Source organism: Gordonia sp. G4, from assembly GCF_057770005.1.
The window spans coordinates 576,715-807,400 of sequence record NZ_CM173442.1 but is presented as its reverse complement, the minus strand read 5'-3'; the positions used below and the strand labels follow the sequence as shown (position 1 = coordinate 807,400).

Here is a 230,686-nt window from a genome sequence, read left to right as displayed (position 1 = left end):
CCGCACGCGTCGTCGTCGTCGAGCCGGTTGCCTTCAAGCGGGACCAGTCGTTGACCCTCGGTGCGACTCACGCTGTCGCCACGGCCGACGAAGGCATTGAGCTGGCCCAGTCATTCACCAACGGACAGGGCGCCGACGTCGCCATCGTGACGGTCGGTGTGATCACCGGTGAGCATGTGGCACAAGCATTTTCGGGTATCCGCAAGCAGGGCACCGTGGTGGTGACCGCGCTCGGTGACGCGACGACGGTCGGACTGCCGATCTCGATTCTCGAACTGACTCTGTACGAGAAGAAGATCAAGGGCTCGCTGTTCGGTTCGTCGAACCCGCGGGCAGACATCCCCAAACTGCTCGATCTGTACAACGCTGGCTATCTCAAGCTCGACGAGATGATCACCACCGAGTACTCGCTCGACGACATCAACCAGGGTTACGAGGACATGCACGCGGGTACCAACATTCGCGGCGTGATCCGCTTCTGACCAGCGCTCAGACGAAAGTGGTCAGCAAAGAGCGTGGCCGAGGAACAGCGTGTGTGTTCGCCCGTGCGTGGTGAGAAGGCCTGATCATGACTCTGACACTCGGAGCCCGTCTCGGGGCAGATTGTCTCACGAACGAGATGCTGCAGTTCCTGATCCGGTGGTCACCGTTCGGCGACAGGGGGCGACGAGATCCTCCCGCCCTTCTGTCCAGAGCCACGCGCCTTCTAACTTCGGATGGCCCAGTTGCTCGACCCCGATCACGATCTCGCCGTGCCCCGACCGGGGACTTCCGCCCGTGCTGTTGCACAGGCGGGCAGTGTCCCGGACGCACCGCCCATTGACGAAGTGAGTAGGTTCACGTGTCTCTATCAGAGTCGTTCGGCGCCGCCAAACCATCGGAACTAGTCCGATTCGCCCTGGCCTGGGCGCCTTTCGAGGAGCCCGTCGAGGAGATCTATTTGACCTTCGGCATCAGCTCGTCCGTCTTCTACGAGCGGGTCATCAAGGCCCTCATCGCAGGCGAGGTGCAACTAGATGTCGGTTCAACCGCGGCCCTCGTTCAGCATTGCCGGGAACGACTGCACCCGAGCATGTTCCATGACCGTCGGTCTCGGTCGGTAGCGTAGGACACCCTCAACAGAGTGGTGCCCCGGGCGTCGCGGCCGGGGCACCACATCTTGTCCGGTCAGGCGACCGTCACGCCACGAGAACCGGCTGCACAATGACACACCCCTTATGAATGCCCGTGTGGCCACCTTCGGCAAGGAATCACCCCGATGAGGTCCGGTTGTACCCCGTTCTGGTGATGACGGATGAGCATCGACGTCCGCACAATGAAGCATCCGGCGCGGCAGTAGCTGCGCACCAACCATTCTCGTGAGGCCGGTGCACTCCGATACCTCACCCGAGCACAGGAGGCAGCCAATGGCACAGGTCGTCTACCACCTGCCTGACGGCACCGTCAGCGCCGTGAACGTTCCAGCTGGGCAGAGCGTGATGGACGGGTCGGTACGCAACAACCTTCCCGGCATCGTCGCCGAGTGCGGCGGGAGCTGCTCGTGTGCCACTTGTCACGTGCTGCTGCCCGAATCCAGTGCGGAGTTGTTTCCGGAGCCCACCGACGAGGAGGCCGAACTCGTCGAGTTCCTCGACGGTGCGCAACCCAACTCGCGCTTGTCGTGTCAGTTGATCATTGACGACCAGGACGAGGTGCACGTCGAGGTCGTGGACTCGAGTGTGTGACCGTCGTTGCGCATAGCCGCCGGAACCTAGTTCTTAGGTCAGACGAGTTTCTTGTAAGCACTTGTAAATGCATCGCGTCATATCTGTGACCGATGTCGTGAGTGAGATGTGGAGTATCTGATGGTCTCGTTTGCATTCGAGCCCGAGCACGTTGAGTTCGCGGAAAGTCTGAAGGCTTTCGCCGCGCGGGAGCTTCTGCCCAACTACCGCGATCGCGCGGCTTCGACCGACTTTCCGTTCGAGGCGTTCAAGCAACTGGGTGATCTCGGCGTCCTGGGAATTGGGTTGCCAGAGGAATTCGGAGGCACAGGCGATGATGATCCCGTGCTGCTCGGCCTTGCGACCGAGGTGCTCGCCGCCGGGGACGTCAACGTGGCCTCCGCCCCGGTTCAGATCGGCCTCGTGGGCTCGCAGTTTCTGCACTGCGATCGTGCTGTACAGGAGCGTTACCTACCCTCTCTCATTAGGGGTGAAGAGACGGTCGCGATCGCATTGACTGAACCTGGTTCAGGCTCGGATGCGAGCGCACTACGTACAACCGCGACGAAGGTCGACGGGGGCTGGGTACTCAACGGTGAGAAGACCGCGATCACCTGGGCTATGAATGCCAGCGCCTCGCTCGTCTACGCGAGGACTCCCGGGACGAGCAGGTCGACCGGTATCAGCTGCTTCGTCGTACCGATGGACTCCACCGGTGTGACGGCGCATCACATGCTCGGGATGGGCTGCCTCCCCCTCGGGTGGGGTTCGATTCATCTCGACGACGTGTTTGTGCCCGATGACCATCTTGTCGGGGAGGAGGGGAGGGGCTTCCACTCGGTGATGAGCCACTTCGACTTCAGCCGTGCAGCGTTGGGCTTGCTGTGCTTGGGAGCGGCACAGCGAAGCCTTGACGAAGCGGTTCAGTATGCGAAGGACAGAGAGACCTTCGGCAAACCGCTTACCGAGTATCAGGGAATCTCATTTCTCATCGCCGAACACACAACGCTTCTCGAAGCAGCCCGGTGGATCTGCTACAGGGCACTGTGGCTGCGTGCGACCGGGCAGCCCCACACCGCACTCGCGTCCATGGGCAAGTGGTGGCCGCCCTTGGTGGCGAAGGACGCGATCGAGGCAGCGATGCGCATTCACGGAAATCTGGGTTACGCCGCCGAATTTCCCCTTCAGCAGCGATATCGAGATGTTACTGCGTACCTGATCGCGGACGGCACTTCCGAGATTCAGAAGCGAATCATCGCCGGCGACGTCTTCCGCCGTGGCACGGTGAACCTGTGAGCGGGGACGTTCTCGTCAAGCCGACCGCGGACAGTGCTGCTCTGATCGTTGGCGGGACGGCGGGAATCGGTTTCAGTAGTGCATGCGCGATGGCAGATGCGGGAGTTCGCAGGATCGCACTCGTTGGGCGGACCGAAGAGCGCGGGAGGCAGGCTCAGCAGGTGCTGAGCGAACGCGGCATCGAAGCTCTGTACATCGCCGGCGACGCTCGAACGGCTGCCGGTGCGGCGAGCATCGCTGCTCAGGCGGTTGACCGCCTGGGTGGTATCGACATCCTGATGACAACCACAGCTGCTGACACGCGGCCCGAACTCTTCAAAGACATTGCACCACAAGATATCAGCTCTATTCTCAACGATTTGGCGCTGCCGTCGATGTTCATGGCAGCCGCTGTTCTGCCGGCTATGCGCGAACAGAAAACGGGCGTCATCATCAACGTGGCGTCGGACGCGGCCAAGACTGCGACACCGGGCGAATCGGTCATCGGTGCTGCCAAGGCGGCAATCGTGATGTTCACGCGGACGTTGGCCATCGAGGAGAAGCGCCACGGGATTCGTGCCAATGCGCTGACCCCGTCGCTGGTGACCGGCACGGCATCGACAGCTCGTATTACAGAGGGTGGATTCAGCGGAAAGCTCTTCGCTCGCGCGGCCGCGCAGGCCCACCTCGGCGTCGCAACCGCGGATGACATTGGAGCGCTGGCTGCGTTTCTCTGTACGCCTTCCGCTTCGAAGCTCACCGGTCAGGCGATCAGCGTCAACGGTGGAATCTCAGCCGCATGAGATAAGGGAGGTCTATCTACCTCACGGCGGCGGGAGGTGGCGTCGCTCGAGCACGTCACCTCCCCGCTGGGGGACTGGCATTTCAACCGTGTCCCATCGGCAGTTCGCGACACCATCCCCTCGATGGCAGTCAGGTCCAAGTACATTTTGATCTAGGAGTTCTTATGCCTACACGGAGCGTGTCGGAGCCCCGTCCAGACGACCGATATTCCGCCGAGCAGCTAGCCGGGTTCGTAGAACGCGGGGAGTGGCGCAACGAGAGCCTTTTCGAGCGGGTATCTCACTGGGCGGGGACGCAACCCGACATCGTCGCCTTCTCCGACGGGGACGCGAGTGTCACATGGGCAAAGTTGCAAAAGGACGGGCTTCGGCTCGCAGCGGCTCTGCGAGGCAGGGGCATACGGGCCGGGGATCGAGTCCAGGTCCAGCTTCCCAACTGGGTCGAGTTCGCTGTCGTATATGTGGCGCTTGCCCGGATCGGCGCAGTCCTGGTTCCCACAATGCCGATCTATCGCCACGACGAGGTGGAGTTCATTGTCAACCACTCCGGGGCCCGGATTGCCATAGTGGCCCATCAGTTCCGCGGATTCGACTTCGTGCAGATGCACGCAGAGATCAAGCAGCGGTGCCCCGATCTCGAGGCTGTGATCGTTGTCCGAGCAGACGAGGGATTCGAAGGTGAGACCTTGGAGCGCCTCATCGGAGACGGTCCGGCGCCTGAGAACGACGACCTGGGGCCTGTCCCCAACGCAGATGACACTCACGCGATCATCTACACGTCCGGCACCGAGTCGCGTCCCAAGGGATGTCAGCACACCTTCAACACGATCTCTTTCAGTCTCTACAACTTGTGCCGAGACATCATGGGCATGAAACCGGGGGAGGTCATGTTCCAGCCCTCGCCGGTGACCCACGCGACAGGGTTGATGACGGGGGTCACGGGCCCGATCGTGCTGGGTGCTTCGGCTCACCTGATGCCGGTTTGGGAGCCCATGGATGGATTGCGTCGCATCGCTGAGTACCGCTGCACATTGAGTATGACCGCCACGCCCTTCGTTCGTATGGCACTGGATGCGCTCGCCGCAACGGACTCAGACGTCTCGAGTCTGCGCACGTGGGTATGTGCCGGGGCGCCGATACCGGAAGTGCTGCTGCGCGAGTGGCGTGCGAAGCTTCCGTCCACGTCTCTTCTGCCGCTGTACGGATGTAGCGAAGGCTTCATCATCACGGCCTGTTCACCGTCCGATCCACCGGAGAAGGTAGTCGGTTCCGACGGGAAGGCGTCTCCCGGGGTGTGGCTGGAACTGAGGGATGCGGACGGAAGTCCGGTGGGGGTCGGCGAAGAGGGCGAAATCTGTCACGGCGGACCGGGATTGATGCTCGGGTACTGGCATAACCCGGAGCTGACGGATCGCGACATCGACGGCCGAGGGATGAAACGTTCAGGCGATCTGGGTCGCATCGACAATGACGGATACCTACGCGTAACTGGGCGTATAAAAGGGTCAAGCCCCTGGTAGTGGTGTAACTGGTTTTTGATCCTTCGTTGGTGATCAGGCGGGTAGTTGCATCAGTTCATCGGTGCTCACCTCCGTGGTCGAGCTGGTGCCGGTGTCGGTGGTCAGTGTGAGGCGGCAGCGGCTCAGGACTTCGAGTCCGAGGTAGCGGCGTCCTTCGGCCCATTCGTCGGTCTGCTCGGCCAGGACCGCCCCGATGAGGCGGACGATGGCGTCCCGGTTGGGGAAGATGCCCACGACGTCGGTGCGGCGGCGGATCTCCCTGTTGAGCCGTTCGGTGGGGTTGTTGGACCAGATCTGGCGCCATACGTCGTCGGGGAACACGGTGAAGGCCAGCAGGTCTTCGCGGGCATCGCCAAGGTGGTCAGCAACGTCGGGCAGCCTGCCTTCGGTGTACTCCAACAGCCGATCGAACTGCTCGTTCACCGCGGTGGCCGTGGGTTGGTCATACACGCTGTGCAGCATCGCTTTCACGGCCGGCCACATGGACTTGGGGCACACGCCCATGAGGTTCGCCGCGTAGTGGGTGCGGCACCGCTGCCACGCTGCACCGGGCAGGTTCGCCGCGATCGCGTCCACGAGCCCGGCGTGGGCATCGGAGGTCACCAGCCGCACCCCGCCCAGTCCGCGGGCCACCAGGTCGGCGAAGAAAGTGTTCCACGAGGCCTTGGTCTCACTGGTGGCGACCTGCATCCCGAGGACCTCGCGGTGCCCGTCGCCATTGACCCCGGTGGCCAGCAGGACGGACGCCTTGACGACCTGGTTGTTCTCGCGGACCTTGATCGTCAACGCATCGGCGGTGACGAACGTGAACGGGCCGGCATCGTCCAGGCGGCGGTGCCGGAACGCGGCCACCTGCTCGTCCAGGTCGGCGGCCATGCGTGAAACCTGCGACTTTGACAGTGAGTCGATGCCCAGGGTCTTGACCAGCTTGTCCATCCGGCGGGTGGATACCCCGGCCAGGTAGCAGTCCGCCACGACGGTGATCAGCGCGGACTCGGCCCGCTTGCGGCGCTCGAGCAGCCATTCGGGGAAGTAGCTGCCCGAGCGCAGCTTCGGCACCGCGACGTCGACGGTGCCGACGCGGGTGTCCAGGGGCCGGTGCCGGTAGCCGTTGCGCCGGTTGGTGCGCTCGGCGGTGCGGGCGTTCCACTCGGCGCCGCACACGCTGTCGGCGTCGGCGGACAGCAGGGCGTTGATCATGGTCTGCAGCAGCTCGCGCATCAGATCCGGTGATGCGTCGGATAGGGCTTGGCCAAGTAGGCCTGCAGGGTCGACAATATGGGGTGCGGTCATCGTGATGACTCCTCGAGGATTCTTTAGACGGTTGACTCGAAGGATCACACGGTGGCCGCTCTACATCCGTGTACAACACGTAGCTGCAGGCGATCTCGGCCACCGAGTTACACCACCCTATGGGGCACTACTGTATAAAAGATCTGATTATCCGAGGCGGCACCAACATCTCGGCTCGTGAGATTGAAGACCATCTCGTCGCGCACCCGAACGTCGCCAGTGCCGCGCTCGTGGGGTTCCCCGATGAGCGACTGGGCGAGCGCGCGTGTGCATTCGTGGTACCAGCGCCGGGCACGTCGATCGACCTGGAAGAGGTCACACGGTTCTTACGTGAAGATCGCAAGATCGCGACACAGAAGCTGCCTGAACGAATCGTGCTTCTCGACGCGCTACCCATGACCGCGACAGGAAAGATCCAGAAGTTCGTGCTTCGCGAAAAACTCGAAGACTGATCGAGTCGGGCTGACAGACCATGCCTGATTTCCGCTAGTCGGCGAGAGTGAGAGGATAGAAGGTGCGAGCAGTAGTTCTCGACAACTTCGGCGGACCGGAGGTGCTCTCTGTCCGCGACGTGCCGCCACCCGCCCCCAGGCCGGGCTGGGTGGATGTACAGCTACGCGCAAGCGCGCTCAATTGGCATGACGTGCTGGTTCGGCAAGGCAAGTATCATTCGAAGCTTCCTCACATACCCGGCGCCGACGGGGCTGGGATCCGCACTGACACCGGAGAAGAGGTGCTCGTCCTCCCATCTCTGTTCTGGGGAGACAGGCGCGAGGCTCCGGGACCCGAGTGGGAGATTCTTGGTGACATGACGCCGGGGACTTACGCCGAGCTGGTTAGTGTTCCTGAAGAGTCGCTGGCGCCTAAGCCGCCAGGCCACTCGTGGGAACAAGCTGCTTCGCTTCCGCTGGTCGGAGTCACCTGTTACCGAGCGCTTCTCACGCGGGCGCGTCTCGCTTCGGGCGAGTCGCTCCTCGTAGTCGGCGCCGGAGGCGGTGTGGCGACCATGGCTGTCCAACTCGCAGCTGCGATGGACGTACACGTTGTCGTTGCCGGCTCATCCGCGGCCAAGATCGACAGGGCGAAAGAGGCCGGCGCTGAGTCCGGAGTTCTCCATATCGCAGACGATTGGCCCCAGCGGGCGCGAGCGCTTTCGCCTAACGGCGCCGGGTTCGACGTCATTCTCGATCCGGTGGGGTTGTGGGAAAGGTCGCTGGAAGCTCTGAGGCCAGGAGGGCGGCTCGTAGTCCTCGGTGCAAACGTCGCCGAGACAGCGCAACTGAACGTGCGTCCGTTCTATTTCGGACAGTTCAGCCTGCTGGGCACCACGATGGGCGGTCCGGAGGATTTCCGGGGTCTGCTCGACATGGTTGCCGATCGTCACGTGGCACCGCCGCCGGTGGCGTGTACGTTTCCGCTCGCCGACGCCGCCGAAGCCCACCGTCAGCTCGAGGCCGGGAGGTCCTTCGGCAAGTTCGTGCTCGTCAGATAGGCCGATTTCGGGCTAGCAGTGAGAGACATCGTGTACGAGCGTGCCGAGCCTGGCAGGGTTGTGGACTCTGCACCAGCTTCTCTCCGAATCTGTTCTTTGGGTCGATGAGGAGTTTCATCTGGCTTTTGCCGCCAACATCGTGGGATAGCTTGGTGTACACAGGGCCTCGGGGGGAGCGTTTTCCGGTGGAGGTTCCTAGATAGGCGCGGTTGGCTTGGATGCGTGCGAATGCCCAGCCGAGGGTGTCTTGAGCCGATCCGCCATTCCCGGTCTGCGCCCAGGGCGGGCTCTTCTACGTGGAGGGCATCAACGCCACGGGTGTCGAGTTGATCGCGTCTGAGGCGGGAGTATCGAAAAGGACGCTGTACAAGTACTTTCCGAGCAAAGCTACCTCGGTGGAGCGGTACCTGGCATACCTGCGTGAAATGGTTGTCGACCGTCAGAAGAGCTGGCCGACGGGCCGCGCGAACGACTGATGCGACTGGTCACGATTCCGGAACCGGGCGACGGCCGGCTGCGCGGATGCCCGTTCGACAACACGGCCGTGAAAGCAGCCTCGGCGATGCCCGAGGTCACCGAGTTCGTCCACACGCAGAAACGGGCCTTCGCCGCCGCGATCGTCGTCTTCCGCCGCTCTGGAGCATGATCGTCGACCACACTGCACGGATTGGAACTACTCATGAACAGCCCACGGCCGATCGCTCCGGACGGGCTCTGGCTCGACGACATCGCCGAAGGCGCCACCTTCGTCACCGACACCCATACCGTCGACACCGCGGAGATTCTCGAGTTCGCACGGCGTTATGACCCACCGATCTTCGACGCCGATCCCGACGGCGCTTCGGGAACGTTCTTCGATGGGCTCGCGGCCAGCGGTTGGCATGTCGCTGCGATCACCATGTCGTCGATCGTGACCAGTGGCCTTCCGGTGGCGACCCCGCCCGCCTGGGTCCGAATACCGCCATTTCGACCACCCTCCGACGCGCCGTACTCGCGCGTAGCGATTTGACTCGTAAGAATCACACCGTCGAACCACCTCGCGCGTCCCGGATCGCCACTGAGCTGGGTCGCCGCGCTGTACCGTACCTGCGGACCTTCAACCGCACGACGACGACGTGAATGGAGCCGGTGTTGTTTTCTCGTATCGCCATCGTGAACCGAGGTGAGGCCGCGATGCGGCTCATCCACGCCGTTCGGGGCCTGTCGGAGGAGACCCGGCAGCCCATCGAGGTCATCGCACTGCACACCGACGTGGATCGCAACGCCACGTTCGTGCGCGAGGCGGACGTCGCCTACGACCTGGGACCCGCGGCGTCGCGCCCGTACCTGAACATGAAGGTGCTGGAGCACGCGCTGCTGGAAACCGGTGCCGACGCGGCGTGGGTCGGCTGGGGATTCGTGGCCGAGGACCCGCTGTTCGCCGAACTGTGCGACCGGATCGGCGTCACCTTCGTCGGGCCGTCGGCCGAGGCGATGCGCAAACTCGGCGACAAGATCGGCGCCAAGCTGATCGCCGAGGAGGTCGGCGTGCCGGTGGCGGCGTGGAGCCGTGGCGGGGTGGACACCCTGGACGAGGCAGTGGCCGCGGCCGGCCAGATCGGCTACCCGTTGATGCTGAAGGCGACCGCCGGCGGCGGTGGCCGCGGCATCCGCAAGGTCACCAACGACGCCGACCTGCGGGACGCCTACACCCGCACCCGCGAGGAGGCCGAGCGCGCCTTCGGCAGTGGTGTGGTGTTCCTGGAACGGCTCGTGACCGGCGCACGGCACGTCGAGGTCCAGGTGATCGCCGACGGTCAGGGCACCGCCTGGGCACTGGGCGTGCGCGACTGCTCGGTCCAGCGACGCAACCAGAAGATCATCGAGGAATCGGCGTCGCCGGTCCTGCCCGCCGACCGGGTCGCCGAGCTCAAGGCCTCGGCGGAGCGGCTCGCCATCGCCGTCGGTTACCGCGGCGCGGCCACCGTCGAGTTCCTCTACCACCCGGGCGAGAACCTGCTGGCGTTCCTCGAGGTCAACACCCGTCTGCAGGTGGAGCACCCGATCACCGAGGCGACCACCGGCTTCGACCTGGTGCGCGCGCAGCTGCACGTGGCGTCCGGTGGACGCCTCGAAGGCGAGCCGCCGAGCGAGCGCGGCCACGCCATCGAGGCCCGCCTCAACGCCGAGGATCCAGACCGTGACTTCGCCCCCGCCCCGGGCCGCATCGACCTGCTCGAGCTGCCCGCCGGACCGGGCATCCGCGTCGACACCGGCGTCAGCGAGGGTGACACCATCCCCGCCGACTTCGACTCGATGATCGCCAAGATCATCGCCTACGGCCGCGACCGCGACGAGGCGCTCGGCCGGCTGCGTCGGGCCATCCGCGAGACCCGCGTGATCATCGCCGGCGGCGCGACCAACAAGAGTTTCGTGCTCGAACTGCTCGACCAGCCCGAGGTGATCGACGGCAGCGCGGACACCGGCTGGATCGACCGCGTGCGCGCCGACGGTGGCCTCGTCGCCAACCGGCACTCCGCGATCGCGCTGATCGCCGCGGCGATCGACGCCTACGAGGAGGAAGAACTCGTCGAGCGGCAGCGCCTGATGTCGACCGCCTCGGGTGGTCGTCCGCAGGTTCAGCACGAGAGCGGTCGACCCCTGGACCTGAAGCTCCGCGGCGTCGCCTACCGCGTCCGGGTCGCCGCCATCGGGGCACACCGATTCCGTGTCACCGTCGAGGCGCCGGGGGAGACCCGCACCGTCGATGTCGACCTCGAGCGCTTCGACGACCACGCCGCGCAGCTCATCGTGAACCGGGTCCGCTACCGCCTGGTCACCGACACCCACGGGCCCGTCCACCTCGTCGACGTCGACGGCGTCACCCATCGCGTCAGCCGTGACGAGGGCGGCGTGGTGCGGTCGCCCGCGCCCGCACTGGTCGTCGCCACGCCACTGCAGGCCGGTGACGAGGTCGAGGCCGGCGCCCCGATCCTGGTCCTGGAGAGCATGAAGATGGAAACGGTGCTGCGCGCACCGGTGCGCTCGCGGGTCAAGGAATGTGCGGTGTCGGTCGGCACCCAGGTCGAGACCGGGGCCACCCTGATGCGGCTCGAGCCGCTCGCCGACGACGAGGACGAGGTCGTCGAAGAGGTGGGTACCAGCATCGACCTCGAGTTGCCGGAGGATCCCCAGCTCGATCCCACCGAACGCACCACGCGCAGCCAGGAGGACCTCCGTAGTCAGCTCCTCGGCTTCGACGTCGACCCCAACGACCGGACACGCCTGCTCGACGAATATCTCTCCGTGCGACGGGCGGCGATCGACAGCGGCCGCCGTCCGCTGGCCGACGAGCTCGAACTGGTCACCGTGTTCGCCGACCTCGCCGAACTGAGCCAGAACCGGCCATCGAGTCAGGAGGTCGGCGTCGAGCACGTACACAGCGCACGCGAGAACTTCCACACCTACCTGCAGAGCCTCGACGTGGAGCGGGACGGACTCCCGGCGGCGTTCCACGACCAGCTGGGCCGCGCGCTCGGTCACTACGGCGTCACCGATCTCGACCGCACCCCCGAACTCGAAGCCGGGGTGTTCCGCATCTTCCTCGCGCTGCAGAACCCCAACGACTCGGCCTCGATGATCAGCGCGCTGCTGCTCGAGTGGCTCGACGAGCCGACGCCCCGCGACGAACTGCGCGAGGCGGTGGGCACCGCCCTCGACCGCCTCGTCGCCGCCACCCAGGTTCGCTTCCCGGCGGTCGCCGACCTCGCGCGTGGTGTCATCTACGCCTGGTACGGCCAGCCGCTCCTGCTGCGCGACCGCGCACGCGTCTACAGCAACGTGCGCAAGCAGCTGAAGTATCTCGACGAGAACCCCGATGCCGCCGACCGCACGAGCCGTATCGACGACATGGTGCGCAGCACCGAGCCGCTCGTCCGGCTGCTCGGCCAGCGCATCGAACGGCACGCCGACAACACGGTCATGCTCGAGGTGCTGACCCGGCGTTACTACGGCAACCGGGGTCTCGCCGACATCCGGATCCGCCAGGCCGGTGGCGCGACCTTCGTCGTCGCCGAGCGCGACGCCGGGAACGTCGCGTCGGCCGCGGTGGGCTTCGACGCCCTGCCCGCGACCATCGGTGGACTCGGCGAACTCGCCCGCGACACCGCCGCCGTCGATGCCGACATCTATCTCGCGTGGGAGCAGCAACCCGACGACTTCGATGTCCTCGCCGGGACGCTGCACGACATCGTCGCCACCAGTTCGCTTCCGCCGCAGGTGCATCGGGTCACCATCACGGTCGCCGGCAGCGCCGACGCGCGAATGCATCACCACGTCACGTTCCGGCCGTCGGCGACCGGTATGGCCGAGGAGCGCCTGATCCGTGGTCTGCACCCCTACATCGCGCAGCGCATGCAGATGGAACGCCTGCGCAAGTTCGACCTCACCAGGTTGCCGTCGTCGGACGACGAGGAGGTCTACCTCTTCCGTTGTGTCGCAAGGGAAAACCCGTCGGACCGCCGGCTCGTCGCCTTCGCCCAGGTCCGCGACCTGACCGCGTTGCGCGAGCAGGACGGCCGGCTGCTGACGCTGCCGACCGCCGAAGCCGCGCTCGCGTCGTGCGTCGACTCGATCCGGCGTGCGCAGCGCGGTTCGACCAACCTGTCGAGCGCCAACCGGATCATCATGTACGTGTGGCCGCCGATCGACGTCGACGCCGACATCCTCGACCTGATCGCCGACCACATCCGCGGCACGACACAGGGAGTCGGTCTCGAAGAGGTCCAGCTCATCGCGCGTCGCCGTGACCGCGACACCGGCGAGCTGAGCAAGGTCTCGGTCCACTTCTCCGTCAACCCCACCGGTGGATTCGACGTCCGGGTCCTCGACCCGACCGACGAGCCGATCGAACCGGTCGACGAGTACCGCCAGAAGGTGCTGCGCGCAGCGAAGCGCAACACCGTCTACCCGTACGAACTGGCAGCGATCCTGGGCGATTTCACCGAGTACGACCTCGACGCCGAGCAGCGTCTCGTGCAGGTCGACCGTCCCAAGGGCCGCAACTCGGCCGCGATCGTCGCCGGTGTGGTCACCACGCCCACCGAGAAGTACCCGCGGGGCGTGACCCGCGTGGTCCTGCTCGGCGACCCGACGAAATCGCTGGGCGCGCTTGCGGAACCGGAGTGCAGTCGGCTGGTCGCCGCCCTCGACCTCGCCGAGCAGATGCAGGTCCCGCTCGAGTGGTACGCACTGTCCTCGGGCGCGCGGATCTCCATGGATTCCGGTACGGAGAACATGGACTGGATCGCCCGCGCGCTGAAGCGGATCGTCGAGTTCACCCAGGCGGGTGGCGAGATCAACATCGTCGTGGCCGGCATCAACGTCGGCGGGCAGCCGTACTGGAACGCCGAGGCGACGATGCTCATGCACACCAAGGGTGTTCTGGTGATGACCCCGGAATCGGCGATGGTGCTCACCGGCAAGCAGTCGCTCGACTTCTCCGGCGGTGTGTCGGCCGAGGACAACTTCGGCATCGGCGGCTACGACCGCGTGATGGGGCCCAACGGTCAGGCGCAGTACTGGGCGCCGAACCTCGGCGCCGCCCGCGATCTCCTGATGGCCCACTACGATCACACGTACGTGGCGCCGGGCGAGCAGACGCCGCGTCGGGCGATCACGAGCGACCCCGTCGACCGCGACATCTCCGACTACCCACACGTCTTGGCGGGCAGTGATTTCACCACGGTCGGGCAGATCTTCTCGACGGCCTACAACCCGGACCGCAAGAAGCCGTTCGACATCCGCACGGTCATCCGGGCCGTCGCCGACCAGGATCATCCGGTCCTGGAGCGCTGGGCGGGTATGGCCGACGCGGAGACCGCGGTCGTCTGCGACCTGCACATGGGCGGAATCCCGGTGTGCCTGTTGGGCATTGAGTCACGCGAGGTGCAGCGCCGCGGTTACACGCCGACCGACGGCCCCGACACCTACACGGCCGGCACGCTGTTCCCGCAGTCGTCGAAGAAGGCGGCGCGCGCGATCAACGTGGCGAGCGGCAACCGACCGCTCGTGGTGCTCGCGAACCTCTCCGGGTTCGACGGGTCGCCGGAGTCGCTGCGCAAGCTCCAGCTGGAGTACGGCGCGGAGATCGGTCGCGCCATCGTCAACTTCGAGGGCCCCATCGTGTTCTGCGTGATCTCGCGGTATCACGGCGGAGCGTTCGTGGTGTTCTCGAAGGCGTTGAACCCCAACATGACCGTGCTCGCGATCGACGGTTCGTTCGCGTCGGTGCTCGGTGGTGCCCCCGCGGCCGCGGTGGTCTTCGCCGGCGACGTGGCCAAGCGGGTCGGCGCCGACGCGCGGGTGCGTGAACTGGAGGCCGAGACCGCGCAGGCCACCGGCCCCGAGCGCTCGCGGCTCAACGCCGAACTGGCCGACCTGCGCCAGTCAGTGCGCGCGGAGAAGATCAGCGAGATCGCCGCGGAGTTCGACTCGGTGCACAGCATCCGCCGCGCCGTCGAGGTCGGTTCGGTCGATGCGGTCATCCAGGCCGAGGAACTCCGGCCCCAGATCATCGGCGCCATCGAGAAGTCGCCGGCGTGGGGCAAGCAGGATTCCGAGGTGGTCAGCTCCTAGCGTCCGGCTTCCTGGGGTGCGCGGACCCGCGCGCCCCAGGACGCACCGGCATCACCCGCGCTCGGCGATCTCCTTGATCGCGGCGAGGGTGACCGGGATGCCCGACAGCGCGGCGTCGCGGCGCTGCTCGAGTTGGGTGTCCGCATCGTCGCCGTACCGCTGCGCGAACAGCTCGAAGCCGCCGGGTTGCACGGCCCACGACTCGGTCAGCGTCGTCCCGTCGCCGTCGGGTGTGATCGTGTACGACCAGCGCACCGCGTTCTCGTTCACCATCCACGCGAACTCGCGGGGTACCTCCGCGACGACGACCAGCGATCGCGTCTCCCACACGCGGTCGGGGGTCTCGTTGCGGCCGTGGAAGTAGGCGCCGACCTCGGGCCCGGTCGCCGGTTCCGCCCACCAGCACGCCTTGCAGATCGGGCTCCACTCGCCGGTGCGACCGATGTCGGTCACCAGATCCCACACCTGCTGCGGCGTGGCGGCGATGCGAACGGACTCGGAGTGGGTGAATCGAGCGGTGCGGTCGTCGTGGCTGGTCGTCATGGGCCCTTCCTGAGATTCGCGTGTGCATCGATCCTATGCAGGGGTCACGGGACCAAATCCGAGCGTCGTGGTGTTGTGCACGGTGACGCCTCCGATGCACCGTCGATCGACGGAGCCGGAGCGCGTCGGCAGGAGGAGAACGTGAGCAACACCTACCGCAAGACCCCCGAGGCGTTGAGCCGCCTCACCGACGTCCAGTACCGCGTCACCCAGCGTGACGGCACCGAGCGCGCCTTCGACAACGAGTACTGGGACAACCACGAGCCCGGCATCTACGTCGACGTCGTGTCGGGACAGCCCCTGTTCTCGTCGACCGACAAGTTCGACAGCGGGACCGGATGGCCGAGCTTCACCCGGCCCATCGATCCGGACGCCGTGGCGACGAAGGTCGATCGGAGCCTGTTCATGCGGCGTGTCGAAGTGCGGTCCGCGGGAGCCGACAGCCACCTGGGACACCTCTTCGACGACGGGCCCCGCGACGCGGGAGGCCAGCGATACTGCATGAACTCGGCCTCGCTGCGGTTCATCCCGGCCGCCGAGCTCGAGGCCGAGGGGTACGGCGAGTACGCCGTCCTGTTCACCGGCACGAACAGCGCCGATTCCCGCACCACCGACACACACGAGGAGAACGCATGACGACCGACACCGGCCAGATCACCGTCCGTCCCGGCACCGAGACCGCGGTCCTCGCGGGCGGATGCTTCTGGGGCATGGAAGACCTGATCCGCAAGCAGCCCGGAGTTCTGGGCACCCGGGTCGGTTACACGGGCGGGCAGAACGACCACGCCACCTACCGCAACCACCCCGGGCATGCCGAAGCCGTGGAGATCGTGTTCGACCCGACGCAGACGACGTATCGCGACATCCTCGCGTTCTTCTTCCAGATCCACGACCCTTCGACGCGCAACCGGCAGGGGAACGATGTCGGCACGAGCTACCGCTCGGCGATCTTCCCGGTGACACCGGAGCAGGAGCAGGTCGCCCGGGACACCATCGCCGACGTCGACGCGTCGGGACTGTGGCCCGGCAAGGCGGTCACGACGATCGAGGAGCTGGGCCCGTTCTGGGAGGCCGAGCCCGAGCACCAGGACTACCTGCTCAACTTCCCGAACGGCTACACCTGCCACTTCCCGCGTCCGGGATGGGTGTTGCCGAAGCGGGATGCGGCGTCGACGCGGTGACGCGCAAGACCGGCTGAGAGCACCGGCGCCCGTCGGCGGTCGTCCGACAACGATCGTCGACGGGTTCGTCGGCGTATGCTGATGCGATGTAGCACTCTGCTACACATGCGCGGGAGGTCTGCGATGAGCACCGGTACGGACAAGGTGACCCGGCTGTCTGCCGCATTGGTGACCGATGCCGCCCGGGAGGGCGCGCGCGAGCAGCGGTCGGCGCGGCAGCAACTCGAACACTGGGCCCGTCTCGGCCGCAGCGTCTCGCAGCGCACCACCGCGTCGCGTCGGCGGGTCGAGGCCGCGCTGGCGGGCGACTTGCCGGGAGAGGTGTTGACCGCCGAGGAAGCCGTCGTCTACGACGCCGAGATCGACGCGCACCTCGAAGCGCGACTCGCCACCGACGACCACGTGGTTCGTCGTGCATCGGAGGGGTTCTCCTCGGTCGTCGTCGATGACGACGGACGGCTAGTCGAACACCGTCCCGACGGGACGACGGTCATCCTCGGCCGGTGACACCGCGGCTCGACCTGGTCGTCGGGTGTGATGGCGCGGGGAAGTCGACGCTGGTCGAGCATCATCTGCAGCCCTTGCTGCACACGCCCTTCGTGAACGCCGACCTGATCGCCCGGCAGAGGTGGCCCGACGCCGCGGAAGCGCATTCCTACGACGCCGCCCGGTTGGCGGCGGCCACCCGGGACAACCTCATCGAGACCGGCACCTCGTTCATCGCCGAGACGGTCTTTTCGCATCCATCCAAACTGGAACTCATCGAACGTGCGCACGCCGCCGGCTACCGAGTGGTGCTCCACGTCGTGATGATCCCCGAGGATCTCGCGGTCCATCGCGTCCGGTTGCGCGTCGACAGCGGTGGGCACGCGGTCCCGGAGGTCAAGATCCGCGAGCGGTTCCGGCGCCTGTGGCCGCTCGTCCGCACGGCCATCCTCCGTAGCGAGCAGGCAACCGTGTACGCCAACGAGCGACCGACCACGCGCATCGTCGCGCGGTACGTCGACGGTATGGTCGCGGGCATGCCCGACTGGCCGGACTGGACGCCGGATGCGCTGACGCGTTCGGAGCCACGATGACTTCCCACGATCGAGCGACCGGGCTTCTCGTCGTCGGCGCCGTCAACGTCGATCTCGTCGTGGAGACCGACCGATTGCCGGGTCCCGGTGAGACGGTCGTCGGTCCGACGGTGACTCGGCACGGCGGCGGGAAGGGCGCGAACGCCGCCGTCGCCGCGGCGCGTGCGGGTGCCGAGGTGCGTTACTGCGGCGCAGTGGGTTCCGACGACATGGGTGCGGGCGCACTCGACGAACTACGGGACGAGGGCGTCGACGTCACCGACGTGGCCGTGCTCGAGGATGTGTCCACCGGTATGGCGCTCATCGTCGTCGACCCTCGCGGCGAGAACCAGATCGCGGTGGGCGCCGGTGCGAATGGCCTGCTGACCGCGGACGTCGTCCGTACTGCGGTTCGGCGGGCGGCCGGCTGGGCCGGGTGTGTGCTCGTCAGCACCGAGATCCCGGTCGACGCCGTCGACGCGGCGGTCACGACGGCGGCCGAGCGGGGTCTCCGATGCGTGGTCAATCCTGCCCCCGTGCCGGCGTCGATGGTCGACCTCATGGGGTCGGCGCCGGTGTTCACGCCCAACTCGTCGGAACTTCGTGACCTGCACGCGTTGATCGACGACGGTCGGGACGCCCCGGAGGTGCCGGCGGCCGAGCGGGCAGTGGCGGTGGCCTCACGTACGGGTGCACCCGTACTCGTGACCCTCGGTGCCGAGGGTGTGCTGATCGCGAATCCGTCCGGCGACGTGCTCACCCTCCCCGCCGGGCACGTCGACGAGGTCGTCGACACGACCGGAGCGGGTGACACCTTCAACGGCGTGTTCGCGGCGTCGCTCGCCGCCGGTTCGACGGTCCTCGAGGCGGCGAAGCGGGGTGTCGCGGCGGCGTCGCTGTCGGTCGGCGCCGTCGGCGCCCGGACCGGGATGCCGGGCGACGCGGAGATCCGCCGCGCGGTGTGAGGCACACCCGTCGACCGGGTGGTCAGCGCGTGGCGGGTCTCGGTCGCTTCATGAATCGGTGATGGTCGTCGCTGGGCAGGAAGTAGTCGCCCTGCCCGCCGGCTCGCAGGAGGGGTCGTGCCCCGGCCGTGTCGAAGGTCTGGTCCTCGCGCAGCAGGCCGGTCGCGATGTGGATCTTGACGACCTCGCCCAGGACCATCCAGGTGTCGACGAGTTCGTCTGCGGCCGTGCGCAACTGGAACGACTGGGTGACGCGGCACTCGAAACCGACCGGGCTCTCGGCAACCCGCGGCGCGGCCACGAGGTCGGAGGCCAGCGGGGTGAGTCCCGCGGCCTCGAACTCGTCCTCACCGGCAGGGATCGCCGCCGAGGTGGCGTTCATCTGTTCGCCGAGATCGTCGGTGGCGAGGTTCCACACGAACTCTCCGGACTCCCTCGCGTTGGCGACGGTGTCCTTGTAACCGACGCTGGCGAAGCCGACGATCGGCGGGGTGTAGTTGAACAGGTTGAAGAAACTGTAGGGCGCGAGGTTGCGAACCCCGTCGGCGGTCACGGTGGAGATCCAGCCGATGGGTCGCGGCGCGACGATCGCGTTGACCGGGTCGTGCGACAGCCGATGGCCCTGCGACGGTTCGTAGGAGTGGTAGATCGTCACCGTCGCAACGGTACGTCAGCGGCCCGACGTGCCGCCGCCTGCGTAAGGTGAGGTGCGATCGACCACTGCGCACTTCGACGATCGGGAAAGCTGTGACTCTCTCCTCCGGCCCTGACCTGCGGACTTTCGCCAACATCCGGGATCTGGGCGGCATGCGGGTCGCCGGCGGCGGCATCACGGCCGCCAACGTGCTGATCCGCAGCGACGCCCCCTATCCCGACGACGAGGACCCGGTGGGCATGCCGTGGCCGCCGGCGACCGTCGTCGACCTGCGCGACCCCACGGAGCTGGGCCGGATGGCCGTCACGTGGCCGGCGAATGTGCGCGTGGTGCATCGTCCGGTGTCGTCGGGCGCCCGCGTCGACCGGCTCGCCGACACCGCTCTCGTCGACATCTACACCGCCATGATGCGGACGGGTGGCCACCGGCTGACCGCCGCGCTGAACGAGTTCGACCTCGACGGGGCGACTCTGGTGCATTGCGCGGCCGGCAAGGATCGCACCGGCGTGATCATCGCGATCGCGCTGCTCCTGGCGGGTGTCGACGAAGAAGCCGTGATCACCGACTACCACCTGACCGAGGCCGGCATCGCGGGCGTGTTCGCGCGCCTGCGGTCCCGCAAGCGGATTCCTGCGGGCACCACCCTGGAGGCCCCCATCCTGCGCACGCCGCGGGAGGCCATCGAACTGGTCGTCGCCGACGTGACCTGCGCCCGCGGTGGCGCCTGGGGATGGTTCGAGGCGCAGGGCGGCGACGTCGAACACTTCCGGCGGTGGGTCGAGAAGTTCGTACGCGCCGAGGCGGGGGAGGCCGCGCGTGGCTGACGAGAACATCTCGGAGACGGCGCAGTTCGCCCCGGACGTCGTGGCGGCCGTGCTGGCACACATGAGCGACGACCACGCCGACGACTCACTGCTGATCTGCCGCACCCTCGGCGGCCGCCCGGACGCGACCGCCGCCGTGATGACCGGGTTCGACCACGAGGCAGCGACTTTCGACGTCTCCGTCCCCGACGGGGTGGTCGGCGTGCGACTCGCCTGGGATCGACCGGTCCGCGATCGCGCCGATGTTCGCGTCGCGGTGGTCGCGATGTTCCGTGCGGCGCAGGAGCGTTCGGGCGCCCCGTCCTAGGCCGGCGTCGGACGCGTCACGTACTCCCGCGAGCGATCAATTCCACCGGCAACCGGCGGGACTCGACGTCGCGTCCGATGGTGAGGTCGAGGAGACTGCGCACCGCGGTCTCGCCGATCTCCCGTGCCGGAGACCGGACCGTCGTCAGTGGGACGGGAAGCTGGGCGGCCACCGGGATGTCGTTGTAACCGATCAGGGCGAGGTCATCGGGGATGCGCAGGCCGAGGTCGCGTGCCACGCCGAGGACTCCCACCGCGATCGTGTCCGACACCGCGAAGATCGCCCGTGGGCGGTCCGGACGGTCGAGCAGTGCCGCGCCGGCCGCGGTGCCGCCGTCGACCTCGAAGTTCGACGCGACGATGCGGTCGTCGGGGAGCGTGATCCCGGCGTCCTGGAGCTCGGCGGTGAATCCGCGGAGGCGGTCGGTCGCCGTGGTGGCGTGACCGGGACCGGCGATGACGGCGAGGTCGGTGTGTCCCCGATCCAGGAGATGGCGGGCGGCGATGCGCCCGCCGCGCTCGTCGTCGCCGCCGACGAAGGGGAGTCCGGCATCGGCGTGCCGGGTGAGCGTGAGCAACGGCAGGTCGGCGATCCGCAGGGACTCGACGAAGTCGCGACCCGGCCGGTGCAGTCCGCTCAACAGCAGGCCGTCGACCTGCCGGCCTACGAGGAGTTCGATGGCGCGCCGCTGGGCGGCCTCGTCGTCGGGCGGGCTCGACAACAGCACCGAGTACCCCGCGCGAGTGGCGGCCTGCTCGATTCCTTGGTACGTCGTGGCGACCACGCCATCGGTCAGCCGCGTCATCACGACCCCGATCGTGGTCGTCTTTCGGGTTCGCAGACTGGCCGCCCACACATTCCGCTGATAACCGAGCTGGTCGGCGACCTCCCGTACCCTCAGCGCCGACGCCGACCAGCCGTCGGCCGGCTCGGGCTGACGGAGCACCCGCGACGCCGTGGACACGTGCACGCCGGCACGCCGCGCGATCTCTTTCAGCGTGGGCGCGCGCTGACCACCGACCACGCTGTTCCTCCCTCTGTCCGGTGCCCTCTGTCCGGTGCCGCGGCCCGGGTTCGTGCATTGACCGACGACGGCAGAACACCTACCTTAGGCGATGCAAACGTTCGTGCAAACGTTCTCGCGGCGGCGTGGGTCCGCCCGGTCGCCCGACTCTCGACGGAGGTCTTCGATGTCCCGCCCCAGTACGGTGCCCCAGCTCTTCGCCCTGGACTCGTTGCTCGACGCCGACGAGATCGCCATCCGCGAGAACGTGCGGGACTTCGCTGCGTCGAAGTTGCGCCCGCACATCGCCGACTGGTTCTCCGAAGCCCAGCTGCCCGTCCGCGAGATCGCCCGCGAACTCGGTGAGCTCGGCGCGCTGGGCATGCACCTGGACGGTTACGGCTGCCCCGGGATGAGCGCGATGTCGTACGGGCTGGCCTGCCTGGAACTCGAGGCCGTCGACTCCGGAATCCGGAGTCTGGTGTCGGTGCAGGGGTCGCTCGCGATGTTCTCCATCCACCACTGGGGGTCGGAGGAGCAGAAGAACGAGTGGCTGCCGCGGATGGCGGCGGGCGAGGCGATCGGCTGTTTCGGCCTGACCGAGCCCGACTTCGGCTCGAACCCGTCAGGCATGCGCACCCACGCGAAGCGCGACGGCGAGGACTGGGTGCTCAACGGGACGAAGATGTGGATCACCAACGGTTCGATCGCCGACGTCGCCGTGGTGTGGGCGCAGACCGATCTCGCCGACAGTCCCGGCGGCATCCGCGGATTCGTGGTCCCCACCGACACGCCGGGCTTCTCGGCGCCGGAGATCACCAAGAAGATGTCGTTGCGCGCCTCGGTCACCTCGGAGCTCGTCTTCGACGATGTCCGGCTCCCCGCGTCGGCGATGCTGCCCGGCGCGGAAGGCCTGCGCGGTCCGCTGACCGCGCTCGGCGAGGCGCGATTCGGCATCATCTTCGGGGCGATCGGCGCCGCTCGCGACTGCCTCGAGGTCGCCATCGACTACGCGCAGTCGCGCGAGGTGTTCGACAAGCCGCTGGCCGGATACCAGATCACCCAGACCAAGATCGCCGACATGGCGCTCGAGGTGGGCAAGGGCCACCTGCTGGCTTATCACCTCGGTCGGTTGAAGGACCGCGGCGAACTCACCCCCGAGCAGGTCAGCGTCGGCAAACTGAACAACACCAGGGAGGCGATCGCGATCGCTCGCGAATGCCGAACGATCCTGGGAGCGAACGGCATCACCCTCGAGTACCCGGTGATCCGGCACGCCAACAACCTGGAGTCGGTGCTCACCTACGAGGGGACGTCCGAGGTCCACCAGCTCACCATCGGCCGCGCACTCACCGGAGCGTCGGCGTTCCGCTGAGGGAGACCTGATCGCTCGCACGGGATCGGACGGCTGCCGCCGGGCGCCCACGGGGAATCGAACACTGGGCTACGTTTGGTTCAGCACGTCGAGAAACGCGCGTCCGCGACCGTTGCGTTTCGGGTCGGGCGTCGGAAGGAGCTCGACCATGACCGATCGGTCTGACGAGGACGTCCACCGCAAGATCGCGGAGCTGGCGCGTGAGCTGCACGGAGACGACTCCGACGAGCAGGTCGCCAAGACGATCGTCGAGAACGCACTGGTCGACATTCCCGGCGTCGAGTACGCGGGACTCACGGTCGCCACCCGGCGGAGATCGATCGAATCGTTCGGATCGACGCACGACGTGGCCGATGTGCACGACCGGATTCAGGCGGAACTCGGTGAAGGGCCCTGTATTTCGGCAGCGATCGGTGACCGGATCGTTCGCGTCGACGACCTCGAGAAGGAGACGCGCTGGCCCGGGTACCTGCGCCGGGCGCTGGCCGAGACCCCAATCCGCTCGGTGCTGTCGTTCCAGCTCTTCGCCGACACGACCGCGATCGGTGCGCTGAACCTCTTTGCCGGCCGACCGCGGGCCTTCGATCTCCATGCCGAGGACATCGGCGTGGTCTTCGCGACGCACGCCGCCCTCGCCTGGAACAAGGTGAAGAAGGACAACCAGTTCCACAGCGCCCTGGCCAACCGGGATGTCATCGGCCAGGCCAAGGGCATGCTGATGGAACGGTTCGACATCGACGCGGTCGCCGCGTTCGACCTGTTGAAGCAGCTGTCGCAGGAATCGAACACGAAGCTGGTCGAGGTGGCCCGCCTGGTCACCACCAACCGGTGACCCTTCGAGGCTCCTCGCACCTCCGGGGGTCGGTTACTCGGGGACGGTGAATTCCATCGTGCTCGGACCGACCCGATCCTGCGTCAAGGCGCGCCCGGCGTCCTCGATCGTCTCGAAAACCTTGACATAGGGCGCCATTCCGCAGAGTTCCAGCGGACGGGTGACGGTGCGACCACCGACGACCACGACCGGGATGAAACGGCGGCCGGCGTCGTCGATGAACGAACGCAGGAGCACCAGCCCGACGGTTCCGAAGAAGTTCAATCCGGAGAAATCGAGGACGATGCCGTCGACGGTTCCGCTGCTGACACGGTCGAGTGCGGCGGCGAAATCGGCCGCCGAGTCGCGATCGACGCTGCCCGAGAATCCCTGCACGCAATAGGAATTCGGTGAGACAAACTGGCGCGAATGTGCCTTCGCCTCGGGTTCTTGAGTGGGATCGAATGCTGACCGAAAAGTGGTCGAGGAAGTGAGACTCATGGTGTTCTCGTTTCAGTAAGATGCGTCGTGTGGCCGACCGTCACCTCTTGGGTCGAAAGCGTTGCTACTCCGGCGAATCGAAGCGGAGCAACCCAAGTTCACGAATGTCTGTGTGCAGAATTGACCGTGATGGTGGGAAGCGATGAGGCCCTGGGCGCCTGTCACTTGGAACGCAGCTTCTACCTGAACCGCATTTCCCACCCTACGTTGCCGACGCAGTAGGTACAAGGTTGTGCCGAGTTCGGCGGCTTTTGTGCGGTGCCTTCCTGCCACACGGCTGCTCTGACCAGTCCCGGCCCGGCGCAGCTGGACGCAGTCGGGAGACCGTGGTTGGCTGGACTCGGATATGCGTCGAAACCGGTGCGCACATCATTCCTGTTTCGGATGCGACACGAGGTCTGCGCATCGAATCTCGAGCTGTATGCGAAGTCTGGTGGTGAGAATGGCGTCGGGTGACCGGGGCGATCACGACGACTACAGCGATGTCCTGCCGTCTCTCCGCGCGATGCGCGACGAGGTGGACGACGATCGCCGTACCCGGCTACGGGAAGACGTCATCGCGAGGTGTCTGCCACTGGCAGACCATGTCGCCAGGCGCTTTTCCGAACGCGGCGAGCCCATCGACGATCTGCGTCAGGTGGCGCGGATCGGGCTCATGCACGCTGTCGACCGTTTCGACGTCGAGCGCGGCAACAACTTCCTCGCCTTCGCGGTGCCGACCGTCATGGGGGAGGTGAAGCGCTACTTCCGCGACAGCACCTGGTCCATCCGGGTGCCTCGCCGGGCGCAAGAGGCCTCCCTCAACATCGCCAAGGCGAGTGAGGAGTTGCTGCAGTCGCTCGGACGGTCGCCGCGCCCGAGTGAGATCGCCCAACACCTCGACCTGCCCGTCAGCGAGGTGATCGAGGGGATGGTCGCGCGGTCGGCCTACACCGCGAGTTCGATCGACGCCGAAGCCGGCTCCTCGACCGACGGATGGACTCTGGCCGACACACTCGGCGACGAGGACTCGCGCCTGGAGCTGGTCGAGGAATTCGTGACGCTGCAGCCGGCACTGGAACGGCTCACCGAACGAGAACGCACGATTCTCACGCTTCGATTCTTCAAATCGATGTCGCAGAGTGAGATCGCACGCGAGGTGGGCATCTCGCAGATGCATGTGTCGCGATTGCTGACACGAATCATCGAGACCTTGCGCGCAGAGGTCGTCGTCGAGGGTCCGGACGGCGACGACGTGCAGGCCGATGCCGGGCGTGCCGCCACCAAGGGCCGCGGCACGCCTCCGGGCGTCACGGCTTGAGGATCACCTTGACCATGCCGTCCTTCTTCTGCTGGAAGGTCTCGTAGGCCTGCGGGGCCTCCTCCAGCGGAAGTTCGTGGGTGGCGAAGGTGTCCACGCCCAGCGGATCGTCGTCGGTGAGCAGCGGCATGATGTCGTCGACCCACCTCTTGACGTTCGCCTGACCCATGTGGAGCCGGATCTGCTTGTCGAACATGGTCAGCATGGGGAGCGGGTCGGCCGCGCCGCCGTAGACCCCGGAGAGCGAGATCGTCCCGCCGCGCTTGACGATGTCGATCGCGGAGTACAGCGCACCCAGCCGGTCGGTGCCCATCTCGGACATCGCCTTGCGGGCCACCGCATCCGGTAGCAGTCCGACCACGCTCTGCAGCGCCTTGTTGATCGGTGATCCATGGGCCTCCATGCCGACGGCGTCGATGACGGAATCGGTGCCCAGGCCGCCCGTCAGGTCGCGGATGGGATCGCCCACGTTGTCGACCGCGTCGAAGTTCACCGTCTCGACGCCACGGGCCTCGGCCCGTGCCAGCCGTTCGGGCACGCGATCGACGCCGATCACCCGCGCGCCCTGGTGGGCGGCGATACGGGCGGCCATGTCGCCGATGGGGCCGAGACCCAGCACGGTGACGGTTCCGCCCCGCGGGATCTCGGCGTAGGCCACGGCCTGCCAAGCCGTCGGCAGCACGTCCGACAGGTACACATAGCGCGAGTCGGGCTTCTCCAGCGGCACCTTGATGTGTGTGAACTGGGCCTGGGGCACGCGGAGATACTCGGCTTGCCCGCCGGGCACCGACCCGTAGAGCTGCGAGTACCCGAACAGTGCCGCGCCCGTCCCCTGGTCGGTGACGCGGGTCGTCTCGCATTGCGTCATGAGACCGTCATGACAGAAAAGACATGTGCCGCAGGCGATCTGGAATGGAATGACCACCCGGTCGCCGACGCGGAGATCGCCGGTGTCCTTGCCGACCTCTTCGACGATCCCCATCGGCTCGTGTCCGAGGATGTCACCGGCCTGCATGAACGGGCCGAGCACTTCGTACAGGTGCAGGTCGGATCCGCAGATGTTGGTCGAGGTGATCTTGATGATGGCGTCGGTGGGCTCGATGATCTTCGGGTCGGGCACGGTGTCGACCGACACCTGTCGTTTGCCCTGCCAGGTCACTGCACGCATGCTCAGGCCTTTCCGTCGTTTCCTCGACGACTCTCGTCCTGCATCTCTTCCAGGCGGTCGTCGCGTCCTCGCTCCCGCTTGCCGGCGTGTTCCACCGGGAAGTCGTGGAAGCGCTCCTCGTACCGTTCGGCTTCCTCGGCGGTCGTCTCCGGCTGGATCGGGTCCTGATGGGCCCGATCGCCGTCCCTGGCCGCGCGACGTCGAAGCAGGACGCGGCTGCTGATGAGCAGGCCGATCGCCAACAGCCCGACCAGGACGGCGCCGATCGCCAGCCACACGGTCGCATCGCGGTCGCCTGCTCCGGCGGCGATCGCGAGGCCTGCGAGCACCAGCATGAGTCCGACGCAGACGAAGCCGAGGAGGCCGATGGCCTTCAGTCCTCGTGACTTTCGTGCCGGGCGGCGGGCGATGGCCTCTCGTGAGGCGATTTCTCGTTCGGGTGTCAGATCTGGCATGGTGCACTCCCTGCGCTGTCTGGTGGTGGTTCGGTGGTCGGCGTGCTGGGCAACCGACCTCGGTGCGCTCGGTGTACCGCCACAGGCCGGAGATGAAACGTCGACGTACCGACACCTTCGTCGGAAATGGGACGTACCGAGACGTGCATCTCATCGAATCCGACCGCCGGCCGGAGCTCTGCTACCGTGTCGAGACGTGTTGGGGGCACTGACGGGCGCGGCCACTCACTCGAGCCGCGGTTTGGAACACGGAATCACGGGGCACTCATGACCAGACCAGCCGAGATCGGCACCACCAATCAACGGGCGAAGAAGACTCATTTGATGACCGATTCCGATGCGACCTCCCAGCTATCGATCGCCGGCGGTACGCCGACGGTGCTGCGGGTGCCGGCCGCCACCGATCGTCTCGCACTCGTGCGCGCCCTGGTCGAGACCGCGCTCTACGTCGATGACTGGGCGCTCGACGACGTCATCGACGCGAAGGTGGCCGTGGATGAGATCTGCTCGCAGATCATCTCCGCCGCCGCCGAGGGATCGTCGATCGAGCTCACCCTGTACCTGTCGTCGCAGGGCGTGATCGGTGAGATCCGTGGCGAGCTCCTCGGGGACGTGACCCTCAAGCAGTCGACGTTCGGATGGCGGATCGTGCAGACCGTCACCGACACCCACACGATCACCTACGACGAACCGGGCCCGGACGCCGCGTCCCGAGGCGTCGTCATCGCGTTCTCGAAATTTCGCCGCTGACCGGTCGCCAGTCATCGCCGGCGGCGTCGTAGGCGGCCAGGCCGCGCTCGGCGAAGGCCTGCAACCATCCCTCCATGGGCCACGTGCCCCAGCGCCGGTGGAAGACCCGGGCGTTGCGGAGGATGTCCTCGAGGTGCTCGACGGGCGGCTTCGAGACCGGGTGGTGCTGGTGATAAGCGTGCGCTCCGCCGACCCAGGCGATCCGGAATCCGTTGTCGCGCGCGCACATCGCGAAGTCCGTGTCTTCACCTCCGTAACCGCGGTAACCGGGGTGGAAGCCGCCGAGGGCGAGCCAGTCGCAGGTCCGCACGGCGAACGACAACGACCAGAAGAGCATCAGCTCCGACGACAGCTGGGTCTGCCCGCATCTCGGTGACGGGCGTGCCGGGTGTGGATCGGTGAACCGGGGGAGTTCGCGGGCGTCGAAGGTCGGCTGGTCACACGGCAGATAGGTGACCGGACCGCAGTAGAGGAGAGTCAGGTCCGGCGTGGCCGCGCAGGACCGCAGGTAGCGTTCGAGCATGTCCGGGCCGGGTATGCAGTCGACGTCGAGGAACACCAGGATCGTCGCTCCCGCCGCGATCGCGGCCGCCGCCCCCGTGTTGCGCGCCTCGGCGAGTTGCAGTGTGCTCGGGTCGTCGTTGCGGAAGTGGATGACGCGCACCGGATGTCCCTCGACGACCGTGGCGATCACCGGATCGTCCATCGCCACGATGATGTGAATGCGGGGCCGGTGGGTCGAATGGGCGAATGCATCGAGCTGGCGTCGCAGGTGGAGGTGTCGCCCCGACACGATCGTGATGACCGCGACCACCGCGGGGGAGCCGGTCATCGGTGCGCGACCGCTTCGATGGCCCGCGCGGCCCGCTCGGCGGCACCCTCGGTCTGCCAGCGCGACCACGCCGGCGCCGAGTCCCCGACGGTGTCGAGGATCGACCGCCAGCTCTCGGCGTCCGGCCACGACGACGTGACGAGTGCGAGTTCGGAGCGTGCGAGCGTGTTGCCGGTTGCCCGCTGTTCGGCGAACGGTCGGTCCTCGGGGATCACGACGGCCGGTCGGCCCGCCGCGGCGGCATCGGCGACGCTCCCCTGACCTGCGCCGATGACGGTGACCCGGGCGCTGCACAGGAACGGCCACGGGTCGTCGACCCAGGTTCCGAAGGCCGGACCGAGCCCGACGACGGTGCGGCCCGGAAGCTCGTCGGCGAGGGTGGTCGCCGGGTGCGGTCCACCGCGTTCCCCGCCCGCACCGGTCAGGACGAGGACGTCGGTGGCGAACGTGGGGTGCGAGACGGGGAGTCGCCCGTCGAAACGGGAGATGCCGCCGGTGAAGACCGTCTTCGGCAGATGCTCTCGAAGCCAGTCCGGCTGGTAGAGCTCTGCGGGCCAGGGCGCGATGATCGCATCGGCCGCCCGGTAGGCGAGCTGATGCGGTAGGTCGTCGCGAATGCCGGGCTGCGCCGTCACGATCACCGGTACCCCGAGCAGCCGGAGGAACAGGGTCACCTCCACCGACACGTCGACGACGACGGCCGCCGGGGTGCGTTCCGCGACGAACTCGGCCAGTTGCGCCATACGCGTCCGCAGACCGCCGTCGTGTCGTGGCGCCCAGTGCAACAGACCGCCCGCGTCGACGTCGCGCGGCTCCGGCTCGGCGTCGTCGCGCTCGAGGGTGATCACCTCGCTGAACGCCGGATCGGACAGCGGGGCGCTGGTCAGCGCGACGACATCGGTGCCGATGCGGCCGGCGATGGCGGTGGCACGCGAACAGTGGCCGCGTCCCTGATGATGCACGTAGTAGCCGATCACACCGGTACCTCCCGAGCGAGCGGCTCGGTGCCGGTCAGCGGACGTCCGGCGACCAGATCGGCGTAGATGTCGGTGTACCGGTTGATCATCGCGGTGTCGGAGCAATGATCCTCGGCACGGCGTCGCACGAGATGCCGGTCGATGGTGAGCGCCTCCTGCGCGGCGAGAGCCATCGCGTCGACGTCGCCCGGCGGCACCAGCACGCCCGCGTCGTCGCCGACGATCTCCGGGATGCCGCCGCGGGCGAAGCACGCCACCGGGGTTCCGCAGGCGAGCGATTCCGCGACCACGAGGCCGTACGGCTCGTCCCAGACCGGGGTGACCAGCGTCGCGCCGCACGAACCGACAAGGCGGGCCAGGTCGTGCTGGTGGAGGTGACCCTCGTAGTGGACGAGGTCGCCGAGCGATGGCGCGATGTGCTGCTCAAAATAACGCGCATCGCTGATCGGACCGGCCAGCCGGAGCCGGCGACCGGCACGGTGCGCGGCCTCGATGGCGAGGTGCGCGCCCTTCTCCGGGACGAAGCGACCGAACCAGACCAGATCGTCCCCACCTGGACCGGCAGGCCAGCGATCCAGCTGAACACCGTTGTGCACCACCGGTATCTCGCCGAGCACATGCGACCACGACCGCGCTGTGTGCCTGCTGACCGCTACGCAGCGGGTGTCGGGCGCGAGGGCCAGTGCCGACTCGAGCCACGGCGTGGGCGGGGTGTGCAGCGTCGTGACCATCGGCGTCCGTACCGCCGGACCCATGGCAACCGGGAGATAGTGCAGGCTGTGGTTGTGGATCACGTCGTATTCACCCGGGTTGCGGGTGAACGAGAGCATCAGCGACAGATACGAGTGATGATCCTGCAGCGCTTCGAGCTGGGGCATCGACACATCCGAGCATGCGGCCGCGGAAGGTTCGAACAGTTCCGCGCGCAGGCGATCCGAGTCGACCGGGAGGTCGCTGCCCGCGCCCGCGAACAGCGTGACCTCGTGGCCGGCGAGTGTCAGGGCGCGCGTGAGATGCCAGACATGGGCCTCGAGTCCGCCGGCGAAGGGCTGTGCGATCGGATAGCGGCTCGACGCGACGATGGCGATCTTCAGGGTGTCACGCATCCATGATCCGGGTGTAGAGGGCGGCGTGGTCGTCGGCGAGAGACCGGCGCTGTGCGCGTCGTTCCGGCCACAGGGCTGCCGACGGCCGGGTCGTATAGGCCTGTGCCAGAGCAGAAACCAGCGAGTCCGGATCGAAACGGTCCTCGGTGAACTCGTACGACAGGCAGTCCTGTTGCTGGTGGTAGTAGCCGCAACTCGGCGCGATGACGGTGGTGCCGAGATCGTGGCACGCCTCGAGCCAGCCCGAGTGGGTGCCGAACCGGTACGGAAGTACCGATACCGACAGGCCCCGCAGGTAGTCCCACAGCTCGTCGTCGGTGAAGTAGTCGTGGACGCGCACGCGCGCATACGGATGCCGGGACAGCGCCAGCGCGGTCGTGCCGAAGTCGGGGTTGTAGGCGTGTGTGCCCGGGACGAACACTTCCTCGTGCAGGTTGATCGCGACGGTCATGTCCGGGTAGTCGGCGGCCGCTTCGAGCAGGGTCATGATCACCGGCAACGGGTCCATGTTGGCGCGGATGCTCTTGGCGTGGACGCCCACGACGAACTCGTCGGTGTGCGGTCCGCGCGCGGCGAACCGTCCCGGCGGGACGACATGGGGATGGGGAAGAACGGTCGCCTCGCGCTGCCAGCGGCGTGCGATCTCATCGGCCGCACCGGGGGTCAGCGTGATGACCTCGTCGGCTGCGGGCACCAGGATGTCCAGGACCGCTTCGTGATCTCCCGGCTCGGGGTGGTGCGGATTGCGCAGATCGTGCAGCGTGTACACGAGCGGTTTGCCGTGTGCGCGTAGTTCGTCGACCACCGCCGACATCACCGCCGGCTCGATGGCGTCGAACCCGAAATGGATGTGGAAGACGTCGAACTCGTTGTGATGCTCCGCGATCCAGGCGGGATCGAGCATCAGCGGAGGCCACCAGCCGCCCGGAACCGTCGCGCCGTCGGCGGGCTCCGGGTCGGGTAGGCGCATCACCGAGACCGGCCCGGTGTCGAGGTTGCTGACCGTTCCGTTGAGCGGGGACAGGTGGCGGACGTACACATGGGACTGCGGCACCGACGCGACGCGCACACGCGCGACGCCGGCGCCCGTCCGCGCGCGCAGACCGGTCGGCATCGCCGACCGATCTCGTGTCGTACTCGCCCCCACCGTCTCGAGGGTTGCTGTTCCGCTGGGCTGTCCACTGCTCACTGCCACATCCGTTCACTCGGGTCCGAACGGCTGTCTACTCAACCGGGCCTACGCGATCGCGGCTTCGCGAGCCGCGGGGACGACCGCCGATCTCCGGCGAGTTGTCATGCGGCTCTGATACCCCGGGTCACCGGCGGCGAAACCGCCCCCGGGCGATGAACGGCGTGGTGATCAGTGTGAGTTCGAGTGCGGAGAGCTCTGCTTGTCCGTCCGGTGGGCGTTGAGCAGCAGGTGGTCGAAGGACTGCCGGACCGGGTCCGGCAACACCACGTACTTGTGGACGCCGGTGACGATCGACCGAGCGAGCTCGTTCACCTTGACGTTCGCCGTCTGGGACCGCCACCGCATGACCTCGAATGCACGATCGGCGCTCACGCCGTAGGCCAGCGAGATCATGCCCTTGGCCTGTTCGATGACTCCCTGATGCTCCCGGAACCGCGCGACGTGCTCGTCGACGCGGTCCTTGACGGCCTTCTCCTCGATCGCCGTCAGGTCGAGGTAGAAGCCCTCCGCGCCGATGACCGTGCCGGACTCGTCGGTGACTTGCTGCGAGACGACAGCGACGTGACGGACCTGACCCTCGGTGTCGACGATGCGATGCCGGCTCGAGAACGGAATCCGCCGGTCGAGCATGGTCGCGAGCAGTTCCTCGAACGACTGCCTGTCGTCCGGGTGCTTGTGCCCGGCGATCAGCTCCGTCGTCGGAGTCACCTCACCGGGCCTATAGCCGTGCATCTCGGCGACCTCGTCGGACCACTCCCACTCCTGGGTGTCGAACAAGAACCGAAAGCTGCCGACGTGACTGATGCGGGACTCGCCGGCGGTGTGATCGTTGGCGTCTGTCACCCTCACCCCTACAAACCACAAATCAACAAGGAAGCCAGCGGTCTCGGGCGAAAAATGAGCTTACCTGGCCGTCGCGCCGGGCGGGAATCGACCTGGTCGTGTCACCGATGCCGGACTCGCGGAGATCGTTTCGGGCCGGTGTCACCCGGGTATCTGCGAGCAGCTCGGGCCGGCGGCATCGAGGCGCCGACCGCAACGGGCACCGATCCCGGTTACGACGAGGAGGACGAGAATGGGCACCGAGAACGCGGGTGACAGCGCGACGGCGGCAACCGAGGGCATCAACCCCGATCTGACGTCGACGGCCGGTTTCGAGGACCTCGACGAGGACCGACTCGGTCAGGACCCGCTCGAGGAAGGCATGGATCCGCCGGAGGACTGGTCGGCCAGTGACCGGGCCGGCACGACGGCGCGGGAACAGCGCGAGGGGGAGTCCCTCGACGAGAAGCTCGACCAGGAGATTCCGGACGAGCACCCCTGACGCTCACCGACCCGGGGCGCGTGGCAATGTTTCCGCGCGCGTCCGCGCGGGCAAACGTCGGACATGAGTGACGAGAACCCCGAGCACGTGGCGAAGACGATCCCGTACCCCGGTGAGACCGATGAGATGGGTGACCGACCGCGGGACGAGATGCGCGAGTACCGCGGTCGCGATCTGCTGGCGGGCAAGACCGCGCTCATCACGGGTGGTGACTCGGGTATCGGTCGGGCGGTCGCGGTCGCCTTCGCGAAGGAGGGCGCCGACGTCGCCATCGCCTATCTGGAAGAGGACAACGACGCCCGGCACACCGTCGAACTCATCGAGGCGCAGGGACGGCAGGCCCGTGCCTACCGCGGCGACCTCGCCGATCCGGCGCACTGTGCCGATGTCGTGAAGCGGACCGTCGACGAGCTCGGGGCGTTGGACATCCTGGTGAACAACGTCGCCTATCAGGAGATCGTCGACGACTTCATGGAGTTGACGCCCGAGCAGTGGCGGCGGACGTTCGACGTCAACATCGACAGCTTCTTCCACACCACCCGCGCGGCGGTCCCGCATCTGACCGGTGGCGGCGCCATCATCAACACGTCGTCGATCAACGGCTTGCGCGGCAACGACAGCCTCATCGACTATTCGGCGACCAAGGGGGCCGTTCTCGCGCTGACCTATTCGCTGGCGCAGGCACTGATGAAGCGGAAGATCCGGGTGAACTGCGTGGCCCCGGGACCGGTGTGGACACCGCTCATCCCGGCCACGATGCCCGCCGACGCGGTCAAGGACTTCGGCGCGCAGGCGCCGATGGGACGCGCCGCCCAGCCCGACGAGATCGCACCGTCGTATGTGTTCTTCGCGGCCGAACAGCTGTCGTCGTACTACACCGGCGAGGTGTTGGCGCCGATCGGCGGTGAGACGCTACCGGGGTGATCCCCGAGGTCAGGGCACCGGAAGCGGTGCCAGGCTGTTCCCGCGTGGCAGCGAACCGCAGTTGCTGTGCGTCGGCGCGCCCGCGAACCTCTCCGTGAGGTACTGCAGGGCGAGGGGCTCGAACGGCAGGAACGCCTCCTGATGCGTCAGGCCGTTGAGCTGCCGATAGGTGATGTCGACTCCGCGCGAGCAGTATTCGTCCGCCAGGCCGATGACATCGCCGGTGATCATGAGGGTGTCGCCGATCGCGTTGTAATGACCGACCGCGAGGAGCATCTTCGTCGACGGAGTGCCCGAACGGCCCATGATGTTGTCGTTGATCGCCCGCACCACCTGCGGCACGTCGAGCAAACCGGTGTACGGCGGCCTGACCATGTCCGCGCTCGTGAGGCCCGCATACTTCGACGCGAACTCGGAGATGCACTCGTCGCTGACGTCCTGGGCGACCTGCCGGCCCCGCGCCGACAGGAAGGTCGAGGTGTCGAGACGGTACGTGCGCTGATAGGCGACCACCAGCGCAGGGATGACGCCCGCCCACTTCGCGCTGCCGTTGATGTAGGGCAGGTTGTGCGCGAGGTCGACGGGGAGACCGCCCGCGGCCGCACCCACGATGTTGAGTTCGGGGGCGTACCGCGGCGCGACCTCGGCTCCGAACTGCGTGGGGATCGACCCGCCGGAGTAACCGACCAGGCCGACCGGGGTCGATCGCGGCAGCCGCAGGAACGATTGGGCGGCGCGGACGCCGTCGAGAGCGGCGTATCCCGACTGCCGGCCGATGGTCCACTGCAGCTTCTCGCCCTCGTAGTCGGGGACCACGACGGTGTAACCGGCAGCGAGATAGCCTGCGATGACGCCCTGTTCGGCGGTCGCGGTGCCGTTGGTGTACCCGCCGCTGAGGGTGTACGACGGGTCGCACTGGGACCCGAGCGCGTCGTACGCCATGTGGTAGGAGACCAGGCGGGTGGGACCCGGGGTCAGCGGCCGGAGCACGGTCGCCACCGTCACCACGCTCGCGCCGAACTGGTCGGTGGTGCGGTAGAGCACCTGCGAGCCCGTGATCGGCGTGGCCATCGTGGGTGTCCGGAACTGCATGGGACGGCTGCGGAGCACCGCGCCGGGTGCCACCCCGGCCAGCGACGCGTCGTAGGAGTAGAACGGATCGGCCGACGGCAACGGTGAACCCGGGCCGGGTGCCGCCTGCGCGGGAGGCGCGCTCGCGAGCACTCCGGCGATCACGCCGAGGACAAGACCGATGACACCCACGCGCAGCCAACTCGTGCGCAGCCCGAACGACATGGCTCATCTAAACATCGAACGGGCCGGCATGGGGCGACTTGACCTGTGGGCCACGGACCCCGGGCCCCGTCTGCAGAGCGACGCTCACGCGGCGATCTTGGCCAATGCGGGCTCGAGGGCGTCGACAGCCCACGGAACCGAGTAGACCGTCGGCGTCCCGAATGCCGAGGCGGTGTCGTTGGTCAGGAACACCGTCGCGCCGGATCGGACCGCGGGCAACGAGTCCCATCCCGGGATGGTCCCGAAGACCTCGGGTCCGCCGACCAGCGGCCAGAAGATCAGCAGATCAGAGCCGAGCAGATCCACTCGTTCACTCGATACGACGACGCGCTGACCGTTGTCCGACAGCCCGGTGACGGCGGGGTCCAACCGCAGGCCGACCTCCGCGAGCAGCTTGGCGGAGGGATCGTTGTCGGAGGTGACCACACCGAACTGCCGCTCGGGTGTCAGCTGACCGAAGGTTGCCGTCTTGTCCTGTGCCGCAGGGTATTTCTTCTTGATCGCGTCGATCTTCTCCTCGACCTCCGTCTGCGCCTGCGACGCCTGGTCCTCCTTGTCGAAGATCTTGCCCGCGGTGCTCAACACCTGCTGCCAGGTGTCGTTGACGGTCTCGGTGCTCATCACCGGGATTGTCGGCGCCACCTTCGCGAGGACGTCGTACGCCGCTCGATCGGGCAGGTATCCCGCGAGGATCAGATCCGGCTCGAATTTCGCGACCTCGGCGACGCCCGGCGAGGCGCCGACATCGACCGGGATGACGGTGGACTCGTGCGGCGGGGTCCATGCGAACCGGTTGTCCGGACCCGAGTATCCGGCGGAGACGAACTCGGCGGTGATCGGGACGTCGAGCTTGATCAACGAGTCGGTCCAGGCGGTCGCACCGGTGAGGGTGACCACCCGCTTCGGGACGCCGTCGATCACTGTCGATCCGTACTGGTGGTCGACGGTGGTCGTCGCCGTGGCCTCCGCGGAGTCCGTGCCGGAGTTCCCGTCGTCCCCGGACGAACATCCCAGGGCGAACACGATTACGGCGATGAGCATGAACGGGACGGCGAGATACCGCTTCGGTTGCATGGTCGTTAGGTTAGGGTAACCAACCATTTCTGATCAACCGTGGGCATCTGCCGTGGGTTGGGCAGACGCCGCCGAGATCGCGACTGCGGTACAGGGTTTCCTGAATACAGGAAATTCTGTACTGTCATGTCCCATGGAATCGGCGGCGGTGGCTCAGCGTGACGCATTGACGAGGTTCGGGTACGCGTTGTCGGACTCCACGCGTACCCAGGTGCTGCTCCGGCTGCGCTCGGGTGGGGCCTTCCCGTCCGAACTCGCGGACACCATCGGGGTCTCGCGTCAGGTGTTGTCCAATCACCTGGCCTGCTTGCGCGGATGTGGCCTCGTCGTCGCAGTGCCGGAGGGTCGTCGAACCCGATACGAGCTGGCGGACAGCAAGATCGGGCATGCATTGGATGATCTTCTCGGGTTGGTCCTGGCGGTCGATCCGGCATGCTGTCCCGCATCAGGCGAGGAAGGCTGCTGCTGATGGCCGCCGAACCGGGCTCCCTGTCGGTGCGGCGGCCCGGCCCGGGCGCCGCGCGACGGACGTTGTTGCAGCGCCGTATTCGCTGGTTCGTCGCGGCGACCATCGCCTACAACGTGATCGAGGCCGTGATCGCGATCGGCGAGGGGATGCGTGTCTCCTCGGGTGCCCTGATCGGGTTCGGTCTGGACTCCGTCATCGAGGTGTCCTCCGCGGCTGCGGTTGCGTGGCAGTTCGCCGGTTCCGACCCGGAGCGGCGGGAGAAAATGGCGCTGCGGATCATCGCGATCTCGTTCTTCGCCCTGGCGGCATACGTCGGCGTCGACTCGGTCCGTTCGCTGGTCGGTCTCGGCGACGAGGCGCGGCACTCGTCGATCGGTATCGCGCTGGCCGTGGTGAGTCTGCTCGTCATGCCGCTGCTGTCGTGGGCCGAACGTCGAACCGGCCGCGAGCTCGGCTCGCTGAGCGCTGTCGCCGACTCCAAGCAGACGCTGCTCTGCACCTATCTGTCGGCGGTGCTGCTGGTCGGGTTGGCCCTCAACGGATTGCTCGGCTGGTCGTGGGCAGATCCGGTTGCTGCGCTGGTCATCTCGGTGATAGCGGTCCGGGAGGGGATCAACGCGTGGCGAGGCGACGCGTGCTGCGTCCCCGCGATCGGTGGCGAGGGCCGCGATCCGGCGGTCTGCGACTGCTGTTCCGCTGAGAGTTCCGGTCGGGCCACCGATCCCGGTGCCCGCGCGTCTGGCCGCTGACGCCGCGGTCGCAGGGGGCCAGGACGCCACAGTCGGACGGGGTCAAACATGGGATGTTAGGTTGTTTCGGTGGCCGGACAGATCACCCCACCGCGCAGGACCAGCGAGCTCGTCGTGCAACGGATGCAGGAGCTGATCACCGACGGCACGTGGCCGCTCGGCGAGCGGATTCCTGCCGAGCCCGAACTCGTGGCGCAGTTCGGCGTGGGCCGGAACACGATTCGGGAGGCCGCCCGGGCGCTCGAACACGCCGGCATGCTGGAGCCGCGGCGCGGCGACGGAACCTATGTGCGTGGTCGGAGCCCGCTCGCCGGTGCCATCGCCCGACGCTCTGCGCCGTCGGAGCTCCGGGATCTGCTCGAAGTGCGTCGCGCGCTCGAGAGCGAGGCGGCGGCCGGTGCGGCCGGTCGGGCCGACGCAGCCGACGTGGAACGGCTGCGCATGCTGCTGGCGCGCACCGAGGCTGCGCTGGCCGACGGCGACCTCGATCGATACACCGAGGCGGACATCGCCTTTCACGCCGAGATCGTCGTCGCCTCGCGCAACGCGCTGCTCATCGAGATGTATGACGGAATCGCCGAGGTGATCGCCCGAACGCACCCGTCGGTGGTGCGAGGTCCGCTGGCCGAACAGACGCACCCGCGTGGCCATCGCGACGCCGTCGACGCCATCGAGCGCGGCGACGCCGGTGCGGCGCGCGCGGCCGTGTACGCCTACGTCGACTTCACCGAGGTGCCCGAGTGAGCGGACAGGCCCTGTCCGCCCACGAGAAGACCGGCGTCGGGGTGATCGTCACCGCGGTCGGGGTGATGCTCGTCGCCGCCAATCTGCGTCCGGCCGTCGTGGCCGTCGGGCCCCTCATCGGCACGATCTCCGACGACGCCGGATTCAGCAGTGCGGTCGCCGGTCTGCTCACGGCGCTGCCGGTGCTCTTCTTCGGGATCTCCGCGCCGGTCGCGCCGCGCCTCGCCAACCGCTTCGGCATCGAGCGGGTCATCTTCGGCGCGTTGCTCGTGCTGATCGTCGGCATCCTCGTGCGCCTGATCCCGTCCGCGGCGGCCCTCTTCGCCGGCTCGGCCGTCATCGGAGCAGCCATCGGGACCTGCAACGTCGTGCTGCCGGCGTTGATCAAGCGAGACTTCGCCCATCGCTCCGGGCTGATGACGGGCCTCTACTCGATGACGCTGTCCGGCGGGGCCGCGGTGGCGTCCGGGGTGAGTGTTCCCATCAACGACGCGCTGGGCGGGAACTGGCGCCTCGCTCTCGCGACGTGGGCGCTCCTCGCCCTGGTCGCCGTGGTCGTCTGGATTCCGCAGCTGCCGATGGTTCATCGGGTGACCTCGGCCGGGCAGGCGACGTCGTTGCTGAAGAACCCGATCGCGTGGGCGATCACGGTGTTCATGGGAACGCAGTCGTTGATCTTCTACACGTTCGTGGCCTGGTTGCCGCAGTACCTCGTCGAGACCGGGATGTCGCCGCTGCGGGCGGGCGCCGTGCTGGCGTCGGCGCAGGTGGTCGCCCTGATCATGTCGCTGCTCGCGCCGATCGTCGCCGGTCGCTTCGCCGATCAGCGTGCCGTGACCCTGTCGGTGATCACCGTCTGCGCCGTCGGTTTCGTGGGTCTGCTGAGCACCGACGTGTGGCCGGGGTTCTGGGCGGCCTGCGTGATGGTCGGGCCGGGCTCGTCGATCAGCCTGGCCCTCCTCTTCATGGTGTTGCGCAGCTCGGGGTCCGAGCAGACGGGCCAGGTGTCCGGGATGGCGCAGTCCGTCGGCTATCTGGCGGCGGCGGCCGGTCCGATCGTCATCGGCGCGATCCATGACGTCACCGGCTCGTGGACCCTGGCGATGGCGGTCCTCGGCCTCGTCCTGGTGCCGCAGGCCCTGTCCGTCCTCGGCGCCGCCAAGGACGTCAAGATGACCGGGTGAGCGCCCGGCCGTCGTCGGAGGAGATGGGAAACAGCGCATTCCCGGTACCGGTCAGCACTGACCGCTAATTTGTGGCGCATGCATTGCGTGGTCGTGGGCGGGGGACTCGCCGGTCTTGCGTCGGCGGTGTGGCTCGCCGAAGCAGGTCAACGCGTCACCGTCCTCGAACGACGCGGTTCTCTCGGTGGTCGCACCATCTCGATGCCGCTGCACGTCGTCGACGATGTCCCCGACAACGGCCAGCATGTGTTCGCCAGCGGATACGAGCACCTCATGCGTTACCTGGACAGCGTCGGCACTCGCGAGCATGTCGCCTTTCCGGGACACATGACCGTCCGGATGCCCGGCGGAGCGACCCGCAGGTCGGGCTTTGCGGGCCTGTCCGGGCTCCGGGCGGCGCTCGGCGATCTGCCGGGAGTGACCGGTCTCGACCGGTTGCGGACCGTGCGTGCCCAGATCACGCTGATACGCCAGGCTTTTCGGCAGCCCGACTGGCTCGACGACGTCACCGCCGACGAGTGGTTCCGCCGTATCGGGATGCCGCAGTCGGCACGGGATGCGCTGTGGGACGGCATCGTCATCGGCCTGACCGGTGACAAGCCGGACATCTCCTCGGCCAAGGTCCCGGCGGATCTGCTGGTGACGGGGGCCCGGCGGGCGCGGGAGACGCGGACGCCGATCTCCATCGGTTACCCCACCGTCGACCTCGACACCTTGTTCATCCACGGTGCCGAGAAGCGCTTCGCCGATGCCGGTGTGGAGGTCCGCCACCGCGCGGTGGTGTCGTCGATAGACGTGACCGACGGGACCGTGACCGGTGTGACCCTCGCCGGCGGCGAGAAGGTCGCCGCCGACGCCGTCATCTGCGCGGTGCCGGTGTGGAATGTGAAGGGACTCCTCGATCAGGTCCCGGGACACGACCGGATCTACCGCGCCGTCGAGAACCTGACCCCGGTGCCCATCGTGAGTGTGAACCTCTATCTCGACCGCTCGATCGGGATGGCCGACTGGGGCGAGATCCTGTACGGCGGTGAGGGTGTGCTGGAACAGGTGTGGGACCGCCAGCGCATGCACGGGCGCGAACCGCGCGACAATCACTTCTATTCGACGACGGTGTCGGCGTCGTATGACCTGATCTCGAAGACGAACGCCGAGATCACCGAGATCCAGATGGACATGTTGCGTCGGTACTTTCCGCAGGCGGCCGACGCCGAGGTCGTCCACAGCCACGTGGTCCGGATGCCGAAATCGACTTTCGCACAACGACCCGGAACCGCGGGCCTGCGCCCAGACCAGCGCACCGAGGTCGGCGGACTCGCGCTCGCCGGAGACTGGACCCGTACCGACTGGACCACGACGATGGAGGGTGCGTGCCAGAGTGCCGCCCGGGCCGTCGAGGTGATCCTGGAGTACGCCCGGCGCGGCTGAGTCGACGACGGTGTCCGCCCCGCATACCAGCATGGTTGCGGGGCATCGTTGTTGCTGGCAGGGTGCAGATATACGGACGAACCCGGCATGCGTGAAGACCGATCGCGCCGCCGACGCCGTACGAGATCGCGACGCGTAGTCGTCCGACGATCGCACAACACAATCACCTTGCCTGCCGCCGAGGCACATTCTGCTTCGAGAGCGGCCCGCCGGATGAGGGAAAGGATCGAACAGATCGTGGGAACTCACACAGCAACACGAACTCCAGAGGCCGGGCATTCCGCGAACACGAGTGTCGACGTCTACCGCACCCGGCTCGCCCGGCGGAGTCAGATCGAGCCGCGCCCGCACAACACGGTGTGGGGCAGCATGGGCAATCCCGGGCCCCTGTCGGCGCCCGAGCTCCGACGCTACGCCGACCGTGGATACCACACGGAGGCAAACATTCTCGCCGACGCCGACATCGCTGCCTGTCTCCGCGAGGTGGAGTCGATCACCGAGCGACTGGGCGACGACGAGCGGGTGATCCGCGAATCGTCCAACGGTGACGTCCGATCGCTCTTCGCGGTGCATCGGCTCAGCGACGTCATCGCCGAGATCTGTTCGCGAGAAGCCATTGTCGGGGTTGCCCGGCAGATCCTCGACGACGACGTGACGATCCATCAGAGCCGGATCAACTTGAAGCCGGGTTTCGCCGGCGGACCGTTCTACTGGCACTCGGACTTCGAGACATGGCACGCCGAGGACGGCATGCCCGCGCCGCGCGCACTGAGCGTATCGCTGGCACTGACCCCGAACTACTCGACCAACGGTCCACTGATGATCATTCCCGGTTCCCACCGCCGGTTCGTCAGCTGTGTGGGCTCGACACCCGGTGACTACCATCGTGAATCGCTCACCTCGTACCGGCCGCCCGTCGGGACGCCGGAGGAAGAGGACGTCGCGAGCCTCGCCGACGAGCTCGGCATCGACACGATCACCGGACCGGCCGGGTCCGCGCTCTACTTCGACTCCAATTGCCTGCACGCGTCCGGCGGGAACATCACGCCCTACCCGCGCAGCAACCTGTTCGTGGTCTTCAACGCGAAGTCGAACGCGCTGCAGGAACCGTACGGTGGGACGCCACCACGACCGGACCACTTGGCGCACAGGTGATATGGGCTGCTCTCTGAGGAGCGGGGGGCGGGCGGGTGTTGCTCTGCTCCCTGAGGAGCGAGCTTGCGAGCGTCTCGAAGGGTCAGAACCCGGTCGACGAACCCAGATCGGGGGCCGGCCCGGAGAAGAGGTGCTCACCGTCGAACCTTGCGGGCAGGCCCGCTGCCAGGTAGGTGCCGATCCCAGGCTGGTCCAGCTCGGCGAACAGCGGATTACGGTGCAGAACACCTGATTCGACGACCTCGCCGAAGGTGCGGTACCGCTCCCAGAGGACGGACGAGTTGGCCAGCTCGGCCTCGACCTCGGCGGTGGTGTGCCGCGCGAACCACGCGGCGAACAGCGGTGTGAGCACACCGCGATGGAGGAACCGGTCGTCCTCTCTGCCGAAGTCCGCGTCGAGTGCCCGTTCGACGGCCGCGACCGCGTCACCGGTGCCGGTCATCTCGACGAGGCCGCGGAAGTGACGGGGTGTGAGGGCGACGAGCATGAACCGACCACCGTCGGCGGCCACGAAATCGGTGCCGTACGTGCCGTAGACGTCGTTCCCGGTGGCCGGTCGGCTGCCGCCACCCAGCTGGGGCTCGGTGAGGTATCCGAGCGTCCCGGCGATGGCGAGGGCGGTGTCCTCGAGCGGCAAGGTGATCTGTGCCCCGGCACCGGTCTGGTCCCGGCGCCGGACGGCGGCCGTGATAGCCAATGCGGCATAGAGACCGCACGCGATGTCCCATGCCGGCAATGCGTGGTTGACGACGCCGGCGTAATCGGTGGGTCCGGTGATCGCCGGGAATCCCAGCCCCGCGTTGACCGTGTAGTCGACGCCCGGAGTGCCGTCGGTGCGGCCGAGCAGCTCCAGTGTGATGACGTCGGAGCGTCGGGCGGACAGCGTCTCGTGGCTCATCCACGACCGCCCGCCCGCATTGGTGACGAGGATTCCGCCGCCCGGTCCGCTGTCGGTGACGAGGTCCTGGATGGCATTCTGGCCCTGGGGATCACGGAAGTCGACGGTGACGGACTTCTTGCCGCGATTGAGCCCGGTCCAATAGATCGAGGTGCCCTCGCCGGTGACCGGCCACCGGTGGACGTCGGCGGCGCCGCCGACCGGGTCGACGCGGATCACCTCTGCGCCCAGCTGGGCGAGGGTCAGGCCGCACAGCGGTGAGGCGACGAAGCTCGACACCTCCACGATGCGGAGGCCTTCGAGCGGGCGGGGGATCGGGCTCATGTGAAGACACTCCTCGGGGAGAGACGGCTGTGCGCGACAGGGTGTCAGGCCATCAGGACGCGGTAACGCCAGTCGAGGACGTCGCGGTCCTCGTCACCGTGAGCGACGACCTTGGAGTGCAGGTGCAGGATCCCGCCGCCGGCGGCGAGCGGGGTGGCTTCTGCGACAGTGATCTCGGAGCTGAGGGTGTCGCCCTCGTGGACCGGACCGGTGTGGTCGCACGAGTCCCAGCCCAGAACGGTAGCCAGATTCGGAAGCGCCCGATTGGCCTGGGAGAGAGCGAGTCCGATGGTGTGCCCGCCGTAGACCAGACGACCACCGGCGGCCGCACCGGCCACCCGCTCATCGTGGTGTGTGGCCGCGATGTTCAGTGAGAGCCGGGCGAGTTCGGGTGCGCTGGACACCACGTCGGCACTGGAGGTGAAGACTCGGCCCGCCAGCTCAGGTGAAAAGTGCTGTCCGCGCACGGACGTCCGGTAGGTCTCGAGGTCCCACTCGGGGATGGACGGCGGCGCGGCGGTCCCCGGTCCGATGGTGCTCAGGTCGTCCGCGTGCACGGTCCGCTCGGGGTCGGCATCGGGTGACAACGGCAGCATCGCGCAGCGGTGGAAGTCGAGAACGGTGGCGCCGTGCTGATCGGTCGTCACCATGTGCAACGCGGCCAGACCGGTGGGGGCACGACCGGGTCTGGGCGTGTTCTCGCGCAACCCGACCACCTCGGTGACGGTCGTCAGCGTGTCGCCGATCCGGGGGTGGCTCAGGAACCGCAGGCCGCGGTAGAAGAGGTTTGCCTTGACATGATGTGTGGCCAAGGTGGATTGACCGATCGCGATGTCGGTGACCAGCCCGGGATGTGCGAGAGTGCCGCCGCCGATCACTCGTGTGGACAACTGCGCGTCGAGTGCGAGGCGCAGACGATCGCCGAGGATCATCTGATGTGACGCGGCGAGGCCGTCGGTCAGCGTGAGCGACGGGGCGTCGTCGAAAATCTGCCCGTGTGCGAGGTCGTCGAAGTGCGGGCCGCCCACGGTGATCGGCTCAGACATCGATTCCGCTCTTTGCCAGAACGCGTCGCGCGGAGACGGCCAGCGCCTCGTCGAGCATCCGGCCGTCGAGCTCGGCAGCGCCCGCTCCCGCGGCGGCCGCCTTCTCGAGCGCGTCGAGCACGCGTCGCGCGTCCTCGATGGCCGCGTCGTCGGGTGTGAAGATCTCGATGGCACTGGCGAGCTGGGCCGGGTGGATCACCCAGGTGCCGTCGAAGCCGAGGTCGCGGACCCAGCGTTTGGCACCTCGGAAGTCCTCGTCATCGGCGATGGTCAGGTGCGGTCCGTCGATGACGTCCACGCCGGCCGCGCGCGCGGCGAGCAGCACCGAGTCCTGGACGACGTGCCAGGTGTGCATGGGCAGGCCGGGGCTGCGCCCCAGGGAGGCGGCGAGATCGGCGTAACCGATCAGGACGGCGTCGAGCCGCTTCGTCGCCGCGCAGATCGCACCCGCGTCTCGGATGCCGCGAGGTGACTCGAGGAGCGCTTGCAGTCGGACCGGCGCTCGGCCGAGCTGTTCGTCGGCGGACCGGAGATCCGCGGGCGAGTCGGCCTTCGGCAGCACCACCGAGGTCAGATTCGGCATCTGGGCGCACGCGGCGAGGTCGGCGGCAGCCCACTGTGTGTCGATGGCGTTGATGCGCAACGAGATCGCACGATCGGCGCCGAACTCGGCGACCAGGTCGGCGGCCGCCGCGCGAGCCGAGTTCTTGTTCTCCGGGGTCACCGCGTCTTCGAGGTCGAGGACCACCTCGTCGGCGATCGAGGCCAGCGCCTTGCGGGCCTTGCGGTCGTCGGAGGCCGGTGCCACCAGAACGGCTCGTCGTCTCTGCACTGTTGCTCCAGGGGGTCGGATTCAAATGTGCGGCCAAATCATGCCCTCACGGTTCTATCAGACTTCAGTGGCCGTTGTGAAGCTTGACAGCGATCCGCAGTGGCCACAAAATGGCCGTACAAATTGAGTCCCCACGCAGATCGCAGGTGAACCCCCTCATGAGCACCCTCTCCGCCGAAGAGTCCTTCCTCGTCGAGACCGTCCGGTCGTTCGTCGACCGGGAGGTCAAGCCGTCCGTGCAGGAGGTGGAGCACGCCAACACCTACCCCGAGAAGTGGATCGAGCAGATGAAACAGATCGGGATCTACGGGCTCGCCGTGCCCGAGGAGTTCGGCGGCTCACCGGTGTCGATGCCGTGCTACGCACGCGTCACCCAGGAACTCGCGCGGGGATGGATGAGTCTGGCGGGCGCGATGGGAGGGCACACCGTCGTGGCGAAACTGCTGACGTTGTTCGGTACCGAGGAGCAGAAGCGGACCTATCTGCCCCGGATGGCCACCGGTGAGATGCGGGCGACCATGGCGCTCACGGAGCCGGGCGGCGGCTCGGATCTGCAGGCGATGTCGACGGTCGCCAAAGAAGACGGTGACGAGCTGGTCATCAGCGGCTCCAAGACGTGGATCAGCAACGCCCGACGTTCGGGGCTCATCGCGTTGATGTGCAAGACCGATCCCTCGGCGACCCCGCGACACAAGGGCATCTCGATCGTGCTGGTGGAACACGGTCCGGGACTGACCGTCTCGCGCGACCTGCCCAAGCTGGGCTACAAGGGTGTCGAGAGCTGCGAGCTGTCCTTCGACGGGTATCGCGCACCGAAATCGGCGATCCTCGGTGACGTCCCCGGCAAGGGTTTCGGTCAGATGATGAAAGGCCTGGAGACCGGTCGTATCCAGGTGGCATGTCGCGCACTCGGTGTCGCGACGGCGGCGCTGGAGGACTCACTGGCCTACGCGCAGCAGCGCGAGTCCTTCGGGCAACCGATCTGGAAGCATCAGTCGATCGGCAATTATCTCGCCGACATGGCAACCAAACTCACCGCTGCTCGTCAGCTGACGTGGCATGCGGCCGAGCAGTTCGACAGGGGTGAGCGCTGTGACATGGAAGCGGGCATGGCGAAGCTCTATGCGTCGGAGGTGGCGATGGAGATCGCCCTGAACGCCGTCCGTATCCATGGGGGTTACGGTTACTCGACGGAGTTCGACGTCGAGCGGTACTTCCGCGACGCGCCGCTGATGATTGTCGGTGAAGGCACCAACGAGATCCAGCGCAATGTGATCGCGGCGCAACTGGTCTCGCGCGGGGGGATCTGAGGCGGACGACGCCGTGTGAGTCGATCGGAGCGGAGGCGGTGGGATGAGTGGGTGACGCGGGCCAGTCCGAGCCGGCGTACAAGACGCTGGCAAACGAACTGCGATCGCAGATCGTCGCGGGCAAGTACGCCGGCGGCGTGCGGCTGCCGACCGAATCCGAACTGTCCCAGGAGTACGCGCTCAGCCGGCAGACCGTCCGTCGGGCCTTCCTGGAGCTGGTGACCGAGGGGGCGGTGTACCGCGTACCCGGTCGCGGGACGTTCGCGACCGAGAACGCGGGCCAGTACCTGCGCCAACTGGGTTCGATCGAGGACCTCATGAACCTGTCCACCGACACCGAGATGCAGGTGCTCGAATCGCCCGCGCGCCGTGTCGATCTCGAGGCCGCGGGCCGGTTGCGGCTGGACACCGACGTGGTGTACCGCATCGTTTTCCAGCGCTTTCACGACGGTGTCCCGTTCGTCGTGACGACGGTGTCGTGGCCGGAGCCGGTGGCACGTCTGGTGATCGACGCACCCGAGGTCGAGCAGGGCGCGATCAGCGACCACACGATGATCGGTCTGCTCGAACCGCACCTCGTCGATCCGATCGAGGAATGCGCGCAATCGATCACGGCCACGACCGCCGACGCCACGACCGCGGACCGGCTCGGTTGTCCGGTGGGACACACCGTCTTGCGGGTCGACCGGTTGTACACCGATTCCCGCGGGCGGGCAGTCGAACTCGCGGTCAGCCACTTCCTGCCGGAGCACTACACCTACCGGGTGACGCTGCGGCGCAGTGGGATCTGAGAGCGCCTCTTCGAGGTCCCGTCAGTGCCGAGCCGGAAGCGGCTGCTCCTCGGGCACATTCGACGATCCACGGCGCGCCGGGATGGTGAGTGTGATGGCCATGCCGACGAACGCCGCGGCGGCCGCCACCAGGAAACACCACGTGAACGTCGATTCGTCCGGTACCTCGGTGCCGCCGAGCGAGATGGTGGCACTGGCCAGGATCAGGGCCATGACAGCCGATGCGATCGTGGTACCGAGCGAACGCATGAGGCCGTTGAGTCCCACGGCCGCACCGGCCTCGGTCGCCGGCACCGACCCCATGATCAGGGTCGGCATCGCCGCGTAGCCGACACCCACGCCGATCGCGCACACGATCGAAGCCAGCATCAGTTTCCAGGCGGCGTCCATGAGGAAGAACGCGAGCAGGTAACCGCATCCCAGGATTGCGGCGCCGATGGCGAGCGTGATCTTGGCGCCGATCCGGTTGATGAGGATGCCCGAGACGGGTGCGAAGATCATCATCATCAGACCGCCCGGTGCCATCCACAGGCCCGCGGCCAGGAGGGACTGTCCCAGACCGTATCCGGTGGCCTCCGGTAGGCGGAGGAGCATCGGCAGGACGATGGACTGCGCCATCATTCCGAAGCCGATGGCCGCGGCGGCGATGTTCGTCAGCAGGACCGCGGGGCGTGCGGTGGTCCGCAGATCGACCAGCGGATCCCGTTGGCGGAGTTCGAAGACACCCCACACGAGTAGCACGGCGATGCCGCCCAGTCCGAGTCCGAGGGTGCGTCCCGAGGTCCAGCCCCAGTCGTTGGCCTTCGACACCGCGATGAGGAACGCCGAGAGTCCAGCGGCCAGGCCGATGGCGCCCGGGACGTCGATGCGCCCGCCCACCGCGTCGTTCACGCGAGGTACCAGCACGAGAACCGCCACGCTGATGAGCACGCCCAGACCGGTCGCCACGTAGAACAGGGCGTGCCAGTCCCAGGTCTGCACGATCCAGGCCGCCAGCGGCAGGCCGATCGCGCCGCCGACGCCGAGGGTCGCGCTCATGGCGGCCACGGCCATCGAGGTGATCCGGGGTGGGGTGATCTCGCGGATCAGGCTCATGCCGACGGGGATGAACCCCATCGCCAGGCCCTGTACGCCGCGGCCGATGATCAGCGGAACCAGGGTGTCGCCGAGTGCGCAGATCAACGACCCGAGCGTGAGCAGGACCGCGCTGACGAACAGCACGCGCTGCTTGCCGAACATGTCGCCCAGTCGCCCGGCGATCGGCATGGCGACGGCCGCGGCGAGCAGGGTGGCGGTGATGATCCACGACGCGTTGCCGATCGATGTCCCGAGCAGCCGGGGCAGGTCCGGCTGGATCGGGATGATGAGCGTCTGCATCAGCGACGCGACGAGGCCGCCGAAACAGAGCACCACCACACTGCCGACGGCGCCGGCAGGGGCCTTGTCGACGGCTTCGGCGGCGTCACGGGTGAGCCCCGGCGTGGCACCTCGTACTCGGCTCATGGGAGACCTCCTTCGAGGTATGCAGCATACATATGTAACGTACACATGCAAATCGGACAGTAGATTGTGTCCGTCGAGGGATGGAGGACGAATGTCGGAGGATCATGCGCCGTGGCAGTCGGCGGTGCATCGTGATCTGGCGCAAGAGTTGCTGCGGATGTCACGGCGTCGCAGCCTCGTCCATCCGGCCGCCGGACTGGAACGATCGGCCTTCGCCATCCTGTGGGTGCTCTCCGATGGCAGGCCACGCACTCTGAGAGAGCTCACCGCCGAGCTCGGCCTCGAGCAGTCGACCGTCAACCGCCAGGTCAACGCGGCCATCAAACACGGTTACGTCGAGCGCTTCGAGGTCGAGAACTCACTGTCGAAGCTGATCCGCCCCACCGAGGAGGGTAGCAAGGCCTTCCGGCGGGACGGGCTGCTGCGCGCCCAACGGCTCGAGCAGGTCTTCGCCGACCTCGATCCGGGCACGCCGCAGGCTCTCCTGCACGAACTACGGGCCTTCAACGACGCCTACGAACGCACCCAGCACCGGCACGGCACCACCGACAGCGTCGACCCCTACAAGAAGGGGCTGGGGTGACCGTGGGCGGGACATACGCGGTGACCGGATCGGCGTCGGGCATGGGGGCGGCGGTGGCGCGGTCGCTGCGGGCCGAGGGTCACACGGTCATCGGGGTCGACCGGCAAGACGCGGATGTCGTCGCCGACCTGTCGACGCCGGAGGGTCGCCACACGGCGGCGGCAGAGGTCATGACCAGGGCGGGCGGCACGCTCGACGGTGCGGTCCTGGCCGCTGGGATGGGCCCGGCCAAGGGGCGCGAGCGGACGATCGTCGAAGTCAACGTCCTCGGTGTCACGGAGCTGCTGACTGCGTGGCGCCCGGCACTGGCCGCTGCGGACAACGCGAAAGTCGTTGTCTTCGGCTCGAATTCGACGACGGTCACGCCGCTGGTGCCGGGTGGTGCGGTGCGCAGGCTGGTCAACGGTGACGCCGAGGGGGCCACCCGCGTGATCCGCCGCCGACGGGGTGTCACGGGGCCGGTCGCCTACGCGTCGTCGAAGATCGCGGTGACCCACTGGTGCCGACTGCACGGAACCGCACCCGAGTGGGCGGGAGAGGGAATCCGGATCAACGTCATCGCACCCGGACCGGTGATGACCCCACTGCTGCAAGCCCAGCTCGACGGCCCGCAGGCCGACAGCGTGAGATCCTTCCCGGTCCCGGTGCGCGAGTTCGGGACGCCGGAGCAGCTCGCCGCGTGGGTGATGCTCATGCTGTCGCCCGCGGCCGACTTCATGGCGGGCGCGGTCATCACCGTCGACGGCGGCACCGAGGCCCTCATCCGGACCCGGTCGTGGCCGAGGCCGCTTCCGGTCCAGGGGATCCCGAAGCTGCTGTGGGCGATGTATCGCGCCCCCGCGATGGGCCAGGTCGCGCGGTACCGGGAAGCCGCCGCGGACGACGGGCGTCCGGCGGCGTCCTCGGATGGAGTCGTCTACTGAGGCCGGTGGAAGAGCGCGAGTTGCGCCCCGGCCGCGGTCAGCCCGACTCCGGCCGCCACCGCAGCCGCTTGTCCCGACGTCAGTTTGGTGTCGATGCCGAGTGCACGATCCACACTGAAACGTCCCGGACCGATGGCGGCGAGGGCGATGGCCGCAACCGACAGGTTGGCGACGTATTCCCACCCCTCCGACGTGATGAAGAATCCGTTGGGCTGGTGCACCGAGCGGGCGGCGACCGCCATCGTGCCGACGATGGCGGCCGAGGCGAGGGGAGTGCCCGCACCCGCGACGACGGCGGCACCCGAACCGATCTCGACGACGGCCGAGGCCTGGGCCTGCAGTTTGGGCTGCTTGAACCCGATCGAACCGAACCATCCGGCGGTTCCGGCCAGGCTGCGAGCGTGTTTGACCCCGTGGGCGATCATCGTCCCGCCGATTGCAGCGCGCAGGAGTAGCTGTGCGGCAGTGTGATTCGAGGTCGGTCGCGGGGTTGTGAACAGGCGCGCCACTTCGGGATCCTTCCGGCGATGGGTAAGCCACCGGCGGCAGCTTCGGCGAGAACTACAAGCAATTATCTAACTATATACCTCAGCCGCGCCGGACGGCTCGTCCGGTCTCACAGTCCCGCCCGTTCGAGCGCTTCGTCGAATTCCTCTGAGGCCTGCTTCTCGCTCTTGCCGTCGGCGAGCGCCTCGCGGTAGACGGCGAACAGTTCGGCGCCGTGTTCGGCGTAGGCCCGCGTCCAGCGTTCGGCGTCGACACGCCAGTAGCCGATGACGTCGTAGGACCGGCGGTCCCAGCGAAGGTCCCCGCGTAGGTGCTTGCGCACCGCGCGCGACTCCGCGGCCTCGCCGGCGAACCAGCAGTAGGCGCCTGAGGTCGGCAGGTCGAGGCCGCAGACGGTGTCGGCGAGCCGGCTCGGTGTGCGGGAGTTCCCGCCCACGAGGGTGATCAGCTCGACGTCGCGCTCGGGCAGGTACGACAGTTCGGTCGGAGCGGGCACCTCGACCACGGCGGTGACCCCGTCGGTCGAGGGCAGTTCGTCGAGGATCCGGGCCAGGGCGGGGAGTCCGGCGAGGTCGGCGGCGAGGACCAGGCGCTCGACGCCGGCGGGTGGTGCGTACCAGCTCCGGGCGTGCGTCATCACCACGTCGTGCCCTGCTTCGGCGCGCTGCGCCCACAGCGTCGCGGGTCCGGCGGCGTGGATGACGAAGTCGACGACCATCGTGCCGGCGGAGTGGTCGACCGAACGGATCGAGTAGTTCCGGCCATCGGGGGCCGGCTCGATGTCGTAGTAGGCCCACGTGCCGTCGCGACATTCCATATCCGGTGTGACACGCTCGGGTTCGTGTGGGAAGTAGATGCCCACGGCTTCGTCGGCGCCGCCCGGTAGGCCGAGTCCTGGCAGATCGGTCACGTCGAAGACGATGCGACGCAGATTGGGCGTCAGGTCGGCGACGTCGGCAACGCGTGCTCTGGAATAGCCCATGAGGTAACCCTAACCTGACTGTGGCCGAACCTGACTTGGGGCTGGACCCGGGTTACTAGGATATGCAACCATCTGAGGAGCCTGTCGGTGTGGAGAGGAGTTCGTCCGTGTCGGAACCATCGGTCTTGACGGAGAAGAACGGGTCGGCGCGGTCGCTGGTCCTGAACCGTCCGAAGTCCATCAACGCGATCGATCACGAGATGGTCGGCTCGATGGCCGAGCACCTCGAGGCCTGGGCGGCCGATGACGCGGTCGAGGCCGTCGTGCTCTCGGGAGCCGGCGAGCGTGGGCTCTGCGCCGGTGGTGACATCGTCGCCATCCATCGCGATGCGGCCGCGCTGAGCGGGAATCCGGCGTCGACCGACACCGAGGCCGAGCAGTCGCCGTCGGCGAAGTTCTGGTTCGACGAGTACCGGCTGAATGCGCTGATCTCGGGCTATCCCAAGACGTACGTCGCCATCATGGACGGCATCGTGATGGGCGGCGGTGTCGGGGTGTCCGCGCACGGCGACGTCCGCGTCGTCACCGAGCGCACGAAGCTCGCGATGCCCGAGGTGGGCATCGGGTTCGTGCCCGATGTCGGTGGCACACATCTTCTCTCACGCGTTCCGGACGGACTCGGAACCTATGCCGGTCTCACCGCCGGCCACCTGCGCGGCGCCGATGCCCTCGCGATGGGTCTGGCCGATCATTTCGTGCCGTCGGAGTCGCTGCCGGCGTTCCTCGCCGCGATCGGCGAGTCGGGAGTCGAGGCGGCGCTGTCCGCGCACGCCGTCGACGCGCCGGCCTCCGAACTCGCCGAACACCGTGAGTGGATCGCGGAAGCGTTTGCGGCCGACTCTGTCCCGGAGATCATCGAACGATGCCGCGCGGTGGGTTCGCCGTTCGCCGACAAGACCGCCGAAGCGATCGCCGCGAAGAGCCCGACCGCGCTGGCGGTCACGCTGCGGTCGCTGCGCGAGGCGGCCGGTGACGCGACCCTCGAGGACTCGCTCGTGCGCGAATTCCGCGTCTCGGTGCGCTGCCTGCTGCATCCTGACATGGCCGAGGGGATCCGAGCTCAGGTCATCGACAAGGACCGCAACCCGAAGTGGGCTGCGTTCTCCGAGGACGCCGTGGACGCGTTCTTCGCGCCGCTGCCGGGCGACCTCACGTTCCCGACCGTCTGACCGAGACCTTCCCCGGGTGGGGGTCAGCCCGTAACATCCCGCCCGTCATCGAACCGAAAGAGGACTCACCGTGACCGAACACCAGACCATCGTCGTCGAGACCAGCGGCCGGGTGGGCATCATCACCCTCAACCGCCCGAAAGCGCTGAACGCGCTCAACACCGAGTTGATGAACGAAGTGGTCGGCGCCGTCAAGGAGTTCGACGTCGACCAGGGGATCGGCGCCATCGTGATCACCGGTTCGGAGAAGGCGTTCGCCGCGGGCGCCGACATCAAGGAGATGTCATCGAAGTCCTACGCGGATGTGGTGAACGAGCAGTTCTTCGGCGCCTGGGATGAGCTGTCGCGGGCGCGTACGCCGATCATCGCCGCGGTGACCGGCTACGCCCTCGGCGGCGGCTGCGAACTCGCGATGCTGTGCGACACCATCATCGCCGGCGACAACGCCGTCTTCGGTCAGCCCGAGATCAACCTCGGCGTCATCCCCGGCATCGGTGGTTCGCAGCGCCTCACCCGCGCCGTCGGCAAGGCCAAGGCGATGGACATGGTGCTCACCGGCCGGCAGATGAAGGTCGACGAGGCCGAGCGTCTGGGCCTGGTCTCGCGGGTGGTGCCCAAGGAGGACTGCCGCGCCGCCGCGATCGAGGTCGCCGAGGTCATCGCCTCGAAGTCGCTGATCGCCGCCGCGGCCGCCAAGGACGCGGTCAACCGTGCCTTCGAGTCGAGCCTGGTGGAGGGTGTCCGCGCCGAGCGCGCGCTGTTCTACTCGACGTTCGCGACCGACGACCAGACCGAGGGCATGGCCGCCTTCGTCGAGAAGCGGGACCCGAACTTCACCCACCGCTGATCCGAAACATTCGCAAACCCACCCTTTTTCGGTATTTCCACCCCTATGTGGTGGGTGGAAATACCGAAAAAGGGTGGGTTTGCGGCGTTCAGGAGAGGGTACGCAACACCGCCAGGGCCCGGTCGACGAGTGGGGTTCGGCGCCCGTCCGGGAACGCCACGGCCAGTTCGACCTCCTCGGGGGCGTCGAGCGGCCGGTACACGACGCCGGGTACGCCGAGCGCCGAGGTGGGTTCGGGGACCAGGGCCACCCCCACCCCGGCGGCGACCAGTGTCAGGAGCGTCGACGTCTCCTCGACCTCGTGCCGGATGCTCGGGACGAAACCCGCGCGTCCGGCGGCCGCCGACAGGACGCCGTGCATGAGCGACTTCCCGCCGCCCGCATGCACGACGAAGTCGTCACCGGCCAGCAGTGCGAAGTCCACGGTCGCATCCGGTGCGCCGTGGGCGAGCCGATGATCGTGAGGCAGTGCCACGATGAGGCGGTCGCGGCGGATCGATTCGACCTGGAGGCCGGTCGTGTCCATCGGGACGCGCAACAACGCGAGGTCGATGTCCCCGGACGCGAGCGCGGCGATCTGGGCGGGTGCCAGCATCTCGCCGCGCACGCTGACGTCCACGTCGGGTAGTTCGACACTCAGGGCGCGCACCAGCGCGGGCAGGAGCGAATAGGTGGCCGAACCCACGCACCCGATCGCGAGGTTGCCCTGGCGTCCGTCGGCGATCCGTTGCGCCTGCCGTGTGGCGGCGTCGACCGAGTCCAGGATCGCTTCCACTCGCTGCAGGTAGTCCGCACCCGCGGGGGTCAGTTCGACGCGCCGCGTCGACCGGACCAGCAGCGCGACCCCGAGCTCGTCCTCGAGTTGGCGGATCTGCTGCGACAGCGGTGGTTGGGCCATGTGGAGTCGCTGCGCGGCCCGGCCGAAGTGCAATTCCTCGGCGACGGCGCGAAAGTACCGCAGATGGCGGAGCTCCATGCCGCCAGTGTAGTCGTTTGATATCTATTGCATATCAAACTCTGCGATACGAGTACTTCTCCATATCGACGACAGTTCCTAGGGTGGAGCGCATGGCTCCTCTCACCATGGACGCGGGTTCCGATGTCGTCGTCTGTTCGCCGCTGCGTACCCCGGTCGGGCGCATGGGTGGTGCGCTGGCATCGGTTCCCGTCACCCGGCTGGCGACCGACCTGCTTCGCGTACTCGCGGAACGCACCGGGCTCGGCGAGGGCGATGTCGATGACGTGATCCTCGGGCAGGGTTACGCCAACGGAGAGTCACCGGCGCTCGGCCGGATCGCGGCCCTGGATGCCGGCCTGGGTGTCGGAGTACCCGGAATGCAGGTCGATCGTCGCTGTGGTTCCGGCCTGCAGGCGATCCTGACCGGCGCGGCAGCCGTGGCGACCGGGGGTGCCCGTCTCGTCGTCGCCGGTGGTGCCGAGTCGATGTCGACCGTCGAGCACTACGCGCTCGGCCTCCGGTCGGGGATCAAACAGGGTGGCGTCGAACTCCGCGATCGTCTCGATCGTGGGCGTCTGACGGCCGGCGGCGAGTCGCACCCGGTTCCGGGCGGGATGATCGAGACCGCCGAGAACCTGCGTGCGAGATACGGCATCTCGCGGACCGAGCAGGACGCACTGGCGGCCCGTTCGCACGAACGGGCGATCGCGGCTCACGACAGCGGACATTTCACCGACGAACTGGTGCCGGTCACCATCCCGGGACGGCGGGGCCGGCCGGACACCGTCGTCGATCACGACGAGCACCCGCGGGCCGACGCGACCGCGGAATCACTCGCCGCCCTGCGTCCGATCCGAGTCGGCATCGACCCCGACTCGACGGTCACGGCCGGGAACGCCTCCGGCCAGAACGACGGCGCGGCCATGTGCGTGGTCACCACGCGCGCAGAGGCAGAGCGCCGCGGGCTCGAACCCCTTCTGGCACTGCGCTCCTGGGCGGTCACCGGGTGTGAGCCCGCGACCATGGGCATCGGTCCGGTCGGGGCCACCGCCGCCGCACTCGAACGCGCCGGCCTCACGCTCGACGAGATCGACCTCATCGAACTCAACGAGGCCTTTGCCGCCCAGGTGCTCGCCTGCCTCGCCGAGTGGAAGATCGACCCGACCGACGAACGGCTCAACCCCAACGGATCCGGCATCTCCCTCGGTCATCCCATCGGTGCCACCGGTGCGCGCATCCTCGCCACCGCGGCCTACGAAGCCCGCCGCCGCGACTCCCGGTACGTCCTGGAGACGATGTGCATCGGTGGCGGACAGGGTCTCGCGGCGATCTTCGAGGCGATCCGATGAGCGTGCAGGTCCATGCCGTCGTCACCGGGCGACCCGACGGGCCGGCGGTCGTGCTGTCCAATTCACTGGGGTCGACGCACCGGATGTGGGACGCCCAGATCGCCGCGCTCGAAGAACGGTTCCGGGTCGTACGCTACGACACCCGAGGGCACGGCGATTCGCCTGTGCCACATGGCCCGTACTCGATCGACGAGCTGGCCGACGACGTGATCGCCCTGCTGGACCGCCTCGATATCGAACGCGCACACCTCGTCGGCCTCTCGCTCGGCGGGATGACCATGATGCGCGTCGCCGCGCGTGATCCCGAACGCGTGGACCGCCTGGCCCTGCTGTGCACCGCGGCGTACCTGCCGCCCGCACAGGGCTGGACCGACCGTGCCGCGCTCGTGCGCGCCGACGGCACCTCGGCGGTCGCCGCGGCCGTGGTCCAGCGGTGGTTCACCCCCGGATACCTCGCCGCGAACACCGAAGCGCGACAGGGGTACGAGGCCATGGTCGCCGCCACTCCCGCCGAGGGATACGCGGCCTGTTGCGAGGCGATCGCCCTGATGGATCAGCGGCCCGATCTGTCGTCGATCACCGCGCCCACGCTGGCGATCGCCGGCGCCGACGACCCGGCCACCCCGCCGGATCTGTTGCGCGAGATAGCCGATGCCGTGCCGAAAGGCCGCCTGCTGGTGGTCCCGGATTCGGCCCACCTCGCCACTGCGCAGCAACCCGACATCATCACTCCCGCACTGATCGAACACCTGGAGCAGCAATGAGCACTCTCGACAGCTCCGCCACGACGACGGTCGTCGACCGTCCCGGCGGCCCGACCAAACTCGCGGCGTCGGCGGCACAGGCGGTGGCCGACATCCCCGACGGCGCGAGCATCGCCGTGGGCGGCTTCGGGCTGGCCGGCATCCCCGGCTTCCTCATCGACGCGCTCCTCGAGCAGGGTGCGGCGAACCTGACCATCGTCTCCAACAACTGCGGAACCGACGGCGCTGGCCTGGGATTGCTGCTGGAGGCCCGTCGTATCGACCGGGTCGTCGCGTCCTACATCGGGGAGAACAAGGAGTTCGGGCGCCAATTCCTGTCCGGTGAGGTGACCGTCGAACTGACCCCGCAGGGCACGCTCGCCGAACGCATGCGCGCCGGCGGAAGCGGGATCGGGGCGTTCTTCACCCCCACCGGGGTCGGCACGCTCGTCGCCGAGGGCGGGCTGCCCTGGCGCTACCACTCCGACGGCACCATCGCGGAGTCGTCGCCGCCCAAGGAGGTCCGGACCTTCCACGGTCGGGAGATGGTCCTCGAGGAGTCGATCGTCACCGACTACGCACTCATCCGGGCCGCGGTGGTCGACACCGACGGAAACTGCCGATTCCACGCTGCCGCACGCAATTTCAACCCGCCGGCAGCGATGGCCGGGCGCATCACGATCGTCGAGGCGGAGAAGGTGGTCGAGGTCGGCGAACTCGGACCCGACGAGATCCATCTGCCGGGCATCTTCGTGCAGCGGATCGTCGAACTCGCCCCGGACCAAGTCGCGCGCAAGGGGATCGAGAAGCGCACCGTCCGTGAACGTCCCACCGCATCGCCGTCAGCCTAGGAGTGTCGACATGACCTGGACCCGTACCGAGATGGCCGCCCGCGCCGCCCGCGAACTCACCCCCGGCGACTACGTCAACCTGGGAATCGGGCTGCCCACCATGATTCCCGACCTCATGCCCGACAACTCCGGTGTCCATCTGCACGCCGAGAACGGAATCCTCGGCGTCGGACCGTTTCCCTATGACGACGAGGTCGACCCCGACCTCATCAACGCCGGCAAGCAGACCGTGTCGGTGTTGCCCGGAGCGTCGTACTTCGATTCGGCGACGAGTTTCGCGATGATCCGCGGCGGTCACGTCGACGTCGCGGTCCTCGGTGGCATGCAGGTCGCGATGAACGGCGACCTCGCCAACTGGATGGTGCCGGGTGCACTCGTCAAGGGCATCGGCGGCGCCATGGACCTCGTCAACGGTGCAGGCCGGGTCATCGTGCTGATGGACCATGTCACCAAGAAGGGTGAACCCAAGCTGCTGGAGGGTTGCGCACTCCCGCTGACCGGGCGCGCCGTGGTGAGCCGGGTCATCACCGATCTCGGCGTGTTCGACATCGCCGGAACGGGATTCGACGTCGTGGAGTTCGCCCCAGACGTCGACCTGGGGATGGTCGAGGCCAAGACCGGTGCACCCGTCACCGACCGGACGGCGGGTTACGCAGCGGCCGGGGTGTAAATCGACTGTTGCTGTTGCACAGTCGATTAGATTGGATGCACGGTCGACAGAATCGGACGCACGGTCGACGGGATCGGACGCACGGGCGACGTCACCGGCGGGTGGCCGCCAACTCGGCGCGGGACCGTACGCCGAGTTTCGCGTAGATCCGGGTCAGGTGGTACTGCACCGTCTTCGGTGAGATGTAGAGTTCGGCCGCCACTTCCCGATTTGACAGGCCGCGCGCGACGAGCGCGGTGACCGCCTCCTCCTGGGGAGTGAGTTCGGCGCCATCCCTTGCTGCGGTGTGGTTCTCGCCGCGCGAGGTCGCGAGACCGCCGGCCTTCAGTTCACGTTCACAGCGTTCGACGTAGGTAGTGGCCCCGAGCGACAGGTACAGGTCGCGGGCGGTCCCGATGACGGCGTCGGCGGCGCGGCGTTTGCCCGCACGTCGCAACGTCTGGCCGTAGGCGAAATTCACTCGCGCCTGGTCGTAACGCAGTCCGAGTCCGTCGAGGAGTTCGATGCCCTCCTCGAAGGTGCGTCGTGCCCCGTGGATGTCACCGGTCGCGCCGAGGTGGCGGCCGCGTGCGTACTTCATCCGGGCTGCCGACGAACGGTGGCCCCGCTCGGCCGACCGGATCTCGTAGCGTCGCAGCAGATCGTCGGCGGCCTCGTGCCGTCCCTCGAGGACCAGTGCGTTGGCGAGGACGTCGACCCACGGCCACAAGCCCGGCTCGGACAGCGCCGGCACGGACTCGGCCAGCGCGACGAGCGGCGTCAGTATTCGCCGGACCCGACCGTAGTCGGCCGCGGCCTCCGCCAGCTGGGCGCGGGCCAGCAGGTCGGGTATCCGCATGATCTCGTAGTCGCCGATGGAGGTGCTGCTCTGCGCGACACTCCCGTGCGCGTCCTCCCAGTTGCCGCGCAGCGAATGGATCTGACTCGCAGTCCAGTTGAGCAGGGGCGTCGTCAGCGCGATGCCACTGCTGCGAGCCAGTGCGCGGCCGGCCTCGACGCCCCGCAGCGCATCGTCCCAATCGCCGGTGAGGAACTGCACCCGGGCGAGCCAGGCCAGCGCCCACAACGTGATCCGGGTGGATCCGCCCAGCTGTGCCATCGATACGGCGGTTTCGAGATCGGTACGCGCCGCGTCGATCTCGTCGAGGCCGAGCTCGAGCCAACCGCGACCCATGATCGCGCGCTGGGCTTGCGCGCCGTACCGAACCCGTTCGGAGACGGTCTCGTACTCGGCGCGTGCGGCATCAGGGTGTCCCGACCACGCCAGTCCCAGCCCGCGGATGACGGCGGCCTCCACCCGGGCGGCTGATCCGGCGTCGGCCATCGCGTTCGCGCGATCGGCCCAGTCGACCAGTTCGATGCCCTGGCATCGGACCAGATTGTGCAGGACGAAACGCTGCGCGATCAGGGCGGCGATATCGGGCTCGCGCTCGGCGTTGACGATGGCCCACGCCCGGTCGAGACGCAGCTGTGCCTCCGCCGACCGGCCCCGAAGGATGGCGAGGTACGCCAGGGTCGCATTGCGCAGTGGTGTCTCGCGCAAGCTCTCCACGGTCGGCACGAGCGCGCCGGCGCCGGTGCAGTCGCCCGCGGCGAGAAGCGAATCGACCGCGAGTGTCACCCGTGTGTCACGTTGCAACGGGTCGGGGGTGAGCCGGCCCGACTGACGGTACAGCCCGGCGGCCTCGGCCCACGCGCCGTCGGCGCCGCGGGCACGTGCCAGATCGGCGAGGTCGTCGGCGAGGGCGGCGTCGACCGTCGAGGTGGCCGCGACGCGGTGATGGAGCTGCCGGGCGGGGTCGTCGACCAGGTCCGCGGCCCGGCGGTGGGCGTCGCCCACGGTCTTCATGCCGAGGACCTCGAGGACGGCGGCCCGCACCAGGGGGCCGGCGAGACGCGGTTGCGCCTCCGCGGGTGTCAGCGCCCCGTCGGCAGTCATCAAACCGGTTGCCTGTGCGGCGTCGATCGCAGCAAGGGGGTCGGTGATCCCGGCCAGCGCGATCGCGGTGGCGAGGGGCTCGGCGGGTTCGAGGATGGCGAGCGCCTCGATGAGCGCACGGGGCGGTGTCCCGGTGTCCGGCAACCGCTCCCGGACCATGGTGACCACGTGGGCCGGCGCGGGCAGCCCCACACCGGTGCGCGACCAGGTGCCCGCCGGGACCTCGTCGAGCAGGGCCACGATGTCGCGTGGATTCCCTCCGGTGTGCCGCGACAGTTCCTCGCGCATCGCCGGGTGCAACACGATGCCGCGCTGCGCGGCGATGTCAGCCGTACCAGACGCGTCCAGGCCGTCGAGTCGCAACTCGTCGAGTGCGTTGCCGACGAGCCGTGCTCCCCGCCGAGACATGGTGACGACAACCAGGATTCGGCGATCGCGGTGTTCGCGGGTGAGAGAGACCAACGCCTGCAGGGACTCCTCGTCGGCGAGGTCGGCGTCGTCGACAGCGATGAGAACTGCTGTGTCGCCGGGTATCTCGGCCGATGCCTCCGCGGGAGTGGTGACCGCTGCAAGCAGTGCGTCGAGCAGGTCGTCCGGGGTCGGGACGGTAGCGGTCGCACGTGTGGCGTCGGACCGGTCCTGTATCAGCTGCCGGATGAGCGCGCCGGGGGTGTGCGCCAGCCACGGTGACACCGCGGCCCAGAGCGTGGGACCGGTTGTCGGAGCGGACAGCCGCCGCCGGACCAGGTGCCTCAGCAGCGTCGACCTGCCGATGCCGGGATCTCCCGTGACCGCCAGAAAACCCGACTCCGACACGGCGTCGAGCCGCGAGGACAGCAACTCGATCTCGCGGTCGCGGCCGACACACCCGCCGGTGACCATCATCGGTCCATACTAGGGGGTCGCGGGGCGGTTCAACCCTGGTCGCCGCCGGCGACGGGCAGCACGGTCCCGGTGATGTACGACGCCTCGTCCGAGGCGAGGAAGCAGATGGCAGCCGCCTGCTCGTCGAGGGTGCCGTACCGGTGCATCGTCGATGACGAGAGCGTCTGGTCGATGTGGGCCTGGTACCACTGCGCTTCGATGTCGCTGCGCGGTTCCGGCGTGCCGCGTGAGATGCGGCGCGGAGGTGCGTCGGTTCCGCCCGGCGCCGTAGCGACGACCCGGATTCCCTCGTCGGCGTACTCCAGCGCCAGGGACGCGGTCAGCGCGTTGACCGCACCCTTGGCCGCGGAATAGGGAATCCGGTGGATTCCCCGGGTCGCGGCGGACGAGACGTTGACGATCACACCGCGCCCTGATCGCACCATCGACGGCAGCGCCGCGCGGCAGGTGAAGAGTGTGGTCATCAGCGACCGGTCGATCTCGGCGCGGATCTGTTCGTCGGTGAACTCGGTGAACGGTTTGAAGTTGATCGCCCCGCCCACGTTGTTGATGAGGACGTCGACGCGGCCATAGGAGTCGATCGCACGCCGGACGACGGCCTCGGCGCCGGCGAAGGTCTCGAGGTCGGCGACGGCCGACACCGCACCGCGTCCGGTGCCGGCGAGTTCGCGGGCGACGTCGTCGACGAGTTCGGAACGGTCGGCCAGCACGACCTGCCCGCCTTCGGCGCTGATCCGCCGGGCGGTCTGCTCCCCGATGCCCTGCGCGGCACCGGTGATCACCACGACCTTGCCGGTGAACCGGCCCGGGGTGACGAAACGCGGCCGCCGCGAGCGGATCTCGTCGGACATCGCCCGTCGCATGGTCTGCTTGGAGCGGTCGGCGTGGGCGACGATCAATTCACGGGCGCCGTCGTGGTCGCCGGAGGTGAACGCGGTCACGATGTCGAGGTGATCCTGGGCGCACAGCGGGTGACACCATGTCGCGTTCCGCAACACCTCGCTCATGCGGCCCTTCACGCCGAGAGCCTTGTAGGCCTCGAGCAGGTGATCGTTGCCGGTGAGCAGGAACAGATAGTCGTGGAACGCGGCGTTGGTCTCGGTGTATTCGGCGGAATCGACGAACCGGTCGCCGTCGACGTAGGGCACCGTGGCGTCGGCGAGCAGCCGGTAGCCCGCCAGCTGCTGGGTGGACAACCGGCCGAAAGTCAGTTCCAGCGCGCCCAATTCGAGTGCGGCCCGTGCCTCGAAGAGCGCGTCGGACTCGGTGATCTCCGGATGCTCCTCACCGATCTGGTATCCGTGTGACCCGATGACTGTCGGTGCGGGGGACGCGTCGCGGTCGGGAGTCTGCGGCGGAGTGGGCGCCGGTGCGGGATGGGCGTGGAGCGCGGTGATGTCCGATGCGGCGAACATCTCCTGTCCGGCTATCGAGCGGGCGGCTGCGCCGGACTGTGACACGGTGGCCTGGATCGTCTCGGCATCCACATCGACGGTCGCGGCGCCCGAACCGTGGGGCCAGAGGAGTTGACCGGCTATGCGGGCGCGGGAGTCCTCGGTCGCGGCGGGGCGGGTGCCCGACCATGCGTCGAGTTCCGTGGACGGAAGTGTCTCCTGTCCCGCGATCGCCCGCGCGTCCGGTGCGAGTAGGAGCGCGGCGGTGGGATCCGGCACGCCGGTGTCATCCGCCAGAGCGGTCATCGCCGGGTCGTCGTCGGACACCTCGTCGTGAACGACCTCCGTGTCGGTCACGCTGCCCGCGTCCGGCCCGGCGTCGGCCCCCGGGCGTCCCTGTGCGGCGAGCGCGAACTTCTCGTAGTAGAAACCGGTCGGTTCGATTCCGGCCTCGGTGACGTGCTGCCGGACCGATTCCACCATCGGCGGAGGACCGCAGAGATAGATCGCCACGTCGCCGTCGTTGAGGTGGGCCGGTTCGATCAGGCCCATCACGTAACCCTTGTTGGGTGCCGAACTCGCCGGATCGGAGACACAGTGGTCCCACGTGAACCCGGGTAACCGGCCGGCGAGCCACTCGATCTCGTCGATCGCCACCAGGTCGACGTCGCTGGACACCCCATAGATGAGGTGGACCGAGCGTCGGCTGTTGTCCGAGTCCAACTTTCGCAGCATGGACAGGATCGGGGCCAGCCCGGTGCCACCGGCGAGCAACAGCACCGGCCGGTCCGCCTCGCGGAGGAAGAAGGAACCGTGCGGGCCGGTGAATGCGATCGGTTCACCCCGGGCGGCGCTGTCGGTGAGATAGGTCGACATGGCCCCGCCGGGCGTCAGCTTGATCAAGAAGATCAACCGATCCTCATGCGGTCCGTTGGCGAACGAGTACGACCGGGTGATCGGGCTGCCGTGTCCGTCATCGCTGCCGGGGATCTCGATGTTCACGTATTGACCCGGCAGGAACGCCAGTTGTCCGCGATTCTCGATGCGGATACCCAGCCGGACGGTGGATTCCGACAGCCGGTCGAGCTCGACGACGGTGCCGGTGAATCTGGCCGCCTGCGTCTTGGCGATGTCCGACGTCGCCGGGATCTGCAGAACCAGATCGGATCTCGGCTTCATGCAGCACGGCAGCGCATAACCCTGCTCCGACTCGTCGTCGCTGAGAGCGTCATCGATGTAGGTGCCGCCGTCATAATCCCCGGACTCGCAGAACGACTTACACGTGCCGCACGCGCCGTCGCGGCAGTCGAGCGGGATGTTGATGCGCTGACGATACGACGCGTCGGCGATGGTCTGATCCTCCCGGCACGTGATGAATCGGGTGACCCCGTCCTCGAAGGACAGAGCCACCTGGTGGGTGGTCGCGGTGTCGTCGGTGCCGGCGACACCCGACTCTGTGGTGACAGTCATTGACAGGTCCTCCTGTCAGAAGTGGTAGACGTCGACGACGTGATGGATGTAGTCGTTCTTGAGCACGATCGTCTTGCGCCGGATCAGCGGATGCTCGCCGGAGAAGTCGATCGTGTAGAACGAGGTGCCGTAGTACGGGTCGACGGTGTTGTACCGGAAATACATGGTGTGCCAGTTGAATCGGACGTCGACGAGGTCACCGCGCCGGTCGATGACCTCCACGTTGGTGATGTTGTGACTCGTCCGCGGTTCCGGAAGTGACGTTGCCGACGACCGCTCGGTGCGGATCCGGAACACCCGGTCCTCGAGGCCGCCCTTGTTGCCGTAGTAGATGAGAGAGATCTCGCGGTTCGGGTCCTCGGTGAGGCGGTCCCGGTCGTCCCACGACGGCATCCAGTAGACGACGTCGTCGGCGTAACAGTCGAGCCACTTCTCGAACTCGCGGTCGTCGAGGTGACGCGCCTCCCGATAGAGGAACTGCTCGATCATGTTCTGGGTGATGAGTTTCCCGGTCGAGTCGGTGGCGCCTCGGGGGGACGCCGGTGCAAGGGAATCGGTGTGGACGTTCGTCATGGCCATCCCTTTCAGTGCTCGGTGGCGGTGATGCGTTGTTCGGCGGCAGCTGCGGCGCGCATCGTCTCGAGCCAGTGGCCGTGCTGGACGGGGTAGAGGCCCTCGTCCTCGTTCTTGACGCCGGCCGAGATCACCCCGGTCATACCCAGCGATTCGGCGACGGGGTCGGGCCCGGTGAGCCAGTGCTCGGCGCCTCGGCTCATGTCGTTCCACGGCGCGGCCTGCGCCCGGAATGTGAGCTGGCACGAGCGGAACTCCTCGAGGTCGTCGGGCGTGGCCATGCCGGAGGCGTTGAAGAAGTCTTCGTACTGACGGATGCGGTGCGCCCGTGCGGAGTCGCTCTCCCCCTTGGGGGCTATGCAGTAGATGGTGACCTCGGTCTTGTCCGGGGCGATCGGACGGAAGTGGCGGATCTGCGTCGAGAACTGGTCCATCAGATAGACATTCGGGTACAGGCACAGGTTGCGCGAGCCCTTCACCATGAACTCGCCCTTGGCGTCGCCGTGGATCTCCTTCAGATGCTCGAGCGAATCCCACAGCGGACGGTCCTGCGGATTGGCCGCCCACGTCCACAGGCACAGGTGACCGTTGGGGTAGGACCAGTAGCCGCCGCCGGACTTCCCCCAACCGCCGGCGTCCAGTGCCTTGGTGTCGTTCTTCGACTCGCCGGTGCCGCGACGAGACGTGGTGGCAGCGTAATTCCAGTGGGTGGCCGTGACGTGGTAGCCGTCGGCACCGTTCTCCGCCTGCACTTTCCAGTTCCCGTCGAAGGTGTAGGTGGATGCGCCGCGCAGGACCTCGAGTCCGTCGGGGGACTGGTCGACGAGCATGTCGATGACCACGCGCGTGTCGCCGAGATGGTCGGCGAGCGAACTGACGTCGTCGTTCAGGCTGCCGAACAGGAAGCCGCGGTAGCTGTCGAAGCGCGCGACCTTGGTCATGTTGTGCGAACCGTCGACGTCGAAGGTGTCCGGGTAACCGGCGCCGTCCGGGTCCTTGACCTTGAGCAGCGTGCCGTCGTTGCGGAAGGTCCACCCGTGGAACGGACAGGTGAGGGTCATCCGGTTGTCGGTCTTGCGACGGCAGATCATGGCGCCGCGGTGCGCGCATGCGTTGATCAGGCAGTGCAGTTCACCGCTCTTGTCGCGGGTGATGACCACGGGCTGCCGACCGATGTAGGTGGTGAAGTAGTCGCCGGGCTCGGGGACCTGGCTCTCGTGCGCGAGGTAGATCCAGTTGCCCTCGAAGATGTGCTTCATCTCCAGCTCGAAGATGTCCTCATCGGTGAAGATCCGTCGGTTGGCGCGGTAGACGCCGGCGTCACGGTCGTCGACGACCGCGTCGCCGAGGACCGAGTTCACATGGTTCAGGTGTTCCGATACTGACGCGGTCATGGTCGTTTACCTCCAGAAAGTGGGCTGCTCTTTGCACTGTGGCAGCACGTGGTGGCGATCACACTGGGGTAATTGCCAGTCCTGGCCCAGTAGTCGATTGATCGATGTGATTGATCAATCGACGTAAATTTTGTCTTTGTCATGTATGGATCGACGCTCTACCGTGAGACGTGTCCGCGGTCACAGCCGCGGTGGGTCGATCGGCGAGACGAGGCGGGTCATGGAACTACGGCACTTGCGGTATTTCGCCGCGGTGGCGGACACCTGCCATTTCGGCCAGGCGGCGGAGTCACTTCATGTGGCGCAACCCGCGCTGTCGTACGCCATCCGCCAGCTCGAGGCCGAGCTCGACGTCACACTGTTCACGCGGACCACGCGCCAGGTGTCGCTCACTCCGGCCGGGCAGTACCTCAGGGTCCAGACCGAACGGATCCTCGCCGGCGTGGACGAAGCCGTGGACGGCGTGCGTCGGATCGCCGCCGGCCGCAGCGGTCTTGTCCGGGTCGGTATCACCGGTATCGCCGCCTTCTCCCACCTTCCGCGTATCGCACGGGTCGTCAAGCGCGAGTTGCCCGACGTGGATCTCCGTATCCGGTCCGACATGCTCACGCCGGGGCAGTGCGATGCCCTGCGGGTCGGCAGCCTCGACCTCGGGGTGCTCCGCCCGCCGGCGATCGGTGAGGACATCGAGACGAAGGTGATCGATGTCGAGCCGATGGTGCTCGCGGTGTCGGTCGATCACCGCCTCGCCGTCGAACCCGTGGTCTCGGTCGCCGACCTTCGCAACGAGCCGTTCGTGCTCTACGACAGCCGGGACTCGGCGGTCAACGATGCCGCGGTGCGTGCCTGTCGCGCAGCGGGTTTCGTTCCGCATCGGGCTCACCAGGCGCCGGGTACCGCCGTGCTGCTGGCGCTGGTCGCCGCCGGCCTGGGTGTCTCCCTGCTGCCGGCCTCGGTGCGTTCGCTGCCTCTCGACGGCCTCGTGGTGCGCGACCTCGCCGACGCCGACACCGTCGAGGTCGCACTCGCGTGGAGGTCGGGCGCCGACGACCCGGTCGTCGCCGCGGTCGCCGAGGTCATCGTCGACGCCTTCGCCCCCGATCCCGGCGAGACCCCGCTCGCCGACCATCGTTCCGTGAGCGCCCGTCCGGGTGCGCGATCTGGAGAGACATCGTGAAAATCACTGCTGTGGAGGCGATACCGTTCGCCATCCCCTACGTGAAGCCGCTGCTGTTCGCCTCCGGTGAGGTGCACGCCGCGACCCACGTGCTGGTCCGGGTGCACACCGACGCCGGGGTGGTCGGCGTCGCCGAGGCGCCGCCCCGGCCCTTCACCTACGGGGAGACCCAGGACGGCATCATCGCCGTGATCGAGGGAATCTTCGCGCCTGCCGTCGTCGGCCTCACCCTGCTCGAGCGTGAGGTCGTCGCCGCCCGGATGGCCCGGACGATCGGCAATCCGGCCGCGAAATCGGCTGTGGACATGGCGATCTGGGACGCCCTGGGCAAGGTTCTCGGACTCCCGGTCGGCGACATGCTCGGTGGCTACACCGACCGGATGCGGGTCAGCCACATGCTCGGTTTCGCCGAGCCGGCCGCGATGGTCGCCGAAGCCGAGAAAATGGTCGACACCTACGGGATCCGCACGTTCAAGGTGAAGGTCGGGCGTCACCCCGCCTCCCTCGACACCGCGGTCGTCCGCGCCCTCCGCGAGCGGTTCGGCGGCGACGTCGAACTGTACGTCGACGGCAACCGGGGCTGGTCGGCCGCCGAGTCCGCGCGAGCCATGCGGGAGATGGCCGACCTCGATCTGTTGTTCGCCGAAGAGCTCTGTGACGCAGCAGATGTGCTCGGCCGGCGCTGGCTCGTCGAACAGCTGGCGGTGCCGTTCATCGCCGACGAATCGGTGCCCACCCCCGCCGACGTCACCCGCGAGATCCTCGGCCGGTCGGCGACCGCCATCAGCATCAAGACCGCACGCTCGGGGTTCACCACGTCGCGCCGCATCCACCACCTCGCCGAGGGCCTGGGCGTACCGGTCGTCATGGGCAACCAGATCGACGGCCAGGTCGGGACGGCCTGTGCGCTCGCGTTCGGCAGCGCCTTCGATCTGACCTCGCGTTACGCCGGTGAGCTGTCGAACTTCCTCGACATGAGTGACGACCTGCTGGCCGAACCGCTGCAGATCCGTGACGGCCACCTGCACCGCTCGACCGCGCCGGGCATCGGTTTCGAGATCGATCCGGACAAGCTCGAGCAGTACCGCACCGACAACTGAAAGCACCGCCCCCCCAACACCTTTCGTGGCAGCCCCACGAACCCGGAGCAACAAGGAGAAGGACATGACCACCACCGAGCATCCCCAGGAAGTCGCCACCGCCGCCGCGTCCGGCGCCTCGGCGACCGAGCGGTTCCACGCGGACAAGTCGCCGTTCGAGGCCGTCAAGGACACTCCGCCCGAGCGTGTCTCCACCCTCATCAACGAGGTCCTCGCCGGCGTGCACGAGACCATCCGCAAGCACAAGGTCACCTACGACGAGTACAACGCCCTGAAGGCGTGGCTCATCAACGTCGGCGAGGACGGGGAGTGGCCGCTGTTCCTCGACGTGTGGGTCGAGCACGTCGTCGAGGACGTGGCCACCGAGCACCGCCAGGGCAACAAGGGCAGCATCGAGGGCCCGTACTACGTCCCGGACGCACCGGAACTCGGCGCCAAGGGCACCCTCCCGATGCGCGACGACGAATCCGGCGATCCACTCCTGTGGACCGGTCAGGTCCGGTCGTGTGATGGCACCGCACTGGCCGGCGCCACGGTCGAACTCTGGCACGCCGACGACGACGGCTTCTACTCCCAGTTCGCCCCGGGGATCCCGGAATGGAACCTCCGCGGCACCTTCACCGTCGACGACGACGGCCGGTTCGAGATCACCACCATTCGGCCCGCGCCGTACATGATCCCGACCGACGGCTCGTGCGGGAAGATGATCTCCGCGGCCGGCTGGCATCCGTGGCGTCCCGCGCACCTGCACCTCAAGGTGTCGGCGCCGGGCCACGAGCAGCTCACCGCGCAGCTGTACTTCCCGGGCGACCCGCACAACGACGACGACGTCGCCAGCGCCGTCAAGCCCGAACTCGTGCTCGATCCGCAGGCCGACGGCAAGGGTGGCTACACGGTCTCCTACGACTTCGTGCTCGACCCGGAGAAGTGATGCTGTTCCACGTACGGATGGACGTCTCCATTCCCGACGATCTCGACCCCGACGTGCGGGCCGACACCGTCGCGAGGGAGAAGGCGTACTCCCAGGATCTGCAGCGGGCGGGCAAGTGGCCGCACATCTGGCGGATCGTCGGCGAGTACTCCAACTTCTCGATCTTCGACGTCGAGTCGAACGACGAACTGCACGCGCTGCTGTCGGGCCTGCCGCTGTTCCCGTACATGCAGATCAAGGTCACCCCGCTGGCGACCCATCCGTCGGACATCAACGGCCCCGCTGCTGCCTGAGCGAGTACTCAGGGCGCGTCAGATCGCAGGGTGAGCATCGTGATCTCCGGCGGGGCGAGGACCCGTACCGGGGGACCCCACGCCCCGGCGCCGCGGGTGGTGTACACGGCGGTGTCACCGACCTCGTCCAGGCCGGTGACGGTCGGCTGCTGGGCGCGTACCAGATAGCGGATGGGCCACATCTGCCCGCCATGGGTGTGGCCCGACAGCTGCAGGTCGACACCCAGATCGGAGGCCTCGAAGGCCTGCCGCGGCTGGTGGGCGAGCAACAGGACGAAGTCCTCGGCTGACGAACCCGACAGGGCGGCAGGCAGATCCGGTTCATACGGTTCCGGGGCGGTGTAGTCGTGGACCCCGGCCAGCTGGATCGTCGCGCCGTCGACCTCGAGGGGCACCCGGGCGTTGCGCAGCGTCCGCACGCCGAATTCTTCCCAGACGTCGAGCCACCGACCGCCGTCGTCGGCGTAGTACTCGTGGTTTCCGCTGACACCGAAGACGCCCAGCGGAGCCCGGAGATCGGCGAGCGGTTCGAGGGTGTCGCGGACGTACGGGATGGTCCCGTCGGTGAGGTCGCCGACGAGGACGACGAGGTCGGGCTTTTCCGCATTGACCTGATCGACGACGCGTTGCGTGAACGACGCGTCGCGGGCCGGACCCACGTGCAGATCCGACACCACGGCGATGCGCGTGCCATCGAACTGCGCGGGCAGTCCCGGCAGGGTGGCGTCGACGTCGACGACCTGCGGCCGGGATGCCTCGAACACCCCGTAACCGGTGATGGCGAGAGCGAGGACCACCACCGTCGCGGTGGCACCGCGGAGTCGGCCGAGCCGGCGGGCCGCGAGCGCGGGGGTGTCCTGCACACCCGACCGGCGTCGGCGGATCGACCGGACGACGTGCGCCGCGAACGAGACGAGGCCGATCACCGCGAGGCCCAGGAACAGATAGAGGACCGCCGCCATCCACACGAGGCCGACGAAGGCGAACGGCCGTGACCACGACGGGTCCACCGAGCGTCCGGCGGCGAAGCCGACGAGGACGAGTGCCCACAGCATCACCAGCAGTATGTCGGCGATGATCGACCACGGTCGGGGAAGCGCGGTGGCCCGGACGATGCGCCGGTGCAGCCAGAAGGTGATGAGTCCGAAGACGACGGCGGAGAACAGCGCCACGAACGGGACCCCCTGTTGTTGACGATGCTGTCGATGTCGACAGCGTTGACGTGAGTGCCCGGACTCGGGCGGTTCGTCCCATTCTTCCATCGCGGCCCGTTGGTACCCTCGCCGCCATGAGCGACGTCGTCATCGATCCACTCGACCTGGCCGAGATGCTGCTGGCGACGCCGCCGGTGCTGCTGGACGTGCGCTGGCAGTTGGGCGACTTCGACGGCCGGCGTGCGTATCGCGAGGGTCACATCCCCGGCGCGGTCTACGTCGACCTCGACTCCGAACTGGCGGCCCCGCCGTCGGGCCCGGTCGGCGGACGACACCCGCTGCCCGCCGTCGCCGACCTCCAGGACGCGGCCCGGCGCTGGGGGATCGACGACGGCGTGCCGGTGGTGGTGTACGACGACTCCGGAAATCTCGCGGCCGCCCGCGCCTGGTGGCTGCTGCGCTGGGCCGGGATCGCCGACGTGCGACTCCTCGACGGCGGTCTGGCGGCATGGCGTGCCGAGGGCCTGCGGACGACGACAGGCGACGGCGGTCGGCCGCGACCCGGCAGAGTGACGCTCGCCGCCGGGCACCTGCCGGTCGCGACGATCGACGACGTGGCGGCCGGGCCGGAACACCTGCTCGACGCCCGCGCCGCCGAACGTTATCGGGGCGAGTCCGAACCGGTCGACCCGCGCGCGGGTCACATCCCCGGGGCCATCAGTGTCCCGACGGCGGACAACGTCGACGCGTCCGGGCGCTTCCGTCCGGCCGATGAGCTGCGGCGGCGATTCGCGGGTGTCGGCCTCGACCCGGAGACCGCGTCCGGCGCGGTGGTCTACTGCGGTTCCGGGATCAACGCGGCGCACCAGATCGCGGCGCTCGCCATCACCGGTATCGACGCAGCGCTGTTCCCGGGCTCGTTCTCGCAGTGGGCGTCGGACCCGCAGCGACACGTTGTCGAGGGTGACCGGCCAGGGCACTCCGGAGACCGGTCCGTCGGCCGACTCCCGGACTGACGCTGTCCACCCTCGGGACCACGGAGCGGAATCGCTGTTCCGAACCGGTCTCCGGGGCGTCGTGTGACGAACGACGGAGGAATCGGTCGGGGAGAGCCAGTTTGTGAACGGTGCGGAGCGCGAGCAGGTACTGATGTGCCAGGGAGCCCGTGGTGTAGGGAAGGTCGTAGCGCTCGCACAGTGCCTGCACGCGACGGGAGATCTGACGGTAGCGATTGCTGGGAAGGTCGGGAAACAGGTGGTGCTCGATCTGATAGCACAGGTTGCCGCTCATGAACGCCATGACCGGTCCGGCACGAAAGTTCGCGCTGCCCAGCATTTGTCGTAGATACCAGAGCGGCCGGGTCTCGGATGCGAAGTCGCTCATGGTGAACTTCTCGGCGCCGTCGGGAAAATGTCCGCAGAAGATCACCACGTACGCCCACAGGTTGCGGAGCACGTTCGCGGTGAGGTTCGCGGTCATGGTCGAACGGAACGCGGGTCCGGTCAACGCGGGGAAGACGACGAAGTCCTTGAGGAGTTGCCTGCCGATCTTGCGGGAGAACTCGCGGCGGCTTCGCGCCCGTGGGGCCGGCAGTCTCGCGGGTGCCGCTTCCGCCGCCGCGGCCTCTCTGGCCTTCTCCGCGTCGAGGTCGTGCCTGGCGATGCCCCACTCGAATGTCAGTGCCAGCACGATGTTGGCGAGCGGTTGCAGCGCGTTGATCGGTCGCCACGGGACGTCGCGGGTCATGCGGATGACGCCGAATCCGATGTCGTCGTCCATTCCGACGATGTTGGTGTAGACGTGATGGGAGTAGTTGTGTGCCTGCTTCCACTGGGCGGACGGCCCGACCTGGTCCCATTCCCACTTGGCGCTGTGCAGTTCGGGATCGTTCATCCAATCCCACTGCCCGTGCATGATGTTGTGGCCCAGTTCCATGTTCTCGATGATCTTCGCGCATGCGAGCAGGCCCGTTCCGACGATCCATGCCGGCCGGCGTCTGGAGAAGACCAACACCGCCCGTCCGGCGACCTCCAGCGATCGCTGCAGCGCGACCGCGCGGTGGATGTAGCGCGCATCGCTCGCGCCCCGATCGGCTTCGACGTCGGACCGTATCGAGTCCAGTTCGCAAGCGAGCGAATCGATGTCGGCGTCAGAGAGGTGTGCGTACCCCGCGATGTCGGTGATGGCCATGTCTGCTCCAGTCTGCACCCGGCACACTCATCACCCTGGCTGCTCGCCCCAGGGTGCCTGAGCGGTGTGCAGGTGGCGGGTTCTCCCCATCACCAGTGCGTAGCGGTGGGGTACCCAGCCGACGGGCGGATGAACCCGGATCACGACGGATCGTCGGGAGTTCTCCGTCACAACGCGGTCTCGCCGGTCTCGGGGTACCCGGCGGTCGGGCCGAGATCTGTGACCGCCGGGTACCCGGCCGGTGGTGGCCGGGGAGGTTCAGGCCGCGAACACCGACAGACGTGCGGGTTCCTCGACGACCGAGTAGTGCGTCGCGTCGCCCTGGAGAATCTGGCTGGACTGACCGTGGACGTCCACCGGTACATCGCCGGCCAGCGTGATGCGGTGCAGTTCGCGCTTCTGGTTGCCGAAGTCGGCGATGCCGTAGTGCTGCGTGGCGCGGTTGTCCCAGATCGCCACGTCGCCGAGCTTCCAATTCCACCGGAAGGTGTTCTCCAGCTTCACGATGCGAGCCTGGAGGAGTTGGTAGAGGTCGGCGAACTCCGAACTCTTGAGGCCGCGGAACTCCTTGGCGAAGTGCCCGAGCAGCAGGCTGCGTTCGCCGGTCTCGGGATGGACTCGGACGACGGGGTGCAGCGTCTGGTACTCCGAGCTGGTGAACTCCTTGTAGTGATCGGCCTTGCGGCTGACGTCGATTCCCCCCGAAGGTTCCGACTGGCTGACGTAGTCGTACAGGTTGGTGTGGGTGGCCCACAGTTCCTCCGCCAGTGCGCGCAGCGGTTTCGGCAGCTGTTCGTAGGCCGCCACCGTCGACGCCCAGGTGGTCGCGCCGCCGTAGGCGGGCAGCGTCACGGCGCGGAGAATGGACGCCTTCGGGATGCGATCGACGAACGTCACGTCCGAGTGCCAGCTGTTCGCCGCACCCTCGATGGTCAGCAACTGCTCACCGCGTGAGGTCACCGTGGGATGAGGTGCGGTGGGATCGCCCAGGAGCTCGGCGAAGGCGTACTGGCTGGCGTCGTCGAGCTGATCCTGGCCTTCGAAGACGATCGTCTTGTTGATCGCGAGCGCCAGCCGGATCGCCTCCACCTGTTCCGGGGCGATGTCCCCGCCGAGCCGCACCTGCCCGACGCGGGCCCCGATGTGCTCGCCGAGCTTGTCGACGGTGATCCCCGCGTCGCGGTAGATCCGATGCGCCGCCTGCTCGCGCTCGGTCCGGTCCTCGATCTGCGCCAAGGTCATCTCGTGTCCTCTCTTCTCGATGTCGTTTCGTGGCAATCGGATTCATGAGATCACCACGATGGCGATGCGATCGAGGTAATCGCTCACGGTGATCGGAAGCGTCAGTCCGCCGAGGACTCGGCGGCCTGGTCGATCTCGCGCCGGACATCGGCGGGGACCCGCACCGTTCCGGGGCGGTAGGTCACCGCGCGAAGCGCTGGGCCGAACCGGAACACGCCCCGGCGCCTCCGGAGATCGGGATCCACCGGCCCGCGGGCGTCCACGCCCACCGAGATGCCCGTCCACGGCGCCATGCCGACCAGCTGCACCTGATCGTCGAGCTTCGCGATGACCGACGAATGTTCGCCGGCCGCCGCCTCGATCGTGAATCCCCAGCGCACCGAGGGCGTCGCGACGGCATGGACGACGAGCCGGGTGGTACCCGACGGCATCGGACCCGACACGCGGTGCCGGCGACCGTAGGCGTTGAACACGAAATGCGCCGAGCCCGACTCGACATACAGCAGGTACCCGCCCTGGGGGTCTCCATGCGCGACCACGACGCCCTCGGCGTCGGGAGTCCATCCGTCGAGTTCGGCCTCGATGTCGAAGTCGCGGTAGGCGATCAATCGACTCGAGCGGTACCGCTCCAGGGCCGGCGTGCCGGCGAGGATCCGCACCGGGTCGCTCAGGCGCTCCTCCGCGGGCCGGCGGCGGGACTGTGCCGCGGGCGAGTCGAACAGCGGGAACACCGTGTTGTGCCACGCCGCCTCGTCCCAGGCACGGGCCAGCTCGGTGACCTTGTCGGGATGCGTCGCAGCCAGATCGCGGGTCTCGGCGGGATCGTTCGTGACGTCGTACAGTTCCCAGACCGGATCGTCCACCGCCGCCGGATCCTGATGCAAGGACACCAGTTTCCAGCCGTCGCGATAGAACCCGCGATGTCCGCCGAACTCGGCGTACTGCTCGATGTGGGGAGACTCCGCAGACGGATTCCGGAGGAAATCCACGACACTCACGCCGTCCCGCTCCTGGGCGGGCCGTCCGTGCCGGTGGGTGGGGGTGTCCACCCCGGCGAGTTCGAGGAGCGTCGGGACGACGTCGGTCACGTACGAGAACTGCCGTCGCACGCCATTGTCCCGGGGGTCTCGCGACAGGCCGGCGGGCCACGAGATGACGAACGGCACCCGGACGCCGCCGGCGAAGGTCTGGCCCTTGTAGAAGCGGAACGGTGTGTTCGACGCCTGGCCCCAGCCACGCGGATAGTGCACCCCCAGATCGGGTGACCCGATGAGATCCTCGTCGTGCGGTACGTCGCGCTCCCAGTCCGGCGGCACCGGTCCGTGGACGAATTGACTGAAATACGAACGGGTCCCGGACGGGCCGCCTTCGGCGGTCCCGCCGTTGTCCGAGGTGAAGACGACGATGGTGTTGTCGAGCTCGCCGAGTTCGTCCAGCGTGTCCAGGACCCGGCCGACGCTCTGGTCGACGCTGTCGACCATGGCGGCGTAGACCTCCTGGTAGCGCTGGAAACGCCGCTTCTCCTCGACCGTGAGGTCCGCCCACGGCGGGGCGTCGTATCCCGGTTCGGTGTTGCGCTCGGCCATGCGGGTACCGGCGTCGAACAACCCCTCCGCTTTCTGGCGCTCGAAGCGTTGTTGTCGCACGACATCCCAGCCGTCGGCATACCGGCCGCGGTATCTGGCGAGATCGGACTCCTTCACCTGGTGCGGACCGTGCATCGCGATGTGGGCGAAGTACAGGAAGAACGGCTTGGTGGGGTCCTGTGCGCGCAGACTCTTGATCTGCCCGATGGCGCGATCGGTGAGGTCGTCGGTGACGTAGTAGTCCTCGGGATACGTCTCGACGTCGACGACCGAGTTGTCGGCGATGAGCTGATTGGGGTAGAAGAACGAGTTGAGGCCCTCGAGCGAACCGTAGTAGCTGTCGAAACCGCGCTGCAGCGGCCATGATCCCCGGTCGCGTCCCGGACCCATGTTCGCGTCGCGGACCAGATGCCATTTCCCGACGGCGTAGGTCGCATAACCGGATTCACGGAGGATCTCCGGCAGCGCCAGCACGTCGTCGGCCAATTCGAGACGGAGGCCGGGAAAACCCGGGTCCGAGTTCGCGACGCTCCCGTAGCCCGCGCGATGCGGGTTGAGGCCGGTGAGCAGAGCGGCTCGTGCCGGTGAACACACCGGGGTGGTGTGATAGTTGCTCAACCGGATTCCGTTGCGCGCCAGCCGATCGAGATTGGGTGTGTCGATCTCGGCGCCGAACGGCGCGATGTCCGAGTAACCCATGTCGTCGATGAGGACGACCACGATGTTGGGCGCTCCGGGCGGCGCGGACTTCTCCTCGGGCCACCAGGGTTCCGACTGCGAGGTGGTCCGCCCGACCACACCGCCGAAACCCTGGTAACCGCGGGCATTCTCGGGAATCGTGGGCGGGTTGCGGTCAGCCACGTGGCGGTCCTCCTGTCGTCGCGTCCGGGTCGTCGGGACACCGGGCACGACGCACGGTGCCGTACGGCCCCACGGGTGTCAAGGGTTCCATCCCGGTGAAATCGAAGGACGCATCTCCGAGTGGCCGACGGCCAGAATGGGCGTCGAACATTCGCTCGTGGATGTCGACGCCCCACATCCCGGTCCGCGCTGCGGCGCACTTGCGCAGCCATCACAGAAACGCCGAAACCATATGCTCCGACGTCGAAGCGTCCGTGTGTGCTGCACACTGGTCGTGGTCATCGCGACTCTGTTCGCGGTGGCCGGTTGCCAGTCCGCCGTGTCCCGGCAACAGAACTCCACGGTCCGATCGCTGCAGCCGGGTGAACCCGTACCGCGCGGCGGCGAGCTGCGGGTCGGCGTGCTCAACGACCTGAGTCCGAAAGCCTTTCTGCAGATCGGAACCGGTGCGCTCAACGGTCATGTCGTGGCGAACACCTACGACACACTGATCCGCTACGCACGGGACTCGCTCACCGTCGAGCCCTCGCTGGCGACCGGCTGGCAGCTGTCCCCGGACGGACGGTCGCTGGCCCTGGATCTGCGCCGGGACGTGACGTTCCACGACGGCCGGCCGTTCGTGGCCACGGACGTGGAGCATTCGATCAGGGCATACGTCGGTGGTCCGTGGACCCCGCAGTTCAAACGAACGGCCGCGGCCATCACCGGCTTCGACACCACCGACCCGCACCGCATCGTGCTCGAATTCGCCCATCCGCTGAGCAACATCTTCGACCTGCTCGACTCGGCTCCCGTCATCGACGGGAACACGTTGGCAGACCTCAAGGCGGCAAGCGGTTCAACGGCACCGGCCCGTTCCGGTTCGAGTCATGGCAACCGAATTCCGCGGTCCGCCTGGTGCGTAACGAACGGTATTGGGGCGGCGCGCCTCCTCTGGACGCCGTCCGGTTCGTGGTGGTCAAGGACCAGCAATCGTTGTCCACCCGCCTGCGGACGGGGCAGCTCGACGTGGCGGAGGGACTCAGCCACCACGACCAGCAACTGGTCACCTCGCGGTACGGCTTCGAGGAGATCACCCTGACCGGTGCCGAGTCTCAGCAGTATGTCGGCATCAATGTCACCAATCCGGTGCTGTCCGACGTCCGGGTCCGCCGCGCCATCGCGTACGCGATCGACCGGAAACGGATCATCTCGGATGTCTATCGGGGGAGTGGATACCCGGTGAACCTGCCGTGGCCGGAATGGTCGCCCGCCTTCCGGCCCGACGACAACGCGACCTACACCCGCGATCTCCGTCGGGCACGGGCCCTGCTCGCCGAAGTCGGTCCCATTCCTCCGCTGTCGCTGGACTTCTCGACGCAGGGCGTCGACCGGATCATCGCCGAGATCGTCCAGTCCAACCTCAAGGACATCGGGATCACCGTGGAGCTGGTACCCAACGACCGGACCCAGCAGGCGTCGAAGCTCATCGGCGGCGAGTTCGCCGGATTGTGGTTGCTGCAACACGGTTTCGCTCAGTTCACGCCGTCGACACTCGCGGTGTCGGCGTATCCGTTCAATGCGGCCAAGAACTCGTCGAACTATGTGAACGCGGCGTACGCGGCCGCGGCCGAGGCGGCGTGGACCGTTCCGGACGGCTCATCGCCGGAAGCCCTCGCCGCCTACCGGCAACTCGACGACATCTGGCTGCGTGACCTGTTCCTCGTCGAGGTGGGTGTCGTGCTGATGAAGGTGGCGACCGCGGCCTCCGTGGGCAACATCGACTGGGACCGGCGCAACCAACTCCATCTCGCCAACGCATTTCTCACCTCGGCGGGGAAGCAGTAGACATGTTCGGATACCTGGCCCGTCGGCTGCCGACCGCCATCATCGTGCTCGCGGTCGCGTCGTTGCTCATCTTCTCCATCGTGCGACTCATCCCGGGTGGCCCCGAGGCGGCTCTCGCCGGGCCCGACGCGTCGCCGGAGGCACTCGAGGCCATCCGGCACGACCTCGGTCTGGACCGCGGCTTCATCGCGCAGTACGCCACCTGGATCGGCAGTCTCCTGACCCTCGACTTCGGCCAGAGCTATCAGGTCGGCGGCAGCATCGGCGACCTCATCGCCTACGGCCTGACGAACACACTGATCCTCACCGGTGCCGCGCTCGTCGTCGCGCTGGTGTTGGCCTTCGGGCTGAGCCTGGCGGCGACGCTGTGGGACAACAGGATCGTCAACGCCGTGCTCACGAGCGTGAACGCGGCCGCGATCGCATTGCCGACGTTCGTCGTCGGGACCGTGCTGATCCTGGTGTTCGGGGTCCGCCTCCGATGGCTGCCGGCCGGCGGAACACCACCCGACGGATTCACCGACAGTCTGCAGATCAGCGCGCAGTATCTGCTGCTGCCCGCACTCACGCTCGGCCTCCCGGCGGGCGCCATGCTGGCACGGTTCCTCACCGAGTCGATCCGCACCGAGTTGCGGCAGCCCTACGTGCTGACCGCCCGCGCGCTGGGGGTGTCGCATTCCGACATCGTCGTGAGACACGCTCTGCGCAATGCTCTTCCACCCACTCTCACCGCTCTCGGACTGACGGTCGGTGCGCTGCTCGGCGGCGCTGTGCTGGTCGAGTCGATTTTCGGGTGGCCCGGCCTCGGTCTCCTCACCGAGGAGGGGATCTTCTCGCGCGACTACCCCCTCGTCCAGGTGCTCGTCCTGCTCTCGGTGGCCGTTTTCGTGATCATCCAGTTGCTGGCCGACATCGCGCATGCCTGGCTCGACCCCCGTATCCGTCTGGCAGGTGAATAGACATGTCCCACAGCCTCACCGGTTTCTCCGGTGCGTCGACGACCGGCGCCACACCGGACCCCGACCTCGCGCCCGGGCTGCTGCCCGAGAGTCCGGATGACCGCGAGGCCCACGGTTCCCGATCCCCGTTGTGGCGCAGCCTGTTCCGTGGCACCGGACTGGTCGGCAGTGTGCTTGTCGGTCTCGTCGTGCTGCTGGCGGTGTTCGGCCCCTTCGTCACCTCTTTCGGACCCGATCAGCAGATCGACGGCGCGTATCTGTTGTCGCCGAACGCAGAACACTGGCTGGGTACCGACGAGGTCAACCGCGACCTGCTGACGCGCGTGATCCACGGGATCCGGATCGACCTGCTGATCATCTTCACCGCCGTCCCGGTGGGTGCCGCGATCGGCATCCTCGCCGGGCTGATCACCGTCTCGAGTCCCGTCAGCGATGTCGTCGCCCAGCGGGTGTTCGACGTGATCCTGGCGTTCCCCGCCCTGATCCTCGGCATCACGCTCACCGCGATCCTCGGCCCCGGTGCGTTGACGGTGGGGATCGTCATCGCCGTCGCCGAGATCCCGATCTTCGGTCGGCTCACCCGCACCTCGGTGTTGCGAATCCGGGAGATGCCCTACGTCGAGGCGGCGCGGGTCAGCGGCGCGTCGACTCCCCGGGTGCTTCTGCGACATGTCCTGCCCAACTCGGTCGAGTCGCTCGCGGTCCAGTTCGCGCTGTCGCTGTCGCTGGCGGTGTTCATCGAAGGCGCACTGAGCTACCTCGGGGTCGGCGTGGTCGCGCCGACACCCTCGCTGGGATCGATCCTGGCGACCGGCAACGGATACCTGGAGACCAATCCGTGGTTCTCGCTGGGCCCCCTGCTGGTCGTGTCCGTCCTCGTCCTGGGGTTCTACCTGATCGCCCAATCCATTTCGCACAACCGGAGGGTAGGACGATGACCGTCACCAGCTCGAACACGACGTCCCGGGACGGCGGGTCCCCGGAGACCGGATCCGCGGCCCTCGTCGTCGACGATCTGCACGTCGACTTCTCGTATCCCCGGCCGGCCGTCGCGGGCATCGACCTGAGGGTCGATCGGGGCGAGATCGTGGCGCTGGTGGGAGAGTCCGGGTCCGGCAAGAGCATCACCGCCCGTGCCGCCATCGGGCTGCTCCCCGACACCGCCCGCGCCACGGGATCGGTGCGGGTCGACGGCGTGGAGGTCCTCAACCGGCCCGACCGCGTGCTCGACGGCATCCGCGGCGCCCGGGTGGCGATGGTCTTCCAGGAACCGCAGACGGCGCTCAATCCGTCGCAGACCATCGGATGGCAACTGCGCCAGGCCCTGCGCGCACACGGACGTGTCCCCCGGCAGCGGGCACGCGCCCGCGCCGTGGAACTCCTTGCGCTCGTCGACATCCCCGATCCCCAGACGCGGGTCGACCACTACCCGCACCAGTTGTCCGGCGGACAGAAGCAGCGAGTGGTGATCGCACTCGCGCTCGCGAACGATCCCGTCCTCCTGCTCGCCGACGAACCCACCACCGCCCTCGACGTCTCGGTCCAGCGCGAGATCCTCGACCTGCTCGTCCGGCTACGCGCTCGCACCGGGGCCGGAATCCTGCTGATCACCCACAACCTCGGCGTCGTGGCGGACATCGCGGACCGTGTCGTCGTCGTCCAGCTCGGCGAGGTCGTGGAGACCGGGGATGTGTACGAGATCTTCGCGAATCCGCGGGAGCCGTACACCCGGCAGCTGCTGGCCGCCGTCCCGCGATTACCCGACGCCGAGGTCGACGGCGAGGTCGGCGGCGAGGTCGGCGGCGACGGAAACGGGGCCGACGACGAGTCGGGAACCGGTGAGACGGTCGTCGCGGTCGAGGGGATCACCGTGCGTCACACCGGCCGGTTCGGGGCCCGGCCGCACACCGCACTGGCGGACGTGTCGCTGACCGTGCGGCGTGGCGAAGTGCTCGGCGTGGTCGGTGAATCCGGTTCGGGCAAGACCACACTCGGGCGTGCCATCGGGGGACTGGTACCCGTGCAGGCGGGCCGCATCCTCGTCGAAGGCGACGACATCGCGACGGTGTCGAAGTCCCGGCTGCGGGCGCTCCGGCGCCGGGTCGCCTTCGTCCCGCAGGACCCGACGGCGTCGCTGGATCCCCGGTTCAGCGTCGCCGAATCCATCCGGGAGCCATTGGACATCCAGGGCATCGGATCGCGCGCCGACCGGGCGGCGCGCGTGGCCGAACTCCTCTCGGCGGTCCAGCTGCCCACGTCGTTCGCGCAGCGCCTGCCGCACGAGCTGTCCGGTGGACAGCGGCAACGGGTCGCGCTCGCACGGGCACTGTCGGCGGACCCTCATCTGCTGATCGCGGACGAGCCGACGAGTGCCCTGGACGTCTCCGTGCAGGCTCGGGTACTCGACCTCTTCCTGCATCTGCAAAGCGAATTCGGGTTCGCGGCGATCTTCATCAGCCACGACCTGGCCGTCGTCGAGCAGGTCGCGGATCGTGTCGTCGTCCTGCGCAACGGCGGGGTCGTCGAGAGCGGGACGGCGCGGGATGTGCTCACCAGGCCCGAGGACCGGTACACGAGGGACCTGGTCGATGCCGTGCCGTTCCCCGACCCGATCGTGCAGCGGGCGCGGCGGGAACTGATTCGATGATTTTGTCTCAAGCGTCCACAACGGAACGGGTGGAGATGGTGTGATCGGGTGACCGACGATCCCGGGAGCCGTCATGAGCATCGCCCTGACCGAAGACCACGTCGAACTCGCATCGGTGGTGCACGAATTCACCGTCGACCGCAAGGTGCGGGCGCAGGCGCGAGACCGTCTCGACGCAGCCGAGGAGGCCAGACCCACATTCTGGCCGGAGATCGCCGATCTGGGCTGGCTGGGGCTGCACGTCGCCGAGGAATACGGCGGCTCCGGTTTCGGTGTGGCCGAGTTGGTGGTCGTGACAGAGGAATTCGGCCGCGCGGTGGCGCCGGGCCCGTTCCTGCCGACCGTGATCGCCTCGGCGATCCTGAACCATGCCGATGACGACACGCGAGCCCGCTGGCTGAGGTCACTCGTCGACGGCACGATCACGGCGGGTGTCGCACTCGCGCCGGGACTGATCGAGTCCGGTGGTGTGATCTCCGGTGACGTCGACGCGGTGCTCGGCGCCCCACTGGCGGATCTGCTGGTGCTCATCGCCGACGACGACGTGCTGGTGGTGGAGTCGTCGGACTCCGGTGTCGAGGTGGGCGCGCACGCCGACCTCGACCCGACCCGACTGTCGGCGAGGGCGTCGCTGTCGGACGCCGCCGTCGTCCGTCTGCCGAGACTCGCCGCCACCGCGCTGGCCCTCGCCCGGACGCTGGTCGCGGCCGAAGCCGTGGGAGGGGCGCGTGATGCGCTGGACACCGCGGTGGCCTACGCGAAGGTCCGCGAGCAGTTCGGCCGGACGATCGGCTCGTTCCAGGCGGTCAAACACCACTGCGCGAACATGCTGGTCGGCGCCGAGGCCGCGACCGCGGTGGTGTGGGACGCCGCACGGGCAGCCGACGAGGGAGCCGACGCCTTCGGGCTGGTGGCGGCGTCGGCCGCAGCGCTGGCGATGCCCACGTACACGAGGAACGCGGAGCTGAACATCCAGGTGCACGGCGGCATCGGATTCACCTGGGAGCACGACGCGCACCTGCACCTGCGCCGCGCCACCGTGGTCGAGGCGCTGTTCGGCGGGCAGCGACCCGCCCGGGACGTGTACGAGTACTCCGCCTCCGGGATCGTCCGTGCCAACAGCCTCGACCTTCCGCCGGAAGCCGAGGAACTGCGGACCCGTGTACGCGCTGACATCGCCGAGATCGCGGCGCTCGACGATCCCGCCGCTCAACGGGAGAGGCTGATCGACACCGGGTATGTGATGCCGCACTGGCCCACCCCGTGGGGACGTGCCGCGGACTCCGTCGAACAACTCGTCATCGAGGAGGAGATGGCCGCGGCGGGCGTGCAGCGGCCCGACTACAGCATCACCGGGTGGGTCATCCTCACCCTCATCCAGCAGGGCACGCCGGACCAGATCGACCGGTTCGTGCGGCCGGCGCTGCTCGGGGACGAGGTGTGGTGTCAGTTGTTCTCCGAGCCGGGCGCGGGATCGGACGCGGCGGCGGTCAGCACGCGGGCCACGCGCGTCGACGGGGGCTGGCGCATCAACGGCCAGAAGGTCTGGACCAGCGGCGCACACCTGTGCCGACGGGGTCTGGCGACGGTTCGGACCGACCCGGAGGCCCCCAAACACAAGGGCATCACCGCCGTTGTGATCGACATGTCGGCACCCGGGGTCGAGGTGCGTCCGCTGCGTCAGATCACCGGCGGATCCGAGTTCAACGAAGTGTTCTTCACCGACGTCTTCGTCCCCGACGCCGACGTCGTGGGCACGCCGAACGACGGCTGGGCCGTCGCCCGCGCGACCCTCGGCAACGAGCGGGTCAGCATCGGCGGCGGTGCACCGGGCAGCGACGGGGCGGTGCGGCAGATGGTGGCGCTCGTCGCGGGCTACGGGGACCGGGTCGACGGGGCGGCGACGAAGGTCGGTGAGTTCTTCGCCGTCGAGGATGCGCTGCGACTGTTGAACCTGCGTCGTGCGGCCCGATCGGTCGTCGGCGCGGCCCCCGGACCCGAGGGCAATGTCACGAAACTGCTTCTCGCCGAACACCTCGGTGATCGCGCCCATCTCGCCGCGGAACTGCTCGGACCCGACGTCGCGTTCTCGGCGGGCCCCGGCAAGCTGGCCGGTCTGCTGATACTCGGCGCACGCGGGATGTCGATCGCGGGTGGAACCTCGGAGATCACCCGCAACCAGATCGCCGAACGCATCCTCGGGCTGCCACGGGACCCGCTGATCCGGTGAGGGTCGCGCTGATCCCTGGCGTTCACCGTCGCCCGGGCGGGCGGTCACCGGCCGGGCGCAACGCCCACGACGGCACCCAGTGGGTGACCTTCTCCTGCCGGTCCTTGGAGGTGATCGTGTAGGTGACCTTCCCGTACCAGGCACCCCATTCGTCCCGCCCCCACTCGGTGAGAACCCCGAGGTGCACGGACCGGATCTGTAGCCCGTCGGGGTGATACTCGCCGCTGAAATGCGGTGCGTTGGGATACAGCGCACCCAGATCGATCAGCACCGCCTTGTGGCCGACGCGGACAAAGGCCGGTCGGTGTGGCTGGCCGTTGTCACCGCCGATCCACTTCATGCCCACACGTCCAGTTTCGCACGTGTGTTCGAGCGGTGTCACCCGTGGTCGGCGGGCGTCCGTGTCTGAGTGGCGGGTAGGGCCATCGAGGTCAGGCTGCGGACGCGTCGGAGGGTGTCCTCGTTGCCGGTGATCGACACTGCAGTCGGTGCGGTGTGCTGTCCGGCCAGGAGGGCGAAGACGGCTTCCGAATCACCGCTGATCACTGCGTCGACCTCGGGATCGTCCGTGGCCGGCGATGTGTGCACGCCCGAGTCGCCCGCGACCAGGAGCAGGGAGTCGCCGTCGGTGTCGATCCGGAGTCGCACTGCCGGGAAAGCAGCGTCGTCGGGCAGTTCCCGCGGCTCGGGATACAGGGCCATGATCGCGAAGACGAGCCACCGGCCGCGGGTGTGGTCATCGCCGGAGCCGTCCATCATCAGGGGTGCCCCCCAGCGCGCCATCTCGACCAGTGGGCCGCGTAGTGCGTGGCCCCAGGCGGTCAGCGAGTACACCTTCGCCGAGACCGGTGCGGATTCGGCGCGACTGGTGATCACTCCGTCGTCCTCGAGCGTGCGCAGCCGCTGAGCCAGGAGATTCGACGCGATTCCCGGCAGGGCGCGTTGCAGGTCCGAGTATCTGCTGGGGCTGATGAGGAGCTCGCGGACGATCAGCAGGCTCCATCGGTCGCCGATCACGTCCAGTGCGCGGGACAACGCGCAGAACTGGCGGTAGGACTTCACGCCCACATCCTACACTTGACTTTATCTACTGAGTACTTGAAATAATAAAGCAGTGACTCTCCCATTCCCATCCCGCCGGCAGATGCCGCCGGCCCTGGTGCTGCTGGTGCTGTGTACTGCGACCCTCGCCATCAGTCTGGCCACCACCGCGATCAACGTCGCCCTGCCGTCGCTCGCGGTGGAACTGGGCGCCGACAACCGGCAACTCCAGTGGATCGTCGACGCCTACAACCTGCTCTTCGCGACGTTTGTGCTCGCTTTCGGCAGCCTCAGTGACCGCTTCGGGCGCAAAGGGGCGTTGATCGGCGGGCTGGCCATCTTCGGCGGCGGCGCGGTGGGAGCGTCCTTCGCCGACAGCTCCGGCCAGCTGATCTTCTGGCAGGCGGTGATGGGCCTGGGTGCCGCATTCGTCTACCCCACCACGCTGTCGATCCTGTCGAACGTCTTCACCGAACGAGCCGAGAAGGCCAAGGCGATCGGTATCTGGGGCGCGACAACCGGTTTGGGGGTCGCCTGCGGGCCGATCCTCGGCGGATGGCTGCTCGAGTCGTTCTGGTGGGGGAGTGTGTTCCTCGCGCTCGCCGGGGCCGCGCTGATCTCCATCGTCGCCACGGTCGCGGTGGTCACCACGTCTCGGGATCCGGCCACGCCGCGTATCGACTACGGCGGGCTCGTGCTCTCGGTCCTGGCGGTCGGCACGCTGGTGTTCACCATCATCGAAGCCCCCGAACACGGATGGACCAGCCCGGCGTCACTGGCCGGCTTCGCCGTCACCGCGGCAGCGTTCATCGCTCTCGTGTTCTGGGAGCGCTCCCGGGCCGAGCCGATGATCGACGTCCGGCTGTTCACGAACATGAGGTTCACCGCTGCGAGCGCATCGGTCACCTTCGCCTACTTCGCACTGTTCGGCTTCATCTTCCTCATCACCCAGTACTTCCAGCTGGTGCGGGACTTCCCGCCGCTCGAGACCGGCCTGAAGTTCATCCCGGTCGCCGCGTCGATCGCCGTCGGTTCCGTGCTCGGCACGGCTCTGGCCGTCCGATACGGCAACAAAGTGGTGGTCAGCACCGGGCTGGTCTTGTTCACGGTGGCATTTCTGTGGATCTCGACGCTCAGCGCGTCGACCGGCTACCTCGAGATCGCCCTGCAGATGGTTCCGCTCGGACTCGGTCTGGGCCTCACGTCGGCCCCGGCGACGGAAGCCATCATGGGTGCGGTCCCGCGCGACAAGGCAGGCATCGGTTCGGCGATGAACGACGCGACGCGCGAAGTCGGCGGCACACTCGGCGTCGCCGTCATCGGCAGCGTGTACGCCTCCCTGTACGCATCGTCATTCGCCGAGTCCGACGTGGCCCGCGAGTTGCCGGCTCCGGTCGTCTCCGTCGCCGAGGAATCGGTGGGGTCGGCCACGGTCGCGGCCGACCGGCTCGCCGGCGCCGGTGCACCCGACCTCGGCCGATCCCTCTCCGCGGCCGCCGATTCCGCATTCCTGGATGGACTGACCGCCGGTTCCTATGTGGCCGCGGGCGTCACGTTGCTGGGCGCCGTCGTGGCAGCGCTGTTCCTTCCGTCGAGGCCGAAAGACGAAGTGCGTCAAGACCATCCTGGAGCCGACGCGCTCGCGCACCCAGGACGGCGACGATGACATCGAAGAAGGCAACGTCGTGTTCGGTGAGGACCCCGCTGAGCGAAGAGCCCGGCTGGCACGCTGGTTGTGCAGGAGAGTTCGCCACAGCGTCCACGATTCTAGGAACGGCAATGGGTAAGATCCTTCTGTGAATTGAGCAGCTGCCGAGAATGGCGGCCGGCGGGTTCCTGCCTCGCGGCACGCCCGTGTCGGGGCTGGCGCTGCGTGAACGGAGGGGTTGTGGCACGAGGTATCGAGCACTCGGTCGTCCGAGTCCCCAAGGCGGGCGAGCTGGTGGCTGCGCAGCTGCGGCGCCAGGTCGTCACCGGCGAACTGAAGGCCGGCGACCCGTTGCCCAGCGAGACGACGCTGATGGAACGCTTCGGAGTCTCCCGTCCGACGTTGCGCGAGGCGTTCCGGATCCTGGAGTCCGAATCGATCATCGTCGTGCTCCGTGGTGCGCGTGGGGGTGCCCGCGTGCTCGCCCCGAGCGAGTCCGTGGCGGCTCGGCACATGGGTCTGCTGTTGCAGTACAAGGGAGTTCCGCTTGCCGACGTCTACAGGACGCGGACCGAGATCGAGGTGGCGGCGCTGCGCGCTTGGGGTGGCCGCGTCAATGATCTCGACGTGCTGTCGGGGTTGGTCGTAGAGGCGGCCGACACCATAGACGACGCCCCGCAATTCGCCAAGGTCGACTCCCGCATCCACCAGGCCATCACGGATCTGTCCGGTACGCAGACCCTGTCCGTGCTCGCCGGCATGATCCTGAACGTCATGGACGAGCACAAATCCTTGCACCTGTCGGTGCATGGCGACGATCACGAGCGCGATACGGACGAACTGGCTCTACGCGCATACCGGCGCCTGCTGAAACTGCTGACGGCGGGCGACGTCGATGGTGCGGTCGCGCACTGGCGCCGCTTCCTTCGGAAGATCGAGCCGCTTGTCATCGCCGATCCCGATACCACGCTCGTCGAGGTCCTTTCCTGACATCGGGTGCCTCGCCCACGTCCCGCCCGGCAGCCCCAACTCAGTGTCTGTCGTCTTGAGGTCGTCAGACAACGCCCCTTCGCGGTCCGCTGTCCTGCGGCGTCGGCGGGCGCGTGTGACCATGGGGAGACGCCGGGGAGAACTGTAGGGGGCGACCATGGATCGATTCAGCGGATGCTTACTCGCCGGTGCGGCCGGCGACGCGCTGGGCGGAGCGGTCGAGTTCTCGACGCGGGACTCGATCCTGGACCGGTTCGGGCCCACGGGGATCACCTCGTACGCGGAGGCGTACGGCGGCGTCGGCACCATCACCGACGACACGCAGATGACGCTGTTCACCGCCGAGGGCCTGCTGCGCGCCTGGGCGCACGACTGCGCGGGCGGGATCTCCTGTTACGCGGCAACCACGGCGCGCGCCTACCTCCGCTGGTTCATCACCCAGGGCGGCCATCCGCGGCACGGTGTGCTGGCGACGACCGAACGGTCGAGCTGGCTGGCGGGACACCGGCAGCTGCACAGCCGGCGTGCACCCGGAACCACCTGCCTCGAGGCACTCCGGGTGACCACTCGTCCCGGCGAGCCCGCCGACAACGACAGCAATGGGTGCGGCGGCGTCATGAGAGTGGCGCCCGTGGGGTTGTTCGCGGCCCGAGCCGAGTGGTCGGCCGGGGGTGCCTTCGATCTCGCGGCAGCGCTCGCCTCGCTCACGCACGGACACCCCTCCGGCTCGTTACCCGCCGGTGTTCTCGCGGTCGTGATCCGCGATTTGGTCGCCGGGGCGAGCCTGCCGGAGGCGTTGGCGGAGGCGAAGGGGATTCTCCGGATGCGCACCGGCCACGAGGAGACCCTTGTCGCGCTCGAAACCGCTGAGGCACTGGCCGATTCGGGCCTGTCCCACGAGGCGGCGATCGAGCGGCTGGGTGGGGGCTGGACCGGCGAGGAGGCGCTCGCCATTGCCGTCTATTCCGCGCTGGTGGCCGACGACCTCGAAGAAGCGGTGATCATCGCGGTCAACCACGATGGCGACTCGGACTCCACGGGCGCCATCGCCGGCAATCTACTGGGTGCGCGCGACGGCGTGGCAGCGATCCCGCAGCGCTGGCTCGAACCCCTCGAACTCCGCGACGTCATCGTCGAGATGGCGGGCGATCTCTACGATTTCGTGGACTGGGACACTGCCGAGTCCGATGCGGACGCCGGGTCGGCCCGTTGGGTCGAGAAATACCGGGGATCGCGTCCGGGTACGACCTCGGACCTTCGCCCGGTGGGTTGACCTCCCCGGCGTACTTGCAGCTGTGACTGGTGGGGTTTCTGTTCACCACAGTCCACCACAGTTCACCGCTGGTACGTGTGTGACATAAGCTGCCGCACAATCAGATTCGTAAGAGAACAGGCTGTGGACAAACCTCGTCGTCGAATGTTTTGGGATCTCCTGATCTGAAAGTGGGCGGTTTTCGGTCAGTTTCGATGTGGGAGTTCTGGGCATGCGCCGCCCCTGGTGAGGTTCGCCATCGCGATCAAAGCGTCGGGAGTGTGAAATCCGTACGACCGCTTTGTCAATGACCGCAGATGGCAGTTCGTTGCTTCGACTCGCGCATTGCTCATCTGACACTCGACCGCGTTAAAGATCTGGACCTCACGTTTACGGATACTCGGCGCCAGGGTGCGAATCTCTGGTATGTCACAAGCCTCCGCCTTCTTCAACCACCGCCGCAACGGCGCCCAACATGACAAGTAGGCACCTGAAAGTATGTGCCGTATCTCTTCTTTCATCTGATACGCACGGGCCAGCACACTGTTGGCATCGCTGACCACGATGGACTGCAACCGCTCCTGGTTCTCGGTGAGGCTGTCAGGATTCTTCAACAACGCCCACCTCAACCGGCCACGTTCCACCTTCGACAAGCCGGCTATCCGACTCATCACCCGAGACCGGCACCGGTCCAACGCCTGATTGACCCACTGCAGCACATGAAATGGGTCCATACACCAGTACGCCCCCGGCGCCTGCTCGGCGAGGACCGCACCGATGTACTCGGCGCCATCAGCACTGATATGGGTGATCCTGCGTGCGCGCACATCACCCAGTTCATCAAAGAACCGCTCGATCGTCTCCTTTTTGGCGCCCTCACCCGCCCATACCAACTGACCTGTGTCATGATTGACCACGACAACCAGGTACCGGCGGCCCTTGCGATAGGCGATCTCATCGATACCGATGCGCCGCAACCCGTTCAAGCGTTTAGTGAGTCCGACATGGTCGTCGACCACGCGCTCGACGATACGAGATACCGTCCGCCAGGAGACCCGCAGATAGGCACTGACCGCGGTCATCGGGGCGTGCGCGCACAGCCATGCGACGGTGTCGTCGAACGCCCTGGTCATCTTCGCTTCCGGACGTGCCCACGGAACCAACTCAGTCTTCACATCATGGCGAGGACACTGCACACGCTTGGCGGGCAACTCGAGGAAGCACCGCCAACCGCCCATGTCGAGATGTCGCCACCGTCGCGGCGCCGCAGGTTGATCGTAACCAGGGCAGCGCTTCTTACATTGCGGGCACCGTGATCGTGCGTTCTTGTGCAGTTCCAGCGACACGACCACCATCTGCCCGCGGTCATCCTCATCGAACCTGACACCCACAACACGGGCACGCTCGATTCCGAGCAACTTCTGCAGTACTCTGACAGTGCGCAACGCCCACTCCTTTGGTCTTGTTCTTCGCAAATCAAAACCTAAGCGAGACTGGGCGTTGCGTGCGTTAGGCTCGCGAAAAGGAACCCACTTCGACGTCAGAAGAGCCATGTTTTGGCGAGTACCTTGGTGTCATGACCTCGATCACGGAGCTCCGCGACACCCTCATCGTCTTGCAACCACCACCCGGCGATCCGAGTGGTCGCGCGGTGTTCGACCGACTCGACGAACTGCGTGTGTTGCGCAATGTGCTGGATCACCAAATCGCTGTGCACGTAGCTCTTCTGGATGCTTCGGGTGCGGCGGCGCGGGCGGGATCGACGACACGGTCGTGGCTGATCGAGATGGGAATGCCACCATCAGTTGCCCACCGTGGTGTGCGGATAGCCGGCAGCCTGGCCTTGTTGCCGAAGGTCGCCGACTGTGCCGCCGACGGGTACCTGTCTGCCGAGTGCGTCGACGCGGTCGTTCGAGGGATCGCTCTTATCGACAAACGCGCTGCAGCACCGCTTTCCGACGACGACCGTCGGGTGTTCGAGACCGAACTGCTGACACAGGCGTTCTCCGGTGCCACTCCCGCCGAGATCGACACCGGCGCACGTGGTATCGCGGTGCGTGTCGCCGCCGCGGATCCCGACACGGTTCCGGCGGCTGATGATGCGTCGTTGAACACGGTGCACACCAGGGTGACCGAGGAGGGGCGGGTCGCGATCAGCGCGGATGTGACCGCAGTGATCGGGGAGAAGTTCTTGTCGATGATCGACGAACGATCCGGTCCGCGTCCCGAACCCGACGGCGCCGAGGACCGCCGCTGTGTGGCTCAGCGTCGTGCGGACGGGTTGGAGTTGCTGTTGGATCAGGCGGCGATCGGTGCGGCGATGACCACCGCGGGGGCACCGCGTACGCAGGTTCTGGTCACCGTTCCTGCCGGCGGCGTCGATCCGGCACGGTTGCCGTGGGTCGGGGCGATATCGGCCGCGTCGGCGCAGCGGTTGTCGTGTGATGGCCGGGTCGCCGAGATCATTCTCGACGCCGAGGGCGTGCCGCTGCGGATGGGAACCACGAAACGGCTGTTCCCGCACCATCTGCGGCAGGCAATTATCGTGCGGGACTTGTGCTGCGTGAAATGTGGTGCGCCCGCCGCGCATACGCAGGTCCATCATCTGGTGCACTGGGCTGACGGTGGTCCCACCGATCTGGACAATGGGTGCCTGTTGTGCCAGCGGTGTCATACCCAGGTCCATCACCACGGGTGGCAGGTGGTGATGGGTCCCGACCGGCATCCGTGGCTGATCCCGCCTGCCGACATTGACCCGCGACGTCTACCCCGACCCGCCTACAACCGGCGCACGATGCGACTCGACGACGCCCTCGTGTAACCGCTTCGCCCAAAGACCCTCCGGCGCCGATCCGGCGCCACACGTCCTTTGACAACTCAAGACGCGGACGCGTTTCGAATCCCCGGGACCCATGCCCGGCCTTGACGCGGTCTCCAGCGCAGCTCAAGGGGAGTTGCGGCGTGAAACGGACACTTGCGCCTACGTTGGGACACATGACACCCACGCGTCTCCCCGGTCCGATCACCTGGCTCGCCGTGTTCCTCGCCGTGGCTCAGGTGCTCGCGCCCGTCGTCCCGTTCTCCGGATTCGGCGCCTCGCCCAACGAGTCGACGACCGATCTCCTGATCACCCCGGCGGGTTACACGTTCTCGATCTGGAGCCTCATCTACCTGCTGTCGATCGTGTTCGCCGTCGCGGTGGTCTGGAAGGGGTCCACCGGGACCGATGATCCGCGGCGCCTGCTCATCGACCTCGAAGTCGCGTTCGCAGGCGCGGCGGTGTGGATTCTGGTGTCGGCCGCCGAGTGGACGTGGGTGACCCCGCTCGTGCTGACGGTCATGACGGTGGCCCTGCTCGACGCGGCCCGGATCGCCGCGAGACCGGCCGACGGCTCGGCGCCGCGATGGCTCACGGCAGTGACCCGCATCCTCGTCGGTGTCTATGCGGCGTGGGCGACCGCAGCGGTCTTCCAGAACTGGGCCGCCGCGATCGGAGCCGACCTCGCCGACCCGCGATCCCTGGGCTGGCAGCTGGCCGTTCTGCTCGCGTGCGCCGTGGTCGGGCTGGCCGTCACGGCAGTCGTCGGGTCGGTGCTCGTCGCCTACCCGCTCACCCTGATCTGGGCGTTCGTCGGGATCATCGTGAACGCACAGGGCGAGACGACGGCCGTCGTCGGAGTGGCGGCCGGGACGATCGTGGCGCTGATCGTGACGACGGCAGCGATCACGGTGCTGCGGCGCCGGGCCGGTACGCCGGCGTCGGCTGAGGCACGATAGGCGGGACCGATACTGCGAAAGGCGGACCATGACCACCACCGTTGTCGCCGGGAACCCCAAACCCGGTTCGCGCACCCTCGATGCCGCCCGGCAGCTGGCGAAGGCGCTGACCGGAACCGAACCCGACCACGTCATCGACGTGATCGACTTCGGGGCAGGTCTGCTCGGGTGGGGCGACGCCGCGGTCCGGGGCGCCGTGGAGACCGTCGCCTCCTCGGATCTCGTCGTGGTCGCCAGCCCGACCTTCAAGGCGACCTACACCGGAGTCCTGAAGCTCTTTCTCGACCAGTTCGCCACGGGCGAGGGTCTACGAGATGTGACCGCCGTCCCGCTGATGCTCGGGGCGGGCCCCGCGCATGCCATGGCGCCCGACCTGCTGCTCAAACCGGTCCTGGTGGAACTCGGCGCGGTGTGCCCGGCACCGGGCCTCTACCTGATCGACTCGACCTACAGCACCGATTCGCGGATCGCCGACTACACCGAGCGGTGGTCGTCGACGCTCGTGCGACTCTCACCGTGACGCGCCGCGACGACCGGGTGTATCCCCGAGTGCGCGGCCGAGGCGATCATCCGCTCGGTGAGTTCGGAATCGGCCTGGGCGCGTACGGGATCGGCCACGTCGCGATGCCACACCGGCCGGCCTCCCACGATGACCTCGCGCAGGTTTCGCAGCCCGCATCCGAGAACGTACGTGGCGACGGGGTCCCAGATCGGTCCGAGGTGGGGCGACCGTGGGTCGACGACGAGGAGGTCCGCGAACTTGCCCACCTCCAGCGAACCGACCTTGTCGGCCACCCCGATCGCCGATGCTGACCCGAGCGTGTGCAGCATCAGTACATCGAGCGGGGTCAGAATCGCGGCGTCGCTGTGCTTTCCGCGCTGGAGGAACAATCCGGTCCGCATGTTCTCGAACGGGTCCGACACGTCGGTGCACGACTGATCGTCGACACCCATGCCGACGGTGATCGAATCCCGAAGCAGGCGTGGCACATCGGCGATCCCCGAACCGAGCCGGCCGTTGGACATCGGTTGCCACACCACTGCCGACCCGGTCTCGCGCACCCTCGTGACCATGTTCTCGGTCGGATGGACGAAGTGCCCGAAGGCGAAGCCGGGCCCCAAGACGCCCGCGGCGTCGTACCAGTCGAACTTCGACTGCTGGATCTCGATCTGTTCGGCCGTCTCGACGAAATGTGCCTGATTGGTGATCCCGTACCGGTCCATCAGGGCCCGTTCGCGCTCGGCGGTCGCCTGCGACGACGACCACTGCACCGACCCGTACACCGAGCCGCCCAGATCGAGTGCCGGGTCGACGGTGCTCAGGTGGGTCATGACCGCGTCGAAGCCCGTGAAGGCCGCGTCCTCGCCGAGCTGTTCGTCGTCGAGCCGCACGCTGGTGACGAAGCGGATGCCGGCGGCCGCCAGACCGTCCACCTGCGCGGTGACGAATTCGGGCGGGTGCACGCGCGCCGCCTTGAGGACGGACTCCTCGTAGTCGAACAGCGCGAGGACACGCGACTGGGTGAAGTTGTACACGGACGTGATGCCGGAGGACAGGTGGTCGAGCCCGCCCGCCAGCGTCATCCAGTACAGGTCCTCCGCCTCGGCGCCGAGCAGCATCGTGCTGTTGAGCGTGACCCATTCGTAGAGCGGACTGTTCGGGGCGACGCCTCGCATCCCGCCGGTGTAGATGTGGCTGTGGGCCGAGACGAAACCGGGTGCGAGGAAGGCGCCCTCGAGGTCATGGCGGGGGAGAGGTGCGTCGGCGGGTGGGGAACCCTCGCCGATCCCGGAGATCCGGCCGTCGGTCCCGACCGACAGCCATCCCCAGAACCACGGTTTCTCGCCGCTGACCGGCAGGATCAGCGCGTTGTGGTAAGTGCCGGTCATCCCGGTAGTACCTCCGATGTCCATTGATTGTCGTTGTGGGTGAACCGTACTCGTTGCGACGGACCGTCCGGGTCGCCCCGCCAGAAGGTGATCTCCCGCAGGTCGACGGCGTATCCGGTCCAGGTCGGCGGCGCCGAGAGTCGCGGGTGCGCCGCGTCGAAGTCGGCCCAGCGCCGCCGCCGCTCCTCGGGAGACAGCGCCGCGAGGTCGCCGTCGTTCATCCACGCCAGCAGCTGCAGGTAGCGAGAACGGCGTGAGAACGCCTGGTGCAGTTCGTCCTCCGGGGCGCGTCGGACGTCGCCGTGCGCGACGACCTGACGGCCCACCGCAGGCCAGGCGATCGCGACCGAGGCACGGGGGTTCTCGGTGAGTTCGGCGACCTTCGCCGATCTGGTGTCGGTGTGGAAGTACACCGCCGTGTCGTCGGCTTCGGTGATGAGAACGTGTCGAACCCGGGGATAGCCGTCGCGGCCGCACGTCGCCAGTGCCATCAACGGACGGGGTTCTTCCGGTGCGGGCAGCCAATCTCGCAGTAGTGTCATCGGCTGGACCGTGAGCTGATCGGCGTTCGCGCAATCGGTTCCGAAGCCGGTCCCGCTGGTGATCAACGTCCGACCCGGCCCGGGTCGAACGTGGCGATCTCCGGAAGTGCGGCGACGAGGGCGTCGACCCGCTCGTCGAAGAGCTCCGCGCCGGTCGACGCGTCGGCGCCGGTGGGATCGCCGATGACGCCCGACTCGGCGAAATCGGTGGAGAGCCAGCCGAATCGGACCGTCCCGGCGAACCCGACGTGTGTCGCGTCGGCGACCGCGTCCGCGACCGTCGCGACCGCCTTGTCCATGTACACCAGATCCGGTCGGAGGTGCAGCATCATCGAGGTCTCGGCCCACCCGGCGTGGATGCCGAGTCCGCGCTCGGTGGGACCGGGATGGCCCGGGCCGGAGGAGAAGAACGTCTGCAGGTCGAAACGTCGTCGGAGCTCGCGCGCCGCAACCTCGATCAGGGCGGAGTTGCCGCCGTGCGCGTTCAGGAAGAGCACACGTCGCGCGGGGGTCTGCGCCAGCGAGGCACCGATGTCGACGATCGTCTCGAACAGGGTGGTCGCCCGCAGCCAGATCGTGCCCGGCAGACGAGAGTGCTCGTCGGACTTGGTGTATCCCAGTGCGGGCAACAACCAGACGTCGTACCCCGCAGCGGCACCGCGTTCGACGACCGCCTCGGCGACGGCTTCGGCGACGATGAGGTCGGTGGCGAGCGGGAGGTGCGGTCCGTGCGGTTCGATTGCGCCCGTGGGCAGGACGAGAATGGAATCGCGCGACAGGGCGTCACCGACCTGTTCGGTGGTCAGCTCGGCGTAACGCCGATTCCCGGCCCGGTTCACGCTCGTCGTGTCCACGGCGTTCACATCCACCTTCCCGGGTTGAGCAGCCCCTTCGGATCGGTCCGCTGGGCCAGCGCGCGGACCCGTTCGGCGTCGAGGTCGACGTACCACTGATGCGGGGAGTGGACCCCGACCCCGAGTTCTTCGAGTGCGGCGACCCCGTCGATGACCTGCTGCGGACTGCGGTAGATGCCGTTGAGCATTCCGAACATCATCTCGTGGCCGACCTCGAGATGCAGCATGCCGCCCTCGTAGACCTGCTCGACCTCGTCGAGACGGCTGACGAGTGCGTCGCCGCGTACCTCCATGTGAAACCACTTGTCCGGCTGCGACTTCTGCAGCCACCATGTCGGGTGGTTGTAGGACAGCGTGGACAGTTTGACCGTCTCGGCGATGCCCTCACGGACCGCTTCGACGCGGCCGCCGGCGGCCGCGATGAGATCGGTGGTCTCCACCAGGGCCCGGGCGTCGATGATCCCGCGCACGCTGGCGCGTCCCCGGACGAGGGCGGGGTCGTCGGGCAGGGCCGCGGTGATGATCGGACCGTCCGCGGACAGCAGCCGCGGCTTCGGTTCGATGGCCGCCAGCCGGAAGGCCGCGTCGAATGCCTCCCGGCCGGACTCGAAACTCGCATAGACACAACGCCATTGCTGTAGCGGCTCCACCCGGACCGTGGCCGCGACGATGATGCCGGCGACCCCGTAGGTGTGCACGAAGGGCGTCGCGTCGTCGCCGTCGAGGTGGACCACCTCGGCATCGCCGGTGGCGTGGACGACATCGAGCGCCTCGACGAAACCCTGGTGGTTGCGGCCGTGCACGATCGTGCCGGTACCGGCGGAGCCTCCCGCGAGGAAGCCGCCGAGGGTCGACTGGACCGTGGACGGGTACATCCACAGCTGGCTGTCATGAGCCCAGGCCGTCTGTTCCAGGTTGATCATCCGCGCGCCCGCCTGCGCGGTGACCGAACGTCCGGTGACGTCCCGTATCTCGGTCAGCGACGTCATGTCCAGGACGAGTCCGCCGAAGCGCGGGATGACCTGGCCGTAGTTACCGGTCCCCTTGCCGCGCGTGGTGATCGGCACCCCGCGGGCGACGGCCGCACGCACGATCTCGGGCACCGCGTCCGCTGTACGCGGATAGCACACGAGGTCCGGTTCGCCGAGGTCCTGCGCGGAGAGGATCGGGCTCATCCCGGAACCGTCGCGGGCCGCCCGTGCGAGTGCGCGGGGCAGCGAGCTGATGCCGCGCGGGCCGACGATCGCGAGTAGATCGTCGGCCAGCGCGTCGACGTCGTCGGGTCCGAAGTCGGGGCGTCCCTCATCCGTGCCGACGGCCACCACGGGCGCGGTCACTGGGGCAGGCCTACCGAGGTGTCGATGAAGCGGTTGGTCGCGATCGCCTCGGGGGTCAGGCGGTCGGCGGCCGGGGTGCCCTGTTCGGTGAAGATCGGTCCGGTCACCTCCATCACGCGGGCGACGCGGGCGGTGTCGAAGTTGCCGATGGTCGCGTCGGGGCCGTTGCTCACCAGGTTGAGCTCGGCCATCGTCTTACGGGCGTAGTCGGCGTTGCGCTGGGAGTACACCCAGCCCGTGTCGTACTGTTCGACGGCGTCGAGGATGACCTCGTCCGCCGCCTGGGGCGAAGCCAGGTAGTCGACGGACCCGCGCTGCAACACGGGGACGAGCTGTTCGAGGCAGGCGGCGTTCTCCTCCAGTGCTGCCGAGCGCACCGCGACGGACGACTTGTAGGTGGGGAAGCCGACGTCGTGGATCAGCTGGTACTTCACCGGCTTCTGCCACCCCTCGACCTCCTCCTGATAGACCTGGGGCTCAGAGCTGGCGAATCCCTGCTGGGCGGTCTTGCCGCCGTCGGAGACGAAGTTGGCCGGCGATCCGTCGTAACTGCCGTCGACCTGACCGGGGGAGAGGACACCCGACCCGGTCAGGTAGTCCATGTACGTCGACCCCTCGAAGTAGAGCACGCGCGCGTTCGCGGGCTTGAGGTCGGCGATCTTCTGTACCTGCGGGTAGGTGGCGGGATCCCACATGATCATCTGCGGGCTGATGTCGAGCGGCGCCATGACCGCGGTCGTCGGATTGTCCTTCGAGTTCTGGATCGCCTGGTCGGTGTCCACGTACCCGAGGAGGATCTCCGGATCGGAGTACATCTGCGAGGTCACCGACTGGAAACCGATGGCGGGTCCGCCGGAACGGATCTCGATGTCGACGCCGGTGTACTCGCCGCGGTCGAACAGCGGACCGACGACGCGCTTGTTGCCGGCGTTGATCGTCGGGTCCGGGCCGAGGAGGTGGTAGAGGTGCCCGTGTTCGGCCTCCGGATTCCAGTCGGTCTGGACCACGATCTTGTCCGGGCAGTTGGCGCTCAAGTCGACCGGGCCGATAGCCCCGGTGTACCCGGAGGACTCGGTGCTCTCACCGGAACCGCATGCGGCGGTGAACGCGAGGGCGGCGGCCACGGCCGCGACACCGGTGGTCTTGGACAGGCGGCGCCAGACATGTGTGTTCATGGGTTCCTCTTTCGTGCAGGGAGATTCGGGCAGGACTGAAGGGACGAGAAGATCGGGAAAGGCGGGTAAGACGACCGGGTCGATCGGTGGGGGTCGGGTCAGCGCTGATACCAGCGTCCGACGATGCGGTTGCCGAGCCACCCGAACAACCAGAAGACGGCCACGCCGAGAAGTGAGGCGAGCACGATCGAGGCGAACAGTTCCTCGGCCTGCAGTCGCGAACGATAGTTGTCGATCAGGATGCCGATGCCGGGATTGCCCTGCTTGAAGAAAAAGTCGCCGACGATCGCACCGACCACCGACAAGCCCGCCGAGATCCGCAGGCCGGCGAAGATCGCCGGCATGGCGGCGGGGAACTCCAGCTTGCGCAGGACCGTGACGCGGCTCGGATGGTGCAGAGCGAACAGGTCACGCATCTGCCGGTCCACGGACCGCAGGCCGAACAGGGTGTTGGACACGATCGGGAACAACGAGATCAGCACGCAGACGAAGACGCGTGCGCTGAAGCCGAATCCGAACCAGAACCCGACCAGCGGAACGAGTGCGAGAATCGGGACACACTGCAGGACAACGGCGTAAGGGAACAGTGCGTTCTCCATCAGTCGCGACTGCGACATGATCACCGCCCAGGTGATGCCGATCACGGCGGCGATGGCCAAACCCGTCAGCGCCACGGTTGCCGTGCGGCTCAGGGCCTCCCACATCTCCTGCGCGGCGTCGCCGAGCAGGCCGTCGGTGACGACCTGATGCGGTGGCGGCATGAGGAATCGTCGTCCGGGGTCGAGCACCGCGTAGCTCACGAGATACCAGGCGCCGATGACCAGTGCCAGGACGACGAGCGGTGCGGCGATCCCGACCGCCCTCGAGCGAGCGCGGCCCCGACGGCTCGTGCGCGTGGCCACGGCGAGTTCGGTGGTTGACCCGGGGTCGGGCGCACCGGCCTTGCCGGGCTTCGGGGTTCTCACGCTCGGTGTGGTGTCGGTGCCGGTATCGGGGGCGGTCATGAATGTGCCTCTCGGAGTGCGCGTGAGATCCTGCCCGCGATCGCGCCGAACTCCGGCTCGAAACGCAGGTCGGGTGCCCGGGGATAGTCGAACGGGACCTCGATCTCGTCGACGATGGTCCCCGGTCGCCCAGACATCACCAGGACCCGGGTGGACAGGAACGCGGCCTCGGCGACCGAGTGCGTGATGAACAGGCCGGCAAAGCGTTTGACGGCGAACAACTCCGTCAGATCGGTTCCGAGCCGCTCACGGGTGAGTTCGTCGAGGGCGGCGAAGGGCTCGTCGAACAGGAACAGGTCGGGGTCGAGGGTCAGTGACCGGGCCAGCGACACCCGCATCCGCATGCCGCCGGACAGCATGTGCGGCAGGTGCTTGTCGAAACCGGTCAGCCCGACCGTTTCGAGAGCGGCGCGAACTCGCTCGCGCCGTTCGGCTTTCGGCGCGCCGTCCAGTTCGCCGAGCAACGCGACGTTGTCGGCCACCGACCTCCACGGGAGCAGGGTCGCATCCTGGAACACGTACCCGATACGCGCGGCACCGCTCTGCAGGTAGCCGTCGGTGATCGTCTCCAGTCCCGATGACAAGCGCAGCAGGGTCGACTTGCCGCACCCGGATGGCCCGACGACGCTGACGAATTCGCCCTCACGCACGGTGAGGTTCACATCCCGGAGGGCATGGGTGCCGTCCGGGTAGGTGAGCTCCACGTGTTCGAAGCCGACGAGTGGGTGACCGAGTGCCGGCCTGGGGGTCGTTGCTGGTGAACTCATCATCTCTCCAAACCGACGGGGGATCTGCCCGGCGCAGACATCCCGGCTGGGTGTACTCCTGCTGGGGACAGTTCTGCTGGGGACGAAACGGGCGGCACCGGGAAACTGGTCCAGCTGGTGGTCTCGGTGCGCGCGACCGGGGCGCCGTTCACGATGACGACCCGGTCGGCCGGAGCGGTCGCGATGACCTCGGTGAGGTCGTTCCCGCGGATCGCGACGAGGTCGCCGCGCGCGCCGACAACCGGTCCCGCGGGCTCGAGTCCCAGCACGGCACGCGCCTCGGAGGTGACCATTTCCATTGCCGTGTGGGGATTCTGATGCGCCGCGGTGATCAGCAGGGCAGCTGTCTCCAGGTGGTCGGCCCGCCCGACGGGATTGAACGGGTCACGGATGTTGTCCGCGCCCCCGACGACACGGACGCCGTGGTCGCGCAGGACGTCGATCGGGGTGATTCCCCGGCGGCCGGCCGAAGGACCATGGCGGCCTTGGAGATACAGGTTCGTCACCGGCAGTGCGACGACCGAGACGCGGGCGCGCGCGAGAGCCCGGGCGACCCGTTGCAGGTCGTCGGTGGCCAGGGTGTCGAGGCGGCAACAGTGGCCGGCCGTGCGGACACGGTCTTCCGGCCAGTCCGCCACCCGATCCGCGAAGGCCTCGATGGTCAGGTGGTCGCCGTCGAGGAACTCGTCGACGTGCAGGTCGGCGCCGATGCCGCGCGCCTCGGCCAGATCGAGCAGCCTCGTGAGTTCGAGGAGCGGATCGTCGGCGATGTGTGGGGCGCCGCCGACCAGATCGACGCCTGCGTCGAGCGCGGCCTCGATGTGCGCGGTGGGCGCCAGTGGGCTCGCCAGTACCGCGACCTGGATGTCCATCAGCCCGCGCAGGTGATCCCGGATCTCGGTGAGGACACGGACGGCGCGCAGGGGGTCCTCGTGTGGGAGCACGTCGGCGTGGGTGCGCACCGCGGTGATCCCGTTCCGCAGCATGGACGAGGTCGCCTGCAGCGCACGGGTCCGGAAGGAGTGCTCGTCCAGGGCGACACTGCCGGCCCGCCAGGAAGTGATCGCGTCGGCGAGATCGCCGCTCGGGGGCGACAATTCCGACCAGGACAGGGCCTTGTCGAGGTGGGCGTGGGGTTCCGCCGCGGGTGGCAGGAGTAGGTGACCACCCAGATCGAGCCAGCCGGGACCGCGCGGTGTGTCGGGAGAGAACGGCGTGACGGCCCGGACCCGACGGATGCCGTCGGCATCGGCCGACAATTCGACGTCGACCACCGAGCCGTCGGGCAATGACCCGGTGATGCCCGGGACGGGCGCGGTCTGCGGAGCCTGCATACGGAAACTTCCTCGAGGACTTCGGTGGCGTGCAACGGTGCACGTGAGGTCGGTGGTCCCGCTGTGGCTGGGGTCGGCGGGGGTGGGGCGGTTCGTGATACTTGTTGATCACGTCAACACGACCGAATATAGGAACGCGCTGTTGCCGCGACGTTAACCAGCGCTGCGGGCGTGTAACCATCGATCCGACTTTCGCCGGAGGAAGGGTGTGGGCACATGGCGCTCGACGAGCCGGATCTCGCGCAGGCGTCGCTGGGTGCGGAGATTCGCAGACGACGCAAGCAACACGGTCTCACGCTGGCGAATCTGGCTGCGCAGGCCGGTATCTCGCACCCGTTCCTCTCGCAGCTCGAACGCGGTTACGCGCGTCCCAGCATGACGACCCTGGAACGGATCGCGCGGGCCCTGGACACGACCCAGGTGAGTCTCATGCTGGCCGCCGACCCCGCGCATGTGGCGGGAGTCCCGTCGTCGGCGCCCGTGGGTGCGCAGCTGGTGCGTGCGGGAGAAGGTGCGATCCTCCCGCAGGCCGGCGACAACGCCGGATATGCGCGCCTGCTCGTCCGGGGGGACGCCGCGTTCTTCCCCCAGGAGCAGTCGTTGAACAGACGGGACTACGGCGAGTACTTCCAGCACGACCAGGACGAATGGCTGCACGTCGTCGACGGCGAGATCGAGGTCGATCTCGGTGACGGCAGTGTTCTCGAATTGCGAAGAGGCGACAGCCTTTACTACGCTGGCGGAATTCCCCACCGATGGCGGCTCATAGGTCGCGAGGCCGCTCGCCTGGTCGTCGTCCAGGCGTCGGCGCAGGTGTCCTGACCCGGGTCGGTGGGGGTGGTTCCCGTGGCTGGGAATCCCGGCGGAGATCATCGTATCGAGGAGATCTCCGATGTCTTTGTCAGCAACCGACATCCAGGACACCGTGCGTGTACGCGTGGTGTCCCGGCGCCGACTCACCAGTCGGGTGGACGAATTCGTCCTCGCGCCGGTGGGGGGCGCGGCGCTCCCGCCGTGGACCGCCGGATCGCACGTCGATCTGCACACGCCCGCCGGGCCGGTGCGGCAGTACTCCCTGTGCTCGTCGCCCGACGACACGAGCACCTACCGAATCGCTGTCGAACGTCGCCTCGACAGCCGCGGCGGGTCGATCTCCGCGCACGACGACATCGAGGTGGGCGCCGAGGTGACGATCGGTCTGCCGCGCAACCACTTCGCGCTGACGCGCGCACTCGGCTACGTGTTCGTGGCCGGTGGTATCGGCATCACTCCGGTCCTCGCCCTCATGGAGCAGGCGCATCGATCCGGCCGGCCGTCGCGGCTCGTCTACGTCGGGCGGTCGCGGGCGGAGATGGCATTCGTCGACGAGATCGAGTCCGGGTACCCAGGGCTGGTCACCGTTCACGAGTCCGGTCGCTCGGGCCGCCTGGATCTCGGTGATGTGCTTGGCGGGTTGCCGCGCGGTACCGCCGTGTACACATGTGGTCCGCCGTCGATGCTGGATGCGGTGGCGCGCGTGTGCGAACCGCAACCGGCGGTGGATTCGTTCGCCGAGACGTTCACCGCGACGACAACGGAATCCGCGGCGAACACCGACTTCGAACTCTCGCTGGCCTTCTCCGGCGTGACCGTGACGGTGCCGCACGACCGCACCATCCTCGACGTCCTGGACGGACGCGGGGTCGTGGCACCCTCGTCGTGTCGCGAGGGAATCTGCGGAACGTGTGAGACGGGGGTGGTCAGCGGCGAGGTGGACCACCGGGACTCGATCCTGTCCCCGGAGGAGCGGTCCGAGAACGAATCCATGATGATCTGCGTGTCTCGTTGCACGAGTGGTCGTCTGGTGCTCGAACTGTGACCACCACCGTGCTCACCGGGGCGGCCGCGGTGATGCGCGACGCCTCGATGGTCACCCGCGACCCGGTCGTCGTCGAGGACGGACGGATCGGGGACGCGGCCGGCGAGCAGGCCCGAGCGGATGAGGTCGTCGACGTCTCGGGGTGCGTCGTCACACCCGGTCTCGTGAATGCCCATCACCATCTGTTGCAGACCGCCTTCCGGTCGCGCCCGGAGAGCCGGTCCGTCCCGATGCCGCAGTGGCTCGGCCTGATGGCGCAACGCTATTCGTCGGTCGGTGTCGATCCCGAGCTCACCGCCGCGGCAGCAGCAGTCGGACTCGCCGAATCACTGCTGTGCGGGGTGACCACGGTGGCCGATCACCATCTGACCTGGCCGCGCGATCAGGACCCGGTCGCAGTGGCCGGCGGGACGATCGGCGCCGCGGCGCGAGTCGGCGCGCGGTTGGCGTTCGTCCGGGGCACCGCCCGTGACGACCCGGATCTCGCTGCCGCGTCGGTCGAGGACATCCACGGCACGTACCTGGGCGCGGCGACCAACGGCACCAGCGCCGACGGCATGCTCCAGCTGGCCGTCGGCCCGTCCGGCGTACATGCCGACGGGCCGGAGACCTTCGCGGCACTCGCCGAGGTCGCGTCGAGCCTGGGTCTACGTCGCCGTACGCAGGCCAACGAGCAGGTCGACGTGCAGATCGCCGCGGAACGATACGGGCGCCGTCCCCTCGCACTGCTCGACGAGTGGGGTTGGCTCGACGACGACGTCACCGTGGCACACCTGTGCGACATCACCGACGACGAAGTGTCCCTCCTCGCGAGATCGGGAGTGTCGGCGACCCATGCTCCGGGATGCGACGTACCGATGGGATGGGGTGTCGCGCGCGTTGCCGCACTCATGTCCGCGGGGGTGCGGGTGGGCCTCGGCACCAGCGGCGGCGGTAGCAACGACGCCGGACACCTGATCGCCGATGCCCGTCTGGCCGTGCAGGTCTCGGGCTTGATCGGCGAACCCGTCACGGCCCGTGCGGTTCTCGCGATGGCCTCCGAGGGTTCGGCCATGGGCCTCGGCCGCAGCGAGCTGGGGCACCTGCGACCCGGCGCCGCCGCCGACCTCTGTGTGTGGGACTGCTCGGACGTCTTCGACGCCGGGGTTCCCGACCCACTCGACGGCCTCCTCTGGGCGGCCCCGGGACGGCGACCCCGCGACGTCATGGTCGGCGGGCGGTGGGTGGTGCGCGACGGCCGACTTCTCACCGCGGAATCCCGAACGCTCGCAATCGAACTCGGCGCCCTGCTCAGCCGGCGGCAGTGACCTGCTCACTGATCCGTGAGGTGCGCGAACCTGCTCCTGAGGTGCGAGCGACGTGGCCCCCTGCTCCCTGAGGTGCGAGCGAAGCGAGCCTCGAAGGGCCTTCGCGAGGCGGGTTGCGAGCCCCTTCGTGGCTCGTCGCTTGCGCTCCTCGCACCTCAGGGAGCGGAGGGGCTTTGCTTGCGCTCCTCGACCTCAGGGAGCGGAGGGGCGTCGCTTGCCGTCAGGGAGTGGCCGTCGCGCACGGCGGCGCCGGCGAGTCCTCGGAGAGCGGCTTGTTCAGTGGCATCAGGTACAGGACGTCGAGGATGACCGGAGTGGTCCCGAGGTTGGTCCCCTCGTGGGTGTTTGCCTTGCCTCCGGGCTCCTGGATGATCTCCCCGGTCCGGTAGACGACGGGTTTGCAGTCGGAGCCCGGGTGAGTGAGCGTGCCCTGGCGGACCAGACCGATGAGCGTGCCGTCGTGGTAGTGCCAGCCGGTGGTGCCACCGGGCGCGATGGTGATCTCGCGGACCTCGACGTGCACGCCGTCGGGTACGAAGGGCAGGAGGTCCGCCGGGATGTCCGCCTTGGCCAGGCTGACCGCCGAGATTCCGGAGGAGGGCGTGGCATTCGCCGTCGCCGACGACATCGCGAGGGGTGTCAGGAGAGCGGCCGCGGCGGCGAGCGTCGCGACGGCGGTGCGCAGGAGAGGTGTCATCGTCCGACCGTACGTGGGCAGGGCGGAGGGCATAACCGATTCGTCCGATTCCGCTGTGGGACAGCTCTGGACGATTGACCAGAACTGTCCGGAGTACGCCGGTGATGTGCATACGATGACGGAGTCGGCTGGATGACCCGGCCCGAACCCAGGGAGCCATGGATGTCTCGCTTGTCCAACGCCGTGATCGCGGGTGGTGCCGCCGTTCTGTGCCTCCTGCTCGGCGTTGGGGGGCTGCTCGTGCCGTCGGCCGGCGCCGCGGGCGCGGACACCCTCGCCGGGGTCGGCTACGCCAAGGCGACCGCGGGTGCGCCGTACCGGGAGACCTGGGTGTCGCCGCGGAACCTGGTGGTGTCGGTGTGGTCGCGGTCCATGCAGACCCAGGTCCCGTCGCTGGTGCAGACGCCTGCGAACCGCAACCAGGCCGCGCCGGTGATGTACCTGCTCAGTGGATCGTCGGGCGGCGAGGACGACGACGACTGGACGCACGCCACCGACGCCAACGCGTTCTATGCCAACAAGAACGTGTGGACCGTCACCCCGATCGGCGGTGCTGCGAGCTACTACGCCGACTGGCGCCGCGTCGACCCCGCCGCGAACTTCCGGTTCGGCGTGAAGACGTCCCGGCCCCTGCGGTGGGAGACCTTTCTGACCTCGGAGTTGCCCGCCGCCTTCGAGAACGCGCACGGGGGACGATCCGGGCCGATGCGCTCGCGCGGCGTCGCGGGTATCTCGATGGCGGGTACCGCGGTGCTCCGGATCGCCGAGAACCACCCGGGGTTCTATCGAGCGGTCGGCTCCTACTCGGGATGCGCCGACACCGCATCACCCACCGGACAGCTGCTGCTGCGCAACGTGGCGTTCGTCCCCGGACTCGCCGACGCCAGCAACATGTACGGTCCGCCCGGCGACCCGCAGTGGGCGGCGCAGGACCCGGTGATCAACGCCTACAAGCTCGCTCGTCGCACCCCCGCCCTGTGGATCAGCGCGGCGACGGGCTTGCCCGGCGCACATGACAACCTGTCGGACCGGCGCGTTGCGGGCAACGTGGGGGAACTCGCCGAACAGGTCGCCGCCGGTGGTTTCGCCGAGGCCACTGCGCGTTCGTGCACGGTGACGATGGCGAATCGCCTCGCCGCACTTCGCATCCCGGCCGTCGTCCGGCTCCCGGCGACCGGCACGCATTCCTGGGGGTACTGGGAGGACCAGATGCATGAGTCGTGGCCGATGTTCGCCCGCGCGCTCGGAGCGTGACACGGCCGACCGGACGACGTCCGGGGGGCGATCCGCGATGACCGTGACGCGCCGCGGCCTGTGGCTCTCGCAACTGCTGCACCCTGAGGTCTCGCACGTCGTCGCATTCGGCCTGACCTTGCGCGGCCGGCTCGACGCCGATCGACTGCACCACGCTGCCGGCGCAGTGCTCGACCACGTCGGCTGGTGCGACGTGCGTCTGCACCCGGAACGCTCACCGGGCGAGGGTCATCCGCAGCCGCTGTGTCCCGCCGGTTCCGGGCTGGACCCGGTGGAGAACGTGGACCTGTCCGCGTGTGTCGACCCGGCGGCCGCGAGCGAGTCGCGTGCGCAGCGTTTCCTCGACGACCCCGCAGGTGCCGACCTCGGACTGCCGCTGTTCCGCAGCGAACTGCACGTTCTCGGTCCCGACTCCCACCGCTGGATCGTGCGCGTTCATCACGTGCTCACCGACGGCGCCGGAGCCCTGCGGGTGATGGCGCACATCGCCGGTGTCTACGCGGGAACCGCGCGGCCCGACGAACTGTTGCTCGCCGACGATCTCGAACTCGAAGCCGATGAGAAGGCATACCGCGACTCGCGACGACGAGTGACCGACGAGGAACACTGGGCGCGAGAACTCGACTGCCTCGAACCGTCCCTGCTGGCCGGGCCCGTCGCGCATCTCACGTCGTCGATCGCGCGGGTCACCGAGACCCTGAGCAGTCCGCGTGTCGCATCGGCGGCGGAGTTCGTCGCGGCCTTCGCAGGTCTGTGCGCCCGGCTCCTCGACACCCCGGACGTGGGGCTGAGTCTTCCGGTGGCCGTCCGAACGTCGGCGGCACGATCACGGGCGGTGCAGCCCGTCTCGAACGTCGTGCCGTTGCGCCTCGACGGAATCGGGGACCGTGACGCCGCGCAGGCGGTCGCCGATGTGTCGTCGGCCCTGATCGACGCACTCCGCCGTCAGCGTTACCCCCGCGAGGACATGCTGCGAAACCGGCAGGGGCTTAATGGTTTCGGTGCAGTGGTCAACCTCCTGCCGGGTTTCGAGTCGCCCGCTGACGACGGCCTGCACTGGGGACTCGAGCTGATGCGGACCGGACCGATCTCCGACGTCGCGGTGACCCTGCACCCCGCGGACCAGGAAGGGCGTCAGGCGGTGACCTGGGAAGCCCCGGCGGCAGTCGTCGACGCCGACGCGCTGGCCACCCTTGCCCGGCGCTTCGACCGCCACCTCACCGCGACCCTGCACGAACTGGACGGCGGCGCCCGGGTTCCCGACGACTCGGTGTTCGTCGACGGGGAATGGGAGCGGTTCCGGTACCGGAGCGGACCGCCGGCGCCGCCGTTCGTGCCGACCGTGAGCCACCTCGAGGACTATCGGTCGTCGAATCCAGAGGCAGTCGCGATCATCGACGGTGAGGTGTCGGTGTCCCGGCGCGAGTTCGCCCTCCGGGTGGATCGGGGGACTCGGCTGCTCATGTCGGCCGGGGTCGGTGCGGGCGACCGCGTGGCGGTGTCGATCGATAGGTCGGTGGCCTCGATCGTCGCGTTCTGGTCGGTGCTGTGCGCGGGCGGCGTGTGGGTGCCCGTCGGCGACCCGTTCGCACCGGAGGCGAGGACGCGGGATCTCGTCGAACGCTCCGGCGCCGAAGTCGGGTTGTGCACGCCGGGCACCGCACGCCCGGGCTCGGTCCGGTGGCTCGACCTCGAGCACGACGACCCCGGCTCACCGATGGCAGGCCGGTCGCGCGGCCTGGAATGCGGGCCCGACGACGCCGCCTACCTGCTGTTCACCTCAGGATCCACGGGCACACCGAAAGGCGTGGTGATGCCGCACCGCGGCATTCCCGCCCTGGTCGCGGAGATCCGACAGACCTATGCGCTCGCACCCGGGTCGCGCATCCTGCACGCGTCGTCCCCGACCTTCGACACCGGCGTCGTGGAGATGCTGTGCGGGGTCGTCTGCGGGGCGACCGTCGTCGTCGCGCCGAACTCGGCGTCCGGTGGTGAGGCCCTCGCCCACCTGATCCGACGACACCGCGTCAGTCACCTCATCGTCACGCCGTCGGTCCTGGACACGCTGCCCGTCGACCTCGCCGACGACCTCGTGCAGGTGATCATCGGCGGTGAAGCCCCCTCGCGGCGCCTGGTCGACACGTGGTCGGGTCGTGTTCGACTGAGGAATGCCTACGGACCCACCGAAACCCGATGCAGCATCAACATCTCCGGACCGTTGGCCCCGGGCAGGGCGATCACCGTGGGTCCGCCGATGGTGGGGGTGAGCGAGGCGGTCCTGGACCGGCTGGGGCGGTCGCAGCCTCCGGGCGCGCTGGGCACACTCCACTGCGCGGGACCGCAGCTGGCCGACGGCTATCTCGACGACCCGGTGTCCACCGCGGAAGCTTTTGTCGCGTGCACGTTCTCGACCGGGGAGACGATGTACCGGACGGGAGACCTGGCGCAGTGGTCCGGCGCGGGTGAGATCAGCCTGCTGGGACGGCGTGACAAGCAGGTCACCCTGCGCGGGCTGCGCATCGAACTCGCCGAGATCGACGCCGCGCTCGGGCGGTGCGCCGGCGTACGGAGCTCCGCGACGATTCTGCGGGAATTACCCTCGGGCCGAACCGCATTGGTGTCGTTCGTCGTGCCGCGTGATTCCGGAACGGACCCCGACACACCCGGTCTACGCCGCGCAGTCGCCCGTGTGCTGCCGTCGTACATGGTCCCGGCCCTCGTCGTGTGCATCGACGCGCTGCCCCCCACCGGCAACGGCAAGCTCGACGTGCGAAAGCTGGCGGAGTACCCGCTCCCCCGCAGCCGGTCCGCGCGGGGACCGGTGGGGTCGCACGAGACCCTGCTGGTGCGGGTCGTGGGGGAGACCCTGGGCACAGATGCGGTGGATCTGTTCGCCGGCTTCCTCGAGCAGGGCGGCGACTCCCTGGCGGTCATGCGGGTCGTCGGCTTGCTCACGGCGGCAGGGCATTCCGAGATCGGCCCCGACGACGTGCTCACCGCGCCCGACCTGGAGACGCTGGCGCAGCGGATGGTCGAGCCGGTGGGCCCGGACGTCGACACACGTCGACCGGTCGCGCTCGACGAGGACCGTCCTCTCACGTCCGCGGAACGGACGGTCGAACGCGCGCCGGGACATCCGCACGGGCAGCTGATCCGCCTCGGCTGGGTTCCACCCGAGGCCGGGCGGCCCACTGCCGTCGAACTGCGAGAGTTGCTCCGGACGTTGGCCGATCGGCACCCCGCCCTGCGATCGATCTATCCGGACACCCCCGCCGGGCCGGTGCAGCGGGCGATGGCGGGCGGCGCCGACGCGGCCGTCGATGCCGCCGTGCAGATCGTTCCACTCGCCGAAGCCGGCCCGGACCCAGGGCGGGACGACCTGCGTGCGCTCGCCGAACAGATGTCGGCGTCGCTGGATGTGCGGGTGGCTCCACCGTTCTGCATGCGGATTCTGGCGGATGCCGACGGCGGTGTGACGGCTGCGGTCGCGGTGTTCCATCACATTGCCGTGGACGGGCACTCGCTCGGAGTGCTCGCCACCGAGGCCGACCTCATCGCTCGCGGAGTGAACATGCCCGCTGCGCAGTCGATCTCGTCGCCGACACGGACCGCCGACGACGCGGTCGACGGGCGGTGGTGGAAGGAACTGCTGGGTGCGCCGGCCGACCGGACCTTCACCCTGGACGGTCTGGACCCCGTCTCGTGCGAACAGTCCGCGGCCCTACGCCGTCGGGCTCTCGTCGACGCCGACACCTACGCGCAGTTCCGCACTGGTGCGTCCGAGCGCGGTATGACCCCGTTCGAGGCGTTCGGGTGCGCGGTGTCCGTGGCGCTGGCACGGCTCACCGGGCAACACCGGGTGATGGCCGCCACCGCGGCGTCGAAACGGCCGGCGGGTGCCGACGGCATCGTGGGCGATTTCGTCATATCCGCGATGACGCCGCTCGACGCCCGAGAGGATGTGCGCGACTCGGTGGAACGCACCCGCCGGTGTATCGCCGCGGCGACCGCGCCGATGGAAGACGTGCTGGACGTACTGGGAAAGCCGGTCGTCGACGGGCGGCTCTTCCCGGTTCCGGTCCTGCTCGGCTGGACCCCGACGATCACCCCGCCCCGTTCGGGCGGTGACCTGTACGTGTTCCCGCCGCGGACCTCGCGGTGGATGCTGCAGATCGAGGGCTCGCCGACCGCGCGAGGGGAGCTGCAGGTCATGGTGACCGGCGCGGCCGCCGCACTCGATGGGTCCCGGGTCGAGCAGGTGCTCGCCGAGGTCGTCGCCTGCGTTCGCCGGGCGTGACGCGAGCGAGCCCGCGCGCACGGGTCACTGAACGCAGAACACCCCGCGGACAACTCGCCCGCGGGGTGTTCTGGGTTGCGACGGTGAGAGATCAGGCCAGATCGAACCGATCGTTGTGCGAGACCTTCACCCAGGCCTTGACGAAGTCGTCGACGAACCGCTCCGCCGAGTCGTCCTGGGCGTAGACCTCGGACAGTGCTCGGAGCTGCGAGTGTGATCCGAACACGAGATCGGCCGCGGTCGCGGTCCACTTCTTCTCGCCGGTGGCGCGATCGGTTCCCTCGTAGACGTTTTCGTCGGAGCCGGTCTTCCACTCGATGTTCATGTCGACGATGGTGCGGAAGAAGTCCGTCGACAGAACCCCGGGTCGGTCGGTGAACACACCGTGCTTGGCGCCACCGTAGTTGGTATCGAGCACCCGGAGGCCGCCGATCAGGACGGTCAGCTCCGGCGCGGTGAGATCCAGCATGTACGCGCGGTCGAGCAACAGCGACTCCAGCGGTGTCTTCTCGCCACCCTTGCTGTAGTTGCGGAAGCCGTCGGCCCGGGGCTCGAGGACCTCGAACGAGTCGACGTCGGTGCTCTCCTGCGACGCGTCGGTGCGGCCGGGGGTGAAGGGCACGGTGACCGGGAATCCGGCTGCCTCGGCGGCCTTTTCGACCGCGGCCGCGCCGCCGAGGACGATGATGTCGGCGAGCGACACCTTCTTGCCTCCCGACGCCGAGTCGTTGAAGTCCTTCTGGACCTGCTCGAGGACCGGCAACACCTTGGCCAGTTCGCCGGGTTCGTTGATCTCCCAGTTCTTCTGCGGCTCCAGGCGGATGCGTGCGCCGTTGGCGCCGCCGCGCTTGTCGGTGCTGCGGAAGCTGGCGGCCGACGCCCACGCGGTCTTGAGGAGCTGCGTCGGCGAGAGCACCTCGAGCAGCTTTCCCTTCAGGGAGGCGATGTCGTCGGCGTCGATCAGCGGGTGGTCCACCTCCGGAACCGGGTCCTGCCAGATCTGCGGCTCGGGAACCCACGGGCCGAGGTATCGGCTGACGGGACCCATGTCGCGGTGTAGGAGCTTGTACCAGGCCTTGGCGAACGCCTCGGCGAGTTCCTCGGGATGGTCGAGCCAGCGACGGGTGATGTCGGCGTAGATCGGCGACTCACGCAGTGCGACATCGGTGACCAGCATCGTCGGGGCGCGCCCGGGACCGCCGAACGGATCGGGGATGGTGCCCGCTCCCGCACCGTCCTTGGCGACGTACTGCCACGCACCCGCGGGACTCTTGGTGAGTTCCCATTCGTAACCGTAGAGGTTCTGGAGGAACCCGTTGCCCCACTGGGTGGGGGTGGACGTCCAGACGACCTCGAGGCCGCTGGTGATGGTGTCCTCGGCCTTGCCCTTGCCGAAGGACGACTTCCAGCCCAGGCCCTGCTGCTCGATCGGAGCGCCCTCGGGCTCGGGGCCGACCAGATCGCCGTTGCCCGCGCCGTGGGTCTTGCCGAAGCTGTGACCGCCGATGATGAGCGCCGCGGTCTCCTCGTCGTTCATGGCCATCCGGCTGAAGGTCTCGCGGATGTCCTCGGCGGCGGCCAGCGGATCCGGCTTGCCCTCGGGTCCCTCGGGATTCACGTAGATGAGGCCCATGGTCGTCGCGCCGAGCGGCTTGGCCAGTTCGCGCTCACCGGAGTAGCGCTTGTCGGTGCCCAGCCACGCATCCTCCGGACCCCAGAACACCTCCTCGGGCTCCCAGATGTCCTCACGGCCGAAGCCGAAGCCGAAGGTCTTGAAGCCCATGGACTCCAGGGCGACATTGCCCGCGTACACCAGCAGGTCGGCCCAGGACAGTTTGGTGCCGTACTTCTGCTTGATGGGCCAGAGCAGGCGACGCGCCTTGTCCAGGTTGGCGTTGTCCGGCCAGCTGTTCAGCGGGGCGAATCGCTGTGCACCCTGACCACCGCCGCCGCGGCCGTCGTAGATGCGGTAGGTGCCGGCGGCGTGCCAGCTCATGCGGATGAAGAGGCCGCCGTAGTGACCGTAGTCGGCGGGCCACCAGTCCTGCGACGTGGTCATCAGCGAGATGAGGTCTGCCTTCAGTGCCTCGACATCGAGCTTGGCGAATTCCGTTGCGTAATCGAAGTCTTCGCCGAGCGGGTTGGAGAGCGAGGAATGCGCGTGCAGGATCGAGAGGTCGATCTGCTCGGGCCACCAGTCCTTGTTGGTCAGCGGCGCATGCGCTTTGGGCTCCGGCGACGAGATGACCGGGTTCTCGCTCTCGCTGTTGCTTCGCGTCTTGTCGTCGGGATTGGGTGGACGGCTGTCGGAGGTCACGACATTCCTTTCGAGGGGGAACAACTGACGGGCTGTGATCACACGGGTGTGATCAGGTCGGGGCTGTACTGAGGCACTCGGGGCATCGTCCCCAGAAGATGACCTCGGCCTCGTCGAGGACGAACCCGTGGTCATCGGATGGGGTCAGGCATGGGGCTTCCCCGATTGCGCAATCCACGTCGGCAATTGCGCCACAGGCGCGGCAGACGACGTGATGGTGATTGTCTCCGGTGCGAAACTCGTAGCGCGACAACGAACCCGACGGCTGGATCCGGCGGATGAGACCGCGCTCGGTCAGGGCGTGCAGCACATCGTAGACGGCCTGACGTGAGACCTTGGGGAGGGTTTCGCGTACCGCGTGGTAGATCGTGTCCGTGTCGGCGTGTGGGTGATCGTCGACGGCGTGCATCACCGTCACCCGCGGCTGGGTGACACGAAGATCTGCGGCCCGGAGTTGCTGGGCGTAGTCCGATGTGGATGCCACGCCATTCACCATAGGGGCGTCGACGCGGTCTCGCACGGTTTTTCTGGATCTGATCCAAACTTCTTTTTCAGTCCAGACACGACGACGGCCGCCATCAGGTGGATGGCGGCCGTCGGGTCGGTCGGTCCGGCAGATCAGCTGTCGATGCCGACCAGGTCCTTCGCGAGTTCGGCGAATCGGATCTCGATCGCCGACACCACGCGCTGGCGGTTCTTGTGCGCCTCTTCGTAGGCGAGGGTGACGCGCAGGTCGGCAGGCTTGGTCAGCTCCTTGACCGCGGCCACGGCGTCGGTGACGTTCAGGCCGACATAGCCCTCGATCGGGAGATCTTCGGCCTCAACGGTTCCGGTGATCTCGCGCAACTGGTGGAGCGCGTCGGCGGCACCCTTGGCACCGTTGTCGCGAGCGCTTTCCTCGACGGCTTCGAGTGCCGCGTCACGACCGGCGGCGACTGTCTTGGACACGGCTGCGCCGGCGTTGCCGACCGCGTCACCCGCTCGCGACGCGGTCTCGGTCGCGTCGTCGACCGCACGTCCGAAGCGGCTGCGGATCGAGTCCACGGGATCGGGCAACTGGCGGGCGAACTCGGCGGTGCGGTCGATGGCCCACGATGCTCCGAGTGCCGGTGCGGTGAGGGCGCGTGCCGCCAGCCCGCTGGCCCACTGCGAGGGTCCGCGACGCAGCGCGGCCGGGCCGCCGAGCGCCTCCTCGGCGAGAACCGTGGTGAGCCAGTGAACTGTGGCCGTGTGCGCATCGATGAGCTGATCGGCCAGGTTGACGAGCGCCTGGTCTTTCTGACCGGTGGCCAGCGCCTTGAGGTAGGTGGCGCGTGCGACGAGTCGCTGCTCGAGGGCGAGGTCGTCGAGCAGGGCCTCGTCGAGCGGCTGGGTCTGTTCGGCCAGCGTCTTGGCGACGGCTCCGAAGCGGCCCAGCACGGGACGGACCACGTCGACGAGACCGCCGCGGTCACGCAGCGCCGTCTCGATGGTGAGCGCGCGCTCGCGCGCATGTTCGGCGTTCTCGGCGAGTTCCTTGCGGATCGCGTCGGTGCGGGCCTGGGCCTGCCGGGTCTCGGCGATCTGGATCTCGGTGTGCGTCAGCGCGAGGATCGCGCGAAGTTGCTGGTGGACGGTCGTGGTGGAGACGGTCATCGGTTCTTGCTCCCCTCTGGTGCGGTTCGTGATCGGGCTACAACCCGAGTGTTGCCACGACGAGGGCATATGTAACACCCCACTCGAAATCGGTTGCGGCTCGCGAGTCAAAGGTCAAGTGCCGCAACGCTTGCTATGCAATGTGATGCGGGTCACACTTACTCGCGGGTTGACGAACCGTGTCCGATTACGGGGATTTGCACGTAATCGGCAGGCTGACCGACCGGATGCGCGCCCGGGTCGGCGCCATACGTCGAGGTTTGGTGGTGTCCGCACCACGGGTACCACGGCGCGATGAGCCCGGAGCGGAGTGTTCGCAGCGCGGACCTCGACCTGGGTGGACAGGTCACCGTCGCGCGTATCGCCGACCATCTCGGGGTGCCGGTCGTCGGCGCCGCCGACGCCGGTTCGGCGGTGGTCCGCGACGTCGAGGACGATTCCCGGACGATTCGTCGCGGGGACGCCTACCTGGCGATTCCGGGCAGCCGGTGGCACGGACTCGACTTCGAGCGGGAGGTGGCGGCGGCCGGACCGTACTGGTGATCAGCGATCGCCCGTCGTCCCTCCTGCCCACGCTGGTCGTCGACGATCCGCGACGGGTCATGGGACCGCTGGCGTCGTGGTTCCACGGGGAGCCGTCGCGAGACCTGCGTGTCTTCGGCGTCACCGGCACGAACGGCAAGACCAGTACCACCCACTTCGTCGATGCCGCCCTCGCCGCGGCGGGCGAGGCCGGCGGGCTCATCTCCGGCGCGCGTATCCGGGGACCCGGATGCGACACCGTCCCGGTGCGCACGACGCCGGAGGCGCCGATGCTGCAACGGACACTGGCGACGTTCCGGCGCCACGGCGTCACCTGCTGCGCCATGGAGGTCTCTTCGCACGCGATCGATCAGGGGCGGGTCGACGGCACCGTGTTCCGGGTGATGGCGTTCACCAACCTCTCCGACGACCACCTGGACTACCACGAATCGATGGCGGACTATTTCGCCACCAAGGCGGCGATGTTCACCGCGGAGCGGACGCAGATCGCCGTGATCGACATCGACGACGACTGGGGTGCGCGACTGGCCGGCGACACGACGACCGAGACCTGGACCTGTTCGACCACCCGCAAGGACGCCGATGTCGTCGCCACCGGGATTCGGACCGGTCGCCTCGGGACCGAGTTCACCGTGCACACGCCGCACGGGCGAACCCGGATCGGGCTCCAGGTGCTGGGTCCTCATCAGGTCGGCAATGCCCTGGTCGCGCTCACCTCCGTGGTGGCCGACGGCGTCGACCTCGCCGCGGCGGCCGAGGGGATCTCCTCGGTGACCGGGATCCCGGGCCGATGCGAACCCGTGCACGCCGGGCAGCCCTATCGGGCGATCGTGGATTACATGCACAACACCGCGGGACAGCACGCGATGCTCCCGTACCTGAGGTCGCTGACGCAGGGCGGGCGACTGATCGTGGTCATCGGCGCGACCGGCGGGCGTGACCCGGGAAAACGGGAACCCCTGGGAGAGGTCGCAGCACAGCACGCCGACGTCGTGATCGTCACCGACGAGAGTCCCGAGGACGAGGTCCCGGCCGCGATCCGGGCCGCTGTCCTCCGGGGCGCGCGTCGCGCGGCATCCGCGGTGGTCATCGAGGAGGCGGACCGGCAGACGGCATTCTCGCTCGCCACCGCCATGGCCGGTGACCGCGACGTGGTCGTGGTCACCGGCCGGGGGAGCGACACCTTCCGGCGGTATGGACCGGACACGACGTTCTTCGACGACCACACCGAGCTGCGGCGTGCGATCCTCGAGACGCCGCGCGGGTGACGCGGCAGGCGTCAGTTCGTCCCGGACAGCACGGCGTCACGGGCGGCCGCGGCGGCGGCGAGTTCGCGCTGGTACAGGATTCCGTAGGTGAATCCGTTTTCTCCCTTGCGAGTTCCGGCTCCGGCCCCCAGCTCGCGTAGCGTGCGGGCCGCCACGGCGGCGTCTTGGTGTTCGCCCAGTACGGTCTGGATTCGCTTGTACCGCTTGGCCTGGCCCCGCCCGGTCGACCGGGCGACGACCGGCGCGGCCAGCTCACCGGCGTACCGGGCCCGTTTCGCCGCCTTGCGCGCCCGGTGGAGATCCTCCTCGTGGCCGGTCGCAAGCGCGTGCGCGAGGCGCTTGTCGGCCTTGCGCGCGGCCCGGGTGGCGATGCGCCGCAACTCTTTCTTCGTGATCTGGTCGTCGGCGAGCGGGATCGAGTCGTTCCAGGTCGCGAGTGTCGACAACAGCACGAGGTACCGGTCCGACCGCATCTCGTCGGTGACGCTCTGCCGATGGTGGTGCTGCTGCGCGGAGAGCTCTTCCTCGATCCGCGCCGCGACCGGTCCGAGAACCAGCTCGTCGGGGAGTTCTGCCACCGCGGAGGCGAATCGCGCACGTAGGACCTCACGGTCACGCACCTCGCCGAGTACACCGGCGAACCATCGGAGTTCGTCGTCGAGACCCGCGAGACCGTCCGGTTCGAAGAGCGGAGCGGCCGTCCGGAGGGTGCTGCGCAGCCGTCGGATGGCCACTCGAACGGCGTGCACCGGGTTCGCGCCCCGACGCAGGGCGACATCACCGGCGAAGATCGTCGAGATCTGCTCCCGGACGTAGTCCGCCACGGCGACGGCGGCCGGCGAGACCGACACGGCACGGCGGGGCGCTTCGTGCCCGACCGCGCGTTCGAACGTCGACGATGCCGACGCCGGACGGGCGCCCGCCCCGACCATCCGTTTGCGCACGCTCTTCGGGATGGTCGTCGAGCCGGACCCCGCTCGCACCCCGACCTCGCGCCACGACGTGGCGGTGGCGACCGGGCCGGTGGCGGTGGCCGAGACGGTGTCGTCGACCACGTCGTAGGCGACCTCGCCGTTCGCGTCGAGGTGCCGGTGGCGGGTTCGGTGCGTGTGGACGATCGCCGCGACGCGTAACGGCTTTCCGCCGCTCAGACCCCACAGGGCATCGGCGATCGCCGACGGCACGGCGGTGGAGGGTGCGTCGATCTGCTCGGTGATGTCCTCGCCGGCGGACGGGGTCGTGACCCGCCAGCCGGCGTGCTGATCCTCATCCCCGCCGTCGGAGTCCCCGCCGTCGGAGTGGACGACGATGGTGCCGTGGGCGAGCAGGTCCCGGTCCTCGGTGTCGTAGTAGGTGTCGCTGAAATCGATCGACGAGATCTCGACGTCGCCGGAGTCGCCGAGGTCGGGGATCGCGCTGTCCAGACCGAAGTCCCAGCTGTTCTCGCGCGTCGTGTCGGTGCCCATTCCTCGCTCCTCACTCTCGCTGATGTCGATGAACCTGCAGAGGGTGTCCGATCCGGACATCCGGTAAACCTCCCCGGCCGGCGCGATCACGTCACGCGCGGTGGTAGACGCCGTCACCGGAGCGGGCAACCTGCCCGTGGCGCAGGAGCCGCTCGAGATGGAGTTCGGCGGTGCGCTTCTCCACCGCGTCGACGAAGGGCAGCTGCACATGCGGGCGGTAGACGAGCCGTTCGACGACGATCTCGTCGACGGTGCGCGGCCGCTGCAGCAGTTCCAGCAGCCGCTCGTCGCGCCGGTGGATGACGCCCTCGTAGTCCGCGAGGCGCGAGCGGAAGTCGTCGGCGCCGGTGACCACTCCCTTCTGATGGAAGGTGCCGTACCAGCGGGCGTCGATCTCCCGCACCCGCGCGATCGACGCCAGGTAATCGTCGACGCTGCTCCCCAGGTCGCCGTACATCGGTCCGAACGAGGTGAGGTCGATGTCGGCGAGGTAGAGGAAGCCGGTCGGCTCGACCAGCACACCGGAATGTCCCGCGGTGTGACCGGGCAGGTGCACGACCGTTGCCGTGACGTCGCCGAGTTCGAAGACGTGCCCGTCGTCGACCCCGGCGGCGTCGGGAAAGCCGGGCGTCAGGTCGAAGGTGTCGCCGATCTGGGCGTCGAGGCCGGCTCGCTGTTCGTCGGTCAAACCGTAGTTGTCGAGGAGGACCTGGAGGGATCGCACGCCGTCGACATCGGCGTGGTGGGCGAACTTGTCCGCGGCGAAGTGCCGGAGGCCGGCGATGTGGTCCTCGTGGGCGTGACTGATCATCACCGCGTCGGGGTGCACGGGATCGTGGTCGACCTCGAGGGAGGGATCGATCACCATGGTCGCAGCGGAGCCGCGGACGACGACGGTGTTGCCGTAGGGAAACGCGCCGCCGTGTGACGACGCGAGCACGGTCACCTCGTCGTAGCGGTTCTCGATGAAACTCGGTGCGAGGGTCACTTCGTCTGGGTACCCCGGCGGGTGAACGCTGTCAACGCCGCGGGTCGTCGGCGGACTCCTGCGGCGAGCCGGTCGTCGCGCGCAGCCACAGCGGGACGATCAGCCAGGCGAGGGAGAACACGACGAGCGTGACGACTCCGGCGATCGCCGACGGGACCGGCCCGGCGGTCGCGCCGAAGACGACCGTGACCGCACCGGACAACGCCAGTCCCAGCAGTGTCAGACCGGCGAACGACAGGTAGTGCGCATAGGAGACGATCAGCGCGAGCTGGTGCTGACGGAACAGCGCCCGGTGCAGGGCCACCGGCGCGGCGAGCAGGATCGCCGCACCGACGGCGCACGACACGGTGATCAGGTAGATGGTCCGCAGCACCCCGCCGAGTTCCTCGAACCCGTCGTGAAACGGCAGGGTGAGCAGGAACCCGGTCAGGATCTGCACGCCCGTCTGCACGACGCGGAGCTCCTGCAGGAGCGAGTTCCAGTTGCGGTCCAGCCGTTGGGTTTCCGTTTCGTCGCGCTGGGAGCGGTTCCACTCGGCGTCGTCGGGGCCGGAGCCGGTGTAGTCGGTGTCCGTGGGCCTGGTCACCTGCCCATCGTCGCACCGTTGGGTCTCGTCGGGCCTGCCGCCGAGTCTCGAAGCGGTCACTCTGGACGCCGAGCCCCCTGCTCGGGGTGGGTCGCTTCGCTCGTGCCTCAGGGAATGGAGATGGGTCGCTCCGCTCGGGGGACTGACCGACCCTGGCGTACCTCGCGTGATCGGAGGACCATCGGACCATGGCCACGTCGATGGACGAACTCACGATGTCCCAGCTCGGTTCGCTGCGCTGGGCGGACATGCGCCGGCGGGTGCGCGCTATGGTCGACGGGCAGGTCGTCGTCGACTCGGCGACGGCCCTCCAGGTCTGGGAGCCACATCGAGTGGTCGGGTGCTACGCCGTACCCGCTTCCGATGTTGTTGCGCGACTCGACAATCCACAGCAGACCGACGCTACCGCCGAGCATGCGTCGATCCTGACGCCCGACGATCCGTTCGCGCTCCACACCACGACCGGCACGGTCTACGACCTCCAGGCCGGCGGACGGACACTGCGCGGCGCCGGGTTTCGGCCGCAGGACCCGGACCTCGCCGATCACGTCCTGCTGGACTGGTCGGCTTTCGACGAGTGGCGGGAGGAGGACCAGACGGCGATCGGTCATCCACACGATCCGTTCCAGCGCATCGACTGTCTCGACACCAGCCGGCATGTTGTGGTGACGGTGGGCGACACGGTCCTGGCGGACAGTCGACGCCCGACGCTGTTACTCGAAACCCATCTGCCGCCCCGTCATTACCTTCCGCGCGAGGATGTCCGGATGGACCTGCTCGTCCCGTCGGACACCGTCACGGTGTGCGCGTACAAGGGTGAGGCGAGCTACTTCTCGGCGATCGTCGGCGACGACGTCGTGCCCGACGTGGCGTGGACCTACACCGATCCGCTGATCGACGCCGAGCCAGTGCGGGACCTCATCTGCTTCTACGACGAGCGGGTGGAACTGACCGTCGAGAACTGAAACCGTTCTGCTGTCCGGGGTTTCCCGAGTGCCGTCACAGCTCTCCGTGGTAGCGGTCCAGCCCCGAGCCGTTCGCCTTCTTGCTGCGTCCGGTCGGTGCCTCCTTGGCACTGAGCACCCACTTCCCGGTGCGGTCGAGAGTGGGCATCCGCTCGAAGAAGAATTTGCTGTAGCGGGTCGTCCCGTCGACCTTCAGCACACCGCCCTGCACATCGATGTGCGCAACCGTTGCCCAGAACGAGTTCTTGCTGTTGCCGACATGGACGAGGATCTCGTCGCTGTCCGGCTCGGGTAGGCCGTTCTTGCCCGGTCGTCCGTATCGGATCGCCACCCGCGGCCTGCCGAACTTGTCGATCGAACCGGCCCCGTTGTCGACGGATTGGTACACATTGACGAGGAGATCGCCGTTCTCCTTCGGTAGCACAGTGACCTGCTCGACGGCGGGCTTGTTCCCTCGTCCTGGACCGCGGCTGTCCCCGTGGTGCTCGATGAAGGGCCAACTGCGTAGGTCGCCGCGGTGGCCCTGCTCGCCGCTGATGACCACATACTTGTGCGCGACCTCGTCGCGGCAGAAGAAGTACACGTCGAGGTCTCCCTGGCCGTACTGCTTGACCCGACCGTCGGCCTCGTACACGGCGCCGCGCCCGTCCCACTCGAGGCCGACGGTGAGAACCCAATCCGAGGATCCTTTGCGAAGGTCGATGGACGCGGTCTTTTCCGTCGAGTCCTTCGTGATCGAGACCTTGACCTTGGACATGTTGATCGGTGATCGTGCTTCCGGCGCCGGTTGGGCGGCAGGTGTCGGAGGGGCCGGCGTCGCGATCTGTGTAGTCTGCTGGTTCGGCGCGTCGTCGACCACGATTCCGAAGTCGGTGGCGAAGGCGGCCAACCCCTCGCGGTAACCCTGTCCGATCGCGTCCAGCTTCCAATCTCCGTCCCGGCGATAGAACGCCACCAACTGGAGAACTGTCTCGGGGCCCGGGTCCGGTGGGGTGAACGCCCATCTGCCCGAACCCGAGATGGTCACCGTCAGCGGGCCGATCTGTTCGACAGTCTTCCGCTGTGCCTCGGTACTTGCCGCGACGACTATCCGGTCGACGTCCGGGGGCGCCGACGGCAAGTCGACGACACAAGAACTCGAACCCTGCAACCGGACTCCGGAGGAGCTGGGATTGTTGAAGAAGATCAGGTCGTCGTCCGTGCGGACCTTGTGGCCCGCAGTCAACAGCACTGCGATGAGGTCGACGTCGTCGGGCGAAACGCTGTGAACCTCGACGAGGTGCGCGGTCGTGCTCAGGGCGGTCTTGGAGCCCTTGGTGAGCTCGTCCACAGGTACTCCTCGAAAGGTGGCGATGGGGCGGGCCAATGATATGCGGGGGCGCTGTCAGGGACCACGCAGTCAGCCGACGGACATCCGACCCGTCGGTTCACGAAATGACAGCTGCCACTCCGATTGTCAGGCAACCGAATGACATTCGGCTCGATCAGCGCAGCGAGTAACGGACCGGCAGGTGCTTGAGTCCACCCACGAAGACGGTCGCGGCCAGCTCGGGCGTTCCGGCCGGTTCGATGGTGTCGAGCCGCGGGATCAACTCGGCGAAGAAGCTCCTCATCTCCATCCGAGCCAGTGCGGCGCCGAGACAGAAGTGGACGCCGTAACCGAACGACAGGTGCTTGTTGGGGAAGCGGCCGACGTCGAAGGTGTGCGGATCGTCGAAGACCTCTTCGTCCCGGTTGCCCGATGTGTAGGCGAGATAGACGGATTCACCCTTGGCGATGGGGACACCCCGCACCGAGGTGTCCTCGGCGGCGGTGCGCATGAATTCCTTGACCGGCGTGGTCCATCGGATCATCTCCTCGACCGCGGTGCCGATGAGTTCGGGTTCGCGTCGGAGACGTTCGAGTTCACCGGGATTCTCGATGAGCGCCCGTAGCCCACCGGAGATCGCGTCCTTGGTGGTGTCGTGCCCGGCGCTCGCCACGATCACGTAGTACGACGCGGTGTCCACATCGGAGAGGCGCTCGCCGTCGACGAGGCCGTTGGCGATGGCCGACGCGAGGTCCTCGGTGGGCTGAGCGCGCCGGGAGGCGGTCAGCCTGCCGAAGTAGGCGAAGAAGTCCAGGAGTGTCGCCATTCGCTCCTCGAGGGTTGCCCCTCGCCGGTACTCGGCGTCGTCGGCACCGAACATCTCCTGTGTGAGCTGGTGCATCCGCGGAAAGTCCTCTTCGGGGAGACCCAGCAGCGAGAGGATGACGTACAGCGGGAAACCGACCGCGATCTCCTCGACGAAGTCGCACTCCGGGCCGATGTCGCGCATCCGGTCGACGTAGCGCTTGGCGAGCTCGTCGACGCGCGACTGCAGATCCCGCAGGGCCTTCGGTCGGAACCAGTCGGCGCCGATCGCGCGGACCTTGCGGTGATGAGGGTCGTCCATGTGGATCAAGGTGCGCAGTCCCGCACCGGATTCCAGCTGCGCTCGTGCGGCGTCGTCGGCGGCCGCGGTGGTCAGCACCGGTCGCGGTTCACTGAGCCACAGGTTGTTGTCGCGCTCGATGTCCATGATGTCGGCGTGCCTCGTGATGGCGTAGAACGGCCGGTACGGACCATGGTCGACGCGCGGCACCGGATCGTGCGCACGCAGGTACGCCATCGCGGCATGCAGTCGCGGCTCGTCGGTGTAGGCCTTGGCGTCGGCGAAGACGCTGGCGGCGTCGTCGGTCATGCTCGTGCCTGCGCTGCTTGTCGCCACCGATGCGTCCTTCCGTCGAGGGGTACTCCTCGCACCGAGTGTCCGATATCGGCGTGTTCGGGGTCGGCGAATGGCGAACATGCTCGCTTCACGCCCGCCGGGCACCGGTATAGAGATGACTGCCGCCCGGAGGCCCGTTCGAGGGGGTGACGGCCCATCCGGGACGAGTCACGCGCCGAATGGCGGCCATGAGCACCGCGACCGAATCCGGCGAGGACGCCACCCCGACTTCCCGCTGCGACGGCGCGACGACTGCCGACTCCACCGGCGACTATCTGCCGGTCGCCGACCACGGTGTCATCGGTGACCTCCGCACCGCGGCCGTCGTGGGAGTCGACGGGCGGATCGACTGGTTCTGCTGTCCGCGGTTCGACTCGCCGAGCGTGTTCGGCTCGTTGCTCGATGCGCACCGGGGCGGCGCCTGGACGGTGGAACCGGTGGACGGTGACGTCACCACCCGGCAGTTCTACCTTCCCGACTCCAACGTGCTCGTCACCCGCTTCCTGAGCGAGGACGGAGTCGCCGAGGTGCAGGACCTGATGCCGATCGCCAGACCACACGATCCCGACCACCGAACGCGGATCATCCGTCGGATCTCCTGTGTGCGGGGTTCCGTCCGGTTCCGCGTGACGGTCGCGCCGCGGTTCGACTACGGCCGTGCGGCACATTCCCTCGTCGTCGAGGACGAATCCCGGGTTCGCTTCGAGACCGACGACCTGGTGCTGCATCTCGTCTCGACCGTCAGCGTCGACACGGTCGACGACCGGGATGCGCTGGCCGACTTCACCGTCGAGACCGGCGAATGCGTCACGTTCGTCCTCGCTCCCGACCCCATCGGGCCGGAAGTACTCGACCACGACAGTTCTCCCGCGGTCGTCGCCGCGACCGTCGCGTTCTGGCAGGACTGGGTCTCTCGGTCCTCCTACACCGGCCGATGGCGGGAGATGGTGCATCGGTCGGCGCTCACACTCAAACTGCTGACGCATGAACCATCCGGGGCGGTGGTGTCCGCGGTCACCGCCGCACTTCCCGAGGAGATCGGCGGCGAACGGAATTGGGACTACCGCTATGTGTGGATCCGCGACGCGGCGTTCACGCTCTACGCGTTGTTGCGGATGGGGTTCACCGACGAGGCGAGTGCGTTCATGGACTGGCTGACCTGCCGATTCGACGACGGCGCTGACGTGTCGGGAGATCTGGGGCCGCTGCGATTGATGTACACGCTCGACGGCGATCCACCACCGGCCGAGACCGAGCTCGATCATTGGGAGGGTTACCGGCAGACCTCGCCGGTGCTGATCGGGAACGCCGCCGCTGATCAACTCCAGCTCGACATCTACGGCGAACTCATCGACTCGGTGTACCTGTACAACAAGTACGGACCGGGCATCTCCTATGGATCGTGGACACATCTGTGCACGGTGGCCGGCTGGCTCGTCGACAACTGGGATCGCCCGGACCAAAGCATCTGGGAGGTGCGCAGCAAGCCGCAGGACTACGTCTACTCGCGCGTGATGTCGTGGGTGGCGCTGGAGCGGATGATCCGGATGAGCCGTCAGCGCGGACTGCCCGGTGACGTCGCCGGTTGGATGAAGGCCCGCGACGACATCTTCGTACAGATCATGGAGCGGGGTTGGAACGACGAGGTGGGAGCGTTCGTCCAGACCCTCGATTCCGACCGCCTGGACGCGGCACTGTTGCTGATCCCCGCCGTGAAGTTGTTGTCGCCCACCGACGATCGGTTCCTCAGCACTCTCCAGCGGATCGAGGAAGAACTGGTGAGCGACTCCCTGGTGTTCCGGTACGACACCGACGGCGGGCACGACGGCATCGACGGAGCCGAGGGTACCTTCTCGCTGTGCTCGTTCTGGTACGTCGAGGCGCTCACCCGGACCGGCCGTCTGGGCGACGCGCGTCTCGCGCTCGAGAAGATGTTCACCCACGCCAACCACCTCGGCCTGTACGCCGAGCAGGTGGGTCTGACCGGTGAACAACTGGGCAACATGCCGCAGGCGTTCACCCACCTCGCGCTGATCAGCGCGGCCATCAACCTCGATCGGCAGCTTGGTGATTGATTCAGGTGCCGCGGATCCGGTTGCGGTTTATCCCGACAACCGGGAAAAACCGCAACCGGATCTGACTCTCGTCCTCAGATCCAGCCGGACCCGCCGCACAGGTCGTCGGCGGCCGCGGGGCCGGTCGACCCTGCCGCATATGGTTGCGGTGCAGGCGGATTCGTCAGTACCGGTGCCGCGACCTCCCAGACATGTGCGAGGCCGTCGGGCCGGGTGAACAGCGACCGGTCACCGCGCAGCACATCGACGATCAGTCGTGCATAAGGCGACAATCCGTCGGCCACCTCGTCGAGCTTCTCGGTCATGTGCGCGACGGACAGGTCGGTCCCCGAACCCGGTTCCTTGATCGTGACGGCGAGATCGATGGCACCGTCGCCGGCCAGGTCGAAGGTCAGCACGGTGCCGTCGGTCGGAGTGTCGGTCAGCGGACCGTCGGCGGGGGCGCGGAAGACCAGGCTGAGGCGTTGCGCGCTGTGGTCGAGCATCTTGCCGGTACGGAGCAGGAACGGGACACCGTGCCAGCGGTCGGTGTCGACCCACAGGCGCACCGCCGCGAACGTCTCGGTGGTGGAGTCGTCGGGGATGCCCTCGGTGTCGCGGTAGCCCTCGTATTGACCGAAGACCACCTCGGCGGGGTCGAGTGGCCGGAAGGCGGCGATGACCGACTCCCGGGCGCCGAGCAGGTCCTCGGCGCCGAGCGAGACCGGAGGTTCCATCGCGACTTCGGCCGCCACCTGGAACAGGTGCGTGACGATCATGTCCAGGAATGCCCCGGTGGCGTCGTAGAACGCGGCGCGGTCGGCGATGTCGAGGGTTTCCGGGACGTCGATCTGGACCTCCTCCACGTGCTCGCGGTTCCACACCCCGGCGAACAGGCCGTTGGCGAAACGCAGCACGTGCAGGTTCTGGGTGCTCTCCTTCCCCAGGAAATGGTCGATCCGGTAGATCTGGTCTTCGTCGAGGGATTCGTGGACCGCCTCGTCGAGGGTCCGGAATCCGCCGGGTGACGTACCGAACGGCTTCTCGTAGACGACGCGCGAGTTCTTCGCGAGACCGTGCGCGGCGATCGCTTCCGTGTAGTCGACGAAGGTGGTCGGCGGGAGGGCGAGATAGTGAACCAGCTGGGCCGTGCCGCCGATGGCGTCTCGGCTGGCGTCGATCACCTCCAGCAGGCGGCCGGGGTCGTCGGCGGTGAACCCGCCGCCGGCAAATCGAATGGTCTCGGCGAACGAGGCCCATTCGTCCGAGGACACCGACCCGTCCGAACCGAATTCCTCGACCGCGTTCTTCACGTGCTGCCGGAACTCGTCGTCAGTGCGGTCGCCCCGGCCGTTGCCGATGAGCTGCCACCCGTCCGGGAGCAGGCCTCGACGGTGGAGTTCGAACAGCGAGGGCAGGACCATCCGCTTGGCGAGGTCGCCGGTCGACCCGAAGAGAACGAAGATCACTGCCGCGTCCGTGGCGGCAGGGGCGTCGGACTGTGTCGCGTTCTCCCGGGCGGAGCTGTCTGCGGTCATGCATTCAATACTGCCGGTCGACGACGCGGCGGCACGGATAGTGTTCTAGATCACAAATCTAGTAGACCTGAGCGGAATGCACTCAACTCTAGTGGCGTTACAGACCTCGTAGGGCTCATACTTGAGCCTGTTGGACTAAAGAGAAAGGTGCACGCGAGTGGACAGCTTCACCCCCACCACCAAGACGCAGCAAGCATTGAGCTCTGCTGTGCAGGCGGCGGCCAGTGCTGGCAACCCCGACGTGCGACCGGCCCACATCCTCGTGGCACTGCTCGATCAGTCCGACGGCATCGCGTCGCCGCTGCTCAAGGCAGTGGGCGTGGACCCGTCGAGCGTTCGTGCGCAGGCCCAGGCTCTGGTCGATCGCATGCCGACGGTATCCGGCGCCAGCTCGACGCCTCAACTATCCCGCGAATCGATCGCGGCCGTCACCGCTGCCCAGCAACTGGCCGGCGAGCTCGACGACGAGTACGTCTCGACCGAGCACGTCGTCGTCGGTCTGGCGACCGGTGACTCCGATGTCGCCAAACTGCTGCACAACCTCGGTGCGACTCCGCAGGCCCTGCGCGAGGCGTTCGTCGCCGTGCGAGGCAGTGCGCGGGTCACCTCTGAGGACCCCGAATCGACCTACCAGGCTCTCGAGAAGTACTCGACCGACCTGACCGCGGCGGCCCGCGAGGGCAAGCTCGACCCGGTCATCGGCCGCGACACCGAGATCCGGCGCGTCGTGCAGGTCCTCAGCCGTCGGACCAAGAACAACCCGGTCCTGATCGGTGAACCCGGTGTCGGCAAGACCGCCATCGTCGAAGGACTCGCCCAGCGCATCGTCGCCGGCGACGTGCCGGAGTCGTTGCGCGGCAAGACCGTCATCTCCCTCGACATGGGTTCGATGGTCGCCGGTGCCAAGTACCGCGGTGAGTTCGAGGAACGCCTCAAGGCCGTGCTCGACGAGATCAAGGGATCGGCCGGCCAGGTCATCACATTCATCGACGAGCTGCACACGATCGTCGGCGCCGGTGCGACAGGCGATTCCGCGATGGACGCGGGCAACATGATCAAGCCGATGCTCGCCCGTGGTGAGCTGCGGCTGGTCGGTGCCACGACCCTCGAGGAGTACCGCAAGTACATCGAGAAGGATGCCGCACTCGAGCGTCGGTTCCAGCAGGTGTACGTCGGCGAGCCGTCGGTCGAAGATGCCATCGGCATCCTCCGCGGCCTCAAGGACCGGTACGAGGTGCACCATGGTGTGCGCATCACCGACTCCGCATTGGTCGCCGCCGCAACGCTTTCCGATCGCTACATCACGTCGCGGTTCCTGCCCGACAAGGCCATCGACCTCGTCGACGAGGCCGCGTCGCGGTTGCGGATGGAGATCGACTCGCGCCCCGTCGAGATCGACGAGGTCGAGCGGATCGTCCGTCGGCTCGAGGTCGAGGAGGTCGCCTTGCAGAAGGAGACCGACGCGGCGTCGAAGGACCGGCTCGAGAAGCTGCGCGCCGAACTGGCCGACCAGAAGGAGAAGCTCAACGAGCTCTCCGCCCGGTGGCAGTCGGAGAAGACCGCGATCGACGCGGTGCGCGACCTCAAGGAGGAGCTGGAACGGCTTCGCGGCGAGGCCGATCGGGCCGAGCGTGACGGTGATCTCGGGCGCGCAGCCGAACTGCGGTACGGCAAGATCCCCGGCCTGGAGAAGGAACTCGAGGCCGCGATCGAGAAGACCGGAACCGATCCCTCGCAGGACGTGATGCTGCAGGAGGAGGTCGGCCCCGACGACGTGGCGCAGGTCGTGTCGGCGTGGACCGGAATCCCGGCCGGACGCATGCTCGAGGGCGAGACCGCCAAGCTGCTGCGTATGGAAGAGGAACTGGGACACCGGGTCATCGGCCAGAAGGACGCGGTGCAGGCGGTGTCCGACGCGGTGCGTCGTGCACGCGCAGGAGTCGCCGACCCGAACCGGCCGCTCGGCTCGTTCATGTTCCTCGGCCCCACCGGCGTCGGCAAGACCGAGCTCGCCAAGGCGCTCGCCGAGTTCCTGTTCGACGACGAGCGGGCCATGGTCCGTATCGACATGAGCGAGTACGGCGAGAAGCACAGCGTGGCAAGGCTCGTCGGCGCTCCGCCCGGTTATGTCGGATACGAGGCCGGTGGTCAGCTGACCGAGGCGGTGCGACGTCGTCCGTACACGGTGGTCCTGTTCGACGAGATCGAGAAGGCCCATCCGGACGTCTTCGACGTGCTGCTGCAGGTGCTGGACGAAGGCCGCCTGACCGACGGACAGGGCCGGACGGTGGACTTCCGCAACACCATCCTCATCCTCACCTCGAACCTCGGTGCGGGTGGCGACAAGGACCACGTCATGATGGCCGTGCGCTCGGCGTTCAAGCCCGAGTTCATCAACCGTCTCGACGACGTCGTGATCTTCGACGCCCTGAGCCCTGAGGAACTGGTGTCGATCGTCGACATCCAGCTCGGCCAGCTCAAGAAGCGGCTCGCGCAGCGCCGCCTCGACCTCGAGGTGTCGACCAAGGCCAAGGAATGGCTGGGCGCACGCGGATTCGACCCGCTGTACGGTGCTCGCCCGCTGCGCCGCCTGGTGCAGCAGGCCATCGGTGACCAGCTCGCCAAGCAGCTGCTCGCCGGCGACATCCGCGACGGTGACGTCGTGCCGGTCAACGTCAGTGCCGACGGAGAGTCGTTGGTACTCGGCTGAGTTCGTGACTGACAAGTGAATGACAAAGGGACCCATCCTTCGGGATGGGTCCCTTTGTCTGCGCCGGCTACGGATGTGGGAAGCGGTCGAGGTTGTCCTCTACCCACAGGCGCAGTGCGTCCAGCGGCCCGGCGGCGTCCACCCCGAGTTCCGTCAGTTCGTATTCGACGTGCAGCGGGACCGCCGGATAGACGGTGCGGGTGAGCATCCCGGCTGTCTCCAACCGACGCAGAGTCGCCGTGAGGACTTTGGGGCTGATCCCGTCCAGCCGCACGCGGAGCTCTCCGAACCGCATCGGTCGATCGCGGAGGGCGCCGATGACCAGGGCGCTCCACTTGTCGGCGAGAAGGTCGAGCATCCCTCGGCAGGGACACGACGCAGAGTAGGCGTCTCCGCGATGGGACGGTAGTGACATGGCGCTGGCCTCGATGCTTTCTATTGGATACTAGGAGCCCTTGCGGGTAACTGGGGTCGTGGGGATACCTTAGCGCCATGACACGAGAGATGACAGCCCTGGTCGCGGTCGCTGCGAACTCCGTCGAGGACCCGAGCGCGTTCGCCGAGACGACAATGCCGGTGCCGGCCCCCCGTCCGCACGATCTCCTCGTCGAGGTCCGCGCGGTCTCGGTCAACCCGGTGGACACCAAAGTGCGTGCAGGCCTGCGTGACTCCGATCCGCCGCGTGTTCTGGGATTCGACGCGGCGGGGATTGTCGTCGGGATCGGCGACGAGGTGTCGAGGTTTGCCGTCGGGGACGAGGTCTACTACGCCGGTTCGATCGATCGGCCGGGAACGAATGCCGAGTTCCATCTTGTCGATGAGCGGATCGTCGGGCGCAAACCGTCGTCCCTCGACTTCGGCGCGGCTGCCGCACTGCCGTTGACCACGATCACTGCCTGGGAGTCGTTGTTCGAGAAGCTGCGGGTCAATTCCGCGGACTCGGGAACGATCGTCGTGGTGGCGGGTGCCGGGGGCGTCGGCTCGATGGTCATTCAGTTGTCCCGGACCCTGACTGATCTCACCGTGATCGCAACCGCGTCACGGCCTGAGTCGCAGGAATGGGCGCGAGGACTCGGTGCCCACCACGTCGTCGACCCGAGACGCCTGCGCGAGGACGTGCGGGCATACGCTCCGCGCGGTGTGGACTACATCTTCTCGCCCCACTCGGACGGAAATGTCGAGTCCTATGCCGACATCATGGGTGTACACGGTCAGGTCGTCGCCATTGACGAGCCCGAAGGTCTCGATACCCTCCCGCTGAAGCAGAAGAGCCAGAGTTGGCATTGGGAGTTGATGTTCTCCAAGCCGTTGTTCGCACCGGAAGACGACTCACAACACGAGATCCTCGGCCGGGTCGCCGAACTCGTCGACGCCGGCAAGATTCGCAGCACTGTCAACCGTGAACTGGCTGGTTTCACGATCGAGAATCTTCGTACAGCGCACCGAGTCTCCGAATCCGGAGGGGCGATCGGCAAGGTGGTCCTCACGCGCTGACCACCGCGGATGAGCCGGCGAACTTCACGAGGTGGCGAGTAACTCCATGAGGTGTGCTTCGACGAGGGAGGGCCGGGGCGTGCGTGGTCCGGGTCGGGGTGGTCGGACGTCGATGACGTGGCTGGTTTTCAGCCATGAGCGGCGCGCGTCATGTGGGCGTGGCTCGTCGCCGGACGTGGTGCGTCCGTGGATCTCTCGCCGCACCTGTGCCAGGTGGGCCTGCAACCGCTTGGGTATGTCGGGTCGGCGGTTGATGTATTCGGGGTTGGGCGGTGCGCCGGGTTCGACGTTGAGTCGCCAGGCGCAGCGGCCTTCGTCTGGCCCGGACCGGACGATCCGGGTGGTGTACTGGCCGGGTTGGTCGCCGACCATGCGGTTGTGGCGGGGACAGGCCGGTGCGAGGTCATCGATGTCGGTGAGTCCGCCCTTGGCCCAGTCTCGTTCGGCGTGATGAAGCTCGACCTGGGTGGCGGGCTGATCGCACCCGGGAGCCGAGCACACCTCGCCGTCGGGTCGGGCGAAGGAGACCAGGCGTTGTTCGCGGGTGGCGAGGCGTTTGCCCCGTCCGAAGTGCAGGGGGACGGTGGTGGCGTCTTTGAAGATCGCGAGCCAGGGTTGCATGTCGGCGGCCATCGCGATCAAGTCCCGGATGGGCAGCAGGGTTCCGGTGGCGGTGGTGGCGAGTCCGGCTTCGCGGGTCAGGTCGGAGAGGTCGGCTTTGATGATCAGTTGCACGGGCAGGCCTCGGTGCGAGGTTCCCAGTGTTCCGTCGGCGAAGCCTGCGGCCAGTGCGGCGTCGAGGGCGTCGTGATTGGTCTGGGCGAGAGTGCGGCCGTCGCGGTCGGCTGCCGAGGCCAGGGCGTCGGGGTCGGCGGTGCCGGCCGGTCCGCGAGGCGACTGCGGGTCGTCGGGGTTGTTGAGTCCGGGTTTGCCCCAGACGGCGAACATCATCGTCAGCCGGGCGACGAGTTCGGGTGTCAGGGTGCCCGATATCTTGGCGGTGCCGTCGGCGCGTTGCCGACCGATCCACAGGCCGCGGCGTCGTTTCTGGTCGGTGTCGTCGGCCAGGGTGCCGTCGGGGTCGAGATGGGCGAGCAGCCGCGCGCCGAGCCGGGTGATCTCGGCAGGCGTGTGGGCTTCGGCGATTTCGGCCATCTGTCGTTCAGCGGCGACCTTGATGTCGTGGTCGATGGTGCCCGGGATGCGGTCGAGGACGTCCAATGCGGCCTGGACGTGCGCGGTGCCGACCGTGCCTTGTGCGAACGCTTCGGCGAGACAGGGGTATTCGGGTGGGAGGACCTCGCCGCCGAGGCTGGTCCGGTGGGCGGTGGCGTCCATATGCTTACGGCGGCGCATCGGGTTCGACACTCGTAGCCGGTGGGTCATGAACTGCATCAGGGTGCGGCAGCCGGCCTTGCGTGGCAGGTCGCGGGCGACGGCCTGATCGATCTGCCGGTCCCCGGCGACGGTCAGACGAGCGATGGCGCGTTCGGTCTCCGCGGCCACCTCAGCGAGTTCGGCATCGGTACACGGCGACAGATCCACGGTCTGCAATTTGTCGAGGGTGCGGTGGAGATCGGCCACCAACTCAACGGCACGCGGTTGCGGCGCTGTCGAGTCGCCACCGACGTGTGCGGTGCTGGGCATGACGGTCACCTCCTCCGAGAACCGTTGCTGCGAATGTAGGTTCGAGTGTACACCAATCCAGACGTGCGGCAAGGCCAAACATACTGCTGTGCAATGCTATTCGTTGATGTCGACTTGTCGGTGTCGTGTGGTAGGGGCCTCGGACGGAAGCTCTTCCCGCGATTCACACGGCGACCTGTACGACAGGACCACCGCCCGTTGCTCAGCGCACGACCTCCCGGTGCCCGGCGTCAAGACGGCGGGTCCAACCGCGGGCGTCGAGGTACTCCAGTAGCGGAATGACCACGCGCCGAGTGGTTCCGAGCGCCTGACGAGCGGCGCTGGTGGTGAACGGCTGATCGAGCGAGGCGAGGATGCGCATCGCCAGGGCGGGGGCGGTCGGCAACAGCACGACACCGTCGCGCAAACGGAGAATTCGGCCCGTGCGCTCGGCGGCGGCGAGTTCTCGGGCGCCCAAGCCGAGTGCGGTGAGGTCATCGGCCTCGGGTGCACGGAACGGGTGGTCGGCGAGCCGGCGCTCCAGTGCGCTGACCGCGTCGTCGGCATCACCCAGGGAGGGCTTGTGACCCGGGATTGCCAGGTGCCCGTCGGACGATGACAGCCCGGCTTCCGAGATGACGGTCGCCAGCAGCGTCGTGTCCGGGAGCCCGAGCAGCGCGGGTGCGCCGGCCGCAGAGAGCCCGGCCGACAACGGGTCCCGTTGATGTAGTTCGCGGACGGCGGCGTGAAGCCGTTCCGCCCAGGCGGTGAGGGAGGTTTCGGCGACCCACCACTCGCCGATCACTCGTACGCCGTGGGGAGCGGGCTCGGCGTCGTCGACCAGGCCGAGTCGCGTCAGATCGGTGACGCGCATCGCGCCACGCCGATGCACTTCTTCGGCGGCCCCGGCGCCGTCGGACATGGCCGCCAGCGAGGCAGCGCGCCGTGTTGCGTCGCCGCGCCGGGTCAGCGCCGGGGGATCGGGGTGCAGCACGACGCCACCGCCAACAATCCGTTGGCCGGGATCCCGGAGCACCACCCGATCGCCCCGCGACATCGGCACGGCACGGGCGAGGGTCACACGCGCGTGGTCGCCGTCGAAGGGGCGCAACCGAACCGGTAGCGCCGCTGTGCCGATGTGTGCGACGAGGTGTTCCGGTGCCTCCTCGAAGGACATGCCGCTCACGCGCCGGACATCGGCGACTGCGGAGGTGTGCCAGGCTCCGGGCGTCACGAGTGCGTCGCCGCGCGAGACGTCGTCGACGCCGACGCCGCGCAGATTGATCGCGACTCGGCTGACCGGGCCGGCGCTGGTGAGAGTTGCACCCTCGCTCTGCAATCCACGGACATCGAGTCGCCGGCGGCCGTCAACCGTGAGCAGGTCCAGGGTGTCGCCGACCGAGATGGTCCCGGCGGATAGGGTGCCGGTGACGACGGTGCCGGCGCCGGTGCGGGTGAAGACCCGGTCGATCCAGAACCGGACACGCCCCGAGGTCGACGGCGGTGATGTCCCGGCCAAGACGGCGTCGAGCCGTGTGCGCAGTTCGTCGATTCCGACGCGATCGGGCGCCGACACCACGACCGCCGGCGCATCGGAAAGGCCGGTGCGGCTGAGGCGATCACGCGACAGATCGATCACTTCACGAACGCGGTCGGGCGAGGCCCGGTCGGCTCGGGTGATGACCAGCAGCCCGTACTCGATGCCGAGGGCGGCGACGGCATCACGGTGGTCGTCGGACTGGGCGCTCCATCCCTCGTCCGCGGCGACGACGAACAGGACGACGGGCGCCGGGCCCAGGCCGGCCAGCATGTTCGGGATGAACCGCTCGTGGCCGGGGACGTCGACGAAGGCCACGTCGGCACCGGAAGGCAGTGTGGTCCAGGCGAAACCGAGGTCGATCGTCAGCCCGCGGCGTCGTTCCTCCTCCCATCGGTCCGGCTCGATCCCGGTCAGAGCACGCACCAGTGTGGACTTCCCGTGGTCCACGTGTCCGGCGGTGGCCACCACGTACTTCACGAGCGCGACTTCACGACGCGCCCAGAGCCTGTCGGATCGCGGCGAGTACCCGCACGTCGTCGGCTTCGGGAACGCAGCGCAGGTCCACCAGACACGCGTCGTCGTGAACGCGGGGTAGGACGGCCGGATCGCCGACGCGTAGGCGGGCGGCCGTTGCGACCGGAAGCCGCACCGCCCACCCCGGCAGCGGCACGCCGGGTGCGCCACCGCCACCCACCCGTCCGTCATGGGCGACGATCGGGAATCCGACTGCCGTGCCCAGGGATTCGGTACGCACGCGAAGTCTGTCGGGATCGGCGTGGAGGTATTCCCAGACGGGGGGTCGTGGCCCGCCGACGGTTGCCTCCATCGCAGCCAGTGCCAGCTTGTCCGCGCGAACGGCCCGTGCGAGTGGGTGTTTCGCGAGACGCTGAACGAGCGCTCCATCGCCGAGGAGGAGTCCGGCCTGTGGTCCGCCCAGGAGTTTGTCGCCGCTGGCGATGACGAGGTCGGCGCCGGATTCGAGTGTCGTGGTGGCGTCGGGTTCGTCGGGCAGCAGCGGGTCGGGTTGCAGGAGTCCGCTGCCGATGTCGGCGACGACGGGCACGCCGTGCGCCCGGGCGAGGCCGCGCAGCTCGGAGAGCGATGTCTCGCTGGTGAAGCCCTCGACCCGGAAGTTGCTCGGATGCACCTTGAGAATTGCTCCGACGTCGTCGTCGGTGAGGGCGTCGGCGTAGTCGCGTGCGTGGGTGCGGTTGGTGGTGCCGACCTCGTGTAACCGGGCGCCTGTCGACGCGATCAGTTCGGTGAGCCGGAAACCTGCGCCGATCTCGATCATCTCGCCACGACTGATGACGACTGCACGCCCGGCCGCCAGCGCGGTCGTCGCCAGTACCAATGCGGCCGCACCGTTGTTGACCATCAGCGCGTCTTCCGCTGCGGGACAGGCTCGTAGGAGAGCGCTGCGGGTGGCCGCCCCGCGCTTCGACCGGGTGCCGGACTCGAGATCGAGTTCCACGTCGACGTAACCCGACGCCGCGCCGACGGCGTCGAGCGCCGCGGGTGACAGCGGTGCCCGCCCGAGGTTCGTGTGCACGACGACCCCGGTGGCGTTGAGCACGGGGCGGATCGACGAGGCATACGACGCGCTGACCGATTCCACGACGATCCGCTCGACGTCATCCGGTGGCGTCTCGCCGCGGCGGGCCGCGTCCTGGGCCTGGCGAATGATGTCGCGAATCGCTGTGTCGCCCAGTCGTGCACGCGCCGCGGACACCGCGGGCAGGGCCAACAGTGCGTCGGTTCGCGGAATTCGACGGCGCGGATCGGTGACGGGGGGCTTCGACACGGCTCCTCGCTTCGCTCGTCACCGGCTCAGCCGGCGGGGGTGGGCTCTCGCTTCGCTCGTCTCCGGCTCAGCCGGCGGGGGTGGCTCTCGCTTCGCTCGTCACCGGCTCAGCCGGCGGGGGTGGCTCTCGCTTCGCTCGTCACCGGCTCAGCCGGCGGGGGTCACGGTCGACCCCCCTGGCGGAGGCGGACGGGAATCGAACCCGCCAGGCCGAGATACTCGACCTCCTCGGTTTTGAAGACCGGGGAGCCCACCAGGACCCATACGCCTCCACGCGGTCCCAACCTATCCGACGTGCGGCCGGGTCAGTCCTGCCGGTGCGGCCAGTTGCCCTCGGTGATGAGTTCCTCGAAGTGGCGGATCAACTTCGGGTTGAGATCGTCATCGACGGCACGCTCAAAATCGCCGTCCCACTTCGCAAACCACTCCTCGTCGCGCTTCATCAGGAAGATGGGCCAGCCGTGGGTGATATCGAGTTCGTCGGCGTACAGGTCGGTCGACCCGTCCTCCCGCATGTACCAGTAGTGGTGACCGGATTCCCAGAACGCCTGCAGCTCGCCGGCCGTGACGTAGTACTCGCCGTCTGCTTGCCTCATGAGCCCGATGGTAGCGATCGCCGGAGGACAGCATCGGAGATTACCGGAGGGCTACCCTCGACACGGTGACCGTGCGAAGCGAGACACCCATCCGACTGACCGGCTACGCCCACGGTGGTGGATGCGCGTGCAAGATCCCGCCGGGCGAGCTCGAGCAGGCGGTCGCGGGACTCACCGGCCAGGTCGGCGACGACATCATCGTCGGACTCGACGACGGCGACGACGCCGCGGCAGTGCGTATCCGCGACGACGTCGCGGTGCTCTCCACCGCCGACTTCTTCACCCCGGTCGTCGACGATCCGTACGACTGGGGCCGCATCGCCGCGGCCAACGCGCTGTCGGACATCTATGCCATGGGCGGCACCCCCGTCGTCGCCATCAACCTGGTCGGCTGGCCGCGGGAGGTGCTGCCGATGGAGCTGATGACCGAGGTGCTGCGCGGCGGTCTCGACGTCGGGGCGCAGGCCGCCTGTCCGGTGATCGGCGGGCACACCATCGACGATCCGGAACCGAAGTACGGCATGGCGGTGACAGGGGTGGCCGAACCCGGCCGGTTGTTGCGCAACGACGCGGCCGAGCCGGGGCTGCCGATCACCCTGACCAAACCGATCGGGGTCGGACTGTTGAACAACCGGCACAAGCAGACCGGCGAGGTGTTCGACGAGGCGATCGCCCTGATGACGACGCTCAATCGCGATGCGTCGAGCGCCGCGGTCGCGGCCGGCGTCCGCGCGGCGACCGACGTGACCGGCTTCGGCCTGCTCGGGCATCTGCACAAACTGTGCCGCGCGTCGGGGGTCGGCGCGGTAGTCGACCGCGCTTCGGTGCCCGCGGTCGACGGGGCGGCGCAGGCACTTCGGGACGGTTTCGTGTCCGGGGGTACCCGCCGCAATCTCGACTGGGTGCGTCCGCACCTCACGGTCGGTTCCGGTGTCGCCGAGGACGACCTGCTGTTCCTCGCGGACGCACAGACCTCGGGCGGGCTGCTCGTGGTCGGCGAGGTCCCGGGCTACCCGGTGATCGGCGAGACGGTGGCGGGCTTCGGGATCACGGTGCGCTGACCCTTCGTGGCTCGTCGCTTGCGCTCCTCGCACCTCAGGGAGCAGGGGTTATGCGCCTCTTTCGGATTAGGGAGCGGTGGGGTCGCCGAGACGGTTGCGGGGATGGGTATCCGGGTTCGCTGACTCGGTCGCCAAGACCCTTCGTGACGCGCCCTCCGCAAGCTCCGGGCGCTCCTCAGGGAGCGGGGGCCTGGCGGCCGTTGTGGACCACGAAAGAACACTCGTGAACGTCCGAAAAACATGCTCCCTGAGGTGCGAGCGAAGCGAGCCACGAAGGGTCACGCAACGTGTCTCACCAGGCCCTTCGTGGCTCGTCGCTTGCGCTCCTCGCACCTCAGGGAGCAATGGGGACCGCCTTTTTCGGATAGAGAGCGGAGGGGGTGGCGCTTGCGCTCGGGAGCGGAGTGCGGCGCTGGCGCTCAGGGAGCAGCAGGGGGCGGCGCTCCTCAGTGGGCACCGCTCAGGGCGCGGGCGGCCCGGTGGTGATCGAGTCGTCGGTGATTCCGGCGGCACGACGGGCCGCGAGGCGGCGCTTCTGCGGTTCGATCGTGTAGCGGGGGTTCTTGGCCGACTCGATGCCGGCGTCGAAGACGCCGAATCGCGTGCAGGCCGACGCGGCGAGCAGTGCGAGTCCCGAGACGACCGCCAGGGGGCGGGAGCGCCCGCTGAGCAACGCGCCCACTCCGCCGGCGACGGCGAGTCGCTCGCTCCAGCGCAGCAGGGTGCCGGCCTTTCCGTGGTGGAGCGGTTCGGCGGCGACCGGGTCCATCCGTCGCTCCGTGAGTCGCATCGCGACGAGGTCGCCGACCACGCCCAGCGCCGCGAGAGTCCGTGCCGGCCCGGCCTGACCGACCGGCGTGGTGACCAGCGCCAGCCCGCTCGACGCCAGGCTCGCGGAACTGACGAACACGAACGGCAGGTCCCGGTGCATGGCGTTCCAGGTCGGCACGGCGGTATCGGAGAGCAGGACCGCGGTGTACACCGCGAGCGGCGGACCCGCCAGCCCGGCGGCCAGCCCGGCGGGGGCCTCGACGGCGCGCAACACCGCACGAAGCGGCCCGAGCGGCAGCCGCGCACCGGTCATCCGGTCGACCTCGGCGACCGCCGCGACGCCGAGTGCCCCGCTGAACGCCGACAGCATCCAGGAACCGACGCTCATCGGCGACGTCACCTTGAACGTGCGCAACATGTTGTAGAACCGGTCCGGCCGTCCGAGGTCGGCGACGAGCGCGATCCCGCCCAGACCCACGGCACCCAGACCACCGAGGCGGGCGTTGCGGCGCAACGCGTCCCGCCCGGTGAGCTGGGCCCCGGCGGCCAGGACGCCGGAGCCGCCGGCGACACCGCCGAGGAACAGGTAGGCGGCCACCTTCTCGTCCCAGGGTGGTGGCTTGACGACGGGATGCCCGTAATACGAGGTGAATTCGGCATCGGGCACCATCGACATCTCACGGTTGCCGTCGCCCTGCCCGAAACCTCTACCCGGTCTGCGTTTTCCGCCACGGCCGAAACCCCGGCCGCGCCGCCGGGGCGGCTCCGGCGGACGGAAGGAGTCGAACTCCGACGAGGTCATCGGCCGCCCCGTAGGAACGAGAGTGCGGCGGCGGCCAGCATTCCGGCCGCCGCGATCCCGGCGCGCTTGTACATGGCCGGCAGGTCCGCGGTGCACACCCGCGGGTCCGGCGGCAGTCCGTAGACCTCCGGCTCGTCGAGCAGCAGGAACACCGATCCGGTGCCGCCGACACCGTCGTTCGGGTTGGCGCCGTAGAGCCGCGCCTCGGTCATGCCCTGCTCGTGCAGCGCCCGGACGCGGGCGTGCGCGTCGTCGACGAGGTCGTCGTGGTCGCCGAACTTGATCGACGTGGTCGGGCAGGTCTTCGCGCAAGCCGGTGTCTCGTCGTCGAGCAACCGGTCGTAGCAGAGCGTGCACTTTTGCGCGACACCGCGTTTGGGCACCTCGGGCTGCTCGCCCTTGCGTTCGCCGGAGCGGGTCGTCGGCGCGGCGGTGCCGTCGGCCCGGCGCTCGACGACGCCGAACGGACATCCGGCCACGCACGTCCCGCAGCCGTTGCAGACGTCGTCCTGGATCACGACGGTGCCGAACTCGGTGCGGAACAGCGCGCCGGTCGGACAGACGTCGAGGCACCCGGCGTGGGTGCAGTGCTTGCAGACATCCGACGACATCAGCCAGCGGAACTCGGGGGTGTCGGGGACTTCGACTCGGCTCGTCGCTTCGCTCCTCGCCGGCTCAGCCGGCAGGGGAGAGGGCCTGGTCGGCAGAGACGAACGATCTTCAGGCGAGGAGCCGGGCATCGCGGGCATGCCCAGTCCGACGAGCGCACGCCCGGACTCGCGGGCCTCGGCGATGCGGTCGGAATTCTGCTCGATGAAGGCGACGTGGCGCCAGGTGCTCGCGCCGAGGGCGACGGTGTTGTCGTACGACATCCCGGTGAGGGCGAGGTCGCCGTCGCGCGGGTTGCCGTTCCATTCCTTGCACGCCACCTCGCAGGCCTTGCAGCCGATGCAGATCGAGGTGTCGGTGAAGAACCCCTTGCGCTCCTTGTGGGTGTTCCAGTGCGCGTCGGTGCTGGGATCGGATGGCCCGGACAGCTGTCCCATCTACTCCTCCGCCTTCCCGGTGATGTGCTGGTTGTCGGTCTCGACGGTGACCCCGGCCCGCTCCTGGTAGGCACGCACCAGGTCGAGCAGTGCCCGGCCTTGCGGCCGGCGCCCGGCGATGACGTCGCACGAGCCCACCTTGGACTCCTGGATCTGCACGTTCGGATCCAGTGTGACCCCGATCAGATCGTTGGCGGCGTCGCCGCTGATCACGGCGTTGGAACCCACGCCCCAGTGATAGGGGAGACCCACCTGATGCACCTGCCGGCCGTTGATGGTCAGCGGCATCATGCGGTCGGTCACGAGCACCCGCGCCTCGATCGCGGCGCGCGGCGACACGATCGTCGCCCAGCCCTCGTTGGTGAGGCCCCGCTCTTCGGCGAGTTCGGGTGAGATCTCGCAGAACATCTCCGGCTGCAGTTCCGTCAGGTACGGCGTCCAGCGGCTCATGCCACCCGCGGTGTGGTGCTCGGTGAGCCGGTACGTCGTGAACACGAACGGGTACACCTCGGAGCCGGGGCTCTCGCCGCTGGGTGCGTCGAGATTGTCCGTGCGGGGGAACAGGACTCGCGATGGCGACTGCTGCTGGGGATACAGCGCGTTGACCACCGGGGATTCCTGCGGTTCGTAGTGCGTCGGCAACGGGCCGTCGACCAGCCCGCGCGGGGCGTAGAGCCAGCCCTTCCCGTCGGCCTGCATGACGAACGGGTCGTCGCCGCAGAGGGCTTCGACGCCGCCGACCGACGGGTCGGGACGAGCATCGGGAGCCAGGTCGACAGGGAAGTCGGGCACGTCGGGACCGACCCACCGCCCGGCGTCGGCGTCCCATTCCATGTACCGCTTGCGTTCGCTCCACGGGCGGCCGTCGGGGTCGGCCGACGCACGGTTGTAGAGGATTCGACGATCCGCCGGCCACACCCAGCCCCACTCGTGCTGGGTGACCCCGCCGCCGCCCTGCGGGACCCGGCGTGCGGCCAGGTTCGACGGCCCGTCGGTGTCCGCGCCGGTGTAGACCCCGGTGTAGATCCAGCAGCCGCCCGCGGTCGAGCCGTCGCGCTTCATCTGGGTGTAGGACGTGAGGTTCGAGCCGGCGTCTTCGCCGTTCACGTGGTAGCCGTTGATCTCCGACAGCACCGCTTCGGGGTCGGGGTTGCCGTGGTCGTCGAGGGGATAGTCCCATGTGACGTCGAGCAGCGGGCGGTCACGTTCGTCGGTCGACTCGGCGAGGCGTTCGCGGATGCGCCGCCCGAGCTCGAAGAAGAAGTCCATCTCGCTCTGGCACTGACCCGGTGGCTCGACCGCCTGGTGGCGCCACTGCACCATGCGCTGGGTCTGCGTGAACGAGCCGGCCTTCTCCACATGCGTGGCCGCGGGGAGGAAGAACACCTCGGTGGCGATGTCCTCGGTGCGCAGCTCGCCGGACTCGATCTCCGGGCCCTCCTTCCACCAGGTGGCCGTCTCGATCATGTTGAGGTCGCGGACGACGAGCCATTTGAGGTGCGACATCGCCATCCGCGCCTGGCGCCCGTTGGCCGATCCGACCGCCGGGTTCTGGCCGAGGACGAAGTAACCGTCGACCTTGTCGGCGAGCATGTCGACCGTCGTCTGGAAGGTCCCGGCGGGCCCGGTGAGCCGGGGCAGGTAGTCGTAACACCAGTCGTTCTCGGCGGTTGCGGCATCCCCGAACCACGCCTTGAGAAGACTCACCATGTAGTCCTCGGCGTTGGCCCAGAAACCCTTCTCGGCCTTCGACGTGATCGCGTCGATGTAGTCGGCGAAACTGTCATGCTTGCCCGCCGAGGGCATCGGCAGATACCCGGGCAGCAGGTTGAACAGCGTCGGGATGTCGGTGGACCCCTGGATGCTCGCGTGTCCGCGGAGGGCCATGATGCCGCCGCCGGGGCGCCCGACGTTGCCGAGCAGGAGTTGCAGAACCGACGCGGCGCGGATGAACTGCGCGCCGAAGGTGTGCTGGGTCCAGCCGGTCGCGTACCCGAAGCACGTGGTGCGCTCGCGGCCGGAGTTGTCGGTGACGGCCCGGGCCAGATACTCGAAGTCGCGCACCGAGATCCCGCACATGTCGCGCACCATCTCGGGTGTGTAGCGCGAGTAGTGACGCTTGACGATCTGGAACACGCTGCGCGGGTGTTCCAGGGTGTCATCGCGCACTGTCGCCCCGTGTTCCAGCGGCGGCCCGCCGGAGCCATGCTCGTGCCCCACCGCGCGGTCCTTCACCCGCGGCCCGTCGTCCGGGTGGCCGGGCGACTCGACCTTGCCGTCCTCGCTGTCGCGGCCACCGTCGTCGGAGTGGGCGGACGGTTCCTCGTAAGCCCAACTGGTGGCGTCGTATTCGCCGGTCTCCGCGTCGAAGCCGGAGAACAGGCCGTCGAGATCCTCGGTGTCGCGGAAATCCGCGGCGATCAGGGTGGCGGCGTTCGTGTAGGCGACGACGTACTCGCGGAAGTACTTCTCGTGCGTGATGGCGTAGTTGATGAGCGCACCGAGCAGGACGACGTCAGAGCCGGCCCGGATGGAGATGTGCCGGTCGGCCACCGCAGAGGTACGGGTGAAACGCGGATCGACGTGAATGATCGTCGCGCCCTTGGCCTTCGCCTCCGACACCCACTGGAAACCCACCGGGTGCGCCTCGGCCATGTTGCCGCCCATGAGAACGATGCAATCGGCGTTGGCCATGTCCTGCAGTGATTGCGTGGCGCCGCCGCGTCCGAACGAGGCCCCCAGACCGGGAACCGTGGCGGAGTGTCATATGCGGGCCTGGTTCTCGATCTGGATCGCGCCCGCCGCGGTGAAGAGCTTCTTGATCAGATAGTTCTCTTCGTTGTCGAGGGTGGCACCGCCGAGCGAGGCGACACCGGTGGTCCGCCGGAGCAGTCGGCCCTCGTCGTCGCGGTCCTGCCAGCCACGGCGTCGGGCCTCGAGGAAACGGTCGGCGATCATGTCGATCGCGGTGTCGCGATCCAGGTCCTGCCACTCGGTCGCGTACGCGGCCCGATAGCGGATCGAGGTCTGCCGCATCGGGTTGTTGACCAACTGCTCGCTCGACGCGCCCTTGGGACAGAGGCGCCCGCGGGAGATCGGGGAGTCCGGGTCGCCCTCGATCTGGACCACCCGCTCGTCCTTGACGTACACCTTCTGCCCGCAACCCACCGCGCAGAACGGGCACACGCTCTGGACCACACGGTCCGCGGTGGCGGTGCGCGGTTCGATGCCGCGTGTCCTCGCCGAGGTGACCGCCGGTCCGCGCCCGAAGACGTCGCCCGACCGCAACTGGCGGAACACCGGCCATTCGAGGGGGCTGAAGGCTGGCACCCGTCCGAGTCTAGACCTCATCGTCTGCGGTTGCGTCTCGACCGTTGCTATCGTGGCGGGTGGAGTGCCGGGAAGTCTGGTCGGCTGCACGTGTGTCGTTGTCATCCCTTGCCGGGCTGATCATCGATGCCGTGTGCCGTGAAGACGCGCCGATGGGATTTCCTGATGATCACCGCATACAAGACCGAATCCGGCCGCGACGTAATCCGACGATGGTGCGAGATCCGGTTGTCGGCAGCAGATTGTGTTGCCGCGCAATGGGAAGTCCAGACGTCGGCGGGGCGGACCAGGATCGTTGCATCCCGGTCTCCCGACCCCGGGACGGCGGCACCCGCCGACCGGCGCACTGTCGTCGTGGTGCCGGGTACGAACATGAACTCGGCGACGATGATCCCGCTGCTGTCCGAACTCGCGCGGAACAACGACGTCATCAGTCTGGACGTGCCCGGCCAGCCGGGGACAAGTGCACCGGAACGTCCGCGGCGACGCGGTCGGATCCCTGCCTACGGGCGGTGGCTCGACGAGGTGCTCGGCGCGACGGTCGCCCATCCGGTGATCGTGCTGGGTCACTCGCTCGGGGCTGCGATCGCGTTGGCCGGTGCCTCATCGCTGATCGCCGGACGCCTACTCGTGTCACCTGCGGGCATCACCCGTTTGGCGGTCTCGCCTCGGACATTGCGCACAACCGTCTCATGGCTGGCCTCGCCTCGGCCGGAACGCTCGTATGATCTGCTGCGAATGATGACGGCGCCGGACAGAAACGTCGATCCCGCGCTGATCGCATGGATGGATCTGGTTGCCGGACACTGCCGTACGAGTCTGGCGCCGGGGCCGTCTGATGAATTGCCGACGGACCGCCCCTTGATGGTGGTCTCCGGCGACCATGACGTCTTCTTGCCGACACTGCGGCTGGCTGAGGTGGTACATGCGCGGCTCGACGTCGAGCTGAAAGTCCTGGACGACTGCGGCCACCTGGCTCCGCACGATCAGCCGAAGCGGATCGCAGAACTTCTCGACCGTCTCAACCGGGAGCTCGTCACCCCGCCCGGATGACAGGCACGACTACGTCAGTGCTGCGCGGCCGTGACATCCGTGCCGCGCGGCACGAGCGCGAAGACGGCCACGGCGACGGCGACCAGCGTGACCCCGCCGACCAGGCTCGTCTGCTGCATGGCGTCGGTGAACGCGGCCGCCGCCCGCTCCGCGAGGCCCGGTGCCCCGGCGGCTTCGGCGAGACCCATGGCGGCGCCGAGGGATTCGCCGGCCGCGTCGGTCACCTCGGCGGGTACGCCGGGGACGGGCTCGGCCGTCAGCGTGGTCCGGTAGATGATCGACGCCACGCTGCCGAGGATCGCGACCCCGAGCACATTGCCCAGGTCGTAGGCGGTCTCTTCCAGCGCGGCGGCGTTGCCCGCCTTGGCATCCGGGGTGCCGGCCATGATCATCGCCGATGCGATGGCCAGTGATCCGATGCCGAATCCGACGAACACCTGGGCGGTGGCGACGGTGCCGTAGTCGAGGCCGTCGGAACCGAGGAACATCAGCGCCATCCCGACGCCGGCGATGCCGATACCGCCGGCCACGACGGCTCGGGCTCCGATCATCCGGGACAGCGGGGCGGCGATCATCGAGGACACGATCGCCGCTCCCGCCACCGGCAACAGCCGCACACCGGCCGCGATCGGGGAGTGGCCCTCGACCAACTGGAGCCACTGGGCCAGCAGCAAGAGCGCCGCCGCCAGTCCGAACATCGAGCCGAGCGCGGCGAGAACACCCGCACTGAACGGCCGGCTGCGGAACAACGAGACGTCGAGAAGCGGCTCGGTGCGTCGCATGCAGCGTCGGACGAACAGGGCCAGGATGAGGACCGCGCCGATCAGGGCCACCCAGGCGGCCGGTGCGAGGAGGCTCTCCTCCTTGGCGAACCGCTTGATGGCCCAGACCAGGGCGACCATGCCGGCGATCGACATCAGCGCACCGACGGCGTCCCACCGGCCCGGCTGCGGGTGCTTCGACTCCGGCAGGATCAGCACTGCGGCCACGATGGCGACCGCCATCAGCGGGACGTTGACGAGGAACGCGGCGCGCCACGAGAAGTACTCGAGCAGAACTCCGCCGACGATCGGCCCGACGGCCGCACCGAGGCCCGACACCGCGGCCCAGAGCCCGAGGGCGGTCGCACGCTCGGCGGGGTCGGTGAAGATGCTGCGCAGCAGGGACAACGTGGTCGGCATGATCATCGCGCCGCCGACGCCCAGCAGCACCCGGACCGCGATCACCGCCTCGGGTGACTCGGCCAGCAGGACCAGTGCCGAGGCCCCACCGAACACCGCGAAGCCGGTGACCAGCATCCGTTTTCGGCCCCACCGGTCGGCCAGTGAACTCATGGAGAGCAGCAGGCCGGCCAGGACGAGCGAGTAGGCGTCGATGATCCACAGCTGCTGATCGGCGGTCGGGCGCAGGTCGCCGGCCAGGTCGGGGAGTGCGACGTTGAGGATCGTGAGGTCGACGGTGATGACCAGCAGGCTGGCCGACAACACGGCGGCCGACGCCCATCGGCGCCGGAAGGACAGGCCGTCTGCGCTGGTGGTCTCGGTGGCGGATCGCTGGGTCATCGTCGGCTCCGGTCGTGCTCGGGGGAGGGCAGCCCGGTCAGGGCCGTCAGGGTGGCGGTCAGGTCGTCGAGGGACAGCGGCGTCCCGTAGAGGAGTGCGTGTATGGCCACGCCGTCGGTGTACGCGGCGATCGCGCGAGCGGCCGTCTGCCCGACGTGCGGGATGAGGATCTCGACCAGCCCGTCGGGCCAGCGAACCGCGAGCGGGCGGAGCGCGGGATCGAGGACGGCGGCCGACACGAGCGCGAGGTCGGCGCGGATCAACCGCTCGTCGGACAGATAGTCGTGGAGCGTCTCGGCGAAGACCGCCGCGGCTGGGCCGTGTTCGGCGAGGGTCTCGGCCACCTCGGCCAGGCCGGAGTCGATGTCGTCGGCCAGGCGGGCGAGCGCTGCCTCGCGCAGATCGTCGAGCGTGGCGAAGTACTGCGTCGTCGAACCGAGCGGCACACCGGCACGTTTCGCGACGAGCCGGTGGGTGAGCCCCTCGGAGCCCACCTCGGTGATGAGCGTGGCGGCGGCCTCGACAATGGTGCGTCGCCGTTCCTCGGGATCTCGTCGGCGGCGGGGCGCTGCCTCGGTCATCACTACCCTTCCAAGTTAATGTACGAATGTACATGTACAAACGTACACTAGCGCTTCGCGGGTTTGCGTGTCGGGTGCTGGCATCATGCGACCATGGCGGTGAACAGGATCGATGCGGTCGAGCTGCCCCGGACGGCGCTCGGCGACTTCTTGTCGTCGTCGGCGTTCGCGGAGATGCTCGACCCGGATGACGAGCGCACGTTCTCCCGCAGTGCGGCGGCCCGGCGCGCCGAGGTCGCCGATGTGGTGCGCGCCGTCGACCGTTTCGCCGGCCGACGATTCGTCGACCGGGAGCGCGCCGGCGAGGTCGTCTTCGGCGGGATCACCGCCGGGGGGCTCGGGGTCCGCCCTTCGGTGGTCGACGAGGTCCTCACCCTGCTGCGGCCGGTCGGCGTCCCCGCGCCCGGTGCCCCGAAACCTGTTCCCCACGAAGCGCAAACGGTGCTCGGTAGTTACGTCTATGCACTGGTCGATCCGCGTGACGCCACGGTGTTCCATGTCGACGCCGGCCGCGGGAACCGCGTATACCGCCATACCGCCGCCGCGCTGGCGGGCGACGCACCCGACCCTGCCGACATCGTCGGCGACGACGATCCGGCCGAGGTCGCGGCCGCCATCTCCGAGCGTATCCGCGACATCGACGCCGACGGGTTCGGCGTCGAACACTGGATTCTGCGGTACGATGTAGATTCTGTCGATTCGGCTGCAGCGCACGCGCTTTCGCTACGACGCACGGTAGTCGACGTCGTCGCTCTGGCCGGATCGGAACTTCCGGAGACGCCGGATGCACAGGGGCCGTGGCGCATCGAGGAGCTGATCCTGCGACATGCGGCGCCGGTGTCGCCGCCGTTGCCCGACGTGTGCGTGCTGGTGAAGGTCGACGAGTCCGCCCGCAGCGACGCCACTGCCGAGGTGATCTACGAATCCGCTCGCAGCGCTTGGCGTGCGGGGCCGCACCGAACCGTCCCCGATCTACCGGTGCTGGTGTTCGCCGACGATCTCGTCCGGGCCGTCCATCGCGTCGACTACTGGGAGTCCTACCGCGACGCCGAGGGAAACCTGGATCCGAAGCGGTGGGTGTACACCGGGAAACCCGACGCCGAACTCGAGGCCCGGTATGTGGGTACCAGCCTGCGCGAGGTCCGGCAAGAACGCGGCGGCAAGTGGAATCCGTCCGGCTGGCACCCGTACGGACACGTTCCCTGAGCCTGTTCGTTGGAACAAACTCGCCTGTCGTGATCCGACGAGGGACGCGCGGTCTGGTACTACTCGCGGCATCGTCCATCGACAGAAAGCCGGCGCATGTCCTCGGATCGACGCAGTTCATTCGACCACCGCACCGCCGTGATCACCGGCGCCTCCGCCGGGATCGGCAAGACGTTCGCGGAACATCTCGCCGCGGAAGGGTACGACCTACTGCTGGTCGCCCGTCGGGCCGAACGGCTCGACGAGTTGTCCGAGCGACTACATCGCGAGCACGGCGTTCGCTGTGAGGTGTTCGCCGGGGATCTGTCCGAACCCGGCACGCCGGCCGCGATCATCGAGCGCGCCGATGAACTCGGGCTGGACATCGACGTGCTGATCAACAACGCCGGTATGGTCGCTGAGCACCAAGTTCGCCGAGACGCCGTGGGAGGAGGTCGGAGGGCAGCTGCAGTTGATGCTGACCTCGCTGACCGAGCTGTCCCACCGCGTGCTCCCGGGGATGAAGAAGCGCCGGTGGGGGCGGATCGTGAACGTCTCGTCCATCACGGCGCTGCTGCCTCCGGCGGAGGGCCTGCTCTACTCCGCGATCAAGTCGTATGTGCTGCTGATGTCCCAGTCCCTGGACATGGAGCTGAAACCGCACGGCATCCACGTGACGGCGCTGTGTCCCGGTTTCACCAGGAGTGAGTTCCACGATGCGATGGGTGCGGAGACCCGCGAGACCGCCGATCGCCTGCCCGGCGTGCTGTGGCAGGAGCCGGAGGACGTCGTGCGCGAGGGGTGGAACGCGGTGATGAAGGGCGACGCGGTGTGCGTGACCGGCATGGTGAACAAGCTGGTCACGACGGCCGTGCGTCCCATTCCGCCGGGTATCCAGTACTTCCTCGGCCGGACGCTCAATCCGTTCAAGTAGACGCCGGGGCGGCTCACTTCTTGGTGCGCCGACTCCCGCCGTGCCAGTCCTCCTCGACACCCGCCTCGCCGTCGGTCACTCCGAAGGCCCGCAGTTGTGGCTTCTCCCGCAGGCTCCGCTTGAGCTCGGCGAAACCCGGGAAGCTCGCCAGCCCGATCACGTGGTCCCACAGCACGACCGCGTCGTCGTCACCGGGTAGACGGCTGATCACGGGCCCGAAGAATGCAACTCCCTCGGGCGGCTGGAAGTGGATGATCGGCGTACCCACATCACGACCGGTCAGGGACAGGGCCTCGTCGGTCTCGGTTTGGATCTCCGCGTCGAACTGGGCGTCGTCGAGGGCGTTCAGGTGGTGCGCGGGCAACCCGAGTTCGTCCAGGACGGGTCCGAGGAACTCCGCGGTACCGCGAAAGTCGGTGGTGTCGACGGTGTAGGAACCGGTGTGCGCGTCGAAGATCCGCGTGCCGAGGGCTTCGTAGAGCGGGCCGATGGCGGCCGGTCCGTGTTCGCGGCGGATGCTCGCCGCCGCGCGCAGGAGGCGGAGTCCGGCGGTGTGCCCGGCCTCGTACTCCGGCGGGAACTGCGCGTCGTAATCGACGTGTGCGTTCAGCAGACGTAGCGAGATGAACCGCCATTCCACCGTGTAGTCCCGCTGCGCCTGTACCTTTCGCACCCACTTGCTCGTCATCCACGCGAACGGACAGACGGGGTCGAAGTAGAAGTTGACGTCGGCCATGATTTCGACGGTAGACGACGGGACAGTCCTAGGTGTCGGCAGAAGCCGCCAACAACTGGTCGCCTAACCGGTACCGCTCGACTGAGTGACTGGTGAGCCTGTGACGGGCTCGTTGGGATGGAGGAGGTGCTGCACGGTGGCGAGCGACGGCTGCTCGAGTGGACCGGTGTAGAGCTCGGGTGCCCAGTCATACACGCCCCGTAATCAGCCGGGTGGGCGAAGCCGAAGCTGAAGAAGAATGGTTCAGGCGGACCGCTGCGAGACCAATCTCATTCGTTCACCTCCGGCAGGACCTGAGCCGGTGCGGACATCGAGGTCAATCGGAGTCCGGGTCAGGTGGAACGATTGCGGAGTAGTAGCGGTCTGCCGAGAGAACGAGTGACGGTGGAAGGGTTCTTCGTTCTGCTCACGCCACCGGTCGCCCTCGCGCTCATGTTCTGGGCGTGGACCATCTGGCTCTCCTTCAGCGCCGCTGGCCGAAACATCCGACGATCTTCGGCCGCAGTTTCTGCGGTGCTGGCGATCTGCGGGGCAATTGCTTTCCTCGCGTTGACCAGTCTCGACGATTACAACGACTACCCCGGTCACACGTGTTCGGTGCGTGATGGGTTTGTACCCGTCGGCTTTCCCCTGAGCAACTACTGAGGTTCCCCTGAAAAAGTGGACACGGTTAGCTTGTTTGCTGACTTGTGTGTGATCTGATTTCGAAGTCGATAGGTGAGACCATCCCTAGCGAGCTATGCCTTCTGTCATGGTTGTAGAATCGGATGTAATTGTCAAGTCCGGCAGCAAGATTCGCGTAGCTGCCGTACGCGTGGCGCTTGTAGTTCTCGTGTTTGACCGTTGACCACAACGACTCGGCGCCGGCGTTGTCCCAGCAGATGCCGGTCGCGCCCATCGAGCGTTGCAAACCATGTCGACGGCACGCTGAAGCCATGTCGTAGCTGGTGTACTGACCGCCTCGGTCGCTGTGCAGAATGGTGCCGGCCACCGAACCGCCACGAGTGAGCACTGCAGCATCCACCGCGTCCTCGACGAGCTCGGTGCGCATGTGATCTGCCAGCGACCAGCCCAGCACTCGACGCGAGTGCTCGTCTCGGATCGCGCACAGGTAGGCGTCCCCTTCGCCGCAGGTCAGATAGGTGATATCGGAGGTCCAGACCAGGTTGATGCCGCCGCGATCGAAATCGCGGCCGACCCGGTCCGGCGGGAACGACGCGGCCGGATCGACCTGGGTGGTCCTGACCTTGAACGTGCGCGGACTGATGCCCTCGATGCCCATCTCGGCCATGATCTTGGCGACGGTGTTCTCCGAGACCGCCACCCCCTCAGCGTGCAGATCGGCGGTAATGCGCGGTGAACCGTAGATGCGTCGCGAGGCCTGCCAGTGCGCCAGAATCTTCACTTCCAGATCCCGGCGCCGCTGCTGTCGGGGCGTCAACTCGACACGATGTTGCCGATCTGCCCACGCGTAGAATCCGGACCGCGACACACCCAGGAGAGCAACAAGTTTCGTCACGTCGTGGTTGGCGCACTCCGCGGCGATGAGTTCGAAACGACTCACCGATGATGCTGCGCCGCAAAGTACGCCGATACTTTTTTCAGGAATGCGATATCACGGTCCTTCTCGGCGAGTTCGGCACGCAGCCTGGTCAGTTCTGAGCGTTCACTCGCCGACAGATCTTGGTCGGGCGGCACCTTGCGAACATCATCGGCGACGCCGTCTCGAAGCCGCTCAGCCCGAACCCATTTGCCCAGCAGATTCTCATGCACATTGAGTTCCCGAGCCACCTCGGTGATCGGCCGACCACCATCAATCACCCGACGAGCAGCCTGAGCCTTGTACTCCGGCGTAAACGACCGCCTCCTGGACATGTCGACATCCTTCCAGCAGGACCCCTGGCCCCACTATCTCGGTGTCCACTCAAACTGGGGAGGCTCATACCACCGCCGCCTCCAGACGTGGTGAGCACATTCCATCCCAGCCTCGACTGGTCTCACCGATTCGAGCTCCTTCCCCTCGGCGTGCGCTGCACCTACTGGATTCGAGACGACCCCCGAATCACAATGAGCACCCACAGCCCCCGGCCGTACTCGGTGTGCAGCTACGGAGCGCTCGTCGTTGCCTTCGTCCAGGCCATCCGAGTCGTCAATCCCGACCTGCTCAGACGCGGTGCGTCGCCGCGGCCAGCGCGTGCAGGTGATGGCGGGCAGATGTAGGCGTGCCACAGTTGATGAGTGCGTACCAAGGTGTTGTTTTTCTGGGTGCTCGGTGGAATCATCACCGCCTTCGCCGCCGCGATCGTGCTCATCGGTGCCGCTGGTTGGCTCACTCTTCGCTCGTCGTGGTTCGAGGACAGCCTGTCCAAGGTGTCGGTCACAGAAGACGCCGACGGGGCTGAACGGATCGCCGAAGCCATGGGTGTTCACCTGAACGACAGCGCCATCAACTACGGGGAAGTGACATCGCAGTTGCAAGGCAAACCGAGTGCTTACGTCGTCGTGAAAGCGGACGGTGCGATGTTGCGCGACAGGATCATTCGGCAGTCACGGCTGCACTGTGCGACCACCGATCCGCCGAATATGGCGTCGATGCGCTCACCGTCGAGGCACGGCCCGCCGCCCTCACCGACTCTGATGGCATGTGGCCGGCCGGCTGGCGACTACAACGACCCGGCGTCAGCGGGGGAGTGGGGCGGTCATCTCACCGTCTGGTTCGACCCCCAGGCGGGTGACCGCAGCACATGGCTCTACATTTCCGCCGCCCCATTCTGATCGAACGGGTGCAGCACGCTTCGCGTAGTTCGTACAGCGCCACTCGAACTAATGACGACCCGCCTGTGAGGGCCGACCGTAATGATGGATGAGTGAATTTCGATGGCATGATCCGTGTGCAGGCGGTGCGCTCGTCGACACGGTCGTCCTCCTCGACGAGGCCGTCGGGTAGGGCTGCCCGCGGCGATTAGATGGTGGATGTGCTGGTGGCCACGGCCGGACTATCCGAATGCGCTGCTGATTGCCGCGCGGACAACTGGCCGTTCTATATCGGTTTCGCGTTGTTTGTGTTGTTCTGCGTCTGGATCACCTTGTCGATGTTCGCGACTGTCGACGTCATCAGTCGTCACATCGGGCCCCGTCGCAGTGCGACGTGGGTCGGCGTTGTGTGGCTTGTTCAGCGTTTGGAACGGTGTCACCGAGGCCGCGGCGGTGTCGGTCTCGCGATGAGCGGGGCCACTAGACTCAAGGCGTGACCGGAGCCGACGATTCGACACGTGACCGCGACGGTCTCCCGGATCCCGGTCCGACCGAGGACGATGCGACATCCGCCGCGGACGGCCCGGACGGGCCCTCCGCAGCGAACGATAGGACCGGTGGGTCGACCCGTCGTCGGGGCGACCGGCTTCCCGTCCGACGCGACGATCCCGACCGTCCCGGACCCGGGCGCCGGATGGCCGACCTGCTGGCCCGCACCGACTCCAGGGCCGGGGTCGTCAAGGCGGCTCGCGCCGCACGAGATCTGATCCCGCACGACGAGAACCCGATCACCGGGCCGCGTGCATCCGACCGCGTGGCCCGCCTCATCAGCGAGTCCCGGCCCGAGAAACCCAGTGCCATACGAGAGCTCGGCCTCGCATCGATCCAGGTGTGGCAGGCGTTGGTGACCACACGACGTCGTCGATCCGAACGCACCCCAGTCCCCGCCACCATCTTGGTCACCGATCTCGTCGGATTCTCGACGTGGGCCCTGCATGCCGGAGACGACCAGGTCCTCCAACTCCTGCGCGACGTCAACGGCGTCACCGAGAACATCGTGCGCAGCCGCGGCGGACGCATCGTCAAACATCTCGGCGACGGGACGATGGCCGTGTTCATCGACGGTGTCGAAGCGATCGAGGCCGGTCACGAGGTGATTGTCGCCGTGAGTGCCCTGACGGTCGGGGACTACCGGCCACAGCTGCGAGCCGGTCTCCACACCGGCGAACCGCGGGCGGTCGGTGACGATTTCCTCGGTGTCGATGTGAACGTCGCCGCTCGGGTCGCGGCAGCGGCGGGAGCCGGTGAGCTGTTGGCCAGCGGAGCGACCGTCGAGGCCGCCGGCGCTGATCGGTACGCCACTCGTCGTCGGCGATTCCGCGCCAAGGGGGTACCGCGCGACATCGAGGTGTTCGCCGTCGTGCCCCGCTACTCCGACTGACCGATCCTCGACCTGTTTGCTAGCAGGGTGTGTGTACGCCGAAGAGATCGAGAGGACTACGTGCGGCCGCGCCGACTTTACGGGCCCGATAGACGCGTTGCCTGTGCCCGCCGACACGCACGATGGGCGCACGACGGGCCGTGACCACCGCACGACTGGTCAACCCCAGCTGCGGCTCCCGCCCCTCGAGGATCTTGTCGATCGCACGCACTACTCCACGGGCCGAATGTTGTTGACGCGACGGGCATCTGCGGCCAGCGTCTGATCCAGTTCGAATGGGTCTGATGAGTCGGCGTGGGCCTCACTCGAGACCCACGCCGACTTCCAGATCAGCGCTGCGCGTTCGCGAGTGCCTCGTTGAACGTCGTGCTCGGACGCATGACGGCGGCGGTCTTGTCCCAGTCGGGGTAGTAGTAGCCGCCGATGTCGACCTGCTCGCCCTGAACCGCGTTGAGCTCCTCGACGATCTTGTCCTCGTTGGCCGCGAGGGTTTCGGCCAGCGACGAGAAGTGCTTCGCGAGCTCGTCGTCCTCGGTCTGCGCGGCGAGTTCCTGAGCCCAGTAGAGCGCCAGGTAGAACTGGCTGCCGCGGTTGTCGAGTTCGCCGGTCTTGCGCGACGGTCCCTTGTCGTTCTCGAGCAGCTTGCCGGTGGCGGTGTCGAGGGCCTTCGCGAGGAGAACGGCGCGCTTGTCGTCGAACTTCTTGCCCACGTCCTCGAGGCTCACCGCGAGCGCGAGGAACTCGCCGAGCGAATCCCAGCGGAGGTGGTTCTCCTCGATGAGCTGCTTGACGTGCTTCGGTGCCGAGCCGCCCGCGCCGGTCTCGTAGAGTCCGCCGCCGGCCATCAGCGGGACGATCGACAGCATCTTGGCGCTGGTGCCGAGTTCCAGGATCGGGAACAGGTCGGTCAGGTAGTCGCGCAGAATGTTGCCCGTCGCCGAGATGGTGTCCAGGCCGCGGACGACGCGCTCGAGGGTGTACCGCATGGCGCGGACCTGCGACATGATCTGGATGTCGAGGCCCTCGGTGTCGTGATCCGGCAGGTACTTGTGGACCTTCTTGATCAGCTCGTTCTCATGCGGGCGGTACGGGTCGAGCCAGAAGAGCACCGGCATCCCGGAATCGCGGCACCGGTTCACGGCCAGCTTGATCCAGTCCTGGACGGGCGCGTCCTTGACGATGCACAGACGCCAGATGTCGCCCTCTTCGACGGTCTGGGTGAGCAGCACCTCGCCGGTCTCCAGATCGGTGATGTTGGCGGTGCCGCCCGCGGGGACCTCGAAGGTCTTGTCGTGCGAGCCGTACTCCTCGGCCTTCTGCGCCATCAGACCGACGTTGGGCACCGTGCCCATCGTCGTGGGATCGAACTGTCCGTTGGTCTTACAGAAGTTGATCATCTCCTGGTAGATGCGGGAGAAGGTCGACTCCGGGTTGACGGCCTTGGTGTCCTTGAGCCGGCCATCGGCGCCGTACATCTTGCCGCCCGCGCGGATCATGGCCGGCATCGAGGCGTCGACGATGACGTCGCTGGGGGAGTGGAAGTTGGTGATGCCGCGGGCCGAGTCGACCATCGCCAGCTCGGGGCGATGCTCGTGGCACTTGTGCAGGTCGTCGATGATCTCCTCGCGCTGCGCGCTGGGCAGCGACTCGATCTTGCTGTAGAGATCCGACAGCCCGTTGTTGACGTTGACGCCGAGCTCGTCGAAGAGTTCGCCGTGCTTCTCGAAGGCCTCGCGGTAGAAGACCTTGACCGCGTGCCCGAAGACGATGGGGTGCGAGACGCGCATCATGGTGGCCTTGACGTGCAGCGAGAACATCACGCCGGTCTTGTAGGCGTCGTCGATCTGTTCCTCGTAGAACTTGATCAGGGCCTTCTTGCTCATGAACATGCTGTCGATGACGTCACCGTCGGTCAGCGTGACCTCGGGCTTGAGCACGAGGGTCTCGCCGGAGTCGGTGATCAGCTCCATCTTGACCTTGCGGTCGCCGGAGACGGTCATCGACTTCTCGCCGTGGTAGAAGTCGCCTTCGCGCATGTGGGCGACGTGGGTGCGCGAAGCCATCGACCACTCACCCATGCTGTGCGGGTGCTTCTTCGCGTACTCCTTGACCGCCTTCGGTGCTCGACGGTCCGAGTTACCTTCGCGCAGAACGGGGTTCACGGCGCTACCGAGGCACTTGGTGTACCGGTCGCGAATCGCGCGCTCCTCGTCGGTCTTCGGGTTGCCCGGGAAGTCGGGCAGGTCGTAACCCTTGCCCTGGAGCTCCTTGATGGCGGCGAGCAGCTGGGGGACCGACGCGGAGATGTTGGGGAGCTTGATGATGTTGGTGTCGGACTTCTGGGTCAGCTTGCCGAGCTCGCCCAGGTTGTCGGTGACCTTCTGGTCATCGGGCAGGAGGTCGGAGAACTCGGCGAGGATGCGAGCCGCGACGGAGATGTCGCTGGTCTCGACGGCGATCCCGGCCGCCCCGGCGAACGTGCGCACGACCGGTAGAAACGCGTGAGTGGCGAGCATGGGTGCCTCGTCGGTCAGCGTATAGATGATGGTCGGCTGTTCGGCACTCATGCGATGTGTTCTCGATTCTGTCTTGGTCGACGCGTTTGTGTGTGCGGCCTTGTGGGTCCGGTTTTACCGATATCACGACGGGGATGGACTCGCGTGACATCCACCCATGATTTTGCCTGTCCGGGCCGGGCGGCGGGAGACGTGGTCGGTGGATTCGCGTCGAACGCCAGGTGGTAACGGCTGTGACCTGGCCTGCGTCCCAAAATTTGTGTGGTCGACGCCACAGCCGATTCGTCCGGGGTGCCGACATGAGTCGACCCCACTCGGTTGGCGGGTGATCGCCGTCGAGCGGGGTCGGTCGGGCCGGTGGGGCTTGGCGCGGGTGGTGTCAGGCGACGCGAACCGGCACGGTCTGCCGGAGTCTGATCAGGCCGTCCCGGATGCGGGACTTGACGGTCGGCAGGGCGACGTCGAGATGCTCGGCGACCTCGCGGTAGGTGAGCCCATGGAAGTAGGCGAGCTCGATCGCCTGGCGCTGCAGCGGGGTGAGGGTTTCCAGGCCGGTGTGGATCAGACGGGCGATCTCGCGTCGCTCCACCGATTCGCTGACCTCGTCGACCTCGCGACCGGTGTCGGCGATGCCGTAGGCGACGGTCCGGCGGGTCGCCGCCGACTCGGAGCGCACGCGATCGACCGCGCGACGATGCGCGAGAGTGAGAATCCACGACAGTGCGGAGCCGGACGCGGGATCGTAGGCGTCGGCATTGCGCCAGACCGCCAGGAACGTCTCCTGGGTGGCCTCCTCGCTGTAGCCCGGATCGCGGAGGACCCGCAGCGTCATGCCGTAGACCCGGTCGCACGTCGCGTCGTAGAACTGCGCGAACGCGTCCATGTCGCCGGTGGCCACCCGGGCGAGGAGAGTGCTCAGTTCGGTGTCTTTCATCACGAAGCTCCTTGCCGCAGATGGATTGTCCCGCTCTCGGGGCTCACGTCGGGCGGCACTGCGCCGGGTGGCCGAGTTGCGATGTGTCCAACGCTATGCCCCGCGCTGCGCAAAGTGATCATCGCGACACACAACGGGACGCTTTCGCAATACTTGGTAACGGGGAGATAACGGCGGCGCTCGTACCCCCCGAACCGCCGATGAGCTGGGATGTCGGTGTCGCGGAGTAGCCTCCTCGCGACGAGAGGGGCGTGCATGCCTGACGACACCATAACGATCGCCGACGGTCGAGCGCGTTGCCTGTGGGCGGCGCGTGAGCCGGAGACCACCTACCACGACACGGAGTGGGGATTCCCGATAGCCGGTGACACGGCGCTGTTCGAGCGTGTCTGCCTCGAGGGTTTCCAGTCCGGGCTCAGCTGGCGGACGATTCTGATCAAGCGGGAGAACTTCCGGGCCGCGTTCGCCGGATTCGACATCGAGCGCGTGGCACGCTTCACCGACGCCGACGTCGCCAGGCTGCTCGCCGACGCCGGCGTCATCCGACACCGCGGCAAGATCGAGGCATCGATCAACAATGCTCGCCGGGCCGTCGAACTGATCGACGAGCAGGGGTCGCTGGAGTCCTATTTCTGGAAATACGCCCCCGCCGGGGACCACGTGCCGGGTTCGATGACGACCTCGCCCGAGTCGCTCGCTCTGTCCAAGGACTTGAAGAAGCGCGGCTGGCGGTTCGTCGGTCCGACCACGATGTTCGCTCTCATGCAGGCGACGGGAATGGTCAACGACCACGCCTACGGCTGCGTGATCCGCGAGGACGTGGAAGCGGCGTTGCGCGAGGCGGGCCTGCACAAATTGTAGACAATCCGACAATGTGCCATCATCCCTGCATGACGGCCCAGATCGGTATCGGGATGGTGTGCCCGTTCGACATGGCTCTCGATCGTGAGCTGTGGCGGTGGATGCCGGATTCGGTGTCGCTGTACTTCACCCGCACCGGTTTCATCGACGCGCCCGTGGACGTGGAACTGTGCCGCGACCTGAACAACCACGCCGAGATCGCCGCCGCCGTGCGGGCCGTCTCGTCGGTCGGGCCGCGCGCCTTCGGTTACGCCTGCGCATCCGGCAGCTTCGTTTACGGGATGGCCGGTGCGCTCGAGATCTCGAACTGCATGGTCGCGGCCGGTGCCGACCGGGCGGTGACGACGTCGGAGGCACTGATCCGTGCGCTCGATGTACTGGGCATCGGTACGCTTTCGGTCGCGACGCCCTACACGGCGAACCTCACCGCTCTGCTGTGCGACTTCCTCGCCGAATCAGGCCGGAGCGTCGTGGCGCAGGCCGGGCTCGGCCGCGACCACGAGATCTGGACGATTCCCTACCACGTGACCGCCGACCTGATCCGCGCCGCGGACCATCCCGATGCCGAGGCGATCTTCGTGTCCTGCACCAACCTGTGGACCTACGACATCCTCGCCGGCCTCGAAGCCGAACTCGGCAAGCCCGTCCTGTCGGCGAACCAGGTCACCGCCTGGGCGACCCTGTGCGACGCCGGAGTCCTCGGCGAGATCAACGGGCCCGCGGGCACGTCGGACGGCCATGCGCAGACACTGTTTGCCCGTAGCATTGCCGCATGACCTCGAGCGCGGCGACATTCGGCGAAGCAGGCACCGCCAAGTACGTGAATCTGACGACCTACCGCAAGGACGGCACCGCGGTGACCTCGCCGCTGTGGGCGGCGCTCGACGGCGACCAACTCGTCATGTGGACCGTCGCGGATTCGTGGAAGGTCAAGCGCCTGCGACGCGATCCGCGCGTCGTCGTGCAGGCCTGTGACGTCCGGGGCCACAAGACTTTCGGTGCACCCGTCAGCGGCACCGCCGAGGTGCTCGACGCCGCGGACAGCGGCCGCGTCAAGAAGGCCATCGCCGACAAGTACGGACTCCTCGGCAAGATCACCATGCTCGGCAGCAAGCTCCGCCGGGGCGATCACGGCAGCGTGGGGATCGTCATCACGCCTACGGCGTAGCAACCCGCGCCGCTCCGCGCGGATGTCAACGCCGCATCAATAACGGCGTGGCCCGCGTATGGAAAGTGTTAAGAGCTCTTTCGCGGCCCGTCGGGCTGCGTGATCCTTCGACGTGGCCACCGAGTGGTGGACGTCGATGTGATCGGAGAGTGACTGCGTGGCGGACCTCGTGTACGTGCTGCCGGCCCTCGCAGGGTTCGCCCTGTGCGTGCTGGCGGTGCGAGCCCTCGATGTGCGGACCAAGTCGTGACCGCCGACGGGGTGACCAACGTCGTGCTGCTGGCCCTCGCCGCCGCGACCGTGGTGTTCCTGCTCGTCGCGCTGGTGTTCCCGGAGAGGTTCTGACGCCGTGAACACAACTGTTGCGGGACTGCTGCAGGTGGCCGCGCTGGTCGTCATCCTTGCCGTTGCCTACGTCCCCCTGGGCGATTACATGGCACGCGTCTACACCGGTGAGAGGGACCTTCTCGTCGAGCGCGTCCTCTACCGGATGGCGCGGGTGGACCCCCGCCGCCAGCAGACCTGGGTGGGTTACGCCCTTGCAGTGCTGGCCTTTTCGCTGATCTCGTTCCTCGTCGTCTACCTGCTGCAGCGTCTGCAGGGGGTGTTGCCGTGGTCCGACGGTAAATCCGGTGTGGCCCCGTCGATGGCGTTCAATACCGCGATCTCCTTCGTCAGCAACACCAACTGGCAGTCCTTCTCGCCCGAAGTGGTGATGAGCAACCTGACACAGATGCTCGGCCTCGCCGTCCAGAACTTCGTCTCGGCAGCGGTGGGACTGGCGGTCGCGATCGCGGTCATCCGCGGGATCGTGAGCCGCCGCGGAACCGGCGAGATCGGGAACTTCTGGGTGGACCTGGTGCGCGGATCGGTCCGAATCCTGTTGCCGCTCAGTCTCGTCCTCGCGACACTGCTGATCACCCAGGGGCTGGTGCAGTCCTGGCACACCGGGTTCGGGTGGACCACCCTCGACGGTGCCGACGCGCGGAGCATGCTCGGCCCGTTCGCCTCGCAGGAGGCCATCAAGGAACTCGGCACCAACGGCGGCGGGACACTGTCGGCGAACTCGGCACACCCGTTCTCCAACCCGACGCCTTTGTCGAACCTGCTGGAGATCGCCGTACTCCTGTTGATCCCGGTCTGCCTGACGCGCACCTACGGAAGGATGGTCGGCGACCGCCAGCAGGGACTGACGCTGCTCGGCGTGATGGCCGCGATCTGGTCGCTGATGCTCACGCTCGTGTGGATCTTCGAGAGCCGCACCCCCGGAAGCGCTTCCGCGGCCGCCGGGGGGATGATGGAAGGCAAGGAGGTCCGGTTCGGCATCCCCGGATCGGCGCTGTTCGCGGTGTCGACCACCGGCACGTCGACCGGCGCGGTGAACTCCGCGCACGACAGTTTCTCGGCGGTCGGCGGCGGCGCCGTCCTGTGGAACATGCTGCTCGGTGAGGTCGCACCCGGCGGTGTGGGATCGGGTCTCTACGGCATCCTCGTGATGGCGATGATCACCGTCTTCATCGGTGGTCTGCTCGTCGGGCGCTCGCCCACGTTCCTCGGTAAACGCATCGGACAGCACGAGATCACCATGGCCGCGCTGTACGTGCTGGTGATGCCGGCGCTCGTATTGATCGGCACCGGGATCTCTATGATCCTGGGATCGACGACGCAGGCGCAGGGCAACAGCGGGGCGCCGGGGAGTCCGGGCTCGATCCACGGGTTCAGCGAAGTCCTGTACGCGTACGCGTCGGCGGCGAACAACAACGGCAGTGCGTTCGGCGGACTCACGGTGACCGGTGACTGGTTCCAGGCCTCGCTCGGTATGGCGATGCTCGTGGGTCGTTTCCTGCCGATCGTGCTGGTGCTCGCGCTGGCCGGGCTGCTCGCCCGGCAGACGCCGCGCGGTGGTGACGCCCGGTCCGGGGACCCCGCGCGACCGTCGGCCGCCATCGGGGACCGAGTCGGCGGCGCGTCGACCGCGGTTCTCACCGTCCCTGCCGACACCGCCACCGATGACGTTGCGGCGGAGACGCGTTCGACCCTGCCCACCTCCGGACTCCTGTTCGGATTCCTTCTGACCGCGACCATTGTGCTCGTCGCCGGTCTCACCTTCTTCCCGGCCATGGCGCTGGGACCGATTGCCGAGGCACTGCTGTGACCACACAACTCGTCACCTCCGACGATCCTGACAAGACGAGCGTCGTGGATCCCATCGACGCCGAGCCGACGCTGGTGTCGCGCGGCGCCTTCGACGTGCGTTCGCTGGTGACGTCGATGCCGCTGGCACTGCGGAAGCTCAGCCCGCGCGATCAGGCCCGGAACCCGGTGATGTTCGTCGTGTTCCTCGGAGCCGTCGTCACCACCCTGCTCGCGATGCTGCGGCCATCCTGGTTCAGCTGGACCGTCGCCGCCTGGCTGTGGTTCACCGTCCTGTTCGCCAACCTCGCCGAAGCCGTCGCCGAGGGACGTGGCCGGGCGCAGGCCGACAGTCTGCGAAAGGTGAAGCGGGACACGGTCGCTCGTCGGCTCCGCGCCGACGACGACGTCACCGGGGTCGGGGCGACCGAGGAGGTCGCCGGCAGCGACCTGCGGATCGGCGACCTCGTCGTGGTCGAGGCGGGCGAGGTCATCGCCGGTGACGGCGACGTCGTCGACGGGATCGCCACCGTGGACGAGTCGGCGATCACCGGCGAGTCGGCGCCGGTCGTCCGCGAATCCGGTGGCGATCGCTCGGCGGTCACCGGCGGAACCGTGGTGCTCTCCGACCGCATCGTCGTCCGGATCACCACGGCGCCGGGGGAGACCTTCGTCGACCGGATGATCGCGCTCGTCGAGGGCGCCGCGCGGACGAAGACCCCCAACGAGATCGCGCTGGACATCCTGCTGACGAGCCTGACGGTGATCTTCCTCCTCGCGGTCGTCGCTGTCTCGCCGATGCAGGAGTACGCCGGGCAGTCCCCCGACCCGGTGAAACTGATCGCGCTGCTGGTGTGCCTCATACCGACGACCATCGGCGCCCTGCTCAGCTCGATCGGCATCGCCGGCATGGATCGGCTGGTGCAGCGCAACGTCCTGGCCATGTCGGGGCGCGCGGTCGAGGCGGCCGGCGACATCGACACACTCCTGATGGACAAAACCGGGACCATCACCTACGGCAACCGGCGCGCCACCGATCTGTACGCGGCCCCCGGGGTGTCCGTCGACGAACTGGCACGAATCGCCCACCGCTGCAGTCTCGCCGACGACACCCCCGAGGGACGCAGCATCGTCGAACTCTGCCGGACCGCGTACGGCATCGCGCCGGACGCAGCGACCGGCGACACGATCATCCCGTTCACCGCGCAGACGCGGATGAGCGGCGTGGACTCCCGGACCGACGGCGGTGTGGTCGAGTATCGGAAAGGCGCCGCCGACGCGGTCACCCGCTGGGTGATCGCCGGAGCAGGGGCCGTCGACGACGCCGTCGCCGCCGATGTGGAGCGGGTGTCGTCGGCGGGTGGCACGCCGCTCGTGGTCGGCGTCCGCGACGCCGGCCGGCCCGCCCGCGTCATGGGTGTGATCGGGCTGTCCGATGTGGTGAAGCCCGGCATGACAGCGCGGTTCGCGCAGCTCCGCGCGATGGGCATCCGCACCGTGATGGTCACCGGCGACAACCCGCTCACCGCCCGGGCCATCGCGACCGAGGCCGGTGTCGACGACTTCGTCGCCGAGGCCACACCCGAGCAGAAGCTGGATCTCATCCGCTCGGAGCAGGCCGCCGGGCGTCTGGTCGCGATGACCGGCGACGGTACCAACGATGCACCGGCGCTGGCGCAGGCCGACGTGGGGCTGGCGATGAACACCGGGACATCGGCGGCCAAGGAAGCCGGCAACATGGTGGACCTCGACTCCGACCCGACGAAACTCATCGAGGTCGTCGGCATCGGCAAGCAGTTGCTGATCACCCGAGGTGCCCTGACGACGTTCTCGCTCGCCAACGACCTCGCGAAGTACTTCGCGATCCTGCCCGCGATGTTCACCGCCGTCTATCCACAACTCGACGCCCTGAACATCATGGGCCTGCATTCGGCGCAGTCGGCGATCGTGTCCGCGGTGATCTTCAACGCACTGATCATCGTGGCGCTCATCCCGCTGTCGTTGCGCGGCGTGCGCTACCGGCCGGACTCGGCGTCGAAGTTGTTGGGCCGCAACCTACTCGTCTACGGAATCGGTGGGGTGGTCACGCCGTTCGTCGGCATCTGGCTGATCGATCTCCTCGTTCGTCTTCTTCCGGGAATGGGATGACGTCATGAACACAGTCTGGTCCGGCTTCGTCCGGCAATGCGTCGCCGCCGCGGGCATGATCCTCGGTCTCACGCTGATCCTGGGCCTCGCCTATCCGGCTGCCGTGTGGGCGATCTCGCGGGTGAACACCGACGGGGCGGAGGGCTCGCGGGTGTTCGATACCGCGGGATGTGCGGTCGGCTCGACGCTGATCGGTGTCGACCCGCAGGTCGAAGCGGGTGCGCCCGATCCTTATCTGCATGCTCGGGTTGTGGGCGCCCCGGGTGAGCCGATGGCGACCGGGGACCCGGCAGCGTCCGCGGCGACCAATCAGGGGCCCAACAGCGAGGTCCTGCTGACCAACGTCACCGCGCGTCGCGCGCTGATCGCCGCACGGGAGGGAGTGACACCCGCGCAGGTGCCCGCCGACGCGGTGACCGGGTCGGGGTCGGGACTCGACCCGCACATCAGTCCCGCCTATGCCGGGCTACAGGTCGCCCGGCTCGCGCGCGAGAACCGTCGGTCACCCGCGGAGATCGAGGCGGTCATCGACGCGCACACCGAGGGCAGACAGTTCGGATTCCTCGGTGAGCCCCGCGTGAACGTCCTCGAGGTGAACCTCGCGCTGGGGCACGCGCCGCCCGGCTGTCGCGCCCCGTGAGCGCGGTTAGACTCGGTCGATGACATCAGCGGCGACCGGGCACCACGATGGTCGCGGCAAACTGCGGGTGTTCCTCGGTTGTGCGCCCGGCGTCGGCAAGACCTACGAGATGCTCGCGCAGGCCAGAACCCTTGTCGACGAGGGCACGGACGTCGTGATCGGGGTCGTCGAATCCCACGGGCGGGTCGCGACTGCCGCCCTCGCGGAAGGTGTGGAAGTCGTCCCGCGCACCAGGCGCCCCTACCGCGGGACACCGTTGGAGGACATGGACCTCGACTCTGTGCTGGCTCGCCGGCCGCAGGTGGTGCTGGTCGACGAGCTCGCCCACACGAATGTCCCCGGGCTCCGAAACCGCAAGCGGTGGGAGGACATCGAGGAGTTGCTCGCCGCCGGGATCGACGTCTACTCGACGATCAACATCCAGCACCTGGAGAGTCTGAACGACGTCGTCGCCCAGATCACCGGAGTGGTGCAACGGGAGACCGTGCCCGACGACATTGTGCGCGGTGCCGACGAGATCGAACTCGTCGACATCGATCCGCAAGCGTTGCGCCAGCGCCTGTCCGCGGGCAAGGTCTACCCGAACGGGCGGGTCGACGGTGCCCTGGTCAACTACTTCCGGCAGGGCAACCTCACCGCGCTGCGCGAGCTCGCGCTGTTGTGGCTCGCCGACCAGGTCGACGACAAGCTCGCGGATTATCGTGCGGCGCACTCCATCACCGAGACCTGGGAAGCGCGTGAACGGGTCGTGGTGGCCGTCACCGGTGGCGCCGAATCGCCGACCCTGCTCCGACGCGCGAGCCGGATCGCATCGCGGTCGAGCGCCGAACTGCTGGCCGTCCATGTGGTACGGGGCGACGGGCTGACCGGTGCGGGCGTGGACCTCGCCGCGCTCAAGGAACTCGCGACGGGATTCGGGGCGCGAATCCACACCGTCGTCGGCGACGACATCCCGGACACGCTGCTGGACTTCGCACGTGGCGTCAACGCCACCCAGCTCGTACTCGGCACCTCGCGCCGACCGCGATGGCAGCGGATCTTCGACGAAGGCGTCGGCGCCGCCGTGGTGAGCGAGAGCGGCCGCATCGACGTGCACATGGTGACCCACGACGAGACGACCCGGCGGTCCCGACTAGACATCCGGGACACCCGCTTCCACCGGCCGCTGAGCTGGGTCTTCGCGGTGCTGGTCCCGGCCGTCGTCACCGGGGTGCTCCAGCTGCTCGACCCGTGGCTCGGTTTCGCCAGCCAATCGGCGCTGTACTTCGTTGCGGTGCTGGCGGTGTCGATGCTCGGTGGCATCCTGCCGGCCGCGTTGTCGGCGGTCATCTCCGGCCTGCTGCTGAACTACTTCTTCACCGATCCCAGGTTCACGTTCACGATCAGCCAGCCCGACAATCTGATCACCATCCTGGTGATGTTGTTGATCGCGATCGCGGTTGCCGCGCTGGTGGATTCGGCGACCGTTCGACGTGCACAGGCGCAGGACGCCGCCCGCGAGGCCGAACTGCTCGCGCTGTTCTCCAGCGTCGTGCTCGGCGGTGCCGACGTCCCGGTCCTGCTGGACCGGTTCCGGGAGACCTACGATCAGTCGGCCGTGTCGGTGGTACGGCGGACCTCGCGGGCCGGCCGGACGGTCGAGGCCGCGGTGGGCGACTCACCGCCGACGACCCCGGAGGACGCCGACACCGTCTGCGTCGTGCCGGGTGACGAGTTCGAACTGCTCCTGCGCGGGCCGAAGCTCGGGGCGCGGGATCGTCGCGTCCTGTCGGCCGTGGCCGGGCAGGCGGCGGGCGCCGTGCAGCGTCACGCCCTCGAAGCCGAGGCGGCGACGGCCGACGCGCTCGCGCGCACCGACGAGCTACGGCGGGCCCTGCTGTCGGCGGTCGGACACGAACTGCGGACGCCGTTGGCCGCGGCGAAGGCGGCGGTGTCGAGCCTGCGCAGTGACGACGTCACCTTCAGTGACGAGGACACCGCGGAACTGCTGGCGACCGTCGACGAGTCGGTCGATCACCTCACCTCGCTGGTGGGGAACCTGCTGGACTCCTCGCGGCTCGCGGCAGGGGCGGTCCGGCCGCAGCGGCAGCGGACCTTCCTGCCCGAGGTCGTGCATCGCGCCGCGGTGACGGCGGGCCGTCCCGACCGGCCACCGGGCCCGGTCTTCGATCTCGAACATGCCTGGGCGTACACCGATCCCGGACTGCTCGAGCGTGCGCTGGCGAACCTCATCGACAACGCGCGCCGACACGGCGGCGGGCAGGTCGAGATCACCGCCCGGCTGACCCCCGCCGACCCGCCCCGATGCGTGATCCGGGTCGTTGACCACGGAACCGGTCTCCCGATGGTGGATCGAGACCAGATCTTCGTACCCTTCCACCAGAATGGCGACACCAGCGGCGCGTCGTCGGGGGTGGGCCTGGGGCTGTCGGTGGCGCGGGGATTCGTCACGGCAATCGGGGGCGTGCTGAGCGTCGAGGACACGCCGGGCGGTGGCGCCACCATGGTCGTCGACCTGCCCGCGACCGACGAGGACGCGCACCCCGAGACAGCAAGGCCGACCCGATGAGCGCCGAGAAGACACGGGTCCTGGTCGTCGACGACGAACCGCAGTTGTTGCGGGCCCTACGGATCAACCTCAACGCGCGTGGCTTCGCGGTGACGACCGCGGCCACCGGGGCCGCCGCGCTGACAGCGGCCGCGCGGGAGAACCCGCACGTCGTGGTGCTCGATCTCGGCCTGCCCGACATCGACGGTCTGACGGTTCTCGAGGGACTGCGCGGATGGACGACGGTGCCCGTCATCGTCCTGTCGGCGCGCACCGACGCTGCCGACAAGGTCGTCGCGCTGGACTCGGGGGCCGACGATTACGTCACCAAACCCTTTGGCATGGAGGAGTTCCTGGCCCGGCTGCGAGCCGCGCTACGGCGCGGAGCCGTGTCGAACGCGACGTCGGAAGCGCCGGTCGTGGACGCGGGTGCCTTCGTCGTGGATCTGGCCGCCAAACAGGTGACGCGCGGGGAGGTTCCGGTCCACCTGACGCCGACCGAGTGGGGCATCCTGGAGATGCTGGTGCGTCACGAGGGAAAACTGGTGTCGCAGAGTGACATCCTGACCACGGTGTGGGGCCCGGGGTACCTGGGGCAGAGCAACTACCTGCGCGTCTACCTGGCGAGTCTTCGACGCAAACTCGAGGAGGACCCGGCGCACCCGCGGCACCTCCTGACCGAGGCCGGAATGGGCTACCGGTTCGTCCGCGGCGCACTGTGATCACGGCGCCGGAGATCCCGGTCGGTCTGTCGGAGCAGGCCGCGCTCGGTCCGCTCTGGGTGGACTGGCTGTCGCGTCTACCGGGCGCGGTCTCGGCCCTCCTGGACGAGTGGGGATTGCGTCGTGACGGTGACGAGCTGTGGCACGGGTTCGAGTCACTCGTCGTTCCCGTGCTCGATCGGCAGGGTGCGCGGGCGGTCCTCAAGGTGGCGTTCGACGGTGACGACGAAGGTGCGCAAGAGGCACTGGGACTGCAACATTGGCACGGTCGCGGGGCGGTACGCATGTTGCGCGCCGATCCGCGTCGACGCGCGATCCTCCTCGAACGACTGACGCGACGCGATCTGACGACCATCGACGATGACGAAGCATGCCGGGTGGTCGCCGGTCTCTACGGCCGGTTGCACATCCCTGCGCCGGGGCGGCTGGCGCTCCTCACCACACATCTCGAGCGCTGGCTGGACAACCTGGCCGGCATCCCGCGGGACGCGCCGGTTCCGCGCCGGTTCGTCGAGCAGGCGCTGTCGGTCGGCCGGGACTTCCTGGCCGACACGGCCACGGTGGGTGTCATCGTGCACGGCGACCTGCACCACGAGAACGTCCTCGCCGATGCCGACGGCCGCTGGGTCGCCATCGACCCGAGCCCGATGTCGGGGGATGCGCACTACGAACTCGCCCCCATGCTGTGGAATCGCCTCGGCCCGCGCGTGTCCGACGTTCGGTACGACATCCGCCGCCGCTTCTACACCATCACCGATGCGGCGGACCTCGATCCGGACCGGGCCCGCGACTGGGTCATCGTCCGGATGATCCTCAACGCGCACTGGGCGATCGAGGACGCCGACCGCGCGTCACGCCCGCTCCGACCGGCCGACCGGGAGTGGATCACCACCTGCATCACCGTCGCGAAAGCGGTGATCGACTGATCCGTCGGCCGTGCGCCGAATCTCGTTGACTGTGCGTCGGTCGCGAGCCCCCGCTGGTTGAGCCGGCACCCCCCTCCGCTGGTTGAGCCGGCACCTCCCTCCGCTGGTTGAGGCGGCACCCCCCTCCGCTGGTTGAGCCGGCAGCTCCCTCCGCTGGTTGAGGCGGCACCCCCCTCCGCTGGTTGAGCCGGCACCCCCCTCCGCTGGTTGAGCCGGCACCTCCCTCCGCTGGTTGATGCGGCACCTCCCTCCGCTGGTTGATGCGGCACCTCCCCTCCGCTGGTTGAGCCGGCAACGAGCCGCTAGGCGAGTCGCCGTGTCGAAACTGAGCCTCCCCAGTTTGAGTGGACACCGAGATAGTGGGGCCAGGGGTCCTGCTGGAAGGATGTCGACATGTCCAGGAGGCGGTCGTTTACGCCGGAGTACAAGGCTCAGGCTGCTCGTCGGGTGATTGATGGTGGTCGGCCGATCACCGAGGTGGCTCGGGAACTCAATGTGCATGAGAATCTGCTGGGCAAATGGGTTCGGGCTGAGCGGCTTCGAGACGGCGTCGCCGATGATGTTCGCAAGGTGCCGCCCGACCAAGATCTGTCGGCGAGTGAACGCTCAGAACTGACCAGGCTGCGTGCCGAACTCGCCGAGAAGGACCGTGATATCGCATTCCTGAAAAAAGTATCGGCGTACTTTGCGGCGCAGCATCATCGGTGAGTCGTTTCGAACTCATCGCCGCGGAGTGCGCCAACCACGACGTGACGAAACTTGTTGCTCTCCTGGGTGTGTCGCGGTCCGGATTCTACGCGTGGGCAGATCGGCAACATCGTGTCGAGTTGACGCCCCGACAGCAGCGGCGCCGGGATCTGGAAGTGAAGATTCTGGCGCACTGGCAGGCCTCGCGACGCATCTACGGTTCACCGCGCATTACCGCCGATCTGCACGCTGAGGGGGTGGCGGTCTCGGAGAACACCGTCGCCAAGATCATGGCCGAGATGGGCATCGAGGGCATCAGTCCGCGCACGTTCAAGGTCAGGACCACCCAGGTCGATCCGGCCGCGTCGTTCCCGCCGGACCGGGTCGGCCGCGATTTCGATCGCGGCGGCATCAACCTGGTCTGGACCTCCGATATCACCTATCTGACCTGCGGCGAAGGGGACGCCTACCTGTGCGCGATCCGAGACGAGCACTCGCGTCGAGTGCTGGGCTGGTCGCTGGCAGATCACATGCGCACCGAGCTCGTCGAGGACGCGGTGGATGCTGCAGTGCTCACTCGTGGCGGTTCGGTGGCCGGCACCATTCTGCACAGCGACCGAGGCGGTCAGTACACCAGCTACGACATGGCTTCAGCGTGCCGTCGACATGGTTTGCAACGCTCGATGGGCGCGACCGGCATCTGCTGGGACAACGCCGGCGCCGAGTCGTTGTGGTCAACGGTCAAACACGAGAACTACAAGCGCCACGCGTACGGCAGCTACGCGAATCTTGCTGCCGGACTTGACAATTACATCCGATTCTACAACCATGACAGAAGGCATAGCTCGCTAGGGATGGTCTCACCTATCGACTTCGAAATCAGATCACACACAAGTCAGCAAACAAGCTAACCGTGTCCACTTTTTCAGGGGAACCTCAAACCACCTGGTGACCCGAGAAACTCAACTGCCGACAATCAGGCCGGCGTCATTCCGGACTGTCTCTGGATTTCGGCTTGCCAGCGTGACACGCCAGCCTGCCTGGCTAGCCTCCGCGACGACATCGACTCGACGTACACATCTGCGGCGCTTTCGGGTTGGTCGGTTGAGGGCTGAGGTCCTTACGGGTTTGCCTGGTTACCAGGTGGTTTCGACTCGGCGCCTCGCTTCGCTCGGGGCCGGCTCAACCAGCGGGTGGGGACGCCCCTCAACCAGCGGGTGGGGGCACCCCTCAACCAGCGGGTGGGGGCATCCCTCAACCAAGGGGTAGGGGACACACTCTGACGAGACCTGTGAGTGGTTTCGACACGGCGCCTCGCTCCGCTCGGGGCCGGCTCAACCAGCGGGTGGGGGCACCCCTCAACCAGCGGGTAGGGACACCCCTCAACCAGCGAGTGGGCCGGGCGGAGAGGTGAACAAGCTCCCGAGTCCGGGAGCGTCGACCGTGAGCCCGGTGAGTCGGAGCCCCTCCCACGCGGTGACCTGATTCGCGGTCAGCACGGGTTTGCCGAACTTGGCCTCGAGGTCGACGACCCACATCGCGGTGTGCAATGCGGTGTCGGGGACCAGGATTGCTTGTGCCGAGCCGGAATCGGCGGCCGACAGCATGTCGAACAGTCCGTCGCCGTCGAACATGCCTGCCTCGGTCGCCGTCCCGATGTCGTTGGCGCGCAGGGCCACCACCTCGACACCCGCGTCGGCGAGAAACCCGGTGAAGCGACTCGCCAGTGGTTCCGGATAGGTGGCGGCGATCGCGACCTGTGACAGACCGAGATGCCGGCAGGCCGCGGCGAAGGCCAGTGACGTCGACGACGCCGGACGGCCGGACTTTCCGGCGACATCGGCGGCCTGGCGTCGGGCACCGTCGAAACCGTAGACGAAGCTGCCCGAGGTGCACGCCCACATCAGCGCCGATGGGTGGTGGGCCTGCGCTCGCCGCACGCCGTCGAAGAGGCGGTCCTGCTCGCCGACCGCAGTCATGGCTTGGACGGTGTGGTCGTCGGAGTCCACCTCGGTGATCACGACCGGCAATCGGACCTCGGAGTGGGGCTCGACAGCGCCGATCGCGGCCTCGATCAGTGCGAAGTCGTCCTCGGCCGCGTGGCCGGGGTAGAGCATCGCGACGGTGGTTGTCACGCCCACACCTCCAAGGTAGATTGTCAACAATCTACCAATCTTTCGAGGGGGCGCATGACGGACGCCACGCGGTGGCTCAGCGCCACGGAACTGGCCGAGGCCTACCGTACCGGCGAGCTGACGCCGGATTCGGTGGCGGCGGAACTGCTCGACGCCATCGATGACGTCGATCCGTCCATCAATGCGTTCTGCCTCATCGACCGCGAACGCACGTGCGCCGAGGCCCGGGAGTCCACTGAGCGATTCGCCGCCGGGACACCCCGTGGCCCGCTCGACGGCGTTCCGGTCTCGATCAAGGACCTGTTGCTGACCGCCGGATGGCCGACGTTGCGCGGCTCGCTGATGATCGAGCCCGATCAGATGGTGTGGGACATCGACGCTCCCGCGGTGGCACGTCTGCGTGAGGCTGGTGCGGTCCTGCTCGGAAAGGTCACCACACCGGAATTCGGATGGAAAGGCGTCACCGACAGTCCGCGCACGGGCGTCACCCGCAATCCGTGGGACACCTCGCGTACGTCGGGCGGGTCGAGCGGAGGCAGTGCCGCGGCGCTCGCGGCCGGCTTGGGTCCGCTGTCGGTCGGCACCGATGGTGGCGGTTCCATCCGGATACCGGCCGCCTACTGCGGCGTCGTCGGGTTCAAGCCGACACTCGGCCGGGTGCCCATGTATCCGCCGAGCCCGTTCGCGCCGGTGGCCCACGTCGGTCCGATGACGCGGACGGTGTCGGATTGCGCTGCGCTGCTGGATGTACTGAGCGGGTTCGATCCCCGTGACTGGTCCGCACTGCCGTCGCCGACAACCAGTGCGGTCACCGCGGTCGCCGACGTTCGCGACCTCGCCGATCTGCGTGTCGGCTACAGCGCCGATCTCGGCTTCGGCACCAACGACCCAGGCGTACAGGCCAACACCGACCGGGTGGCGTCGGTACTGGAACAGCTCGGGGCGACCGTGGAGAAGGTCGATCTCGGATGGGAGGACCCGGCCTGGGCCTACCACGTCATCTGGTTCGCGGGTGCCGACGTCGTCGTCCGCGGGCTCGGACCGCACGCGGCCGAACACGTGGACCCGCTGCTGATCGACGCGGTGGAACGGCATTCCGGTTTCACTGCGACCGATTTCGTCAGCGCAACCGCGCTACGGATGGAGATGGGTACCCAGATGAGCCTGCTCCATGAGGAATTCGACGTCCTGCTGACGCCGTCGATGCCGACGGTGGCATTCGAGGCCGGTCGTATCGTCCCGGACGGGGCGGGGTCGCCCGACTGGACATCCTGGACTCCCTACAGCTACCCGTTCAATCTCACCGGTCAGCCGGCGATCACCGTGCCGAGTGGATTCGCCGATGGTCTGCCGACCGGCGCGCAGTTCGTCGGTGCTCGGCATCACGACGCGACGGTGTTGCGCGTCGCGGCAGCGTACGAGGCGGCCGCCGGCTTCACGATGTTGGGAGACCGCGCGTGACCGACGAACAGCGAACCGGCCCCGCGGCCCGACTTGACCGGTTCATCACCGTGACATTGGAAAAGCGCGGGGTCACGGCGGTCGCCCGGATGCTCGATGCCGAGGCGCCTCGCACCGCGGCTGCGGTCTGGGACGCATTGCCGCTGGGCGGTCAGGTGTTTCACGGAAAGTTCGCCCGCAACGAGATCTACACCCTACTGCCGGCCTTCTCCGCGACCGAGCCGGGCATGGAGAACACCACCATCACGCCCATCCCGGGCGACCTGTGTTACTTCACCTTCGACGGGGTGCTCGAGAACCCGGCGTATGGCTACGAGCTCGGCTCGGCCCCCGCCGAGCACCGGCTCCTCATCGACCTCGCAGTGTTCTACGGCCGCAACAATCTGCTGGTCAACGGTGACGTCGGATGGGTGCCGGGCAATGTGTTCGCCACGATCATCGAGGGTCTGGACGACTTCGCCGCAGCCTGCAATGACGTCTGGATGGGCGGCGCGCGCGGGGAAACACTGACTTACGCGCGCCATTCACGGTAAGAAAGAGGGAATGACGGTGACCATGAAGGTGGGGGCGAAGACGCCGGGTCCACAGGACCCGGGGACGAATCGAACCGTCGTCGACCAGGCGAAACAGGACAAATCGCCACGTCGGCGGGTGCTGTCGCCGCTGGTTCAGGAATCGACACCGGCGATCATCGCGCGTAAGTTGCACGATGCGATCGCAAACGGGGACTTCGCGCCCGGCTCGCAGTTGACGGAGTCGGGGCTGGCGGCCGATCTGGGCGTCAGTCGTGGTCCGCTGCGCGAGGCCATGCAGCGCCTGACCGCGGAAGGACTGCTGGTCAGCCACCGTAACCGCGGCTTGTTCGTCGTCTCGATGGAAGAGGACGACATCCGGGACATGTACGTCGCGCGCACTGCGGTGGAACGCGCTGCTGTGCAACAGGTGATCGCGCACCGCGAGCGGGAGGCGGTGGAGGCACTGGGCGGCGCGGTCGACGCGATGCGCGTCTTCGTCGACGAGCCGAACGGTGCGGGGATGGCCGAGGCCGACATGGCCTTTCACCAGACCTTGGTGGAATATGCTGGAAGTCAACGACTTTCGCGGTTGCACGAGACGATCCTCGTGGAGACGCGAATGTGTCTGCGAGCCATGCGAGGGACGTACTCCTCGGGAAAGGACCGGATCGACGAACACCAGGCGTTGGTGGACGCCATTGCCGCGGGAGACGCCGCGGCGGCCGATGCTCTGATGATCGAGCACATGGCCGACGGGTTGCGTCGCCTGCTCGGGGACGGCGAGGACGCCGCGAACCTGCAGGTGGCGAGGGGCTGATTGCCCGCGGCCCCGGGTCCACCGATCGCAGCTACGAGATCGACCCTCAGCGGCCCCACGACTCAGGAAGCGCAGATGAGCGACACGACGACAGCAGACAGTTACGAGCAGCTCGCACCAGACCCGAACTCACCAGAGGGCAAGAGACTTCTCCGCAAGGCCATCGGCGCCTCGGCGATCGGCAACGCGACCGAGTGGTATGACTACGGCGTCTACGCCGCGGCCTCGGTCTACCTGACGCAGGCGTTCTTCCCGGGGGAGTTCGGAACCGTCGGCACCATGCTGGGTTTCGCGATCTCCTTCGTCCTGAGGCCCCTCGGCGGTATGGTCTGGGGACCGATCGGCGACCGCATCGGCCGCAAATCGGTTCTGGCGATGACGATCCTGCTCATCTCCGGCGCGACCGCACTGATCGGTCTGCTGCCCACGCATGCGTCGATCGGGTTCTGGGCGCCCGTCCTGCTCATCCTGCTCCGTGTCATCCAGGGATTCTCGACCGGCGGCGAATACGGCGGTGCCGCAACGTTCATGGCCGAGTACGCGCCCGACAACAAGCGCGGAAAGTACGGTTCGTTCCTCGAATTCGGCACCCTGGCCGGTTTCTGCGGCGGGACACTCTTCGTCCTCCTGCTGCAATTGGCGTTGTCCGACAGCCAGATGGATCAGTGGGGTTGGCGCATCCCGTTCCTGCTCGCACTGCCGATGGGCCTGATCGGGCTGTACCTGCGGTCGCAGATGGAGGACACGCCGGTGTTCCAGGAACTGGAGCAGGACAACGAGATCAAGGGCTCGGCCTGGACCCGGTTCAAGGATCTGCTGGTCAACTACCGGCGTCCGATCATCACCATGTTCGGTCTGGTGATCGCGCTCAACGTGGCCAACTACACCCTGCTGGCCTACCAGCCGACCTACCTGCAGAACACCATCGATCTGTCCGAGACCTCGGCCAGCGTCGTCAACCTCATCGGCCAGCTCGTGATGATGCTGCTGATCCCGTTCTTCGGATGGTGGTCGGACTCGACCGGCCGCAAACCCATGTGGTGGGGTTCGCTGATCGGCCTGTTCGTCCTCGCGCTGCCGCTCTACTGGCTGATGGGGCAGGGATTCGCCTGGGCCATCGTGGCATTCGTCATCCTGGGTGTGCTGTACATCCCCCAGCTGGCGACCATCTCGGCCACCTTCCCGGCGATGTTCCCGACCCAGGTCCGCTATGCCGGTTTCGCGATCTCCTACAACGTCGCGACCGCGGCATTCGGCGGAACCGCGCCGCTGGTCAACGATGCGGTGGTCGAGAGCACCGACTGGAACCTGTTCCCCGCGGTCTACATGATGGGTGCCTGCGCCATCGGCATGGTCGCCCTTTGCTTCCTCAAGGAGACCGCCGGTGCCTCGCTGCGCGGTACCGAGATCCCCAGTCTCGAGAACGATTTCACGGCGCTGCAGAAGCAGAAGGTGAACTAGGGGCCCAGCAGCCGCATCGCGGCGAGGGCGTAGGCTCTCGCCGCGATGACCAGGTCGGCGATGGCCACCGACTCGTCCGGTTGGTGGGCGTCGGTGTTGATGTTGCCCGGACCGAGAACGATCGACGGGACACCGAGGTCGCGGCTGACGAAGCCACCGTCGCAGGCGGCAGTCCAGCCGCCGACCGAGGTGTCCGCCCCGGCATCGGTGACCGCACCGACCGCTGTGGTGACGAGCGGGTGCGTGGCTTCCGTCGCGAAACCGGGCATCTCCATGGTCACCCGGACGTCGACGCTGATGCCGTCGGTGTCGATTCCTCTGTCGCTGATCGCTCTTCGCAGATCGTCGGCGATCCGGTGCGGGTCCTCATCGGGCATCAGGCGCCGGTCGATGCCGAGCGAACAACCCGGTGCCACCACCGAGATGCCCTGTCCGCCTGTGATGGTGCCGACATTCCAGGTGCCGTGACCGAGCAGGTCGTCGGCCGTCTCGGCCAGCCGTCCACCGTCGGCGCGGATGATGTCGACGACGGCGGCCGCGGCGTCGATGGCGCTGCGACCATCGGTGGGACGTCCGGAATGAGCCGCGCGACCGGTCACCTCGATCTCGATGTACGACGCACCGCGGCAACCCCGAACCACCTGCATGTCGGTGGGTTCGGCGACCACGCAGCCGCGGAACTCGAGGTCGGCGGGGCGGCCCACGAAGTCCCGCACCCCGGTCCCGTGTTCCTCCTCGTCGACGGTGCACACCAGGCGGACCGGTCCGGAGAGTTCGACCCCGACCTCGGCGGCCCGGCGTAGCGCGGTCATCGCCGCGACGACGGCGGCGAGTCCGCCTTTCATGTCGGTGGCACCGCGGCCGTAGATGCGGCCGTCGCGGATGCGGACCGTGTACGGGTCCGCTGACCAACCGGGACCGGCCGGGACCACGTCCGAATGTCCGAGGAACATCAGTCCCGGTCCGGTGCCGGCAGGCACGGTGGCGACGAGATTGGGCCGCCCCGGTGCCACTTCGTGGGTCACGACGTCGAAACCGAGCGCGCGGCAGGCACTCTCGAGCACGTCGACCGCGGCTTCCTCGGTACCGCCCGGGTTCTCGCTGGGCGCCTCGACCAGTGCCGAGGTGAGCGAGATGATCGCGGCCTCGTCGATGAAGCCGAGCACCGCGGTCTCGGCGGCGGTCAGGTCTGGTTCACGACTCACCCGGCCATCTTCTCAAGACTGGCCGTGAGACGTCGGACACCCTCGTCGATCCGTTCCGGGGTGCTCGACGCGAAGCAGAGACGCATCGAGTTGCGGAAGCGTCCACCGGGCGACAGCGCGGGGCCGGGAATGAACGCCACCCCGTCCGCGAGCGCGACCTCGAAGAGTTCTCGCGTGTCGATCTCGGCGAACTCGTCGCGCAACGTGACCCACAGGAAGAAGCCGCCCTCGGGGTCCGTGGTCACCACCCGATCGCCGAGGTGACGTCTGATGGCGTCGAGCATGGCCTCTTTGCGCTCGCGGTACAGCAGGCGAATCCCGGCGAGATGGTCCTCGAGTCCGCCGCGGGCGATGTACTCGGCGACGATGTGCTGGTTGGGCACGTTGGTGCAGGTGTCCATCGCCTGCTTGCCGTTGATCAGCAGCTGGCGTAGGGAGGGATCGGCGTCGACCCAGCCGACACGCCAGCCCGGCGCGAGGATCTTGGAGAACGTGCGCACCGAGAAGATCAGCGGGTCGCCGGGGCTGAGCGTCTGGAAGGTCGGGATGTCGGTGCCGGCGAATCGCAACAGCCCGTACGGGTCGTCGTCGATGATGACCGACCCCCAGGTGTGCGCCAGCCGCAGCAGTTCGCGGCGGCGCTCCTCGGACATGGTGACGCCGGACGGATTCTGGAATGTCGGGATCGTGTAGATCGCCTTCGGCGTCTGACGGGTGCGTGCGACGAGTGCCTCGAGCTGATCGACCTGCATGCCGTCGTCGTCGACGGGAACCTCGAGCAACTGCGCGCCGTAGGACAGCGCGGTCGCACTGCCGTTGGTGTACGTGGGGGATTCGACGATGACCAGGTCCCCGGGATCGACGAACAGCTTGCAGGCGAGGTCGAGTCCCTGCATCCCGCCGGTGGTGATGACCAACCGGTCGAGGGACGACGGGTCGGGGGTCGTGGCGAGATAATCGACGAGCAGTTGCAGCAGCCGGGGTTCGCCTTCCGTGGCCCCGTAGGTGAACGAGGTGTGATCGAGGATCTCACCGGCGATCTGACGGAACTCGTCGGCCGGTACGGCCTCGTCCGCGGGGGAGCCCATCGCGAACCGCACGATGTCGTGGGACTGCGCGGCGAGCAGCGAGGTCGACGAGTCGATCATCGAACCGACGAGGTCCTTGGCGCGGCCCGCCAACGGCAGTGTCGGTGCCGAATGCCGGTTCTGGTAGGCGGTTTCGGTTGTGGTCACTTTCTTCACCTCGTCTCGGCAGCCCTTCGTGGCTCGTCGCTTGCGCTCCTCGCACCTCAGGGATCAGATCGTGTGGTCGTCGTGTTGGTTTCGCACCTCAGGGATCAGGTGGTGTGGTCGTCGTGTTGGTTTCGGACCTCAGGGATCAGGTGGTGTGGTCGTCGTGTTGGTTTCGGACCTCAGGGATCAGGTGGTGTGGTCGTCGTGCTGGTTTCGGACCTCAGGGATCAGATTGTGTGGTCGTCGTGCTGGTGTCGATCAGGTTGTGTGGCTACTTCTGGATCAGTTCGCGCGGGAAGTCGGTGAAGCATTCGACGCCGGTCGGGCTGACCCGAACCGACTCGGACAGCTCGAAACCGTAGTTGTCCATCCACATTCCGCAGACGATGTGGAAGGTCATGTTGGTCTCCAGTACCGACTCGTCCTCGCTGCGGATGCTGATCGTGCGCTCACCCCAGTCGGGCGGGTAGCCGATGCCGATCGAATAGCCCAAACGCGAGGGCTTCTCGAGGCCGTACTTCGCGAGCGTCCAGTTCCACGTCGAGGCGAGTTCGCGCGTGGCCACACCCGGCTTGATGGCCTCCAGCACGTTGTTCAGGCCCTCGGCGGTTGCCTTGGCGACGTAGTCGAGGTCCTTGCTCGGGGTGCCGAGGGACACCGTCCGGGCGAGCGGACAGTGATATCGGTTGTGTGCACCGGTCAATTCGATGACGACCGCCTCGTCCTCGACGAAAGTGCCCTGGTGCCATGTGAGGTGCGGGGTGTCGGCCGCCGCGCCGGTGGGCATCATCGGGACGATCGCCGGGTAGTCGCCGCCGTACTCCGGGGTGCCCGTGATCTGCGCCTGCGAGATGGCCGCGGCCGCATCGCATTGCCGGACCCCGATGTCGATGGTGTCGATGGCGGCGCGCATGGCCTCCGAGCACACCATCCCGGCTTGCCGCATCAGCTGAATCTCGGCGTCGGACTTCACCGACCGCACCCAGTTGACGAGTTCGAAGTTGTCGACGAGTTTCCACTCCGGGATCGCGTTGAACAGCGCCCGATAGGCTTTGGGAGAGAAGAAATGCGAGTCCATCTCCAGCCCCACCGAGCCGGCCTTGGACGCCGGTGCGATCTGGTGGCGCTGTCGCAGTGACCAGGCGACCCAGTCGAACGGGTGCAGATGTGGGCGCTGCACGTAACTCTCCGGGTAGCCGACGATCTGGTCGGCAGGCAACCACGACGTGCGATGTGCGCCATGCGCATCCATCTCGCGAGCGTAGAAGATCATCTCTCCGTCGATCGGCACGAACAGCATCTGCGGGGTGTAGAACGACCACGCGTTGTAGCCGATCAGATAGAAGATGTTCGCTGGATCGGTGACGATGATGGCCGAGAGCCCCTGACGGTCCATGAGTTCGCGGACCCGTGTCAGGCGCTGTTCGTACTCGCTGTCGGTGAACAGCTGAGCACCCAGGTACATGGTCTTCTCGCTCCTGTCTGAACGGGATGGATAACGGAACCTCTGTCAGCGACGGGGAATCGGCGTGGCGGTGTACTTCATGTCGAGGAATTCCTCGATGCCCACGCGTCCGCCCTCGCGGCCGAGTCCCGATTCCTTGACGCCCCCGAACGGGGCTGCGGGATTGGACACGGCGCCGGTGTTGACCCCGACCATACCGGTTTCCAGCGCGGCCGACAGTCTGGCGCAGCGGTCGACGTCCTGGCTGAACAAGTAGCTGACCAACCCCCACGGGGTGTCGTTGGCCAGTGCGATGACCTCGTCGTCGGCCGCGGGATCGTCCGCGTCGTCGGCGTTTCCGAACGGGATGATCGCGGCGACGGGCCCAAAGATCTCGGTACGAGTGAGATCCGCGTCGAGCCCGACGTCGGTCAGGACGGTCGGCGGATAGAAGAAGCCCGGGCCGTCCGGGTTCTCGCCCCCGCAGACGACCGTGGCGCCTTTGGCCACGGCATCGGACACCAGCGCCGAGACCTTCTCGACGGCTTTCGATTCGACGAGCGGGCCGACCTGCACACCGTCGGCCGCACCATCACCCACCTGCAACGCAGCCATCTTCGCGGCAAAGGCGTCGGTGAACTCGTCGATCACGCTGCGGTGCACGAAGACTCGATTGGCGGCCGTGCAGGCCTGACCGATGTTGCGCATCTTGGCGAACATCAGGCCGTCGACGGCCCGCGGGATGTCCGCGTCGGCGCACACGATGAACGGCGCGTTGCCGCCCAGCTCCATCGACGTCCGCATGACCGTGCCCGCCGCCTGACGCAGGAGTAGTTTCCCGACCTCGGTCGACCCGGTGAAGCTGACCTTGCGGGCGAGTGCACTCTCCATCCACTCGGTGACGACGGTCGACGGGTCGCTGGTCGTGACGATGTTCAGCACCCCCGCGGGCAGACCGGCCTCTACGAGGATGTCGGCCAGCAGCAGGGAGGTGAGCGGGGTGAGTTCGGCGGGCTTGAAGACCATGGTGCAACCGGCCGCGACGGCCGGCCCGATCTTGCGGGTCGCCATGGCCAGCGGGAAGTTCCACGGCGTGATGAGGATGCACGGGCCGACGGGCTGCCTGGTCACCACGACCCGGTGCGATCCGTCGCCGGTGGTGGTGGAGTCGCCACCGATACGCACGGCTTCCTCGGCGAACCAGCGGAAGAACTCGGCGCCATAGGCGACCTCGCCCTTGGCCTCAGCGAGGGGCTTGCCCATCTCCGCGGTCATCGCCGCGGCGATCTCGTCCGCGCGCGTCATGATGAGTTGATGTGCGCGATAGAGGATCTCACTGCGGAACCGCGGTGAGGTCGTGGCCCACTCGGCCTGGTGCGCGGCCGCGGTCTCGAGCGCGCGCCGAGCGTCGACGGCGTCGGCGTCGGCCACCTGGGCGAGTACCTCTTCCGTGGCCGGGTTCACGACGTCGAAGCGCTTGCCCGACGCGGCCGGAGCCCACTCGCCGTCGACGAACAGGTCGGTGTGGACGCGGGACACTGCTTCGGCAGCGGTCTGGGGCGCGATGGTCGTCATGGTTGTACTCCTGGAGTATCGGTATCGGGTGATGCCCTGAGCAGTTCGGCGAGATGGATTCCGCGTACGCGCGCGGGGGCGAGGGCGTCGTCGACGGCGGCGAGGTGTTCGACGGCCATCGCGCAGCTGAACCCGTCGGTGACGACGGCCCGCTGCGGCGCGTTCCGCAGCGCCGGTGCGAGTCCGTTCTCGGCGACGGCCATGCTCACCTCGTAGTGACCCTTCTCGAAACCGAAGTTGCCTGCCACGCCACAACAACCGTCCGCGGTGTGCACGGTGACCCCCAGGGCCTCCAGGGCGGTGATGCCGACCCGGGCGCCGAACACCGCGTACTCGTGGCAATGGGTCTGCAACGTCACCTCGTCGGGCAGTGGTGGTGGTCGCCAGCCGGCATCGAGCAGAGTGGGCACATGGGCGGCGAAACTTCGCACGCGTGCAGCCACGCGACGGGCGGCGTCGGTCGGCACGAGTTCGGGCAGGTCCTTCGCGAGCGCCGCGGCGCAACTGGGTTCGACGACGACGATCGGTCGGTCCGTCCCGTCGTCGAGGTCGGCGACGGTACGGCGCAGCACCTTTCGGGCACGATCGAGCTGGCCGGTGGAGATCCACGTGAGACCGCAGCAGTTGTCGGCCGCACAGCCGACGGAAGCTGATGCACGGTCGACGGGATCTGACGCACGGTCGACGGAGTGGGCGGCCCGGAGGATCTCGGCGACCGCGGTGGCCACCTGCGGCCGGAAGGCGCGGGTGAAGGAGTCGACGAACAGCACGACCGTGGACGACGCGTCGACCGGTGAGAGTGCACCGAGATGGGTGCGCCGCGCACGCTGTGTCGCAAAGGCGGGCATCGTGCGCCGGGGGTCGAGTCCGCCGGCGCGCGCGGCGAGACCGCTCAGCCTGGATCGCAGTGCGCGGTTGAGGACCGGTGCCGCGAGCCCCGCCGCCGACAGCCACGCGGGCATCCAGCCGAGGGAGTAGTGCGACAGCGGGCGGAGCCGACGTCGATAGTGGTGGTCGAGGAACTCCGACTTGTAGGTGGCCATGTCGACGCCGGTCGGGCAGTCGGTGGAACACGCCTTGCACGACAGGCACAGTTCGAGCGCCTCCGCGACATCGGTGGACCGCCATCCCTCGTCGACGCTCGGCGCGGTGCGGACCATGTCCTGCAGCACACGGGCGCGCCCGCGGGTGGAGTCCTTTTCGTCGCGGGTGGCCTTGTAGCTCGGACACATCACCCCGCCGGAGTCCGCCCGGCACCGTCCGACGCCGATGCATCCCTGTACCGCGTGGACGAACGGGTCGACGAGCGGGAGTTCGTGCCCCAGGTCGAAAGCGGTGGGCCAGTGGCGACGCGGCACGTCGGCGAGGGCGAGGTCGGCGGTGATCGGGGGCGGATCGACGATGCTGCCCGGGTTGAGGATTCCGTGCGGGTCCCAGATCGCCTTGAAGCGGGTGAAGGCCGACATCATCGCCGGGCTGTACATGAGCGGCAGCAGCGCCGACCGGGCGCGTCCGTCACCGTGCTCACCGGACAGTGAACCGCCGTGTCGCACCACGAGTTCGGCGGCCTCGGTGCAGAAGCGTGCCATCACCGCGCGCCCCTCGGGGGAGCGCAGGTCGAACGTGATGCGCACGTGCATGCACCCGGCGCCGAAGTGGCCGTACATGACCCCGGTGAGGCCGTGCCGGTCGAGCAGGCCGGCGAACTCGTCGAGGTAGTCGGCGAGCCGCTCGGGTGCGACGGCCGCGTCCTCCCATCCAGGCCACGACTCGTAGCCCGCGCCGATGCTCTCGTCGTCGGGGTCGGCCAGTCGGGACGACAGACCCGCGCCGTCCTCGCGGACCCGCCACAGCGCCCGGCGGCGGGCGGGGTCGTCGACCACCGTGGCGTCGGTCATCCGTCCCTGTGCGCGCAGGTGGTCGAGCAACCGCTTGGCGGTCGCCGGTACGTCCGACTCGGATTGTGCGGCAGCGCTGTCCTCGTCGACATCGATGAACAACCACGCGGATCCGTCGGGCAGGCCGGCGACGGCGTCGTGGCCACGCCGCGCCGCCATCGTGGAGACGATCTTGCGGTCGATGCCTTCGATGGCCGACGGTGCGAACGGAAGGATCGCCGGTACGTCCCGGGCGGCGTCGGCGGGGGAGTGGTAGCCGACGCACAGCAGGAGCTGAGACGTCGGGACCGGTACCAGCGTGACGCATGCCGACACGACGATCGCGCAGGTCCCCTCGCTGCCGACGAGTGCGCGAGCCACGTCGAAACCGTTCTCCGGCAGCAGCTTCGCGAGATGGTAACCGGAGACCTGCCGCGGGATGGTCTCGAGCTGGGTGCGCAGGATCGCCAGGTTCGCGGTGGTCAGCTCCCGCAGCGACGCGGTGATCTCGGCCGCCCGCTCCGCTGCCGCGGCATCGGCGGGATCGGTGGCCCGCAGGCCGTCACGGGTTGCGGTGAGCATCAGGCCGTCGGCGGTGACGAGGTGCAGTTCGACGATGTGGTCGCTGGTACGGCCGTACCGAACCGAGTGATTGCCGCAGGCGTCGTTGCCGATCGCGCCGCCGAGGGTCGCGCGCGAGGCCGAGGACGGGTCCGGCGCGAAGGTGAGCCTGCCGCCGGTGGCGGCTCGTGCGTCGGCGGCCAGTGTGGTCAGGACGATCCCGGCGCCCGCGACCGCGGTCGCGGATTCGGCGTCGACGGACAGGACGTGGTCGAGATGCCGGGACAGGTCGAGCACGACGCCGGGCCCGATCGCGTTGCCGCCCATGGAGGTCCCGCCGCCGCGGGGAACCACCGGGACGCGGTGGTCATGACACCACCCGACCACCGTCGCGACGTCGCGGGCGCTGCGCGGGAAGGTGACCGCCAGGGGCGGGACACGGTAATTGGAGGCGTCGTAGGAGTATTCGGCCAGGCGACGTGTCGAGGCGTCCACATCGACACCGAGAGCGGTGAGTTCGGCTGCGATGTCCACCCGTGGCATGTGAGACCGGGCTGTCAGGTCTAGCCCAGGGCCGCGGCGAGCGCGGCACCGAAGCGGGCGACGCCGAGGTCGATCTCCTCGGCGGTGACGACCAGGGCGGGGATGAGGCGCACGACGTTGGCCGACGGCCCGCACGTGAGCGAGAGCAACCCCTGGGTGGTGGTGGCCTGCTGAACGGCGAGCGCGGCCGCCGCGTCGGGCGTCGTGTTCCCGGCGGCATCGGTCGTGATGAACTCGATGCCGGCCATCAGCCCCAGCCCGCGGACGTCGCCGACGCCCGGGAACGGTGCACACACCTGCCGCAGACCGGCGAGCAGCTGCTCACCGCGGACGCGCGCGTTCTCGACGAGGCCCTCTGACTCGATCACATCGAGGGTCGCGATCGCGGCGGCGGCCGCGACGGCGTTGCCGCCGTACGTGCCCCCCTGCGACCCCGGCCACGCCTTGCTCATCAGTTCCGTCGGCGCCGCGATCGCCGAGATCGGGAATCCCGACGCCAGGCCCTTGGCGGTGATCAGGATGTCGGGGGTCAGGTCCGCCGCGTGCTGGTGACCCCAGAACCTGCCGGTGCGACCGAATCCCGCCTGTACCTCGTCGAGGACGAGGAGGATGCCGTGGCGGTCGGCGCGCTCGCGCAGACCCTGCAGGAAGCGCGGCGGGGTGGGCAGGTATCCGCCGTCGCCCAGGACCGGCTCGATGAGGAAGGCCGCGGTGTCGTTGGGCGCGACGCGCGACTGCAGCAGATAGTCGAGTTCACGGAGTGCGAAGTCGACCGCGGTGTCGGTGTCCCAGCCGTAGCGGTAGGCGTAGGGGAACGGAGCCATGTGCACGCCGCTCATCAGAGGCGAAAAACCGGCGGAGAAGCGGGTTCCGGCGGTCGTCAGGCTGGCCGCGGCGACGGTCCGGCCGTGAAAGCCGCCCTGGAACACGATGATGTTGGGCTTCGCGGTGGCCATCCGGGCGAGACGGACGGCGGCCTCCACGGCTTCGGAACCGGAGTTCGCGTAGAAGACGGAGTCGAGGCCCGTGGGCAGTACCGCCCCGAGTCGGGCGGTGAGCTCGAGGAGCGGGGTGTGCATCACGGTGGTGTACTGCGCGTGGATGATCTTCGCGCACTGCGCCTGCGCGGCCGCGACGACGTGCGGGTGGCAATGGCCGGTACTGGTCACGCCGATACCGGTGGTGAAGTCGAGGTAGTCGCGACCGTCGGTGCCCCGAATCCACGAACCGGCCGCAGTGTCGACGACGACGGGAGTCGCCTGTTTCAGGGCGGGGCTCAACGACGCGATCCGGTCGGTGCGGACCTGGGAACTGTGGATCTGGGACTCGACGCCGGCAGTCATGGCTACACGGTGACGCTCGATCGTACGATTGTCAACAATTAGACATCAACGCTGGTCGTCGAGTTCGTCGAGGGCGGCGCTGAGATCGCGGAGTGCGGTCAAGGCGTGCTCCCACCGGGCCGGGTCGAGTGCGGCCGCCAACCGGATGGCCGCCGTGCGATGGCCCGGGTTGATCGCCCGGACGGCCGCGAGGCCGGCCGCGGTGGGGGCGACGAGCTTGGCGCGACGGTGGGCCGGATTGTCGCGGTACTCGGCCAGTCCGTCGGCGACGAGGAGGTCGGCGGTGCGCTGCACGCTCTGGCGCGTGATCCCCATCGCCCGTGCGATGCCCGCGACCGGCAGCGGTTCGTCGAGCACCGCGCCGAGCACCTGCCACCGCGTGGCGGTCAGCCCGGCGGGCTCGGCGAGACGCTCGGCGAGTGCGAGAAACTGCCCGTTCAGCCGGAACGCTGTCAGCGCGGAGGCTGACAGCAGGTCCTGCGGGTCTCTCACTGCTCGCCGGCTAGCGCGTAGAAGCCGCTGGGATCCTGGTGGCCGTAGAGCTGATACCAGGCGTCGAGCACCGGCGGCGTGTAGACGCCGAGCAACGCGAAGACCTCCCGTGCGAAGTCGACCGGGGCGATCGCCGCCGCGGTGATGACACCGCGATCGGTGACGGCGGGGGCGTCGACGTAGTGGGCGGCCCCGGCATAACCGGTGGGCGACAACTGCTCCGGCGCGTTGCTGGTGTGGCGTCGGTCGTCGAGTAGTCCGGCCCGCGCGAGACCCATTGTCGCGCCGCAGATCCCGGCAACCGGGGTGCCGGCTTCGGACCAGCGCCGCGCGGCGTCGACGAAGGCGTCGTTGGTCTCCCAGATCTGGGCGCCGGGCAGGACGAGCATCGCGCTGTCCTCAGGCGTGATCGCGTCGAGCGTCGTGTCGGGCACCATCGTGACCCCGCCGATGGTGCGGACCGGCTCGGTCGTCGCGCCGACGGTCACGATCCGGAACGTTCCCGGCTCGGCCTGGTACTCGGGATTGTTGATGCCGGACGCGACGTACCCGAACTCCCAATCGGCGAGCGTCGGGTACAGGGCGAGATGGACGGTCTTCATGGTGCCTCCTTCGGACGACTATGACAGCATCCTGTCATTAATGACAGGATGCTGTCAATGGTTGGCCCGCGAGGTCAGCTGCGCAGACGTTGTCGCAACGTGGGTCGCCCGGCGAGCGCGGGAGCCGTCTCGCGGATGACCATCAGGCAGCAGAGGCTGATCGCCATCAGGGCCGCCGCATGGAAGCCGACGGGGATCACGCTGCCGGTGGCGCTGACGATCCGGTTCGCGATCATCGGCGCCAGGCCGCCGCCCAGCACCGCGCCGACCTGGAAACCGATCCCGATGCCGCTGTAGCGCTGCGTGATCGGGAACAGCTCGGCGAAGGTGGTGAGCATCGGACCATAGACGAACCCGGTCAGTGCGAAGCCGATGGAGATGACCGTGATGCAGGCGGCCAACGACCCGGATGCGGTGACGGAGAACAGGATCGGAGCGAACAGCAGCGACGTGATCATCCCGAATCCGATCACCGTCTTGCGGCCCAGCCGGTCGGACAGGTAGCTGCCCAGCACGACCGTCGCGGCGTGGCAGGCGAGCGCCAGCGTGCTGCCGAAGACCACCGGGGACCGGTCGAAGCCGCGTCCCGGATCGGTCTCGGTCAGGAAGGAGAGCATGAACGTGAACAGCAGGAAGGCGTAACAGTTCTGTCCGACGTTGATACCGGCGGCCAGCGCGACGCGACGCCAGTTCTGGCGGAGCACGGCGAAGGCCGGCGGCGACTTCTCCTCGGCCTGCTTGGACTCGACGAAGTCCGGAGTCTCGCTGACGCGGGACCGGGTCCACACCCCGATCGCCAGCACGACACCGCCGATGAGGAACGGGATCCGCCAGCCCCAGGCCAGGACTTGTTCCATCGGCAACAGCAGGACGAGGGCGAACGACAGGTTGGCCAGGATGCCGCCGACCGGCGAACCGAGGGTGACGAAGCAGCCGTACAGACCGCGCCGGTGCGTCGGCGCGTGTTCGGCGGCGAGCAGGGCGGCGCCGCCGATCTCACCGCCGCGCGAGATGCCGTGCACCATGCGCAGGAAGACCAGGATGATCGGTGCCACGATCCCGATGGCCTGGTAGTCGGGGAGGACGCCCATGGCCAGGGTCGATCCGCCCATGAGCAGGAAGGCGGCGGTCAGCGCCTTGCGTCGACCGAATTTGTCCCCGAAGTGTCCGAAGATCAGGGCGCCGATCGGCGCCATCACGAAGCCGACCGCGAAGGTCGCGAAGCCCAGGAAGGTGCCGAACCAGGGATCGTCGACGTTGAAGAAGATCTTGTTGAAGACCAGTGCCGTCGCGGTGCCGTAGATCGCGAAGTCGTAGAACTCCATGATCGTGCCGACACCGGACGCGACGGCGACGCGGGTGGTCCGTTCCCGGCGCGGCCGGCCGGTGCCGGTGGCCGAGGGGTCGGGTGGTGCAGAATTGTCGAGAGTTACCACGGATCACTCCTCATCGGTGGGCGAACGGACCCTCGAGGCCGTCGTTCGTTGGCTGTACTCGTGGATGGATCGATTGTGTCGAACCCGCGAGGCGGGGGGAATCGGGAAAAGCTTTACCGCGCCGAGCTATTGGCCGCGTTCGGGCACGCTTCACCGCGCCACCGGAACCGGGTCCGGTGGCGGGTGAGGTCGTCTCCCGATCCGTCAGTCGGCCGTGCTGAACTCCTCGTGGCGGGCGAGACGCCCGACCGCGTCGAGTACGCGGGCGAAGTCGGCGATCCGCTGTGCGCGGTAGTCGGCCACGGTGGCCGGGTCGAACTCGTAAAAGCCTGCGCCGTCGGATATTCCACGACGCCCGGAGGTCATGTTGGACTCGACCAGCGGGGCGGGCGCGAACCGCTCGCCGAGTTCACCACGCAGGTAGTTCGACGCGTGGAACAAGGTGTCGCAACCACCCCAGTCGATGAACTCGAGCAGGCCGAGAACCGCGAAGCGCGAGCCGAATCCGATGCGCACCGCGGTGTCGATGTCCTCGGCGCTGGCCACCCCCTCGTCGACCATCCGGGCCGCCTCGTTCATCACGAGCGCCTGCAGCCGGGGCACGATGTACCCGGGCGACGGGGCGCACACCACGGGTACCTTGCCGACCGCGACGAGCAGGTCGCGGGTGGCGTCGACGACCCCGCGGCCGGTGGCGGTGCCCGGCGCGACCTCGACGAGGGGCATGAGGTCAGCCGGATTCAGCCAGTGCGCGTTGAGGAATCGCTCCGGGGCCGACAACGCCCCGGCGAGCTCGTCGACGAGGAAGCTCGAGGTGGTCGACGCGATGGGGACGGTGTCGCCGACCATCGCCTCGATCCACGTGAGCGCGTCGCGCTTGATCTCGGCGACCTCGGGTACCGCCTCGAACACCAGATCGGCGCCGGCCATCGGACCCAGGGCGTCGACCTCGCCGACGACGGTGACCAGCGCCGCGACGTCGTCGAGGTCCTCGACCGCCAGCAGGCCGAGAGTGACCTTGTGCGCCAGTGCCTGACGGACCGCGGTGCGAACCCCGTCGAGGTAGGCCGCGGCGTCGGCACCGCGGTCGCGGAGGTCGACGACCGTCACCGACACGTTCCCGAAGGCCAGCGCGGCGGCGATGCCCTGACCCATCCGGCCGGCGCCGACGACGGCGACGTGGCGACCCGTCACTGCGCCGGTCCGTCGTGGAGCAGTGCCTGCATGCCGGACCGGTCGAGGTCGGCCAGTCCCAGATTCTCCAGGGTCCGGCCGCCGGTTGCGGCCGGACGGCCGGTGACCGCGCCGGCGAGGGCGAGCAGGCCGTCGGCCACCGGCGTCGGTACCGCCGCCCACCGCCCCACCGAGCTCAGCAGCGCCAGCCCGATCTCGACATCCTCGGTCATGTAGCGGTGGGTGTGCAGGTCGATGTTCTCGCGCCAGTCGCCGCTGTCGGTGAGCTTCTCGTGGGCGGCGTTGCCGTACATCCACTCGTCGCCGTCGGCGGTGTAGTGGTCGGCGAGCGGGAAGTGCGGTGCGCCGTAGCCGAGCGCCTCCCGGACCGCGATGCGCTCGGCGTCGAGCGCGGAGGTGACCCGCCGGATGGCGTCCTGGGTGCCCTCGTTGTGGATGTCCCACGACGGGAAGTGTTCCAGCGGACCGGCATTCATCAGGATCAGCGGCGGGTGGATGATCGGGCCGGCGTTCATGAGCGCGCCGCTGAGGGCGTCCTCGCTGCGTTCGACGGCGGGATAGACCTCACCGAGGACCGCCAGCGCCCGATCGGTGTGCCGGGCCGGGAACACTCCGGTGGGCAGACGGGTGGCGTACCCGCTGACGACGACCCGGGTGTCGCCGTGCTTGCGTGCGAGGTAGGGCAGGGTCCCGGTCTCGGCGAACGCGACGTCCGCGGGATTGCCGGCCACGCGCACCGCCCGCGCGAACACGAACGACCCGAAGCTGCCCGGCGGCAGGTAGACGACCTGGCCGTCGCGCAGGTGCGGGGCGAGCTGCCGCGCGAGCGACTCGTGGGCGAACGCCGGGACCGGCGCGACGATGACCTCGGCGTTGGACACCGCCTCGGCGAGGTCGGCGACGATCGAGATCCCGCCGCCCGCTCCGCCGTCGACGCCGATCTGCCGCCGGCCGCGGTGGTCGTCGATCTCGAGCGTGCCGCGCTCGACCAGGGACGAGAACGCTGCGCCGTCCCGTCGCCACCAGGTGACATGGTGGTCCTTCTCGCTGAGCTCGGCCGCGGCCGCATAAGAGCCGTGACCTCCGCCGATGACGCAGACCTTCACGAATCGTCCTCCTCGATCTCGGGCCGCTCGACCGGCCACTGGGGTGTTGGGAGGAAACGTAGGAGCGCTGCCGCGGACTGTCCCGGCGTCTGCCGAAACCGAAAAAAGTTCACCTCGTGATGCAGGATTGTTGCGTGCCGGACGACCTCGATTATCAGATCGTTCACGCTCTGCAGGTCGCGCCGAGGGCGCCGTGGGGCGTCGTCGGCGACGTCGTGGGCGTGAGCGCGGCGACCGCGGCCCGACGCTGGGAGCGGCTCGTCGACAGCGGTCTCGCCTGGATCGTGACCTACCCCGGGGCCGCGTACCTGAACACCCGCTGCAGCGCGTTCGTCGAGGTCCAGACCTCGTCACGGCGTGCGGCGCTCGTCGAGCGGTTGTCGGCGGACCGGCACGTGGCCACCATCCAGCGCACCGCGGGCGACGGCGACCTGCTGCTGACCGTGATGGTCCCGGATCTCGGCTTCCTCGGCGACTGGGTGCAGCGACTCGCCGACGTCGAGGGGGTCGCCCGGACCCGGACGAGGGTGGTGATGCGAGTCTTCGGCGAGAGCGAACGCTGGCGGGTGCACACACTGTCCGACGCCGACGAGTCGGTACTCGCCGAGCACCGACCCGAGCACCGCCCGCTGGCGCACGAACCCGATGAGATGGATCTGCGACTCATCGCCGCCCTGGCGCAGGACGGCCGGCGTTCGGCGGTCGATCTGGCGACCGCGAGTGGTCTGAGCGCGCCGACCGTTCGGCGTCGGCTGACCGCACTCGTCGCCGAACGCGTCCTGTCGATCAGATGCGAGGTGTCGCACGTGATCAGCGGATGGCCCGTCACGGCGAACGTGTGGGCGCGGGCGTCGTCGAGGTCGATCGCGGCGCTCGTCGACGCGCTCGACGAACTGCCCCAGGTACGGGTCTGCTGTGAGGTCACCGGTACCGCGAACATCCTGATGGCTGTCTGGTTGCACACCGTCGGCGAACTGTCCGAGTTCGAGCAGCAGCTCGAGAGCCGGGTGCCGGGACTCGTCGTCGCCGACCGCTCGGTCACGCTGGAGACCCCGAAGCGACTGGGTTCGCTGCTCGACCGGTCGGGGTGCCGGACCGGTTCGATCCCGGTGGTGCTGTGAGATGACCACGTCGACCTCGCTGCGCTTCGCCCTGCTGATCACCGCGGCCTGTGGCTTCCTCGACAGCTACACGTATCTGTCCCGGGGCGGGGTGTTCGCCAACGCCCAGACCGGGAACGTCATCCTGCTCGCGTTGAATCTGTCGGAGCAGCACTGGTATCAGGCCTCGGGTCATCTCTGGCCGATCCTCGCGTTCCTCGTCGGCGTCGTGCTGGCGGTGCACGTGAAGGCCGGCCGCTTCGACCATCTCCTCGTGTACCCGATCCGCGTGACGATGGCGCTCCAGGTGAGCATCCTCGTCGTGATCGGCTTCGTCCCCACCTCCGTCCCGCACTCGTTCGTCACCATCCCCATCTCGTTCATCACCGCCATGCAGATCGAGTTGTTCCGCAACATCGGCGATCTCAACTACATCGCGGTGGCCACGACCGGGAATCTGATGCGCCTCGTGGAGGCCGGGTACGGCGTCACCGTCGACCGGGCACCGGACGCGCGCAAGGCCCTCACGGTCTACGGCCGCGTGGTCGGGGTGTTCGCCGGCGGCGCACTCGTCGGGGCGGTCTGCACCCAGGTGATGGGTGGCCGCGCCGCCTGGGTGCCGGCGGGTTTCCTCGCGGTGACGCTGCTGCTCTTCGTCATCGACGAACGCACCGACCCGTCACCTACGGTGGGGTCATGACCCCACACGCGCCCGTGGTCGCCCTGCTGATCTCGCCCGACGATCCCCCGCCGGGGAACCTCGCCGAGCTCGAGGAGCTCGCGACGGTACGGCTCTGCACGGCCGACGATCTCGGCGCGGCCCTGCCGGGTGCGGACGTTCTCGTGTTGTGGGACTTCTTCTCCCGTGGCCTCGCCGACCACTGGGGCGAGGCCACGGCATCGTTGCGCTGGGTTCATGTGTGTGCGGCGGGCGTCGACTCGTTGCTCTTCGACGGGCTACGGGCCTCCGACGTCGTGGTGACCAACGCCCACGGCGTCTTCGACCGGCCGATCGCGGAGTTCGTCCTCGCCGCAGTCCTCGCGCGGCACAAGGGTTTACACGAATCGATGGCGCTGCAGCGCGATCATGAATGGCGACACCGCGAGACCGTGGCGACCCACCGCACCTCCGCCCTGGTCATCGGGACCGGCGGGATCGGCCGCGCGATCGCGAAACTGCTTCGCGCCGTGGGTGTCCGGGTGGTCGGGGCGGGTCGGACCGCTCGCGACTCGGATCCGGACTTCGGGCATGTCGTGGCCACCGACGATCTCGCCGCACAGGTCGGCGGATTCGACACGGTCGTCGCGATCGCGCCGCTGACCGAGCAGACCGCCGGGATGATCGACGCGACGGTGCTGGCGGCGATGAAACCCGGCGCCCACCTCGTCAACGTCGGCCGCGGCGAACTCGTCGACGAGGCGGCCCTCGTCGAGTCGCTCCGCTCGGGCCACCTCGGTGCGGCCACCCTCGACGTCTTCGTGACCGAGCCGCTGCCCGCCGACAGCGCGCTCTGGGATCTGCCCGGGGTCGCGATCTCGGCGCACATGAGCGGAGATGCCGTCGGATGGCGCGAGGCGCTGGCCGAGCAGGTCCTCGACAACCTGCGGCGCTACGTCGCGGCGGGTACCGCGGACCCGGCCGAGATGCTGGTCAACGTCGTCGACAAGGAACGCGGGTACATCCGGGTAGGCGGATGACCTCACCGCGGGCCCGCCGATAGTAGGCTGTAGCGCGATGACCACCGTCTATTTCCTGATCGCCGCCGTGGCCCTACTGGGTGCGGGTGTCCTGTTGTGGCTCGACCGCCAGCGGTCGAGCGTCGCACGGCACCAGCGTGCGGTCTGGGGCGATGAGCACGAGTTCAAGTTCCGCGAGTCGGACACCAAGCTGCGCAAGGTCTTTCGGCGCGCCACGATGAACGTCGGCGACCACATCCCGGTCCAGGACGTCGCCTACGGCCACTACGCCGGGGTGGAGGCCGTGGTCTTCGACCTGTCCGAGACCGCGACCGTGATCGCCGTCCGACGCTCCTCGCCCTCGCACGTCGTCGTCGACCTCCGGCACGAGGACGTCCTCGCGCCCGCGGAGGAAGACGTGGAACTGCTGGGCGCGATGGGCCCGCGCGTCATGTTCTCGAACAACCTCGACGTCGCCCGCCGGGTCTGCGACCGCCGCATGGTGGCCCTCGCCAACAAGGCGCCCGCGTTCGTCGAGGTCCTGTGGAACGAGGGCAACTGGGCGCTCGGCTCGATGCCGGTGACCAACGACCCGGCCAAGCTGAACACCGGCCTGGAGGTCGTCCGCCGGTTCGCCGACCTTCTCCGGGTGCTGCCGCCGACGCGGGAACCCGAGGACTCGCCGGATCCGCGCGACCCGCACGGACCCACCCGGGCCGAGCTCGCCGACGAGAAGACCGAGTCACTGCGGGACAAGCGCAGGCGACAGGCCGCGGGCGCGCCGTCCGGCGGTGGGGCGCCGGCCGGGGACTCCGAGAACCAGGCCGCGACGCGGAAGCCTCCCACTCCGTCCCCGGCGTCGCCGACGACCGGAGGCCGGCGGATGACCCCGATGCCCGTGCGTGGGTCCGGGACCCGCGGGCACGCCGGAACAGCTGACGAGACACCTCGCCGGGACACCGGCGAACGGCCCCGCCACCGCAACTGATCGCGCCACCACCCCACGCAGCCGGAGATCGAATCCCGGCACGTCGATCGAGAGGGAAGTCGCATGTCCTCGTCCGCCCCGGTTCCTGCCGAGACCCCGCGGGTCGACCCGACCGCGAAGGCACGGCTGGCCGAGCTCGTCCGCGAGCTCGCCGTCGTGCACGGCAGGGTGACGCTGTCGTCCGGTAAAGAGGCCGACTACTACGTCGACCTGCGTCGGGCGACCCTGCATCACGAGGCCTCGCGGCTCATCGGGCGGCTGATGCGCGAACTGACCGCGGACTGGGACTACGTCGCCGTCGGCGGCCTGACATTGGGTGCGGACCCCGTGGCGACGTCGATCATGCACGCCGACGGGAAGCCGGTCGATGCCTTCGTCGTCCGGAAGGCCGCCAAGGCGCACGGCATGCAACGCCAGATCGAGGGGCCCGACATCGAAGGTCGAGACGTGCTCGTCGTCGAGGACACCAGCACGACCGGCGCCTCGCCGTCCACGGCTGTCGAGGCCGTGCGCGGCATCGGGGGCAACGTCGTCGGCGTGGCCACCGTCGTCGACCGCGCGACCGGCGCCGACGCGGTCATCACCGCGCTCGGCGTGCCGTACCGCTCCCTCCTGGATCTCGGCGATCTCGGGCTTGCCTGACGCCGGGTCGGGGGACCCCGACGATCTCCCCGCCCCGGAACCCGCCGAGGACCCCGATGCCGTACCCGGTCCCACCGAGTGGCAGACCGGGCCGACCGTCGGCGTGGGGCCGTGGGCCGACGAACACGCCGGCCGTCCCGTTCCCGACGATCCGCGCCTCGACGGCGAGCTTCTCGCGCACGGTGACACGCGCAACGTCGTCGACGCCTATCGGTACTGGTCGAGGGAGGCGATCGTCGCCGACATCGATGCACGCCGGCACCCGCTGCACGTCGCCATCGAAAATTTCGCACACGACGCGAACATCGGCACGGTGGTCCGCACCGCCAACGCCTTCGCGGTGGCCGCCGTCCACATCGTCGGACGACGCCGCTGGAACCGTCGCGGAGCGATGGTGACCGACCGCTATCAGCACCTGATGCACCACGAGACGGTGTCCGATCTCATCTCCTGGGCTCGCGACGAGGGGCTGACCGTGGTGGCGGTGGACAACACGCCCGGTGCTCGTCCGCTCGAAACAGCCGATCTACCGCGCGACTGCGTGCTGCTGTTCGGTCAGGAGGGCCCCGGGGTCAGCGACGATGCGCAACGCGAGGCCGATCTCACGGTGTCGATCGCCCAGTTCGGTTCGACGCGCAGCATCAACGCGGGCGTGGCCGCCGGAATCGCCATGCACGCATGGGTCCGGCAGCACGCCGACCTCGACGCCGCGTGGTGAGGGCGCCCGTGCGGTGACCTCGCGCAGCCGGTGGAGACGCCGGTCATGTGGATTACGAGCGCTCGGTGTGGGGGTCGGATATTGCCGCACGAACTATTCGTTGGCGTATTGCATTGTGAACCGGATTCGGTCACCACGCAGCCGGCGCCGCAGATACATCGTGGGCAACCCATCGTCGTCGACGTTGACGCCGTCACGCAGCATCACCGGGCTGCCCGCGGGTACGTCGAGCAGCCGCGCGTCGGCGGTGCTTGCCAGAGCCGCGGTGAGTCCGCGCCAGGAGTGCCGAAGCCGAATGTTGTAGTGGTCCTGCAGAATCTGGAACAACGCCACCCGGTCGGCGACAAAACCGGTGAAGCCTGGGAAGCGGCGTCCCTCGAGCCAGTAACTGCACACCATCAACGGCCGTTCGCCGGTTCGGACCAGGGTGTCGATGCGGATCAAGGGCCCTCGCGTACCGAGTGGTCCGGCGGCGTCGAGAGAATTGTCCCGATCGGTGATGTCGACGAGCGTCTCGGTCTGGTCCTCCTGCACGTATTCGGCAATCGATGCGGTACTGCCGGCGTCGGCATCGGTGGACGGCATCGCGGGCAGGCCGAGTTCGATGACCACCGGCGGTTCGGCCACGTAGGTTCCCGCCCCCTGGCGGACGACGACCACTCCGGCGCGGGCGAGTTCGCTGATGGCCTGCCTGATGGTCAGGCGGTTGACGCCCATTCCGCGGCGAGTTCGGGTTCAGTGGGTAGCTGCTGCCCCGGATGCAATTCTTGGTCTTGGATCTGGCGCAATAGTTCGGTTTCTACCTGACGGTAGAGCGGGATCCGGCCCTTTCCGCCGATACGGGTATTGGTCATTTCAACCCGGAGCGGACGAAGGCGTTGACGACCTGGCGTTGTAGCAGGATGTACACGGCGAGGATGGGCAGACACAGGGCCCCGGCAGCGGCCATCATCGCACCATAGTCGGTTCCGGCTTCGGTGATCAGGCTGCGCAACCCGATCTGGACAACCGAGGCCGGATCGGACAGGACCAGCAGCGGCCAGAAGTACTCGTTCCACGCGGTGACGAACAGCAGGATGGCAAGCGCGGCGAGCGGTCCACGCAGCGAGGGTACGACAACCGTCCACAAGGTGTTCCAGTGCGACCGGCCGTCCATGCGTGCTGCGTCGAGGAGTTCGCGCGGGAACGAGCGCATGTGTTGGCGCAGCAGCAGCACCGCAAACGGTGCGGTGAGTTGCGGGACGATCACCCCGGTGAGGGTGTTGAGCCAGCCCAGGTCGGACAACAGGACATAGTTGGGCAGCATGGTGACTTGGAAAGGGACCAGCCACGTGGCGACGAAGATCAGGAACAGTACGCGTTCCCCGCGAAAATGCCAGCGGCCGAACGCGTACGAAGCCAACAACGCGGTGAACAACTGGAAGGCCGCGACCCCAACGGCCATGAGCGCGGTATTGCCGATCAGGCCACCCAGCGGCAGCAGGTCGGCGGCGGCCCGCAGATTGTCCAGGCTGACCCCGCTGGGCAGCACAGATTGGCTCAGCACATCGTCGCGAGGGCGCAGCGCGGTGACGTACATCCAGATGATCGGCACCAGGCTGAACACGGCGATTAATGCCAGGACCAGGTGGCCGCCAAGCACGTCGAATCGGCGGGTGCGCACAACAGCGGTCGGTTGAGTGGGCGTTTCAGTCGTCATGGAAGCTCCAGCGGTCCATCAGCCACACCGCGCCCCAGGCGATGAACCCGAAGCCGAGGAAGAACAGCACGCTGGCGGCGGAGGCGAGGCCGACGTCGAACGAACCGAATGCGATGTCGTAGAGGAGGTAGTAGAGGTTGGTGGTGGAGTCGCCGGGGCCACCCTGGGTGAGGGTTTGGATCATCGGGAACATCAGCTGGGCGGCGGACAGGATGGTCAGCGTCGCCATGAACAGCAGCGTCGGTGAGAGAAGCGGAAGTGTGATGCGCCGGGTGATCTGGCGTTCCGTTGCGCCGTCGGTGCGGGCGGCGGCGGCGTAGTCGTCGGAGATTCCGGACAGCCCGGCAGAGACGACGAGAACGGCGAAGCCGAGCAGTTGCCAGCCTACGATCACCACGATCGACCACATGGCCCATTGCGGGTCTCGCAGGAACGAAATCGGTGCCACTCCGAACAGCCCGAGTGCCTGGTTGAGCAGACCGCCGTTGGGGTCGAGGAGCCAGCGCCACACGATGGCTGTGACGATGGGTGCGATGAGATAGGGCGCGAAGATCGCGGTCCGGTAGAAGGCGCGGGCTCGGCCGTGTACCCGCTGTGACAGGAGAACCACTATCACTGGGATCACAATGGTGAAGGGCAGCAGAGCAAGTAGGTACAGCAGCGTGTTCACCGTGGCCTTGCCCAACTGGGGTAGGTCGAACGCCTCGACGTAGTTCGACCATCCCGCTGGGCGGGCTGGTGAGGTGGGCACCAGGTTCCAGTCGTAGAACGACAGTTGGATGGTCTGGATCAGCGGCGAGTACACCCATACCACCAGCCCGGCCAGGGCGGGTACCAAGTAGAGATAGGGCGTTGCGCCACTGGCGAGGCGGCGCAGGAGCGGACGGCGGACCACCGGAGGCGGTGTGCTCGGTGCCGGCGGCGGGTCCGGTTCCACGAAGCGTCCGGGGGCGGGCTCGTCGAGGACGGCGGTCATTTCGGCATCAGGGCTTGGGCGCTGGTTTGCGCAGCGGACAACGTCTGGTGTGGGTCAGCGCCGCGGAAGACGATCTCCTCGGTGCCTTTGGCCAGCAGGGTGCGGATCTGCTGGTAGTTGGGTCCGGGGTAGGAGACCCACGGTTCGAGGCGGTCGAGTTGGGCGACATTGGGGCGAACGAAGTCTGGGTGTTCGTCGGCGAACGCTTTGAGGTAGGCGGGGTCGTCGATTAACGACGCCCGTAGGGGGACGTAGCCGATGTTCGAGGTGATGGTGGTCTCACTTTCGGCGCTGGTCAGGAACTCGATCAGTTGCCAGGCGGCGCGCTGCTTCGCCGGATCGTCGGTCAGGATGAACAACGCCGAGCCGGAGTTGGTGGGGACGGCAGGGGTGGCGCCGAAGCCGGGCATGGGTGCGGCGGCGGCTTGCCATTTGCCTGCGGAGGATTCGAGGATCGCGTTCTGCAGGGCGGCCGAGGTCAGCAGCATGCCGAGATCACCGCGTAGGAACGCGTCCTGGGCGTCGGTGCCGCTGATATTGGGCATCGCATTCGGACCTGCCTGGGCGATCTGTTGCATGCCCTCGAATGCCCGGACGGACTCGGGTTCGGCCCAGGAAAGGGTCTTTCCGTCCTCGGACAGCAGCCGGCCACCGGCCGAGCGGACAATCCCGGTGAGACACCAGTCACCACCTGATGCGGCATCGAGGCAACCGAGGTAGGCGCCACCGCTGGTGCCGGGGACCTTGGCGATGGCCGCGGCTGCTGTGGCGACCTCGGCCCAGGTTCTCGGCGGATCGGTGGGATCGAGCCCGGCCTTGCGGAACAGGTCGGCGTTGATGAACAGCATCGGAGTAGAGAAAACGTAAGGGATGCCGTAGGTGGTGCCGTCGACGTCACCGAGCACAGCGGCCCGGGGCGCGTACGGGTGCGGACCGTCGGTAAGCAGACGGTCGACCTCGTCCTGGCCGACGAGATCACTGAGTGGCTTGGCGCCCAGATCGCTGGCGGTGTAGCGCAGGTCGGCGAAGGTGAGCTGGGCGACGTCGGGAGGGTTGCCGGCGATGACCTGCCGCTGCACGCTCTGCGCGATCTCATTCGCCGAGCCCTGCGGCGGTACGGCTTCCACATCGATATTCGGGTGCAGGCGCTCGAACTCCGCGACGAGGCCCCGCGTGGTGTCACCGAAGATCCCGGCACTGGCGAGGTTGTAACTCTCCCAGCGGATCGACACCTGCTGGTCAGGGGCGAGCTCAGGGATGATCGCGGTGGCCGATCCGCTCCCCGTGTCGGAGGTGGTCGGAACAGTCGCGCAGCCGGCAATAGCCGCGGCGAGCGCGACCGCCAGAACAGGCACGGCGCGTAACAACTTCATGGGGATCTCTTTCAGGAAACGAGGACAGGGGCCCGGTCGGGCTCCCAGGTGAGGCGACGACCGCTCTGCCGCGCGAAGAGGTGAACGTGTTCGGGGAGTACTGCCAGGGTGGTGACGTCGCCCGGCGCGAGTTGGATCGGCCGGGCGCCGCGGACACTGACCCGCTGGTCCCCGATCTTCACCTCGGCGATCTCTTCGTTGCCCAGGTTCTCGACGATATCGACCCGGCCCCGTAGGGCTGGCCCGTCGTGGCCGGCGGGCACCGGGACGAGATGCTCGGGACGCACACCCAGGAGCACCTCCCGCACACCGAGGTCTGCGCTGGCGCGGTAGGGCAGCTCGATATCGATACCGGGAGAACGCACTACCAGCCGGTCGCCGTCCCCTGCGCACAGTTCGGCGGGCAACAGGTTCATGGGCGGCGCGCCCATGAACCCGGCGACGAACGCCGTCGCGGGTTCGTCGTAGATCTGCACCGGGGTACCGAACTGTTCGATCCGACCCTCGTTCAATACCGCAACCTTGGTGGCCATGGTCATGGCGTCGACTTGGTCGTGGGTGACATAGACAAAGGTGGTGTCCAGACGGCGATGCAGCGAGATGAGCCGGGTCCGGGTGCTTGACCGTAGTTTCGCGTCGAGGTTGGATAGCGGCTCGTCCATGAGGAAGGCCATCGGCTCGCGCACCATCGCGCGACCCAGCGCCACTCGCTGTCGCTGCCCGCCGGACAACTCTTTTGGGCGCCGTCGCAACAGATGGCCGAGGTCGAGCAGTTCCGCGACCTCCTTGACGCGTCGACGGATCTCCGGTTTACCGGTTTTGCGCACACTGAGGCCGAAACCGAGATTCTGTTCGACGGTGAGATGCGGGTAGAGGGCGTAATTTTGGAAGACCATCGCCAGGTCACGTTCCCGCGGCGGCAGGGTGGTGACGTCTTTCCCGTCAACGAGGATGCGTCCCGCGCTGGGTGGGAGGAGCCCGGCGATCATGCGCAGCAAGGTCGTCTTACCGCAGCCGCTGGGTCCGAGAAGCACGAGGAAGTCGTTGCGTCCGGTGGTCAGCGAGACGTCGGCGACCGCGGTGGTGTCGCCGAAGTTGCGGACGATTCCGTCGAGTTCGATGGAGGCCATCAGACCGCGGCGGCCGTCATGGCCTCGATCGCCTGGGCGATCTCGGGCACATCATCGGTGGTGAGCTGCGGCATCCCCGGGACGAGGCGGAACTCGGCGGTGACGTCGCCGCCGGCCACACTGTATTCGACGTAGCCCAGCTGTTCATGCGCTTCCGGGAGGTCGAACTCACTGGGAGCGAGGAAGGCGGTGGCTGGCGCCCACACCTCGATTGCGTTGTTCCGCTGCACGTTCCGGTAGCGGTGGAGATGGCCACATCCGACCGCGCGCAGATCGATTCGCTCCAGCAGGCTGAGCAACCGGTCGCGGGCGACGGGTCCCACATCGACCTGATGGTCGGCAGGCTCGTCGGTGGCCGCCCATAGCGGCTTGTGCAAGAACAGCAGCACCGGGCGGTCCGCCGGCAGGTCCTCCAAGGTGTTCTCGAGCCAGCGCCACTGATCGGCCTCGCGCTGCAAGCCGGACCCCAGCAACTCGCTGTTGATCCCGAGCAGAATCGCCGCGTCTGTATCGTGACGCCAGTGCCCGGGACCGAACGCGGCCTCGTGCGCGGCCACACGCTCATCGGTCACACTGAGACCGGCCCAGGCGTTCAGACCAGGCATGCCGACATCGTGGTTGCCCGGAATCACCAGCAGCGGGGCGCTGATCAGGTCGAGCAGCGCACGGGAGTGGGCACGATCGGCGGCGTCGTCGGGATGCAAGACCTGGATATCGCCGGAGTGCACGACCAGATCGGGCCGGACCTCATCGTTGAGATGCTGGGCCAGCAACCGGAAAGCGGCAGTGGTGGGACCGCCGGCCGCGGTCAGATGGGTATCGGAAATCTGCACGATCTTCATGGGAATCTCTCAAGTTAGTGGGGTCAGCGGGTGAGGGTGGTTCGGAGCTGGTCGATCGCCTCGTCCGGCACTCCGTGGCCGGTCAGATAGGCACGGGCGCCGCCGTACTCGGCAGCCAATACGCGCAGCATCGCCTTCATGGATTCCGGACGGGCGCCGCGGAGTACCTCGTCGGTGGGGTCGGCGGCGCCCGATTCCGCCGATACTGCGGCGAAGAATTCAGCGGTGAGATAGTCGGCGGTGAGCGCATAGTCGGCGGCGACGATGTCGCCGGGCATTCCGATGGCGGAGAGTACGAGGGCGATCACCACCCCGGTGCGGTCCTTACCCGCGGCGCAATGCACCAGAGCCGGCAGCGCACCCGGCCGAGCCAGATCGGCGATGATGGCCGCCAGTTCGGCGCCGCGCTCACGAATGAGCGCGATGTAGAGGTCACCGAGCGGGTCCGGCGAGGGATCGCTGGCGGCGGACAGCAGCGCCCGCGGGTCCAACGGCCGATGGAGAACATTCGGAACGAACGCGTCGAGCCCGGTGGGAAGCGCCGCGATCTCGGCGTCGTCGCGCAGGTCGATCACGGTCTGCAGGTTGAGTTCAGCGATATCGGTACCGTCGGCGAACTGCGCGGCGTCGGAGCGGAAGATCCGGCCCCAACTGGTATGGGCACCGTCCGGCAACTCGTAGCCACCGATATCACGCAAGTTGTAGGTGTTGCCGACAGATAGCCGGCGGAGTGGAAGTGTGGTCACGAGGTCTATTCATCTAGATGAATATGACCAGTTTCGAGCACGCGGGTGAACACCAGGCCACGGCGGGACCAACGATTGAATCCGACTGTCGTCATTGCGGTTTCGCCGTACCGCCGGAATGGTTGTCGTTATTTCGGTGCGGTGTTGCTCTCGCAGACCAGCTGCTCGGCGGCTCAGTTATTCGCGTCGTCGGACGCGGGGAGGGGCTCCTCCTCGACGACCTTCTTGCGCGAGCGCAGGATGCGCTTGACGATCTCGGTGATGATCGGCAGAACCGAGATGAAGACGATGAACAGGAAGATGTAGTCGATGTTGTCGCGGATGAACTCGATCTGGCCCAGGAAGTAGCCGAGCAGCGTGACTCCCGCACCCCAGGCGACCGCGCCGATGATGTTGTACGTGAGGAAGATCGGGTACCGCATCTTCGCGGCACCGGCGACCAGTGGGGCGTAGGTCCGCACGATGGGAACGAAGCGCGCGAGGATGATCGTCACCGGACCGTGCTTCTCGAAGAACTCGTGCGCTTCCTCGATGTAGACCTGCTTCAGGATCTTCGCGTCCGGCCGGAACAGCGAATATCCCGCCTTCTTGCCGATCCAGTACCCGACCTGGTCGCCGAGGAAGGCCGCGATGGGGATCAGGACGAGGAGCACCCACAGCGGGGCGAAGGGCTCGATCTCCGCCGACTTCGCCGCCACGATGAGCCCGGCGGTGAAGAGCAGGGAGTCGCCGGGGAGCAGCGGGAACAGCAGACCCGACTCGATGAACACGACCAACAGCAGACCGGCCAGCATCCACGTGCCGAACGAGTTGAGCAGGTTCACCGGGTCCAGGAATCCCGGCAGGAGCGCCAGGTTGGTGGTCGTGGTGGCAAGCGCGGAGTCGATCACGGGGACCCAGAGTACCTGCGCGTGGGGCGAGGACAGAATCTCACGGGTCCGCCACCGCCGGTTTCCAGCAGGTCCGGGCATGAATGGTGCCCGCGCCGGGTGATGTGGCACCTGCCATACTGAGTGAAGTCCGGCCGCGGGAAGTCCGGCTGCTCGCCACCGAAGCACCAATCGACGGCGAGAGAACCCGAACACCAGAGCACATCAACACCCTGGAGGATCCGTCGATGCCCATTGCAACCCCGGAGCAGTACGCCGAGATGTTCGACAAGGCGAAGAAGGGCGGTTACGCATTCCCCGCGATCAACTGCACCTCGTCGTCGACGATCAACGCCGCCATCAAGGGTTTTGCCGACGCAGGCAGTGACGGGATCATCCAGTTCTCGACCGGTGGCGCCGAGTTCGGGTCCGGACAGGGTGTCAAGGACATGGTGACCGGTGCGGTCGCGCTCGCCGAGTTCGCGCACGTCGTCGCCGAGAAGTACGACGTCCTCATCGGCCTGCACACCGACCACTGCCCCAAGGACAAGCTCGACACCTACGTCCGCCCGCTGCTGCAGGTGTCGCAGGAGCGCGTCGACGCCGGCCGCAACCCGCTCTTCCAGTCGCACATGTGGGACGGCAGCGCCGTGCCGCTCGACGAGAACCTGGAGATCGCCAAGGAGCTGCTGGCGAAGGCCGGCGCAGCCAACATCATCCTGGAGATCGAGATCGGCGTGGTCGGCGGCGAGGAGGACGGCGTCGAGAACGAGATCAACGACAAGCTGTTCACCACCCCCGAAGACTTCGAGAAGACCATCGAGGCCCTCGGTGCCAGCGACTCGGGCAACCGCTACCTGCTCGCCGCGACCTTCGGCAACGTGCACGGCGTCTACAAGCCGGGCAACGTGAAGCTGCGCCCCGATGTCCTCAACACCGGCCAGGAGGTCGCCGCGAAGAAGCTGGGCCTCGGCGACGGAGCCAAGCCCTTCGACTTCGTCTTTCACGGCGGATCGGGCTCGCTCAAGAGCGAGATCGATGAGGCCCTGAGCTACGGCGTCGTGAAGATGAACGTCGACACCGACACGCAGTACGCCTACACCCGCCCGGTCGCCGGCCACATGTTCAGCAACTACGACGGTGTGCTGAAGGTCGACGGCGACGTCGGCAACAAGAAGGTCTACGACCCGCGCAGCTGGTCGAAGAAGGCCGAGACCAACATGAGCGAGCGCGTCGTCGAGGCGTGTAACGACCTCAAGTCCAACGGCAAGTCCCTGACTGCCTGACGGAGAGTCCCACGATCGCTGCCCGCACCCCGAAAGAGGTGCGGGCAGTTGTCTTTTCGGTTTACCAGCCTGTCGGTGAATCCGGCGTCGGATCGCGTTCTGACCACCACGTGCTCAGATGCCATACGGTCGCGCCGACGATCGGAACGATCCAGACGATGCTCAGCCAGGCCACACTGCGTTGCAGGCCGAGACGATGACCGACGACGTCGACCGTTGCAAACATCGACAGCGTGATCCATACGGAGAACAGGACGAGGGATGCGAAAGCTAAATAGACCAGACGGTTGAGATCCGCGCTGCACGCAGCGTCTGGAGCGCATTCTGAAAGTCCGGCCTCGGCAAGCAGCACAGGTGCAATCTACCCATCGCCGGTGGTTGAACACTGTCGCACAGGATGAAATTGCCGCGGTCCCTCGATGCTCGCAGCGTCGCGACATCTGTGTGTTCATCGATGAGGCCAAGCCGGCGAACCACCTACGTGTCCGTGCTGGAGCGCCTCAGGTGAGGGCGAGCCCGACGACGACCGCGGCGGCGAGCGCGACCATCACCAGCGCCGCGATGACGACGGCCGGGTCGACGCGCGACCGGGACCGTTGCGGCGAACCCACGTCGTAGGGACGGATTCGATTGCTTCGGACCCGGTTGTCCGGCACGGGACGGATGTCCGTCGAGAGACCCCGGCGTGGCGTCGTGCCCGCAGGTGGTGCCGGTCGGGACGGGGGCGTGAAGTAGCCCGGCGCAGAACGGTCACCCGGGCCGGCCGGCGGTGGGCCGGACCGATGTCCGCTCGTCACGTGGGGTTGCAGACCTTCCAGTCGTCGCCGTCGCGCTGCAGGTTCAGCGTGACGGTCTCGGGCTGATCGGGTGAATTGGTGTGTACCGCGACCACTTCGACGACGGCCTGGTCGCCGCCTTCGACGACGCGGACCGCGTTGATCGCCTGCGTCTGCACGAGTTCGTTGCGGGCCCGCTGCGCCTCGTAGGTCCGCTGGTACGCGGCGTCGTCGAAATCGCTGTAGAAAGCGTTGAGCTCGCCGCAGGTGACCGACCGCAGGGTCGAGAGGTCACCCTCGTACAGTGCGGTCGTGTAATCCATGGCCACGGTCGCGGCCTCGTCGGCGGGCGCCGGTGCGCGCAGGCTGTTGTAGGCGAAGATGCCGCCGACGACGGCCACGATCACCACCACGACCGCTGCCGCCGCGATCAGCAGACCCTTGCCGCGCTTCTTCTTCGGTGACGTGGGGCCGCTACCCGGGATGACCTGCGGTTCGCGGTCGGTGGTCGTCCATCCCTCGGTCGATGCCGAAACGGCCGGCTCCGGTGTGGTCCGGGCCTCCTCCTCGGCCTGCGCGGACGTCTCGCTCCGCGCAGAGGCGGCGGCAGCGGCTGCCGCGGGGATCACGGTCGTCGCCGCGTCCGATCCGGAGTCCTCGGCGGCAGCCTCGGTGTCGGTGTCGGTGGTGTCCGTCTCGTTCGTGTCGGTGCTCCCACCGGCGGGGACGGTGATCGGCTCGGTCGGCGAGTCGGCCTCCGTCTCCGCCGTCTCGTCCGCCGCTGCGGTGGTCTCTGCCGTTTCGTCCGCCGCCGCTGCCTCGGGTGCCTCGTCCTCGAGAACCGCCGGCTCGGTCGTGTCGGTGGCGTCGGCCGGCTCGTCGTCCACCGGCTCCGCCTCGGCGTCCGGGTCGACGACGGGGTCCTGGTCTGCTTCTGATGCGACACCGGACTCGTCCGGTGCAGTCTCGTCCGGCGCGGATTCGTCCGTCGCCGTGTCGTCGTCCACCGGCTCGGCTTCGGCCTCCGCGTCAGCATCGGTCTCGGCATCGGCCTCGGTCTCGGCGTCGGAGTCACCGGGAGCCGTTCCGACGGCCACTGCGGCCGCACCCGCCGCTGCCACACCGGCGCTGACCGCGGTACCCGTCGACGGGTCCGTGTCGTCGGGAAGCGTCGGTTCGGCGGTCGCCTCGGTATCCGAATCCGACTCGGGCTCAGTGGATTCAGAAGCGGGGGATTCGGACTCGGGGGAGTCGGATGCGGGGGTCTCGGACTCGGGAGCCTCGGCGTCGGGCGGCCCGGACTCGGTGTCCGACGCCGCTGACTCGGAATCGGCGAGCTCGGCTTCGGGGGAAGCTGCGTCGGGCTCCGGGGCGGTCGGGTCGATGTCGTCGAGGTCCTCGAGCTCGGCGGCGTCGGGGAGATCCGACCGTTGGATGACGGTGGTCGCCGAGTCGCTCGGGCCGAGGCGCTTCGGTGCAGGAGTGGCGTCGTCGGGGGCGCTGTCGTCGGCAGCGGTCTCGCCGGTCTCCGCGGACTCGGGTTCCGCACTCAGCGGGTCGATGTCGTCCAGGTCCTCGAGGTCCTCGGCCGACGGCAGGCTGTCGCGATTGATCACCTGGGTGGCGCCGTCGATCCCGCGCCCACCCTTCGGTTTCGGTGCTGCGGGCTTCTTCGCGGCGCCGTCCGCCGTGGACGCGTCTGCCGTGGACTCCGCGGCGGTCGCCTCGGTCGTCGCGGCCTTGTCCTCGGCGGTCTCGTTCTTGGTGGAATCGTCCACAGCTGGCTCGCGGCCCTCTCTGCTGGTGCTGGGTGGAGTGGCGTCGGTGCCGGTCGGAGTGATGCCGGGCACCGGTCGTGCACCCGTCCGGCGAGCGCGACGATCATCCCGAACCTGTTTCAGGGTCGACAATGCCCTGGTGACAGCAGCTCTCGGCCTCTCGGATCGCGCCATCGACTGTTTCACCCCGTATTCGCCATCGCACGACTTCGGTCCGGCCGTCCGATGACGCCGATCACCGGGGGCAGCAGGACCGATTGCGTCATTCACCCTAGCGAACGGCCCGACATTCCAGCACTAGGGCGTTTGATCGAACCGACGGCCCCGGGCGGCACGATGCTTGAATAGAGGACATGACGTCTTTCGGAGATCTTCTCGGCCCGCAACCGGTTCTGCTCACCGGGGACGACGACGCCGAATCAGACCTGCTCAACGGTGCCGCCGCGGCGGAGGTCGCGGCCGCGCATCCGACCGCCTCGATCGCCTGGGCCTACCTTGCCGAGGCGGCTCTCGAGTCGTCGAAGACCGCCGCGGCCGGTGACGACATCGACTCTGCCGCGGTGATCGCGGCGTACGCCTATGCGCGGACCGGTTATCACCGCGGCCTCGATCAACTGCGACGACACGGCTGGAAGGGTTTCGGGCCGGTGCCGTGGAGCCACGAACCCAATCGCGGCTTCCTACGGTGCGTCGGGGCGCTCGCCCGGGCCGCCGAACTGATCGGCGAGGAAGACGAACACCTGCGTTGCCTCGACCTGCTCAACGACAGCGATCCACGCGCGGCCGCCGAACTCGGCCTCGTGTGATCCGACCGGTCACCCGCGGATGACGTCCGCCTGATGGCAGCAAGAGCCGCGAACCCGTCGTATCCGCGCCGGGTGTTCAACGCGATGCCCGCGCCGCTGAAGAACCGGCTGCGCCGGCTACGCGTGTCGTTGGTGCCGATCGTCCAGTGTGCGCTGGCCGCCGGGGTGTCATGGTGGATCGCGGTGGAGGTCTTCGTCCATCCCGATCCGTTCTTCGCGCCCATCGCCGCGGTGATCTCCCTCGGCCTGTCCCTCGGGCAGCGGTGGCGCCGGGCCGCCGAACTCGTCGGCGGCGTCGCGATCGGCATCCTCGTCGGCGACCTGTTCATCAGCCTGGTCGGCGAGGGGGCCTGGCAGATCATGGTCGTCGTCGCCCTGGCGATGACGGTGGCGGTCTTCCTCGACGACGGCCCGCTCGTCCCCATGCAGGCGGCCTCGTCGGCCGCGCTGGTCGCGACGCTCCTCCCGCCCGGCGGCGTGGCGGGTTTCCATCGCGCGCTCGATGCGCTCATCGGCGGGCTGGTCGGCATCCTCGTGGGGGCGCTCCTGCCGGTGAATCCGGCGAGCCGGGCGCGCCGTGACGCGGCCGGCGTCCTCGCGACGGTCCGCGACGCCGCCCGCCAGCTGGCCACCGGACTGCGCGAGCGCGACGAGGAACTCATTGCCGCCGCACTCGAGTCCGGGCGCGGGACGCAGGCCGCGATCAACAAGATGCGGTCGGACATGACCGGCGGGCGCGAGGTCACGCGCATCTCACCGCTCTACTGGGGCTCCCGGATGCGGCTGGACCGGATCTCGGCGACCGCCGACCCCATCGACAACGCGGTCCGCAACTTCCGCATCATCGCGCGGCGTTCGCTCGGCATGACCCAGCGGGGTGTGCCGGTGCTCCCCGAGCTGATCGAGATCATCGACGATCTCGCCGGGGCCTTCGAGGTGCTGCGCGCGATGATGATGGCCGATCCCGGTGAGGAACCCGATCAGGCCGACGCGGCCCGGGTGATCCGCAGCATCGTGCGCAAGGCCCGCGTCGACCTGGTCACCAACAGCGAGTTGTCGGAGGCCGCGTTGCTCGCCGAGATCCGCTCGCTGCTCGTGGACCTGCTGATGACGGCGGGTCTGCGCAGGTCCTCCGCACTGGCGACCCTCCGGAGCTGACCGACCTGTTGCCACATATGCGAACTTCTGCATATATTGACCGGCATCATGGGGCACTCACATTCGCACTCGCACGCTCCCACGGCCGGGGGCCGGCGCCGCCTCTGGCCGATGGTGCTGGCCGTCGCGCTCATCGGCGGCTACTTCGTCGTCGAACTGGTCACCGGCATCCTGGTGAACTCGCTGGCACTGATCGCCGACGCCGGCCACATGCTGACCGACGTCGTCGCACTCGTCATGGGCCTGATCGCACTGCTGCTCGGCCGTCACGGGCGGACCACCGACACCCGTAGCTTCGGCTGGCACCGCGCCGAGGTGTTCACCGCGGTCGCCAACGCCGTACTGCTGATGGGCGTCGCCGTCTTCGTGCTCTACGAGGCGGTCGAGCGGATCGGCAGCGATCCGCAGGTCCCGGGCCTCACCCTGATCGTCGTGGCCCTGGTGGGCCTGCTGGTGAACCTCGGGGTCATGCTGCTGCTGCGGGCCGACGCGAAGGAATCGATCGCGGTCCGCGGCGCATACCTGGAGGTGCTGGCCGACGCCGTCGGCAGCGTCGGCGTACTCGTGGCCGGCATCGTCGCGATGACGACCGGATGGGGTTACGCCGACATCGTCGTCGCGGTACTGATCGCGCTGTGGGTGGTTCCGCGGGCGGTGCGACTGGCACTCGACGCGCTGCGCATCCTGAACCAGCAGGCGCCGGCCCACGTCGACGTCGAGGCATTACGGGCCGATCTGGCCGACATCCCGGTGGTCGACGACGTGCACGACCTCCATGTCTGGACGCTCACGACCGGGATGGATGTGGCCACCGTGCATCTCGGCAGCAATCGGCCCAATGCCGAGGTGTTGCCCGCCGCGCAGGCCGTCCTGGCGCGCCACGGTCTCGAGCACGCGACGGTGCAGATCGATCCCGACGATCACCAGCGACGGTGCCGGGAGGAGATGACCTGGTGACCGCGCGCCGTCGAGCCGCGGACAGGCCCCACATCGCGGCCGGCTGACGCCCGAGCAGCGGTCGCAACTTTTCGTTCACGCTGATTCGTAGTCGCCGGATCGGGCGGCCGCGTCGTTACCGTGTGTCGGTCATGGCTACCTCCACACTCGCAGCTGCGCCGGTCGTCGAGACCGATGCCGAGCGTCGCAAGCGCCTCCGCACCGTCGTCGCGGCAAGTCTTCTCGGCACGACCGTCGAGTGGTACGACTTCTTCCTCTACGCGACCGCGGCGAGCCTCGTGTTCAACCAGCTGTTCTTCCCCGACCAGAGTTCGTTCGTCGGCACGCTGCTGTCCTTCGCCACGTTCGCGGTGGGCTTCGTGGTGCGTCCGATCGGCGGAATCGTGTTCGGGCACATCGGCGATCGCATCGGCCGCAAGCGCACACTCGCGATCACGATGGTGATGATGGGCGTCGCGACCGCCCTGATGGGCGTGCTGCCGACCGCGGCGTCGGTCGGTGTGCTCGCCCCGATCCTGCTGCTGCTCCTGCGGGTCGTGCAGGGGTTCGCGCTGGGCGGGGAGTGGGCGGGTGCGGTCCTGCTGTCGGTCGAGCACAGTCCGGACGGCAAACGCGGTCTGTTCGGGAGCATCCCCCAGATCGGTCTGGCGCTCGGACTCGCACTGGGTACCGGTGTGTTCGCCCTGCTGCAGGTGGTCCTCGACGAGCAGGCGTTCCTGACCTACGGCTGGCGCATCGCGTTCCTGGTGAGCATCGTCCTCGTGGTCATCGGCTTCGTCGTGCGCCTGAAGGTGGACGAGACGCCGGCGTTCGCCGAGGTCGCCGAACTCGCGAAGAAGTCCACGGCACCGCTGCGCGACGTCGTGGTCCCGCCGAACACGCGCAACACCGTCCTCGGTCTCCTCGCCCGGTGGGGTGAGGGCTCCGCCTTCAACACCTGGGGCGTCTTCGCGATCGCCTACGCCACCAGCGAACTCGACATGGAGAAGGTCCCGGTCCTGGTGGCCGTGACGATCGCCTCGCTGGTGATGGCGGCCCTGCTGCCGTTCTCCGGCCTGCTCACCGACCGCTATGGCGCCAAGACGATCTACCTCATCGGGATCACCGCCTACGGCGTGGCGGTCTATCCGGTGTTCGCCCTGTTCGGGACGGCGAACCTGCTGTGGTTCACCGTCGGGCTGGTGATCGTCTTCGGCGTGATCCATGCGCTCTTCTACGGCGCGCAGGGAACGTTGTTCGCGAGCCTGTACCCGACCCCGGTGCGCTACACGGGCCTGTCGGTGGTCTATCAGTTCTCCGGCATCTACGCCTCGGGACTGACGCCGCTGATCCTCACCGCACTGATCGGCGCGGCGAGCGGGTCGCCGTGGCTGGCCGCCGGATATCTCGTGCTCACCGCGATCATCAGCGTCGTGGCGACCGCGCTCATCCGGCGCGACGACCTCCACCTCACCACGGGCCCGGAGGCACGTCCGGTCGCCTGACCCGTCGGGAATCGGTAGCGACAATGCGCGTCATATCCGCACTGGCGCTACGGATTCCGGTCAGGGGCGGACGAGCAGCAGATCGGTGACGTGACGGTAGAACGTCGACCGCTTGAGGACGCGCGGGTTCACCACACCCTCACGTTCGACGACGACATTGGTGCCGCCGGTCTGGCAGGCACGTCCGGCGAACCACTTGCCCGGCAGCAACATCCGCTCGACCTGCGCGCGTAGCCCGGGCGCGGCGAGGGTCGGTTCGATGAGGATCGAGCGCACCTCGCCGTCGAAAAGTCGCTCGTTGTCGACATAGGTCTCACCGTGCAGTTTCGCGCCGTCGGCACCAAGATGACGGGCGCTGCCGACCACGACCGTCGCGGCGTCGTCGCGGATGAGCGGGACCGCGACCGCGGTGCCGTGCTCGGCCAGTTCACGCGCGGCCGGCCCGTGCGGCAACCCGTAGCGGCGCGTCGCCGGGGTGGCCTCGGCGGAGACGTACGCGACCTCGACGTCGAGTCGTTCGGTGACCATGAGTGCGGCGAGCACCTGGGACAGGAAGATGTCGTTCTCGTGGGGCACGGTGGGCGCGAACCGTTCGGCGACGCGCGGTTCGACGACCAGGCGGGAGACGTCGGGATCGGTCAGGGCATCGGCGACCGCGGCACGGACGGCCTTCTTGTCGTCGGCGCGGCTGGTCTGGCTGAGAAGGGCAAACGGCACGCGGATAGCGTATCGAGCGCGCGGACCCAGTAGTGTTGGTCGGGTTTGGTCCCAAGCGCGCCACACAAAGGAGTACCGGACATGGCCGCGATCGTGCTTATCGGAGCCCAGTGGGGTGACGAGGGCAAAGGCAAAGCGACCGACCTCCTCGGAGGCCGGATCAACTGGGTTGTCCGCTACCAGGGTGGCAACAACGCCGGGCACACCGTCGTACTGCCGAGCGGGGAATCCTTCGCGCTGCACCTCATCCCGTCCGGCATCCTGACGCCCGGCGTGCAGAACGTGATCGGCAACGGCGTGGTCGTCGACCCCGGCGTGCTCCTCACCGAGCTCGGTGGACTCGAGGACCGCGATGTCGACACCTCGGGCCTGCTGATCTCCGCCGACGCGCACCTGCTGATGCCGTACCACGTCGCGATCGACAAGGTCACCGAGCGCTTCCTGGGCAACAAGAAGATCGGCACCACGGGCCGCGGCATCGGCCCCTGCTATCAGGACAAGATCGCCCGCGTGGGGGTCCGCGTCGCCGACGTCCTCGACGAGAAGATCCTGGCCCAGAAGGTCGAGGCCGCGCTCGAACTCAAGAACCAGATCCTGGTCAAGATCTACAACCGCAAGGCCCTCGACCCGGCGCAGGTCGTCGACGAGGTCCTCGGCCAGGCCGAGGGGTTCAAACACCGCATCGCCGACACCCGGCTGCTGCTCAACCAGGCACTCGAAAAAGGCGAGACGGTGCTGCTCGAGGGTTCCCAGGGAACCCTGCTCGACGTCGACCACGGCACCTATCCGTATGTGACGTCGTCGAACCCGACGGCCGGCGGCGCGGCGGTGGGCGCCGGTATCGGCCCCAACAAGATCACCACCGTCCTGGGCATCCTGAAGGCCTACACCACACGGGTGGGCTCGGGACCGTTCCCGACCGAGCTCTTCGACGAGTGGGGCGCCTACCTGGCCAAGACCGGCGGCGAGGTGGGTGTGACCACCGGACGTGCCCGTCGCTGCGGCTGGTTCGACGCCGTGATCGCCCGCTACGCCACCCGCGTCAACGGGATCACCGACTACTTCCTCACCAAACTCGACGTCCTCTCCAGCCTCGACACCGTGCCGATCTGCGTGGCCTATGAGGTCGACGGCGAACGGGTCGAGGAGATGCCGATGACCCAGACCGGTTTCCACCACGCGAAGCCGATCTACGAGGAGATGCCGGGCTGGTGGGAGGACATCTCCCAGTGCAAGACCTTCGAGGAACTGCCGCAGAACGCGCAGAACTACATCCTGCGGCTCGAGGAGCTCTCGGGTGCGCACATCTCGTGCGTGGGCGTGGGTCCCGGTCGCGACCAGACCATCGTGCGGCGCGAGATCGTCTGAGGGCCGACGCTCCGGCGGTGGCTCCGCGAAGCTCGTCGCGGATCCGGGCACGGCTCGTGATTAGCTAGTGCCCATGCGTGCCAAGCGGGGGAGTCGCGACTACGGTTCCATCCTGCTCGGATCCGTCGGCGAGAGCAGCATCAAGCAGCGGGTCCGGATTCAGACCCTGCTGACCGCGTCGATCGTGGTGGCCAACATGTTCGGCGCGATCGTCGCGGTCGCGCTCACCGCGGTCGGCATCCCGCAGCCGACCGTCTTCACCGCCGAACTCTGGTGGGTCAACTTCATCGTGGTGCCCGTCTACATCACCGTGGCCTTCGTGGTCGGGATCGGGTGGGGTACCTACGTCGGCGTCCGCGACCTGCGCTGGGCCATCCGCGACGTCCCGCCGACGAAACGTGACGCCCGGCGGACGATGCGGCTGCCGTGGCGGCTGTCGCTGGTCCAGGGTTTCCTGTGGGGTGTCGCCACCGTCATGCTCACGATCATGTACGGGATCGTCGACCCGCAGCTGATCCCGAAGACGCTGTTCGTGGTGAGCCTCAGCGGCGTCGTGGTGGTGGCCATCTCGTATCTCTTCATCGACTTCACGCTGCGTCCCGTTGCGGCGGAACTGATCTCGGCCGGGCATCGTAGGCGTAAGCGCACCGGTGTGAAGGCGCGCTCGGTCGTCTCGTGGATGGTGGGTTCGGCGATCCCGATCATCGGCATCCTGCTGGTCCTGGCCTTCGGGCTCGCACGGGACGAGACCTCCAAGCTCGACTTGTTCGTCGGTGCCACGGTCCTCGGGATCACCGCCCTGTTCACCGGTCTGCTCCTGACGCTGCTGTCGAGCATGAGTGTGACCGGACCCATCCGCAGCGTGCGTGCCGGGATGAACCGGGTGAGCGACGGCGACCTCGAGAACGCCGATCTCGTCGTCTACGACGGCACCGAACTCGGCGACCTACAGGTCGGTTTCAACTCGATGGTCGCCGGACTCCGTGAGCGAGAACGGATACGGGACCTTTTCGGCCGCCACGTGGGCCATGAGGTCGCCGAGGCGGCGATGTCGTCGAATCCCGAACTCGGTGGCACCGAACGTCTGGCCGCCACGCTGTTCGTCGACGTCATCGGTTCGACGACGCTTGCCTCGCAACGACGACCGACCGAGGTGGTCGAGATCCTCAACAAGTTCTTCGCCGTCATCGTGCGGTCGGTCGAGGAACACGACGGCTTGGTGAACAAGTTCGAGGGCGACGCGGTGCTCGCCATCTTCGGCGCACCCATCGACCTCGACGACGCCGCCGGCAGCGCACTCGCCGCCGCCCGCGACATCGCCTCCGGTCTGGCCGAGGAGGTACCGGAGCTGTCGGCCGGGATCGGGGTCAGCCACGGGGCCGTGGTCGCCGGGAACGTCGGCGCCATCGAGAGATTCGAGTACACCGTCATCGGCGACCCGGTCAACGAGAGCGCCCGGCTGTCGGAACTGGCCAAGCGGGATCCGCGGCGCCCGCTGGCCTCCGGGCGCGCGGTCAAGGCCGCGCAGCCGAGTGAGGCGGCGCGCTGGGAGGAACAGGAGACCACCTCGCTGCGCGGCCGTACGGAAGAGACCGCCGTGTTCGCCGCGTTCGTCGACGAAGAATGACGTTCTCGCTCAGCCGATCGCGTCCTCGGAGCTGATCAGCAACCCGTCGGGGCCGACGATGCTCAGGCCCAGTCCGTCGAAGACGGAGTACTTGTATCCGTTGTTGTAGGCGACGTAGTAGTAACGGCCACTGCCGTTCTCCTGCAGGTGCACCTCGGCCACCGGGATGCACAGGGCGTTCCCGCTGGCGAGAGCGACACCCCGGTATTCGAGCGTGCCATCGGTGCGCCACTGGCAGATCGATGCCGCCGACTGCGCGGTGACGACGGAGGTGACGGTCCGTTGCCCGGCATCGCAGGACGGTGCGGACGGAGCGGCGGCAGCGGTGGAGGTGCCGACGGCGAGAGCGCCGGCGGCGAGGACGAGGGAGGCGCCGGCGGTGGCCAGGCGGGTCATGGTCGTGGTCATGGGAACCGAAGGTAGGGCAGGACTTCCGAACGCGGAATGGGCAGAACTCCCCGGGTTCGTTCGGGTGGGGGACCCTTCGAGACGCCCTCCGCAGGCTCCGGGCTCCTCAGGGGGCGATGGGGTCGCCCTCCGCAGGCTCCGGGCTCCTCAGGGGGCTACACGTCGCGGTCGCCCTGCCCCTCGGCGAAGTCGAGGCGGCGCAACGCGATCCGCAGTACTTCGTCGTCGATGCGGCCGGCGTCGCGTTCGGCGATGAACACCGCGCGCTGGATCTGCAGGATCTCCGTCCGCAGACGGGCCCCGGCCGACGTCGGACTCTCGCCGAGATCCTCGGGTCCGCGGCCCAGCTCCTCCCACGCGACGTTGCGCTGCGTCGTGATCCACTTGCGCAGCATCGCCACCTGGAGGCGGCGTGGATCGTCGTCGGTCAGCTCGGTGGCGTATTCGTCGAGCCGGCGTTCGGCTTCGCGGGACGCCCGGTCTTGTGCGGATGCATAGGCCAGCCGGTCCTGGGCTCGCTCGTCGCCGCTGACGCCCAGGAACCGGATGACCCAGGGCAGCGTCGTGCCCTGGATCAACAGCGTGCCCACCACGACGACGAAGGTCAGGAACAGGATCTCCGCGCGGGCGGGGAAGGGCTCGTTCGCCTCGGTGTACACGGGAATGGCGAACGCGGCGGCCAGCGAAACCACTCCGCGCATGCCGGCCCAGGACACGACGAAGACCGACGCCGGGGTGGGTGACGGTTCGCGGTCGCGGATCCGACGCGACAGCAGGCGGGGCAGATACGTCGCGGGGAAGACCCAGACGATCCGCACGAGGATCGTCGCCGCCAGGACCGCCGCGGCGTCGATGGCGATCTGCGTCCACGACTCGTTCTCGACGCCCTCGATGAGCATGGGCAGCTGCAGACCGATCAGCAGGAAGACGAACGACTCGAGGATGGTGTCGATCGACTTGCGCACCGCGTCGTCCTGCAGTCGCGTCGCGTAACCCAGCCGCACCGATCGGTGCCCGAGGTAGAGACCGGCGGTGACCACCGCGATGACACCCGAGCCGTGCAGTTCCTCCGCGGCGTAGTACGTGGCGAACGGGACGATGATGCCGATGGCGGTCTCCATCGGCGGGTCGGTGAGCCAGACGCGCACCCAGGACACCACCATCCCCACGACGAGTCCCACGATCAGGCCGCCGAGGGCCGCCACCGCGAACGTCAGGACCCCTTCGCCGACCGTCGCGGTGGCGCCGACCGCCGCGGCGAGTGCGATCCGGAAGGCGGTCAGCGCGGTTGCGTCGTTGAGCAGGCTCTCGCCGCCGAGCAGTGTCATCATCCGGCGCGGCAGACCCAGCCGGCGACCGATGGCCTGCGCCGAGACAGCGTCCGGCGGTGCGACGACGGCCCCGAGGACCAGCGCCGCGGCCAGCGGGAGATTGGGGACCACGAGATAGGCGACGTACCCCACCACCAGCGTCGTCACCAGCGGGAGTCCGACCGCCAGGAATCCGATCGCGCGCCAGTTGGCGCGGAACGCCTGGTACGAACTCTCCTGCGCGGCCGAGTACAGCAGCGGCGGCAGGATGAGGAACAGCACCAGTTCCGGCTCGAGGGCCACCGACGGCAGCTCGGGGATCCATCCGATCCCCAGGCCGACGGTGACCAGCACGAGTGGCGACGACAGTTCGTAGCGACGACACAGCGCGGCGACCGCCACGGCGATGACCGCGACCAGCAGTAGCGATGCGCCCATTCGAGCGACTCTAGTGGCGCCCTCCGCGGTGGATAATGTCGAGCATGCAAATCTTTCGCCGGAAGTCCTCCTCCCCGGTCGCGTCCGGTCCACCGGAGGCCGGTTCCGACAGTTCGACGGCTACCGCGCGCTGCGCTGAGCTGGAGGCGTTCGACGCCGCACCGGCCGGCGATCCGGCACCCGCGGCCGGCGACGCCCGCAGCTGCCAGGATTGCGTCGCGATCGGTGAGACCCACTGGGCCCACCTCCGGAAGTGCTTGACGTGCGGGCACATCGGGTGCTGCGATTCCAGTCCGCGCCGGCATGCGACGGGTCACTTCCACGACACCGGGCACCCGGTCATGCGTTCGGCCGAACCGGGCGAGGTGTGGCGATGGTGCTTCGTCCACGAGGTGACGGGATGACCGCGCGAGGTCGGCGGGTGTGTCGTATGCCGGGGGTGAGTGACATCAAGCCCGCTCCCGGCGCGACCGCGTCGGGATCTGTGCTGACGGCAAGTAGGATTTGAGGATGACGTCGAACAGCGAGAGCGCGACCAGCGCAGCCCAGCCGGCGCCGACGACCGGGCCCCCGGACGTCATCGGCACGCCGCTGAGTCCGACCGCGACCAAAGTGATGGTCCTCGGAGCCGGTGAACTGGGCAAAGAGGTCGTGATCGCGTTCCAGCGCCTCGGGGTCGAGGTCGTCGCCGTGGATCGGTACGCCGACGCACCCGGCCACCAGGTCGCCCATCACGCCGAGGTCATCGACATGACCGATGCCGATGCGCTGCACGCCGTCGTCGACAAGCATCGTCCCGCGTATGTGGTGCCGGAGATCGAGGCGATCGCCACCGAGGCCCTGGTCGACATCGCCGAACGCGGTATCGCCGAGGTCATCCCGACGGCGAGCGCGGTCGTCGCCACGATGAACCGCGAAGGGATCCGGCGCCTCGCCGACGAGGAGCTCGGCCTGCCGACGTCGCCGTATCTCTTCGCCGACACACTCGAGGAAGTCACCGTCGCAGCCCGCCAGATCGGGTTCCCGTGCGTGATCAAGCCGGTCATGTCCTCGTCGGGCAAGGGCCAGTCGGTCGTGCGCGGTCCCGAGGACCTGGCGTCGGCGTGGGAGACCGCGAACACCGGCGGTCGGGTGCGGGGCAGTCGGGTGATCGTCGAGGGCTTCGTCGAATTCGATTACGAGATCACCCTTCTCACCGTTCGGGCGATCGATCCGGCCACCGGCAGGCTGACGTCCCATTTCTGCGCGCCGATCGGTCACCGCCAGATCAACGGCGACTACGTGGAGAGCTGGCAGCCGCACGAGATGAGCCCCGACGCGCACGCGTCGGCGACATCGATCGCAGCGCGCATCGCCACTGCCCTCGGCGACGGAAAGCTGGCCGGGCGAGGCGTTTTCGGCGTCGAGCTGTTCGTCAAGGGAGATGACGTCTACTTCTCCGAGGTCAGTCCCCGGCCACACGACACCGGTCTCGTCACGATGGCGACCCAGCGTTTGTCGGAGTTCGAGATGCACGCTCGGGCCATCCTCGGCCTCCCGGTCGATGTCACGCTCGCGTCCCCGGGGGCGTCGGCGGTCATCTACGGGCAGCTCGACCAGCCCGCCATCGGGTTCGAGAACGTGGCCGCGGCGCTCGCCGTGCCGGAGACCGACATCCGCCTGTTCGGCAAGCCCGAGAGCTTCCACCGCCGGCGGATGGGCGTGATCACGGCGACCGCCGACGACGTCCCGGCCGCCCGTGAGCGCGCCGTCCGCGCCGCGTCACTGGTCACCCCGGTGCCCGGCCGCGCCGCCGTCCGCACGGTCTCCCCGCTCCCACCCGCCCCGGCCCCGGCGCCTCCGCGACGTCCCGGACCTCCGCCCGGACCGGCCGGTCCGCCGCGTGGACCCGCGGGTCCACCGCCCGGCGTGCCGAAGCCGGTGGGCGCGCCGCCGGGCCCGCCTCCCGGTCGTCCGGGTCCGCCGCCCGCACCCCGGCCTTCGGTCCCGCGACCGGTGGGCGGTCCGCGCCCGATGCCCCCGGCCCCGAAGCCCCCGCTCCCGAAGTCCCCGTCCCCGATACCCCCATCAGGGACCCCTCCGCGACCGACCGGTCCGCCGCGACGGCCGGCGCCCACCACACACGCCCCGAACACCCAGGCTCCGAACACCCAGGCTCCGAACACCCAGGGCCCGGACGATCAGGCCGACGCGATGACCTCGATGGTCAAGACCGGTGGCCGGTCCTCCTCCGATGCGCGCCCCGGCGCGTCGGGTTCCGGCGAGTGACCGGGCGACACTAGGTGCCGCTCTGGGGTGAGCTGCTCGTCGCAGCCGTGATCGGGGTCGGTCTCGTGGGCATCGTCGTGCCGATCCTGCCCGGGACCCTGCTCATCGTGGGCGCCCTGTTCGTCTGGGCGCTGGTCGTCGGCGGCGGGGCCTGGTCGGTGTTCGCACTGGCGCTCCTGGTCATCGCCGCCGGCGAGGTGATCAAATACCTGGTCGCCGGGCGTTCCCTGCGGTCGGACGCGATCCCCAACCGGACCATCGTGGTCGGCGGACTCGTCGGCATCGTCGGGTTCTTCGTCGTCCCGGTCGTCGGGCTGCTGCTCGGGTTCATCGTCGGCGCCCTCGTGTCGGAGCTGATCCGCACGCGGAGCATCGAACGTGCGTGGCGAGGCGCGTGGGCGGCGCTGAAGGCCGCCGCGAAGACCATCGGCATCGAATTGCTGTTCGCTCTGATCGCCACTGGCATCTGGACCGGCGGCGCGTTCGCGTGGTAGTCGCCGGAGCGTCGCGCCACCTGCGATGACCTGGCATTATCGAGTCTTGTGACCGCGGTCACCGATGAATGTGTACAGTCGTGCACCGAAGGGTATATACCCGCCGGTAACTCCAGCCAAGGGGATTCCAGGGGAGGAGTCTGCGTGAACCTATTGAAGTGGAGCAAGCGGCCGGCCGCGGGTGTCGAGGCCCGCAAGCCGGAGGTCAACATCCTCCGGGGGCTGGTGGCCCGGGCCACCACGCCGCTGCTGCCGGACGACTATCTACACCTGATCAACCCGCTGTGGAGCGCACGCGAACTGCGCGGCAAGGTGCTCGACGTCACCAAGGAGACCGACGACACCGCGACCGTCACGATCCGGACGGGCTGGGGTTTTCCCGACTCGTACAAACCGGGGCAGTACGTCGGCATCGGTCTGCAGATCGAGGGCAAGTGGCACTGGCGGTCGTACTCGCTGACGTCCATCGGAGCCGGCGAGAACAAGACCATCGCGATCACGGTGAAGGCCAACCCCGACGGGTTCCTGTCGTCGCATCTGGTCGACGGCGTCAGCCCCGGGACGATCATCCGGCTGCAGTCACCGAAGGGCGACTTCCACCTGCCCGAACCGGTTCCGGGCAAGATCTTGTTCGTCACCGCCGGCAGCGGGATAACGCCCGTGATGGCGATGCTGCGACAGCTGAGTGCGCACGGCCAGACCCCAGACATCGTGCACATCCACTCCGCGCCCACCCGCGACGACGTGATCTTCCTCGACGAGATGGAGCAGCTCGCCGACGAGGCCGACGACTACGACCTCAACCTCCAGCTGACCAAGGAGATGGGCAAGTTCGACGTCTCGCGGATGGACGAGTGGGCGCCGGACTGGCGTGAACGAGAATGCTGGGCCTGCGGGCCGGTGGCGCTGCTCGACGCGATGGAGGCCCATTACGAGGACGGCGGTCTGCGCGAGCGGCTGCACGTCGAACGTTTCGCCATCGCGCGTACCGACCACGGTGGCGAAGGTGGCACCGTGAAGTTCGCGATCTCGGACAAGGAATCCGAGATCGACGGCGCCACAACGCTTCTGGAAGCAGGTGAAAACCTGGGAATCCAGATGGCGTTCGGATGCCGGATGGGCATCTGTCAGACCTGCGTCGTGCCGCTCGCCGGAGGTTACGTACGTGACCTGCGCACCGGCGAGGAGCGTCGCGAAGGAGAACGAATCCAGACATGCATCAGCGCCGTGTCTGGTGAATGCACCCTCGATCTGTAGGAGGCTTCATGGCCATCACCGACATCGATCAGTACGCACATCTCACCGACAGCGACGTCGAGACCCTCGGCGCCGAACTCGACGCCATCCGGCGTGACATCGAGGAGTCTCGCGGCGAGGCCGACGCCAAGTACATCCGGCGGGCGATCACCGTTCAGCGAAGTCTCGCGGCCGGCGGCCGCCTCGCCCTGATGTTCAGCAACAAGAAGGTCGCCTGGGCGGCCGGTACCGCGATGCTCTCGCTGGCCAAGATCATCGAGAACATGGAACTGGGCCACAACGTGATGCACGGACAGTGGGACTGGATGAACGATCCGGAGGTCCACTCGGCGTCGTGGGAGTGGGACACCACCTGTCCGAGCGTGCAGTGGAAGCACTCGCACAACTTCGTCCATCACAAGTACACGAACGTCGTCGGGATGGACGACGACGTGGGCTACGGAATCCTCCGCGTCACCCGGGACCAGCCCTGGGAGTGGTGGAACGTCGGTAACCCGATCTACAACCTGACGCTGGGCACGTTCTTCGAATACGGTGTCGCGCTGCATCATCTGGAGACGGAGAAGCTGCGCAGCAAGGAGAAGACCTACCGCCAGGCGGCCAAGGATCTGCGGGTGATCGGTACCAAGGTCGGCAAGCAGGCCGCCAAGGACTACCTGATCTACCCCGTCCTGGCCGGTCCGAACTGGAAGACGACCCTGACGGCGAACTTCACGTCGAACATCATCCGCAACTACTGGGCGTACATGGTGATCTTCTGTGGTCACTTCCCCGACGGTGCCGAGAAGTTCACGGTCGAGGAGTTCGAGAACGAGGACCAGCCGCGCTGGTACCTGCGGCAGATGCTGGGATCGGCCAACTTCAAGGCGGGTCCCCTGATGCGGTTCATGAGCGGCAACCTCAGCCATCAGATCGAGCACCACCTGTTCCCCGACCTGCCCAGCAGCCGGTACGAGGAGATCGGGGTGCGCGTCCGCGAGCTCTGCGACAAGTACGACCTGCCGTACACGACGGGGACCCTCTTGGGTCAGTATGCGCAGTCGTTCCGGACGATCGCCAAACTGGCACTGCCGAATTCACTGTTGAAGGCGACATCCGACGATGCGCCGGAGACGGCGTCGGAGCTGCGGTTCGCGATCCGCGAGGGGATGACCGACCACTTCGGCGTCGACCCGGAGACCGGCAAGCGCCGCGGGTTGCGGACCGCGTTGCGCGAACTGAAGAACTCGCCGGTGCGGTCAGCGCATGTGGGGCGGGCCGCGTCCGGTAGTCCGGGACGGAACCAGAACTGACACAACAGATGTCGCGCATCGTTGCGTTGCCCGCAACGATGCGCGACATCTGCGAAACCACGTCCGGGCGCGGGGCGTCCGTGCCAGAATGGCGCTCGTGCGCATCGGGATGACGATGCCCGTGATGGAGCCCGATCTCGACGCGGAGACGCTCCACTCGTGGGCCACCACCATCGACGACGGTCCGTTCAGTTCGCTGTGCTGGGGTGAACGCATCGCGTTCGACAATCCGGAATGCCTGACCTTCCTCGGGGCCCTGGCGGCGTGGACGCGCCGGGTGCCGCTGGTGATGACGGTCGTCGTGCCGCAGCTGCACGACCCGGTGATGCTCGCCAAGTCGCTGGCGACCGGCGACATGCTGTCGGCCGGACGCCTCACCGTGGCGCTCGGAGTCGGTGGGCGACACGAGGACTACCGGGCGGTCGGCGCCGACCCGTCGACGCAGACGATGCGTCAACTGGCCGACCGGGCCGCGACGATGAAACGGGTGTGGGCTGGGGACAAGCTCACCGAGTCGGTCCTGCCGGTCGGTCCGCCGCCGCACCGGAAGGGCGGGCCGCAGTTGCATGTCGGCACCACCGGACCGAAGACCATCCGCAGCGCGGTCGACTGGGCCGACGGGATCGCCGGGGTCACCCTCGATCTCGACACCCGCAAGCAGAACGAACTCTTCGACGTCGCCCGGTCGGCGTGGGCAGACGCCGGCCGCGCGGCGCCGCACCTCGCGACCTCCTTCTGGTTCGCGATCGGTGACGGTGACGGACCCCGTGCCCAGGTGACCCGGCACCTGCACCACTACATGAACTGGATCCCGACGGAGTTCGTCGACGCGATCGCACCCACCACGGGCTGGGCGGGCACCGAGGCAGAGCTCACCGAGGTCCTCCGGCGCTTCGCCGACATCGGCACCGACGAGGTGCAACTCATCCCGACGAGTTCGGACCCCGAGCAGCTGAGACGCGCCGCAGACGTGGTCGCGGCATTCGCCTGACGAAACGGCGCCGCCGGCTCTAGGGTGTGGCCGTGGCCTCCCTGCGCCGGATGCTCGGCATCGGCAAACTCCCCGACGACCTGCGCGGCGAGGTCGTCGCCGAGCACGCCCATCACATCGTCGAATTCGTGCCCGTGACACTGCGATTCAGCGGCCGGGTCCCGGGCCGGAAGGCGCAGGGCAACGTCCGTCCCTTCACCGGTGCCCTGGCGCTGACCCAGCGCCGCGTGCTGGCGACCATGTCGACCGTGCCCGGCCGGGCGGGTCGATCCGTCGACTGCGAGTGGACGGCCGTGCCGGGTTCGATGGTCCGCGCGCGTCTCCACACCGACGGTCTCGTCATCGAGATCCCCGCGCTCGATCGTGTCGACCCCGACTTCTCCGGCACACTCAGCCTGACCTACACGACCGAGCTGCCGTCCTCGGTGCTGCAACTGACACCGGCCCGCGAGGTCTGGTTCGACGTACCCGCGCGTTATGTCACCTCACTGATCGGGGGACGCCGGGGTTGACCCGGCCGGTCCGGGAGGAGTCGTGAACTGCTCGCGCAGGGCACGTTTGAGGATCTTCCCGGTCGCTCCGAGTGGGAGCGTGTCCACGACGTGGACGGCCTTGGGCACCTTGTACCCGGCCAGCCGCGCCCGGGCGAAGGCGCGCAGGTCAGCGGCAGTGGCCTCGTGTCCCGGTGCGGCCACGACGAACGCCGTCACCACCTCACCCCAGGTGTCATGCGGCAGCCCGACGACCGCGACCTGTGCGACACCCGGGTGGTCGCCGAGAACCGCTTCGACCTCGGTGGGGTAGACGTTCTCGCCGCCGGTGATGATCATGTCCTTGAGCCGGTCGGTGACGTACACGTAGCCGTCGGCGTCGACCCGGCCGATGTCGCCGGTGTGCAACCAGCCGTCGGGATCGATGGTCGCCGCGGTCTCGGCGTCGCGTCGGTGGTAGCCGCGGGTCGCCTGCGGTGTCCGCACACAGATCTCGCCCTGCTCGCCGCGCGGCGCTTCCTTCTGCGATGCGGTCCGGATGCTCAGTTCCACCCAGGGGTACGGCCGGCCGACGGAGCGGAGCAGGTGCGCGCGATCGGGGTCGGTGCTGTGATCCTCGGCGTCGAGTTGAGTTACTGCGCCGTGGGTTTCGGTGAGTCCGTACACCTGGAACATCGGGGTGCCGAAGGTGCGCAGAGTCCGTCGCAGCAGCGCAGGGGTGATCGGTGCGGACCCGTAGGCGATCGAACGCAATGCTCCGACATCGGCCCGCTCGGCGCCCGGTACGTCCACGAGCATGCCGATGACCGTCGGGACCAGGAAGACGTTGGTGACGCGTTCGCCGACCAGGGTGTCCAGGAGTGACTCCGGGGTGAAGTCGGAGATCACGATGTTGTGTGCGCCGTTGGCGAGTCCCACCAGCGCCCAGCCCAGCCCGCCGATGTGGAAGAGGGGCATCGGGCACAGGCTGACCGACGATTCGTCGAAGCCCCACGGCCAACCGGCCTGGGTGCAGGCGCCCAGGTTGGTGTTGGAGGTGAGTACTCCTTTGGGGCGGCCGGTGGTGCCCGAGGTGTAGAGCTGGAGGACGACGTCGTCGGCGTCGCCGACATGACCCGGATCGCTCGAGGACGCCGTCGCCACCAACTGTTCGTACGACCGCGCTTGTCGTGGGTCGCCGTACACGATCGGTTCGATGAGAGTGGTTGCATTCAACCGTATCTCGGCGACCGAGTCGAGAAAGTCGCGGTGGCAGACGATCAGACGTGCTCGTGCGTCGGCGACGACTTCGCCGAGCTCGCGGACCGAGAGTCGCCAGTTCATTGGCACGGTGACCGCGCCGATCTTCGCGGCGGCGAGCACCGTCTCGATGATCTCCGTCGAACTCCTGCCCAACACGGCGATACGGTCGCCGGCTCGGATGCCGCGGTCGCGCAACACGTTCGCGAGGCGGCTGGTGCGGTCGTCGAGCTGCCGGTAGGTGAGGTGGACCCCGGCCCCGGACAACGCCGGGGCGTTCCCCTGCAGACGGGCCCGGAGCCGGGTCTGCTCGGCGAGACGGTATCCGCCGGCCCGGGTCGCGGTGCGCGTCTCGGCGTCGTCCCGTTGTGTCGGAGCCGTCATTGCGCGGCCGAGATCTCGGCGAGGTGGCGCATCACATCGGGGTACCGGCGCAGATGCGCGCCGCCGTTGATGTTGATCGTCTCCCCGGTGACCCACCGTGAGTCGTCGGAGGCGAGATAGAGCACCGCGTCGGCGATCTCGTCCGGTCGGCCGTTGCGCTCCAGCGGAGTGTTCGCAGTGAAGTCGGCCTGGATGACCGGAATGGAGGTGAGGGTCTGCACCAGCGGGGTGTCCACGAGCCCCGGCGAGATCGAGTTCACCCGGATACCGCGCGGGGCCAGCTCGAGTGCGGCGACCTCGGCGAGCATCACCATGCCCGCCTTGGCAGCGCAGTAGCCCGCGAAGCCGGCTGCCGGTTGGCGGGCATTGAGAGAGGCGATGCCGATGAGTGATCCGCCGTCGTTCAGCGTTCGTCCCGCGTGCTTGGTCACCAGGAACGAGCCGGTGAGGCACAGCTCGATGGTTGTGTGCCACTGCTGTGCGTCGAGGTCGACGATGAAGCCGGGGATGTTCAGCCCCGCACAGTTCACCACGGTGTCCACGCCGCCGAGGTCGTCGGAGACACCGGCGAGGAGTGCGGCGATCGATGCCTCGTCGGTCACGTCGACCCAGTGAGCCCGCGCACCGCCCCCGATTTCTCGCGCAACCGATTCGGCGGCTTCGCGATTCACGTCGGCCACGGCCACCGTGGCACCGTGAGCGGCCAGGGTACGGGCCGCGGCTTCGCCGATGCCCGAGCCGCCGCCGATGACGACGGCGATCTTGCCTGCGACTCGTTGGTCTGCCATGGTCTTTCCCTCTCGATGGGTGTGGTCGGTGGTCACCGGGGCAGGTTCTCGTAATAGGGGACGACGATCTCGTCGGTGCTCGTCACGTCGCCGAGCATCATGGTCGTGATCGGATGGACGATGCCGGGTTCGATCTCGGCGTTGATGCAGGCGGGACCACCGGCGCCGAGTGCCTTGTCGACGGCCGGGGCGAGATCGTCGATGTGCTTGACGCGCATGCCGATACCGCCGAAGGCCTCGGCGATCTTCTCGTAGTCGCTGTCGGCCAGCTCGGACACGACCACGCCTCGGGGCCCGAAGACGGCCTCTTGGCCGTGGATCGACATGCCCCAGACGGCGTTGTTGAAGACGACCGTGGTCACCGGCAGGTGATGACGGGCCATGGTGTCGAACTCCTGCGGGTGGAAGCCGGCCGCGCCGTCCCCGGTGATCAGCACGACGGGTGCGCCTGGTCGGGCGCGGGCCGCTCCGATCGCGAATCCCGGCCCGACACCCAGGCACCCGAGGTAGCCCAGCCGCAGGACGCTTCCCGGACGGCCGACGGCGACGAAGAACTCCGCCCAGGACGGTGCCTCGGCGCCGTCGAGCACGAAGATGGTGTCCGGCGGGCATGCTTCGACGATGGCCTTGGCGGCGAAGTAGGGGTGCATCTTTCCGGTGTCGGTGGCCGCGTCGGGGAAACCGGCGGCGTGAGCGCCCTTGGCGGCCTTGACCGTAGCCGCCCACTCCGACCAGTCCGGCCAGGTTCGTCCGGCGGCTTCGGCCGCGAGTTGTTCGAGCGCGGCGCGGCAGTCGGCGACGATGGGAACCTCGACGTCGTAGATCCGGCCGATCTCGGCGGCGTCGATGTCGATCTGGATGATCTTGGCGCCGGGGAACATGCCGGCGCGGCCGCCGGTGAACATCCCTGCCCGCGTGCCCGCCATGAGGACGACGTCGGGTGTCGGTGCTCCGAGAGCCGGGATGGTGCCCATCGACAGGAGTCCGCCACCGGCGAGCGGATGGTCGGCCGGGATGGCGCCGTCGGCCTTGCCCGGGTAGAAGACGGGTACGCCGACGGTCTCGGCGAAGGTCACGAGCGCTTCTTCGGCACGCGAGAAGGTGACGCCGCCGCCGATCACGATCGCGGGATTCGATGCGGTGTGGAGCAGGTCGAGCGCGAGGGTGACGGCGTCGGGATCCGCCCCGGACCGGGTCGGTACCCGATAGTTGGTGGGGAAGCGCACCTGGTCGTCGTCGGCCTCGCCGAACATGACGTCGATGGGCAGCTCGAGCAGGACCGGACCGGGCACGCCGCTGGTGGCCTTGCGGATCGCGAGCGCCACGATCTCGGGGACCCGGGCGGCGTCGGTGATCCGGTATGCCCACTTCGTGACCGGATCGGCCGCGGCGATCTGATCGAAACCGCCCTGCAGCGGATTGGTTTCGGTCTCACGCAGCGGCGGGGCGCCCACGACGAACAGCGTCGGTGAGCGGTCCAGATAGGCGTTGGCCAGGGCGGTGTAGACGTTGGTGAACCCGGGTCCGGAGGTGACCACGCAGACGCCGAAGCCGCCAGTGACGCGTGCGTACGCATCGGCGGCATGGCCTGCGCTGGCCTCGTGCCGGGTGTCGGTGAGCCTGATCCCCTCACCCGCACAGGCGATCAGGAACGCGTCGAGGTGTCCGCCGTGGAGGGTGAACACCTCGGTGGTGCCGGCCTGGGCGAGCGCGCGGGCAAGTAGTTGACCGCCGTTGACAGTTGCCATTGTGGGGACCTTTCGAGAGCTGTCCAACGTGTGCGGCCGAGAGTAACTGGCATCACAGTGCGACACCAGGGTCGCATTATGCAAACACTCTGGTCGATGGCACGATTGTGAGCATGGCTCGCTCCTCCCCACAGACCGAACGCATCGTCATGCTGATGCAGTTGCTGACCGATCAGCCGACGACGGCACGGAGTCTGGCCGACATCGCGCGCCACCTCGGGGTCTCCAAGCCCACCTGCTATCCGATGGTCATCGCGCTGACCGAAGCCGGGTGGCTGCTCCGCGATCCCGTCAGCAAGGGCTATCGGTTGGGCCCCGCGGTGGTCCCGATCGGGGATGCGGCGTCGCGGGCGATGGCTCCTGTCGAGGTCGCCCGTCCGCTGATGCGCGATCTGGCCGACGACAGTGACATGGCCGCAATCGCTTTCGTCCCCACCGGGGCCGACCTGGCGATAGGGGAAATCGTGCAACCCGTGACCGGTCGTCGCGGCACGCTGGGCCTGCGCCTGGGTGACACCCTGGAGATCGCGCCGCCGCTGGGCGCCGGGCTGGCCGCGTGGTACTCACCCGACCGGTTGGACGAGTGGCTGCTCCTCGGCGCGGACCACGTCGGAGTCGACCATGCCGAACTGCGCGAGCTGTATCGGCCGATGCTCGAGGTGATCAGGGCACGCGGATATGCGGTGGAATGCGCCGATCAGCGAGAGCAGTCGCTGTCGGCGACGGTTGCCGGACTACGCGGGATGGGTGTCGCAGGTCAGCGCGCGGTCACCGCGTTACGGGAGGCGCAGCGTCGCTTGCCCACCGACGTCGTGGTCGGTGAGATCGATGCGGACACAGAGTATCGGCCCATCTCCGTCAATGCCGTCGCCTTCGCGCCCGGCGGAGTGCCTGCCGTCATCCTCGCGATCGTCGACGCGCGGACGTCGCTGAGCGGGCGCGAGGTCATCGGGCTCGGCGAGAAGGTCAGGGCCGCAGCAGATGCGGTGACCGAAGGGCTCGGCGGGACTCCGCCTGTCCAGCCGTAGGCCGGCGGCCCGACGGTCACCCGGCCGGCTGCTCCTCGACGGCCCGACCGGGACGCAGCATCACGAGGGCGAGGATCGCGGCACCCGCGGTGAGGACGCCGGAGAAGGTCAGGCACAGCTGCATGCCGTCGAGGAAGGCGTCGCCGACGGCGCCCATCACGGCGGGGGTGTCGGCGCCGAGGTTCAGGCCGCTCGCGGCGGCAAGGCCGTCGGTGTCGACCGCGCCGACCACGCGGTCGCGCACGGGCTCGTCGATGCCGGCGTCGACGAGCTTCTGCGGCAACGAGTTCACCGCCCCGGCGGTCAGCAGGGCGCCGAGCACGGCCGGACCGAGCGCGCCGCCGACCTGACGGAAGGCGTTGTTGCCGGCCGCGGCCATACCCGACAGGTGATAGGGCACCGCCGACACCGCGGTCGCGGTCATCGGCGCCATCACCAGCCCCATTCCGAGTCCGAGCACGACCAGACGCCACGAGATGGCCGCGAACGAGGTGTCGGCATCGATGGTCAACAGTGCGAACTGCGCAACGGCGACCATGAGCAGGCCGCCGCCGATCAGGAACCGCGCGTGGATTCGATGCATCATCCTGCCGGCGAGGGCGCCGACCAGCATCGAGGCGCCGTTCATGAGGGCCAGCCGCCAACCCGCCTCGATGGTGCCCAGCTGCTGCACCAGGCCGAAGTACATGCTCAGCACGAAGATGAACCCGATCAGCGCCAGGAAGGTGATCATCGCCACCAGCGTGGTGGCGGTGAAGGCGCGACTGCGGAAGAGGTCGAGGTCGAGCATCGGACTCGCCGAACGCTTTTCGGTGATGACGAAGGCGACCGCGGCGACGACGGCGATCAGCAGTGCGAGAACGACCCGGGTGTCGCCGAAACCGTAGACACCGGCCTCGATGACGCCGAACACGAGCGCGGTGACCGAGATCGCGGCCGAGATCTGACCGGGCCAGTCGAGGCGGCGGGCTCGGGGCGCGCGGGATTCCGGCAGCGTCGCCACCGCCACCGCGAACGCGATCAGCGCCACCGGGATCGGCAGCAGGTAGATCCAGCGCCAGCCCGCGGACTCGGCGACCGGGCCCGCCACCAACGGCCCGACCGTCAGCGAGAGCATCAGCGCCGACGCCCAGATGCCGATGAACTTGCCGCGTTCGCGGACGTCGGGGACCGCGTGGCTGATCAGCGCCAGGGTGGTC

General features: G+C 67.9%; 203 protein-coding genes, 1 tRNA gene and 3 pseudogenes (2 of these 207 running past the window's edge). 111 read left to right on the top strand and 96 right to left on the bottom strand.

Features of this window, described 5'->3' with window-relative positions:
- The 5 genes from AC3B5T_RS03385 to AC3B5T_RS03365 form a co-directional block, all read left to right on the top strand.
- Window positions 1–482, top strand: the 3' end of a protein-coding gene (locus tag AC3B5T_RS03385; RefSeq protein WP_055474515.1) for an NDMA-dependent alcohol dehydrogenase. It extends 637 nt beyond the left edge of the window; the window shows 482 of its 1,119 coding nt (coding positions 638–1,119); its start codon lies off the left edge, out of view; its stop codon occupies window positions 480–482.
- A gap of 924 nt (window positions 483–1,406) precedes the next feature.
- On the top strand, window positions 1,407–1,724 hold the full coding sequence (locus AC3B5T_RS03380) for a 2Fe-2S iron-sulfur cluster-binding protein (protein WP_055474513.1): 318 nt from the start codon (window positions 1,407–1,409) through the stop codon (window positions 1,722–1,724).
- A 108-nt stretch (window positions 1,725–1,832) separates the two neighbouring features.
- On the top strand, window positions 1,833–2,999 hold the full coding sequence (locus AC3B5T_RS03375; protein WP_488358253.1) for an acyl-CoA dehydrogenase family protein: 1,167 nt from the start codon (window positions 1,833–1,835) through the stop codon (window positions 2,997–2,999).
- Entirely contained in the window at window positions 2,996–3,781 is a 786-nt protein-coding gene (locus AC3B5T_RS03370) for an SDR family NAD(P)-dependent oxidoreductase (RefSeq protein ID WP_055474512.1), read from the top strand. The genes AC3B5T_RS03375 and AC3B5T_RS03370 overlap by 4 nt, the downstream gene beginning before the upstream one ends.
- Before the next feature lie 164 nt (window positions 3,782–3,945).
- Window positions 3,946–5,301 (top strand): AMP-binding protein, encoded by a 1,356-nt coding sequence (locus AC3B5T_RS03365; protein ID WP_488358252.1) that lies wholly within the window; start codon window positions 3,946–3,948, stop codon window positions 5,299–5,301.
- A gap of 33 nt (window positions 5,302–5,334) precedes the next feature.
- On the opposite strand, the gene AC3B5T_RS03360 is transcribed toward AC3B5T_RS03365, so the two are convergent.
- Window positions 5,335–6,594, bottom strand: a complete 1,260-nt coding sequence (locus AC3B5T_RS03360) for an IS256 family transposase (RefSeq protein WP_205334498.1) — start codon at window positions 6,592–6,594, stop codon at window positions 5,335–5,337.
- A gap of 119 nt (window positions 6,595–6,713) precedes the next feature.
- On the opposite strand from AC3B5T_RS03360, the gene AC3B5T_RS03355 reads away from it, so the two are divergent.
- The 6 genes from AC3B5T_RS03355 (at window position 6,714) to AC3B5T_RS03330 (ending at window position 14,701) form a co-directional block, all read left to right on the top strand.
- A complete protein-coding gene (locus AC3B5T_RS03355; RefSeq protein ID WP_488358251.1) occupies window positions 6,714–7,046 on the top strand; it encodes an AMP-binding enzyme in 333 nt (110 codons plus the stop codon).
- 62 nt (window positions 7,047–7,108) lie between these two features.
- On the top strand, window positions 7,109–8,086 hold the full coding sequence (locus tag AC3B5T_RS03350) for a quinone oxidoreductase family protein (protein ID WP_055474510.1): 978 nt from the start codon (window positions 7,109–7,111) through the stop codon (window positions 8,084–8,086).
- 296 nt (window positions 8,087–8,382) lie between these two features.
- Window positions 8,383–8,562: a helix-turn-helix domain-containing protein gene (locus AC3B5T_RS03345; RefSeq protein WP_197282724.1), complete on the top strand. Its 180-nt coding sequence runs from the start codon at window positions 8,383–8,385 to the stop codon at window positions 8,560–8,562.
- The gene (locus AC3B5T_RS03340; protein WP_197282723.1) at window positions 8,562–8,732 is read left to right on the top strand and encodes a hypothetical protein; all 171 of its coding nucleotides are present in this window, start codon (window positions 8,562–8,564) and stop codon (window positions 8,730–8,732) included. Before AC3B5T_RS03345 ends, AC3B5T_RS03340 begins: the two co-directional genes overlap by 1 nt.
- A 33-nt stretch (window positions 8,733–8,765) precedes the next feature.
- Window positions 8,766–9,095: a hotdog family protein gene (locus AC3B5T_RS03335; protein WP_488358250.1), complete on the top strand. Its 330-nt coding sequence runs from the start codon at window positions 8,766–8,768 to the stop codon at window positions 9,093–9,095.
- A 110-nt stretch (window positions 9,096–9,205) separates the two neighbouring features.
- Window positions 9,206–14,701 carry an ATP-binding protein gene (locus tag AC3B5T_RS03330; RefSeq protein WP_488358249.1) on the top strand — a complete coding sequence of 1,832 codons (5,496 nt, stop codon included), beginning with the start codon at window positions 9,206–9,208 and terminating at the stop codon, window positions 14,699–14,701.
- A gap of 51 nt (window positions 14,702–14,752) precedes the next feature.
- Here AC3B5T_RS03330 and AC3B5T_RS03325 read toward each other — a convergent pair whose 3' ends face one another.
- Complete coding sequence (locus tag AC3B5T_RS03325; RefSeq protein ID WP_488358248.1) at window positions 14,753–15,244, bottom strand: SRPBCC family protein; 492 nt, start codon at window positions 15,242–15,244, stop codon at window positions 14,753–14,755.
- A 141-nt stretch (window positions 15,245–15,385) separates the two neighbouring features.
- On the opposite strand from AC3B5T_RS03325, the gene msrB reads away from it, so the two are divergent.
- The 5 genes from msrB to AC3B5T_RS03300 all read left to right on the top strand — a co-directional run bounded on the left by msrB (window position 15,386) and on the right by AC3B5T_RS03300 (window position 18,448).
- Window positions 15,386–15,880 carry a peptide-methionine (R)-S-oxide reductase MsrB gene (gene msrB, locus AC3B5T_RS03320; protein ID WP_035717389.1) on the top strand — a complete coding sequence of 165 codons (495 nt, stop codon included), beginning with the start codon at window positions 15,386–15,388 and terminating at the stop codon, window positions 15,878–15,880.
- Window positions 15,877–16,425 carry a peptide-methionine (S)-S-oxide reductase MsrA gene (gene msrA, locus AC3B5T_RS03315; protein ID WP_488358247.1) on the top strand — a complete coding sequence of 183 codons (549 nt, stop codon included), beginning with the start codon at window positions 15,877–15,879 and terminating at the stop codon, window positions 16,423–16,425. The genes msrB and msrA overlap by 4 nt, the downstream gene beginning before the upstream one ends.
- 123 nt (window positions 16,426–16,548) lie before the next feature.
- Complete coding sequence (locus AC3B5T_RS03310; RefSeq protein WP_010842694.1) at window positions 16,549–16,932, top strand: TA system antitoxin ParD family protein; 384 nt, start codon at window positions 16,549–16,551, stop codon at window positions 16,930–16,932.
- Window positions 16,929–17,504, top strand: a complete 576-nt coding sequence (locus AC3B5T_RS03305) for an ATPase (protein ID WP_488358246.1) — start codon at window positions 16,929–16,931, stop codon at window positions 17,502–17,504. The genes AC3B5T_RS03310 and AC3B5T_RS03305 overlap by 4 nt, the downstream gene beginning before the upstream one ends.
- Window positions 17,501–18,448 carry a PfkB family carbohydrate kinase gene (locus AC3B5T_RS03300; protein ID WP_488358245.1) on the top strand — a complete coding sequence of 316 codons (948 nt, stop codon included), beginning with the start codon at window positions 17,501–17,503 and terminating at the stop codon, window positions 18,446–18,448. The genes AC3B5T_RS03305 and AC3B5T_RS03300 overlap by 4 nt, the downstream gene beginning before the upstream one ends.
- A gap of 22 nt (window positions 18,449–18,470) precedes the next feature.
- On the opposite strand, the gene AC3B5T_RS03295 is transcribed toward AC3B5T_RS03300, so the two are convergent.
- Window positions 18,471–19,103 (bottom strand): flavin reductase family protein, encoded by a 633-nt coding sequence (locus AC3B5T_RS03295; protein WP_010842697.1) that lies wholly within the window; start codon window positions 19,101–19,103, stop codon window positions 18,471–18,473.
- A gap of 92 nt (window positions 19,104–19,195) precedes the next feature.
- Here AC3B5T_RS03295 and AC3B5T_RS03290 point away from each other — a divergent pair, with 92 nt between their 5' ends.
- Window positions 19,196–19,927 (top strand): tyrosine-protein phosphatase, encoded by a 732-nt coding sequence (locus AC3B5T_RS03290; RefSeq protein ID WP_488358244.1) that lies wholly within the window; start codon window positions 19,196–19,198, stop codon window positions 19,925–19,927.
- On the top strand, window positions 19,920–20,234 hold the full coding sequence (locus AC3B5T_RS03285; RefSeq protein WP_488358243.1) for a DUF2470 domain-containing protein: 315 nt from the start codon (window positions 19,920–19,922) through the stop codon (window positions 20,232–20,234). The genes AC3B5T_RS03290 and AC3B5T_RS03285 overlap by 8 nt, the downstream gene beginning before the upstream one ends.
- Window positions 20,235–20,250: 16 nt before the next feature.
- Here the strand turns inward: AC3B5T_RS03285 and AC3B5T_RS03280 are convergent, their stop codons facing one another.
- Window positions 20,251–21,258 carry a LacI family DNA-binding transcriptional regulator gene (locus tag AC3B5T_RS03280; protein WP_488358242.1) on the bottom strand — a complete coding sequence of 336 codons (1,008 nt, stop codon included), beginning with the start codon at window positions 21,256–21,258 and terminating at the stop codon, window positions 20,251–20,253.
- 166 nt (window positions 21,259–21,424) lie between these two features.
- Here AC3B5T_RS03280 and AC3B5T_RS03275 point away from each other — a divergent pair, with 166 nt between their 5' ends.
- Both AC3B5T_RS03275 and AC3B5T_RS03270 read left to right on the top strand, forming a co-directional pair.
- A complete protein-coding gene (locus tag AC3B5T_RS03275; RefSeq protein ID WP_055474502.1) occupies window positions 21,425–22,612 on the top strand; it encodes an acyl-CoA dehydrogenase family protein in 1,188 nt (395 codons plus the stop codon).
- A 148-nt stretch (window positions 22,613–22,760) separates the two neighbouring features.
- Window positions 22,761–23,444 carry a GAF and ANTAR domain-containing protein gene (locus AC3B5T_RS03270; RefSeq protein WP_055474501.1) on the top strand — a complete coding sequence of 228 codons (684 nt, stop codon included), beginning with the start codon at window positions 22,761–22,763 and terminating at the stop codon, window positions 23,442–23,444.
- Between the two features lie 33 nt (window positions 23,445–23,477).
- Here the strand turns inward: AC3B5T_RS03270 and AC3B5T_RS03265 are convergent, their stop codons facing one another.
- Complete coding sequence (locus AC3B5T_RS03265; RefSeq protein ID WP_055474500.1) at window positions 23,478–23,924, bottom strand: STAS domain-containing protein; 447 nt, start codon at window positions 23,922–23,924, stop codon at window positions 23,478–23,480.
- Between the two features lie 442 nt (window positions 23,925–24,366).
- Between AC3B5T_RS03265 and AC3B5T_RS03260 the strand changes: the two genes are divergently transcribed.
- Window positions 24,367–25,224: a SigB/SigF/SigG family RNA polymerase sigma factor gene (locus tag AC3B5T_RS03260; RefSeq protein ID WP_055474499.1), complete on the top strand. Its 858-nt coding sequence runs from the start codon at window positions 24,367–24,369 to the stop codon at window positions 25,222–25,224.
- Here AC3B5T_RS03260 and AC3B5T_RS03255 read toward each other — a convergent pair.
- Together AC3B5T_RS03255 and AC3B5T_RS03250 are read right to left on the bottom strand one after the other, a co-directional pair.
- Window positions 25,214–26,392 (bottom strand): zinc-dependent alcohol dehydrogenase, encoded by a 1,179-nt coding sequence (locus AC3B5T_RS03255; protein WP_055474498.1) that lies wholly within the window; start codon window positions 26,390–26,392, stop codon window positions 25,214–25,216. The two genes, AC3B5T_RS03260 and AC3B5T_RS03255, sit on opposite strands and share 11 nt — an antisense overlap.
- 2 nt (window positions 26,393–26,394) lie before the next feature.
- Window positions 26,395–26,847: a hypothetical protein gene (locus AC3B5T_RS03250; RefSeq protein WP_055474497.1), complete on the bottom strand. Its 453-nt coding sequence runs from the start codon at window positions 26,845–26,847 to the stop codon at window positions 26,395–26,397.
- Window positions 26,848–27,171: 324 nt separating this feature from the next.
- On the opposite strand from AC3B5T_RS03250, the gene AC3B5T_RS03245 reads away from it, so the two are divergent.
- Entirely contained in the window at window positions 27,172–27,597 is a 426-nt protein-coding gene (locus AC3B5T_RS03245; RefSeq protein WP_035717392.1) for an anti-sigma factor, read from the top strand.
- On the opposite strand, the gene AC3B5T_RS03240 is transcribed toward AC3B5T_RS03245, so the two are convergent.
- The 5 genes from AC3B5T_RS03240 to AC3B5T_RS03220 all read right to left on the bottom strand — a co-directional run bounded on the left by AC3B5T_RS03240 (window position 27,569) and on the right by AC3B5T_RS03220 (window position 32,547).
- On the bottom strand, window positions 27,569–28,429 hold the full coding sequence (locus AC3B5T_RS03240) for a glycosyltransferase family 2 protein (protein ID WP_055474496.1): 861 nt from the start codon (window positions 28,427–28,429) through the stop codon (window positions 27,569–27,571). The two genes, AC3B5T_RS03245 and AC3B5T_RS03240, sit on opposite strands and share 29 nt — an antisense overlap.
- Window positions 28,426–29,406: a hypothetical protein gene (locus tag AC3B5T_RS03235; protein ID WP_055474495.1), complete on the bottom strand. Its 981-nt coding sequence runs from the start codon at window positions 29,404–29,406 to the stop codon at window positions 28,426–28,428. The genes AC3B5T_RS03240 and AC3B5T_RS03235 overlap by 4 nt, the downstream gene beginning before the upstream one ends.
- A complete protein-coding gene (locus AC3B5T_RS03230; protein ID WP_055474494.1) occupies window positions 29,403–30,512 on the bottom strand; it encodes a glycosyltransferase family 4 protein in 1,110 nt (369 codons plus the stop codon). Before AC3B5T_RS03230 ends, AC3B5T_RS03235 begins: the two co-directional genes overlap by 4 nt.
- Complete coding sequence (locus AC3B5T_RS03225; RefSeq protein WP_055474493.1) at window positions 30,505–31,626, bottom strand: glycosyltransferase; 1,122 nt, start codon at window positions 31,624–31,626, stop codon at window positions 30,505–30,507. Before AC3B5T_RS03225 ends, AC3B5T_RS03230 begins: the two co-directional genes overlap by 8 nt.
- 246 nt (window positions 31,627–31,872) lie before the next feature.
- Window positions 31,873–32,547, bottom strand: a complete 675-nt coding sequence (locus AC3B5T_RS03220) for a PAS and ANTAR domain-containing protein (RefSeq protein WP_055474492.1) — start codon at window positions 32,545–32,547, stop codon at window positions 31,873–31,875.
- Between the two features lie 232 nt (window positions 32,548–32,779).
- On the opposite strand from AC3B5T_RS03220, the gene AC3B5T_RS03215 reads away from it, so the two are divergent.
- Window positions 32,780–33,028, top strand: coding sequence for a hypothetical protein (locus AC3B5T_RS03215; RefSeq protein ID WP_055474491.1), 249 nt, complete (start codon window positions 32,780–32,782; stop codon window positions 33,026–33,028).
- 63 nt (window positions 33,029–33,091) lie between these two features.
- Window positions 33,092–33,952, top strand: a complete 861-nt coding sequence (locus AC3B5T_RS03210) for an SDR family oxidoreductase (RefSeq protein ID WP_488358241.1) — start codon at window positions 33,092–33,094, stop codon at window positions 33,950–33,952.
- 9 nt (window positions 33,953–33,961) lie between these two features.
- Here the strand turns inward: AC3B5T_RS03210 and AC3B5T_RS03205 are convergent, their stop codons facing one another.
- Entirely contained in the window at window positions 33,962–35,248 is a 1,287-nt protein-coding gene (locus AC3B5T_RS03205) for a lipase family protein (RefSeq protein WP_488358240.1), read from the bottom strand.
- An 84-nt stretch (window positions 35,249–35,332) separates the two neighbouring features.
- Window positions 35,333–36,322, bottom strand: coding sequence for an ABC transporter substrate-binding protein (locus AC3B5T_RS03200; protein WP_055474488.1), 990 nt, complete (start codon window positions 36,320–36,322; stop codon window positions 35,333–35,335).
- Window positions 36,323–36,455: 133 nt separating this feature from the next.
- Between AC3B5T_RS03200 and AC3B5T_RS03195 the strand changes: the two genes are divergently transcribed.
- From AC3B5T_RS03195 to thpD, 6 genes are all read left to right on the top strand, one after another.
- Window positions 36,456–36,791, top strand: a complete 336-nt coding sequence (locus AC3B5T_RS03195) for an ArsR/SmtB family transcription factor (RefSeq protein ID WP_014928166.1) — start codon at window positions 36,456–36,458, stop codon at window positions 36,789–36,791.
- Window positions 36,791–37,540 (top strand): cation efflux transmembrane domain-containing protein, encoded by a 750-nt coding sequence (locus AC3B5T_RS03190; protein ID WP_055474487.1) that lies wholly within the window; start codon window positions 36,791–36,793, stop codon window positions 37,538–37,540. Before AC3B5T_RS03195 ends, AC3B5T_RS03190 begins: the two co-directional genes overlap by 1 nt.
- 69 nt (window positions 37,541–37,609) lie before the next feature.
- Entirely contained in the window at window positions 37,610–38,284 is a 675-nt protein-coding gene (locus AC3B5T_RS03185; protein ID WP_084817175.1) for a FadR/GntR family transcriptional regulator, read from the top strand.
- Window positions 38,281–39,468, top strand: coding sequence for a CynX/NimT family MFS transporter (locus AC3B5T_RS03180; protein WP_010842720.1), 1,188 nt, complete (start codon window positions 38,281–38,283; stop codon window positions 39,466–39,468). Before AC3B5T_RS03185 ends, AC3B5T_RS03180 begins: the two co-directional genes overlap by 4 nt.
- A 78-nt stretch (window positions 39,469–39,546) precedes the next feature.
- Window positions 39,547–40,896 (top strand): hydroxysqualene dehydroxylase HpnE, encoded by a 1,350-nt coding sequence (gene hpnE / locus AC3B5T_RS03175; protein WP_055474486.1) that lies wholly within the window; start codon window positions 39,547–39,549, stop codon window positions 40,894–40,896.
- A gap of 237 nt (window positions 40,897–41,133) precedes the next feature.
- Entirely contained in the window at window positions 41,134–42,051 is a 918-nt protein-coding gene (thpD, locus tag AC3B5T_RS03170; protein ID WP_055474485.1) for an ectoine hydroxylase, read from the top strand.
- A gap of 82 nt (window positions 42,052–42,133) precedes the next feature.
- Here thpD and AC3B5T_RS03165 read toward each other — a convergent pair whose 3' ends face one another.
- Genes AC3B5T_RS03165 through AC3B5T_RS03155 form a run of 3 tightly spaced genes read right to left on the bottom strand, consistent with a single transcriptional unit; the run spans window position 42,134 to window position 45,127 of the window.
- Complete coding sequence (locus AC3B5T_RS03165) at window positions 42,134–43,273, bottom strand: CoA transferase (protein ID WP_055474484.1); 1,140 nt, start codon at window positions 43,271–43,273, stop codon at window positions 42,134–42,136.
- A gap of 44 nt (window positions 43,274–43,317) precedes the next feature.
- The gene (locus AC3B5T_RS03160; protein ID WP_055474483.1) at window positions 43,318–44,319 is read right to left on the bottom strand and encodes a MaoC family dehydratase; all 1,002 of its coding nucleotides are present in this window, start codon (window positions 44,317–44,319) and stop codon (window positions 43,318–43,320) included.
- Complete coding sequence (locus tag AC3B5T_RS03155; RefSeq protein WP_055474482.1) at window positions 44,312–45,127, bottom strand: HpcH/HpaI aldolase/citrate lyase family protein; 816 nt, start codon at window positions 45,125–45,127, stop codon at window positions 44,312–44,314. The genes AC3B5T_RS03160 and AC3B5T_RS03155 overlap by 8 nt, the downstream gene beginning before the upstream one ends.
- A gap of 182 nt (window positions 45,128–45,309) precedes the next feature.
- Between AC3B5T_RS03155 and AC3B5T_RS03150 the strand changes: the two genes are divergently transcribed.
- Entirely contained in the window at window positions 45,310–46,461 is a 1,152-nt protein-coding gene (locus AC3B5T_RS03150; protein ID WP_055474481.1) for an acyl-CoA dehydrogenase family protein, read from the top strand.
- A gap of 47 nt (window positions 46,462–46,508) precedes the next feature.
- Window positions 46,509–47,252 (top strand): GntR family transcriptional regulator, encoded by a 744-nt coding sequence (locus AC3B5T_RS03145; protein WP_010842727.1) that lies wholly within the window; start codon window positions 46,509–46,511, stop codon window positions 47,250–47,252.
- A 21-nt stretch (window positions 47,253–47,273) separates the two neighbouring features.
- On the opposite strand, the gene AC3B5T_RS03140 is transcribed toward AC3B5T_RS03145, so the two are convergent.
- Entirely contained in the window at window positions 47,274–48,755 is a 1,482-nt protein-coding gene (locus AC3B5T_RS03140; RefSeq protein WP_010842728.1) for an MFS transporter, read from the bottom strand.
- A gap of 91 nt (window positions 48,756–48,846) precedes the next feature.
- On the opposite strand from AC3B5T_RS03140, the gene AC3B5T_RS03135 reads away from it, so the two are divergent.
- Window positions 48,847–49,338 (top strand): MarR family winged helix-turn-helix transcriptional regulator, encoded by a 492-nt coding sequence (locus AC3B5T_RS03135; RefSeq protein WP_010842729.1) that lies wholly within the window; start codon window positions 48,847–48,849, stop codon window positions 49,336–49,338.
- Complete coding sequence (locus AC3B5T_RS03130) at window positions 49,335–50,261, top strand: SDR family oxidoreductase (protein ID WP_055474480.1); 927 nt, start codon at window positions 49,335–49,337, stop codon at window positions 50,259–50,261. The genes AC3B5T_RS03135 and AC3B5T_RS03130 overlap by 4 nt, the downstream gene beginning before the upstream one ends.
- Here the strand turns inward: AC3B5T_RS03130 and AC3B5T_RS03125 are convergent.
- Window positions 50,255–50,770, bottom strand: coding sequence for a DoxX family protein (locus tag AC3B5T_RS03125; protein ID WP_010842731.1), 516 nt, complete (start codon window positions 50,768–50,770; stop codon window positions 50,255–50,257). The two genes, AC3B5T_RS03130 and AC3B5T_RS03125, sit on opposite strands and share 7 nt — an antisense overlap.
- 107 nt (window positions 50,771–50,877) lie before the next feature.
- The gene (locus AC3B5T_RS03120; protein WP_055474479.1) at window positions 50,878–51,750 is read right to left on the bottom strand and encodes a siderophore-interacting protein; all 873 of its coding nucleotides are present in this window, start codon (window positions 51,748–51,750) and stop codon (window positions 50,878–50,880) included.
- A 62-nt stretch (window positions 51,751–51,812) separates the two neighbouring features.
- Between AC3B5T_RS03120 and AC3B5T_RS03115 the strand changes: the two genes are divergently transcribed.
- Window positions 51,813–52,919, top strand: a complete 1,107-nt coding sequence (locus AC3B5T_RS03115) for an enoyl-CoA hydratase/isomerase family protein (protein WP_055474478.1) — start codon at window positions 51,813–51,815, stop codon at window positions 52,917–52,919.
- 70 nt (window positions 52,920–52,989) lie between these two features.
- Window positions 52,990–53,766, top strand: coding sequence for an enoyl-CoA hydratase (locus AC3B5T_RS03110; RefSeq protein ID WP_014928151.1), 777 nt, complete (start codon window positions 52,990–52,992; stop codon window positions 53,764–53,766).
- Between the two features lie 88 nt (window positions 53,767–53,854).
- Here AC3B5T_RS03110 and AC3B5T_RS03105 read toward each other — a convergent pair whose 3' ends face one another.
- Window positions 53,855–54,742: a LysR substrate-binding domain-containing protein gene (locus AC3B5T_RS03105; RefSeq protein WP_055474477.1), complete on the bottom strand. Its 888-nt coding sequence runs from the start codon at window positions 54,740–54,742 to the stop codon at window positions 53,855–53,857.
- A gap of 92 nt (window positions 54,743–54,834) precedes the next feature.
- Here AC3B5T_RS03105 and AC3B5T_RS03100 point away from each other — a divergent pair, with 92 nt between their 5' ends.
- Genes AC3B5T_RS03100 through AC3B5T_RS03085 form a run of 4 tightly spaced genes read left to right on the top strand, consistent with a single transcriptional unit; the run spans window position 54,835 to window position 58,337 of the window.
- Window positions 54,835–56,073, top strand: coding sequence for an acetyl-CoA C-acetyltransferase (locus AC3B5T_RS03100; protein ID WP_055474556.1), 1,239 nt, complete (start codon window positions 54,835–54,837; stop codon window positions 56,071–56,073).
- Window positions 56,070–56,837: a 3-oxoadipate enol-lactonase gene (pcaD, locus tag AC3B5T_RS03095; RefSeq protein ID WP_055474476.1), complete on the top strand. Its 768-nt coding sequence runs from the start codon at window positions 56,070–56,072 to the stop codon at window positions 56,835–56,837. Before AC3B5T_RS03100 ends, pcaD begins: the two co-directional genes overlap by 4 nt.
- Window positions 56,834–57,667 carry a CoA transferase subunit A gene (locus AC3B5T_RS03090; RefSeq protein ID WP_055474475.1) on the top strand — a complete coding sequence of 278 codons (834 nt, stop codon included), beginning with the start codon at window positions 56,834–56,836 and terminating at the stop codon, window positions 57,665–57,667. Before pcaD ends, AC3B5T_RS03090 begins: the two co-directional genes overlap by 4 nt.
- Window positions 57,668–57,677: 10 nt before the next feature.
- Window positions 57,678–58,337 carry a 3-oxoacid CoA-transferase subunit B gene (locus AC3B5T_RS03085; RefSeq protein WP_055474474.1) on the top strand — a complete coding sequence of 220 codons (660 nt, stop codon included), beginning with the start codon at window positions 57,678–57,680 and terminating at the stop codon, window positions 58,335–58,337.
- 91 nt (window positions 58,338–58,428) lie between these two features.
- On the opposite strand, the gene AC3B5T_RS03080 is transcribed toward AC3B5T_RS03085, so the two are convergent.
- The 4 genes from AC3B5T_RS03080 to benA are packed head-to-tail and all read right to left on the bottom strand — an operon-like array spanning window position 58,429 to window position 65,992.
- Complete coding sequence (locus AC3B5T_RS03080) at window positions 58,429–61,161, bottom strand: helix-turn-helix transcriptional regulator (RefSeq protein WP_055474473.1); 2,733 nt, start codon at window positions 61,159–61,161, stop codon at window positions 58,429–58,431.
- Between the two features lie 29 nt (window positions 61,162–61,190).
- The gene (gene benC, locus AC3B5T_RS03075; protein ID WP_055474472.1) at window positions 61,191–64,025 is read right to left on the bottom strand and encodes a benzoate 1,2-dioxygenase electron transfer component BenC; all 2,835 of its coding nucleotides are present in this window, start codon (window positions 64,023–64,025) and stop codon (window positions 61,191–61,193) included.
- Between the two features lie 15 nt (window positions 64,026–64,040).
- Window positions 64,041–64,598 (bottom strand): benzoate 1,2-dioxygenase small subunit, encoded by a 558-nt coding sequence (benB, locus tag AC3B5T_RS03070; protein WP_055474555.1) that lies wholly within the window; start codon window positions 64,596–64,598, stop codon window positions 64,041–64,043.
- 11 nt (window positions 64,599–64,609) lie between these two features.
- Complete coding sequence (benA, locus tag AC3B5T_RS03065) at window positions 64,610–65,992, bottom strand: benzoate 1,2-dioxygenase large subunit (RefSeq protein WP_055474471.1); 1,383 nt, start codon at window positions 65,990–65,992, stop codon at window positions 64,610–64,612.
- A gap of 220 nt (window positions 65,993–66,212) precedes the next feature.
- On the opposite strand from benA, the gene AC3B5T_RS03060 reads away from it, so the two are divergent.
- The 4 genes from AC3B5T_RS03060 (at window position 66,213) to catC (ending at window position 69,493) form a co-directional block, all read left to right on the top strand.
- On the top strand, window positions 66,213–67,169 hold the full coding sequence (locus tag AC3B5T_RS03060) for a LysR family transcriptional regulator (RefSeq protein WP_055474470.1): 957 nt from the start codon (window positions 66,213–66,215) through the stop codon (window positions 67,167–67,169).
- A complete protein-coding gene (locus tag AC3B5T_RS03055; RefSeq protein WP_055474469.1) occupies window positions 67,166–68,269 on the top strand; it encodes a mandelate racemase/muconate lactonizing enzyme family protein in 1,104 nt (367 codons plus the stop codon). The genes AC3B5T_RS03060 and AC3B5T_RS03055 overlap by 4 nt, the downstream gene beginning before the upstream one ends.
- A 64-nt stretch (window positions 68,270–68,333) precedes the next feature.
- On the top strand, window positions 68,334–69,200 hold the full coding sequence (catA, locus tag AC3B5T_RS03050) for a catechol 1,2-dioxygenase (RefSeq protein WP_055474554.1): 867 nt from the start codon (window positions 68,334–68,336) through the stop codon (window positions 69,198–69,200).
- Window positions 69,200–69,493 (top strand): muconolactone Delta-isomerase, encoded by a 294-nt coding sequence (gene catC / locus AC3B5T_RS03045; protein WP_010842743.1) that lies wholly within the window; start codon window positions 69,200–69,202, stop codon window positions 69,491–69,493. The genes catA and catC overlap by 1 nt, the downstream gene beginning before the upstream one ends.
- Before the next feature lie 8 nt (window positions 69,494–69,501).
- Here the strand turns inward: catC and AC3B5T_RS03040 are convergent, their stop codons facing one another.
- Window positions 69,502–70,665 carry a metallophosphoesterase gene (locus AC3B5T_RS03040; RefSeq protein ID WP_035717373.1) on the bottom strand — a complete coding sequence of 388 codons (1,164 nt, stop codon included), beginning with the start codon at window positions 70,663–70,665 and terminating at the stop codon, window positions 69,502–69,504.
- Window positions 70,666–70,781: 116 nt separating this feature from the next.
- On the opposite strand from AC3B5T_RS03040, the pseudogene AC3B5T_RS03035 reads away from it, so the two are divergent.
- Window positions 70,782–71,621, top strand: a pseudogene (locus AC3B5T_RS03035) (sulfurtransferase); the annotation flags it as partial.
- On the opposite strand, the gene AC3B5T_RS03030 reads toward AC3B5T_RS03035, so the two are convergent.
- The 3 genes from AC3B5T_RS03030 to AC3B5T_RS03020 all read right to left on the bottom strand — a co-directional run bounded on the left by AC3B5T_RS03030 (window position 71,533) and on the right by AC3B5T_RS03020 (window position 76,526).
- Window positions 71,533–72,837, bottom strand: coding sequence for a fatty acid desaturase family protein (locus AC3B5T_RS03030; RefSeq protein WP_197282722.1), 1,305 nt, complete (start codon window positions 72,835–72,837; stop codon window positions 71,533–71,535). The pseudogene AC3B5T_RS03035 and the gene AC3B5T_RS03030 sit on opposite strands and share 89 nt — an antisense overlap.
- Before the next feature lie 258 nt (window positions 72,838–73,095).
- Window positions 73,096–74,079, bottom strand: coding sequence for a TauD/TfdA dioxygenase family protein (locus AC3B5T_RS03025; protein ID WP_055474468.1), 984 nt, complete (start codon window positions 74,077–74,079; stop codon window positions 73,096–73,098).
- A gap of 101 nt (window positions 74,080–74,180) precedes the next feature.
- Entirely contained in the window at window positions 74,181–76,526 is a 2,346-nt protein-coding gene (locus AC3B5T_RS03020; RefSeq protein WP_055474467.1) for an arylsulfatase, read from the bottom strand.
- Window positions 76,527–76,758: 232 nt separating this feature from the next.
- Between AC3B5T_RS03020 and AC3B5T_RS03015 the strand changes: the two are divergent.
- The 5 genes and pseudogenes from AC3B5T_RS03015 to AC3B5T_RS02995 all read left to right on the top strand — a co-directional run bounded on the left by AC3B5T_RS03015 (window position 76,759) and on the right by AC3B5T_RS02995 (window position 84,189).
- A pseudogene (locus AC3B5T_RS03015) lies at window positions 76,759–78,353 on the top strand (ABC transporter substrate-binding protein).
- 2 nt (window positions 78,354–78,355) lie between these two features.
- On the top strand, window positions 78,356–79,312 hold the full coding sequence (locus AC3B5T_RS03010; protein ID WP_014928132.1) for an ABC transporter permease: 957 nt from the start codon (window positions 78,356–78,358) through the stop codon (window positions 79,310–79,312).
- Between the two features lie 2 nt (window positions 79,313–79,314).
- Complete coding sequence (locus AC3B5T_RS03005) at window positions 79,315–80,250, top strand: ABC transporter permease (RefSeq protein ID WP_055474466.1); 936 nt, start codon at window positions 79,315–79,317, stop codon at window positions 80,248–80,250.
- The gene (locus AC3B5T_RS03000) at window positions 80,247–81,959 is read left to right on the top strand and encodes a dipeptide ABC transporter ATP-binding protein (protein WP_055474465.1); all 1,713 of its coding nucleotides are present in this window, start codon (window positions 80,247–80,249) and stop codon (window positions 81,957–81,959) included. Before AC3B5T_RS03005 ends, AC3B5T_RS03000 begins: the two co-directional genes overlap by 4 nt.
- A 73-nt stretch (window positions 81,960–82,032) precedes the next feature.
- Window positions 82,033–84,189 (top strand): acyl-CoA dehydrogenase family protein, encoded by a 2,157-nt coding sequence (locus AC3B5T_RS02995; protein WP_055474464.1) that lies wholly within the window; start codon window positions 82,033–82,035, stop codon window positions 84,187–84,189.
- A 22-nt stretch (window positions 84,190–84,211) separates the two neighbouring features.
- On the opposite strand, the gene AC3B5T_RS02990 is transcribed toward AC3B5T_RS02995, so the two are convergent.
- Both AC3B5T_RS02990 and AC3B5T_RS02985 read right to left on the bottom strand, forming a co-directional pair.
- A complete protein-coding gene (locus AC3B5T_RS02990) occupies window positions 84,212–84,529 on the bottom strand; it encodes a hypothetical protein (protein ID WP_010842754.1) in 318 nt (105 codons plus the stop codon).
- A 38-nt stretch (window positions 84,530–84,567) separates the two neighbouring features.
- On the bottom strand, window positions 84,568–85,251 hold the full coding sequence (locus AC3B5T_RS02985) for a winged helix-turn-helix transcriptional regulator (protein WP_035717375.1): 684 nt from the start codon (window positions 85,249–85,251) through the stop codon (window positions 84,568–84,570).
- A gap of 82 nt (window positions 85,252–85,333) precedes the next feature.
- Here AC3B5T_RS02985 and AC3B5T_RS02980 point away from each other — a divergent pair, with 82 nt between their 5' ends.
- The 3 genes from AC3B5T_RS02980 (at window position 85,334) to AC3B5T_RS02970 (ending at window position 89,141) form a co-directional block, all read left to right on the top strand.
- Window positions 85,334–86,896 carry an MFS transporter gene (locus tag AC3B5T_RS02980; RefSeq protein ID WP_055474463.1) on the top strand — a complete coding sequence of 521 codons (1,563 nt, stop codon included), beginning with the start codon at window positions 85,334–85,336 and terminating at the stop codon, window positions 86,894–86,896.
- A 222-nt stretch (window positions 86,897–87,118) separates the two neighbouring features.
- Window positions 87,119–87,868 (top strand): FadR/GntR family transcriptional regulator, encoded by a 750-nt coding sequence (locus AC3B5T_RS02975; protein WP_010842757.1) that lies wholly within the window; start codon window positions 87,119–87,121, stop codon window positions 87,866–87,868.
- 157 nt (window positions 87,869–88,025) lie between these two features.
- A complete protein-coding gene (locus tag AC3B5T_RS02970) occupies window positions 88,026–89,141 on the top strand; it encodes an ADP-ribosylglycohydrolase family protein (RefSeq protein ID WP_055474462.1) in 1,116 nt (371 codons plus the stop codon).
- A 185-nt stretch (window positions 89,142–89,326) separates the two neighbouring features.
- On the opposite strand, the gene AC3B5T_RS02965 is transcribed toward AC3B5T_RS02970, so the two are convergent.
- Window positions 89,327–90,565, bottom strand: coding sequence for an ISL3 family transposase (locus AC3B5T_RS02965; RefSeq protein ID WP_165629364.1), 1,239 nt, complete (start codon window positions 90,563–90,565; stop codon window positions 89,327–89,329).
- A 131-nt stretch (window positions 90,566–90,696) separates the two neighbouring features.
- Between AC3B5T_RS02965 and AC3B5T_RS02960 the strand changes: the two genes are divergently transcribed.
- The 3 genes from AC3B5T_RS02960 to AC3B5T_RS02950 all read left to right on the top strand — a co-directional run bounded on the left by AC3B5T_RS02960 (window position 90,697) and on the right by AC3B5T_RS02950 (window position 93,417).
- Entirely contained in the window at window positions 90,697–91,941 is a 1,245-nt protein-coding gene (locus tag AC3B5T_RS02960) for an HNH endonuclease signature motif containing protein (protein ID WP_055474461.1), read from the top strand.
- A gap of 173 nt (window positions 91,942–92,114) precedes the next feature.
- Window positions 92,115–92,897 (top strand): hypothetical protein, encoded by a 783-nt coding sequence (locus AC3B5T_RS02955; protein ID WP_055474460.1) that lies wholly within the window; start codon window positions 92,115–92,117, stop codon window positions 92,895–92,897.
- Between the two features lie 28 nt (window positions 92,898–92,925).
- Window positions 92,926–93,417 carry an NADPH-dependent FMN reductase gene (locus AC3B5T_RS02950; protein ID WP_010842761.1) on the top strand — a complete coding sequence of 164 codons (492 nt, stop codon included), beginning with the start codon at window positions 92,926–92,928 and terminating at the stop codon, window positions 93,415–93,417.
- Here AC3B5T_RS02950 and AC3B5T_RS02945 read toward each other — a convergent pair.
- The 8 genes from AC3B5T_RS02945 to AC3B5T_RS02910 form a co-directional block, all read right to left on the bottom strand.
- Window positions 93,372–94,787, bottom strand: coding sequence for an amidohydrolase family protein (locus tag AC3B5T_RS02945; protein ID WP_010842762.1), 1,416 nt, complete (start codon window positions 94,785–94,787; stop codon window positions 93,372–93,374). The genes AC3B5T_RS02950 and AC3B5T_RS02945 overlap by 46 nt on opposite strands.
- On the bottom strand, window positions 94,784–95,395 hold the full coding sequence (locus tag AC3B5T_RS02940; RefSeq protein ID WP_044507256.1) for a pyridoxine/pyridoxamine 5'-phosphate oxidase: 612 nt from the start codon (window positions 95,393–95,395) through the stop codon (window positions 94,784–94,786). Before AC3B5T_RS02940 ends, AC3B5T_RS02945 begins: the two co-directional genes overlap by 4 nt.
- Window positions 95,392–96,192, bottom strand: coding sequence for a creatininase family protein (locus AC3B5T_RS02935; protein WP_010842764.1), 801 nt, complete (start codon window positions 96,190–96,192; stop codon window positions 95,392–95,394). The genes AC3B5T_RS02940 and AC3B5T_RS02935 overlap by 4 nt, the downstream gene beginning before the upstream one ends.
- The gene (locus tag AC3B5T_RS02930) at window positions 96,189–97,520 is read right to left on the bottom strand and encodes an FAD-binding oxidoreductase (RefSeq protein ID WP_010842765.1); all 1,332 of its coding nucleotides are present in this window, start codon (window positions 97,518–97,520) and stop codon (window positions 96,189–96,191) included. The genes AC3B5T_RS02935 and AC3B5T_RS02930 overlap by 4 nt, the downstream gene beginning before the upstream one ends.
- Complete coding sequence (locus AC3B5T_RS02925) at window positions 97,517–98,695, bottom strand: hypothetical protein (RefSeq protein ID WP_055474459.1); 1,179 nt, start codon at window positions 98,693–98,695, stop codon at window positions 97,517–97,519. Before AC3B5T_RS02925 ends, AC3B5T_RS02930 begins: the two co-directional genes overlap by 4 nt.
- A 98-nt stretch (window positions 98,696–98,793) precedes the next feature.
- The gene (locus AC3B5T_RS02920; RefSeq protein WP_014928118.1) at window positions 98,794–99,699 is read right to left on the bottom strand and encodes an ABC transporter permease; all 906 of its coding nucleotides are present in this window, start codon (window positions 99,697–99,699) and stop codon (window positions 98,794–98,796) included.
- Window positions 99,696–100,466, bottom strand: a complete 771-nt coding sequence (locus AC3B5T_RS02915) for an ABC transporter ATP-binding protein (RefSeq protein ID WP_014928117.1) — start codon at window positions 100,464–100,466, stop codon at window positions 99,696–99,698. The genes AC3B5T_RS02920 and AC3B5T_RS02915 overlap by 4 nt, the downstream gene beginning before the upstream one ends.
- Complete coding sequence (locus AC3B5T_RS02910) at window positions 100,466–101,800, bottom strand: amidohydrolase family protein (RefSeq protein ID WP_055474458.1); 1,335 nt, start codon at window positions 101,798–101,800, stop codon at window positions 100,466–100,468. Before AC3B5T_RS02910 ends, AC3B5T_RS02915 begins: the two co-directional genes overlap by 1 nt.
- Window positions 101,801–102,016: 216 nt before the next feature.
- Here AC3B5T_RS02910 and AC3B5T_RS02905 point away from each other — a divergent pair, with 216 nt between their 5' ends.
- The 3 genes from AC3B5T_RS02905 (at window position 102,017) to AC3B5T_RS02895 (ending at window position 104,965) form a co-directional block, all read left to right on the top strand.
- The gene (locus AC3B5T_RS02905; protein ID WP_010842770.1) at window positions 102,017–102,622 is read left to right on the top strand and encodes a helix-turn-helix domain-containing protein; all 606 of its coding nucleotides are present in this window, start codon (window positions 102,017–102,019) and stop codon (window positions 102,620–102,622) included.
- A gap of 70 nt (window positions 102,623–102,692) precedes the next feature.
- Window positions 102,693–103,658 carry a PDR/VanB family oxidoreductase gene (locus tag AC3B5T_RS02900; protein ID WP_055474457.1) on the top strand — a complete coding sequence of 322 codons (966 nt, stop codon included), beginning with the start codon at window positions 102,693–102,695 and terminating at the stop codon, window positions 103,656–103,658.
- Window positions 103,655–104,965 carry an amidohydrolase family protein gene (locus AC3B5T_RS02895; protein WP_156354129.1) on the top strand — a complete coding sequence of 437 codons (1,311 nt, stop codon included), beginning with the start codon at window positions 103,655–103,657 and terminating at the stop codon, window positions 104,963–104,965. Before AC3B5T_RS02900 ends, AC3B5T_RS02895 begins: the two co-directional genes overlap by 4 nt.
- Before the next feature lie 220 nt (window positions 104,966–105,185).
- Here the strand turns inward: AC3B5T_RS02895 and AC3B5T_RS02890 are convergent, their stop codons facing one another.
- Window positions 105,186–105,662, bottom strand: coding sequence for a cupin domain-containing protein (locus AC3B5T_RS02890; RefSeq protein ID WP_055474552.1), 477 nt, complete (start codon window positions 105,660–105,662; stop codon window positions 105,186–105,188).
- A 162-nt stretch (window positions 105,663–105,824) separates the two neighbouring features.
- Here AC3B5T_RS02890 and AC3B5T_RS02885 point away from each other — a divergent pair, with 162 nt between their 5' ends.
- Window positions 105,825–106,916 carry an alpha/beta hydrolase gene (locus AC3B5T_RS02885; protein WP_035718281.1) on the top strand — a complete coding sequence of 364 codons (1,092 nt, stop codon included), beginning with the start codon at window positions 105,825–105,827 and terminating at the stop codon, window positions 106,914–106,916.
- A gap of 37 nt (window positions 106,917–106,953) precedes the next feature.
- Window positions 106,954–111,213, top strand: a complete 4,260-nt coding sequence (locus AC3B5T_RS02880; RefSeq protein ID WP_488358238.1) for a non-ribosomal peptide synthetase — start codon at window positions 106,954–106,956, stop codon at window positions 111,211–111,213.
- Window positions 111,214–111,304: 91 nt separating this feature from the next.
- Here the strand turns inward: AC3B5T_RS02880 and katG are convergent, their stop codons facing one another.
- From katG to AC3B5T_RS02865, 3 genes are all read right to left on the bottom strand, one after another.
- Entirely contained in the window at window positions 111,305–113,530 is a 2,226-nt protein-coding gene (gene katG, locus AC3B5T_RS02875; protein ID WP_055474455.1) for a catalase/peroxidase HPI, read from the bottom strand.
- A 52-nt stretch (window positions 113,531–113,582) separates the two neighbouring features.
- Window positions 113,583–114,026, bottom strand: coding sequence for a Fur family transcriptional regulator (locus AC3B5T_RS02870; protein ID WP_010844737.1), 444 nt, complete (start codon window positions 114,024–114,026; stop codon window positions 113,583–113,585).
- Window positions 114,027–114,148: 122 nt separating this feature from the next.
- Entirely contained in the window at window positions 114,149–115,165 is a 1,017-nt protein-coding gene (locus tag AC3B5T_RS02865) for a ferritin-like domain-containing protein (protein ID WP_055474454.1), read from the bottom strand.
- Between the two features lie 294 nt (window positions 115,166–115,459).
- Here AC3B5T_RS02865 and AC3B5T_RS02860 point away from each other — a divergent pair, with 294 nt between their 5' ends.
- Window positions 115,460–115,708: a hypothetical protein gene (locus tag AC3B5T_RS02860; RefSeq protein ID WP_231632617.1), complete on the top strand. Its 249-nt coding sequence runs from the start codon at window positions 115,460–115,462 to the stop codon at window positions 115,706–115,708.
- Complete coding sequence (locus AC3B5T_RS02855; protein ID WP_231632616.1) at window positions 115,705–116,976, top strand: Mur ligase family protein; 1,272 nt, start codon at window positions 115,705–115,707, stop codon at window positions 116,974–116,976. The genes AC3B5T_RS02860 and AC3B5T_RS02855 overlap by 4 nt, the downstream gene beginning before the upstream one ends.
- Before the next feature lie 11 nt (window positions 116,977–116,987).
- Here AC3B5T_RS02855 and AC3B5T_RS02850 read toward each other — a convergent pair whose 3' ends face one another.
- From AC3B5T_RS02850 to AC3B5T_RS02840, 3 genes are all read right to left on the bottom strand, one after another.
- On the bottom strand, window positions 116,988–118,442 hold the full coding sequence (locus AC3B5T_RS02850; RefSeq protein ID WP_231632615.1) for a CYTH and CHAD domain-containing protein: 1,455 nt from the start codon (window positions 118,440–118,442) through the stop codon (window positions 116,988–116,990).
- A gap of 91 nt (window positions 118,443–118,533) precedes the next feature.
- Entirely contained in the window at window positions 118,534–119,430 is an 897-nt protein-coding gene (locus AC3B5T_RS02845; protein ID WP_055474453.1) for an MBL fold metallo-hydrolase, read from the bottom strand.
- Between the two features lie 31 nt (window positions 119,431–119,461).
- Window positions 119,462–120,016 carry a DUF6328 family protein gene (locus tag AC3B5T_RS02840; RefSeq protein ID WP_488358237.1) on the bottom strand — a complete coding sequence of 185 codons (555 nt, stop codon included), beginning with the start codon at window positions 120,014–120,016 and terminating at the stop codon, window positions 119,462–119,464.
- Window positions 120,017–120,204: 188 nt separating this feature from the next.
- On the opposite strand from AC3B5T_RS02840, the gene AC3B5T_RS02835 reads away from it, so the two are divergent.
- Entirely contained in the window at window positions 120,205–120,981 is a 777-nt protein-coding gene (locus AC3B5T_RS02835; protein ID WP_488358236.1) for a DUF427 domain-containing protein, read from the top strand.
- Between the two features lie 34 nt (window positions 120,982–121,015).
- Here AC3B5T_RS02835 and AC3B5T_RS02830 read toward each other — a convergent pair whose 3' ends face one another.
- Complete coding sequence (locus AC3B5T_RS02830; protein ID WP_488358235.1) at window positions 121,016–122,311, bottom strand: TerD family protein; 1,296 nt, start codon at window positions 122,309–122,311, stop codon at window positions 121,016–121,018.
- Between the two features lie 154 nt (window positions 122,312–122,465).
- A complete protein-coding gene (locus AC3B5T_RS02825) occupies window positions 122,466–123,704 on the bottom strand; it encodes a cytochrome P450 (protein ID WP_010844729.1) in 1,239 nt (412 codons plus the stop codon).
- Between the two features lie 206 nt (window positions 123,705–123,910).
- Between AC3B5T_RS02825 and AC3B5T_RS02820 the strand changes: the two genes are divergently transcribed.
- Entirely contained in the window at window positions 123,911–125,806 is a 1,896-nt protein-coding gene (locus AC3B5T_RS02820; protein ID WP_010844728.1) for a glycoside hydrolase family 15 protein, read from the top strand.
- Between the two features lie 74 nt (window positions 125,807–125,880).
- Here AC3B5T_RS02820 and AC3B5T_RS02815 read toward each other — a convergent pair whose 3' ends face one another.
- Window positions 125,881–127,323 (bottom strand): glucose-6-phosphate dehydrogenase, encoded by a 1,443-nt coding sequence (locus tag AC3B5T_RS02815; protein ID WP_010844727.1) that lies wholly within the window; start codon window positions 127,321–127,323, stop codon window positions 125,881–125,883.
- A 157-nt stretch (window positions 127,324–127,480) separates the two neighbouring features.
- On the opposite strand from AC3B5T_RS02815, the gene clpB reads away from it, so the two are divergent.
- Complete coding sequence (gene clpB / locus AC3B5T_RS02810; protein WP_488358234.1) at window positions 127,481–130,033, top strand: ATP-dependent chaperone ClpB; 2,553 nt, start codon at window positions 127,481–127,483, stop codon at window positions 130,031–130,033.
- A gap of 67 nt (window positions 130,034–130,100) precedes the next feature.
- Here clpB and AC3B5T_RS02805 read toward each other — a convergent pair whose 3' ends face one another.
- Window positions 130,101–130,391 carry a winged helix-turn-helix transcriptional regulator gene (locus AC3B5T_RS02805; RefSeq protein ID WP_139115427.1) on the bottom strand — a complete coding sequence of 97 codons (291 nt, stop codon included), beginning with the start codon at window positions 130,389–130,391 and terminating at the stop codon, window positions 130,101–130,103.
- A gap of 134 nt (window positions 130,392–130,525) precedes the next feature.
- Here AC3B5T_RS02805 and AC3B5T_RS02800 point away from each other — a divergent pair, with 134 nt between their 5' ends.
- Entirely contained in the window at window positions 130,526–131,527 is a 1,002-nt protein-coding gene (locus AC3B5T_RS02800) for a zinc-binding alcohol dehydrogenase family protein (RefSeq protein WP_223258838.1), read from the top strand.
- 24 nt (window positions 131,528–131,551) lie between these two features.
- Here the strand turns inward: AC3B5T_RS02800 and AC3B5T_RS02795 are convergent, their stop codons facing one another.
- The 5 genes from AC3B5T_RS02795 to AC3B5T_RS02775 all read right to left on the bottom strand — a co-directional run bounded on the left by AC3B5T_RS02795 (window position 131,552) and on the right by AC3B5T_RS02775 (window position 137,093).
- Complete coding sequence (locus AC3B5T_RS02795; protein WP_205333958.1) at window positions 131,552–133,174, bottom strand: HNH endonuclease signature motif containing protein; 1,623 nt, start codon at window positions 133,172–133,174, stop codon at window positions 131,552–131,554.
- Between the two features lie 202 nt (window positions 133,175–133,376).
- Window positions 133,377–135,170: a selenocysteine-specific translation elongation factor gene (gene selB / locus AC3B5T_RS02790; protein ID WP_068971197.1), complete on the bottom strand. Its 1,794-nt coding sequence runs from the start codon at window positions 135,168–135,170 to the stop codon at window positions 133,377–133,379.
- A 10-nt stretch (window positions 135,171–135,180) separates the two neighbouring features.
- On the bottom strand, window positions 135,181–136,497 hold the full coding sequence (gene selA, locus AC3B5T_RS02785) for an L-seryl-tRNA(Sec) selenium transferase (RefSeq protein WP_068971196.1): 1,317 nt from the start codon (window positions 136,495–136,497) through the stop codon (window positions 135,181–135,183).
- Between the two features lie 177 nt (window positions 136,498–136,674).
- Window positions 136,675–136,769, bottom strand: a tRNA-Sec gene (locus AC3B5T_RS02780).
- Window positions 136,770–136,802: 33 nt separating this feature from the next.
- Window positions 136,803–137,093, bottom strand: a complete 291-nt coding sequence (locus tag AC3B5T_RS02775) for a hypothetical protein (RefSeq protein ID WP_137810378.1) — start codon at window positions 137,091–137,093, stop codon at window positions 136,803–136,805.
- Between the two features lie 71 nt (window positions 137,094–137,164).
- On the opposite strand from AC3B5T_RS02775, the gene selD reads away from it, so the two are divergent.
- Window positions 137,165–138,154 carry a selenide, water dikinase SelD gene (gene selD / locus AC3B5T_RS02770; RefSeq protein WP_374100851.1) on the top strand — a complete coding sequence of 330 codons (990 nt, stop codon included), beginning with the start codon at window positions 137,165–137,167 and terminating at the stop codon, window positions 138,152–138,154.
- A 460-nt stretch (window positions 138,155–138,614) separates the two neighbouring features.
- Here selD and nrfD read toward each other — a convergent pair whose 3' ends face one another.
- Genes nrfD through fdh form a run of 3 tightly spaced genes read right to left on the bottom strand, consistent with a single transcriptional unit; the run spans window position 138,615 to window position 144,103 of the window.
- Window positions 138,615–139,727, bottom strand: a complete 1,113-nt coding sequence (nrfD, locus tag AC3B5T_RS02765; protein WP_137810376.1) for an NrfD/PsrC family molybdoenzyme membrane anchor subunit — start codon at window positions 139,725–139,727, stop codon at window positions 138,615–138,617.
- Window positions 139,724–140,773 (bottom strand): 4Fe-4S dicluster domain-containing protein, encoded by a 1,050-nt coding sequence (locus AC3B5T_RS02760; protein WP_205333957.1) that lies wholly within the window; start codon window positions 140,771–140,773, stop codon window positions 139,724–139,726. The genes nrfD and AC3B5T_RS02760 overlap by 4 nt, the downstream gene beginning before the upstream one ends.
- Window positions 140,774–144,103, bottom strand: a complete 3,330-nt coding sequence (gene fdh / locus AC3B5T_RS02755; protein ID WP_277243149.1) for a formate dehydrogenase — start codon at window positions 144,101–144,103, stop codon at window positions 140,774–140,776.
- A 165-nt stretch (window positions 144,104–144,268) separates the two neighbouring features.
- Between fdh and AC3B5T_RS02750 the strand changes: the two genes are divergently transcribed.
- Entirely contained in the window at window positions 144,269–145,156 is an 888-nt protein-coding gene (locus tag AC3B5T_RS02750; RefSeq protein ID WP_068971115.1) for an alpha/beta fold hydrolase, read from the top strand.
- 14 nt (window positions 145,157–145,170) lie between these two features.
- Here AC3B5T_RS02750 and AC3B5T_RS02745 read toward each other — a convergent pair whose 3' ends face one another.
- Together AC3B5T_RS02745 and AC3B5T_RS02740 are read right to left on the bottom strand one after the other, a co-directional pair.
- The gene (locus AC3B5T_RS02745; RefSeq protein ID WP_205333954.1) at window positions 145,171–146,718 is read right to left on the bottom strand and encodes an MFS transporter; all 1,548 of its coding nucleotides are present in this window, start codon (window positions 146,716–146,718) and stop codon (window positions 145,171–145,173) included.
- Complete coding sequence (locus AC3B5T_RS02740) at window positions 146,715–147,299, bottom strand: TetR/AcrR family transcriptional regulator (protein WP_068971108.1); 585 nt, start codon at window positions 147,297–147,299, stop codon at window positions 146,715–146,717. Before AC3B5T_RS02740 ends, AC3B5T_RS02745 begins: the two co-directional genes overlap by 4 nt.
- Before the next feature lie 108 nt (window positions 147,300–147,407).
- On the opposite strand from AC3B5T_RS02740, the gene AC3B5T_RS02735 reads away from it, so the two are divergent.
- A complete protein-coding gene (locus tag AC3B5T_RS02735) occupies window positions 147,408–148,505 on the top strand; it encodes a GIY-YIG nuclease family protein (RefSeq protein ID WP_205333967.1) in 1,098 nt (365 codons plus the stop codon).
- Between the two features lie 96 nt (window positions 148,506–148,601).
- Window positions 148,602–149,418, top strand: a pseudogene (locus AC3B5T_RS02730) (SDR family NAD(P)-dependent oxidoreductase).
- Window positions 149,419–149,431: 13 nt separating this feature from the next.
- On the opposite strand, the gene AC3B5T_RS02725 reads toward AC3B5T_RS02730, so the two are convergent.
- Complete coding sequence (locus AC3B5T_RS02725) at window positions 149,432–150,154, bottom strand: mycothiol-dependent nitroreductase Rv2466c family protein (RefSeq protein WP_068971106.1); 723 nt, start codon at window positions 150,152–150,154, stop codon at window positions 149,432–149,434.
- A gap of 384 nt (window positions 150,155–150,538) precedes the next feature.
- Between AC3B5T_RS02725 and AC3B5T_RS02720 the strand changes: the two genes are divergently transcribed.
- Window positions 150,539–150,799 carry a hypothetical protein gene (locus tag AC3B5T_RS02720; protein ID WP_205333953.1) on the top strand — a complete coding sequence of 87 codons (261 nt, stop codon included), beginning with the start codon at window positions 150,539–150,541 and terminating at the stop codon, window positions 150,797–150,799.
- Window positions 150,800–150,824: 25 nt separating this feature from the next.
- Here the strand turns inward: AC3B5T_RS02720 and AC3B5T_RS02715 are convergent, their stop codons facing one another.
- Both AC3B5T_RS02715 and AC3B5T_RS02710 read right to left on the bottom strand, forming a co-directional pair.
- Entirely contained in the window at window positions 150,825–151,718 is an 894-nt protein-coding gene (locus AC3B5T_RS02715) for an IS3 family transposase (RefSeq protein ID WP_165630008.1), read from the bottom strand.
- Complete coding sequence (locus AC3B5T_RS02710) at window positions 151,715–152,029, bottom strand: transposase (protein WP_068969944.1); 315 nt, start codon at window positions 152,027–152,029, stop codon at window positions 151,715–151,717. The genes AC3B5T_RS02715 and AC3B5T_RS02710 overlap by 4 nt, the downstream gene beginning before the upstream one ends.
- A 363-nt stretch (window positions 152,030–152,392) precedes the next feature.
- Here AC3B5T_RS02710 and AC3B5T_RS02705 point away from each other — a divergent pair, with 363 nt between their 5' ends.
- Both AC3B5T_RS02705 and AC3B5T_RS02700 read left to right on the top strand, forming a co-directional pair.
- On the top strand, window positions 152,393–152,929 hold the full coding sequence (locus AC3B5T_RS02705) for a hypothetical protein (protein WP_280360181.1): 537 nt from the start codon (window positions 152,393–152,395) through the stop codon (window positions 152,927–152,929).
- A gap of 472 nt (window positions 152,930–153,401) precedes the next feature.
- Window positions 153,402–154,349 (top strand): adenylate/guanylate cyclase domain-containing protein, encoded by a 948-nt coding sequence (locus AC3B5T_RS02700; RefSeq protein ID WP_205333914.1) that lies wholly within the window; start codon window positions 153,402–153,404, stop codon window positions 154,347–154,349.
- Between the two features lie 329 nt (window positions 154,350–154,678).
- On the opposite strand, the gene AC3B5T_RS02695 is transcribed toward AC3B5T_RS02700, so the two are convergent.
- Both AC3B5T_RS02695 and sigK read right to left on the bottom strand, forming a co-directional pair.
- A complete protein-coding gene (locus AC3B5T_RS02695) occupies window positions 154,679–156,916 on the bottom strand; it encodes an NADP-dependent isocitrate dehydrogenase (RefSeq protein WP_280360180.1) in 2,238 nt (745 codons plus the stop codon).
- 328 nt (window positions 156,917–157,244) lie between these two features.
- Window positions 157,245–157,799: an ECF RNA polymerase sigma factor SigK gene (gene sigK, locus AC3B5T_RS02690; RefSeq protein ID WP_058249824.1), complete on the bottom strand. Its 555-nt coding sequence runs from the start codon at window positions 157,797–157,799 to the stop codon at window positions 157,245–157,247.
- A 255-nt stretch (window positions 157,800–158,054) separates the two neighbouring features.
- Here sigK and AC3B5T_RS02685 point away from each other — a divergent pair, with 255 nt between their 5' ends.
- From AC3B5T_RS02685 to AC3B5T_RS02630, 12 genes are all read left to right on the top strand, one after another.
- Complete coding sequence (locus AC3B5T_RS02685; protein WP_280360179.1) at window positions 158,055–158,660, top strand: DNA-3-methyladenine glycosylase I; 606 nt, start codon at window positions 158,055–158,057, stop codon at window positions 158,658–158,660.
- Window positions 158,661–158,689: 29 nt separating this feature from the next.
- Complete coding sequence (locus tag AC3B5T_RS02680; RefSeq protein WP_280360178.1) at window positions 158,690–159,436, top strand: maleate cis-trans isomerase family protein; 747 nt, start codon at window positions 158,690–158,692, stop codon at window positions 159,434–159,436.
- Entirely contained in the window at window positions 159,433–159,828 is a 396-nt protein-coding gene (locus tag AC3B5T_RS02675) for a PPOX class F420-dependent oxidoreductase (protein WP_068971209.1), read from the top strand. Before AC3B5T_RS02680 ends, AC3B5T_RS02675 begins: the two co-directional genes overlap by 4 nt.
- 246 nt (window positions 159,829–160,074) lie before the next feature.
- On the top strand, window positions 160,075–160,173 hold the full coding sequence (locus tag AC3B5T_RS02670; RefSeq protein WP_083229393.1) for a potassium-transporting ATPase subunit F: 99 nt from the start codon (window positions 160,075–160,077) through the stop codon (window positions 160,171–160,173).
- A gap of 4 nt (window positions 160,174–160,177) precedes the next feature.
- Window positions 160,178–161,983, top strand: a complete 1,806-nt coding sequence (gene kdpA, locus AC3B5T_RS02665) for a potassium-transporting ATPase subunit KdpA (RefSeq protein ID WP_280360177.1) — start codon at window positions 160,178–160,180, stop codon at window positions 161,981–161,983.
- Between the two features lie 44 nt (window positions 161,984–162,027).
- Window positions 162,028–164,109, top strand: coding sequence for a potassium-transporting ATPase subunit KdpB (kdpB, locus tag AC3B5T_RS02660; protein ID WP_280361810.1), 2,082 nt, complete (start codon window positions 162,028–162,030; stop codon window positions 164,107–164,109).
- Between the two features lie 4 nt (window positions 164,110–164,113).
- Complete coding sequence (locus AC3B5T_RS02655; protein ID WP_280360176.1) at window positions 164,114–164,749, top strand: potassium-transporting ATPase subunit C; 636 nt, start codon at window positions 164,114–164,116, stop codon at window positions 164,747–164,749.
- 19 nt (window positions 164,750–164,768) lie between these two features.
- Window positions 164,769–167,318: a DUF4118 domain-containing protein gene (locus AC3B5T_RS02650; protein ID WP_280360175.1), complete on the top strand. Its 2,550-nt coding sequence runs from the start codon at window positions 164,769–164,771 to the stop codon at window positions 167,316–167,318.
- Complete coding sequence (locus AC3B5T_RS02645; protein ID WP_165629614.1) at window positions 167,315–168,019, top strand: response regulator; 705 nt, start codon at window positions 167,315–167,317, stop codon at window positions 168,017–168,019. The genes AC3B5T_RS02650 and AC3B5T_RS02645 overlap by 4 nt, the downstream gene beginning before the upstream one ends.
- Window positions 168,016–168,945, top strand: a complete 930-nt coding sequence (locus AC3B5T_RS02640; RefSeq protein WP_165629615.1) for an aminoglycoside phosphotransferase family protein — start codon at window positions 168,016–168,018, stop codon at window positions 168,943–168,945. Before AC3B5T_RS02645 ends, AC3B5T_RS02640 begins: the two co-directional genes overlap by 4 nt.
- Before the next feature lie 393 nt (window positions 168,946–169,338).
- The gene (locus AC3B5T_RS02635; RefSeq protein ID WP_068969944.1) at window positions 169,339–169,653 is read left to right on the top strand and encodes a transposase; all 315 of its coding nucleotides are present in this window, start codon (window positions 169,339–169,341) and stop codon (window positions 169,651–169,653) included.
- Entirely contained in the window at window positions 169,650–170,543 is an 894-nt protein-coding gene (locus AC3B5T_RS02630; protein WP_165630008.1) for an IS3 family transposase, read from the top strand. The genes AC3B5T_RS02635 and AC3B5T_RS02630 overlap by 4 nt, the downstream gene beginning before the upstream one ends.
- Before the next feature lie 471 nt (window positions 170,544–171,014).
- Here AC3B5T_RS02630 and AC3B5T_RS02625 read toward each other — a convergent pair whose 3' ends face one another.
- Window positions 171,015–171,767 (bottom strand): maleate cis-trans isomerase family protein, encoded by a 753-nt coding sequence (locus AC3B5T_RS02625; protein WP_488358233.1) that lies wholly within the window; start codon window positions 171,765–171,767, stop codon window positions 171,015–171,017.
- A gap of 54 nt (window positions 171,768–171,821) precedes the next feature.
- Between AC3B5T_RS02625 and AC3B5T_RS02620 the strand changes: the two genes are divergently transcribed.
- The 4 genes from AC3B5T_RS02620 (at window position 171,822) to AC3B5T_RS02605 (ending at window position 176,021) form a co-directional block, all read left to right on the top strand.
- Window positions 171,822–173,228: an amidase gene (locus AC3B5T_RS02620; protein ID WP_211539609.1), complete on the top strand. Its 1,407-nt coding sequence runs from the start codon at window positions 171,822–171,824 to the stop codon at window positions 173,226–173,228.
- Window positions 173,225–173,761 (top strand): DUF3830 family protein, encoded by a 537-nt coding sequence (locus tag AC3B5T_RS02615; protein WP_058249836.1) that lies wholly within the window; start codon window positions 173,225–173,227, stop codon window positions 173,759–173,761. The genes AC3B5T_RS02620 and AC3B5T_RS02615 overlap by 4 nt, the downstream gene beginning before the upstream one ends.
- A 10-nt stretch (window positions 173,762–173,771) precedes the next feature.
- A complete protein-coding gene (locus tag AC3B5T_RS02610) occupies window positions 173,772–174,560 on the top strand; it encodes a GntR family transcriptional regulator (RefSeq protein ID WP_249145642.1) in 789 nt (262 codons plus the stop codon).
- A 75-nt stretch (window positions 174,561–174,635) separates the two neighbouring features.
- Window positions 174,636–176,021 (top strand): MFS transporter, encoded by a 1,386-nt coding sequence (locus tag AC3B5T_RS02605; protein WP_058249838.1) that lies wholly within the window; start codon window positions 174,636–174,638, stop codon window positions 176,019–176,021.
- On the opposite strand, the gene AC3B5T_RS02600 is transcribed toward AC3B5T_RS02605, so the two are convergent.
- The 11 genes from AC3B5T_RS02600 to AC3B5T_RS02550 form a co-directional block, all read right to left on the bottom strand.
- On the bottom strand, window positions 176,018–177,226 hold the full coding sequence (locus tag AC3B5T_RS02600; RefSeq protein WP_058249839.1) for a M20 family metallopeptidase: 1,209 nt from the start codon (window positions 177,224–177,226) through the stop codon (window positions 176,018–176,020). The two genes, AC3B5T_RS02605 and AC3B5T_RS02600, sit on opposite strands and share 4 nt — an antisense overlap.
- Complete coding sequence (locus tag AC3B5T_RS02595; protein WP_058249960.1) at window positions 177,223–178,461, bottom strand: aminotransferase-like domain-containing protein; 1,239 nt, start codon at window positions 178,459–178,461, stop codon at window positions 177,223–177,225. The genes AC3B5T_RS02600 and AC3B5T_RS02595 overlap by 4 nt, the downstream gene beginning before the upstream one ends.
- 271 nt (window positions 178,462–178,732) lie before the next feature.
- The gene (locus tag AC3B5T_RS02590) at window positions 178,733–179,926 is read right to left on the bottom strand and encodes a M24 family metallopeptidase (protein WP_058249840.1); all 1,194 of its coding nucleotides are present in this window, start codon (window positions 179,924–179,926) and stop codon (window positions 178,733–178,735) included.
- Window positions 179,927–179,971: 45 nt separating this feature from the next.
- Entirely contained in the window at window positions 179,972–181,480 is a 1,509-nt protein-coding gene (locus AC3B5T_RS02585) for an NAD-dependent succinate-semialdehyde dehydrogenase (protein WP_488358229.1), read from the bottom strand.
- A complete protein-coding gene (locus tag AC3B5T_RS02580) occupies window positions 181,477–184,461 on the bottom strand; it encodes an FAD-binding and (Fe-S)-binding domain-containing protein (protein ID WP_488358228.1) in 2,985 nt (994 codons plus the stop codon). Before AC3B5T_RS02580 ends, AC3B5T_RS02585 begins: the two co-directional genes overlap by 4 nt.
- A 20-nt stretch (window positions 184,462–184,481) precedes the next feature.
- Window positions 184,482–185,804 (bottom strand): aspartate aminotransferase family protein, encoded by a 1,323-nt coding sequence (locus AC3B5T_RS02575; protein ID WP_488358227.1) that lies wholly within the window; start codon window positions 185,802–185,804, stop codon window positions 184,482–184,484.
- A 45-nt stretch (window positions 185,805–185,849) separates the two neighbouring features.
- The gene (locus tag AC3B5T_RS02570; protein WP_065629559.1) at window positions 185,850–186,296 is read right to left on the bottom strand and encodes a MarR family winged helix-turn-helix transcriptional regulator; all 447 of its coding nucleotides are present in this window, start codon (window positions 186,294–186,296) and stop codon (window positions 185,850–185,852) included.
- The gene (locus AC3B5T_RS02565; RefSeq protein WP_165629626.1) at window positions 186,293–186,898 is read right to left on the bottom strand and encodes a DJ-1/PfpI family protein; all 606 of its coding nucleotides are present in this window, start codon (window positions 186,896–186,898) and stop codon (window positions 186,293–186,295) included. The genes AC3B5T_RS02570 and AC3B5T_RS02565 overlap by 4 nt, the downstream gene beginning before the upstream one ends.
- Window positions 186,899–186,972: 74 nt before the next feature.
- Entirely contained in the window at window positions 186,973–188,334 is a 1,362-nt protein-coding gene (locus AC3B5T_RS02560) for an MFS transporter (RefSeq protein ID WP_488358225.1), read from the bottom strand.
- Window positions 188,335–188,538: 204 nt separating this feature from the next.
- Complete coding sequence (locus AC3B5T_RS02555; protein WP_165629628.1) at window positions 188,539–189,528, bottom strand: 3-hydroxybutyryl-CoA dehydrogenase; 990 nt, start codon at window positions 189,526–189,528, stop codon at window positions 188,539–188,541.
- On the bottom strand, window positions 189,525–190,634 hold the full coding sequence (locus tag AC3B5T_RS02550) for an NAD/NADP-dependent octopine/nopaline dehydrogenase family protein (RefSeq protein WP_205333910.1): 1,110 nt from the start codon (window positions 190,632–190,634) through the stop codon (window positions 189,525–189,527). Before AC3B5T_RS02550 ends, AC3B5T_RS02555 begins: the two co-directional genes overlap by 4 nt.
- Window positions 190,635–190,768: 134 nt before the next feature.
- On the opposite strand from AC3B5T_RS02550, the gene AC3B5T_RS02545 reads away from it, so the two are divergent.
- The 6 genes from AC3B5T_RS02545 (at window position 190,769) to AC3B5T_RS02520 (ending at window position 195,759) form a co-directional block, all read left to right on the top strand.
- Window positions 190,769–191,755, top strand: a complete 987-nt coding sequence (locus tag AC3B5T_RS02545; protein ID WP_205333909.1) for an Lrp/AsnC family transcriptional regulator — start codon at window positions 190,769–190,771, stop codon at window positions 191,753–191,755.
- A gap of 1 nt (window position 191,756) precedes the next feature.
- Window positions 191,757–192,434: a YoaK family protein gene (locus AC3B5T_RS02540; protein ID WP_101819762.1), complete on the top strand. Its 678-nt coding sequence runs from the start codon at window positions 191,757–191,759 to the stop codon at window positions 192,432–192,434.
- Window positions 192,431–193,432: a D-2-hydroxyacid dehydrogenase gene (locus AC3B5T_RS02535; RefSeq protein ID WP_165629632.1), complete on the top strand. Its 1,002-nt coding sequence runs from the start codon at window positions 192,431–192,433 to the stop codon at window positions 193,430–193,432. Before AC3B5T_RS02540 ends, AC3B5T_RS02535 begins: the two co-directional genes overlap by 4 nt.
- Window positions 193,433–193,469: 37 nt before the next feature.
- Window positions 193,470–194,399, top strand: a complete 930-nt coding sequence (locus AC3B5T_RS02530; RefSeq protein WP_488358224.1) for a hypothetical protein — start codon at window positions 193,470–193,472, stop codon at window positions 194,397–194,399.
- 63 nt (window positions 194,400–194,462) lie between these two features.
- Window positions 194,463–195,041, top strand: a complete 579-nt coding sequence (pyrE, locus tag AC3B5T_RS02525) for an orotate phosphoribosyltransferase (protein ID WP_055474429.1) — start codon at window positions 194,463–194,465, stop codon at window positions 195,039–195,041.
- Window positions 195,034–195,759 carry a TrmH family RNA methyltransferase gene (locus AC3B5T_RS02520; RefSeq protein WP_058249856.1) on the top strand — a complete coding sequence of 242 codons (726 nt, stop codon included), beginning with the start codon at window positions 195,034–195,036 and terminating at the stop codon, window positions 195,757–195,759. Before pyrE ends, AC3B5T_RS02520 begins: the two co-directional genes overlap by 8 nt.
- A 93-nt stretch (window positions 195,760–195,852) precedes the next feature.
- Here AC3B5T_RS02520 and AC3B5T_RS02515 read toward each other — a convergent pair whose 3' ends face one another.
- From AC3B5T_RS02515 to AC3B5T_RS02480, 8 genes are all read right to left on the bottom strand, one after another.
- On the bottom strand, window positions 195,853–196,476 hold the full coding sequence (locus AC3B5T_RS02515) for a GntR family transcriptional regulator (RefSeq protein WP_488358222.1): 624 nt from the start codon (window positions 196,474–196,476) through the stop codon (window positions 195,853–195,855).
- A gap of 133 nt (window positions 196,477–196,609) precedes the next feature.
- Complete coding sequence (locus AC3B5T_RS02510) at window positions 196,610–197,458, bottom strand: carbohydrate ABC transporter permease (RefSeq protein WP_058249858.1); 849 nt, start codon at window positions 197,456–197,458, stop codon at window positions 196,610–196,612.
- Window positions 197,448–198,434 carry a carbohydrate ABC transporter permease gene (locus tag AC3B5T_RS02505; RefSeq protein ID WP_058249859.1) on the bottom strand — a complete coding sequence of 329 codons (987 nt, stop codon included), beginning with the start codon at window positions 198,432–198,434 and terminating at the stop codon, window positions 197,448–197,450. The genes AC3B5T_RS02510 and AC3B5T_RS02505 overlap by 11 nt, the downstream gene beginning before the upstream one ends.
- Window positions 198,431–199,807, bottom strand: coding sequence for an ABC transporter substrate-binding protein (locus tag AC3B5T_RS02500; protein WP_488358221.1), 1,377 nt, complete (start codon window positions 199,805–199,807; stop codon window positions 198,431–198,433). The genes AC3B5T_RS02505 and AC3B5T_RS02500 overlap by 4 nt, the downstream gene beginning before the upstream one ends.
- Window positions 199,808–199,818: 11 nt before the next feature.
- Window positions 199,819–200,937 (bottom strand): ABC transporter ATP-binding protein, encoded by a 1,119-nt coding sequence (locus tag AC3B5T_RS02495; RefSeq protein ID WP_435084748.1) that lies wholly within the window; start codon window positions 200,935–200,937, stop codon window positions 199,819–199,821.
- Window positions 200,937–201,779, bottom strand: a complete 843-nt coding sequence (locus AC3B5T_RS02490; RefSeq protein WP_488358219.1) for a metallophosphoesterase family protein — start codon at window positions 201,777–201,779, stop codon at window positions 200,937–200,939. The genes AC3B5T_RS02495 and AC3B5T_RS02490 overlap by 1 nt, the downstream gene beginning before the upstream one ends.
- 23 nt (window positions 201,780–201,802) lie before the next feature.
- Window positions 201,803–202,525: a tyrosine-protein phosphatase gene (locus tag AC3B5T_RS02485; RefSeq protein WP_058249863.1), complete on the bottom strand. Its 723-nt coding sequence runs from the start codon at window positions 202,523–202,525 to the stop codon at window positions 201,803–201,805.
- Between the two features lie 173 nt (window positions 202,526–202,698).
- Entirely contained in the window at window positions 202,699–203,415 is a 717-nt protein-coding gene (locus AC3B5T_RS02480) for a VTT domain-containing protein (protein WP_058249864.1), read from the bottom strand.
- A gap of 227 nt (window positions 203,416–203,642) precedes the next feature.
- On the opposite strand from AC3B5T_RS02480, the gene fbaA reads away from it, so the two are divergent.
- Entirely contained in the window at window positions 203,643–204,680 is a 1,038-nt protein-coding gene (fbaA, locus tag AC3B5T_RS02475) for a class II fructose-bisphosphate aldolase (RefSeq protein WP_010840759.1), read from the top strand.
- A 61-nt stretch (window positions 204,681–204,741) separates the two neighbouring features.
- Here the strand turns inward: fbaA and AC3B5T_RS02470 are convergent, their stop codons facing one another.
- From AC3B5T_RS02470 to AC3B5T_RS02460, 3 genes are all read right to left on the bottom strand, one after another.
- Window positions 204,742–205,032, bottom strand: coding sequence for a hypothetical protein (locus AC3B5T_RS02470; protein WP_488358218.1), 291 nt, complete (start codon window positions 205,030–205,032; stop codon window positions 204,742–204,744).
- Window positions 205,033–205,180: 148 nt separating this feature from the next.
- Window positions 205,181–205,477: a hypothetical protein gene (locus AC3B5T_RS02465; protein WP_488358217.1), complete on the bottom strand. Its 297-nt coding sequence runs from the start codon at window positions 205,475–205,477 to the stop codon at window positions 205,181–205,183.
- Window positions 205,474–207,234, bottom strand: coding sequence for an Rv0361 family membrane protein (locus AC3B5T_RS02460; RefSeq protein WP_488358216.1), 1,761 nt, complete (start codon window positions 207,232–207,234; stop codon window positions 205,474–205,476). Before AC3B5T_RS02460 ends, AC3B5T_RS02465 begins: the two co-directional genes overlap by 4 nt.
- Window positions 207,235–207,587: 353 nt before the next feature.
- Here AC3B5T_RS02460 and AC3B5T_RS02455 point away from each other — a divergent pair, with 353 nt between their 5' ends.
- The 4 genes from AC3B5T_RS02455 (at window position 207,588) to AC3B5T_RS02440 (ending at window position 211,639) form a co-directional block, all read left to right on the top strand.
- The gene (locus tag AC3B5T_RS02455) at window positions 207,588–208,040 is read left to right on the top strand and encodes a DUF3151 domain-containing protein (protein ID WP_010840755.1); all 453 of its coding nucleotides are present in this window, start codon (window positions 207,588–207,590) and stop codon (window positions 208,038–208,040) included.
- 33 nt (window positions 208,041–208,073) lie between these two features.
- The gene (locus AC3B5T_RS02450; RefSeq protein WP_035716911.1) at window positions 208,074–209,198 is read left to right on the top strand and encodes an FUSC family protein; all 1,125 of its coding nucleotides are present in this window, start codon (window positions 208,074–208,076) and stop codon (window positions 209,196–209,198) included.
- Between the two features lie 48 nt (window positions 209,199–209,246).
- A complete protein-coding gene (locus AC3B5T_RS02445) occupies window positions 209,247–210,155 on the top strand; it encodes a cation diffusion facilitator family transporter (protein WP_010840753.1) in 909 nt (302 codons plus the stop codon).
- Window positions 210,156–210,286: 131 nt separating this feature from the next.
- Entirely contained in the window at window positions 210,287–211,639 is a 1,353-nt protein-coding gene (locus AC3B5T_RS02440; protein ID WP_014928049.1) for an MFS transporter, read from the top strand.
- Window positions 211,640–211,699: 60 nt separating this feature from the next.
- On the opposite strand, the gene AC3B5T_RS02435 is transcribed toward AC3B5T_RS02440, so the two are convergent.
- Window positions 211,700–212,356 carry a hypothetical protein gene (locus AC3B5T_RS02435; protein WP_010840751.1) on the bottom strand — a complete coding sequence of 219 codons (657 nt, stop codon included), beginning with the start codon at window positions 212,354–212,356 and terminating at the stop codon, window positions 211,700–211,702.
- A gap of 81 nt (window positions 212,357–212,437) precedes the next feature.
- Here AC3B5T_RS02435 and AC3B5T_RS02430 point away from each other — a divergent pair, with 81 nt between their 5' ends.
- The gene (locus AC3B5T_RS02430) at window positions 212,438–213,724 is read left to right on the top strand and encodes an adenylosuccinate synthase (protein WP_488358215.1); all 1,287 of its coding nucleotides are present in this window, start codon (window positions 212,438–212,440) and stop codon (window positions 213,722–213,724) included.
- A 73-nt stretch (window positions 213,725–213,797) separates the two neighbouring features.
- On the top strand, window positions 213,798–215,351 hold the full coding sequence (locus AC3B5T_RS02425; protein ID WP_488358213.1) for an adenylate/guanylate cyclase domain-containing protein: 1,554 nt from the start codon (window positions 213,798–213,800) through the stop codon (window positions 215,349–215,351).
- Window positions 215,352–215,360: 9 nt separating this feature from the next.
- Here AC3B5T_RS02425 and AC3B5T_RS02420 read toward each other — a convergent pair whose 3' ends face one another.
- Both AC3B5T_RS02420 and AC3B5T_RS02415 read right to left on the bottom strand, forming a co-directional pair.
- Window positions 215,361–215,759, bottom strand: a complete 399-nt coding sequence (locus AC3B5T_RS02420) for a hypothetical protein (RefSeq protein ID WP_488358211.1) — start codon at window positions 215,757–215,759, stop codon at window positions 215,361–215,363.
- Between the two features lie 155 nt (window positions 215,760–215,914).
- On the bottom strand, window positions 215,915–217,507 hold the full coding sequence (locus tag AC3B5T_RS02415; RefSeq protein WP_010840747.1) for a Na+/H+ antiporter: 1,593 nt from the start codon (window positions 217,505–217,507) through the stop codon (window positions 215,915–215,917).
- Window positions 217,508–217,551: 44 nt separating this feature from the next.
- Between AC3B5T_RS02415 and AC3B5T_RS02410 the strand changes: the two genes are divergently transcribed.
- The 7 genes from AC3B5T_RS02410 (at window position 217,552) to AC3B5T_RS02380 (ending at window position 224,321) form a co-directional block, all read left to right on the top strand.
- Window positions 217,552–217,911 (top strand): UBP-type zinc finger domain-containing protein, encoded by a 360-nt coding sequence (locus AC3B5T_RS02410; RefSeq protein WP_014928045.1) that lies wholly within the window; start codon window positions 217,552–217,554, stop codon window positions 217,909–217,911.
- A 106-nt stretch (window positions 217,912–218,017) separates the two neighbouring features.
- Window positions 218,018–219,775: a formate-dependent phosphoribosylglycinamide formyltransferase gene (purT, locus tag AC3B5T_RS02405; RefSeq protein WP_488358209.1), complete on the top strand. Its 1,758-nt coding sequence runs from the start codon at window positions 218,018–218,020 to the stop codon at window positions 219,773–219,775.
- 14 nt (window positions 219,776–219,789) lie between these two features.
- Window positions 219,790–220,269, top strand: a complete 480-nt coding sequence (locus tag AC3B5T_RS02400; protein ID WP_488358207.1) for a DUF456 domain-containing protein — start codon at window positions 219,790–219,792, stop codon at window positions 220,267–220,269.
- Between the two features lie 144 nt (window positions 220,270–220,413).
- Window positions 220,414–221,526, top strand: a complete 1,113-nt coding sequence (locus AC3B5T_RS02395; protein WP_488358205.1) for a ferredoxin reductase — start codon at window positions 220,414–220,416, stop codon at window positions 221,524–221,526.
- A gap of 8 nt (window positions 221,527–221,534) precedes the next feature.
- Window positions 221,535–222,818: a fatty acid desaturase family protein gene (locus AC3B5T_RS02390; RefSeq protein ID WP_488358204.1), complete on the top strand. Its 1,284-nt coding sequence runs from the start codon at window positions 221,535–221,537 to the stop codon at window positions 222,816–222,818.
- Window positions 222,819–222,906: 88 nt separating this feature from the next.
- On the top strand, window positions 222,907–223,809 hold the full coding sequence (locus AC3B5T_RS02385; protein ID WP_231742211.1) for an LLM class flavin-dependent oxidoreductase: 903 nt from the start codon (window positions 222,907–222,909) through the stop codon (window positions 223,807–223,809).
- Window positions 223,810–223,841: 32 nt separating this feature from the next.
- Window positions 223,842–224,321 carry a hypothetical protein gene (locus AC3B5T_RS02380; RefSeq protein WP_488358203.1) on the top strand — a complete coding sequence of 160 codons (480 nt, stop codon included), beginning with the start codon at window positions 223,842–223,844 and terminating at the stop codon, window positions 224,319–224,321.
- Here AC3B5T_RS02380 and AC3B5T_RS02375 read toward each other — a convergent pair.
- Genes AC3B5T_RS02375 through AC3B5T_RS02365 form a run of 3 tightly spaced genes read right to left on the bottom strand, consistent with a single transcriptional unit; the run spans window position 224,295 to window position 228,459 of the window.
- The gene (locus AC3B5T_RS02375) at window positions 224,295–225,923 is read right to left on the bottom strand and encodes a long-chain-fatty-acid--CoA ligase (RefSeq protein WP_488358201.1); all 1,629 of its coding nucleotides are present in this window, start codon (window positions 225,921–225,923) and stop codon (window positions 224,295–224,297) included. The genes AC3B5T_RS02380 and AC3B5T_RS02375 overlap by 27 nt on opposite strands.
- Complete coding sequence (locus tag AC3B5T_RS02370; protein WP_488358200.1) at window positions 225,920–226,711, bottom strand: SDR family NAD(P)-dependent oxidoreductase; 792 nt, start codon at window positions 226,709–226,711, stop codon at window positions 225,920–225,922. The genes AC3B5T_RS02375 and AC3B5T_RS02370 overlap by 4 nt, the downstream gene beginning before the upstream one ends.
- A gap of 32 nt (window positions 226,712–226,743) precedes the next feature.
- Window positions 226,744–228,459, bottom strand: a complete 1,716-nt coding sequence (locus AC3B5T_RS02365) for a thiamine pyrophosphate-binding protein (protein ID WP_488358199.1) — start codon at window positions 228,457–228,459, stop codon at window positions 226,744–226,746.
- Window positions 228,460–228,572: 113 nt separating this feature from the next.
- Here AC3B5T_RS02365 and AC3B5T_RS02360 point away from each other — a divergent pair, with 113 nt between their 5' ends.
- Window positions 228,573–229,487, top strand: coding sequence for a helix-turn-helix domain-containing protein (locus tag AC3B5T_RS02360; RefSeq protein WP_055474423.1), 915 nt, complete (start codon window positions 228,573–228,575; stop codon window positions 229,485–229,487).
- A gap of 16 nt (window positions 229,488–229,503) precedes the next feature.
- Here AC3B5T_RS02360 and AC3B5T_RS02355 read toward each other — a convergent pair whose 3' ends face one another.
- A protein-coding gene (locus tag AC3B5T_RS02355; RefSeq protein WP_055474543.1) for an MFS transporter crosses the window boundary here: on the bottom strand, window positions 229,504–230,686 show its 3' portion. 383 nt of this gene lie beyond the right edge of the window; only the last 1,183 of its 1,566 coding nucleotides appear in the window; the start codon falls outside the window, past its right edge — the gene reads right to left on this strand; it ends in the stop codon at window positions 229,504–229,506.

Coding starts and splice junctions, on each gene's coding strand:
- AC3B5T_RS03380 (WP_055474513.1), top strand. CDS start 1,407: ATGGCACAGGTCGTCTACCACCTGCCTGACGGCACCGTCAGCGCCGTG.
- AC3B5T_RS03365 (WP_488358252.1), top strand. CDS start 3,946: ATGCCTACACGGAGCGTGTCGGAGCCCCGTCCAGACGACCGATATTCC.
- AC3B5T_RS03360 (WP_205334498.1), bottom strand. CDS start 6,594: ATGACCGCACCCCATATTGTCGACCCTGCAGGCCTACTTGGCCAAGCC.
- AC3B5T_RS03355 (WP_488358251.1), top strand. CDS start 6,714: ATGGGGCACTACTGTATAAAAGATCTGATTATCCGAGGCGGCACCAAC.
- AC3B5T_RS03340 (WP_197282723.1), top strand. CDS start 8,562: ATGCGACTGGTCACGATTCCGGAACCGGGCGACGGCCGGCTGCGCGGA.
- AC3B5T_RS03335 (WP_488358250.1), top strand. CDS start 8,766: ATGAACAGCCCACGGCCGATCGCTCCGGACGGGCTCTGGCTCGACGAC.
- AC3B5T_RS03330 (WP_488358249.1), top strand. CDS start 9,206: ATGGAGCCGGTGTTGTTTTCTCGTATCGCCATCGTGAACCGAGGTGAG.
- AC3B5T_RS03325 (WP_488358248.1), bottom strand. CDS start 15,244: ATGACGACCAGCCACGACGACCGCACCGCTCGATTCACCCACTCCGAG.
- msrA (WP_488358247.1), top strand. CDS start 15,877: ATGACGACCGACACCGGCCAGATCACCGTCCGTCCCGGCACCGAGACC.
- AC3B5T_RS03310 (WP_010842694.1), top strand. CDS start 16,549: ATGAGCACCGGTACGGACAAGGTGACCCGGCTGTCTGCCGCATTGGTG.
- AC3B5T_RS03300 (WP_488358245.1), top strand. CDS start 17,501: ATGACTTCCCACGATCGAGCGACCGGGCTTCTCGTCGTCGGCGCCGTC.
- AC3B5T_RS03275 (WP_055474502.1), top strand. CDS start 21,425: ATGTCCCGCCCCAGTACGGTGCCCCAGCTCTTCGCCCTGGACTCGTTG.
- AC3B5T_RS03270 (WP_055474501.1), top strand. CDS start 22,761: ATGACCGATCGGTCTGACGAGGACGTCCACCGCAAGATCGCGGAGCTG.
- AC3B5T_RS03265 (WP_055474500.1), bottom strand. CDS start 23,924: ATGAGTCTCACTTCCTCGACCACTTTTCGGTCAGCATTCGATCCCACT.
- AC3B5T_RS03260 (WP_055474499.1), top strand. CDS start 24,367: ATGGCGTCGGGTGACCGGGGCGATCACGACGACTACAGCGATGTCCTG.
- AC3B5T_RS03255 (WP_055474498.1), bottom strand. CDS start 26,392: ATGCGTGCAGTGACCTGGCAGGGCAAACGACAGGTGTCGGTCGACACC.
- AC3B5T_RS03250 (WP_055474497.1), bottom strand. CDS start 26,847: ATGCCAGATCTGACACCCGAACGAGAAATCGCCTCACGAGAGGCCATC.
- AC3B5T_RS03245 (WP_035717392.1), top strand. CDS start 27,172: ATGACCGATTCCGATGCGACCTCCCAGCTATCGATCGCCGGCGGTACG.
- AC3B5T_RS03240 (WP_055474496.1), bottom strand. CDS start 28,429: ATGACCGGCTCCCCCGCGGTGGTCGCGGTCATCACGATCGTGTCGGGG.
- AC3B5T_RS03230 (WP_055474494.1), bottom strand. CDS start 30,512: ATGCGTGACACCCTGAAGATCGCCATCGTCGCGTCGAGCCGCTATCCG.
- AC3B5T_RS03225 (WP_055474493.1), bottom strand. CDS start 31,626: ATGCCGACCGGTCTGCGCGCGCGGACGGGCGCCGGCGTCGCGCGTGTG.
- AC3B5T_RS03215 (WP_055474491.1), top strand. CDS start 32,780: ATGGGCACCGAGAACGCGGGTGACAGCGCGACGGCGGCAACCGAGGGC.
- AC3B5T_RS03210 (WP_488358241.1), top strand. CDS start 33,092: ATGAGTGACGAGAACCCCGAGCACGTGGCGAAGACGATCCCGTACCCC.
- AC3B5T_RS03205 (WP_488358240.1), bottom strand. CDS start 35,248: ATGTCGTTCGGGCTGCGCACGAGTTGGCTGCGCGTGGGTGTCATCGGT.
- AC3B5T_RS03200 (WP_055474488.1), bottom strand. CDS start 36,322: ATGCAACCGAAGCGGTATCTCGCCGTCCCGTTCATGCTCATCGCCGTA.
- AC3B5T_RS03195 (WP_014928166.1), top strand. CDS start 36,456: ATGGAATCGGCGGCGGTGGCTCAGCGTGACGCATTGACGAGGTTCGGG.
- AC3B5T_RS03190 (WP_055474487.1), top strand. CDS start 36,791: ATGGCCGCCGAACCGGGCTCCCTGTCGGTGCGGCGGCCCGGCCCGGGC.
- hpnE (WP_055474486.1), top strand. CDS start 39,547: ATGCATTGCGTGGTCGTGGGCGGGGGACTCGCCGGTCTTGCGTCGGCG.
- AC3B5T_RS03165 (WP_055474484.1), bottom strand. CDS start 43,273: ATGAGCCCGATCCCCCGCCCGCTCGAAGGCCTCCGCATCGTGGAGGTG.
- AC3B5T_RS03160 (WP_055474483.1), bottom strand. CDS start 44,319: ATGTCTGAGCCGATCACCGTGGGCGGCCCGCACTTCGACGACCTCGCA.
- AC3B5T_RS03150 (WP_055474481.1), top strand. CDS start 45,310: ATGAGCACCCTCTCCGCCGAAGAGTCCTTCCTCGTCGAGACCGTCCGG.
- AC3B5T_RS03140 (WP_010842728.1), bottom strand. CDS start 48,755: ATGAGCCGAGTACGAGGTGCCACGCCGGGGCTCACCCGTGACGCCGCC.
- AC3B5T_RS03135 (WP_010842729.1), top strand. CDS start 48,847: ATGTCGGAGGATCATGCGCCGTGGCAGTCGGCGGTGCATCGTGATCTG.
- AC3B5T_RS03120 (WP_055474479.1), bottom strand. CDS start 51,750: ATGGGCTATTCCAGAGCACGCGTTGCCGACGTCGCCGACCTGACGCCC.
- AC3B5T_RS03115 (WP_055474478.1), top strand. CDS start 51,813: ATGCAACCATCTGAGGAGCCTGTCGGTGTGGAGAGGAGTTCGTCCGTG.
- AC3B5T_RS03105 (WP_055474477.1), bottom strand. CDS start 54,742: ATGGAGCTCCGCCATCTGCGGTACTTTCGCGCCGTCGCCGAGGAATTG.
- AC3B5T_RS03100 (WP_055474556.1), top strand. CDS start 54,835: ATGGCTCCTCTCACCATGGACGCGGGTTCCGATGTCGTCGTCTGTTCG.
- pcaD (WP_055474476.1), top strand. CDS start 56,070: ATGAGCGTGCAGGTCCATGCCGTCGTCACCGGGCGACCCGACGGGCCG.
- AC3B5T_RS03090 (WP_055474475.1), top strand. CDS start 56,834: ATGAGCACTCTCGACAGCTCCGCCACGACGACGGTCGTCGACCGTCCC.
- AC3B5T_RS03085 (WP_055474474.1), top strand. CDS start 57,678: ATGACCTGGACCCGTACCGAGATGGCCGCCCGCGCCGCCCGCGAACTC.
- AC3B5T_RS03080 (WP_055474473.1), bottom strand. CDS start 61,161: ATGATGGTCACCGGCGGGTGTGTCGGCCGCGACCGCGAGATCGAGTTG.
- benC (WP_055474472.1), bottom strand. CDS start 64,025: ATGACTGTCACCACAGAGTCGGGTGTCGCCGGCACCGACGACACCGCG.
- benB (WP_055474555.1), bottom strand. CDS start 64,598: ATGACGAACGTCCACACCGATTCCCTTGCACCGGCGTCCCCCCGAGGC.
- benA (WP_055474471.1), bottom strand. CDS start 65,992: ATGACCGCGTCAGTATCGGAACACCTGAACCATGTGAACTCGGTCCTC.
- AC3B5T_RS03060 (WP_055474470.1), top strand. CDS start 66,213: ATGGAACTACGGCACTTGCGGTATTTCGCCGCGGTGGCGGACACCTGC.
- catA (WP_055474554.1), top strand. CDS start 68,334: ATGACCACCACCGAGCATCCCCAGGAAGTCGCCACCGCCGCCGCGTCC.
- catC (WP_010842743.1), top strand. CDS start 69,200: ATGCTGTTCCACGTACGGATGGACGTCTCCATTCCCGACGATCTCGAC.
- AC3B5T_RS03030 (WP_197282722.1), bottom strand. CDS start 72,837: ATGGCCATCACCGACATCGCGGGGTACGCACACCTCTCTGACGCCGAC.
- AC3B5T_RS03025 (WP_055474468.1), bottom strand. CDS start 74,079: ATGACCTTGGCGCAGATCGAGGACCGGACCGAGCGCGAGCAGGCGGCG.
- AC3B5T_RS03010 (WP_014928132.1), top strand. CDS start 78,356: ATGTTCGGATACCTGGCCCGTCGGCTGCCGACCGCCATCATCGTGCTC.
- AC3B5T_RS03005 (WP_055474466.1), top strand. CDS start 79,315: ATGTCCCACAGCCTCACCGGTTTCTCCGGTGCGTCGACGACCGGCGCC.
- AC3B5T_RS03000 (WP_055474465.1), top strand. CDS start 80,247: ATGACCGTCACCAGCTCGAACACGACGTCCCGGGACGGCGGGTCCCCG.
- AC3B5T_RS02995 (WP_055474464.1), top strand. CDS start 82,033: ATGAGCATCGCCCTGACCGAAGACCACGTCGAACTCGCATCGGTGGTG.
- AC3B5T_RS02990 (WP_010842754.1), bottom strand. CDS start 84,529: ATGAAGTGGATCGGCGGTGACAACGGCCAGCCACACCGACCGGCCTTT.
- AC3B5T_RS02980 (WP_055474463.1), top strand. CDS start 85,334: ATGCCGCCGGCCCTGGTGCTGCTGGTGCTGTGTACTGCGACCCTCGCC.
- AC3B5T_RS02970 (WP_055474462.1), top strand. CDS start 88,026: ATGGATCGATTCAGCGGATGCTTACTCGCCGGTGCGGCCGGCGACGCG.
- AC3B5T_RS02960 (WP_055474461.1), top strand. CDS start 90,697: ATGACCTCGATCACGGAGCTCCGCGACACCCTCATCGTCTTGCAACCA.
- AC3B5T_RS02955 (WP_055474460.1), top strand. CDS start 92,115: ATGACACCCACGCGTCTCCCCGGTCCGATCACCTGGCTCGCCGTGTTC.
- AC3B5T_RS02950 (WP_010842761.1), top strand. CDS start 92,926: ATGACCACCACCGTTGTCGCCGGGAACCCCAAACCCGGTTCGCGCACC.
- AC3B5T_RS02945 (WP_010842762.1), bottom strand. CDS start 94,787: ATGACCGGCACTTACCACAACGCGCTGATCCTGCCGGTCAGCGGCGAG.
- AC3B5T_RS02925 (WP_055474459.1), bottom strand. CDS start 98,695: ATGAACACACATGTCTGGCGCCGCCTGTCCAAGACCACCGGTGTCGCG.
- AC3B5T_RS02920 (WP_014928118.1), bottom strand. CDS start 99,699: ATGACCGCCCCCGATACCGGCACCGACACCACACCGAGCGTGAGAACC.
- AC3B5T_RS02915 (WP_014928117.1), bottom strand. CDS start 100,466: ATGAGTTCACCAGCAACGACCCCCAGGCCGGCACTCGGTCACCCACTC.
- AC3B5T_RS02910 (WP_055474458.1), bottom strand. CDS start 101,800: ATGCAGGCTCCGCAGACCGCGCCCGTCCCGGGCATCACCGGGTCATTG.
- AC3B5T_RS02905 (WP_010842770.1), top strand. CDS start 102,017: ATGGCGCTCGACGAGCCGGATCTCGCGCAGGCGTCGCTGGGTGCGGAG.
- AC3B5T_RS02900 (WP_055474457.1), top strand. CDS start 102,693: ATGTCTTTGTCAGCAACCGACATCCAGGACACCGTGCGTGTACGCGTG.
- AC3B5T_RS02890 (WP_055474552.1), bottom strand. CDS start 105,662: ATGACACCTCTCCTGCGCACCGCCGTCGCGACGCTCGCCGCCGCGGCC.
- AC3B5T_RS02885 (WP_035718281.1), top strand. CDS start 105,825: ATGTCTCGCTTGTCCAACGCCGTGATCGCGGGTGGTGCCGCCGTTCTG.
- AC3B5T_RS02880 (WP_488358238.1), top strand. CDS start 106,954: ATGACCGTGACGCGCCGCGGCCTGTGGCTCTCGCAACTGCTGCACCCT.
- AC3B5T_RS02870 (WP_010844737.1), bottom strand. CDS start 114,026: ATGGTGAATGGCGTGGCATCCACATCGGACTACGCCCAGCAACTCCGG.
- AC3B5T_RS02865 (WP_055474454.1), bottom strand. CDS start 115,165: ATGACCGTCTCCACCACGACCGTCCACCAGCAACTTCGCGCGATCCTC.
- AC3B5T_RS02860 (WP_231632617.1), top strand. CDS start 115,460: ATGAGCCCGGAGCGGAGTGTTCGCAGCGCGGACCTCGACCTGGGTGGA.
- AC3B5T_RS02850 (WP_231632615.1), bottom strand. CDS start 118,442: ATGGGCACCGACACGACGCGCGAGAACAGCTGGGACTTCGGTCTGGAC.
- AC3B5T_RS02835 (WP_488358236.1), top strand. CDS start 120,205: ATGGCCACGTCGATGGACGAACTCACGATGTCCCAGCTCGGTTCGCTG.
- AC3B5T_RS02825 (WP_010844729.1), bottom strand. CDS start 123,704: ATGACCGACGACGCCGCCAGCGTCTTCGCCGACGCCAAGGCCTACACC.
- AC3B5T_RS02820 (WP_010844728.1), top strand. CDS start 123,911: ATGGCGGCCATGAGCACCGCGACCGAATCCGGCGAGGACGCCACCCCG.
- AC3B5T_RS02815 (WP_010844727.1), bottom strand. CDS start 127,323: ATGACCGCAGACAGCTCCGCCCGGGAGAACGCGACACAGTCCGACGCC.
- AC3B5T_RS02805 (WP_139115427.1), bottom strand. CDS start 130,391: ATGCTCGACCTTCTCGCCGACAAGTGGAGCGCCCTGGTCATCGGCGCC.
- AC3B5T_RS02800 (WP_223258838.1), top strand. CDS start 130,526: ATGACACGAGAGATGACAGCCCTGGTCGCGGTCGCTGCGAACTCCGTC.
- AC3B5T_RS02795 (WP_205333958.1), bottom strand. CDS start 133,174: ATGCCCAGCACCGCACACGTCGGTGGCGACTCGACAGCGCCGCAACCG.
- AC3B5T_RS02775 (WP_137810378.1), bottom strand. CDS start 137,093: ATGAGGCAAGCAGACGGCGAGTACTACGTCACGGCCGGCGAGCTGCAG.
- nrfD (WP_137810376.1), bottom strand. CDS start 139,727: ATGACCTCGTCGGAGTTCGACTCCTTCCGTCCGCCGGAGCCGCCCCGG.
- AC3B5T_RS02760 (WP_205333957.1), bottom strand. CDS start 140,773: ATGGGACAGCTGTCCGGGCCATCCGATCCCAGCACCGACGCGCACTGG.
- AC3B5T_RS02750 (WP_068971115.1), top strand. CDS start 144,269: ATGATCACCGCATACAAGACCGAATCCGGCCGCGACGTAATCCGACGA.
- AC3B5T_RS02745 (WP_205333954.1), bottom strand. CDS start 146,718: ATGACCCAGCGATCCGCCACCGAGACCACCAGCGCAGACGGCCTGTCC.
- AC3B5T_RS02740 (WP_068971108.1), bottom strand. CDS start 147,299: ATGACCGAGGCAGCGCCCCGCCGCCGACGAGATCCCGAGGAACGGCGA.
- AC3B5T_RS02725 (WP_068971106.1), bottom strand. CDS start 150,154: ATGGCCGACGTCAACTTCTACTTCGACCCCGTCTGTCCGTTCGCGTGG.
- AC3B5T_RS02710 (WP_068969944.1), bottom strand. CDS start 152,029: ATGTCCAGGAGGCGGTCGTTTACGCCGGAGTACAAGGCTCAGGCTGCT.
- AC3B5T_RS02695 (WP_280360180.1), bottom strand. CDS start 156,916: ATGAGTGCCGAACAGCCGACCATCATCTATACGCTGACCGACGAGGCA.
- sigK (WP_058249824.1), bottom strand. CDS start 157,799: ATGAAAGACACCGAACTGAGCACTCTCCTCGCCCGGGTGGCCACCGGC.
- AC3B5T_RS02685 (WP_280360179.1), top strand. CDS start 158,055: ATGCCTGACGACACCATAACGATCGCCGACGGTCGAGCGCGTTGCCTG.
- AC3B5T_RS02680 (WP_280360178.1), top strand. CDS start 158,690: ATGACGGCCCAGATCGGTATCGGGATGGTGTGCCCGTTCGACATGGCT.
- AC3B5T_RS02675 (WP_068971209.1), top strand. CDS start 159,433: ATGACCTCGAGCGCGGCGACATTCGGCGAAGCAGGCACCGCCAAGTAC.
- AC3B5T_RS02655 (WP_280360176.1), top strand. CDS start 164,114: ATGAACACAGTCTGGTCCGGCTTCGTCCGGCAATGCGTCGCCGCCGCG.
- AC3B5T_RS02650 (WP_280360175.1), top strand. CDS start 164,769: ATGACATCAGCGGCGACCGGGCACCACGATGGTCGCGGCAAACTGCGG.
- AC3B5T_RS02645 (WP_165629614.1), top strand. CDS start 167,315: ATGAGCGCCGAGAAGACACGGGTCCTGGTCGTCGACGACGAACCGCAG.
- AC3B5T_RS02635 (WP_068969944.1), top strand. CDS start 169,339: ATGTCCAGGAGGCGGTCGTTTACGCCGGAGTACAAGGCTCAGGCTGCT.
- AC3B5T_RS02620 (WP_211539609.1), top strand. CDS start 171,822: ATGACGGACGCCACGCGGTGGCTCAGCGCCACGGAACTGGCCGAGGCC.
- AC3B5T_RS02610 (WP_249145642.1), top strand. CDS start 173,772: ATGACGGTGACCATGAAGGTGGGGGCGAAGACGCCGGGTCCACAGGAC.
- AC3B5T_RS02605 (WP_058249838.1), top strand. CDS start 174,636: ATGAGCGACACGACGACAGCAGACAGTTACGAGCAGCTCGCACCAGAC.
- AC3B5T_RS02590 (WP_058249840.1), bottom strand. CDS start 179,926: ATGTACCTGGGTGCTCAGCTGTTCACCGACAGCGAGTACGAACAGCGC.
- AC3B5T_RS02585 (WP_488358229.1), bottom strand. CDS start 181,480: ATGACGACCATCGCGCCCCAGACCGCTGCCGAAGCAGTGTCCCGCGTC.
- AC3B5T_RS02580 (WP_488358228.1), bottom strand. CDS start 184,461: ATGCCACGGGTGGACATCGCAGCCGAACTCACCGCTCTCGGTGTCGAT.
- AC3B5T_RS02575 (WP_488358227.1), bottom strand. CDS start 185,804: ATGACTGCCGGCGTCGAGTCCCAGATCCACAGTTCCCAGGTCCGCACC.
- AC3B5T_RS02565 (WP_165629626.1), bottom strand. CDS start 186,898: ATGAAGACCGTCCATCTCGCCCTGTACCCGACGCTCGCCGATTGGGAG.
- AC3B5T_RS02540 (WP_101819762.1), top strand. CDS start 191,757: ATGACCACGTCGACCTCGCTGCGCTTCGCCCTGCTGATCACCGCGGCC.
- AC3B5T_RS02535 (WP_165629632.1), top strand. CDS start 192,431: ATGACCCCACACGCGCCCGTGGTCGCCCTGCTGATCTCGCCCGACGAT.
- AC3B5T_RS02530 (WP_488358224.1), top strand. CDS start 193,470: ATGACCACCGTCTATTTCCTGATCGCCGCCGTGGCCCTACTGGGTGCG.
- pyrE (WP_055474429.1), top strand. CDS start 194,463: ATGTCCTCGTCCGCCCCGGTTCCTGCCGAGACCCCGCGGGTCGACCCG.
- AC3B5T_RS02515 (WP_488358222.1), bottom strand. CDS start 196,476: ATGGGCGTCAACCGCCTGACCATCAGGCAGGCCATCAGCGAACTCGCC.
- AC3B5T_RS02510 (WP_058249858.1), bottom strand. CDS start 197,458: ATGACGACTGAAACGCCCACTCAACCGACCGCTGTTGTGCGCACCCGC.
- AC3B5T_RS02505 (WP_058249859.1), bottom strand. CDS start 198,434: ATGACCGCCGTCCTCGACGAGCCCGCCCCCGGACGCTTCGTGGAACCG.
- AC3B5T_RS02500 (WP_488358221.1), bottom strand. CDS start 199,807: ATGAAGTTGTTACGCGCCGTGCCTGTTCTGGCGGTCGCGCTCGCCGCG.
- AC3B5T_RS02495 (WP_435084748.1), bottom strand. CDS start 200,937: ATGGCCTCCATCGAACTCGACGGAATCGTCCGCAACTTCGGCGACACC.
- AC3B5T_RS02490 (WP_488358219.1), bottom strand. CDS start 201,779: ATGAAGATCGTGCAGATTTCCGATACCCATCTGACCGCGGCCGGCGGT.
- fbaA (WP_010840759.1), top strand. CDS start 203,643: ATGCCCATTGCAACCCCGGAGCAGTACGCCGAGATGTTCGACAAGGCG.
- AC3B5T_RS02455 (WP_010840755.1), top strand. CDS start 207,588: ATGACGTCTTTCGGAGATCTTCTCGGCCCGCAACCGGTTCTGCTCACC.
- AC3B5T_RS02450 (WP_035716911.1), top strand. CDS start 208,074: ATGGCAGCAAGAGCCGCGAACCCGTCGTATCCGCGCCGGGTGTTCAAC.
- AC3B5T_RS02445 (WP_010840753.1), top strand. CDS start 209,247: ATGGGGCACTCACATTCGCACTCGCACGCTCCCACGGCCGGGGGCCGG.
- AC3B5T_RS02440 (WP_014928049.1), top strand. CDS start 210,287: ATGGCTACCTCCACACTCGCAGCTGCGCCGGTCGTCGAGACCGATGCC.
- AC3B5T_RS02430 (WP_488358215.1), top strand. CDS start 212,438: ATGGCCGCGATCGTGCTTATCGGAGCCCAGTGGGGTGACGAGGGCAAA.
- AC3B5T_RS02425 (WP_488358213.1), top strand. CDS start 213,798: ATGCGTGCCAAGCGGGGGAGTCGCGACTACGGTTCCATCCTGCTCGGA.
- AC3B5T_RS02420 (WP_488358211.1), bottom strand. CDS start 215,759: ATGACCACGACCATGACCCGCCTGGCCACCGCCGGCGCCTCCCTCGTC.
- AC3B5T_RS02415 (WP_010840747.1), bottom strand. CDS start 217,507: ATGGGCGCATCGCTACTGCTGGTCGCGGTCATCGCCGTGGCGGTCGCC.
- AC3B5T_RS02410 (WP_014928045.1), top strand. CDS start 217,552: ATGCAAATCTTTCGCCGGAAGTCCTCCTCCCCGGTCGCGTCCGGTCCA.
- purT (WP_488358209.1), top strand. CDS start 218,018: ATGACGTCGAACAGCGAGAGCGCGACCAGCGCAGCCCAGCCGGCGCCG.
- AC3B5T_RS02390 (WP_488358204.1), top strand. CDS start 221,535: ATGGCCATCACCGACATCGATCAGTACGCACATCTCACCGACAGCGAC.
- AC3B5T_RS02385 (WP_231742211.1), top strand. CDS start 222,907: ATGGCGCTCGTGCGCATCGGGATGACGATGCCCGTGATGGAGCCCGAT.
- AC3B5T_RS02375 (WP_488358201.1), bottom strand. CDS start 225,923: ATGACGGCTCCGACACAACGGGACGACGCCGAGACGCGCACCGCGACC.
- AC3B5T_RS02370 (WP_488358200.1), bottom strand. CDS start 226,711: ATGGCAGACCAACGAGTCGCAGGCAAGATCGCCGTCGTCATCGGCGGC.
- AC3B5T_RS02365 (WP_488358199.1), bottom strand. CDS start 228,459: ATGGCAACTGTCAACGGCGGTCAACTACTTGCCCGCGCGCTCGCCCAG.
- AC3B5T_RS02360 (WP_055474423.1), top strand. CDS start 228,573: ATGGCTCGCTCCTCCCCACAGACCGAACGCATCGTCATGCTGATGCAG.